This window comes from Thioalkalivibrio sp. ALE11, from assembly GCF_000381205.1.
Lineage (GTDB): Bacteria > Pseudomonadota > Gammaproteobacteria > Ectothiorhodospirales > Ectothiorhodospiraceae > Thioalkalivibrio.
This window is the reverse complement of the sequence record NZ_KB906166.1, coordinates 173,015-334,996: the sequence shown is the minus strand read 5'-3', so window position 1 is coordinate 334,996 and position 161,982 is coordinate 173,015. Positions and strand designations below refer to the sequence as shown.

Annotated in this window: 163 protein-coding genes, 2 tRNA genes, 1 other RNA gene, 2 pseudogenes and 1 riboswitch (1 of these 169 running past the window's edge); of the genes and pseudogenes, 63 read left to right on the top strand and 105 right to left on the bottom strand. The window is 69.0% G+C overall.

Annotated elements, in window-relative coordinates:
* Nucleotides 1–159, bottom strand: a 159-nt coding sequence (locus F620_RS0105630; protein WP_196802036.1) for a helix-turn-helix domain-containing protein, incomplete at its 3' end; no start/stop codon positions are given.
* 97 nt (nt 160–256) lie between these two features.
* Here F620_RS0105630 and F620_RS0105625 point away from each other — a divergent pair.
* On the top strand, nt 257–1,576 hold the full coding sequence (locus F620_RS0105625; protein WP_038030598.1) for an integron integrase: 1,320 nt from the start codon (nt 257–259) through the stop codon (nt 1,574–1,576).
* 96 nt (nt 1,577–1,672) lie between these two features.
* Here the strand turns inward: F620_RS0105625 and F620_RS0105620 are convergent, their stop codons facing one another.
* Together F620_RS0105620 and F620_RS0105615 are read right to left on the bottom strand one after the other, a co-directional pair.
* Nucleotides 1,673–2,911 carry a ribonucleotide-diphosphate reductase subunit beta gene (locus tag F620_RS0105620; RefSeq protein ID WP_019569779.1) on the bottom strand — a complete coding sequence of 413 codons (1,239 nt, stop codon included), beginning with the start codon at nt 2,909–2,911 and terminating at the stop codon, nt 1,673–1,675.
* Between the two features lie 56 nt (nt 2,912–2,967).
* Entirely contained in the window at nt 2,968–5,868 is a 2,901-nt protein-coding gene (locus F620_RS0105615) for a ribonucleoside-diphosphate reductase subunit alpha (protein ID WP_019569778.1), read from the bottom strand.
* Between the two features lie 349 nt (nt 5,869–6,217).
* Here F620_RS0105615 and trxB point away from each other — a divergent pair, with 349 nt between their 5' ends.
* The 3 genes from trxB to aat all read left to right on the top strand — a co-directional run bounded on the left by trxB (nt 6,218) and on the right by aat (nt 9,521).
* Entirely contained in the window at nt 6,218–7,261 is a 1,044-nt protein-coding gene (gene trxB / locus F620_RS0105610) for a thioredoxin-disulfide reductase (protein ID WP_019569777.1), read from the top strand.
* A gap of 13 nt (nt 7,262–7,274) precedes the next feature.
* On the top strand, nt 7,275–8,561 hold the full coding sequence (locus tag F620_RS0105605) for a GNAT family N-acetyltransferase (protein WP_019569776.1): 1,287 nt from the start codon (nt 7,275–7,277) through the stop codon (nt 8,559–8,561).
* A 210-nt stretch (nt 8,562–8,771) separates the two neighbouring features.
* A complete protein-coding gene (gene aat / locus F620_RS0105600) occupies nt 8,772–9,521 on the top strand; it encodes a leucyl/phenylalanyl-tRNA--protein transferase (RefSeq protein ID WP_019569775.1) in 750 nt (249 codons plus the stop codon).
* 15 nt (nt 9,522–9,536) lie between these two features.
* Here aat and F620_RS0105595 read toward each other — a convergent pair whose 3' ends face one another.
* A complete protein-coding gene (locus F620_RS0105595) occupies nt 9,537–10,163 on the bottom strand; it encodes a hypothetical protein (protein ID WP_019021931.1) in 627 nt (208 codons plus the stop codon).
* Nucleotides 10,164–10,315: 152 nt separating this feature from the next.
* On the opposite strand from F620_RS0105595, the gene gloA reads away from it, so the two are divergent.
* Both gloA and F620_RS0105585 read left to right on the top strand, forming a co-directional pair.
* Nucleotides 10,316–10,816 carry a lactoylglutathione lyase gene (gloA, locus tag F620_RS0105590; RefSeq protein ID WP_019021930.1) on the top strand — a complete coding sequence of 167 codons (501 nt, stop codon included), beginning with the start codon at nt 10,316–10,318 and terminating at the stop codon, nt 10,814–10,816.
* Nucleotides 10,817–10,917: 101 nt separating this feature from the next.
* Nucleotides 10,918–14,136 carry an error-prone DNA polymerase gene (locus tag F620_RS0105585; protein WP_019569774.1) on the top strand — a complete coding sequence of 1,073 codons (3,219 nt, stop codon included), beginning with the start codon at nt 10,918–10,920 and terminating at the stop codon, nt 14,134–14,136.
* Nucleotides 14,137–14,144: 8 nt separating this feature from the next.
* On the opposite strand, the gene F620_RS0105580 is transcribed toward F620_RS0105585, so the two are convergent.
* From F620_RS0105580 to rpoE, 23 genes are all read right to left on the bottom strand, one after another.
* On the bottom strand, nt 14,145–14,540 hold the full coding sequence (locus F620_RS0105580) for an iron-sulfur cluster assembly accessory protein (RefSeq protein ID WP_018870136.1): 396 nt from the start codon (nt 14,538–14,540) through the stop codon (nt 14,145–14,147).
* 27 nt (nt 14,541–14,567) lie between these two features.
* Nucleotides 14,568–14,888 carry a non-heme iron oxygenase ferredoxin subunit gene (locus F620_RS0105575; protein ID WP_018870137.1) on the bottom strand — a complete coding sequence of 107 codons (321 nt, stop codon included), beginning with the start codon at nt 14,886–14,888 and terminating at the stop codon, nt 14,568–14,570.
* Nucleotides 14,888–15,433, bottom strand: a complete 546-nt coding sequence (gene sufT, locus F620_RS0105570; protein ID WP_018870138.1) for a putative Fe-S cluster assembly protein SufT — start codon at nt 15,431–15,433, stop codon at nt 14,888–14,890. Before sufT ends, F620_RS0105575 begins: the two co-directional genes overlap by 1 nt.
* A 28-nt stretch (nt 15,434–15,461) precedes the next feature.
* Nucleotides 15,462–16,802 (bottom strand): Fe-S cluster assembly protein SufD, encoded by a 1,341-nt coding sequence (gene sufD, locus F620_RS0105565; protein ID WP_019569773.1) that lies wholly within the window; start codon nt 16,800–16,802, stop codon nt 15,462–15,464.
* Entirely contained in the window at nt 16,799–17,548 is a 750-nt protein-coding gene (gene sufC, locus F620_RS0105560) for a Fe-S cluster assembly ATPase SufC (protein WP_018870140.1), read from the bottom strand. The genes sufD and sufC overlap by 4 nt, the downstream gene beginning before the upstream one ends.
* A gap of 50 nt (nt 17,549–17,598) precedes the next feature.
* On the bottom strand, nt 17,599–18,021 hold the full coding sequence (locus F620_RS0105555; protein ID WP_019021925.1) for a SufE family protein: 423 nt from the start codon (nt 18,019–18,021) through the stop codon (nt 17,599–17,601).
* A gap of 64 nt (nt 18,022–18,085) precedes the next feature.
* Nucleotides 18,086–19,534, bottom strand: coding sequence for a Fe-S cluster assembly protein SufB (gene sufB, locus F620_RS0105550; protein WP_018870142.1), 1,449 nt, complete (start codon nt 19,532–19,534; stop codon nt 18,086–18,088).
* Nucleotides 19,535–19,904: 370 nt separating this feature from the next.
* Nucleotides 19,905–20,324, bottom strand: a complete 420-nt coding sequence (locus F620_RS0105545; protein ID WP_018870143.1) for a DUF86 domain-containing protein — start codon at nt 20,322–20,324, stop codon at nt 19,905–19,907.
* Nucleotides 20,324–20,731, bottom strand: a complete 408-nt coding sequence (locus F620_RS0105540; RefSeq protein WP_019569772.1) for a nucleotidyltransferase domain-containing protein — start codon at nt 20,729–20,731, stop codon at nt 20,324–20,326. Before F620_RS0105540 ends, F620_RS0105545 begins: the two co-directional genes overlap by 1 nt.
* Before the next feature lie 47 nt (nt 20,732–20,778).
* Complete coding sequence (acpS, locus tag F620_RS0105535; RefSeq protein ID WP_019569771.1) at nt 20,779–21,156, bottom strand: holo-ACP synthase; 378 nt, start codon at nt 21,154–21,156, stop codon at nt 20,779–20,781.
* A gap of 19 nt (nt 21,157–21,175) precedes the next feature.
* Complete coding sequence (locus F620_RS0105530) at nt 21,176–21,952, bottom strand: pyridoxine 5'-phosphate synthase (RefSeq protein WP_019569770.1); 777 nt, start codon at nt 21,950–21,952, stop codon at nt 21,176–21,178.
* A 16-nt stretch (nt 21,953–21,968) separates the two neighbouring features.
* Complete coding sequence (locus tag F620_RS0105525; protein ID WP_019569769.1) at nt 21,969–22,628, bottom strand: DNA repair protein RecO; 660 nt, start codon at nt 22,626–22,628, stop codon at nt 21,969–21,971.
* Nucleotides 22,629–22,644: 16 nt separating this feature from the next.
* A complete protein-coding gene (era, locus tag F620_RS0105520; protein WP_019569768.1) occupies nt 22,645–23,565 on the bottom strand; it encodes a GTPase Era in 921 nt (306 codons plus the stop codon).
* A complete protein-coding gene (rnc, locus tag F620_RS0105515; protein ID WP_018870149.1) occupies nt 23,562–24,242 on the bottom strand; it encodes a ribonuclease III in 681 nt (226 codons plus the stop codon). The genes era and rnc overlap by 4 nt, the downstream gene beginning before the upstream one ends.
* Before the next feature lie 41 nt (nt 24,243–24,283).
* Nucleotides 24,284–24,640 (bottom strand): DUF4845 domain-containing protein, encoded by a 357-nt coding sequence (locus F620_RS0105510; protein WP_018870150.1) that lies wholly within the window; start codon nt 24,638–24,640, stop codon nt 24,284–24,286.
* Between the two features lie 42 nt (nt 24,641–24,682).
* Nucleotides 24,683–25,453, bottom strand: coding sequence for a signal peptidase I (gene lepB / locus F620_RS0105505; RefSeq protein WP_018870151.1), 771 nt, complete (start codon nt 25,451–25,453; stop codon nt 24,683–24,685).
* A 47-nt stretch (nt 25,454–25,500) separates the two neighbouring features.
* A complete protein-coding gene (gene lepA, locus F620_RS0105500) occupies nt 25,501–27,303 on the bottom strand; it encodes a translation elongation factor 4 (RefSeq protein ID WP_019569767.1) in 1,803 nt (600 codons plus the stop codon).
* Nucleotides 27,300–27,539, bottom strand: a complete 240-nt coding sequence (locus F620_RS0105495) for a glutaredoxin family protein (protein ID WP_019569766.1) — start codon at nt 27,537–27,539, stop codon at nt 27,300–27,302. The genes lepA and F620_RS0105495 overlap by 4 nt, the downstream gene beginning before the upstream one ends.
* Nucleotides 27,540–27,597: 58 nt before the next feature.
* A complete protein-coding gene (locus F620_RS0105490) occupies nt 27,598–29,019 on the bottom strand; it encodes a DegQ family serine endoprotease (RefSeq protein ID WP_019569765.1) in 1,422 nt (473 codons plus the stop codon).
* Between the two features lie 82 nt (nt 29,020–29,101).
* Nucleotides 29,102–29,581, bottom strand: coding sequence for a SoxR reducing system RseC family protein (locus F620_RS0105485; protein WP_019569764.1), 480 nt, complete (start codon nt 29,579–29,581; stop codon nt 29,102–29,104).
* Between the two features lie 5 nt (nt 29,582–29,586).
* A complete protein-coding gene (locus tag F620_RS0105480; protein ID WP_019569763.1) occupies nt 29,587–30,582 on the bottom strand; it encodes a MucB/RseB C-terminal domain-containing protein in 996 nt (331 codons plus the stop codon).
* 3 nt (nt 30,583–30,585) lie between these two features.
* On the bottom strand, nt 30,586–31,191 hold the full coding sequence (locus F620_RS0105475) for a sigma-E factor negative regulatory protein (protein WP_019569762.1): 606 nt from the start codon (nt 31,189–31,191) through the stop codon (nt 30,586–30,588).
* A 14-nt stretch (nt 31,192–31,205) separates the two neighbouring features.
* Nucleotides 31,206–31,784: an RNA polymerase sigma factor RpoE gene (gene rpoE / locus F620_RS0105470; protein WP_018870158.1), complete on the bottom strand. Its 579-nt coding sequence runs from the start codon at nt 31,782–31,784 to the stop codon at nt 31,206–31,208.
* Nucleotides 31,785–31,925: 141 nt separating this feature from the next.
* Here rpoE and nadB point away from each other — a divergent pair, with 141 nt between their 5' ends.
* The gene (nadB, locus tag F620_RS0105465; protein WP_019569761.1) at nt 31,926–33,575 is read left to right on the top strand and encodes an L-aspartate oxidase; all 1,650 of its coding nucleotides are present in this window, start codon (nt 31,926–31,928) and stop codon (nt 33,573–33,575) included.
* Here nadB and orn read toward each other — a convergent pair.
* Nucleotides 33,542–34,111: an oligoribonuclease gene (gene orn / locus F620_RS0105460; RefSeq protein ID WP_018870160.1), complete on the bottom strand. Its 570-nt coding sequence runs from the start codon at nt 34,109–34,111 to the stop codon at nt 33,542–33,544. The genes nadB and orn overlap by 34 nt on opposite strands.
* A 131-nt stretch (nt 34,112–34,242) precedes the next feature.
* On the opposite strand from orn, the gene F620_RS0105455 reads away from it, so the two are divergent.
* The 3 genes from F620_RS0105455 to rsgA are packed head-to-tail and all read left to right on the top strand — an operon-like array spanning nt 34,243 to nt 35,842.
* The gene (locus F620_RS0105455; protein WP_019569760.1) at nt 34,243–34,551 is read left to right on the top strand and encodes a cytochrome c; all 309 of its coding nucleotides are present in this window, start codon (nt 34,243–34,245) and stop codon (nt 34,549–34,551) included.
* Nucleotides 34,552–34,555: 4 nt separating this feature from the next.
* A complete protein-coding gene (locus F620_RS0105450; protein ID WP_018870162.1) occupies nt 34,556–34,891 on the top strand; it encodes a 4a-hydroxytetrahydrobiopterin dehydratase in 336 nt (111 codons plus the stop codon).
* Nucleotides 34,892–34,909: 18 nt separating this feature from the next.
* Nucleotides 34,910–35,842, top strand: coding sequence for a ribosome small subunit-dependent GTPase A (rsgA, locus tag F620_RS0105445; RefSeq protein WP_019569759.1), 933 nt, complete (start codon nt 34,910–34,912; stop codon nt 35,840–35,842).
* A gap of 36 nt (nt 35,843–35,878) precedes the next feature.
* Here the strand turns inward: rsgA and F620_RS0105440 are convergent, their stop codons facing one another.
* The 6 genes from F620_RS0105440 to ffs all read right to left on the bottom strand — a co-directional run bounded on the left by F620_RS0105440 (nt 35,879) and on the right by ffs (nt 40,057).
* Complete coding sequence (locus F620_RS0105440; RefSeq protein ID WP_019569758.1) at nt 35,879–36,670, bottom strand: hypothetical protein; 792 nt, start codon at nt 36,668–36,670, stop codon at nt 35,879–35,881.
* 87 nt (nt 36,671–36,757) lie between these two features.
* Nucleotides 36,758–37,102, bottom strand: a complete 345-nt coding sequence (locus F620_RS0105435) for a histidine triad nucleotide-binding protein (protein WP_018870165.1) — start codon at nt 37,100–37,102, stop codon at nt 36,758–36,760.
* 35 nt (nt 37,103–37,137) lie between these two features.
* Nucleotides 37,138–37,728 (bottom strand): recombination mediator RecR, encoded by a 591-nt coding sequence (gene recR, locus F620_RS0105430; RefSeq protein ID WP_018870166.1) that lies wholly within the window; start codon nt 37,726–37,728, stop codon nt 37,138–37,140.
* An 11-nt stretch (nt 37,729–37,739) separates the two neighbouring features.
* Nucleotides 37,740–38,066: a YbaB/EbfC family nucleoid-associated protein gene (locus F620_RS0105425; protein WP_018870167.1), complete on the bottom strand. Its 327-nt coding sequence runs from the start codon at nt 38,064–38,066 to the stop codon at nt 37,740–37,742.
* On the bottom strand, nt 38,063–39,880 hold the full coding sequence (gene dnaX / locus F620_RS0105420; protein ID WP_019569757.1) for a DNA polymerase III subunit gamma/tau: 1,818 nt from the start codon (nt 39,878–39,880) through the stop codon (nt 38,063–38,065). The genes F620_RS0105425 and dnaX overlap by 4 nt, the downstream gene beginning before the upstream one ends.
* A gap of 80 nt (nt 39,881–39,960) precedes the next feature.
* An RNA gene (gene ffs / locus F620_RS14765) (signal recognition particle sRNA small type) lies at nt 39,961–40,057 on the bottom strand.
* 132 nt (nt 40,058–40,189) lie between these two features.
* Here ffs and F620_RS15455 point away from each other — a divergent pair.
* From F620_RS15455 to F620_RS0105400, 5 genes and pseudogenes are all read left to right on the top strand, one after another.
* Nucleotides 40,190–40,909 (top strand): annotated as a pseudogene (locus tag F620_RS15455) (PAS domain-containing protein); the annotation flags it as partial.
* On the top strand, nt 40,864–41,484 hold the full coding sequence (locus tag F620_RS15450) for a GGDEF domain-containing protein (protein ID WP_231373875.1): 621 nt from the start codon (nt 40,864–40,866) through the stop codon (nt 41,482–41,484). The pseudogene F620_RS15455 and the gene F620_RS15450, both read left to right, overlap by 46 nt.
* Nucleotides 41,485–41,669: 185 nt before the next feature.
* The gene (locus F620_RS0105410; protein WP_019569755.1) at nt 41,670–42,419 is read left to right on the top strand and encodes a glutathione peroxidase; all 750 of its coding nucleotides are present in this window, start codon (nt 41,670–41,672) and stop codon (nt 42,417–42,419) included.
* Between the two features lie 171 nt (nt 42,420–42,590).
* Nucleotides 42,591–43,985: a glutathione-disulfide reductase gene (gene gorA / locus F620_RS0105405; protein ID WP_019569754.1), complete on the top strand. Its 1,395-nt coding sequence runs from the start codon at nt 42,591–42,593 to the stop codon at nt 43,983–43,985.
* Between the two features lie 145 nt (nt 43,986–44,130).
* On the top strand, nt 44,131–44,982 hold the full coding sequence (locus F620_RS0105400; protein ID WP_019569753.1) for an HDOD domain-containing protein: 852 nt from the start codon (nt 44,131–44,133) through the stop codon (nt 44,980–44,982).
* A 27-nt stretch (nt 44,983–45,009) separates the two neighbouring features.
* Here the strand turns inward: F620_RS0105400 and guaA are convergent, their stop codons facing one another.
* Both guaA and guaB read right to left on the bottom strand, forming a co-directional pair.
* Nucleotides 45,010–46,587, bottom strand: coding sequence for a glutamine-hydrolyzing GMP synthase (gene guaA, locus F620_RS0105395; protein WP_019569752.1), 1,578 nt, complete (start codon nt 46,585–46,587; stop codon nt 45,010–45,012).
* 65 nt (nt 46,588–46,652) lie between these two features.
* Nucleotides 46,653–48,113 carry an IMP dehydrogenase gene (guaB, locus tag F620_RS0105390; RefSeq protein WP_019569751.1) on the bottom strand — a complete coding sequence of 487 codons (1,461 nt, stop codon included), beginning with the start codon at nt 48,111–48,113 and terminating at the stop codon, nt 46,653–46,655.
* A 152-nt stretch (nt 48,114–48,265) separates the two neighbouring features.
* On the opposite strand from guaB, the gene F620_RS0105385 reads away from it, so the two are divergent.
* Genes F620_RS0105385 through nadC form a run of 3 tightly spaced genes read left to right on the top strand, consistent with a single transcriptional unit; the run spans nt 48,266 to nt 51,347 of the window.
* Nucleotides 48,266–49,030: a DUF4197 domain-containing protein gene (locus F620_RS0105385; protein ID WP_019569750.1), complete on the top strand. Its 765-nt coding sequence runs from the start codon at nt 48,266–48,268 to the stop codon at nt 49,028–49,030.
* Entirely contained in the window at nt 49,027–50,451 is a 1,425-nt protein-coding gene (xseA, locus tag F620_RS0105380; protein ID WP_019569749.1) for an exodeoxyribonuclease VII large subunit, read from the top strand. The genes F620_RS0105385 and xseA overlap by 4 nt, the downstream gene beginning before the upstream one ends.
* On the top strand, nt 50,448–51,347 hold the full coding sequence (gene nadC / locus F620_RS0105375; RefSeq protein WP_019569748.1) for a carboxylating nicotinate-nucleotide diphosphorylase: 900 nt from the start codon (nt 50,448–50,450) through the stop codon (nt 51,345–51,347). Before xseA ends, nadC begins: the two co-directional genes overlap by 4 nt.
* 4 nt (nt 51,348–51,351) lie before the next feature.
* Here nadC and F620_RS0105370 read toward each other — a convergent pair whose 3' ends face one another.
* The 4 genes from F620_RS0105370 to F620_RS0105355 all read right to left on the bottom strand — a co-directional run bounded on the left by F620_RS0105370 (nt 51,352) and on the right by F620_RS0105355 (nt 55,145).
* A complete protein-coding gene (locus tag F620_RS0105370) occupies nt 51,352–52,083 on the bottom strand; it encodes a ferredoxin--NADP reductase (RefSeq protein WP_019569747.1) in 732 nt (243 codons plus the stop codon).
* Nucleotides 52,084–52,139: 56 nt separating this feature from the next.
* Nucleotides 52,140–52,970, bottom strand: a complete 831-nt coding sequence (gene mazG, locus F620_RS0105365; protein ID WP_019569746.1) for a nucleoside triphosphate pyrophosphohydrolase — start codon at nt 52,968–52,970, stop codon at nt 52,140–52,142.
* Between the two features lie 135 nt (nt 52,971–53,105).
* Nucleotides 53,106–54,425, bottom strand: a complete 1,320-nt coding sequence (locus F620_RS0105360; RefSeq protein ID WP_019021901.1) for an MFS transporter — start codon at nt 54,423–54,425, stop codon at nt 53,106–53,108.
* A gap of 51 nt (nt 54,426–54,476) precedes the next feature.
* On the bottom strand, nt 54,477–55,145 hold the full coding sequence (locus F620_RS0105355) for a metalloregulator ArsR/SmtB family transcription factor (RefSeq protein ID WP_019569745.1): 669 nt from the start codon (nt 55,143–55,145) through the stop codon (nt 54,477–54,479).
* A 218-nt stretch (nt 55,146–55,363) separates the two neighbouring features.
* On the opposite strand from F620_RS0105355, the gene F620_RS0105350 reads away from it, so the two are divergent.
* Nucleotides 55,364–55,813 (top strand): hypothetical protein, encoded by a 450-nt coding sequence (locus F620_RS0105350; RefSeq protein WP_019021899.1) that lies wholly within the window; start codon nt 55,364–55,366, stop codon nt 55,811–55,813.
* A gap of 133 nt (nt 55,814–55,946) precedes the next feature.
* Here the strand turns inward: F620_RS0105350 and mnhG are convergent, their stop codons facing one another.
* The 9 genes from mnhG to F620_RS0105305 form a co-directional block, all read right to left on the bottom strand.
* A complete protein-coding gene (gene mnhG / locus F620_RS0105345; protein WP_019569744.1) occupies nt 55,947–56,354 on the bottom strand; it encodes a monovalent cation/H(+) antiporter subunit G in 408 nt (135 codons plus the stop codon).
* A complete protein-coding gene (locus F620_RS0105340; RefSeq protein ID WP_019569743.1) occupies nt 56,347–56,628 on the bottom strand; it encodes a monovalent cation/H+ antiporter complex subunit F in 282 nt (93 codons plus the stop codon). Before F620_RS0105340 ends, mnhG begins: the two co-directional genes overlap by 8 nt.
* A complete protein-coding gene (locus F620_RS0105335; RefSeq protein WP_018870185.1) occupies nt 56,628–57,101 on the bottom strand; it encodes a Na+/H+ antiporter subunit E in 474 nt (157 codons plus the stop codon). Before F620_RS0105335 ends, F620_RS0105340 begins: the two co-directional genes overlap by 1 nt.
* Nucleotides 57,098–58,612, bottom strand: coding sequence for a Na+/H+ antiporter subunit D (locus tag F620_RS0105330; RefSeq protein ID WP_019569742.1), 1,515 nt, complete (start codon nt 58,610–58,612; stop codon nt 57,098–57,100). Before F620_RS0105330 ends, F620_RS0105335 begins: the two co-directional genes overlap by 4 nt.
* Complete coding sequence (locus F620_RS0105325; protein WP_018936755.1) at nt 58,609–58,962, bottom strand: Na+/H+ antiporter subunit C; 354 nt, start codon at nt 58,960–58,962, stop codon at nt 58,609–58,611. Before F620_RS0105325 ends, F620_RS0105330 begins: the two co-directional genes overlap by 4 nt.
* Nucleotides 58,959–59,384, bottom strand: coding sequence for a Na+/H+ antiporter subunit B (locus F620_RS0105320; protein ID WP_018870188.1), 426 nt, complete (start codon nt 59,382–59,384; stop codon nt 58,959–58,961). The genes F620_RS0105325 and F620_RS0105320 overlap by 4 nt, the downstream gene beginning before the upstream one ends.
* Nucleotides 59,381–61,684 carry a putative monovalent cation/H+ antiporter subunit A gene (locus F620_RS0105315; protein WP_019569741.1) on the bottom strand — a complete coding sequence of 768 codons (2,304 nt, stop codon included), beginning with the start codon at nt 61,682–61,684 and terminating at the stop codon, nt 59,381–59,383. Before F620_RS0105315 ends, F620_RS0105320 begins: the two co-directional genes overlap by 4 nt.
* 116 nt (nt 61,685–61,800) lie before the next feature.
* The gene (locus tag F620_RS0105310) at nt 61,801–62,490 is read right to left on the bottom strand and encodes a TIGR04211 family SH3 domain-containing protein (protein ID WP_019569740.1); all 690 of its coding nucleotides are present in this window, start codon (nt 62,488–62,490) and stop codon (nt 61,801–61,803) included.
* A gap of 117 nt (nt 62,491–62,607) precedes the next feature.
* Nucleotides 62,608–63,984: a hypothetical protein gene (locus F620_RS0105305; protein WP_019569739.1), complete on the bottom strand. Its 1,377-nt coding sequence runs from the start codon at nt 63,982–63,984 to the stop codon at nt 62,608–62,610.
* Between the two features lie 200 nt (nt 63,985–64,184).
* Here F620_RS0105305 and F620_RS0105300 point away from each other — a divergent pair, with 200 nt between their 5' ends.
* Both F620_RS0105300 and fabA read left to right on the top strand, forming a co-directional pair.
* Nucleotides 64,185–64,499: a hypothetical protein gene (locus F620_RS0105300; RefSeq protein WP_018946990.1), complete on the top strand. Its 315-nt coding sequence runs from the start codon at nt 64,185–64,187 to the stop codon at nt 64,497–64,499.
* A 94-nt stretch (nt 64,500–64,593) separates the two neighbouring features.
* On the top strand, nt 64,594–65,106 hold the full coding sequence (gene fabA / locus F620_RS0105295; protein ID WP_018870193.1) for a 3-hydroxyacyl-[acyl-carrier-protein] dehydratase FabA: 513 nt from the start codon (nt 64,594–64,596) through the stop codon (nt 65,104–65,106).
* 6 nt (nt 65,107–65,112) lie between these two features.
* Here fabA and F620_RS0105290 read toward each other — a convergent pair whose 3' ends face one another.
* From F620_RS0105290 to F620_RS0105275, 4 genes are read right to left on the bottom strand one after another with little or no spacing between them, the layout of a single operon-like run.
* A complete protein-coding gene (locus F620_RS0105290) occupies nt 65,113–65,967 on the bottom strand; it encodes a class I SAM-dependent methyltransferase (protein ID WP_019569738.1) in 855 nt (284 codons plus the stop codon).
* A complete protein-coding gene (locus tag F620_RS0105285; protein WP_019569737.1) occupies nt 65,964–67,025 on the bottom strand; it encodes a glycosyltransferase family 4 protein in 1,062 nt (353 codons plus the stop codon). The genes F620_RS0105290 and F620_RS0105285 overlap by 4 nt, the downstream gene beginning before the upstream one ends.
* Nucleotides 67,022–67,420, bottom strand: a complete 399-nt coding sequence (locus tag F620_RS0105280) for a 6-carboxytetrahydropterin synthase (RefSeq protein ID WP_018870196.1) — start codon at nt 67,418–67,420, stop codon at nt 67,022–67,024. Before F620_RS0105280 ends, F620_RS0105285 begins: the two co-directional genes overlap by 4 nt.
* 14 nt (nt 67,421–67,434) lie before the next feature.
* The gene (locus F620_RS0105275) at nt 67,435–68,439 is read right to left on the bottom strand and encodes a zinc-binding alcohol dehydrogenase (protein ID WP_019569736.1); all 1,005 of its coding nucleotides are present in this window, start codon (nt 68,437–68,439) and stop codon (nt 67,435–67,437) included.
* An 80-nt stretch (nt 68,440–68,519) separates the two neighbouring features.
* Here F620_RS0105275 and F620_RS0105270 point away from each other — a divergent pair, with 80 nt between their 5' ends.
* On the top strand, nt 68,520–69,293 hold the full coding sequence (locus F620_RS0105270) for a CDP-alcohol phosphatidyltransferase family protein (RefSeq protein WP_019569735.1): 774 nt from the start codon (nt 68,520–68,522) through the stop codon (nt 69,291–69,293).
* Entirely contained in the window at nt 69,290–69,901 is a 612-nt protein-coding gene (locus F620_RS0105265; protein WP_019569734.1) for a YceI family protein, read from the top strand. Before F620_RS0105270 ends, F620_RS0105265 begins: the two co-directional genes overlap by 4 nt.
* 52 nt (nt 69,902–69,953) lie before the next feature.
* On the opposite strand, the gene F620_RS0105260 is transcribed toward F620_RS0105265, so the two are convergent.
* The 6 genes from F620_RS0105260 to gltX all read right to left on the bottom strand — a co-directional run bounded on the left by F620_RS0105260 (nt 69,954) and on the right by gltX (nt 73,162).
* Complete coding sequence (locus tag F620_RS0105260; protein WP_018870200.1) at nt 69,954–70,184, bottom strand: putative motility protein; 231 nt, start codon at nt 70,182–70,184, stop codon at nt 69,954–69,956.
* Between the two features lie 74 nt (nt 70,185–70,258).
* On the bottom strand, nt 70,259–70,879 hold the full coding sequence (locus tag F620_RS0105255) for a class I SAM-dependent methyltransferase (RefSeq protein ID WP_019569733.1): 621 nt from the start codon (nt 70,877–70,879) through the stop codon (nt 70,259–70,261).
* A 405-nt stretch (nt 70,880–71,284) separates the two neighbouring features.
* Nucleotides 71,285–71,360, bottom strand: a tRNA-Glu gene (locus F620_RS0105250).
* A gap of 24 nt (nt 71,361–71,384) precedes the next feature.
* Nucleotides 71,385–71,612, bottom strand: a complete 228-nt coding sequence (locus F620_RS0105245) for a hypothetical protein (RefSeq protein ID WP_024329038.1) — start codon at nt 71,610–71,612, stop codon at nt 71,385–71,387.
* 24 nt (nt 71,613–71,636) lie between these two features.
* Nucleotides 71,637–71,712, bottom strand: a tRNA-Ala gene (locus tag F620_RS0105240).
* A gap of 43 nt (nt 71,713–71,755) precedes the next feature.
* The gene (gene gltX / locus F620_RS0105235; protein WP_019569732.1) at nt 71,756–73,162 is read right to left on the bottom strand and encodes a glutamate--tRNA ligase; all 1,407 of its coding nucleotides are present in this window, start codon (nt 73,160–73,162) and stop codon (nt 71,756–71,758) included.
* 168 nt (nt 73,163–73,330) lie between these two features.
* On the opposite strand from gltX, the gene F620_RS0105230 reads away from it, so the two are divergent.
* The gene (locus F620_RS0105230) at nt 73,331–73,750 is read left to right on the top strand and encodes a DUF4399 domain-containing protein (protein WP_051081231.1); all 420 of its coding nucleotides are present in this window, start codon (nt 73,331–73,333) and stop codon (nt 73,748–73,750) included.
* A 97-nt stretch (nt 73,751–73,847) separates the two neighbouring features.
* On the opposite strand, the gene F620_RS0105225 is transcribed toward F620_RS0105230, so the two are convergent.
* The 4 genes from F620_RS0105225 to F620_RS0105210 all read right to left on the bottom strand — a co-directional run bounded on the left by F620_RS0105225 (nt 73,848) and on the right by F620_RS0105210 (nt 77,454).
* Entirely contained in the window at nt 73,848–74,849 is a 1,002-nt protein-coding gene (locus F620_RS0105225) for a cytochrome-c peroxidase (RefSeq protein ID WP_019569730.1), read from the bottom strand.
* A 147-nt stretch (nt 74,850–74,996) separates the two neighbouring features.
* The gene (gene cobM / locus F620_RS0105220) at nt 74,997–75,761 is read right to left on the bottom strand and encodes a precorrin-4 C(11)-methyltransferase (protein WP_019569729.1); all 765 of its coding nucleotides are present in this window, start codon (nt 75,759–75,761) and stop codon (nt 74,997–74,999) included.
* Nucleotides 75,761–76,189 carry a cobalamin biosynthesis protein gene (locus F620_RS0105215; RefSeq protein ID WP_019569728.1) on the bottom strand — a complete coding sequence of 143 codons (429 nt, stop codon included), beginning with the start codon at nt 76,187–76,189 and terminating at the stop codon, nt 75,761–75,763. The genes cobM and F620_RS0105215 overlap by 1 nt, the downstream gene beginning before the upstream one ends.
* A 29-nt stretch (nt 76,190–76,218) precedes the next feature.
* Entirely contained in the window at nt 76,219–77,454 is a 1,236-nt protein-coding gene (locus F620_RS0105210) for a bifunctional cobalt-precorrin-7 (C(5))-methyltransferase/cobalt-precorrin-6B (C(15))-methyltransferase (protein ID WP_019569727.1), read from the bottom strand.
* A 4-nt stretch (nt 77,455–77,458) separates the two neighbouring features.
* On the opposite strand from F620_RS0105210, the gene F620_RS0105205 reads away from it, so the two are divergent.
* A complete protein-coding gene (locus F620_RS0105205; protein ID WP_019569726.1) occupies nt 77,459–78,277 on the top strand; it encodes a cobalt-precorrin-6A reductase in 819 nt (272 codons plus the stop codon).
* Here F620_RS0105205 and cobJ read toward each other — a convergent pair.
* The 18 genes from cobJ to F620_RS0105115 all read right to left on the bottom strand — a co-directional run bounded on the left by cobJ (nt 78,250) and on the right by F620_RS0105115 (nt 99,932).
* Entirely contained in the window at nt 78,250–79,020 is a 771-nt protein-coding gene (gene cobJ, locus F620_RS0105200; RefSeq protein ID WP_019569725.1) for a precorrin-3B C(17)-methyltransferase, read from the bottom strand. The genes F620_RS0105205 and cobJ overlap by 28 nt on opposite strands.
* The gene (locus F620_RS0105195) at nt 79,017–79,802 is read right to left on the bottom strand and encodes a precorrin-2 C(20)-methyltransferase (RefSeq protein WP_019569724.1); all 786 of its coding nucleotides are present in this window, start codon (nt 79,800–79,802) and stop codon (nt 79,017–79,019) included. Before F620_RS0105195 ends, cobJ begins: the two co-directional genes overlap by 4 nt.
* Nucleotides 79,799–80,440: a precorrin-8X methylmutase gene (locus F620_RS0105190; RefSeq protein ID WP_019569723.1), complete on the bottom strand. Its 642-nt coding sequence runs from the start codon at nt 80,438–80,440 to the stop codon at nt 79,799–79,801. The genes F620_RS0105195 and F620_RS0105190 overlap by 4 nt, the downstream gene beginning before the upstream one ends.
* Entirely contained in the window at nt 80,427–81,845 is a 1,419-nt protein-coding gene (gene cobG, locus F620_RS0105185) for a precorrin-3B synthase (RefSeq protein ID WP_019569722.1), read from the bottom strand. The genes F620_RS0105190 and cobG overlap by 14 nt, the downstream gene beginning before the upstream one ends.
* Nucleotides 81,842–82,627 (bottom strand): ABC transporter permease, encoded by a 786-nt coding sequence (locus F620_RS0105180; RefSeq protein ID WP_019569721.1) that lies wholly within the window; start codon nt 82,625–82,627, stop codon nt 81,842–81,844. Before F620_RS0105180 ends, cobG begins: the two co-directional genes overlap by 4 nt.
* Nucleotides 82,624–83,565 carry an ABC transporter ATP-binding protein gene (locus F620_RS0105175; RefSeq protein WP_019569720.1) on the bottom strand — a complete coding sequence of 314 codons (942 nt, stop codon included), beginning with the start codon at nt 83,563–83,565 and terminating at the stop codon, nt 82,624–82,626. Before F620_RS0105175 ends, F620_RS0105180 begins: the two co-directional genes overlap by 4 nt.
* Nucleotides 83,562–84,680 (bottom strand): cobalt-precorrin-5B (C(1))-methyltransferase, encoded by a 1,119-nt coding sequence (locus F620_RS0105170; protein ID WP_019569719.1) that lies wholly within the window; start codon nt 84,678–84,680, stop codon nt 83,562–83,564. Before F620_RS0105170 ends, F620_RS0105175 begins: the two co-directional genes overlap by 4 nt.
* Nucleotides 84,681–84,714: 34 nt before the next feature.
* On the bottom strand, nt 84,715–85,530 hold the full coding sequence (cobA, locus tag F620_RS0105165; protein WP_019569718.1) for a uroporphyrinogen-III C-methyltransferase: 816 nt from the start codon (nt 85,528–85,530) through the stop codon (nt 84,715–84,717).
* Complete coding sequence (locus F620_RS0105160) at nt 85,527–86,855, bottom strand: cobyrinate a,c-diamide synthase (RefSeq protein ID WP_019569717.1); 1,329 nt, start codon at nt 86,853–86,855, stop codon at nt 85,527–85,529. The genes cobA and F620_RS0105160 overlap by 4 nt, the downstream gene beginning before the upstream one ends.
* A 70-nt stretch (nt 86,856–86,925) precedes the next feature.
* A complete protein-coding gene (locus F620_RS0105155) occupies nt 86,926–87,525 on the bottom strand; it encodes a Uma2 family endonuclease (RefSeq protein WP_019569716.1) in 600 nt (199 codons plus the stop codon).
* A 75-nt stretch (nt 87,526–87,600) separates the two neighbouring features.
* A complete protein-coding gene (gene cobO, locus F620_RS0105150; protein ID WP_019569715.1) occupies nt 87,601–88,209 on the bottom strand; it encodes a cob(I)yrinic acid a,c-diamide adenosyltransferase in 609 nt (202 codons plus the stop codon).
* Nucleotides 88,210–88,262: 53 nt separating this feature from the next.
* On the bottom strand, nt 88,263–88,562 hold the full coding sequence (locus F620_RS0105145) for a DUF2149 domain-containing protein (RefSeq protein ID WP_018946961.1): 300 nt from the start codon (nt 88,560–88,562) through the stop codon (nt 88,263–88,265).
* Nucleotides 88,559–88,999, bottom strand: coding sequence for a MotA/TolQ/ExbB proton channel family protein (locus F620_RS0105140; protein WP_019569714.1), 441 nt, complete (start codon nt 88,997–88,999; stop codon nt 88,559–88,561). Before F620_RS0105140 ends, F620_RS0105145 begins: the two co-directional genes overlap by 4 nt.
* A 35-nt stretch (nt 89,000–89,034) precedes the next feature.
* Complete coding sequence (locus tag F620_RS0105135; RefSeq protein WP_019569713.1) at nt 89,035–93,639, bottom strand: cobaltochelatase subunit CobN; 4,605 nt, start codon at nt 93,637–93,639, stop codon at nt 89,035–89,037.
* Nucleotides 93,640–93,828: 189 nt separating this feature from the next.
* On the bottom strand, nt 93,829–94,395 hold the full coding sequence (locus tag F620_RS0105130; protein ID WP_018870226.1) for a cob(I)yrinic acid a,c-diamide adenosyltransferase: 567 nt from the start codon (nt 94,393–94,395) through the stop codon (nt 93,829–93,831).
* 4 nt (nt 94,396–94,399) lie between these two features.
* Complete coding sequence (locus tag F620_RS0105125) at nt 94,400–96,235, bottom strand: TonB-dependent receptor domain-containing protein (protein ID WP_019569712.1); 1,836 nt, start codon at nt 96,233–96,235, stop codon at nt 94,400–94,402.
* Between the two features lie 152 nt (nt 96,236–96,387).
* Nucleotides 96,388–96,640: riboswitch (cobalamin riboswitch) on the bottom strand.
* 54 nt (nt 96,641–96,694) lie between these two features.
* Entirely contained in the window at nt 96,695–98,590 is a 1,896-nt protein-coding gene (locus F620_RS0105120; protein ID WP_019569711.1) for a hypothetical protein, read from the bottom strand.
* Nucleotides 98,591–98,699: 109 nt separating this feature from the next.
* The gene (locus F620_RS0105115) at nt 98,700–99,932 is read right to left on the bottom strand and encodes a class I SAM-dependent methyltransferase (protein WP_019569710.1); all 1,233 of its coding nucleotides are present in this window, start codon (nt 99,930–99,932) and stop codon (nt 98,700–98,702) included.
* Nucleotides 99,933–100,437: 505 nt separating this feature from the next.
* Between F620_RS0105115 and fnr the strand changes: the two genes are divergently transcribed.
* The 3 genes from fnr to F620_RS0105100 all read left to right on the top strand — a co-directional run bounded on the left by fnr (nt 100,438) and on the right by F620_RS0105100 (nt 102,314).
* Entirely contained in the window at nt 100,438–101,166 is a 729-nt protein-coding gene (gene fnr / locus F620_RS0105110) for a fumarate/nitrate reduction transcriptional regulator Fnr (protein WP_019592870.1), read from the top strand.
* Entirely contained in the window at nt 101,159–101,641 is a 483-nt protein-coding gene (locus F620_RS0105105; RefSeq protein ID WP_019569708.1) for a DUF2390 domain-containing protein, read from the top strand. The genes fnr and F620_RS0105105 overlap by 8 nt, the downstream gene beginning before the upstream one ends.
* A gap of 103 nt (nt 101,642–101,744) precedes the next feature.
* Nucleotides 101,745–102,314, top strand: coding sequence for a DUF2058 domain-containing protein (locus tag F620_RS0105100; protein WP_019591160.1), 570 nt, complete (start codon nt 101,745–101,747; stop codon nt 102,312–102,314).
* A 12-nt stretch (nt 102,315–102,326) separates the two neighbouring features.
* Here the strand turns inward: F620_RS0105100 and F620_RS0105095 are convergent, their stop codons facing one another.
* From F620_RS0105095 to parE, 8 genes are all read right to left on the bottom strand, one after another.
* Nucleotides 102,327–102,536 (bottom strand): hypothetical protein, encoded by a 210-nt coding sequence (locus F620_RS0105095; protein ID WP_018870233.1) that lies wholly within the window; start codon nt 102,534–102,536, stop codon nt 102,327–102,329.
* A 92-nt stretch (nt 102,537–102,628) separates the two neighbouring features.
* A complete protein-coding gene (locus F620_RS0105090) occupies nt 102,629–103,522 on the bottom strand; it encodes a carbamate kinase (protein ID WP_019569706.1) in 894 nt (297 codons plus the stop codon).
* 14 nt (nt 103,523–103,536) lie between these two features.
* Nucleotides 103,537–104,976 carry a Fic family protein gene (locus F620_RS0105085; RefSeq protein WP_019569705.1) on the bottom strand — a complete coding sequence of 480 codons (1,440 nt, stop codon included), beginning with the start codon at nt 104,974–104,976 and terminating at the stop codon, nt 103,537–103,539.
* 178 nt (nt 104,977–105,154) lie between these two features.
* Nucleotides 105,155–106,783, bottom strand: coding sequence for a hypothetical protein (locus tag F620_RS0105080; protein WP_019569704.1), 1,629 nt, complete (start codon nt 106,781–106,783; stop codon nt 105,155–105,157).
* A 10-nt stretch (nt 106,784–106,793) separates the two neighbouring features.
* Nucleotides 106,794–107,150 (bottom strand): DsrE family protein, encoded by a 357-nt coding sequence (locus tag F620_RS0105075; RefSeq protein ID WP_018870237.1) that lies wholly within the window; start codon nt 107,148–107,150, stop codon nt 106,794–106,796.
* 94 nt (nt 107,151–107,244) lie between these two features.
* Nucleotides 107,245–107,478, bottom strand: coding sequence for a hypothetical protein (locus tag F620_RS0105070; protein WP_018870238.1), 234 nt, complete (start codon nt 107,476–107,478; stop codon nt 107,245–107,247).
* A gap of 60 nt (nt 107,479–107,538) precedes the next feature.
* Nucleotides 107,539–107,793 carry a Smr/MutS family protein gene (locus tag F620_RS0105065; RefSeq protein ID WP_018870239.1) on the bottom strand — a complete coding sequence of 85 codons (255 nt, stop codon included), beginning with the start codon at nt 107,791–107,793 and terminating at the stop codon, nt 107,539–107,541.
* A gap of 12 nt (nt 107,794–107,805) precedes the next feature.
* Nucleotides 107,806–109,692 (bottom strand): DNA topoisomerase IV subunit B, encoded by a 1,887-nt coding sequence (gene parE / locus F620_RS0105060; protein WP_019569703.1) that lies wholly within the window; start codon nt 109,690–109,692, stop codon nt 107,806–107,808.
* A 198-nt stretch (nt 109,693–109,890) separates the two neighbouring features.
* Between parE and trxA the strand changes: the two genes are divergently transcribed.
* Nucleotides 109,891–110,880, top strand: coding sequence for a thioredoxin (gene trxA, locus F620_RS0105055; protein WP_019569702.1), 990 nt, complete (start codon nt 109,891–109,893; stop codon nt 110,878–110,880).
* Nucleotides 110,881–110,914: 34 nt separating this feature from the next.
* On the opposite strand, the gene F620_RS0105050 is transcribed toward trxA, so the two are convergent.
* The gene (locus tag F620_RS0105050; RefSeq protein WP_019569701.1) at nt 110,915–112,273 is read right to left on the bottom strand and encodes a diguanylate cyclase; all 1,359 of its coding nucleotides are present in this window, start codon (nt 112,271–112,273) and stop codon (nt 110,915–110,917) included.
* Nucleotides 112,274–112,451: 178 nt separating this feature from the next.
* On the opposite strand from F620_RS0105050, the gene F620_RS0105045 reads away from it, so the two are divergent.
* The 6 genes from F620_RS0105045 (at nt 112,452) to F620_RS0105020 (ending at nt 120,328) form a co-directional block, all read left to right on the top strand.
* Nucleotides 112,452–113,435 (top strand): TAXI family TRAP transporter solute-binding subunit, encoded by a 984-nt coding sequence (locus tag F620_RS0105045; protein ID WP_019569700.1) that lies wholly within the window; start codon nt 112,452–112,454, stop codon nt 113,433–113,435.
* The gene (locus F620_RS0105040; protein ID WP_019569699.1) at nt 113,428–116,193 is read left to right on the top strand and encodes a TRAP transporter permease; all 2,766 of its coding nucleotides are present in this window, start codon (nt 113,428–113,430) and stop codon (nt 116,191–116,193) included. The genes F620_RS0105045 and F620_RS0105040 overlap by 8 nt, the downstream gene beginning before the upstream one ends.
* Nucleotides 116,194–116,269: 76 nt before the next feature.
* On the top strand, nt 116,270–117,379 hold the full coding sequence (glcE, locus tag F620_RS0105035) for a glycolate oxidase subunit GlcE (RefSeq protein WP_019569698.1): 1,110 nt from the start codon (nt 116,270–116,272) through the stop codon (nt 117,377–117,379).
* A 13-nt stretch (nt 117,380–117,392) separates the two neighbouring features.
* Nucleotides 117,393–118,661 (top strand): glycolate oxidase subunit GlcF, encoded by a 1,269-nt coding sequence (glcF, locus tag F620_RS0105030; RefSeq protein ID WP_019569697.1) that lies wholly within the window; start codon nt 117,393–117,395, stop codon nt 118,659–118,661.
* Nucleotides 118,662–118,772: 111 nt separating this feature from the next.
* Nucleotides 118,773–119,975 carry an alanine--glyoxylate aminotransferase family protein gene (locus F620_RS0105025; protein ID WP_019569696.1) on the top strand — a complete coding sequence of 401 codons (1,203 nt, stop codon included), beginning with the start codon at nt 118,773–118,775 and terminating at the stop codon, nt 119,973–119,975.
* Between the two features lie 23 nt (nt 119,976–119,998).
* Nucleotides 119,999–120,328: a hypothetical protein gene (locus F620_RS0105020; RefSeq protein WP_019569695.1), complete on the top strand. Its 330-nt coding sequence runs from the start codon at nt 119,999–120,001 to the stop codon at nt 120,326–120,328.
* Between the two features lie 18 nt (nt 120,329–120,346).
* Here the strand turns inward: F620_RS0105020 and F620_RS0105015 are convergent, their stop codons facing one another.
* Complete coding sequence (locus F620_RS0105015) at nt 120,347–121,066, bottom strand: YdcF family protein (RefSeq protein WP_019569694.1); 720 nt, start codon at nt 121,064–121,066, stop codon at nt 120,347–120,349.
* Nucleotides 121,067–121,185: 119 nt separating this feature from the next.
* Between F620_RS0105015 and F620_RS0105010 the strand changes: the two genes are divergently transcribed.
* The 13 genes from F620_RS0105010 (at nt 121,186) to F620_RS0104950 (ending at nt 132,054) form a co-directional block, all read left to right on the top strand.
* Complete coding sequence (locus tag F620_RS0105010; RefSeq protein WP_018870250.1) at nt 121,186–121,458, top strand: phosphopantetheine-binding protein; 273 nt, start codon at nt 121,186–121,188, stop codon at nt 121,456–121,458.
* Complete coding sequence (locus F620_RS0105005; protein ID WP_019021848.1) at nt 121,455–122,069, top strand: hypothetical protein; 615 nt, start codon at nt 121,455–121,457, stop codon at nt 122,067–122,069. Before F620_RS0105010 ends, F620_RS0105005 begins: the two co-directional genes overlap by 4 nt.
* Nucleotides 122,066–123,436 (top strand): AMP-binding protein, encoded by a 1,371-nt coding sequence (locus tag F620_RS0105000; protein WP_019569693.1) that lies wholly within the window; start codon nt 122,066–122,068, stop codon nt 123,434–123,436. Before F620_RS0105005 ends, F620_RS0105000 begins: the two co-directional genes overlap by 4 nt.
* Nucleotide 123,437: 1 nt before the next feature.
* A complete protein-coding gene (locus F620_RS0104995; protein ID WP_018870253.1) occupies nt 123,438–123,764 on the top strand; it encodes a hypothetical protein in 327 nt (108 codons plus the stop codon).
* On the top strand, nt 123,761–124,654 hold the full coding sequence (locus F620_RS0104990) for a hypothetical protein (RefSeq protein ID WP_019569692.1): 894 nt from the start codon (nt 123,761–123,763) through the stop codon (nt 124,652–124,654). Before F620_RS0104995 ends, F620_RS0104990 begins: the two co-directional genes overlap by 4 nt.
* Nucleotides 124,644–125,264: a LolA-related protein gene (locus tag F620_RS0104985; RefSeq protein ID WP_019569691.1), complete on the top strand. Its 621-nt coding sequence runs from the start codon at nt 124,644–124,646 to the stop codon at nt 125,262–125,264. Before F620_RS0104990 ends, F620_RS0104985 begins: the two co-directional genes overlap by 11 nt.
* Nucleotides 125,265–125,270: 6 nt before the next feature.
* Nucleotides 125,271–127,694: an MMPL family transporter gene (locus F620_RS0104980; protein ID WP_019569690.1), complete on the top strand. Its 2,424-nt coding sequence runs from the start codon at nt 125,271–125,273 to the stop codon at nt 127,692–127,694.
* Complete coding sequence (locus F620_RS0104975) at nt 127,691–128,881, top strand: beta-ketoacyl-[acyl-carrier-protein] synthase family protein (protein WP_019569689.1); 1,191 nt, start codon at nt 127,691–127,693, stop codon at nt 128,879–128,881. The genes F620_RS0104980 and F620_RS0104975 overlap by 4 nt, the downstream gene beginning before the upstream one ends.
* Complete coding sequence (locus F620_RS0104970; protein WP_038030589.1) at nt 128,878–129,666, top strand: beta-ketoacyl synthase chain length factor; 789 nt, start codon at nt 128,878–128,880, stop codon at nt 129,664–129,666. The genes F620_RS0104975 and F620_RS0104970 overlap by 4 nt, the downstream gene beginning before the upstream one ends.
* Entirely contained in the window at nt 129,663–130,103 is a 441-nt protein-coding gene (locus F620_RS0104965) for a hypothetical protein (RefSeq protein WP_019569687.1), read from the top strand. Before F620_RS0104970 ends, F620_RS0104965 begins: the two co-directional genes overlap by 4 nt.
* Nucleotides 130,100–130,822 (top strand): 3-oxoacyl-ACP reductase FabG, encoded by a 723-nt coding sequence (gene fabG / locus F620_RS0104960; RefSeq protein ID WP_019569686.1) that lies wholly within the window; start codon nt 130,100–130,102, stop codon nt 130,820–130,822. Before F620_RS0104965 ends, fabG begins: the two co-directional genes overlap by 4 nt.
* A 19-nt stretch (nt 130,823–130,841) precedes the next feature.
* On the top strand, nt 130,842–131,597 hold the full coding sequence (locus F620_RS0104955) for a glycosyltransferase family 2 protein (RefSeq protein ID WP_019569685.1): 756 nt from the start codon (nt 130,842–130,844) through the stop codon (nt 131,595–131,597).
* A gap of 61 nt (nt 131,598–131,658) precedes the next feature.
* Nucleotides 131,659–132,054: a hypothetical protein gene (locus F620_RS0104950; RefSeq protein ID WP_019021837.1), complete on the top strand. Its 396-nt coding sequence runs from the start codon at nt 131,659–131,661 to the stop codon at nt 132,052–132,054.
* A 56-nt stretch (nt 132,055–132,110) separates the two neighbouring features.
* On the opposite strand, the gene F620_RS0104945 is transcribed toward F620_RS0104950, so the two are convergent.
* A complete protein-coding gene (locus tag F620_RS0104945) occupies nt 132,111–132,605 on the bottom strand; it encodes a YhcB family protein (RefSeq protein ID WP_019569684.1) in 495 nt (164 codons plus the stop codon).
* 153 nt (nt 132,606–132,758) lie between these two features.
* Here F620_RS0104945 and F620_RS0104940 point away from each other — a divergent pair, with 153 nt between their 5' ends.
* Both F620_RS0104940 and F620_RS0104935 read left to right on the top strand, forming a co-directional pair.
* Complete coding sequence (locus tag F620_RS0104940; RefSeq protein WP_019569683.1) at nt 132,759–133,310, top strand: hypothetical protein; 552 nt, start codon at nt 132,759–132,761, stop codon at nt 133,308–133,310.
* Between the two features lie 19 nt (nt 133,311–133,329).
* Nucleotides 133,330–133,983 carry a DUF2459 domain-containing protein gene (locus F620_RS0104935; protein ID WP_018870265.1) on the top strand — a complete coding sequence of 218 codons (654 nt, stop codon included), beginning with the start codon at nt 133,330–133,332 and terminating at the stop codon, nt 133,981–133,983.
* 22 nt (nt 133,984–134,005) lie between these two features.
* Here the strand turns inward: F620_RS0104935 and dacB are convergent, their stop codons facing one another.
* The 3 genes from dacB to F620_RS0104920 all read right to left on the bottom strand — a co-directional run bounded on the left by dacB (nt 134,006) and on the right by F620_RS0104920 (nt 138,747).
* Nucleotides 134,006–135,451 (bottom strand): D-alanyl-D-alanine carboxypeptidase/D-alanyl-D-alanine-endopeptidase, encoded by a 1,446-nt coding sequence (gene dacB / locus F620_RS0104930; protein WP_019569682.1) that lies wholly within the window; start codon nt 135,449–135,451, stop codon nt 134,006–134,008.
* A 104-nt stretch (nt 135,452–135,555) separates the two neighbouring features.
* Nucleotides 135,556–137,991: an EAL domain-containing protein gene (locus F620_RS0104925; protein ID WP_019569681.1), complete on the bottom strand. Its 2,436-nt coding sequence runs from the start codon at nt 137,989–137,991 to the stop codon at nt 135,556–135,558.
* A 180-nt stretch (nt 137,992–138,171) separates the two neighbouring features.
* Nucleotides 138,172–138,747: an RNA ligase partner protein gene (locus F620_RS0104920; RefSeq protein ID WP_018870268.1), complete on the bottom strand. Its 576-nt coding sequence runs from the start codon at nt 138,745–138,747 to the stop codon at nt 138,172–138,174.
* Nucleotides 138,748–138,980: 233 nt separating this feature from the next.
* Between F620_RS0104920 and F620_RS0104915 the strand changes: the two genes are divergently transcribed.
* The 6 genes from F620_RS0104915 to acs all read left to right on the top strand — a co-directional run bounded on the left by F620_RS0104915 (nt 138,981) and on the right by acs (nt 147,817).
* Nucleotides 138,981–140,855 carry a DUF294 nucleotidyltransferase-like domain-containing protein gene (locus F620_RS0104915; protein ID WP_019569680.1) on the top strand — a complete coding sequence of 625 codons (1,875 nt, stop codon included), beginning with the start codon at nt 138,981–138,983 and terminating at the stop codon, nt 140,853–140,855.
* A gap of 40 nt (nt 140,856–140,895) precedes the next feature.
* The gene (locus tag F620_RS0104910; protein ID WP_018870270.1) at nt 140,896–141,156 is read left to right on the top strand and encodes a DUF4212 domain-containing protein; all 261 of its coding nucleotides are present in this window, start codon (nt 140,896–140,898) and stop codon (nt 141,154–141,156) included.
* Between the two features lie 7 nt (nt 141,157–141,163).
* A complete protein-coding gene (locus tag F620_RS0104905) occupies nt 141,164–142,933 on the top strand; it encodes a sodium:solute symporter family protein (protein ID WP_019569679.1) in 1,770 nt (589 codons plus the stop codon).
* Between the two features lie 183 nt (nt 142,934–143,116).
* A complete protein-coding gene (locus F620_RS0104900) occupies nt 143,117–145,006 on the top strand; it encodes a putative nucleotidyltransferase substrate binding domain-containing protein (RefSeq protein ID WP_019569678.1) in 1,890 nt (629 codons plus the stop codon).
* Between the two features lie 8 nt (nt 145,007–145,014).
* Nucleotides 145,015–145,767 (top strand): 3'-5' exonuclease, encoded by a 753-nt coding sequence (locus tag F620_RS0104895; RefSeq protein ID WP_026331320.1) that lies wholly within the window; start codon nt 145,015–145,017, stop codon nt 145,765–145,767.
* Nucleotides 145,768–145,858: 91 nt separating this feature from the next.
* On the top strand, nt 145,859–147,817 hold the full coding sequence (acs, locus tag F620_RS0104890) for an acetate--CoA ligase (protein WP_026331319.1): 1,959 nt from the start codon (nt 145,859–145,861) through the stop codon (nt 147,815–147,817).
* Nucleotides 147,818–147,893: 76 nt separating this feature from the next.
* Here acs and F620_RS0104885 read toward each other — a convergent pair whose 3' ends face one another.
* The 4 genes and pseudogenes from F620_RS0104885 to F620_RS15345 all read right to left on the bottom strand — a co-directional run bounded on the left by F620_RS0104885 (nt 147,894) and on the right by F620_RS15345 (nt 149,324).
* Nucleotides 147,894–148,229: a helix-turn-helix transcriptional regulator gene (locus F620_RS0104885; protein ID WP_019569675.1), complete on the bottom strand. Its 336-nt coding sequence runs from the start codon at nt 148,227–148,229 to the stop codon at nt 147,894–147,896.
* Nucleotides 148,222–148,488, bottom strand: coding sequence for a type II toxin-antitoxin system RelE/ParE family toxin (locus F620_RS0104880; protein ID WP_019569674.1), 267 nt, complete (start codon nt 148,486–148,488; stop codon nt 148,222–148,224). The genes F620_RS0104885 and F620_RS0104880 overlap by 8 nt, the downstream gene beginning before the upstream one ends.
* A gap of 99 nt (nt 148,489–148,587) precedes the next feature.
* Nucleotides 148,588–149,116: pseudogene (locus F620_RS14760) on the bottom strand (TolC family protein); the annotation flags it as partial.
* Between the two features lie 31 nt (nt 149,117–149,147).
* Nucleotides 149,148–149,324 carry a hypothetical protein gene (locus F620_RS15345; protein WP_019569673.1) on the bottom strand — a complete coding sequence of 59 codons (177 nt, stop codon included), beginning with the start codon at nt 149,322–149,324 and terminating at the stop codon, nt 149,148–149,150.
* Nucleotides 149,325–149,612: 288 nt separating this feature from the next.
* Between F620_RS15345 and F620_RS0104865 the strand changes: the two genes are divergently transcribed.
* The 4 genes from F620_RS0104865 to F620_RS0104850 all read left to right on the top strand — a co-directional run bounded on the left by F620_RS0104865 (nt 149,613) and on the right by F620_RS0104850 (nt 152,178).
* The gene (locus F620_RS0104865) at nt 149,613–149,912 is read left to right on the top strand and encodes a nucleotidyltransferase domain-containing protein (protein WP_019569672.1); all 300 of its coding nucleotides are present in this window, start codon (nt 149,613–149,615) and stop codon (nt 149,910–149,912) included.
* The gene (locus F620_RS0104860; RefSeq protein WP_018870279.1) at nt 149,909–150,412 is read left to right on the top strand and encodes a hypothetical protein; all 504 of its coding nucleotides are present in this window, start codon (nt 149,909–149,911) and stop codon (nt 150,410–150,412) included. The genes F620_RS0104865 and F620_RS0104860 overlap by 4 nt, the downstream gene beginning before the upstream one ends.
* Before the next feature lie 199 nt (nt 150,413–150,611).
* On the top strand, nt 150,612–151,544 hold the full coding sequence (locus tag F620_RS0104855; protein WP_018870280.1) for a carbohydrate kinase family protein: 933 nt from the start codon (nt 150,612–150,614) through the stop codon (nt 151,542–151,544).
* A 145-nt stretch (nt 151,545–151,689) separates the two neighbouring features.
* Complete coding sequence (locus F620_RS0104850) at nt 151,690–152,178, top strand: CZB domain-containing protein (protein ID WP_019569670.1); 489 nt, start codon at nt 151,690–151,692, stop codon at nt 152,176–152,178.
* A gap of 12 nt (nt 152,179–152,190) precedes the next feature.
* Here the strand turns inward: F620_RS0104850 and F620_RS0104845 are convergent, their stop codons facing one another.
* Both F620_RS0104845 and recQ read right to left on the bottom strand, forming a co-directional pair.
* Nucleotides 152,191–152,937: a DUF3581 family protein gene (locus F620_RS0104845; protein ID WP_019569669.1), complete on the bottom strand. Its 747-nt coding sequence runs from the start codon at nt 152,935–152,937 to the stop codon at nt 152,191–152,193.
* Nucleotides 152,938–152,963: 26 nt separating this feature from the next.
* Nucleotides 152,964–154,862 (bottom strand): DNA helicase RecQ, encoded by a 1,899-nt coding sequence (gene recQ, locus F620_RS0104840; RefSeq protein ID WP_019569668.1) that lies wholly within the window; start codon nt 154,860–154,862, stop codon nt 152,964–152,966.
* Nucleotides 154,863–154,964: 102 nt separating this feature from the next.
* Here recQ and F620_RS0104835 point away from each other — a divergent pair, with 102 nt between their 5' ends.
* Genes F620_RS0104835 through F620_RS0104825 form a run of 3 tightly spaced genes read left to right on the top strand, consistent with a single transcriptional unit; the run spans nt 154,965 to nt 159,619 of the window.
* Nucleotides 154,965–156,782, top strand: coding sequence for an ABC transporter ATP-binding protein/permease (locus F620_RS0104835; protein ID WP_019569667.1), 1,818 nt, complete (start codon nt 154,965–154,967; stop codon nt 156,780–156,782).
* Nucleotides 156,783–156,816: 34 nt separating this feature from the next.
* The gene (locus F620_RS0104830; RefSeq protein WP_019569666.1) at nt 156,817–157,260 is read left to right on the top strand and encodes a rhodanese-like domain-containing protein; all 444 of its coding nucleotides are present in this window, start codon (nt 156,817–156,819) and stop codon (nt 157,258–157,260) included.
* 28 nt (nt 157,261–157,288) lie between these two features.
* Nucleotides 157,289–159,619, top strand: coding sequence for a bifunctional diguanylate cyclase/phosphodiesterase (locus F620_RS0104825; RefSeq protein WP_026331316.1), 2,331 nt, complete (start codon nt 157,289–157,291; stop codon nt 159,617–159,619).
* A 5-nt stretch (nt 159,620–159,624) separates the two neighbouring features.
* Here the strand turns inward: F620_RS0104825 and F620_RS0104820 are convergent, their stop codons facing one another.
* The 4 genes from F620_RS0104820 to F620_RS0104805 all read right to left on the bottom strand — a co-directional run.
* Nucleotides 159,625–159,933 (bottom strand): hypothetical protein, encoded by a 309-nt coding sequence (locus F620_RS0104820; protein WP_019021819.1) that lies wholly within the window; start codon nt 159,931–159,933, stop codon nt 159,625–159,627.
* Between the two features lie 105 nt (nt 159,934–160,038).
* A complete protein-coding gene (gene arfB, locus F620_RS0104815) occupies nt 160,039–160,458 on the bottom strand; it encodes an alternative ribosome rescue aminoacyl-tRNA hydrolase ArfB (RefSeq protein WP_019021818.1) in 420 nt (139 codons plus the stop codon).
* Nucleotides 160,459–160,466: 8 nt separating this feature from the next.
* Nucleotides 160,467–160,781: a hypothetical protein gene (locus F620_RS0104810; RefSeq protein ID WP_019569664.1), complete on the bottom strand. Its 315-nt coding sequence runs from the start codon at nt 160,779–160,781 to the stop codon at nt 160,467–160,469.
* Nucleotides 160,782–161,035: 254 nt separating this feature from the next.
* Nucleotides 161,036–161,982, bottom strand: the 3' portion of a protein-coding gene (locus F620_RS0104805) for a peptide chain release factor 3 (RefSeq protein ID WP_019569663.1). It continues 646 nt past the right edge of the window; 947 of the gene's 1,593 nt are visible here — the last part of the coding sequence; its start codon lies off the right edge, out of view; the stop codon is at nt 161,036–161,038.

Below are 161,982 nucleotides of genomic sequence, written 5' to 3'. Positions count from 1 at the left end.
TTCCACCTCGGTGCGCCGGCGGCGCCACTTGCGCACCGTCATGCGACTGATGCCGTAGCGCCGGGCCAGTTCCGGGTCGCTGACGCCGGCCGGCGCCTCCTGCAGTTCCTGCCGGATCCGGGGTGTGGTGCGGGCGTTGGAATGGATCGTACTCGCCATGCGGTCAGCCTCCCGTTCGCTCATCGGGCACAATACTCATCCACTCCCGGGCATGAAACAGGGGTGCCTTCTCTCGCGGTATGCAATCAGACGAGACCTGACAGTTAAGCCAAAGGCGGTACGCTGGTACGTAGTCCGGGCGGAACGGTTTATCGCGGCGTATCCCGGTCGTCGCCTGGCGGAACTCGGGGCGGAGGACATCGCTCAGTATCTGACCAGCGAGGGGCAGAAAGCGTCGGTGCAGGGCTGGCAGTTCCGACAGACCGTCGATGCTATACGGATTCTGTATAGCATCGTGAAGCCAGAATGGACGACACCGCCGGACTGGGACTTCTGGCCGGATTCGGCGCGCACGCTGGAGGCGCAACATGCCACGACGGCACGGGAGTTTGCGCCGGTTTCGCCGGAAGATTACGCACAACGAGTTGGCGAGACGCGCTTTACGCCGCTCATCCGCAAGCATCTTGATCTCTTTGCACGGCTGGCCTCGGCCATTCGTACACGGGGTATGGCGTTCCGCACGGAGAAGGCCTATCTCGGCTGGGGCTGTCGCTTTCTTTGGCATTTCGAGGAGCGGTCCCCGGATGAGCTTGGCGGTGCGGAAGTGGCTGCGTTTCTGGAACATTTGGTAGTGGAACGGAATGTCGCGGCCAGCACCCAGAACCAGGCGCTCAATGCGCTGGTGTTCCTTTACGAGAAGGTGCTGGAGAAACCCCTGGGTGATCTGGGAGCGTTCAGGCGGTCTCGTCGGCCAAAACGGTTGCCGGTGGTTCTTTCGCGCGACGAGGTCAACCGTCTGCTGGCGGAAGTCGACGGCATGCACTGGCTCATCGCCTCCCTGCTCTACGGTTCGGGCATGCGGCTGATGGAGGCGCTTCGTCTGCGCGTCCAGGATGTGGAGTTCGATCAGGGGCTGATCGTGGTGCGGCGAGGCAAGGGCGACAAGGATCGTATCGTCCCGTTGCCGCAATCGCTGGTCGATCCGCTTTCGAGGCATCTCGAGGAGGCCCGGGCACTGCATCAACGAGACCTGGATGCCGGTTTCGGGGAGGCCCTGCTTCCGGATGCCCTGGGCCGCAAGTACCCGGTCGCGGCGCGGGAATGGCGCTGGCAGTTCGTGTTTCCGAGCGGGCGGCTTTCCGTGGACCCGCGAAGCGGTGCAACGCGTCGGCATCACCTGCACGAGACGGCTGTGCAAAAGGCGGTGACGTCCGCGGCCCGGCGGGCGGGTATCGCAAAGAAGGCGAGCTGCCACACCTTGCGCCACAGTTTTGCCACACATCTGCTTGAGGGCGGTTACGACATCCGCACGGTGCAGGAATTGCTGGGCCACAGCGATGTGGCTACGACCCAGATTTACACGCACGTGCTGAACCGGGGCGGTCTGGCGGTACGCAGTCCGCTGGACCTGGCGTAAGCCTCCACAAAAAAGGGCGCCGTCTTTCGGCGCCCTTTTCTGTTGCTGCGTGGCCATTTCCCTGGCTCCGCTTCGTTGGGTCGCGGCCTCGCCGGGTCAGTCCCAGCTCAGCGCGCCCCCGGTCTGGTATTCCGTTACCCGGGTCTCGAAGAAGTTCTTCTCCTTCTTCAGGTCGAGCACTTCGCTCATCCAGGGGAACGGGTTGTCGGCGCCGGGGTACAGCTCGGCCAGGCCGATCTGGGCGCAGCGGCGGTTGGCGATGAAATGCAGGTACTCCTCGAACATGGGAGCGTTCATGCCGAGCACGCCGCGGGGCATGGTGTCGCGCGCGTACTGGGCTTCCAGTTCCACCGCCTCGGCGATCATGTTGCGCATCTCGTTCTTGAAGTCTTCGGTCCACAGGTGCGGGTTCTCGACCTTGATCTGGTTGATCACGTCGATGCCGAAGTTCATGTGCATGGATTCGTCGCGCAGGATGTACTGGAACTGCTCGGCGACGCCGGTCATCTTGTTGCGCCGGCCCATGGAGAGGATCTGCACGAAGCCCACGTAGAAGAAGATGCCCTCGAAGATCACGTAGAAGGCGATCAGTTCGCGCAGCAGCTTCTGGTCCGCGTCGGGCGTGCCGGTGCGGAAGTTGGGGTCGGCCAGGTGCTTGGTGAACGGCAGGGCCCACTCCGCCTTGGTGGCCACCGAGGGGACCTCGCGGTACATGTTGAAGATCTCGCCTTCATCCAGGCCCAGGCTTTCCACGCAGTACTGGTAGGCGTGGGTGTGCAGCGCCTCCTCAAAGGCCTGGCGCAGCAGGTACTGGCGGCACTCGGGGTTGGTGATGTGGCGGTACACGGCCAGCACCAGGTTGTTGGCCACCAGCGAGTCGGCGGTGGAGAAGAAGCCGAGGTTGCGCTTGACGATGGTGCGCTCGTCCTCAGTTAATCCATTCGGGTCCTTCCACAGGGCGATGTCCGCGTTCATGTTGATTTCTTGCGGCATCCAGTGGTTGGCGCAGCCGTCCAGGTACTTCTGCCACGCCCACTGGTACTTGAAGGGCACCAGCTGGTTGAGGTCGGCGTTGCAGTTGATGATCTTCTTGTCGTCCACGCGGATGCGCTCGGCGCCGCGCTCGATGTCCTCGAGGCCGGTGCCGGTCAGGGCTTCTTCATCGTAGTCGGGCGCGGGGCCGCCGGCGTTCTCGGGCTCGGGCGAGACGCTGGGGGCGGCGCCGGCGGTGGTCATCAGGTCTTCGTTTTCCTGGAAGCCCATGCCCGGACGGACCTTGGGTTCCTGCTGGTTTTCGCCCTTGATGGCGGCGATCGGATCGTCCCAGGACAGCATGTGCGTTCTCCTTGTCGATTCGGTGTTACGTGTTCGGTGAAAGTGGGGGGCCTGCCTTACTGGCAGGCCTCGCAGTCGGGGTCGAGTACGGAGCAGGCGGCCGGGGCATCGGAGCCCGCGGCGCTGTCACCGGGGCCGCCGCTCACGGCGTTGAGCTTGTTGGCGCGCGAGGAGTCGGCGACGGTGCTCTTCTCCACGTGGGTCGCACCCATGGAGCGCAGGTAGTAGGTGGTCTTGAGACCGCGCACCCAGGCCAGCTTGTACAGGGCGTCCAGCTTGGGCCCGGAGGGCTCGGCCATGTAGAGGTTGAGGCTCTGCGCCTGGTCGATCCACTTCTGCCGGCGCGAGGCGGCCTCGACCAGCCAGCGGGTGTCCAGCTCGAAGGCGGTGGCGTACAGCGCCTTGAGGTCTTCGGGCACGCGGTCCAGCGGCTGCACCGAGCCGTCGTAGTACTTGAGGTCGTTGACCATCACCTCGTCCCACAGGCCGCGGTCCTTCAGGTCGTGGACCAGGTAGGGGTTGATGACGGTGAACTCGCCCGACAGGTTCGATTTGACGAACAGGTTCTGGTAGGTCGGCTCGATCGACTGGCTGACCCCGCAGATGTTGGAGATGGTCGCGGTGGGCGCGATGGCCATGGTGTTGGAGTTGCGCATGCCCGTGGTCTTCACGCGCTCGCGCAGGCTGTCCCAGTCCATGCGCTGGGTGCGGTCCATCTGCAGGTAGTCGCCGCGCGACTCGGCCAGCTTGTCGATCGAATCGATCGGCAGGATGCCCTGGCTCCACAGGCTGCCGGGGAAGCTCTCGTAGCGGCCGCGTTCCTCGGCCAGGTCGGTGGAGGCCTTGATGGAGTACCAGGAGATGGCCTCCATGGACGTGTCGGCGAACTCCACGGCCTCTTCCGAGGCGTACGGGATGCGCTGCTTGTACAGGGCGTCCTGGAAGCCCATCACGCCCAGGCCCACCGGGCGATGGCGCAGGTTGGAGCGCCGCGCCTGGGGCACGGAGTAGTAGTTGTAGTCGATCACGTTGTCGAGCATGCGCATGGCCGTGTTCACGGTCTTCTCGAGCTTGGCGTGATCGAACTCGCCGTTCTCGTCCACGTGCGCGGCCAGGTTGACCGAGCCCAGGTTGCACACCGCGATCTCGTCGTCCGAGGTGTTCAGGGTGATCTCGGTGCACAGGTTGGAGCTGTGGACCACGCCGGCGTGCTGCTGCGGGCTGCGCAGGTTGCACGGGTCCTTGAAGGTCATCCACGGATGGCCGGTCTCGAACAGCATGCCGAGCATCTTGCGCCACAGGTCGACCGCGTTGAGGGTCTTGTACACCTTGATCTCGCCGCGCGCGGCCTTCTCTTCGTACTCGCAGTAGCGCTTCTCGAACTCCTCGCCCACCAGGTCGTGCAGGTCGGGGGTCTCGTTGGGCGAGAACAGGGTCCACTGGCCCTCTTCGGCCACGCGCTTCATGAACAGGTCCGGGATCCAGTTGGCGCTGTTCATGTCGTGGGTGCGGCGGCGGTCGTCACCGGTGTTCTTGCGCAGCTCGATGAACTCCTCGACATCGATGTGCCAGGTCTCGAGGTAGGCGCACACCGCGCCCTTGCGCTTGCCGCCCTGGTTCACGGCCACGGCGGTGTCGTTGGCCACCTTGAGGAACGGGACCACGCCCTGCGACTTGCCGTTGGTGCCCTTGATGTGGGCGCCCATGCCGCGCACGCGGGTCCAGTCGTTGCCCAGACCGCCGGCAAACTTGGACAGCAGCGCGTTGTCGCGGATCGCGCTGTAGATGCCGTCGAGGTCATCCGGGACGCTGGTCAGGTAGCAGCTGGAGAGCTGCGGGCGCAGGGTGCCGGAGTTGAACAGCGTCGGCGTGGAGCTCATGAAGTCGAAGCTGGACAGCAGCTCGTAGAACTCGATGGCGCGCGCTTCGCGATCGATCTCGTTGATCGCCAGGCCCATGGCCACGCGCATGAAGAACGCCTGCGGCAGTTCGAAACGCACCTCGTCGCTGTGGATGAAGTAGCGGTCGTACAGGGTCTGCAAGCCGAGATAGGTGAACTGCAGGTCGCGCTCGGGCTTGAGCGCGGCACCCAGCTTGTCGAGGTCGTAGCGGGTCAGCTCGTCGTCCACCAGCTCGAGCTCGGCGGCGCGGCGGATGTAGGCGCCGAAGTACTCCGGATAGCGCTCGGCGAGCTGCGCCTGGGTGGCCTCCTCGCGGCGGCCGGAGACAAAGCTCAGGGCCTCGCGCCGCAGGTTGTCCAGCAGCAGGCGGGCGGTAACCTCGGAGTAGTTGGGCTCCTGTTCGATCATCACGCGCGCGGCCATCACCAGCGCGGTGCCCACGTCCTTTTCGTGCACGCCGTCGAACAGGTTGCGGCGCGCTTCCTTGAGGATGCGCTCGCCTTCCACCTGGTCGATGCCGTCGCAGGCCTCGTCGACCACCGCCTTGAGACGCTGCTCGTCCAGCGGGGCGCGGGTGCCGTCGGCGCGGGTCACGTGGACCACCGGCGCCTCGGCCTCCTCGGCCGGGCCCTGCTCGGCGGCCTCGGCGGCGCGCTTCTGCGCCTGCTGCTCGCGGTAGAGCACGTAGGCACGGGCCACCTTGTGATGGCCGCCGCGCATCAGGGCCAGTTCCACCTGGTCCTGGATGTCCTCGATATGGACGGTGGTGCCCTGGGTGCCGGCGCGGCGGAACAGGTTGTCGCTCACCTGCGCGGACAGCTCCTTGACGATGTCGTGGATGCGCCGGCTGGCCGCGGCGTTGCCGCCTTCCACCGCGAGAAAGGCCTTGGTGATGGCGACCTCGATCTTGGCCGGGTCAAAGCTGGTGACCTTGCCGTTGCGGCGGATCACCTGATGCTGGCCGGGGCTGGTGGCCATCACTTCCGCCGAGGGCTCGGACTGCGGCGGATAGGTCGTGTCCTGTGCGGATTCGGCAGTCTGGGTGTCGCTGTACATGGGGGCAGGCCTCGCGCGAAACGGTCATCTGGAAAAATCTGGGGTCATCGCCCGGCGATGACGTGGAATACTATAGATCGGGGATCGAGCTCTTGCCAGCCACTACATATAGTATTCGGCAAAATAACAAGCGGGGAACAACCTGTGGACAGATTCGGGGATTCGGCGTCCTGCCGCGGCTGGCGCGAGGGCCGCGGTTGTCCACCGGCGGCCCCATGTAGTGATGGCCCGGGGTCACGATCGGGGCGGAACGGGTTCATGAAATTCGCTTATCGCAACGGGTGTTGGACAAGCCTGCCCCGCGCCCCAATAATCCCGCCCATACGACCGATTTCATGGAGCGAGCAAGATGAGTGACGAGAAGCAGCCCGCAGGCATCATGGCCGCCACCGGGGCGGTGCAGGTTTCCTCCGAGAGCGACGAAGCCGCCAGCAAGTCCGGCGGGAACGAGCGCCATTGCCCGCTGCTGATCCTGGGCTCCGGCCCGGCCGGCTGGACCGCCGCAGTGTACGCCGCCCGCGCCAACCTCAACCCGGTCGTCGTCACCGGTCTGGAACAGGGCGGCCAGCTGATGACCACCACCGACGTGGACAACTGGCCGGGCGACGACCAGGGCGTCCAGGGCCCCGAGCTGATGGAGCGCATGAAGCGCCACGCCGAGCGTTTCGACACCACGGTGATCAACGATCACGTGCATACCGTGGACCTGAACCAGCGTCCGTTCCGCCTGACCGGGGACCAGGCCACCTACACCGCGGATGCGCTGATCATCTCCACCGGCGCCTCGGCGCAGTACCTGGGGCTGGAGTCGGAGACCACCTTCGCCGGCAAGGGCGTGTCCGCCTGCGCGACCTGCGACGGCTTCTTCTACCGCAACCAGAAGGTGGCGGTGATCGGCGGCGGCAACACCGCCGTGGAAGAAGCGCTGTACCTGTCCAACATCGCCTCCGAGGTGACCCTGGTCCACCGGCGCGATTCGCTGCGCGCGGAGAAGATCCTGCAGGACAAGCTGTTCGAGAAGGAAAAGAACGGCAACGTGAACATCGAGTGGAACCACAACCTCGACGAGATCCTGGGCGACCAGACCGGCGTGACCGGCGCGCGCCTGAAGCACGCGCAAAGCGGCGAGACCAAGGATATCGACGTGATGGGCGTGTTCATCGCCATCGGCCACAAGCCCAACACCGACATCTTCCAGGGCCAGCTGGACATGGAGAACGGCTATATCAAGGTGAAGGGCGGCCAGGACGGCAACGCCACCGCCACCAGTGTGCCGGGCGTGTTCGCCGCGGGCGACGTGATGGACCACATCTACCGCCAGGCCGTGACCTCCGCGGGCACCGGCTGCATGGCCGCGCTGGACGCGGAGAAATACCTCGACGAGCAGCTGTGACGCGGACACGGCGGTGAGCGAGGAGCACTCGTCCGACGATCCCGGGACCCCGGGCGCGGAAGCCCGTGCGGCGACCGGTGAAGACGGCCCGCCCGCCGGGGTGGACGAGCGCATCGAGCTGCGCGACGGGCTGGGCGAACTCGATCCCGCCGCGTGGGATGCCCTCACCGGCGGGCGCGAGCCGTTTCTGCGCCATGCCTTCCTCGAGGGGCTGGAACGCCACGAGTGCCTGGGACGGGCCTATGGCTGGTTCCCCCAGCACGTGCTGATCTTCCACGACGACGCGCTGGTGGCCGCCGCCCCCGCCTACGCCAAGACCAACAACTACGGCGAGTTCGTCTTCGACTTCGCCTGGGAAGGGGCCTGGCAGCGCCAGGGCCTGCAGTATTACCCCAAGCTGGTGGTCGCGGTGCCCTACACCCCGGCCACCGGTCCCCGTCTGCTGGTACACCCCGAGGCCCCCGACCCGGACCGCCTGCGCCGTCAGCTGCTGCGCGCGCTGGTCTCGCGCGGGCGCGAACTGGAGGCCTCCGGGGTCCACGTGCTGTTCCCCGAGTCCGCCGACCGCGAAGCGCTGGCCCCGCTGGGGCTGCCCGAGCGCATGGGCTGCCAGTACCACTGGACCAACGCGGCGGACGGCGGCTATGCCGATTTCGATGCCTTTCTCGCCGCGCTGTCGTCGAAAAAGCGCAAGAACATCAAGCGCGAACGCCGGCGCGTGGCGGAAGCCGGGATCACCTTCCGCACCGTCACCGGGGCCACCGGCTCGCCGGAGGACTGGGCACGCTTCCATCGCTTCTACGTCGACACCTTCGAGAAGCACATGGGCATCCCCACGCTCACCGAGGCGTTCTTCGTGGAGACGGCCGCCGCACTGGGCGATCAGGTGGTGCTGTTCGAGGCCCGCCGCCCGGAGAATGGCGATGGCGCGGATGGCGACGGCGAGACCATCGCCGCCGCGCTGTGCTACCGCAGCCACGACACCCTGTACGGGCGCTTCTGGGGCGCCACCGAGGACCTGGACGCCCTGCACTTCGAGACCTGCTACTACCAGGGCATCGAGTTCTGCATCCGCGAGGGCCTCACGCGCTTCGAGCCCGGCGCCCAGGGCGAGCACAAGATCCCGCGCGGCTTCCTGCCCACGCCCACCTGGTCGATCCACGCGATCCTGACCCCGGGCTTCGACGGGCCGGTGCGCGATTTCTGCGAACGCGAGGCGGACCTGATGCGCAGCCACTGCGAGCGCCTGCACGAGCATTCGCCCTACCGCCAGGGAGAATCCGGCCATGCCCCCGATTAACCCCGCGATTAATCCCGTAGGAGGCCAGCCCCTGGCCGATCCGGCGCAAGAGATTGCCCGAACGCACAATCGGCCGGAGGGCCGGCCTCCCACCGCCGTAGGAGGCCAGCCCTCTGGCCGATCCGGCACCGCCCGACCTACCCCGGTAGGAGGCCAGCCCTCTGGCCGATCCGGCGCTGGCCGATCCGGCACCGACCGACCAGACACCGCATGAGCCCCCGCAGCCCCATCACCCTCCCCTGGCTGGACCCGGATCACCCGGAGGCGCCGTTCCCGCCGGCGGAGACCGCGCTGGACGAGCCCAACGGTCTGCTCGCCGCCGGCGGCGATCTCTCGGTCCCGCGCCTGATCAACGCCTACCGCAGCGGGATCTTCCCCTGGTTCGAGGCCGGCCAGCCGATCCTGTGGTGGAGCCCCGACCCGCGGGCGGTGCTGGAACCCGGCGCCTTCCGCATCCGCCGCTCGCTGCGCAAGACCCTGCGCAACGCCGGCTACACCGTCACCTTCGACCGCGCCTTCGAGCGCGTGATCGCCGGCTGTGCCGGCCCGCGCGCCCGCTCCGCCGGCACCTGGATCACCCAGAGCATGCAGGAGGCCTATACCGCGCTGCATCGCGTGGGCCATGCGCATTCGGTGGAGGTGTGGGACGGCCCGCGGCTGATCGGCGGGCTCTACGGGGTGGCCGCGGGCCGGCTGTTCTGCGGCGAGTCCATGTTCAGCCTCGAGCGCGACGCCTCGAAGATCGCCCTCGCCTGGCTGTGCCGCCACATGGTGGCCCGGGACTGGCCGCTGATCGACACCCAGATGGCCACCGAACACCTGGTGAACCTGGGCGCGATCGAACTCCCGCGCGACACGTTCCTGCGCCGGATCCGCCCCCTGGTCGCCGACCGGACCGTGCCGCCGCCGGGCCCCTGGACGCTCGACCCGGACCTGCATCCGCTGGACCCGGAGTGGTAGACCCCGGGCAGACCGTCACTGGCGACAAAACGGCCCCACCTGCCAGAACCGCCGGCAGCGGAACTCGGACTCGCAGCTCTCCAGCTGGCTCGCATAGCGACTGGCGCGGTCACGCACCTGACGCGCGGCGCGCTGCACCCCGGGCTTGCCGCGATAGCTGCCGCGGTTATAGCCGCCCTGCCCCTCGTGGTAGGCGAGATACAGGTGCTCCGGGTTATGCAGGGAAACCCCGGTCATGCGCCGGGTGCGCTCGTTGTACCAGCCGATGAAGTCGGTCGCGTGCTTCATGTGCGTGCGCCGGGCGAAGCGGCTGCCGGCGTCCTCGCGGTATTCGCCCCAGACGGGGTCCTGGGCCTGGGCATAGCCATAGGCCGAGGACGGCCGGCGCCACGGGATGATCCCCAGCAGGCGCTCGCGCGGCGGGCGCACGTGGCTGCGGAACGAGGACTCCTGCTGGATGATCGCCATCTGCGTGGCGATGGGCGTGCCCCATTGCTCCTGGGAGTCCAGGGCGTAGTCGTACCAGCGCGGTTCCTCGCGGAAGATCTCGCAGATGTTGCTCTGATCCTGCGGCGGCGAGGGCGAGAGCATCGCGCAGCCGCTGGCCGTCAGCACCAGGGCCAGCAGGGCCAGGGCCCGCATTGCCAGTCGTGAGTTCACCCCGATCTCCGTGTTCTTCCCTTGCGATCCGCGCAGTATAGGACAGCACGCACCGGCCGGGCAGTTGCGGGAGACGCCGGGGGCATGTTCCATTCTCCCGACCCATCCCATTCGGCCGAACAAAGGATCCGCACATGAGCGACAACCCCACCGCAGGCTTCCGCTTCAACCACACCATGCTGCGCGTGAAGGACCCCGACGCGTCGCTGGATTTCTACCGCCGCGTGTTCGGCATGGAGCTGGTGAAGACCCTGGACTTCCCGGAATTCGAGTTCACGCTGTATTTCCTCGCGCGTCAGGACGACGACGAACCCGCCCCGCCGCAGGACGAGGGCGAACGCACCCGCTGGATGTTCAGCCAGCGCGGCATCCTCGAGCTGACCTACAACTACGGCACCGAGAAGGATCCGGACTTCCACTACCACGACGGCAACGCCGAACCGCAGGGCTTCGGCCACATCTGCTTCTCGGTGCCCGACCTGGACGCCGCGGTGCGCTGGTTCGACCAGAATAACGTGGAGTTCGTGAAGCGCCCGGACGAGGGCGGACTGAAGGACATCGCCTTCGTGAAGGACCTCGACGGCTACTGGATCGAGATCCTGGAGCCCGCGCGCCTCACCGGCCTGGGGCGCTGATCCCCCGCCCCATTTCCGAAGCCCCCTGACAGCCCTCGCCGTCCCCCGGAATCCGGGGGGGCGGCTTGCTTCGCCCGTAATACTGTACAAATATACAGTATATGGACGAACGCGAACCCACAGCCGACACCGCCCCGGCCTTTGCCGAGCTGACGGCGCTGAGCAACTTCTCGTTCCTGCGCGGGGCCTCGCACCCGGAGGAGCTGGTGGAGCGCGCGGCGGCGCTGGGCTATCGCGCGCTGGCACTGACCGACATCGCCTCGCTGGCGGGCCTGGTGCGCGCGCACGAGGCGGCGCAGCGCACCGGCGTACACCTGATCGCCGGCGCCCGCCTGCGGCTGGCCGACGGCCCCGAGCTGACCGTGCTGGTGCGCGAGCGCACGGGCTACGCCGCGCTGTGCCGGGTGATCAGCACCGCCCGCCGGGCCGCGGACAAGGGCGAGCATCACCTGACCCGGGCGGATCTGGAGGCGGTCCCGGAAGCCGAGCGCGCCGGCTGGCACGTGCTGCTGCATCTGTGGCCGGAATCCGACACGGCCGATCCCGACGACGCAGCGGCCTGGCTGCGGGCATGGGCCCCGCCCGGGCAGGGGCATCTGGCGGTCGCGCTGCTGCGCACGCCCGGGGATCCGGCGCAGATCGCCCGGGCACGGCAGCTCGCGCAGGCACACGACCTGCCGGTGACGGCCTGCGGCGACGTGCACATGCATGCGCGCGGACGGCGCGCACTGCAGGACGTGCTGACCGCACTGCGCCACCGCTGTACCGTGGCGCAGGCGGCCGACCGCCTGTTCCCCAACGGCGAACGCGGCCTGCGCCCGCGCGCGGACCTGGCCACGCTGTATCCGGCCGCCTGGCTGCATCATGCGGTCGCCATCGCCGACGACTGCCGCTTCTCCCTGGACGAACTCGAATACCACTACCCCACCGACCCGCTGCCGCCCGGGCGCACCGCCACCGAGTACCTGCGCGAGGAGAGCCTGCGCGGGGCCCGCAAGCGCTGGCCCGACGGTATCCCGGAGGCGGTGCAGGCGCAGATCGAGCGCGAGCTGGGCATCATCGCCGAGCTGGGCTACGAACCCTACTTCCTCACCGTGTACGACATCGTGCGCTTCGCCCGCAGCCGCGGGATCCTGTGCCAGGGCCGGGGTTCGGCGGCCAACTCGGCGGTGTGCTACGCGCTGGGCATCACCGCGGTGGATCCGTCGCGCTCCAGCATGCTGTTCGAGCGCTTCATCTCCGCCGAGCGCGGCGAGCCGCCGGATATCGACGTCGACTTCGAGCACGAGCGCCGCGAGGAGGTGATCCAGTACATCTACCGGCGCTACGGCCGCGACCGCGCGGCGCTGGCCTGCACCGTGATCCGCTACCGCCGCCGCAGCGCCCTGCGCGACGTGGGCCGGGCGCTGGGGCTCTCGCGCGCGCGACTGGATGCCCTGACCGCCAATCTGGCCTGGTGGGACGAGGGCATCCCGGCCGAGCGCCTGCGCGAGGTCGGCCTGGAACCCGACGGCGCCCTGGCCCGCCAGTGGCAGGCCCTGACCGCCGAGCTGGTCGGGTTCCCGCGCCATCTGTCGCAGCACACCGGCGGCTTCGTGATCGCCGCCGGGCGGCTCGACGAGCTGGTGCCGATCGAGAACGCGGCGATGCCCGAACGCAGCGTGATCCAGTGGGACAAGGACGACCTCGACGCCGCCGGCCTGCTGAAGATCGACGTGCTGTCGCTGGGGATGCTCTCCTGCGTGCGCCGCGCGCTGGAGCTGATGCACCGGCACCGCGGCCGCGACTGGGGCCTGGCCGACATCCCGGCCGAGGACCCGGCGGTCTACGCGATGCTGCAGAAGGCCGACAGCCTGGGGGTGTTCCAGATCGAGTCGCGCGCACAGATGAGCATGCTGCCGCGGCTGAAGCCGAAGAACTTCTACGACCTGGTGATCGAGATCGCCATCGTGCGTCCCGGCCCGATCCAGGGCGAGATGGTGCATCCCTATCTCAAGCGCCGGGCACACCCCGAGCGGGTGCGCTTCCCCAACGCGGAGATCGAACGGGTGCTGGGGCGCACCCTGGGCGTGCCCATCTTTCAGGAACAGGTGATCGAGCTGGCGATGGTGGCGGCCGGGTTCTCCGCCGGCGAGGCCGACGGGCTGCGCCGCTCCATCGGCGCCTGGCGCCGCCGCGGGGATCTCGGGCGCTGGCGCGAGCGGCTGCTGGAGGGGATGCGCGAGCGCGGCTATTCCGCCGAGTTCGCCGAGCGGCTGTATCGCCAGATCCTCGGCTTCGGCGAATACGGCTTCCCCGAATCGCACTCCGCCAGCTTCGCGCTGATCACCTGGGTCTCGGCCTGGCTGAAGTGCTTCGAGCCGGCGATCTTCGCCTGCGCGCTGCTCAACAGCCAGCCGATGGGCTTCTACGGCCCGGCGCAGATCGTGGCCGATGCCCGCCGTCACGGCGTGGAGGTGCGCCCGGTGGACGTGAACCACAGCCAGCCGGAATGCAGCCTGGAGGCCGCCGGCGACTCACCGGATACGCCGGACGCGCCGGACGTGCCGGATGCCCCGCTGGCCCTGCGCCTGGGCTTCAACCGCGTCCAGGGCCTGCGTCGGGAGGTCGCCGAACGCATCCACGCGGCCCGCGCCGAGGGCCCGTTCAGCGACGTGCCCGAGCTGGTCGCACGCGCCCGGCTGAGCCGGGCCGAGGCCGGCCGGCTGGCGCGCGCCGGGGCCCTGGCCGGGCTGGCCGGCAACCGCCATCAGGCGCGCTGGGCCGCCGATGCGGTGGAGGCCCCGCTGCCGCTGTTCGACGGCCTGCCGCAACACGCCGAGCCCGCCGACGCCCCGCACGAGCCACGCGAGCCGGGGCAGGCCGGGGACGACGCCCGCACGCCCCTGCTGCCGGTGCCCGACGCGGTGGACGACCTGGTCCAGGACTACGCCACCACCGGCCTCACGCTGGGGCCGCACCCGCTGGCCCTGCTGCGCCCGCAGCTCGAACGCCGGCGCCTGCCGGATTCCGCGACGCTTTCCGCGCGCCGGCGCCCCGGCCCGGCGCGCTATGCGGGTCTGGTGATCACCCGCCAGCGCCCGGGCTCGGCCAACGGCACGGTATTCCTGACCCTGGAGGACGAACACGGCACGCTGAACGTGATCGTCTGGCCCGACCGCGTGGAACGATTCCGCGCCGAGGTCCTGCGCGGCCAGCTGCTGGAGATCGATGGCGAATGGCAGTGGGCCGACGGCGTCGGCCACCTGGTCGCCCGCCGCCTCACCGACCGCAGCACCTGGCTGGGCGACCTGGTCACCCGCTCCCGCGACTTCGGCTAACGGCCAGATCAGGAAGCGGCGGTATCCACGGAGAAACTCTCGCCACAGCCGCATTCGGCGGTGACGTTCGGGTTGTGGAAGACGATTTGCCGGGTCAGCCCCTCCGCCTGGAAATCGATCTCCGTTCCGCGGATGAATTCGAAGCTCTTCGGATCGACATGGACGTCGAGGCGTTCATCCACGCGGAACACCAGATCATCGGGTCGCGGCTCGCGGACCAGGTCCACCGAATACATCCACCCGGAGCACCCGGTGCGTTTCACTTCAACGCGAAATCCGACGGCCTCGGGGTCACTCTCCATCTGCGCGAGGATGTGCCGGACTGCATCGTCGGTCGCGCGAATCCGGTCGCTCTCCGGAATGCGGGCGGTCTCGGCAGTCGCGTCGGCGATGTTCGAATTCATGGCTACACCTCTCTGGCGTGAAACGGGTCAATCCCAGCGGTCGTCACGGACCTCGACGCGCCCGTCGCGGACGCGCACCGGGAAACAGGTAAGTGGCTCCACCGCCGGGGCGGTGAGTGCACTGCCGTCGCGCAGACAGAACTCGGCACCGTGGTGCGGACAAACCAGTCGGTCATCACGCAACTCACCCTCGGCGATCGGATATTCCTCGTGCGAACACAGGTCCTCGATGGCGTAGAAGGTCCCCTCCAGGTTGAAGACCGCGATCGGGACGTCGTCGACCTCCACCACCCGGCGCTCGCCCGGGGGGATGTCGTCCACGGCGGCTACATCGGCCCAGTCTTCCATCAGAACATCCCCGTTTCGAGACGCGCGGCCTCGCTCATCCGCGAGGCATCCCACGGTGGATCAAACACCATCTCGACCCCCGCCTGCTCGACGGTGGGAACCTCCATGATCCGCTGCCATACATCGTTGGCCAGCGTGTCCCCCATCCCGCAGCCGGGTGCGGTCAGCGTCATCTCGACCCACACGGAGCGCGAGCCGTCTTCCTCTTTCTCCACCGTGCAGGAGTAGATCAGCCCCAGTTCCACGATGTTGATGGGGATCTCCGGGTCGTAGCAGGTCCTCATCTGCTCCCACACCAGCTGCTCGACATCTTCGTCCGAGGCATTTTCGGGCAGTTGCGGCGGCGGTGGCGGCGTTTTGCCCAGTGCATCCGCGTCTTCACCACTGATGCGGAACATCCGCCCCTGCGCGGTCACGGTGAAGGAGCCGCCGAGCGCCTGCATCAGGGCCACCTGGCTGCCTTCTCCGATCATCACCTTCTGGCCCGATGGCACCGCAACCGCCAGCGTGTCCCGCTCCAGTTTCACGATTTCCTGAGACGCCATCGTCATTCCTCCGAATGTTCGGGTGTCATCACGCTTGTGCAAGAGTGGCGGGCACGGCCTCCGGGAGACGCTGCGCGAGCCGGTTCTCCACCACCGCCCGGACCGGATCCAGTTTCATCGGCTCCAGCACTTCTTCGGCAAAGGCGTAGACCAGCATGCCCCGGGCGATCTCCGGCCCGATGCCACGACTGGCGAGGTAATACAGCGCATCGGCATCCAGCTGGCCGACGGTGGCGCCGTGCGCCGCCTTCACGTCGTCCGCGTAGATCTCCAGCTCCGGCTTGGCGTCGATCTCCGCGTTGGGCGACAGCAGGAGATTGGCGCTGTGCTGCTCCGCGGCGGTCTTCTGGGCCCCTTCACGGATCAGTACACGCCCCTTGAATACCCCGCGGCCCCGGCCCTGCGCGATACCCCGGTACTGCTCGCGGCTGGTGGTATGCGGGACCGAGTGGTGGACCCGCGTGTGGGTATCCACATGCTGCCGGTCACCGACCAGGAACAGGCCGTTGAGATGGGTCTCGGCGCCGGGCTCCACCAGGTCCACGTTCAGGTCGTGCCGCACCAGGCGCCCGCCCAGATTCACGTTGTGCGAGGTCACCACACTGTCGCGCCGCTGGCGGACGAAGACATTGCCGACGTGATAGGCGGTATCCGCATGCTCCTGCACCAGATAGTGGTGCAGGTGAGCCCCGGCATGGGCCTCGATCTCGGTAACCGTATTGGTGAAACTGCGCGCCCCTTCTCCGTCCACGTAGTGCTCGATGATGGTGGCCTCACAACCGGACTCGCCCACGACGAGAACCCGGGGGTGGCACCAGACATTCTCACTGTACGAAGTTCCGTAGAACACCAGATGGATCGGGCGCTCCAGCACCACACCGGGCTCCAGGTGGATCACGGCCCCGTCGGTCAGGAACGCGGTATTCAGCGTCGCAAACGACGAGTACTGGTCATGGGCAAGCCCGTCCAGGCACTGCTCCGGGATGGTCGCCCCCTCCCGGATCGCCGTATTCAGGCCGTCGATGCGGACCCCCGGAGCCAGTCCGTCGAGTCGCGACAGGTCGTCGCGCAGGAACCCGTTCTCGAACACCAGGCGCCAGGGCTCGAGCTCGCCGAAGGCATGCTCCTCGAGTGTCGCGGCGTCAAGCAGCCCGCATTCGCTGGCAACCGAGAACGGCTTGTTGGCGATCGGGCGAACGTTGGTGTATTTCCATTCCTCGGCACGCGGGTCGGGGAAGCCGGACTCCGCGAACCGCTCGGCCGCCGCCCGCCGTCGTTGCGCGAGCCACGGCGGCAGATCCGCACTCAACGTTCCCTGCAGCTGCTCGAGCTGCCCGATGTAATGGGTATCCAGTGCGTTCGCGCTCATGCGGCCTCCTTGATGATCCCCTGGTAGCCTTCGCGCTCGAGCTCCTGGGCCAGCGTCTTGTCACCGGACTTGATGATCCGGCCGCCGGACAGCACATGGACGTAGTCCGGCTCGATGTGGCTCAGCAGGCGCTGGTAATGGGTCACCAGCACGATCGCCCGGTCCGCCGAACGCAGGTGGTTCACCCCTTCCGCCACGATCTTCAGGGCGTCGATGTCCAGCCCGGAGTCGGTCTCGTCCAGCAGGGCCAGGTGCGGCTCCAGCACCAGCATCTGGAGGATCTCGTTGCGTTTCTTCTCGCCCCCGGAGAATCCGGAATTGATCGCGCGATGCAGGAAGCTTTCGTCCATCTGCATCATCTGCATCTTTTCCCGCACCAGGGTCAGGAACTGGAAGGTGTCCGCCTCGGGTTCGCCGCGGTGCTTGCGCTGGGCGTTGTAGGCTTCCTTGAGCAGATAGATGTTCTTGACGCCGGGGATCTCCACCGGGTACTGAAAGCCCAGCAGCATCCCTTCGCGGGCGCGGATCTCGGGTTCCATCGCCAGCAGGTCCTGATCCTGATAGGTGACCGACCCCGACGTGGCTTCATAACCGTCGCGGCCGCCCAGCACCTGGCACAGGGTGCTCTTGCCGGAGCCGTTGGGTCCCATGATGGCGTGGACCTCGCCCGGTTTTACCTCGAGGTCGATCCCCCTGAGGATCTCCTTGTCGTCAATCGATGCATGCAGGTCGTTGATCTTCAGCATGTGCGTTGTCCTCCGGGTACCTGGAAATTCAATGTCGGTTGTGGCGCGCCCTAGGCATTCGTCCGGGCATGCTCGAGGGCCAGCTCCTTGACCCGGAGCATGAGCGCCTCCATGCCGGCGCGCCGGGTCGGGCTGAGGGCTTCGTCCATGCCGACCTCGCCCAGCAGTTCATACGGGTCGGTGTTCAGGACTTCCTCCGGCGTCTTGTCCCGGAACGGCAGCAGCATCAGGGCCATCAGGCCCCGCACCATGGAGGTCTCCGCGTCCGCCTCCAGCACCAGCCGCGGGGGCTCCTGGTCGTCCAGATGGGCGATCAGCCACGCCTGCGTGTTGCAGTCCTTGACGCGGTTCTCCTCCGTGAGCGCCTCCTCCGGCAGGGTCGGCATCTGGCGTCCCAGATCCTCGATCATGCGGAAGCGGTCATCCCAGTCCGGCATCATCTCGAATGCGCTTAACAGTTCTTGCTTGTCCATATCGGACCCCTCTTGTCGGACGCTTGTGTCGGACCCTTGTGCAAACCAGCTGCCGGGAGAGCGGCTAGCCGACCGCCCCTTCCAGAGAAACGCTCAGCAGGGCCTCGGCCTCGGTGGCGAATTCCATGGGCAGCTCGCCGAAGACCTCCTTGCAGAAACCGTTCACGATCATGTTGACGGCATCCTCCTCGGACAGACCGCGCTGCTTGAGGTAGAAGATCTGATCGTCGCTGACCGTGGAGGTCGTCGCCTCGTGTTCGATGTTCGAGCTCGGGTTTTTGGCCTCGATGTACGGATAGGTGTGAGCGCCGCAGGTCTCCCCGAGCAGCAAGGAGTCGCACTGGGTGTAGTTGCGGGCGTTCTCGGCCCCGGGGGTCATGCGGACCAGGCCGCGGTAGGCGTTGTTGGCGCGGCCGGCGGAAATGCCCTTGGAAATGATCGTGCTGCGGGTATTGCGCCCCACGTGGATCATCTTCGTGCCGCTGTCGATCTGCTGGAAATTGTTGCCCACGGCCACCGAGTAGAACTCGCCGACCGAGTTGTCGCCCTTGAGCACGCAGCTCGGATACTTCCAGGTGATGGCGGACCCCGCCTCGACCTGCGTCCAGGCGATCTTGCTGTTGTCACCGCGGCACTCGCCGCGCTTGGTGACGAAGTTGTAGATGCCGCCCTTGCCTTCTTCGTCGCCCGGGAACCAGTTCTGCACGGTGGAGTACTTGATCTCCGCATCCGCCTCGGCGACCAGCTCGACCACTGCGGCGTGCAGCTGGTTCTCGTCACGCTGGGGCGCCGTGCAGCCCTCGAGGTAGCTCACGTGCGAACCCTCCTCGGCGATGATGAGGGTGCGCTCGAACTGGCCCGTGTCCATCGCATTGATGCGGAAATAGGTCGACAGCTCCATCGGGCAGCGCACGCCCTTCGGCACGTATACGAACGAGCCGTCGGAGAACACCGCCGAGTTCAGGGCGGCGAAATAGTTGTCATTGCGCGGCACCACGGAGCCGAGGTAACGCTCGACCAGTTCCGGGTATTCCTGCAGCGCCTCGGAGAAGGAACAGAAGATCACGCCGGCATCCGCCAGTTTTTCCTTGAACGTGGTGGTCACCGACACGCTGTCGAACACCGCATCCACCGCAACGCCGGCCAGGCGCGCCCGTTCGTCCAGCGGGATGCCAAGCTTCTCGTAGGTTTCCAGCAGCTTGGGGTCGACCTCGTCCAGACTCTGCGGTGCATCGTCCTTCGACTTCGGCGCCGCGAAATAGGAAATCGCCTGGAAATCGATCTTCGGATAATGCACATGCGCCCAGGTCGGTTCGCGCATCTGGAGCCAGTCGCGGTAGGCCGCAAGCCGCCATTCGAGCATGAACTCGGGTTCCTGCTTCTTGCGCGAGATCGCCCGAATGACGTCTTCGTTCAATCCCGGGGGCAGGATGTCCTGCTCGATATCGGTGGAGAAGCCCCACTTGTACTCGCCCTTGACGAGTTGCTCGATGTCCTTCGGCTGGGTCGACATAAGCCTTGCCTCGGTTGTGCGGTTGAACTCACGCGAGGGCAGAGCAGGATCCGGTTGCAGCCCGCGGCTCCCGAGACGCCGACCGGGATTTGCGTTACATCCCGTCGTCGCCTGAATCAGGCGGTCGCCTCCGCCCTCTGTCTTCGGTTCCGACGATAAGAGAATTCCTGAGTAATTCAATAAGGATTACACCGAGCATTGATACAAGCCCCGCCGGAAGTCATGTGCTTGTAGGGCGGAAGGGGGAAGTACCTGGGGGGAGAGAGGCTGGGTCGCCGACCTGACGGCACACCGCGGCATGCGGGTCGGACGCATGCCGGGCGAGCGCCGATGATCCGACCGGGCAGGTCACCCGCTCCCGCGACTTCGGCTAGCGCGGGGGTTCTTCCAGGGCGGCGAACACCGCGTCGACGAACTCTTGGAGGTCCGGCAGGTGATGCTCCAGGATCTCCCGGACCCGGGCGGGATCCACGTTCTGGTAACCATGGACCAGAATATTGCGGAACCCCGCCATCGCCGCCAGAGTTTCGGCCAGTTTGGCGGAGACCATCCCTTCGCCCTGTAACCGCAGAAACAGATCGCGGTTGCTTTCGGGCTCTCCGAGCCTGCGCGCCGAAACCCAGTGGGACGCCACATCCAGGGCCGCCTGGATCGCCAGCTGCAGGGTATGTTCCACGAACCGCCGTTCGCGCACGTCGGTGTCCAGGCGCGTCGGGTCCGCCAGCTCCTCCAGCTCGCGTACACACGTGCGGATGAACGCCAGCTTCTTCTCGACCAGCGCCCGATCCATCAGGCCCGTGCTCCGCGGCGGTATTCCTGCAGATAGGGGAGGACGTCGAAATAGGCGTTGCGCGCCGCCACCTCGAACGCGGCGCGGCGGTCCGGGTCGCGGTCCAGCAGCAGATGGCCGTCGCGCAGGATCCGGTGCACGAGATCCGGCGGAGCGGAATGCAGGTCGACCAGATCGACCCGGCGGCCCAGCGTGTCCGACAGATCCATTTCCAGGCGCGCCAGTGGATCGAGCAGCGAGCGGGACATCGGCTCCGGCGTGAGGACCGCGAGGTCGATGTCGCTGTCGGGACAGGCCTCTCCTCGCGCATGGCTGCCAAACAGATAGGCCGCCATCACCGCGTCCTGCTCCGCAAGTCGGGTGCGCAGGAGTGTCGCCAGCGGACTGTCGCTCATCTCGAGAATCATGCCTCGAGTATCCGGCTCCACGCAGGAGCGTGCAACGCCGGGCAGCCTCAGGCGCGTTCGATGATGACGAAGGCCTGGGCGTAGTCGCGTTCGTCGGAGATGCTGAGGTGGACGGGGCCGGCGCCGAGGCGTTCGGCGGTGGCGCGGGCGCGGCCTTCCAGCACGAATTCCGGGCGGCCGCGGGCATCGTGGGTGACGCCGGCGTCGACCAGGGCCATGCCGGCGCCGACGCCGCAGCCCAGCGCCTTGGACAGGGCCTCCTTGGCGGCGAAGCGCCGGGCGAGGAAGCCGGCCGGGTCCTGCGCGGGGAGATCGGCGCGTTCCACCGGATGCAGGATGCGGTCGGCGAAACGTTCGCCGTGGCGCGTCCACAGCGCCTGCATGCGCGCCACCTGCACCAGGTCGGTGCCGACCCCGAGGATCACGCCGAAGCCCTCGCCCGGGTCACACCGGGTACTGGCCGACCGGGGCGCCCTCGCGCGCGGCGTCCATCAGGCCGCGCATGTGGCTGACCGCCTCCGGCAGCCCGGTGAACAGCGCGCGGGCCACGATCGAGTGGCCGATGTTGAGTTCGTTGAACACCGGGTTGGCGGCGATCGCGCGCACGTTGTCGTAGTCCAGGCCGTGGCCGGCGTTGATCACCAGCCCCATCTGCCGCCCGGCCTCGGCCGCCTCGTTGATCTGCGTCAGCAGCCGCTCGCGTTCACCGGCATCGGTGGCGTTGGCATAGGCCCCGGTGTGCAGTTCCACCACCGGGGCGCCAATGGCCGCCGCGGCCTCCAGCTGCCGCACGTCGGGCTCGACGAACAGCGACACCGCGATGCCCGCCTCGCGCAGGGGAGCAACAAAGGCGGTCAGGCGCTCGCGCTGGCCGATGGCATCCAGTCCGCCCTCGGTGGTCAGCTCCTCGCGGCGCTCGGGGACGATGCAGCAGTATTCCGGCCGCAGGTCCAGCGCGATCGTCTGCATCCCGTCGGTGGCGGCCATCTCCAGGTTCATGGGCACGGTCAGGCGCGGCTTGATGCCGAACACGTCGTCGTCCTGGATGTGCCGGCGATCCTCGCGCAGGTGCAGGGTGATGGAGTCGGCCCCGCTGGCCTCGGCCAGGCGCACCGCCTGCATCAGGTCCGGGTACGGCGTGTGCCGCGCCTGGCGGATGGTCGCGATGTGGTCGAGGTTGACCCCCAGCTTGAGCGCGGGAACGGATGCGGCGTCGGTCATGGTATCGGTTTCCTGTTCAGAGCAGACCGCGGGTTTGCAGCGGCCGGCCGTCGAGATGGGCGTCGATCAGCGCGCGCATGAAGTCGCGGCTGGCCCGGGCGAGATTATCCGGGACGTCCCGGCCGCTGGCCAGTGCCTGCAGCGCGGCGCCGGGCACGGCGCCGGCGGTGCGGGCAGGCACGTCGTGCAGGCCGTGTTCCGGTTCGTAGCGATACCAGGCTTCCGGCTCGAGATCATCCGGGTCGATGAACGCGAGACCGGAATCCAGCCCCCCCAGCAGCTGCCACTCGGCGCGGCGCAGAATGCGGTCCGCGGGCCGCTCGCCGGCAAGCTCGGTGTAGGCCCCGGTCAGGGTCTGCAGGGTGTCCTCCAGCGGGGCGTCGCGCGGGAACAGCCGCAGCACCAGTTCATTCAGATACAGGCCGCAGACCAGCCGGCGACCGGTCAGCGGGTATACCCGGCGTTCCTCGGCCACGCTGAGCGAGGGCAGTTCCCCGCGCCCGCGCCAGGCGAGATCCAGCAGGACGAACGGGCGCACGCTGCCGGCGCGCCCGCGCGCCACCGCGGCAACGCGCCCCGCCCGCTCGGTGACCAGCTCCACCACGCGGCTGTTCTCGCGCAGCGGGCGCGCATGCAGGACCACGCCCGGGGTGACCTCGCTGGCGGCGCTGCTCATGTACGGATTCCGGCGGCTACCGCGGTTCCTCGATCCCGAGCTCGCGCAGCGCCCGTGGGCTGCGCGACCAGTCCGCCTCGACGCGCACGGTGAGGTTGAGCATCACCTTGCGCTCCAGCAGCGATTCGAGCTGGTGGCGCGAGGCCTGGCCGATCTGCTTGAGCCGGCGCCCGCCCTTGCCGATGACGATGCCCTTCTGGCTGTCGCGCTCGACCAGGATCACCGCGTCGATATGCGCGGTGTGCGGGGCGTCTTCCCAGTTCTCGACGCGCACGGCGACCGAGTAGGGCACCTCCTCGCCCAGCTGTTCCAGCATCGCCTCGCGGATCATCTCCTCGGCGCGAAAACGCTCCGGGCGGTCGGAGAGCTGGTCCGGGTCGTACAGGAAGGGCCCCGCGGGCAGGTGGCTGCGGATCTCCTCGATCAGCCCCGGCAGGTTGGTCCCGCGCCGCGCGCCGATGGGCACCACTCCGGCATAGGGAAACGCGGCCATGCGCTGCTCGATGAACGGCAGCAGTTCTTCCTTGTTCTTCTGCCGGTCGACCTTGTTGATCACCAGCAGGGCCGGCCGCCCGGACTGACGTACCGCCTCCTCGATGCGTTCGTCCGCCTCGCCGAAGCGGCCCGCCTCGGTCAGGAAGCAGATCAGGTCGGCATCCGACAGGGCCTGGCTGGCGGTGCGGTTGAGCACCTGGTTCACCAGTTTGGTGCGCTGCTGATCGATCCCGGGGGTATCCATCAGCACGATCTGGTCGTCACCTTCGGTGACGATGCCGAGGATGCGGTTGCGCGTGGTGTGCGGCCGGCGGGTGGTGGCCGCCAGCTTCTCGCCCACCAGGCGATTCATCAGGGTGGTCTTGCCGACGTTCGGACGGCCGATCAGGGCGACCAGCCCGCAGCGCGTGCCGTCGCCTGCCTCGTTCTCGGGTGTGTTCATTGTTCCTGGGTCTGCTGGAGCCGGTGGAGGGCCGCTTCGGCCGCGGCCTGTTCGGCCCGGCGGCGACTGGAACCGCGTCCGTGCTGTCCCCAGCCCTGAGTGGGCAGATGCACGGCCACGGTGAAATGGCGCTGATGGTCGGGTCCGGAGACCTCCAGCACCTCGTAGACCGGAAGCTCCGCGTTGCGACCCTGCAGTTTCTCCTGCAGCCGGGTCTTCGGGTCCTTCAGGGTCTCCGCTGCGGGGAGGTTTTCCAGACGCTCGGCATAGAGCGCGAGCGTGAAGTCGCGCGCGGCGTCGAAGCCCGCCTCGCGATAGGTGAGCCCGATCAGGGCCTCGACCGCATCGGCAAGGATGGAGTCGCGCCGCTGCCCGCCGCTCTTGCGCTCGCCCTGGCCCAGATTGAGCATGCCTTCCAGACCGGTCTCGCGCGCCAGGGCCGCCAGCGATTCGCGATTCACCAGCGCGGCCCGCAGCCGGGTCAGATCTCCCTCGGGCGAGTCCGGCAGCCGCTCGTACAGGGCATCGGCAACCACCAGGCCGAGTACCGCGTCACCGAGGAATTCCAGGCGCTCGTTGTTGCGCCCGCCGGCACTGCGATGGGTCAGCGCCTGGCGCATGCCTTCACCGTCCCGCACCGCCTCGGGCAGCAAGGTTCGAAAATCCCGTTCAGCCATGCACGTCTGGATCCTTCCGTTCGCGTCCCGATCTCATCTCGTCAGTCCGCCAGGGTCGCGGAATAGGAGAACTGCGCAACGATGTCGATGTTGCCCAGAAAGCCGCGCCGGATCTCGTAGTCGATGTTCATCGCCGGACCCTCGTCGCCCTCGCCGACCGAGAAGTGCTCTTCCTCGATCTCGTCCGGCACCGTGTTCAGCTGAAAGCGCCGGCGGACCTCGCTCCACAGTTCGTCTTCGCTCTTGTCCGCCGCGCCCGGCTGCTCCGCCACGTCCTGCATGATCGAGCGCACCGTCAGATACTGGGTGTACTGCGTACCCATCTGGATCACGAAGGTGAGCACGATCAGGGCCAGGAAGATCATGGCCATGATGGTGGTGGCCCCGGCGCCCTTCATTCTGGTCTTCGATTGCATGGTTACCCCCGTCCCTGTCATGTATCAGCGTATGGCCTGCCCGATGCGGGAAAAGTCCATATGACTACCATTGTAATCCCAGTGCAGCCAGATGAAGAGCGCACGCCCCACCAGCAGCTCCTCGGACACGAAGCCCCACGACCGGCTGTCGTTGGAGTTGTCGCGATTGTCCCCGACCATGAAGTAATGCCCGTCCGGCACGACCACCCGCCCTTCCGCGGCCGGGCGGTCCTCGCGCATCAGGGTGTTGTACGTCCGGTCGCCCATGGTCTCCTCGAACAGCGTGGCACCGGACATCACCGCACCGGAGCCCTCGCCGTCGAAGGTACCGACCTCTTCGGCCGGCTGCGGCTCGCCGTTGACGTACAGCACGCGGTCGCGGAACTCGATCTCGTCACCGGGAAGCCCCACGACGCGCTTGATGTAGTCCTCGGCCGGATTGCGCGGATACTTGAATACCGCGACCTCGCCGCGTTCCGGGGCCCCGGTGTCGAGGATCCTGGTGCGCGTGACCGGCAGGCGTACGGCATAGGAAAACTTGTTCACCATGATGAAATCGCCCACCAGCAGGGTCGGCATCATGGAGCCCGAGGGGATGCGGAACGGTTCGGCAACGAACGAGCGCAGGACCAGCACGATCAGCAGGATCGGGAAGAACGAGCGCGAGTAGTCCACATACCAGGGCATCTTCGCCCGGCGCTCGGGGCTCAGCCGTCGGCGCAGCACCGCCCATACCAGCCAGATCAGGCCGGTTACCGCGGTCGCCACGACCAGGATCAGTTCCAGATTCGCCATGCTGTTTCCCTGCCCCCGCTACCGGCCCGACGGCCCGGTGGTTCCCGTCATTTCTCGTCCACCGAGAGTACCGCGAGAAAGGCCTCCTGCGGAACGTCCACCTTGCCGATGGACTTCATCCGCTTCTTGCCTTCCTTCTGTTTCTCCAGCAGCTTGCGTTTGCGGCTCACGTCCCCGCCGTAGCACTTGGCGAGCACGTTCTTGCGCATCGCCTTGACCGTCGAACGCGCGATGATCTTGGAGCCGATCGCCGCCTGGATGGCCACCTCGTACATCTGCCGCGGGATGATCTTCGCCATGCGCTCGGTGATCTCGCGTCCACGCGACTCGGCATGGTCGCGATGCACGATCGCCGAAAGCGCATCCACCCGGTCGCCGTTGATCAGGATGTCGACCCGCACCAGCGGGGCTGCCTGGAAACGCAGCGGGTGGTAGTCGAACGAGGCATAGCCGCGGGTCGCGGACTTGAGCCGGTCGAAGAAGTCCAGCATGACCTCGGCCATCGGCAGTTCGTAGGACAGCTGCACCTGACGCCCGTGATAGGCCATGCGGGTCTGCACCCCGCGCTTTTCGACGCACAGGGTCATGACTGCGCCGACGTACTCCTGCGGCACGAGGATATTCGCCTCGATGACCGGCTCGCGGATCTCGGCGACCTCGTTGTTCGGCGGCAGCTCCGAAGGGTTGTGCACGGGCACCACGCTGCCGTCGTTCTTTTCCACCTCGTAGACCACGGTGGGCGCGGTATTGATCAGGTCCAGGCCGTATTCACGCTCCAGGCGTTCCTGCACGATCTCCATGTGCAGCATGCCGAGGAAGCCGCAGCGAAAGCCGAAGCCCAGGGCCGCCGAGGTCTCCGGCTCGAATGACAGCGCGGCATCGTTCAGGCGCAGCTTGTCGAGCGCGTCGCGCAGGTCGTTGAAGTCGTCCGCGGAGACCGGGAACAGGCCGGCGAACACCCGCGGCTGGATCTCCTGGAACCCGGGAATCGGCTCGTCCGCCGGGTTGTTGAAGTCGGTGATCGTGTCACCGACCTTGGCCCCGGAGATGTCCTTGATGGTGGCAATCATGTAGCCCACCTCGCCGACGTCCAGATACTCGCGATCCACCGGCTTGGGCGTGAACACCCCCACGCGATTGACCTCGTGCGGGCGTTCCACCGCCATCGCCTTGATCTTCTGGCCGGCATGCAGGCGCCCGGCCTTGACCCGCACCAGGGCCACCACGCCCAGGTAGTTGTCGTACCACGAGTCGATGATCAGGGCCTTCAGCGGAGCTTCCGAATCGCCCTGCGGCGGGGGGATGCGCCGCACCAGCTCCTCCAGCAGCTCGCTGATGCCCTCGCCGGTCTTGGCCGACACCCGCAGGGCATCGGTGGCCTCGATCCCGATCACGTCCTCGATCTCGTCGGCCACGCGGTCGGGTTCGGCCGCGGGCAGGTCGATCTTGTTGAGCACCGGCACGACCTCCAGACCCTGGTCGATGGCGGTGTAGCAGTTGGCCACGCTCTGCGCCTCCACGCCCTGGGAGGCATCCACCACCAGCAGCGCGCCCTCGCAGGCGTACAGCGACCGCGAGACCTCGTAGGAGAAATCCACGTGGCCCGGGGTGTCGATGAAGTTCAGCTGGTAGCGCTGGCCGTCGTTGGCATCGTAGTACAACGACACGCTCTGCGCCTTGATGGTGATCCCGCGTTCGCGTTCAAGATCCATGGAGTCCAGCACCTGCTCCGACATCTCGCGCTCGGTCAGCCCGCGGCAGCCCTGGATCAGGCGGTCCGCAAGGGTCGACTTGCCGTGGTCGATGTGGGCGATGATGGAAAAGTTACGGGTCAGACGGGTATCACTCATGCGGGCCCCAGCAGGTCCAGCAGTGCCTCTCGGTCAAGAAAGTGGCAGCAGAGAATGTCGCCGTCGACGGCAAGAACCGGCACGTTGGTGTTGTAGCGTTCCCGCAGGTCCGGGTCCTCGTCGATGTCGACGACGTCGAGCGTAAAAGTATAACGGCTTTGCAAAGCAAAAAGCTCTGCGAGCATATGCTCGCAGAGCCCGCAGCCTTCGCGATGGTACACCGTCAGTTGCGTCATGTGCGATGCACCGGCCCCGAAACCCGGCCCCGACACCCGGGGCCGGCCGGCGGCCCCGTCAGTCCTGCGGAATGCGCAGGGCGATGAAGGTGGGGTTGCCACCGCGCTGGATCAGCACCGGGACGGTCGTGCCGGGGCCGGCCTGGTCGATGCGTTCTTCCAGCTCTTCCAGCGAACCCACCGGCTGCCGCGCGAACTGCACGATCACGTCGCCCGGCCGCACGCCGGCGCTGTGCGCGGGGTTGCCCTCGACCTCCAGCACCACCAGGCCGTTGTCGACGCCGAGCTCCTCGCGCGTTTCGGCGTCCAGCGGCTCGAGGCGCATGCCCAGCAGGCTCTGCGGCTCGGGCCGGGCCTCCTCCGGCTGGGCCGGGGCCGACCGGCGTTCGGCGACGTCCTCGGGCAGCGCCTCGATGGTGACCTCGAGGGTCTTGTCCTCGGAGCCGCGCCGGATGTCCACCTCGACCTCGCTGCCCACCGGCGTGCGACCGACGATCGGCGGCAGCGCGCTGGAATTCGGCACGTCCAGGCCATTGAAGCGCAGGATCACGTCACCGGCCTCGAACCCCGCCTTCTCCGCGGGACTGTCCGCCTGCACTCGGGCGACCAGGGCACCGGAGGGCTTGTCCATGTCGAACGACTCGGCCAGATCCCGGGTAACCTCCTGGATCAGCACACCCAGCCATCCGCGGGTCACTTCGCCGTGTTCACGCAGCTGGGTCACCACGTCGCCCACCACTTCGATGGGGACCGCAAACGACAGACCCATGAACCCGCCGGTACGGCTGTAGATCTGGGCATTGATCCCGATCACCTTGCCGTCGAGATTCATCAGCGGACCACCGGAGTTGCCCGGGTTGATGGCTACGTCGGTCTGGATGAAGGGTACGTAGTTCTCGCTCGGCAGGCTGCGCCCCTTGGCGCTGACGATCCCGGCGGTGACCGAGTGATCAAAGCCGAACGGCGAGCCGATCGCCAGGACCCATTCCCCGACCCGGAGCTCCTCGGAGGAACCCAGCTCCAGCGTGGGCAGGTCCTCGGCGTCGATCTTCAGCAGGGCCACGTCGCTCTGCGGGTCGGTACCGACGACCTCGGCATTGAACACGCGCCGGTCGGACAGGTGGACCACGATCTCCGAGGCACCCTCGACCACGTGGTTGGCGGTCACGATGTAGCCGTCTTCGCTGTAGATGAAGCCGGAGCCGAGCGAATCGCGCTCGCGCTGGCGCGGGTCGCCACCGGAACCCGGGGGCTCGCCGAAGAAACGCTCGAACAGGTCCTCGAACGGAGTCCCTTCGAACTGGCGCATGCCGCCGTGTTCGGGCACCTCGCTGGTGCGGGTGGCCGAGATGTTCACCACCGCCGGACTGTGTTCTTCCGCCAGCGGCACGAAATCGGGCAGATGCCGCGCCGAAGCGGGCAGGGACAGGGCCAGAAAGACCAGGGCGACCAGCGCCCATTGCATCGGTTTCAGCATCATTGAATCCCTCTCCGGGAAGCTTGAACGGACATGCCTCTGGACGCCGCGAAGGCGCGCAAGTTCCCCGCGGGCCGTGGCAGGTTCAGCCGGCGCGGGTGGCGACCGGCCGCACGACGCCGCTGCCCGGCTGGCGCGCGAGCACCACCGGACGGAACGCGGCATCGCGCTGGCGCATCCAGCGACGCACCCCCAGCAACCCCGCCCCGAGGCCACCGAGGCCCGCCAGCAGCAGCACGCCCTCGCCGGCACCGGGGAACAGGGCCATGCCCAGCGCGGGCACGCCAATCAGGCCGGCCAGCGGCAGCAGGTACATCATCAGCGCACCCGCGACCAGCGCGGTGTCGCGTACGCCGAGAGTGACGGTATCGCCGGCCTGCAGGTCGCCGGAATGGCCGACCCGGACCTCGATGGGCTTGCGCCCGAGGACGTCCGACAGGACCCCGCTGCCGCAACCGCTGCGCGCGGAACAGCTGCCACAGGTGGAACGGCGCTGGATGCGCACACGGGCGGTGTGCCCGTCCACGTCGAGGACTTCGCCCTGTTCCTCGATCCAGTCACTCATGCCAGTCACTCATGCCGGCCCCGGTCGGACTGCGGCGGATGCATGGCCGCGGCGAGACGCTCCACGGTCTCGCGGGGCACGTCGCCGACGGCGGTGATCTGATAATCGCCCTCGACTCGGGCCACCGCGTGCGTGGCACCGGCGCGGGTCGCGCCCTCGAACCGGCGCTCGCCTTCCACCGGCTCGACGTACACCGAGACCGAAGCCAGGCCATCGCTGACCACGAAATAGCGGCCGGGCTGTTCCGGATCATCGCTGCTGCGTTCGCGCGCCACCACCAGGCGGAAACCCGACGGCAGTTCACTGAAGCCCCAGTCCCGGCCGTCGGGGTCCGGGCGCAGGTGTCCGCGCTCGGCACGCACCTCGATGCGGTCGGCGTCTTCACTGACCGGCTCGAGGGCGGCGTCCGGCACGCGGTCCAGCAGTTCGAGATCGGTAAAAGCCAGGCGTTCGAGCAGCTGGCCGCTCCCGGAATAGAGCTCGCTGAGCAGCGGCAGGCCGGTGTCTTCGTGCAGGCAGTAGCGGTGGCTGTAGCGCAGCAGGTCACTGGCGCGGGCCAGCAGCATGCGGCAGGCATGTCCGGCCACGCGGCTGCGACCCTGATCCTTGAGGGAATAGCCGTCGTGTTCCGCCAGCAGGTGAACCGGGGAACTCACCGGCCAGCGCGGGGCCGATCCGGCTTCGGCGGCCTGCCCGCCGGAGGCGGCCCCGGTCCCGGACTGGGCACTGAGGCGATCCACCGAGCGCACGACCTCGCGCTCGCGGCCGCTGAGGGTATGCAGCCGTTCGCGATAACCTCCGTCCTCGATGGCGTGGATCACGCGCACCGTATCGAGGCGATCCTTGCGCTGCAGGACGAATGTCCCGCGGTAACTTTCCGAGTGCACGCTCGCGGACATGCGTTCCAGCCACTCGGCGGGGCCGGGATCACTGGCGATCACCGGCAGCGGGAGCAGGGCGACGGAAGCCGCCAGCACCCAGGGCAGACCTCCGCGCATCATGGTTTACTCTTCGCCAACCGAATAACGCACCCGCCCGAAAGCAGCGGAGCCGGGACCGGTCAGGTCGGCGTGGTTCTCGAAATAACGCACGAAGCGCGGGTCCAGCTCCTCGTCCGGCTCGTCCGCGTCGGGCATGCCGGCGCCGCTGGCCGCCTCCTCGCTGCCCGCGGGCGGGCGTGCCGTCTGCACTTCGGCCGGAGCGGACTCGCCCGCGGCCATGCCGGGCGTTGCGTCGCCGCCGGGCTGACCGGTGCCCATCATCTGCATGCCCACCAGGGTCACCACCGCAACGGCCGCCGCCACTCCGGTACCGGCCACAGGCCGGAACCAGCGCGAACGGGTGGCCCGATCGACCCCGGAGTGCTCCGGTTCGACATGCAGCGGCTCTTCCTCGGCCAGTTGTTCGCGCACCCCCTCAAGCAGATCCGGAGGCGCGGTCATGCGCATCCCGCCGCGCAGCGAGTCCCCGATCAGGTGATAGCGTTCCCATTGCTTGCGATCTTCTTCCGACTGCAGCAGCTCGTCCACCAGGCGACGCGTCTCGAACGCCTCAGTCTCGTCGTCCACCAGGGCCGAGAGACGCTCCGTCTTGCTGACTTGTTCACTCATACGATCATGCTCATTCAGTCGTTCAACAATGGTCGCAAGGTCTCGTCGATGGCCTCGCGCGCCCGGAAGATGCGCGACCGGACCGTGCCGATCGGACATCCCATGGTCTGCGCGATTTCCTCGTAGCTCAGACCTTCGATCTCGCGCAGAGTGATCGCGGTCCGCAGATCGTCCGGCAGCTCGTCGATCGTGCGCTGGACGGCCGCCTCTATCTCCTGCGACAGCGCTTCCCCCTCGGGGGTTGCATTGTCCTTGAGAGCGGAATCGCCCCCCATTTGTTCGGCATCCTGCGCATCGACCTCGGATTCGGGCCGGCGCCGCCCCTGGGAGACGAGATGATTCTTGGCGGTGTTGATGGCGATCCGGTACAGCCAGGTGTAGAACGCACTTTCGCCGCGAAAGTTCGCGAGACCGCGATAGGCCTTGATGAAGGCTTCCTGGGCGATATCCAGGGCCGTGGCGTGGTCGTGCACATAGCGGCCGACAAGATTCACGATCTTGTGCTGATACTTCAGGACCAGGATGTCGAAGGCCTCTTTCTCGCCATTCTGGACACGCCGAACCAGGGCCTCGTCGGAAGCCTTCTCGCTCATCCGGGGACTCCCGTTCGGCGACTCGTCTCCAGTATTCTAGGGTGCATGGACCGCCTGATCTGCATGAAGTTCGAAATCCGCCCGACGGGACCGCTGCCCGTCGTTCCGGTCATTGCGCAAGCGCAGAACGTTACCTGACGCATGGGTACGGCACAACAACCCCGCAAGGCCGACGTCCTGGTGATCGGCAGTGGCGCGGCCGGGCTGAGCGCGGCGCTGCACCTGGCCCCGCACCGCCGGGTGGTGGTTCTCAGCAAGGGGCCTGTGGACGAGGGTTCGACCCGCTACGCCCAGGGCGGCATCTCGGCGGTGCTCGACCGCCAGGATTCCTTCGACGCCCACATCGACGACACCATCGACGCCGGTGCCGGGCTGTGCGATGCGGACGCGGTGCGCCGCACCGTCGCGGCCGGGCCCGAGGCGATCCAGTGGCTGCTCAACCTCGGGGTGCCGTTCACGCGCGAATCCTTCGAGGGCCGCAGCCGGCTGCATCTGACGCGCGAGGGCGGGCACAGCGCCCGCCGCGTGGCACATGCCGCCGATGCCACCGGCCGCGCGATCGAGGACGCGCTGGTGCGCAGCACCGGCGACACCGCCAGCATCGACGTGCTTGAACGCCATGTGGCGGTGGATCTGATCACCTCGCGGGTGGACGGCGTGCGCCGCGTGGTCGGGGCCTATGTCCAGGACACCGCGACCCGCGAGGTACAGACGATCATGGCCCCCACGGTGATCATGGCCACCGGAGGCGCCAGCCGGGTCTATCTGTACAGCTCCAATCCCGACGGCGCCACCGGCGACGGGATTGCGATGGCCTGGCGGGCGGGGTGCCGGGTCGCGAACATGGAATTCATGCAGTTCCATCCGACCTGCCTGTACCACCCGCAGGCCAAGTCGTTCCTGATCTCCGAGGCGGTCCGCGGCGAAGGCGGACTGCTCAAGCTGCCCGACGGCGAACGCTTCATGCCGCGCTTCGACGAGCGTGGCGAGCTGGCCCCGCGCGACATCGTGGCGCGCGCGGTGGACCACGAGATGAAGCGTCTCGGGATCGACCATGTGTATCTCGACATCAGCCACAAGCCGGCGGATTTCATCCGCGAACACTTCCCCACCATTCACGAACGCTGCCTGGAATACGGCTTCGACATGACGCGCGAGCCGTTGCCGGTGGTGCCGGCCGCGCACTACACCTGCGGCGGGGTGGTGGTGAACCCCTTCGGGCAGACCGACCTGCCGGGGCTTTACGCCGCCGGCGAGGTCTCCTGCACCGGGCTGCACGGGGCCAACCGCATGGCCAGCAACTCGCTGCTGGAATGCCTGGTCTATGCCCGCGCCGCGGCCGAGCACATCCTGTCGCAGACCGATCTGCCCGCCCCCGAGGCCCTGCCGGTCCCGGCGGCCTGGGACGAATCCCGGGTGACCGAGTCGGAGGAGGAAGTGGTGGTGGCGCACGACTGGGACGAACTGCGCCGGCTGATGTGGGACTACGTCGGGATCGTGCGCACCCGCCGCCGGTTGCAGCGCGCGCAGCGGCGCATCCGCATCCTGCAGGAAGAAATCCACGAATATTACAGCCACTACCGGATCTCGCCCGACCTGATCGAGCTGCGCAACCTGGGCATGGTGGCGGAGATCATCGTGCAGAGCGCGCTGGCCCGGCGCGAGAGCCGCGGCCTGCATTACCTGCTGGATTACCCCGAACGCGATCCGGAACTGGACGGCACCCCCACCGTGCTGGTGCCGCCCTCGCCCGCCGGTCAGCTGGCGGGGCGCGCCGCCGGCGGGAGCTGAATGAACTTTTCGCGATAGTGCCGCAGTTCGTCGATCGAGTCGCGGATGTCCTGCAGGGCCTGATGCGAGGCGTTCTTCGACAGCCCCTGGAGCACGTCCGGCGCCCAGCGCCGCGCCAGTTCCTTGAGCGTGGACACGTCGAGATTGCGATAGTGGAACCAGGCCTCCAGCTCCGGCATGTTGCGCGCAAGGAAACGGCGATCCTGACAGATGGAATTGCCGCACATTGGCGACTGCCCCTTCGGCACCCACTTCTCCAGAAACGCCAGCGTCTCGCGCTCCGCGGCGGCCTCGTCGTGGTCGCTGTGGCGCACGCGATCCAGCAGGCCGGATTCGCCGTGCGTGCGCTGGTTCCAGGCGTCCAGCCCGTCCAGCACCGCCGGCGACTGGAACACCGCGACCACCGGGCCCTCGGCCAGGATCTCGAGGTGCTTGTCGGTTACGATGGTCGCCACTTCGATGATCCGGTCGGTTTCCGGCTCCAGGCCGGTCATTTCCAGGTCGATCCAGATCAGATTTTCCGCACTCGCCGTCATTGTCTCTCCTCTGCGGCACCCGGTCGTGCCCTATGATGGCGCGATGCAGTCTATCATCATGGGGACGGGCCCCGGGGGCCCGTCGCATCGAGCAACGAACAAGACCGGCATCCACGAAGAAGGAGGGCCCCATGCGACACCTCACCACCTCTCTGGCCGCCCTGGCGCTGGCCGGCGGCATGACCGCCACCGCGCAGGCGAACGACGAAATCCGGATGGGCCAGGATCTGCACGAGAACAACTGCGTCAGCTGCCACGCCGACATGCACGGCGGCGACGGCTCCGGGATGTACACCCGTGACGACCGCATGGTCGGCGATCATGATGAACTGGTATCGATGGTCCGGCGCTGCGATGCCAACATCGGCACGGCCTTCTTCGATGACGAGATCGAAGCCATCGTGGCCTTCCTCAACAACGAATACTACGGATTCGACTGAACCCATGAGCGATCTGAAGACCCGCCACTGCCAGGCCTGCGAAGGCTTCACCGACCCGATGCCGGCCGAGGACGCAACCCGGGCCCTGGGCCAGCTGCACGAATCCTGGGAACTGGGCGGCGACACGAAGGACATCCGGCGCGAGTTCCGCTTCCGCAACTTCCACGAGACCATGGCCTTCGTGAACGCGGTGGCCTGGATCGCCCATGTCGAGGATCACCATCCCGACATGGAAGTCGGCTTCAACCGTTGCCGGGTCCAGTTCTCCACCCACGCGGTGGGCGGACTGACCGAAAACGATTTCATCTGCGCCGCGCGCGTGGATGCGCTGTTCGACTGACCCGTCGATGCAGCCTGCATGAGCCGGTCCGCCCGGAACCCGGGATCCGCGGTCCACACGACCGCGGATCCCCTGCCCGTCCGCGCGCGGGTTGCCGCCCGCCTCAACCAGAGGGCCGACCTCCTCGACGAGGATGGCCATCTGCATCGCGTGCAGCTGCAGCGCCGCACGGGGGATCTGGTCTGCGGGGACCGCGTGGAAACCAACGGCCACCGCATCCTGCGCCGCGAGCCGCGCCGCAATGCACTGGTGCGGCGCGACGGCTACGGCCGCCGCAAGACCATCGCCGCCGGAGTGGACCGGGTCTGGATCGTGGTGGCGGCCGAACCGGCGCCGGCGCGCTTCCTGATCGACCGCTTCCTGGTGGCGATCCACAACCTGCCGGCCGAACCCCGGCTGCTGTTCAACAAATGCGAACTGGATCCCGACGGCGCGCAGCGCCTGGACCGGCAGTACGGCCATCTGGGCCTGCACGCCCTGCCGGTCAGCGTGCACGAAGGCACCGGGCTGGACGCCCTGGCGGCGGCCGCAGAGGGGGGCAGCAACATCCTCGTCGGCCAGTCCGGCACCGGCAAGTCCTCGCTGATCGATGCGCTGCTGCGCCACGCCGGCAACGCGCCGGAACAGGCCCTGCAAACCGCGACCCTGGGGCAGACCGGCGAAGGGCGCCACACCACCACCACGGCGCGCTGGTATCCGCTGGCGGGCGATGGCGCGTGGATCGATTCGCCCGGGGTGCGCGACTTCACGCCGGAGCTGGACGACGCTGACGCGCTCGAGCGCGGTTTCCCGGACATCGCCGAACGGGCCCGGGAATGCCGCTTTCGCGACTGCCGGCACGCGGCCGAACCGGGGTGTGCGGTGGGAGCGGCGGTCGCCGCCGGTGAGCTGCCGCGGGAACGGCTGGAGGCCTGGCAGGAACTGCGGGCGGAAACCCGGCGCCGGGACTGAGCCCGGCAGCGGCCCCGCGTCACGATTCAGAACGAATCAGAAGGTCAGGCCCATCTCCACGCCGAACACCGACGAGGAACCGCCGGATTCGGGACGCATGCCGTCGAATTCCAGCCGGTCTTCCATCCAGCCTTCGGAGGATTCCAGCGAATAGTCGTCGTAGAACAGGCTCATCGACAGCTCGCTGTCGTTGCGCAGGCGGAGGCTGCCGTCCAGGCTCAGATAGCTGGCCCCGCGCGTGTGGTCGCGCGGTTGCAGGCCACTCCCCGCAGCGACCGTTTCCCGCGAATCGCCCGCCAGCGGCTGGCGCACGCCGACCCGCAGCTGGCTGTCGAAACCGCCCGACTCGAAGGTGGGGCCGAAGCTGAAGTCGGTGAAATAGGAAGTGGTACCCGCATCCTCGCGCAGGTGTCCCGGCGCACTGCGCGACTCCATGCCGAAGCCCAGATCGACCCCGTACCCCAGGCCACTGGAGCCCAGACGCTGGCGGAAAGCGCCGGTCGCCTCGAAACGGTCGCCCACACCGGTGATGTCATCCGCCGGACGCGACACCGCGTCGGCATCCAGCATCAGGCGGTAACGCGGATCGGGCCGGGTCTCTCCGCCCGCACCCGCCGCGGCGGAGAAGGAGGACAGGTCGCCCACCGCCGCAACCGGATCGCCGCCGTCGAGATTCAGGGTCCGGGTCACGGAGAAGCGGGTGGTGTCGTCTTCGACCGCTTCGGCCGCCGCAACCATCGGCGTCGCGCACGTCGCGACCAGCATCAGCGGCACCGCCAGCCGGGCAACCACGCGCGCACGGCCCGGCGAATTCCCCGCCCCGGCCATGGCCGTTGTGCCGTCATGATTTCCGCGTCGCTTCACGCCCGTTCTCCCGTTTGTCACGGCGCCGGCCTCCCCGGCCCGTCGTGTTCGCTAGCCCGGGGGCCAGCCGAGAGGCCGACCACCGAGCAGGTGCATATGTATATGGTAGACCGTCTGACCGCCCTGCTGGTTGCAGTTCATCACGGTACGATAGCCGTCCTCGGCATAGCCCCGCTCGGCGGCGATGCCGGCCGCCACCCGGGCCATGTTGCCGACGGTTTCCGCGTCCTCGGCGGTGAGGTCGTTCAGGGTCGCGATGTGCCGCCGCGGAATCACCAGGACATGCAGCGGCGCCTGGGGATGCAGGTCCTCGAAGGCGATCACGTCATCGGTCTCGCGGACGATGGTCGCGGGGATCTCCCCGGCCACGATCTTGCAGAAGATGCAGTCTTCCATGGTGCCTCCACCGCGCCCGGCCGGCGCGATTTATATCAGTAATCGCGGCGCCCCGACAAGGCGTGCGCCAGGGTCCCCGCATCGGTGTATTCCAGCTCCCCGCCACTGGGGATCCCCTGCGCGATGCGCGTGGCGCGGATTCCCAGGCGCCCGGCCATCTCGGCCAGGTAGTGGGCGGTGACCTCGCCCTCCACGGAGGTGTTCGTGGCGAGTATCAGCTCCTCGGTGCCCTGCTGGCGCAGGCGTTCCTCGAGCCGGTCCAGCCCCAGTTCTTCGGGGCCGATGCCGTCCAGCGGCGACAGCCGCCCCAGAAGCACGTGGAAGCGACCGTTGAAGTCGGTCGCCGCCTCGATGGCCATCACGTCGCCGGGGCTCTCGACCACGCACAGGACGTGGTCGTCGCGATCGGGATCCAGACAGCGTTCGCAGGTCTCCGCCGAAGTCAGCGTCCGGCACACCGAACAGTGGCCGATGTTCTCCACCGCGGCGTCCACCGCCCGTGCCAGGCGCCGTGCGCCCTCGCGGTCGCGTTCCAGCAGGTGCAGCGCCATGCGCCGGGCCGACTTGCCACCCACTCCCGGCAGGCAGCGCAGTGCCTGGACCAGGTCGTCGAGTTCGGTATCCACCGCGGTCCGGCTCAGAACGGCAGTTTCATGCCCGCCGGCAGGCCCATGCCGCTGGTCAGTTCACTCATGCGTTCCTGACTGGTGGTATCCACCTTGTGCACGGCATCGTTGATGGCCGCCGCCACCAGATCCTCGATCATATCGGGATCGTCCTGGAACAGGCTGGGGTCGATCCGCACCTTGCGTGCTTCGTGCTTGCCGGTCAGGGTCACGCTGACCAGCCCGCCGCCGGCCTGGCCCTCGACCTCCATCTCGGCCAGCTCGGCCTGCACGCGCTGCATTTCTTCCTGCATTTTCTGGGCCTGCTTCATCATGTTGCCCATGCCGCCTTTCATCATTTTCGGTTCTCCTGTCCCGCTGTTCCGGGGTCCTGATTAAGTGTCGGGTCGTCGTCGCGCAGGCGCACCGGGCCGAGTTCGGCCCCGAAGCGCTCGTGCAGCGCCTGCACCACCGGATCCTGCCGCATGGCGGACTCGGCTTCAGCCTGACGCGCCTCGGCATCCGCCGCAAGACGCGCGGCCGGCGTGTCACCACCGGCTTCTTCCTGATCCACGATCTCCAGACGCACGCCGCGGCCGAGATGCGCCTCCAGGGACCTGGACAAGCGTTCCCGGGCCCGTTCCGTGCACAGCATGCGGTAGTCGGTCGGCAGCGCGAGCGTCAGCCGCTCCGCATCCAGCGAACGAAATTCGGCCTGCAGCGCGATTTCCCGCGCGGTACCCGCGGGAAGACCTGCGGCAAACGCATGCCAGTCAAATTCGCCCTCGGCCACCGGAGCGGCGGGCACCGGGGCCGGCGCCGGGCGGGCAGCGTCCGCCGCATCGGCTCCGGCGGTCTTCTCCGGGGGCGCGGAGGCCGGGGCCGCATGCGGCTCGCGTACCGCGCCGGCCTCCCCGGCATCCGGCCCGCGCGTGGAAGGCGAGCTTGCCCGCGCCGGCTCCGGGGCCTCGGCCGCGGCACGGGACGCGGGCTCGGCCTGCACCGCCGGGCCCCGGTTCGCGGGGTTCCCGGGCCGGCCAGCCGCGCCGCTCCCGCCGGTTGTGGTACCGGACGCGGGCTCCGGCGAGCCCTCCGGACGGAAGGCCAGCAGCCGCAGCAGGGTCATTTCGACCCCCATGCGCGGTTCCGGTGCATACGGCAGGTCGCGTACGCCATGGATCAGGATCTGATAGGCGAGCTGGATCGCCTCGGGGTCTTCGCGGCCGGCGGCCTCGCGCGCCCAGTCCAGGCCCGCTTCGCCGCCATCGGCCACCTCGCCCGCCACCTGCAGCACCGCCACCCGGTGCAGCAATGAGGCCAGTTCATCCAGAAGCCGCGACCAGTCCGGCCCCAGGGCATCCAGCTCGGCGAGACCGTGGACCAGCGCCGCACCGTCCCCGGCGAACACTGCATCCAGCAGCCCGGCCAACCGGGTGCGTGGCAGCAGCCCCAGCATGTCGCAGGTCGCCCCCTCGCTCAGCTGATCGCCGGCGTAGGCGATGGCCTGGTCGGTGAGACTGAGCGCATCGCGCATCGAGCCCTCGGCCGCCTCGGCCAGACGCAGCAGCGCACCGGGTTCGGCACCCACGCCCTCGGTCTCGAGCACCCCGGTCAGATAATCGGCGATCAGCGGCGCCGGCATCGGCTTGAGGTTGAACTGGAGACAGCGCGACAGCACCGTCACCGGCAGCTTCTGCGGGTCGGTGGTCGCCAGCAGGAACTTCACGTGTTCCGGCGGTTCTTCCAGGGTCTTGAGCAGCGCGTTGAAGCTCTTCTCCGACAGCATGTGCACCTCGTCGATGAGGTACACCTTGAAGCGGCCGGTGGTGGGGGCGTAGGACACGTTGTCCAGCAGCTCGCGGGTGTCGTCCACCCGGGTGCGCGAGGCGGCGTCGACCTCGATCAGGTCAAGGTGCCGCCCCTCGGCGATCTCCACGCAGGAACGGCACTGGCCGCAGGGTTCGGCGGTCACCCCCGTCTCGCAGTTGAGACAGCGCGCCAGGATGCGCGCCACGGTGGTCTTGCCCACGCCGCGGGTGCCGGCGAACAGATAGGCATGATGCAGCCGCTCGCCGGACAGCGCATTGGAGAGCGCGCGCACCACGTGCGGCTGACCGACGAGATCCTCGAAACGTGAGGGCCGCCACTTGCGGGCCAGAACCTGGTGACTCATGCCTCTCCCATGGACGGAGCGGTCGCCGTGGCCTCCGGGCACTCGGCCCCACCGGAAAGCGAAACTGGAAGGGAGGTGGCCCGCACCCGCCACACCCCGGCGCCCGACGCAGTTGCTACCGTTGCTCCCTTCCGGGCCTGGCGGGGTTCACAACCTGTCGTCGCGAGGGGACTGATACGGACCACCATAACGCTGTTGGCCGCACGGATCACCGCCGCCCGACCGAACCCGAAAGCATCAGGGTTTCGGCCACGCACGTCAACCTCGATCCGGTGCCCGCGCTCGCAACCCCGCGCCGGCCGGGGTAAAATGCCGGCCCCAGTCGCTTCAGCCGGGATCCCCATGGCCGCTTCAGCCGCGTCGTTCTTTCACGGCCTCCCGGACGCCGTCTATATCATCGATCCGGAGACCTCGCGGATCATCGACGGCAACGAAAAGGCGCATGCCAGCCTCGGGCTCAGCCGTGACCAGCTCCTGCACGAATCGGTGATGTCGCTCCAGACCGGCGTACAGGGCATGCCGGCCTGGAGCGAGATCGCCGAGGTCATCCGCAACCAGGCGCCCTATCGCTTCCTCGGCGAGCACCGCCACGCGGACGGTTCGGCCATCCCGGTGGAGATCCTGACGTCGGTGCAGCATGTCGACGGGCGCGAGTATTTCGTGTCGGTCGCCCGCGAGATCCCCGAACGCGGGTCGTCGCCGGACGAGGACGCCGGCCGCGAACACTGGCAGGTCCTGTACGACATCGCCGAGGGGGTCTGGGACTGGTATCCGCAGCAGGAACGTCTGGTGTTCAGCCCGAACCTGAAGTCCCTGCTGGGGTACGGTCCCGACGAGATGGAAGAGGTCATCGACACCTGGAAGGATAACGTGCACCCCGAGGACCGGCCGCTGGTCCTGACCAAACTGGAGGATCATCTGGCCGGCCGCCGGCCCGCCTTTCACGCCGAATACCGGCTGCGCAACCGCAACGGGCACTATCTGTGGGTCTCCGATCGCGGACGCATCGTGCTGCGGGACGACCACGGAAAGCCACTGCGGGTCTGCGGCATGATCCACGACGTGACCGACACCAAGACCCTCGAGCTGTCCCTTCAGCAAAGGGCGGATTACTGCTCGCTCACCGGCCTTTACAACCGCCGGCGGGGACAGGAACTGTTCGAGAAGGCCCTGACCGCCTGCGAGCACGAGGATCGGCCCCTGGCGCTGCTGGCGCGCTGGATCTCGACGAATTCAAGACCATCAACGATCGTCACGGCCATCAGGCCGGAGACACGGTGCTGGAACGTTTCGGCGAGTGCATCCGCGAATCGCTGCCGGAACACGCCATCGCCATGCGCTGGGGTGGCGAGGAATTCATGATCGTCCTGCCGGGTGCGGACCCGGTCCGGGCCGAGGACTTCGCCGAGACCCTGCGAGCCGCCGTGGCCGGGGCCCGCTGGCCCGAACCGCTGAACCGCTCACGCGTCACCGTCAGCATCGGGGCGGCGCTGTTCCCCCGCGATGCCGGTGCCCCCGGCCAGCTGATCTCCGTTGCGGACCAGGCCCTCTACCGTGCCAAGCACGACGGCCGCAACCGCGTGATCCTGGCGCGTCCGGCATGAAGGTCCATGGCGAGGCCCTTCCCCCGGCGACCTCGATCATAGCCTTGGGCTAATATCATTTTAATTATAAAAGATTAGATTTATCGAAGAGCGTCCCTTAATCTTGCACCTGTCGTCGGCCACGGGCCGGCACATGACTTTTCACCCGTTTCCGAAACCGCAATCTGCAACAGGAGAGAGAGAACATGGAACTGGAAAATCGCGAAGGTCAGCGCGTCCCGGAAGTCACCTTCCGCTGCCGCAAGGACAACGACTGGAACGACGTCCGGACCGCGGACATCTTCAGCGGCCGCAACGTGGTGGTGTTCGCCCTGCCGGGCGCCTTCACCCCGACCTGCTCCTCGGCCCACGTGCCGCGCTACAACGAGCTGGCGCCGGTGCTGAAGAAGCACGGCATCGACGAGGTCGTGTGCATCTCGGTCAATGACGGCTTCGTGATGGAGGCCTGGCAGGCCGACCAGGAGGCCGACCGCATCACCTTCCTGGCGGACGGCAACGGCGAGTTCACCGAGAAGATGGGCATGCTGGTCGACAAGAGCGACCTCGGCTTCGGCGAGCGTTCCTGGCGCTATTCCATGCTGGTGCGCGACGGCGTGATCGAGAAGCAGTTCATCGAGCCGGACGAGCCGGGCGACCCCTTCGTGGTCTCCGATGCCGACACCATGCTGTCGCACGTGGCGCCGGAGGCGGCCTGCCCCGAGGACGTGGTGGTGTTCACCAAGCCGGGCTGCCCCTACTGCGCCAGCGCGAAGCAGATGCTGGAGGACGCCGACCTGGACTACGAGGAGATCGTGCTGGGCCGTGACGCCAGCCTGCGCAGTCTGCGCGCCGCCACCGGCGCGATGACCGTGCCCCAGGTGTTCGTCGGCGGCCACCGCATCGGCGGCTCCGAAGAACTGGAGCAGTGGATCCACCGCGAACGCCAGGCGGCGTGATCCCGGATCCGGGGCGGGACCGGCCCGCCCCGGCCACCACGGGTGGCCATCCGTGTCCGCAGGCCGCCCCCCTCGGACCTGCGGACACGGATGGCGGACCCCGGCGACCGCTCCTTGAGCGCTCGCCATGGCAGACTTCGAATCAGACCGACAACGAACAGGGAAAAGAGCATGGAACACTACGACATCATCGTGATCGGCGGCGGCAGCGGCGGCCTGGCGGTAGCCGAACGCGCCGCGCCCCATGGCGCCCGCGTCGCCGTGTTCGACCCGAAACCGCTGGGCGGGACCTGCGTGAATGAGGGCTGCGTGCCGAAAAAGCTCACCTGGTACGCCGCGGAACACATGAGCCAGGCCCGCCAGGCCGCCGAATTCGCCGTGGACGTGGACATCCGGGGCATTCGCTATGGCGACCTGGCCGAGCAACGGCAAAAGCTGCTCGGCAACCTGAATGACTTCTGGGCCGGGCACCTGGAGAAGCTGGGCGTGACCCATATCGCCGAGCGTGCCCGGCTGAACGGAAGCGACCGCGTGATCAGCGAAAGCGGCACCGAATACCGAGCCGACCGCATCGTGCTGGCCATGGGCGGCGCGCCGGTGGTGCCGCCGCTGGAGGGCGCCGAACTGGGCGCGACCTCGGACGACTTCTTCCAGTGGACCGAACTGCCGGAGTCCATCGCCGTGATCGGGGCCGGCTACATCGGCCTGGAGATGGCCGGGATGCTGCGCTCCATGGGCGTGCAGACCGACGTGGTCGCGATGGAGGACCGCGTGCTGGAGATGTTCGATTCCGCCATCAGCGAAGCCCTGGACCAGCACATGGAGCACCAGGGCATCGGCCGTCACCTCGGGGTGAAGGTGGCCGGGCTGGGCGGCGAACCGGGCGCGGTCACCGTGCAGCTGGAAGGCGGTGAAGAACTCGGCCCCTACCAGCAGGTACTGTGGGCCGTCGGCCGCAAGCCGGCGACCGCGGACATGGGGCTGGAAGAGGCCGGCGTGGAAATCGGTCCCGGCGGCACCATCCCGGTGGACGAATGGCAGGCAACCAATGTCGAGGGGATCTACGCCCTGGGGGACATCATCGGCAAGGGCCCGCTGACCCCGGTGGCGATCGCTGCCGGCCGGCGTCTGGCCGAGCACTGGTATGCCCCCGAAAACAACCCGGTGCCGGTGGACTACGAACAGATCCCCACGGTGACCTTCACCCATCCCACCGCCGGCATGGTCGGACTGACCGAGCCGCAGGCGGTGGAACGCCACGGCGATTCGGTGCGGGTGTACGAGACCCGCTTCGGTGGCCTCGACCGGGCCTTTGCGGAAGGCGAGCTCCCGCCGGTGGTGATGAAGCTGGTGTGCGCCGGGGATGACGAAAAGGTGGTCGGCATCCACATGATCGGCCCCCACGTCGACGAGATGCTGCAGGGCTTCGCGGTGGCGGTGCGCATGGGTGCGACCAAGCGCGACCTCGACCTGACCATCCCGCTGCATCCCACCAGCGCCGAGGAACTGGTGACCCTCAAGCAGGGCCGCCCCGGCCGCGCGGAGGGCCTCGCCGAAGCCGCCTGACCTGCGCTACGGCACCCCGCCGCGCAGGCGCGTGCTACGGGGTTGCGGGCCACCATCCGGGCGACGGCCCATGGGACCTGCAACCCCGAAAGCCGGTGGCTGTGGCATACTTCACGCCACAGAAACGCCGCACGGAGTGCATCTTTTGGCTACCCGCACGGATGTCGAAAACTTCCTCGAGAAACTGCGAAGCGACCTCGACCGGCAGCTGGTGGACATCCCCACCCTGCCGGACATCTCCGTGCAGGCGCTGTTCATCGTGCAGGACGACAACAGCACGATCGCCGACCTGGTCAACCTGATCTCGCGCGACACCGCCCTGGCCTCGCGTCTGGTACGCCAGGCCAACAGCCCCGCCTATCGCGGGCTGCATCGCTGCTCCACCATCCACTCGGCCGTGACCCGACTGGGCATGGAACGGGTCCGCCAGGTCGTGCTGACCCATTCGATGAAGGAAGTCTTCCAGACCGGCAACGAGGCCATCCGCGAGCGCATGGAACAGCTCTGGGCCCACAGCCTGGAGGTCGCGGTCCTCAGCTACCTGCTGGCCCGCCGGCAGCGCCATCTGGACGCGGACATCGCGCTGCTGGCCGGACTGGTCCACGACATCGGCGCCGTGCCCATTCTGCGCCGCGCCGAGAAGGTGGAAGTGATCTACGAGGATCCGCGCGCGGTCCAGGCCGCGATCGACGCGGCCCACGTGGCGATGGGCCGGGCGATGCTCAAGAGCTGGAACTTCGACCCGGAGATCGTGCGCGCGGTGGGCGATCACGAAAAGATCCGCCAGGATCCGGGCGCCCACGAGCCGGTCTCCTACACCGACATCCTGCAGGCCGCCAACATCGAGTCCTACGGTGGCACCCGCCACCGCCTCGCCACCGTGGACCGGAGCGAGGTCCCCGCCTTCCGCCGGCTCACCGGCGACCCCGACCGGCTGACCCTGGACTGGGACACCGACGAGGCCGGCCTGAACCACGTCAACCAGATCTTCGAGTAGGACCGCCCCTCGAGCAGGGGGCGGGCCTTATTCCCACTCGATGGTGGCGGGGGGCTTGCCGGAGATGTCGTAGGTCACGCGCGAGATGCCGGGGATCTCGTTGATGATCCGGCGCGAGACGTGGTCGAGGAAGTCGTACGGCAGATGCGCCCAGCGGGCGGTCATGAAGTCGATGGTCTCCACCGCGCGCAGCGCGACCACGTAGTCGTAGCGCCGGCCGTCGCCCATCACCCCCACCGACTTGACCGGCAGGAACACCGCGAACGCCTGCGAGGTCCGGTCATACAGATCGGCCTTGCGCAGCTCCTCGATAAAGATCGCATCGGCGCGGCGCAGCAGATCGGCGTATTCCTTCTTCACCTCGCCCAGGATGCGCACGCCCAGGCCGGGCCCCGGGAACGGATGGCGGTAGACCATTTCGGTGGGCAGGCCCAGCTCCACGCCGATCTTGCGCACCTCGTCCTTGAACAACTCGCGCAGCGGCTCGACCAGACCGAGTTTCATGTTCTCCGGCAGGCCGCCCACGTTGTGGTGCGACTTGATCACATGGGCCTTGCCGGTCTTGGAGTCGGCCGACTCGATCACGTCGGGGTAGATCGTGCCCTGGGCCAGCCACTTCACGTTTTCCAGCTTGCCGGCCTCTTCGTCGAACACGTCGATGAACAGCCCGCCGATCACCTTGCGCTTGGCCTCCGGATCCTCGATGCCGGCCAGCGCGCTCATGAAGCGGTCCTCGGCATCCACCCGGATCACGTTCACGCCCATGTGGCGGGCGAAGGTCGCCATCACCTGATCGCCCTCGCCCTCGCGCAGCAGGCCGGTGTCCACGAACACGCAGGTCAGCTGGTCGCCGATCGCCTTGTGCAGCAGCGCGCCCACTACCGAGGAATCCACCCCGCCGGACAGGCCCAGAACCACGCGCTGGTCGCCGACCTGCTCGCGCACCCGCGCGGCCATGTCCTCGATGATGTTGTCGGCGGTCCACAGCGCCTCGCAGCCGCAGATCTCGTAGATGAAACGTTCGAGGATCCGCTGCCCCTGGGTGGTATGCGTGACCTCGGGGTGGAACTGCACGCCGTAGAAGCCGCGGTCCGGGTCGGCCATGCCAGCGATCGGCGCGGAGTCGGTGGAGGCCATCAGGCGGAAGCCTTCCGGCAGCTCGGTCACGTGGTCGCCGTGCGACATCCACACGTCCAGCAGGCCCCAGCCCTCGGGCGTGGTGTGATCCTCGATGTCCCGCAGCAACGGGGTATGGCCGCGCGCGCGGACCTGGGCGTAGCCGAACTCGCGGCGCTCGGAGGGCTCGACGCGCCCGCCCAGCTGTGCGGCCATGGTCTGCATGCCGTAGCAGATGCCCAGCACCGGCGCGCCCAGCTCGAACACCACGTCCTCGGCGCGCGGCGGTGCCTCGACGTTCACCGATTCGGGCCCGCCCGAAAGGATGATGCCGGTGGGCGCGAACGCGCGGATGTCCTCCGCCGGCATGTCCCAGGCATGCACCTCGGAATAGACTCCGGCCTCGCGGACGCGGCGGGCGATCAGCTGGGTGTACTGGGAACCGAAGTCCAGTACCAGAATGCGGTGGGCGTGCAGATCCTGGGTCATGAGGTCATCCACTGCCCCGGCCGGGCGGCCGGGGTCTGTGTCGGGGATCCGGCCGGCGGGCCGGATCAGTCCATGCGATAGTTGGGTGCTTCCTTGGTGATCGCCACGTCATGCACGTGGCTCTCGCGCATGCCGGCCGCGGTCACGCGCACGAACTGTGGCTTGCTGCGCATTTCGGCGATGTTCTGCGCGCCCACGTAGCCCATCGAGGAGCGCAGGCCACCCATCAGCTGATAGATGATGGCGACGATCGAGCCCTTGTACGGCACGCGGCCCTCGATACCCTCGGGCACGAACTTGTCGGCCGGGGCGTTCGGGTCCTGGAAGTAGCGGTCGGAGGAGCCCTGCTGCATCGCACCCAGCGAGCCCATGCCGCGGTAGATCTTGTAGGAGCGCCCCTGGTAGAGCTCGACCTCGCCCGGCGCCTCCTCCGTGCCGGCGAACATCGAGCCCAGCATCACGCAATGGGCACCGGCGGCCACCGCCTTGGCAAGATCGCCGGAGAAGCGCACGCCGCCATCGGCGATCAGCGGCACGTCGGTCCCTTCCAGGGCCCCGGCCACCTCGGAGATCGCGGTGATCTGCGGCACGCCGACCCCGGCCACCACGCGGGTGGTGCAGATCGAGCCCGGGCCGATACCGACCTTCACCCCGTCGGCGCCGGCGGCCACCAGGTCCTTCGCTGCATCGGCGGTCGCGATGTTGCCGCCCACCACCTGCACGTCCGGGTAGTGCTTCTTCACCCAGGCGACGCGATCCAGCACCCCCTGCGAGTGACCGTGAGCGGTATCCACCACGATCAGGTCCACGCCGGCCTCGACCAGCGCGGCGACGCGCTCGTCGGTGCCCTCGCCCACGCCCACCGCAGCGCCCACGCGCAGGCGGCCGCGCTCGTCCTTGCTGGCATACGGGTGTTCGGTGGACTTCTGGATATCCTTCACGGTGATCATGCCACGCAGCTCGAAGGCGTCGTTGACCACCAGCACCTTCTCGATGCGGTGCTTGTGCAGCAGACCGAGGATTTCTTCGCGCCCGGCACCCTCGCGCACGGTGACCAGGCGGTCGCGCGGGGTCATGATCTCGGAGACCGGAGCCTCCATGCGGGTCTCGAAGCGCAGATCACGCGAGGTCACGATGCCGCGCAGATCGTTGCCGTCCACCACCGGCACGCCGGAGATGTGGCTGTCCCGGGTCAGCCGCACCACGTCGCCAATGGAAGCGTCGGGCCCCACGGTGATCGGCTCGCTGATCACCCCGCTTTCGTATTTCTTGACCTGCCAGACCTCGCGGGCCTGGGCCTCGGCCGGCATGTTCTTGTGGACAATGCCGATGCCGCCCTCCTGCGCCATGGCGATCGCCAGGCTGGCCTCGGTCACCGTATCCATGGCCGCGGAGACCAGCGGCGCGCTGAGCGTGATCCCGCGGCTGATCCGGGTGGAGATGTCGACGTCGCGCGGGATGACGTTCGAGTGCCCGGGAATCAGCAGAACGTCATCGAAGGTCAGGGCTTCACCGAGTATCCGCATGCACCACTCCAGACAGGGCCCGGGGACCGGGAGGAAAGAGCCGGACAGTATAGAATCCGGGGCTTGACGGGTAAAGGCGGATCGGGCACGTGCGTCGCATCCGCGGCGCTGCGAAGTTACCCTTGTATCTCCGCATTCCGAAGGGTCCAGACATGTCATCGACATCCCGCCTTGCCGGCCGCCGCCGTTTCCTGTTCCGCCTCCTGCCGGGAACCGCCCTGCTGGCCGCCGCACCCGCCGGCGCCGACTGGTGGGAACGCGGCCGCGAGGCCCTGGGAAGCCTGACCGGGGGCGACAATGGCAGCGCTCTCAGCCAGGACGAGCGCATCGACGCCCTGCGCGAGGCGCTGTCCATCGCCACCCGCAACGCCACCGGCCAACTGGCGCGCCACAACGGCTTCTGGGGGAACCCGGAGGTGCGCATCCCGCTGCCCGGACTGGTGCAGTCCACGCGCGACACCCTCGACCGCTTCGGTGCGGCGGGCCCGGTCGACGACCTGCACGAACGCATGAACCGGGCCGCCGAGGATGCCGCCCCGCAGGCCCGCGAGCTGTTCCTGGACGCCATCGAGGACCTGACCCTGGACGAGGCCCGCGAGATCATCCAGGGCCCCGACGATGCCGCCACCCGCCACTTCGAGACCCGCATGAGCGACCCGCTGGCCGCGCGCATGGAGCCGGTCATCGACGAGGCCCTGCGCGAATCCGGTGCCATCAGTGCCTACAACGACCTGCTGTCCGAGGTCGAGGACATCCCGTTCGTCGCCGACATCGCCTTCGATCCGGTGGACCACGTACTGGGCTACGCGATGTCCGGTCTGTTCGACACTTTGGCGAAGGAAGAGGCGGCGCTGCGCGCCGACCCGGTCGGCCGCGGCACCGAACTGCTGGAACGGGTATTCGGGGGCGGCGAATGAGCGATACCGCCGCGGTCCTGACCGTGGCCCAGCTGAACCAGTGCGCGGACGGACTGCTGCGCGACGGACTGGGATCGGTGCGGGTCGAGGGCGAGGTCTCCAACCTGCGCCGCTACCCGTCGGGCCACCAGTATTTCTCGTTGAAGGACGAGAACGCCAGCGTCAACTGCGTGCTGTTCCGCGGCAACGCCCGGCGCGCAGCGCCCTTCGCGGACGGCGATGCGGTGCAGGTGGGCGGGCGCGCGGGCATCTACCCTGCCCGCGGCCAGTTCCAGATCGTGGTCGAGCGGCTCGAACCCGCCGGCGAGGGCCGGCTGCTGGCCGCCTTCCAGCGGCTGAAGAAGCAGCTTGAGGCCGAGGGCCTGTTCGAACCCGCGCGCAAGCAGTCGCTGCCGGCGCGGACCCATCGCCTGGGCGTGATCACCTCGGCCCAGGGCGATGTCCGCCACGACATCGAACGCACGCTGGCGCGCCGGTTTCCGCTGCTGCTCCCGATCACGCTGTATCCCGTTGCGGTCCAGGGCGCCGCGGCGGCCGAGCAGATCGTCGCCGCCCTGCAGCGTGCGGGCGAGGAACGCGCGGTGGACGTGCTCCTGCTGGCCCGCGGCGGCGGTTCTCTGGAAGACCTGCAGGCCTTCAACGAGGAGAATGTGGCGCGCGCGATCGCCGCCTGTCCGATCCCCGTGGTGACCGGCGTGGGCCACGAAAGCGACGTGACCATCGCCGATTTCGTCGCCGACCTGCGCGCATCCACCCCCACCGCGGCGGCCGAGGCGGTCAGCCCCGACGGCCCCGCCCTGCGCCAGCAGCTCAACGCACTGCGCGCACGCCTGGAGCAGCGCCTGGCGCGTCGCATCCACGAGGATCGCGCACGCCTGGAAGGGCTCGCCGGCCGCCTGCAGCGGCGCCATCCGCGGCAGATCCTGGAACGCAACCTCCAGCGCCTCGACGAGCAGCGCGAACGCCTGCAACGCGCCGGGCGGCTGCGTCTGGAACGCGCGGAACAGCGCCTGCAGCGCGCCCGCCTGCGCCTCGCCGGGGCCTCTCCCGGGGCGCGGCTGAACCACGCCCGCCTGCGCCTGGAACACCTGCGCCAGCGGCTGCAGCAGGTACGCCCCGACCGCGATCTGGCGACCCGGCGCGAACGCCTGCACCGTCTGGATCAGCGCCTGCGCAGCGCGACGCAGCGCCAGCTGGATGCGCGCCGGCGCCAGTTCGAGGCAAGCCGGCGCCAGCTGCACGCACTGGACCCCACCGCGGTACTGCGCCGCGGCTACGCCATCCTGTCCACCGAGGACGGCGGACTGCTGCGGGATGCCGCCGACGTGAACCGCGGAGACGCGGTTTCCGCCCGCCTGGCGCATGGCCACGTCGATCTGACAGTGGTCCGCAGCCACCCGGCAACGGAAGACCCGCAATGACCCTGCACCTCGAAAAGCCCCGCGACCCTTTCGTCCGCGGCCCCGCCGAGCCCGACCCCACCGCACTGGAACGCGAGGTGGCCGCGGCGCTGGAGGAGGACCTCGGGCCCGGCGGCATGGCCGCCGACGTGACCGCGGCGCTGGTCCCGGCCGGGCGGCATGCGCGCGCCTCGCTGTGGCTGCGCGAGGACGCCGTCATCTGCGGCCAGCCCTGGGCGGAACGCGTGTTTGCCCGCCTGGACCCCGACCTGCGCATCGAATGGGCAGTCGCCGAGGGCGAGACCTGCGCGGCCGATACGCGGATCGCCCGCATCGAGGGGCCGGCCCGCGCGCTGCTGGCCGGCGAGCGCGCCGCCCTCAACCTGCTGCAGACCCTGTCCGGCACCGCCACCGAGACCGCGCGCTGGGTGGCGCGCCTGCAGGACCACCATGCGCGCATCCTCGATACCCGCAAGACCCTGCCCGGCCTGCGCCACGCGCAGAAGTACGCGGTGCGCATCGGCGGCGGCCACAACCACCGCCTGGGCCTGTGGGACGCGGTGCTGATCAAGGAAAACCACATCGCCGCCTGCGGCTCCATCGCCGCCGCGGTGCAGCAGGCGCGCACGCTGGGCGCCGGGCGCTGGGTGGAGGTGGAGACCGAAAATCTGGAGGAGGTCGACCAGGCGCTGGCCGCCGGGGCCGACGTGATCATGCTGGACGAGCTGGAATCCGCGGATCGCGCCGAGGCAGTGCGGCGCATCCGCGGGCGTGCGATCTCCGAGGCCTCCGGCGGGGTCTCGGCCGCGACCCTGCTGGAAGTCGCCGACTCGGGGGTGGACTACATCTCGGTGGGGGCGCTGACCAAGCACCTGCGGGCGGTGGACCTGTCGCTGCGTCTCGACAGCGACGCCTGACGCCCTACCACCACTTCTCGTATTTGAGCTGCGCCTCGGGGATGCCCCATTCGCCGAGCAGCGTGGCCATGTCCTCGATGAACTCGCGCGAGCCGCAGAAATAGAACAGCGCGTCGCGCGGCAGCTCCAGCGACTCCAGCAACGAATGCGAGATCCGCCCGGTATGCCCCAGCCAGTCCTCCGCCTCGCGGGTCACGGTCAGGGTCACGTCGATGTTGTCGGCCTGCGCCAGGCGCTCCAGCTCCTCGGGGAACAGCACCTCGTCCTGACGCGCCACGCTGTAGACCAGGTGCGCATTCACATCGGGGGCCGACTGGTGCACATAGCGCAGGATGCTGAACAGCGGGGTCACCCCGATGCCGGCCCCCAGCAGCACCACGTTGTCGGCCATGCCGCTCTCGAAGAAGAAGTCCCCCTGCCCCGGCGTGATGTAGACGGTGTCGCCCTCGCGCGCCGCGGTATGCAGGTGATGGGTGGCCGCATGGTGATCGGCATACTTGATGGCCAGCTCCAGGCGGCCGTCATCGCGCGGCGCGGAGACCACCGAATAGCCGCCGACGAAGGGTTTGGCATCGCCCTGCGGGATCACCAGGTCCAGCCACTGGCCGGCGCGCGACACGAAGCGCTGCGGGTCCGCCGCCAGGGTGAAGCTGCGGATCAGCGGGGTCACCTGCTCGATGCGCTCGATGCGCGCGGGCATGAAGTGATCGGGCAGCGAATCCAGGCCGTGTTCCATACGGGTTCCTTTTCTCGGGACGGGACGGGTGCCCGGCCGTTCGGGGTTGTTCGGAGTTATTCGGGGGTCGATTCGGGGTCGCCGCGCAGCTGGCGACGGGCCTGCTGGTACAGCGCCTCCTGCTCGGCAAAATCGAGCGCTGACAGCGACTGTCCCCGGCCTTCGGCCAGGGCCTCCATGCGCCGGTAGCGCGCCTCGAACTTGCGGGTACTGCCGCGCAGCGCGCCCTCCGGGTCCACGCCCAGATGGCGCGCCCAGTTGGACACCGCGAACAGCACGTCGCCGACCTCCTCGGCCACCGCATCGGGATCGGCGCCCGCGGCCACGGCCTCGTTCACCTCGGCCATCTCCTCATGGATCTTGTCGACCACCGGACCGGCGTCGTCCCAGTCGAAGCCGTCACGCGCGGCCCGCCGCTGGGTCTTGACCGCGCGCGCCAGCGCCGGCAGCGCCAGCGGGATATCGTCCATCGCGCTGGCATGGCCCCGCTGCTCGCGGGAGGCGGCCTTGTCGGCCTCCCAGGCTGCCTCGCGTTCGGCATCGTCACCGAAGGCGTGGCCGGCAAACACGTGCGGATGGCGCCGCACCAGCTTGTCGGCGATCCCGCGCGCGACATCATCCAGATCGAAGCGCCCGGCTTCTTCGGCGATGCGCGCCTGGAACACCACCTGAAACAGCAGGTCCCCCAGCTCTTCCCGCAGCTCGGCGGTGGCGGCCGCGTCGCCGGCGTCACGCGCGACGGCGTCGGCCAGCTCATAGGCTTCTTCAAGGGTATGCGGGACGATGCTGGCGGCGGTCTGCGCACGGTCCCAGGCACAGCCGTGCTCGGGGTCGCGCAGTCGCGCCATGATCTCGCGCAGCCGGGTCAGGGGGTTGGATTCCGTCATGTGCGGGCAGTGTACGGACCGCGGTCGCCCCGCGCCAACGCCCCGATCCCGTGACGGAAAAGCCGGCCCGGCGTGCCGGCACGCGCCGGGCTCCGGCCGGGGGTCGGTGCGGCCCGCCGCGGACCCGGCGGTGGCCTACTGCGGGTCCGCCGGGTTCAGGCGCGGATGGGTCTCCTCGCCCCACCACCAAACCAGGGCCCCGGACAGGAACATCGCGATCACCACGAACCAGAAGCCCCATTCCACCGAGCCGCCCAGGTGCGCGACGATGCCCAGCCCCAGCGCGCCGATGCCGTAGCCCAGGTCGCGCCAGAAGCGGTAGGTCCCGATCGCCGATCCGCGCCAGTTGGGATGTGCGATGTCCGCGACCGCCGCACTCAGGTTGGGATACAGCAGGGCCATGCCGAAGCCGGTGACCACCGCGGCGAACGACCACCAGATGACCCCGGAACCGAGCAGGGTCAGCCCGACCCCGGCGCCACAGATCCACATGCCCCAGACGATGGGTTTCATGCGACCGATATGATCGGACAGACGGCCGGTAAAGAACTGCGAGCCGCCCCAGACGAAGCCGTAGATGCCGACGATCCAGCCGATCGCCGCCAGACCGAGGCCCTGCTGGTACAGGAACACCGGATAGAAGACCCACACCAGCGCGTCCACGAACTTCTCCACCAGCCCGGCCTGGCTGAACGCCGCCATGCGCCGGTCGCGCCAGGACATCAGGGTGAACACCTGCCAGGTCGTGGGGGCGTCGGGGATGTTCTGCGGATAGCGCGCCACCGGCCCGTCGTTGCGACCGGCCGCATGGCGGGCCCCCTCGGCCTTCGCCCAGTCAATGGTCTCGCGCACCAGCAGGAAGGTCATCACGATTGCCAGCGCGATCACCACCAGGCCGAAGACCAGCAGGCCGACGCGCGGACCGAGGGCGGACGCCATGTACCCGGTGACGATGCCGGCGACGGCCACGCCGACATAGCCGGAGAACTCGTTCATGCCCATGGTGAAGCCGCGCTCGTTCGCCCGGGTGATGTCCATCTTGGCGGTCTGCGTCATCGACCAGGCCAGACCCTGGTTCACGCCCAGCAGCACCGTGGCGGCGACGATCCAGCCCCAGGTCGGGGCGTACAGGATCATGAACGGGATCGGGATGGCGGACAGCCAGCCCAGCAACAGGACATTCTTGCGGCCCATGCGCTCGGACAGCCGGCCGGCGACGAAATTGAGCGCGCCCTTCACGATCCCGAAGGCCACCACGAAAGCCGTCAGCAGCATGAACGAGCCCTCGGCCACGCCGAACTCGTCCTCCGCCAGCGCCGGGATGACCGTGCGCATCATCCCGATGGTCAGGCCGACGAAGAACACCTGGATCAGCTGCTGGCTGAACTGCCCGAGGTTCTCGCGGATCCCGTGCGTGATGTGATCGTAGGCCTCGGCGGCCTTGTGCTTGTCCATGTTCCGGTTTCCTCTGGAAATGCGTTGTCTCGCGGCCGGGGCCCGGCCGCGTCAGGCCGGCTCGTCGGTCAGCGGCAGGCCCGCGTGGCGCCATTCCGCCACGCCCTCCTCCACGCGTTGCGCAGCGATCCCGTGCTCGCGCAGCAGGGCGACGGCCTCTTTCGCCATCAGGCAGTAGGGGCCACGGCAGTAAGCGACCACCGGGCGGTCGGCCGGCAGTTCCTGCAGACGCTGATTCAGCTCTTGCAGCGGGATGGAGCGCGCGCAGGGGAGATGCCCGGCCGCGTACTCGACCCCGGGACGCACGTCCAGCACCACCACCTCGCCGCGCCGCGCCTGCTCCAGCAGCTCGTGGCCCGCGACCGGGGCCAGCTCGTCGGCGCATTCGGTCAGCTCGCGGGTGGCTGCCTGCAGTTCCAGCAGGCGCTCCTCGGCCAGCGAACGCAGCACCACCCAGAAGTCCGCGACGTGGCGGCCAGCGAGACGATAGTGGACATGACGCCCGGCGCGACGAGCCTCCACCAGACGGGCCTCGCGCAGGGCCTTGAGGTGGGCACTGGCCAGTTTGACGCTGATGTCGGTGTCCGCCGCCAACTGCTCGACGGTCTTCTCGCCCTGCACCAGCACCTCGATCAGCTCCAGGCGCTTGGGGCTGGCCGCGGCGCGCGTAATCCGCGCCACCTGCTCGTACAGCACGTCCTTCAGGTCGCGTTCGTTCATCGCGGGACACTCGATATTCCAATATTCGTTGGAATGTACGATATATCAGGCCGGACACCCGAAACAACCCCGACCGTCCCAGGCCCTTCGACACGTGTGCCTTTGTTGCGCACGGCTAGATCTTGAGTAAATTGGTCAACAATTCATTCAGCACATGCTGATTCGCTGAATGAAGCGACAATGCCCGAGGGCATCTTCTGTTAACCAAGGAGGTCGTTATGAGCAACCTGATCCAGAACTTTCCGCCGGACGGCGTGGTGACCATCAACCGGGTCATCCTGAAGCCGGAATACAGCATCGACGACCTGCAGGAACGCGTGGCCGTGCTGTGCGAGAACGTGAAGACCTATCACTCGGACACCGGCTTCGTCGGCGGCTTCGTGGCCCTGAACTCCGGTGCGGTCTCCAACGAGGGTTCCACCATCGGTCAGGCCGTGGAAAGCCCGATGAAGGACAAGGAAGCGCTGATCATCACCTTCTGGCGCACGATGGAGGAACATGAGGCCTCCCATCGCAGCGAGACCTTCCAGCCGCTGTTCCAGGACGTGCTGGAGCTGTGCGAGAACGGTAACGAGGAGATCGCCTACGAAATGCTGTGGTCCGGAGCGGCCTACGATCCCGAAGAAGCGAAGGCCGCGCGCGAGGCGAAGGAGACCCACGCGGCCTGATCCCGGGCGTCTCTCCGGACACCCCTTCGTACGTGAAGCGTGAACTTGCCGGGGCCTGCGGGCCCCGGCTTTTTTGTGCGCGCGACGCGGGGGTGCGGGATGGCCCGGTCATGACCGGAGCCCCGGGAATCGGTCAGTCGCGGTCGCGGTCTTCGGCGGGGGCAGAGGATTTCCTGTCCTCCGGCTTGTCCTCCGAAGCGAGGGTGTGGGTCTCGGGATCGTAGCGATCCTTCAGTTCGTCCTTGAGGGTCCCCTCCCACAGCGGGATGCCGACGAAATAGCCGGCGCGGCCGATCAGGTGCGCGGCCACCGGGGCAGTCAGGATGATGAACACCACGATCGCCAGCGCGCGGGCGGTGACTGCGCCGTCATCGAAGAACACCGCGGCCGCCACGACCATGGTGCCGCCACCCAGCGCGCCGGCCTTGGTGGTCGCATGCATGCGGGTCAGCAGATCGGGCATGCGCAGCGCGCCCAGCGCCGCCAGCAGCATCAGCAGCGAGCCCAGCAGCAGGAGGAAGGCGGTGATCCACTCACTCATCACTGCGGTAACCTCCCTTCTCCAGGTACCGCGCGAAGCCCACCGCGGCGAGGAACGCGGTCAGCGCCAGTACCACGGCCACGTCGAGGAAGTTGGCCGCCCCCGTCGCCACCGCATGCGTCGCGATGAACCCCACGGTCAGCGAGGCGATCAGTTCCAGCGCCACGACCCGGTCGGGCAGGCTCGGCCCCTTCAGCAGGCGTATGAAGATGATCACCAGCGCCAGGCTGAGGATCACGAAGGTCGCGTTCACGGCCCAGTCGAGAATCGGCATCAGTCGATCAGCTCCATCACGCGGCTTTCCATGTCCCGCAGTTCCTGCCGCAGCTTGTCCTCGTCCTGCAGGTACATGGCATGAATGTACAGCACCTTGCGATCGGTGGAGACATCCAGACTCAGCGTGCCCGGAGTCACCGAGATCAGGTTGGCGAGTACGGTGATCTGCGCATCGGTATGGGCCCGCAACGGGAACGCGATCACGCCGGGCTTCATCAAATGGGTGGGCGTCAGGACGTCCCAGGCCACCACCAGGTTGGCCTTGATCAGATCATAGATGAAGAACGCGATGAAGGAGATCACCTTCGGCACCTTCCAGAAGAAGCTGCTGTGATCCGCCTTGCGATTGAACGCGACCCACAGGGCCATGTAGCTGAACACCAGACCGGACAGCAGGCTGGTCGCGGTGAAGCTGCCCGTCAGCATCATCCAGGCCAGGGCCAGCAGGAGGTTGAGTGCGAGCAGGTTCATTGCGCGTCGCCCCCCAGAATCGCCTCGACATAGGCATCCACGTCCAGCATCTGCTCACCGGCGGCCATGGCCAGCTGCAGGAACGGCTCCGCCGCCACGCCCATCAGCACCGCCAGTGCCGCCAGTGCCGCCACCGGGGCATACAGCAACCACAGGCCGCCACGCTCGGGCCACGCCGGCCCGTTGGCCGGGGCCTGCTCGCCGCGCGGGTCGGCCTTCCAGAACGCCTCGGCCCAGATCTTGACCATGGAGTAGAACGTCAGCAGGCCGGTGATCAGCGCGATCGCCACGATCCAGTAGGCCTCGATCTCCAGACCCGCGCGCACCAGCATCAGCTTGACCAGAAACCCGGAGAGCGGCGGCAGCCCGGCCAGCGACAGCGCCGAGACCAGGAACAGCACCGACAGTCCGGGGTGCGTGCGATACAGCCCGCCAAGATCCTTCAGCTCGTGCGTGCCACGGGCGAAATAGGAGATCCCGCTGATCAGGAACAGGTTGGTCTTGACGATGCTGTGATGGAGGATGAACAGCAGCGAACCGGCCAGCGCCAGCGGGGTATGCAGGGCCAGGCCCATGATGATGTAGCCGATCTGGCTGACGCTGTGGAAGGCCAGGATTCGGCGGAACTCGAACTGTGCCGCCGCGCCCAGCACGCCCACCAGCATGGTGAAGCCGGAGCCCCACAGCAGGATGTTCTGGGTGACCTCCGGGGCCTCGGTGAACATCAGGGTGAAGAAGCGGATCAGCGCGTACACCCCGACCTTGGTCAGCAGCGCGGCGAAGATCGCCGAGATCGCCACCGGCGGGGTGTGGTAGGAGGCCGGCAGCCAGAAGAACAGCGGGAAGGCCGCGGCCTTGATCGCGAAGGCGACCATGAACAGCACGCCCACCACGGTCACCAGACCGGTGTTCTCGGCCTCGCCCATGTAGGCCGCCAGCTCCGCCATGTTCAGGGTGCCGAACAGGCCGTAGGTCAGACCCACCGCGGCCAGCAGGATCAGCGACGACACCAGGTTGAGGGTGACGTACTTGATCGCCCCCTCCATCTGCGCGCGCTCGCCGCCCAGGATCAGCAGCGCGAACGACGCGACCAGCAGGACCTCGATCCACACGTACAGGTTGAAGATGTCCCCGGTAAGGAAGGCCCCGGCCACCCCGGCGAGCAACAGCTGCAGCAGCGGGTGGTAGCCGAAGCGCTCGTGATCCGGGGTCATCGAGACCAGCGAATACAGCGCGACGATCAGCCCCATCACGCCGGTCAGCAGGACCATGGTCGCGCTCAGCAGGTCGGCCGCCAGCACGATGCCGAACGGCGCCTGCCAGCTCCCCATGTGCATGGCCAGCACGCCGTCGTTCCACACCGCCACCAGCAGCCAGATGCCGGCGGCGGTCAGGGCGACGCCACCCAGCACGCCCACCGCGCGCTGCACCCCGCGCCACTGCCAGAAGGCCAGCGCGAGGCTCCCGAAAAACAGGGGGATGATGACCGGAAGGGCGACCTCGAGCCTCACGTGTCCGTATCCTTCATTTCGTCCAGGTCGTCCGCGCCCACCACCTCGTAGGCGCGATGGATCAGCACCACCGCAAAGGCGAGCACGCCGAAGCTGATGACGATCGCGGTGAGGATCAGGGCCTGCGGCAGCGGGTCGGCCACCGCGCCCTCGGGCGTGAGCATGCCTTCGGGGATCAGGGGCGGCGCGCCGCGGGTCAGGCCCGAGGTGGCGAAGATGAGCAGGTTGGCGGCGTTGGACAGCAGGATCAGGCCGATCACCAGCTTGACCAGGCTGCGCCGCAGCATCAGGTAGGTGGCCGTGGCGAACAGTACGCCCACCAGGATCGCGAGCAGGGGTTCCGCAGTCATTCTTCCGCCTCCGCCAGGGCCAGGACGATGGTCAGCACGGTGCCGATCACCACGAGGTACACGCCAATGTCGAACACCAGCGGGGTGGAGAGCTTGAGCTCGCCGAACAGCGGGACCTCCACGTCCCACCACAGCGAGGTCAGATAGGCACGCCCCTGCAGCAGCGCCGGTACGCCCGACAGGGTCGCCAGCAGCAGACCGATGCCCAGCATGTTGCGCGGGTCGATGCGCAGGATGGCGCGCGCCTTGTAGACATCGAAGGCGAACATGTACAGCGCGAAGGCCATCGCCGCCACCAGACCGGCGATGAACCCGCCGCCCGGCTCGTCATGGCCGCGCAGCAGCAGGAACACCGAGAACAGCAGCAGCAGTGGCAGCAGCAGCCGCGTCCCCGTCTGCAGGATGAGCGAGCCGGCCATCATGACTTGCGGTCCTCCGCGCGGAACTTGATCATCGCGTACACGCCCACCGCTGCCAGCGCGAGCACGAACAGCTCGCCCAGGGTATCCAGGGCGCGGAAGTCGACCAGGATCACGTTGACGATGTTGCGCCCGTAGGCCGACGGCTCGGACTCGGCGATGTGGTATTCGGAGATCGCCGGGAAGTACTGCACGCCCAGCGTGGCCATCAGCACCGCGGTCATGGTCACGCCCACCGCCAGCGAGGCGATCACGTCACGCACCCGCGTGAGCGGATTGGAAAACTTCAGGAAGCCCGGCAGGCGGAACAGCACCAGCACCAGCAGGATCACGGTCAGGGTCTCGACCAGGACCTGGGTGATCCCCAGATCCGGCGCGCTGAAAAACACGTAGATCAGCGCCACGCCGAAGCCCACGATGCCCAGCGAGGCCACCGCGGCCAGCCGCGAATTCGTGGTGGCCACGAACATCGCCGCCAGAGCCACCAGGGCGACGATCACCCACTCGTGGATCAGGATGTCGTCGAAGCGCACCGAGATCTCGAAGCCGCCCAGGGCCGCAAACGTGCCCACCACCAGCGCCACCGTGGTCAGCATGGTGACCATCACGTAGGTGCGCAGGTAGCCGTTCTGCAGCACCCGCGTCTGGAACGCCGAGAACCACACCAGTCCGTCCATGAAGCGTTCGTAGCCACGCTCCGGCGCGATGCGCCCGGCCGGCACCATGATGCGTCCGATGCCGGCACGCACCGAATCCCAGAAGCGATAGATCACCAGACCCGCGGCCAGACTCAGCAGCGACATGCCCAGCGGCAGATTGATGCCGTGCCACAGCTTGAGCTCCATCCCGGTATCGGCCCCGTGGATGGACATCGCGGTGGCCGCCACCAGCGGCTGCGCCAGCGCCGGGAACAGACCGAGGATCAGCCCCAGCACGGACAGTACCGCCGGCCCGGCGAGCATCGCACCGGGCGATTCATGCGGCGTGCGCTTGTATTCCCGACGCGCACCGAAGAACGGCCGCAGCCCGACGATCGCCGCCACCGCCACCACCAGGATGGCCGAGGCCAGCGCCAGCAGCGGCAGGACCACGGCCAGCGCGTCCGGCGCACCCAGGGCCGCCTCCAGCATCAGTTCCTTGCCGACGAAGCCGAACAGCGGCGGCAGCCCGGCCAGCGACAGCGCGGCGATCACCGAGAACGCCGCGGTCAGTGGCATCGCGCGGCGCAGCCCGCCCATGTTCGGGACTTCCTTCTCGCCGGTGCCGTGGTCGATGGAACCGGCGAGCATGAACAGCGCGCCCTTGTACAGCGAATGCGCCAGCAGGAAGGTCGCGCCGGCCATGGCGGCATACGGCGTGCCGATGCCGATCAGCATGGTCAGCGTGCCCAGCGCCATCACCGTGGAATAGGCCAGCAGCTTCTTGATCTCGGTGCTCTGGATGGCCATCCAGGCGCCGGTGAACATGGTCACCGCGCCGAACAGGCCCAGCGTCCAGGTCCACAGCTCGGTGCCGCCCAGCTCCGGGTTCAGGCGCGCCATCAGATACACGCCCGCTTTCACCATGGTGGCCGAGTGCAGATAGGCCGAGACCGGCGTGGGCGCGGCCATCGCGTTGGGCAGCCAGAAATGGAACGGGAACTGGGCCGACTTGGTGAAGGTGCCCAGCAGGATCAGGATCACCAGCGGCAGGTACAGCGCATGCTCGTGCAGCGAATCCTCGCCGGCCAGGATCTCCGAGAGCTCCCAGGACCCGGAGGCAACGCCCAGCAGCACCAGACCGGCCAGCAGCGCCAGACCGCCACCCACCGTTACGATCAGGCCCTGCAGCGCGGCCTTGCGCGCCTTGAGATCCTCGTGGTTGTAGCCGATCAGCAGGTAGGAGGTGATGCTGGTCAGCTCCCAGAAGATGAACATCAGGATGATGTTGTCGGCCAGCACCAGCCCCAGCATGGAGCCCATGAACGACAGGATCAGCACGTAGAAGCGCCCGAGGTCGCGGTGCGCCTCGAGGTAGCGCCCGGCGTAGCTGACCACGAACACGCCGATGCCCGCGATCAGCAGCGCGAACATCAGCGACAGGCCGTCGATCAGGAAGGAAAACTGGACATCCAGCCCGGGCATCCACTGCCAGGCCAGGCGCACGCTCTCGCCCGCCGCGACGGCGGGCAGGAAACTCGCGAAGTAGACGAACAGGGCCGCCGGCAACAGGGCCAGCACCCAGCCGCTGTGGCGCCCGGTGGCCCGATGCACCACGGGCGCCAGCGCCGCCACCACGAAGATTGAGAGTATCGCGAACAGCATCCAGATGGACGTCCTGACAGGGATCGGGGCAGACGCCCGGCGGGCGCCCGTCACAGAAGGGCGAAGGCTACCGGGTCAACCCGGGGCGCGCAACAGCACGCCCCGGCCGAGGGTCATCAGTTCAGCCAGTCACTGCGCCGACGGCGGGTCGGCAGGCGCGTGAGGATGATCCCCAGGATCGCGCTGCCCACCGCCACCGCAGCCCCGGTCATGAACCAGCGGCGGTCGCTGTCGGCGCGCATGACCTCGACCTGACGCCGGTAGTCCTCGGCGGCTTCGCGGGTCTCCAGGAGTTCCTCTTCCAGGCGCTCGTTGCGCCGCTGGATTTCCTGCGGCCGTTCGGCAATGTCGCGCAGCTCCTCGAGCTCTTCCTGCATGCCGGCCATGCGTTCGGACTGTTCTTCGACCTCGCGCTGCAGTTCATTGCGCTCGTCCAGCAGTTCGGCGATGCGGCCTTCTTGGTCGTCGGCGCCGGAACGGATCTCGGCCAGCTCCTCTTCCACCTCGGCGAGGCGTTCGCGCGCATGCGGCTCGTCCTGCAGGTAGCGGGTCAGGATCCATGCCTCGTTGCCACTGGGCAGACGGATACGGCTGTAGCCGCCGTCGTCCTCCAGCACCTGTACCTGGTCACCGGCATCCACCGAACTGACGATCCGTCCGCCCTGGGGACTGCTGTAAACGGCCGTCTCCAGACTGTCCGAGACGTATCGCGTCTGCGCCGCAGCCGGCGCAGTGCCTGCGACCATCAGGGCCCCCGCCAGCGACAGCACCACCAGCCCGTTTCGGATCTGCAACCTGCGCACCATGCCTTGCCTCGTCATTGGCCGCGCCCGAGCGGAGCGCGGCGATGTTTCGGAAGAGGGGTCATTCTAGGCAGGCGCTGGCGAATGTGCACGCATCCCTCCGGCTTCCGGTGACACGGTTCACGCCCCGTTGCGGCGCGCGGCCAGCCAGCGCCGGATGGCGGCCGGCACGAAGATGATCAGTTCGAAGGTCGCCGGCAGCAGACGCCGCAGTTGACAGGCCCCTACCGCCGCCAGGTACAGGATGCCCGCGAGCACGCCGAGCCCGGCACTCAGCACCCCCCCGGCGAGGATGCGGGTCGCCTGCAGAAAGCCCACCACCCACACCGGCACCAGCGCCAGCAGCAGCGGGATCAGCAGCCCCAGCGCCGCGCCGACCAGCTGTTCGGCATGACGGATGCCAGCTGGCAGGGCGCGTTCCTCGCCTTCCAGCAGCAGAGTGACCAGTTCATGCTGGTAGATGAGCCAGTCAAGATGGAACCCGGTGAACGCCGATACCGCCGCCACCAGCACCAGAACCGCGATGGACAGTCCGGCCAGCACCCGCGGGGCCCAGCCGCCGCCCTCCATCAACGCATGCGGCAGGACCCGGGTCACCCCGCGGCTCTCGGCCAGGACCCACCCGGCCAGGGCAGCGGTTCCCAGCAGCAGGTACAGCATCCATTCCGATCCGGGTGCCATCGCGCCCGGTGCGTTGGCGGTCTCCGGGAACATGCCGGCCAGCGCGGGGCCGAAGACATGCTGATGGACCACCACGGCCAGCGCGGCCAGGGCCAGGCCGGCCGCGCCCATCAGCCACTGGGTCGCCGCCTGCGCATGCGCCGGGAGGGCGCGCCGGACCGGACGGTCGACCTCCTCGCAACGGCCCAGCGCCCGGTCCAGGCGCTCGCCCTGGCGCTCCAGCCGGGCCAGGCGTTCCTGTACCCGCTCCAGATTGCCGACCATCTCGCGCAAAGGGCTGTCCGCGCGTCGCCGGGCCGACAGCAGCGCGCTGGCCGAACGCCGCTGCTCCTCCAGCCCGGAGCGGGCGATGCGCAGTACGGTGTCCTCCATGTCCTGCGCCAGGCGCCGGCTTTCCGGCGTATCACTGGCAGGACCGCGCGCCAGGGCCTCCAGCCGTTCGACCCATTCGGGCTCCTGGATCAGCCGCTGCTCGTCGCGCTGATAGGCCTCGTCCAGCACGCGCAGCGTGTCGCGCGCCTGCTGCCGCAATGCCGGCAACTGGGCGAGGTCATGCCCGACCATCTCCCCGTAACGCCGCTCCAGCGCCTCTACCGCGGAATGGATGCGTTCGGCCTCCAGGCGCTCCAGATGCCCCCCATGCCAGTCGCGCACCGCATCCCGCAGATGCAGGACCTGGCGTCGCAGGGCGCATACCCCCCGTGCGACCGCACCCGCCAGCGCCACGAGAAAACGCCGCAGCGGTTGTCGCGCAAGATCCAGCACACCAATGGCGATCACGATCGCCAGGATCCACAGCAGGACGGTAACCGCCACTCTTCCCCCTTTCGGTCCGCACCCGAAGCGACCGGAAGGCCGGCGTCCCCGGGAACGGTTTCGCGGTCTGTATGATGAACCCGATTATGCACGACCCGTACCCGGCTCGCCGCCCGCACCACCGACGCAGGGCGATCGTTCCGGCCTCAAGTTCCGCGGGGCCACGCCGATACCCCGATTAAATCTTCGGAGGATCCGCGATGCTTGATCTCGATCTCCTGTCCGGCCCGTCGGTGACCACCCGCGAGGAACCGGAATGGCTGGACACCGGCTTCACCGCGGGCTGGATTCCGGCCTTTCGTCACCGGGGCAACGGCCAGGTCCATGCCAGCCATCTGGAGGACGGGCGCCTGGCCAGCGCCCACATCCTGGACACCCTGCCCGCCGAGTGGGTGGCCGAACGCGACGCCCGGGGGCGCCCCGGCGCTCTGGTCCCGGAAGTCCAGGCCGGCTATCTGCGCGGGGACCGTTTCTTTACCCTCGCGGAGTTGCTGCGCTACCCGGCCGACGCCTGAACCGGCTTTTTCCCGCTGCCGTACAGCGCGGCGGGAATTGCTTTTGCCCGCCGGTTTCGGTCCAATACCGGGCTTTTCCCCCGAGCATCTTTCAATGCAGAAGAATCAGTACGATCGCGATGAACTCCTGGCCTGCGGCTACGGCAACATGTTCGGCCCGGGCAATGCTCAGTTGCCGGTGCCCAACATGCTGATGATGGACCGGGTCACGGAGATCAACAGCGACGGCGGGCAGTTCGGCAAGGGCGAGATGGTGGCCGAGCTGGATATCCACCCCGATCAGTGGTTCTTCGCCTGCCACTTTCCGGGCGATCCGGTGATGCCCGGCTGCCTCGGGCTGGACGCGATGTGGCAGCTGGTGGGGTTCTATCTGGCCTGGCTGGGCAACCCGGGGCGCGGGCGCGCGCTGGGCGTGGGCGAGGTGAAGTTCACCGGCCAGGTGCTCCCCACCGCGGAGCGGGTCACCTACCATGTGGAGATGAAGCGGGTGATCTCGCGCAAGCTGGTGCTGGGGATCGGCGACGGCACTGTGCAGGTGGACGGCCGCACGATCTACGAGGCCAGTGACCTGCGCGTCGGCCTGTTCACCTCCACCGAGAATTTCTGAGCGGCGTCACCCGGCAGCCGCGCCCGAGCCCCGGCCCGAGGCCGGGGGCAGCCCCAGAACGTCCCGATGCCCGACGCGCAGGCGGCAGCCGTCGCCGATCACTGCAGCCCGGCGCCGCGCGGCCCAGGCCCGAAAGTCCCCGGCCCGTGTCGGCTCCATGGCAGCCGCCGCTTCGGCCCAGCCGTCGATCAGGGCCCGCACCAGCGCCGGCCTGGCCGCATCCAGCTCCCACGGTGAGGCGGCCGCCTCCACGCGATAACCATGACGCTCCAGCGCCCGCTCCAGGTGCATCGCCGCTCCCGGCCCCAGCGCCGGCCCGAAACCCTTGTCGGTGCCCTGGTGGCGATTGACCGCCGCCAGCAGGGCCGCGTCCTCCGGGTCCGGCTGCGACCACTCGATCCGACCGTCGTAACTCAGCGCGAACAGTACCGCGGCCCCGCGCGCAGCACAGGCGGCGACCAGTGCATCCAGCCACCGGGCCGAGACCAGATCCAGCAGCGCCGCGCCGGTCACCAGCAACGGGCCGAGCGCCGCGCCCGGCAAGGCCGGAGGCGCGGCAGCGAAGTCCTCCACCCGCAGGTGTTCCACGCGTTCGCCGCAGGCGTCGCGGCGGGCCGCGTCCAGCAGGGAGGCATCATGATCCACCAGGGTCCAGAGCTGCGGGTCCGGCAGCCGCGGAGCGAGCCAGCGCAGATTCGAACCGGTGCCGGCGCCCGGATCCAGCACCCGCAGCGGTGCCCCGTTCGCTCCCCGAACCCGCACCACCCACTCCGCGAGCGCGTCGGCCAGGGACGCCGGGCGCGCCGCATGATCCACGGGCTCGCGCAGCCCCAGCCACTCGCGATCGAAGTGCTCGCTCATGGCGTCAGCTCGCGCAGCGCCCGATCCATCGCGATGACCGCCTGTGGCCAGTCGGGCATCTGCCGCGCGGCCCGCCGGCCGGCGGTCCCGGCGGCAAGCCAGGCCTCCGGGCGATCCAGATAATCCGTCAGCGCGGCGCGCAACGCCGGGACGTCGCCCGGCGGCAGGCGGGCACCCGCGGCGGCCGGCACGGTGTACGGGATCGCACCACCGGTGGTGGCGATCACCGGCAGGCCGCGCGCCATGGCCTCGGTATACACCATGCCGAACCCCTCGTATTCGCTGGGCAGGACGAACAGCGACGCGCCATCGAACCAGGCATCGAGATCGGCCTCGTCGCAGGTTCCGGTGACGGTGACCCGGTCGCGCAGATCGCTGTCCTCGATCCGTTCACGCAGGCGACGCACGAATCCCGGGTCGCGATCCGCCGGCCCGGCCAGGACCAGATGCCAGGCGCGATCCGTCAGTCCGGCCAGCGCGGCGATCAGGTGGTGCTGCCCCTTGCGCGGGATCAGGGCCCCCACCGCCAGCAGGCGGGGCGGCTCGCCGGGACCGGGCCCCGATGCCGCCGCCTGACGTTCCACACCGGGCGGGACCACCCGCAGACGCGGACGCTCGATACCCCAGTCAGCCAGCACGTCGGCGGTGTACGCGCTGGTGGTGACGATCCCGCGGCTGCTTCGCAACCCGGCCCGCTCCAGCGCGAGGAGCTCGCGGCTGCGCGCGGGTTCCAGGCCGGTCTCCAGCCCGAGCGGGTGATGCACCAGCGCGAGCAGACGCAGCCGCTGCGCGTGGCGCTCGAGCACCTCGGGGAAGGCGCCGCCCGCGAGCCCGTCGACCAGTACCCGCTGGCCGTCGGGGGCCGCCGCCAGGGCCGCATCCAGCGCCGCCGCAGCGTCCGCGGAAGGCCCGGGGAAGTCGCCCTGAAGTTCGTCGACCGCCGTCTTCCAGCCGCGCTCGCGCAGGCCCGCCAGCATGCGCGCATCGAACCGGTAGCCACCGGTGGGCTGATCCAGCGCCCCGGGAACCAGCAGGCGCAGATCGGCGGCCTCGCTCAAGGAGCCGCCTCGTAGGCGGCCCAGGCCACGTGGGATTCGTGCAGGGTCACGCAGACCGCGTCCAGGCCCCGTGCGGAAGCGCCCAGACGCTCCTCGTGGATGGCGGTGGCGATGCGCCCGTGAATCGCCCGGGCGAGGAATTCGGTCGTGGTGTTCTGCCCCTCGAACTCGGGTCGGTCGTCCAGATTCTGGTAGTTCAGTTCGGCAAGGATGCTGCGCAGCACCTCGCCGGCCCGGCCGATGTCGACCACCAGACCGTCGTCATCCAGCTCGGCCCGGCGGAAAGTCACGTCCACCACGTAGGTGGCACCGTGCAGGTTCTGCGCGGGACCGAAAACCTCGCCGGCGAAGCTGTGGGCAATCATGAAGTGATCGCGAACGTTCAGGCTGTACATACAGAAGTCGCTCCTTAGACCCACACGGGGTCGGGATCGGGATAACGGATACGGTGGCACAGTGTCGTGGCGGCCTCGGGCCCGGCTACCCGCGGCATCACCCGCGGCAGATCCTCGAATCGATCCTCGCCGCTGATCAGGACCTCCAGCGCCGGATCGGCGAGCAGCTCCAGCGCCAGCGCCAGACGCCGGTGATAATCCCAGCGCGCGGCGCGTGCCGGCGGGATACGGCCCACCTGGCTGCTGCGCAGCTCCAGACGCCGCGAATGAAACCCGGCTCCCAGCGGCAGGCTGACCGGCGCATCGCCATACCAGCTGGCCTCCACCACCCGGGCCTCGGTGCCCGCCAGCTCCAGCGCCTGCACCAGCCCGTCGCCCTGACCGCTGCAATGGATCACCGCATCGCGCGACGCGGGAGGCAGCGCCTCGCGGGCATCCGCCGGCGTATGCAGCGTCAGCCCCAGCGCCCGCGCCGGTTCCGCCCGCGCGGGCTCGGGGTCGATCAGATCCACCCGGGCGCCCGGGATCCCACGGATCAGCCAGGCGCACAGGAACCCGACCACGCCCGCTCCGATCACCGCCACCCGGTCGCCGGGACCCGCGCCGGCGTCCCACACGATGTTCACGGCCGTTTCCATGTTCGCCGCCAGTACCGCGCGCGCGTCCGGGACGGCGTCCGGGATCGGCACCAGCATGGACTCCGGCGCGTTGTAACGGTCCTGGTGCGGGTGCAAACAGAACACCCGTTCGCCGGCACGCTCGCCGGACTCCACCACGCCAGCGCTGATGTAGCCGTATTTCACCGGCGCCGGGAAATCCCCTTCCTGCAGCGGTGCCCGCATCGCGGTGTACTGATCCGGCGGCACCCGCCCGCGGAACACCAGCGACTCGGTGCCGCGCGAGATCGCGCCATAGCGGGCCCGCACCCGGCACTCCCCGGAGGCCGGCGGCGGCAATTGCGCATCGCGGATCTCGCCCTCGCCGGGCGCGGTGATCCAGAAGGCTCGTGCGCGGTTCATGCGGGCTTTCGCGACCAGAGGGACACTGCGCCATGCTCCCGGTGAATGAAGCCCGCAGTGTAGCCGAGGAAAGCCCGTCCATGCCCGCCCCCACCGCCCTGCACAGGCCGCTCCGGTCCACCGATCTGGTTCTCGGCGGACTGCTGGCGCTGGGCGTTGCGACGCTGGTTACGACCCTGACCCCGGTCGGCCCCGCTCTGCTGCCCGCGACCGCCCTGCTGTGGGCGCTGCTGTGGGGGCTGCTGGTGACCGGTGCCGGGCACGCCGGCGGCCTGCCCGCGGTCCCCGGGCCCGCCAACCGCGTAACCCTGATACGCGCGGCCCTCGCGGCCCCGGTGGGCGGGCTCGCGCTCCTCGCACCGATGCCCGCGTTCCCCCTGCCCGATGCCGGACTGGCCTGGGTCGTCGTCCTCGCCCTGCTGGTGCTGTTGCTGGATGGGCTCGACGGCGCCGTGGCTCGGCGCAGCGGCACCGCGTCGGCGTTCGGCGCGCGTTTCGACATGGAACTGGACGCGGCACTCATCCTCGCGCTGTCCGTGCTCGCGTGGCAGCCCGGACCTGCGGGCGTCTGGGTGCTGGCGATCGGGGCCATGCGCTATCTGTTCGTGCTGGCCGGGCGCGGACTGCCCTGGCTGCGCGCGGATCTGCCGCCCAGCCGGCGCCGCCAGGCGGTGTGCGTGCTGCAGACCCCGGCCCTGCTGATCGCGCTCACCCCTGCCGTTCCAGCGGCGGCGGCCGTCGCCGCAGCGGTCCTGGCGCTGGCCATGCTCACGGTTTCATTCGCCACCGATATCGTCTATCTGTATCGGAACAGACCCGGTTCACATCCCCAGACCCCGGAGGAAACCCCATGAGCCACCGATTCCGCACCCTGGCCGCGACGGCCCTGCTGAGCCTGGCATCGGTGCTGCCCGGAACCAGCCTGGCGATGGACGAGTGGGAGATCGACACCGAACATTTCGCGGTGGGCTTCCTCGTCGATCACGCCGAATTCGCCCGGGTCCTGGGCATGTTCCTCGAGGCCGAGGGGTCCTTCATGTTCGATCCCGACACGGGCGAGCTGGGAGAGGGGCACTTCGTGGTGCAGACCGACAGCGTGTTCACCAACCACGAGGAACGCGACGACCATCTGCGCAGCGATGACTTCCTCGACGTGGAAAACCATCCGGAGATGCGCTTCACCGCCACCGACTACGAACCCACCGGAGAGGACAGCGGGCAGCTGACCGGTGATCTGGAACTGCTGGGCGAAACCCGGCCGATCACCCTGGACGTCACGATCAACAAGGTCGGACGCTACCCGTTTCCGCTGGGCGGCATCTTCTCCCGCCCCTACGTGCTGGGCGCCTCGATGCGGGGCGAATTCCAGCGCAGCGACTTCGGCATGGATTACGGACTGATCCGCAACATCGTGGGCGACACGGTGGAACTGATCATCGAATTCGAGGCACAGCGGCAATAACCGCCCGGGCCCTCACAAAAAAGGCCGGAGACCATCGATCTCCGGCCCTGCCTCAGGCCGTGGTATTGACCAGCGTCCCGACATTGTCGGGCAGCGCTGCGGCCGCACCGGCCGCTGCTTCCACCCCGGCACTGCCCGAAACGTCGGGCATGCCGTCGATCAGCTGAGCCACCGCGGCTTCTTCGGCCTCCATGGCACGATTCATTACCGCGACATCCTTCTGCTGCATCAGGCTCGCCTGCTGCATCTGCACGGCCTGGGATACCGCTGCGTTGACATCCATGGGTACCTCCCTGGCGTTGACAGGCGTTTGCGAATGGACAGGACGCCTGCAGGGGCGTTAGCGGCGGCTACCGATCAGACTTGAGGGTCCTCCGGAGCCTTTTTTCCGGATCCGGCGGGACGCGCGGTGAAGCGCCGCATCACGCCCCGGGCCACCCGGTCCTGCGGATCGATCGCAAAACCGGCGGCGGTCACTGCGGCTTCGGTATCCCGGTTGGGATGACAGCCACCGGCCACACAGGTCCAGGCCGGCTGCACATGGTCCTGCATCCGCGCCAGCAACGGACGCGTGTGGCGCACATGCTCCAGCATCCGCAGTTCACCCTCCGCGCTCAGGATCCGCCGCACCTCGTTCAGGGCGGCGGGCGGATCCTGCACCGAACAGAACACCAGCCCGGATACCACCGCATCGAACTGCCCCTCGACGAACGGCAGGGCCTCGGCGCGGGCCACCACCAGCGGCACCCCGGGAGCGCGGCGTCGCGCACTCCGCAGCGCGAGGAAATCCGGCTCCACGCCAATAACTTCCGCCGTCTGCGGATACAGCGGCAGATTGCGCCCGGTTCCGCAACCGACCTCCAGGATCCGTCCCCGGGCCCCGGATACCAGGCGCAGCCGCCAGCGACGCAGGCCCAGCGCATCGGCCAGCACCATGAAGCCATCGTAGAGCCAGGGGATCTGTTCCAGTCCGCGCATGTCCTCGTTCCGTATTGATTCACCGTCGGAGAAACCGTGAACTGTATCGCATGTCGCACCCGCAACCGGAACCTCTCTCCGGTTATCCCGTCACAGCTGACGAGTGGTGACGAAAAACCCTCCACGGGTGTTTCCGTAACCCCGGTCACGATGTGGCCACTGCATGGTGTTGACCCGGTCCCCGACCGGTACACCGAGACAACCGACTCCCTCCGTCACACGGTTGTTTCAGTACCTTGAGCCCGGCTTCCGGCCGGGCTTCTTTTTTATGCCCTTCCCCTCCGTCGCCCTTGTCGCCCTTCCAGTTGACACGGATCAACAAAGAAAGGGATCTTCGGCGGCTGATTCCGGACCAGAACGAAAAAGGCCCGGATCCAGTGCGTCTGGATCCGGGCCCTTGGAATATGGCGTCCCCACGGGGATTCGAACCCCGGTCGCTGCCGTGAAAGGGCAGTGTCCTAGGCCTCTAGACGATGGGGACGCAGAGGCAACGTCATGCTGCAAACTAGTCAGGAGGTCCTTGCGGCCTTTCACTTCCGCGGCTGCCTTTCGGACGATGCAGGATGGTTGTCACCACACCGTTGAAAACCAGCAGGAACCCCAGCGGGACCATTGCGACCAGTGGCTTGGACCATGTCTGCTCACCGGCAAACATCAACCCGAAACCGCCGAACAATCCCACAATCGACAAAACCAGCCCAACGTAGATGGAGATCATTCCAAAACGATGCATCGCTGATCCTGCCATTCGCCGTAATGGTGGAGCCAGGCGGGATCGAACCGCCGACCTCCTGCATGCCATGCAGGCGCTCTCCCAGCTGAGCTATGGCCCCGTAACCGGCGAGGTGCGTAATGTAGCCACACCCCTTATTCGTGTCAACCCGCTTGTGCGGAAATCTTTGCGATGGCCCGCTCGATCCGTTCCAGCGAGCGCTCGCGTCCGATCAGCACCAGCGTGTCGTCGATCGGTGGCGATACAGTACCGCCCGTCAGCGCCACACGCAATGGCTGGGCGACCTTGCCGAGCTTGAGTTCCAGCCGCTCGGCGGTGTGCTGCACCACCTCGTGCAGCGCCTCCTTGTCCCAGGCGCCCAGGGCACTGAAGCCGTCATGCAGAGTCTGCAACACCTCGCGGGCCTCCGGCGTCAGCTGCTTGCGCTCGGCCTTCGGATCGTATTCGTCGAAGTCGCGATAGAAATACACGCTGTTCTCGGCCATCTCGCGCAGCGTCCGCGCCCGTTCCCGCTGCGCCAGCACCACCTGCCGCAGTTCCGGCCCCTCGGCGGGATCCACGCCCAGCTGCCCGAGATGCCAGCCCAGCTCCAGCGCCACATGGTCGGGGTCCAGGGTCTTGATGTAGTGCTGATTCAGCCACAGCAGCTTGTCGGGGTTTATGGCCGAGGCGGACTGATTGACGTCCTCGATATCGAACAGGCGCACCAGCTCGTCCAGCGAGAAGATCTCCTGGTCCCCGTAGGCCCAGCCCAGCCGCACCAGATAGTTCAGCAGCGCCTCGGGCAGGTAGCCCTCCTCGCGGAACTGCATCACCGACACCGCCCCGTGGCGCTTGGACAGCTTCGCGCCGTCCGGCCCCATGATCATCGGCAGGTGCCCGTAACGCGGCGGTTCCACACCCAGGGCCCTGAGGATGTTGATCTGGCGCGGGGTATTGTTCAAGTGGTCGTCGCCACGCACCACATGGCTGATGCCCATGTCCATGTCGTCCACCACCACCGTGAGGTTGTAGGTCGGCGAACCGTCGGAGCGGGCGATGATCAGGTCGTCCAGCTCGCTGTTCTGGAACGCCACCTTGCCGCGCACCATGTCATCAACGATGGTGGCGCCCTCGTCCGGGGTGCGGAAACGGATCACCGGATCCACGCCTTCGCGCGGTTCGGTTCGGGCGCGACAGCGGCCGTCGTAACGCGGTTTTTCCTTGCGCGCCTTCTGCTCCTCGCGCATCACGTCCAGCTCTTCCTTCGTGCAATAGCAGCGATAGGCGTGGCCGGAGGCCAGCAGCTGGTCGATCACCTCGCGGTACCGATCGAAACGCTCCGTCTGGTAGAACGGCCCCTGGTCATAGGTCAGGCCCAGCCAGTTCATGCCCTCGAGGATCGCATTCACCGACTCGGCGGTACTGCGTTCGAGATCGGTGTCCTCGATACGCAGTACGAACTCGCCACCATGGTGGCGGGCGTAAAGCCAGGAGAACAGCGCGGTGCGGGCGCCACCGATGTGCAGGTAGCCGGTCGGACTGGGGGCAAAACGGGTACGAAAGGCCATGCGCGAACACTCGCTTCCGGTAGTCAACAGGGCCACACAGGGTAGCAGACGACTGCGCCCTTGACCCCGCCTCGGACCGTCTACACTTCCTTCAGGGACCCCGAGACCCGGTCCCTGCGCCCTTCACCCGGAAAAGGAGGTTCTCCGATGATCAGAAACCGGATCTTCATGGCCTCGTCCGTGGCCCTTGCCGCCGCGCTTGTCCTGCCCGTATCGGCGCTCGCCGATCGCCCGGCACCCGCCGAGGGGACCGTGGTCTACTTCATCAGCCCGCAGGATGGTGACACCGTCGAGGGCCCGGTACATGTACGCATGGGACTGCGCGGCATGGGGATAGCCCCGGCCGGCGTCGACGCCGACAACACCGGGCACCACCACCTGCTCGTAAACAAGCCTCTGGACGAAGTGGACCTGGATGCCTCCCTGCCCTTCACGGACCACAAACACCACTTCGGAGGTGGTCAGACCGAAGGTGAGGTAGAACTGGAGCCCGGCACCCATACCCTGCAGCTGCTTTTCATGGACTATCGCCACATCAGCTTCGATCCGCCGGTGGTTTCCGAAAAAATCACCATCACGGTGGAATAGCGGCACCCATCAAAAAGGCCCCCTCCAGGACATGGAGGGGGCCTCGAAAGCCTCGACGAAGGGGGCATCAGCGTTCAGCCGCTGAGCCCCCGATGGATCACGGCAGGGCCGGGATGGTGACGTCCGGCATCTCGCCGGTCAGGGCGTGCATGAACGCCTCGATGTCTTCCAGCTCGTCATCCGTGAAGTCGGTGCCCAGCATCTCCTGACCCATGATTTCAATGGCTTCCTTCAGGGTCTCGGTCTCGCCATTGTTCATGTAGGGGTAGGTCAGGGCCACGTTGCGCAGCGTCGGGGTCTTGAACGCAAACCGGTCACTCTCGTCCCCGGTCACCAGGTAGCGGCCTTCGTCCTCGGAACCGGGCACCTGGATCCGGTGGAAATTCGAGTCCGTCAGCGCCGGGCCACGGTGGCAGGCCACGCAGCCGTTATCCGCGAACAGGGCCATGCCGCGCTTCTGCTGCTCGGTCATCGCGTCCTCGTCACCCACCAGCCAGCGGTCCAGATCGGAGTTCGGCGTGTTCAGGGTACGCTGGAACGAGGCCAGGGCCTTGGCCACGTGATCGGTGTTCACGACGTTGTCGCCGTCATAATCCGGGTACGCCGCATCGAACATCTCGATGTACTCGGGGAAGTCCTCCAGGCGCGCGATCGCCTCTTCCAGCGGCATGGCCATCTCCACCGCATCCTGGATCGGACCCAGGGCCTGGCCTTCCAGGTCATCCTCGCGGCCATCCCAGAACTGGGCCTCGAAGAACCCGGAGTTCAGCACCGTCGGGCTGTTGCGCTCGCCCACCTGGCCGGCATGCCCAACGGCACGCGGGATGCGGTCGGCCCAGCCCAGCGCGGGGTTGTGGCAGGTGGCGCAGGAGATCACGCCCGAGCTGGAGATGCGCGGCTCGAAGAACAGGAACTTGCCCAGCTCCACCTTCTCGTCGGTCAGGGAATTGTCGGCCGGGATCGGCGGCAGGGCCGGCAGCGGCTCGAACATGTCGCGGTACTGGTCGTAATCGCCGGCGAACGTCGGGGCGGAGAGGCCCAGTGCCACGGCCGTACAGGCCGAGACGAGCAGGCCCCGGAAAATGCGCTTCTTCTGCATGGTTCGCTCCTTTTTATTGGTCTGGATGCGGCCCGGCTGCAAACCGTCACCACATGGACTCAGTCTAAAAGACCTGCCGCCTCTTAAGGGCCTCTTTTTGAACCAATGCTGGACAATATTGATACAGATCAATCCTGCATCCAGCGTTCAGTCCCCGTCCATGCCGCGGTAACGGCGCACGTGCGCCGGGTCGTACAGCGCACTGTCGCGGAAATCGCCCGGGTCCAGCGCCGGGCCCACCAGGATCAGCGCCGAGCGCCGCGTGGTCAGGGCCTGCGCCCGTTCCGCGATATTCCCCAGCGAACCGCGCACCACGGTCTCGTCCGGCCAGCTGGCGCGAAACACGATCGCCACCGGGCAGTCGCAGCCATAGTGCGGCCGCAGGTCCTCGACCACGGTCTCGATAGTGTGCAGCGACAGGTGGATCGTGAGGGTCGCCCCGGTGGCGGCAAAGCTCGCCAGCCGTTCGCGCTCCGGCATGGAGGACGCCCGTCCCGGCGTGCGCGTCAGCACCACCGACTGCGCCACCTCCGGCACCGTCAGTTCCCGCCCCAGGGTCGCGGCGGCGGCGGAGAACGCCGGCACGCCGGGCGTGATGCTGTAATCGATCCCGGCCGCCTCCAGCCGGCGGATCTGCTCGCCCAGCGCGCTGTAGACCGACAGGTCGCCGGAGTGCAGGCGCGCCACGTCCTGGCCCGCCGCGTGGGCCCGTTCGATCTCCTCAATGATCGCGTCCAGCGTCAGCGGCGCGGTGTTCACCACGCGCGCCCCCTCCGGGGCATGCTCCAGCACCGCCTCCGGCACCAGCGAACCGGCATACAGGCACACCGGGCAGGCCGCGATGCGATCGCGCCCGCGCAAAGTCAGAAGATCGGCCGCACCGGGCCCCGCTCCGACAAAATGAACCGTCATCATCCCTCCTCGAAAAGCTCGTCCACCCCGTTCACCGTGCGCACCGCGACCGCGCAGCTCGCCCGTGCCGAGAGCCGCCGCGGCAGCAGCAGGCGCGCCCCGTCGCCGGCCACCGCCAGCGCCGCCGCCTCCGCCACCGAACCGACCCCGGCGACGGCACGCGCGCGCGCCGACTCCGTGGACAGGGCAGCGTCGCGCGCGGCCAGCGCGGCCGCCGACGCGAACACCGGCTCCAGCTCCAGGTCGCGCGCGGCCGTCCACAGCACCGGGCTGTCGCCCTTGTGCCCCGGGGCCGCCAGCTGCCGGATCTCGACCGCCTCGCCGCCCCCCGCCCGCAACCCGGCGTGCGCCTCGGCGAGCACCTCGCGGACCAGCGCCTCCAGCTCGCCGGCCGTGCAGGCCGAGGCGAAGCCGACGCCAGGGATCACCCGGACACGCGCCCCGCTCGGCGTTTCCCTCAGCTCCGGCGCAGCGACCACAGGGTCACCGGCCGCAGCGGCTGCCAGCCGGCCATGCCGCCCAGCGGCTCCGCGCGGCTGACGTTGATCCGCGTGAGCTCGCCGCCGTGGCGCTCGTGCGCCGCCGCCAGCACCGCGTCCCCTTCCACGGTCACGCTGCTGGCGACCAGCCGCCCGCCCGGGCGCAGTTGGCCGATGCAGTGCTCCACCAGCCCCGGCGTGGTCAGCCCGCCGCCGATGAAGATCGCGTCGGGTGGCGGCAGGTCTTCCAGTACCTCCGGCGCCCGCCCGTGGATGCACCGCAGCGCCGGCACCCCCAGCGCACTCGCATTGCGCGCGATGCGTTCCAGGCGCTCCGCGCGCGGCTCGATGGCCACGGCGGTGTTGGCCGGATCCGCCAGCATCCACTCGATGCCGATGGCACCGGAGCCGGCGCCCACGTCCCACAGCCGCTCGCCACGCCCGGGCGCCAGCAGGGCCAGCGCCACCGCCCGCACCTCGCGCTTGGTGATCTGTCCGTCCTGCTCGAACTGCGCCTCCGGCCGGCCGGCAGTGGCCGCGAGAACCTGCGCCGCCGGATCGGCCCGGCACTCCAGCGCCACGGTGTTCAGCGCCTCGATCGCGACCTCCGGCCAGGCCCCGGCGCGCGCGCTAACGCCCGCCTCGCGGTCCGCACCCAGGGACTGCAGTACGGTCAGGGTGGAATCGCCGAAGCCGAGTCCGGTCAGCCAGTGCGCCAGTTCCGCCGGGGTATCCCCGTCGCGGCTCAGGATCAGCAGTCGCGCGCCGTCATGCAGCCAGGGCCGCAGCGCCTCCATCGGCCGGCCGTGCACCGACAGGCAGCGGGTCTGCTGCAGCGGCCAGCCCATGCGCGCGGCGGCCAGGCTGAACGCCGAGGGCGCCGGCCAGACGCAGGTCTGCGCGACCGGAAAACGCCGCAACAGGGTCGCGCCCACCCCGAACCAGAACGGGTCGCCACTGGCGAGCACGCACAGCGGCTGCCCGGCGCGCGCCTCGATCCAGTCCAGCGCGGTCTCCAGCGGCGACGGCCACACCAGGCGCTCCTGCCCCGGCCGCGCCGGCAGCATCTCCAGATGCCGTGCGCCGCCGATCACCGTCGCCGCCGTGTCCAGCACCATGCGGGCATCCGGGGCCAGCCCGGCGAGCCCCTCCGCGCCCACGCCGACGATGTTCAGCCATGGCGCTCGCTCCTCGTTGGTGGCTAGACTGGTCATCCTCATGAGCTCCCGTTCATCCACCGATACCGGCCCCGGGGCGGCGCGCCCGCGGCAGATCCTGCTGCTGGGCGGCACCACCGAGGCCGCGGCGCTGGAACCGCTGCTGGACGGCCACCCGCGGCTGCACGCCACCGTGTCGCTGGCCGGACGCACGCGCAGGCCCGCGCCCTCGCGACTGCCGCGGCGCACGGGCGGGTTCGGCGGCGCCGACGGCCTCGCCGCCTGGCTGCGCGACCACGCGATCGACGCCGTGGTCGACGCCACCCACCCGTTCGCGCGGCAGATCTCGGCCAATGCCGTCGCCGCCACGCGCCGCGCCGGCGTACCCCTGGCCCGGCTGACCCGGCCGCCGTGGCAAGCCGGCCCCGGGGATCACTGGCTGCGCGTGCCCGACCTGGAGGCCGCCGCCCGCGCGCTCCCCGGCCTCGGCCGGCGCGTGCTCATCACTACCGGGCGCCAGCACCTGGAGGCCTTCGCGGCGGCGCCCGAGCTGGACTACGTGATCCGCACCATCGACCCGCCGGAACCGCCGCCGGCGCTGCCCCGGGTCACCTGGCTGCGGGCCCGCGGCCCGTTCAGCCTGGCCGACGAGCACCGGCTGCTGGAGACCCACGCCATCGACGTGCTGGTCACCAAGGACAGCGGCGGCAAAGCCACCGCTCCCAAGCTGCAGGCCGCGCGCGAACGCGGCATCCCGGTGGTGATAGTGGACCGGCCGCCGGACGCCCCCGGGGTGCCCCGCTTCCACGCCCCGCAGGCGGCCCTGGAGTGGCTGGAAGACCTCGCGCGCGTTCACCGCGACTCCGCCGACTCGACATAGCGCGGGGTGTACACATGGCGCCGGCCGGAGCGGCGCTCCAGCACCCGGGTGGAGGCGGCGCCGACGATCACCAGCGTGCTCATGTTGGCCGCCGCCGGATCCACTTCGCCGAGGGTGGCGACCCGCAGCTCCTCCCGCTCGCCGCGGCCCACCGCGGTGGCCAGAACCACCAGGGTGTCCGGGCCCTGGACCTCGCGCACGATGTCCAGCGCCGCGCCCAGCTGCCACGGTCGCGCGCGCGAGATCGGGTTGTAGAAGGCCATGGCGAAGTCGGCCTCGGCCGCCAGCCGCACCCGGCGCCGGATCAGCGACCACGGCTTGAGATTGTCCGACAGCGAGATCGCGCAGAAGTCGTTGCCCAGCGGCGCCCCCAGCCGCGCCGCGGCCGCCTGCATCGCCGACACCCCGGGCAGCACCTCCACCGCCACCGCATCCCAGCGGCCCGGCGGCGCGCCCTCCAGGGCCTCGAACACCGCCGCGGCCATCGCGAACACCCCGGGGTCACCCCCGGAGACCACCGCCACGTCGCGCCCCTCGGCGGCCATGTCCAGCGCATGCGCCGCGCGCGCCAGTTCCTCGCGGTTGTCGGAGGCATGCACGCGGTGATGCGCCCCGGCCACGCGCTCCAGATACGGCCCGTAGCCCACCAGATCGGTGGCATCCGCGAGCAGCGCGGTCACCTCCGGCGTGATCCATTCGGGGCCGGCCGGCCCGACCCCGACCACGGTCAGACGCCCGCTCATCGCCGCACCCCCTCGCCATGGATCACGATCAGGGAGAAATACGGCGCTTCCCCGGGCGTCTCCTCGAGCGCCTCGGCCAGCGGCCGCACGCGTTCCTCGTCGAAGCTCGCGCGTTCGATGTACCAGGCGCGCGCGGTCAGCCCCAGACGCTCCAGCACGCGGCGGATCTTCGGCAGCTGCTTGCCGAGCTTCATGATCACCGCGGCCTGCGCGGGCGCGAGCGCCGCCTCCAGTTCCGCCTCCGGCAGCGTCCCCGGTACGACGCTCAGGGTGTCGTCGCGCATCACCAGCGGCGCCGGCAGTTGCGCCGCCGCGGCGATCGGCGAGATCACCCCGGGCACCACCTCGCTGCGAAAGCGCTCGCGCAGGCGCAGTTGCACGTGCATGAACGAACCGTAGAAATACGGGTCACCCTCGTTGAGCACGCAGACCGAGCGGCCGGCCTCCAGATGCACCGCCAGGCGTTCGGCGCACTGGTCGAAGAACGCCTCGATGCGGCTGCGGTAGCTCTCCTCTTCGTGGGCGATCTCGTTGGTCACCGGATACTCCAGCGCCTCCTCGATCTGCCCGGGACCGATGTGCGCATCCGCGATGCGCCGCGCCTGCCCGATGGTCCCGCGCTTGCAGAAATACGCCACCACCGGCGCCTCGGCGATGCGCCGCGCGGCGCGGAAGGTCATCAGTTCGGGGTCCCCGGGGCCGGTGCCGACCCCGCAGAGCACCCCGGGTTCGACCGTTCCGGGTTCGACCGTTCCGGGCCCGCTCGTGTCCGCCGCACTCATGCCGGCTCCCTCCCCAGGCCGTTGACCGCCCCGGCAGTGATCGCGCTGCCGCCGCGGCGCCCGGCCACGGTCAGATATTCCAGCCCGAACGGGTTGTCCGCCAGCGCCTGTTTGCTCTCCACCGCGCCGACGAACCCCACCGGGATGCCGATCACCGCCGCCGGGCGCGGCGCGCCGTCGCGCAGCATCTCCAGCAGGCGGAAAAGCGCGGTGGGCGCATTGCCGATGGCCACCACGGCGCCGGCCAGCTCGGGACGCCACAGCTCCATCGCCGCCGCGCTGCGGGTGTTGTCCAGTTCGCGCGCCAGTTCCGGCACGCGCGCATCGCGCAGGGTGCAGCGCACCGGGTTGTCCGCCGGCAGGCGCGCGCGGGTGATGCCGTGGGCCACCATCTCGCTGTCGCACAGCACCGGGGCCCCGGCCTCCAGCGCCTGCCGGATCGCGCTGCCGGCACCCGGCGAGAAACGGATGTCCTGCGCCAGGTCGGGCATGCCGCAGCTGTGGATCATGCGTTCCACTGCCGCCACCAGATCCGCCGGGAAGCGCTCCAGGTCCGCCTCGGCGCGGATGATCGCGAACGACTCCGCATAGATCGCCTTCCCGTCGCGCTCGTAGCGCCAGGCCTCAGTCTCCGTCACGTTCGTCCTCCTCGCACAGCGCCGCGTCCACCGCGGCATTCCAGGCCTCGGGCCCGATCCGTTCCAGCATGGTCTGCAACTCCTCTCCAGCATTGCGTTGAAACGCCCGCTCCAGCGCCGCGATCCGGGCGCGCGCCTGCGCCGGGGCCAGCCCGCTCCATTCAAGAGCCACACCGGGCCGCGAGCGCAGCACCACGGCATGGCCGTCCGGCCGCGCGATCCACTCGACCACCCCGGCTTCCGTCCGCGGCGGCGCCCCGCAGCGCTTGTCGCAGGCGGATACCTGCAGCCGCATCCCGCTCGCGGCCAGGGTCGGCATGCGCTGCACCAGCGCGGCGGCCTCGCTGCGCGCGGCGATGTGCGCCGAGGCGCAACCCGGCTGCCCGACACAGGCATCCGCCGCCAGGCGCCGGTCGGCCGGCTCGGTCACCGCACCCAGTTCCCGCAGCAGTTGCTGCAGCTCCGGGGCGGCCTCCATGGCCACGCCGGTCACCAGCAGCGCCCGCCACGGCGTCAGGCGCAGGCCGCCGCCGTACGGCTCCAGCCACGCGGCCAGACGCTCCAGCCGGTCGGCGTCGATCACGCCGAACGGGAAGACCGCCCCCACCCAGGCCCCGCCGGCCGCCACCCCGAGCCAGTCCCCGGCGCGCACCGGCGTGTCGGCGTTGGCAACCACCCCCGGCGTCTCCCCCTCCGCGCCCGGCAGGCGCAGCGCCTCGCTCCCGGGCATGCCCAGTGCGTCGCGCAACCGCCCCGGCGGCGGATCCAGCGCGGCGCGCTGCTCGAGGAACGCGCGCAGGGCGCGCACCACCGCCGCCGGGGCGTGCTGCGCCGAGACCTCGCCGAGCGGGGTCGCCGTGGCCGCGGTGCCGCCGGCCGCCAGGCGGAAACGAGGCCCCGCGCCGGCGAGCGGGTCCAGACGCAGATCCGCCGGCACCCCGCGCAGCGAGGCACGCCCGCCACCGTCGACCACCACGCCCACCTTGGCCGGCAGACCCCGCAGCGCGGGCTCGTCGACGATCGCGGCGCTCACCGCGCGCGCCAGGGCCAGCACGTCCACCGCCTCCGGGTCGAGGTCCGGCACCGGCGCCGCCAGCACGTTGCGCCGCGCCTCGCGCTCCGCCTGCGCATCCACCAGTCCGGTGGGGGCCAGGGCCGCGCGCGCCGCGTCCAGGTCGCCGGCCGCCACGCCGCGCAGCTGCAGGTTGCCGCGCAGGGTCAGTTCCAGTTCGCCGTTGCCCAGGCGCCGCGCGGTGTCCGCCAGCACCCGCGCCGCGGTCGCCCCCAGCCCCCCGATCGGGTGGCGCAGGCGCAGCAGATAGCCGTCCCCGGTGGCCATCGGCGCCGCCACCCCGGGGCAGGCCCCGCGCACTCGCGGCGGCTGCGGCGCCGCCGGACGGTTCATGAGCGCAGCCTGCGGCTGTGGGCCAGCAGATACCAGGCCCCGCCCGCCACGATCACACAGGCGGCGGCCAGCACCGCGAAGGTCGTGGTCCAGGCGACCGCGCTGACCCCCAGCAGGCCGTGGCGGAAGCCCTCGATCACGTAGTAGAGCGGGTTCAGCTGCGCGACCCCCTGCCAGGGATCGGCCAGGCGCTCCACCGGATAGAACAGCCCGCCGAGATAGATCAGCGGGGTCAGCACGAAGGTGCTGATCACCGAGGTGTGGTCGAAGCTGCGCGCGTACAGGCCGTTGATCAGCCCCGCCAGCGAGAACAGCACCGCGGTGAGCAGCGCGATCCCCAGCACCGCCCCGGCGTGGTGCAGCTGCAGATCGCTGAACGGCAGTGCCACCGCCAGCACCAGCGCCCCGGCCAGCAGCCCGCGCAGTACCCCGGCGGTGGCAAACCCGGCCACCACCAGCCACGCCGGCATCGGCGCCACCAGGATCTCCTCGATATGGCGCTGCAGGCGCGCGCCGAACAGCGCGAGGCTGCTGTTGCCGTAGGCGTTGGTGACCACCGCCAGCATCACCAGGCCCGGCAGGATGAAGTCGGCATAGGGCACGCCGCCCAGGGTGCCGATCTCGCGCCCCACCAGATGCCCCAGCACCGCGAGAAACAGCACCGCGGTCACCAGCGACGGCAGCAGGTTCTGCACCCAGCCGCGCAGGAAGCGGCGCACCTGCTTCACCACCAACCCGCGCCAGGCGTACCAGTACAAGGCGGCGTTGTGCAGCGGGCTCATGCCGCGCCCTCCCCGCCGCGCTCGCGCAGCAGTTCGAGAAAGCGGGTCTCCAGCCGATTGCCCTTCTCGCGCAGCCCGGCGATACGCACCCCGGCGGCGGTCAGTTCCGCGAACACCGGGTTCAGCTCGGTGCCGCGCGGCACGTCCACCTCCAGGGTGTGAGCATCCACCGGACGCAGGGTGCCGGCGGACAGCGCGAGCTCCCCGGGCCGCGCCAGCGGCTCGGCCAGCTCCACCACCAGGGTCTGGAAGCGCAGCCCGCGCAGCAGCTCGCCGGTGCCGCCGCGGGCGATGATGCGCCCGCCATCGATGATGGCGAGCTCGCGGCACAGGCGCTCGGCCTCCTCCAGGTAATGCGTGGTCAGCAGGATGGTCACGCCATCCGCGTTGAGTTCCTGCAGCAGGGTCCAGAGGTCGTGGCGGGCCTCCAGGTCGACGCCGGCGGTGGGTTCGTCCAGCACCAGCAGGCGCGGCTGGTGCACCAGCGCGCGCGCCAGCAGCAGGCGCCGCTTGAAGCCCCCGGACAGCCCCCAGGCGGTCTGCCGGCGGCGGTCGGCCAGCCCCAGACGCTCGCACAGTTCGTCGGCGCGGCGGCGCGCCTGGCGCGGCGACAGTCCGTAGTAGGCGCCCTGGGTCTCGATGATCTCGCCCACCGGCTCGAAGCTGTTGAAATTGACCTCCTGCGGCACCAGACCGACCAGACGCCGCGCTGCCACCGGCTCGCGCGCGACGTCATGGCCGAAGATCCGCACCGTGCCGCGTTCCAGGCGCAGCAGCGAGGTCAGCAGCCCGATCAGGGTGGTCTTGCCGGCGCCATTGGGCCCCAGCAGGCCAAAGAACGCCCCCGGCTCGACGTGCAGGCTGACCCCGTCCAGGCCGACCCGGCCACCGCGATAGCGCTTGGCGAGGTCGTCGATGGCGATGGCCGGGGCGCTCATCGCGTCACCCCCGTGGCATGGGCGTGGTCCCCGGCCGTCCCCACCATCCGGCCCTGGCGATCCACCGCGACCACCTCCAGCGTGGTGTCGGGCAGCTGATAGCTGCGCGCCTGCTCCAGGGCCAGCGCCGCGATGCGGTCCCCCAGTGCCACGCCGGCCTCCTGACAGGCGGCGAGGGCCTCGATGCTGGTGTTGCAGCCGCGGATCTGCCGCGCCAGCGCGGCATCCGCCCCGGCGGCCTCGGCGGTGGCGGCGATGAAATCCAGGTCGATCGAGCTGCTGCGACTGTGGGTATCCGGGTGCCCGGCGGCGAACTTGCCCAGCTTGGCGAAGCCCGCCACCAGCGCGACGCGCGGCAGCGGCTGGCGCCGCAGGTACTTGAGCGCCGCGCCGAAGAAGTCGCCCATCTCCACCAGCCCCATCTCGTCCAGCCCGTAGCGCTCGCTCGCGGTGCGTTCGCTGGTGCCGCCGGTGCAGCAGGCGACCTGCCGCAGGCCGTTGGCCCGCGCCACGTCGATGGCCTGGTGGATGGAGGCGATGTAGGCGGAACAGGAGAAGGGCCGCACGATGCCGGTGGTGCCGAGGATGGAGATGCCGCCAAGGATGCCGAGGCGCGGATTCATGGTGCGCCGGGCGATGCGCTCGCCGCCATCCACGCCGAGCGTGACCCGGAACCCGCCCGCATGGCCCAGCTCGCGGGCCAGGCGCTCGAGGTGGTCGGTGATCATCCGCCGCGGTACCGGGTTGATCGCCGGTTCCCCCGGCGGCAGCACCAGACCGCTGCGGGTCACCGTGCCCACCCCGGGTCCGGCGACGAAGGTCACCCCCGCGTCCGGCCGTGGTTCCACCCGCGCGCGGATCCGGGCGCCGTGGGTGGCATCGGGATCATCGCCGGCGTCCTTGATGACCGCCGCCTCGGCACCGCCCGGAACCCGCTCCAGCGACGCCAGCGCCAGGCTGACCACCCGGCCGCGCGGCAGCACCACCTCCTGGCTCGTGGTCGCGCCGCCGCCCAGCGCCAGCCGCGCCGCCCCCAGGGCCGCCGCGGTCGCGCTGGTGCCGGTGGTCAGGCCGGTGCGCAGCGGAGCGGTGCCGTCGCGGCTCTCCGCGCGCATCGCTCCGGGTTGCGCGCCCGGCTCGGGTACGGGCTCAACCATGGATCCCGTCAACCGCGCCGAGGTCCATCGCGGGCGCCCCGGAAGCATCGCCGGTCAGCCGGGCGCGTTCGCCCACCACGTCGCCCACGATCAGCAGACTGGGCGACTCCAGCGCCAGCGCCGCGGTGCGCCCGGGCAGATCCCCTAGGGTGCCGGCGACCACGCGCTGCGCCGGCCGGGTCCCGTGCTCGATGATGGCGGCGGGCCGCGTGGCCGGGGCGCCGGCGGCGACCAGCCCGGCACAGATCTCCGCCAGCGGGTTCAGCCCCATGTAGATCACCACCGTCTGTCGCGGGGCGGCCAGCGCCTCCCAGTCCAGCTCGGTACTGCCGTTGCGCCGGTGCGCGGTCACGAACTGGCAGCGATGGGCATGATCGCGGTGGGTCAGCGGGATGCCGGCAAACGCCGCGCAGCCGCCGGCCGCGCTGATGCCGGGGATGACCCGCACCGGGATGCCGGCCGCCGCCAGTGCCGCCGCCTCCTCGCCACCACGGCCGAAGACATACGGATCTCCGCCCTTCAGCCGCACTACGTAACGCCCCTCGCGGGCGCGTTCGATCATCAGCGCGTTCAGCTCCTCCTGGCGCAGGCTGTGGTTGGAGCGCGCCTTGCCCACGTAGCAGCGTTCGGCCTGCGGACTGGCCATCGCGAGGATCGCCTCGGGGATCAGGCGGTCGTGCAGCAATACCTCGGCATCGCTCAGCGCCGCGGCCGCGTCCAGCGTCAGCAGCCCGGGATCACCCGGCCCGGCGCCGACCAGATCCACGCGGCCGGCGGCCGGCGTGCTGTCCGTGAACGCCCGGCTCATGACGCGAACAGGGCTGCGGCCGCCTCCGGATTGGAGAGGAACCAGGCGTGCAGGTAGGTGGCGGTCAGCCGGCCGTCGCGGTAGACCGCCTCGCCGGTGGAACCGGCGCCGCGGGCACGGGTGCAGTGCGCGACAGGTTCCAGCCCGACCTCGGCCCGGGTGTGGTGGAAGGTATGACCGCGCAGCTCGCCCTCCGGCAGCGGCGCCGCCTGCAGCCCGAGGCCCTGCAGCTTGTCCTCCAGACGCGCATGCCCCGGCAGCAGGCCGGCCATGGGCGCGGCGTGGCCGTCGCGGTCCGCCAGCTCTTCCAGCAGGTAGAGGAAGCCGCCACACTCGGCCAGGAGCGGCCGGCCGGCCTGATGATGCGCGGCCAGGTCCGCCTTCAGGCCGGTGTTGGCCGCCAGTGCCTCCAGGTGCAGCTCGGGATAGCCGCCGGGCAGCCACACCGCATCCACCTCGGGCAGGCGGTCGCCGGCCACCGGGGAGAAGAACTCCAGCCGCGCGCCCTGTGTGCGCAGGAACTCGAGGTTGCCCGGATAGGTGAAGGCGAACGCCGCGTCGCGGGCGATGCCGATGCGCAGCCCGTCCAGCCGCGGGGCCCGTTCGCTCCCGGAGTGCGAGTCGGACTCCGCACCGGCGTCCGCTTCGGGGGCGAACGCCACCGGGGCCGGCAACTCGGTCACCCCGGCCTCGGCGATCGCCTGCGCGGCGGCCTCCAGACGGGCGTCCAGGTCGGCGACCTCGCCGGCCTGCACCAGCCCGAGGTGGCGGTCGGGCACGCTCAGGGCCTCATTGCGCTGGATCGCGCCAAAGAAATGCACGCTGTCCGGCGTGGCATCGCGCAGCATGCGCCCGTGTCCCGGGCTGCCGGTGCGGTTGGCGATCACCCCGGCCAGTGGCATCTCCGGGCGGTAGGTCGCCAGCCCGTGCACGATGGCGCCGAAGGTCTGGGCCATGCCGCCGGCATCCACCAGCGCCAGCACCGGCAAGCCGAAGGCGACCGCCAGGTCCGCGCCGGAGGGGTCGCCGTCGAACAGGCCCATGGAGCCCTCGACCAGGATCAGGTCGGCATCCTGCGCGGCGGCATGCAGCTTCGCCCGGCAGGCCGCCTCGCCCACCATCCACAGATGCAGCGGGTCCACCGGATGCCCGGAGGCCTGCTCCAGGATCATCGGATCGAGGAAATCCGGGCCGGTCTTGAACACCCGCACCCGGCGCCCCTGGTTGCGGTGGTAACGCGCGATCGCGGCGGTGACCGTGGTCTTGCCCTGCCCCGAGGCCGGCGCCGCCACGAACGCGGCCGGACAGCTCACCGGGGCACTCATGCCGACACCCCCACCTGCAGGCCGGCCACCTGTCGGGCCCGGCGCCCGTCCGGCCAAAGACCGCGCGCGGTCAGGCCTCGCTCATAGGGGGCTCGGTATCCGGCGGTGCGTCCTCGAAGATGCGCCCGCCTTCCAGTGTCAGGCCGACGCTGCGCAACTCCACAGTATCCTCCATGGAATCGCGTGGATCGTGCGTGTACAGCACCCAGTGATCCTCCGGGTCGCGCCGGTAGAGCTCCACCGCGCCACTGGCCGGGTCGATCATCAGGTATTCCTGCAGCGAGGCCAGGGAGCGGTAGGCGGCAAACTTCGCCCCGCGGTCGAAGGCCTCGGTCGACGGCGACAGGACCTCCACCACCAGCAGCGGGGCCTGCTTGTACTGCTCGCGTCCCCGGTCCTGCGGATCGCAGGTGACCATCACGTCCGGATAGAAGAAGGCATCGGCCGCTTCCACCCGCAGCTTCATGTCCGCGATAAAGGTCCGGCAGGGTCCGCCCCGCAGGTGTTCGCGCAGCGCCGAAGCCACATTGAGCGAGATCGTCACGTGCCGATCCGAGGCCCCGCCCATCGCAAAGACCTCGCCGGCCACGAACTCGTGCTTCTCCGGCTGTTCGGCCTCCCACGCCAGAAAGGCGTCGGCATCCATCTGTGCGGGTTGCGGGTTGCCCATGCTGGAGTCTCCGGTTCGGGCCGTCGTCCCCCTGATAGTAGCGCAGCGCCATGGCTGCCCGCAGCGTCCGCCGTGTCACAGCTCGATCCCCTTCTGCGCCTTGATGCCGGCCTGGAAGGCGTGCTTGACGACCTGCAGTTCGGTCACCGTGTCGGCGGCGTCGATCAGGCCCTGCGGGGCCGCGCGGCCAGTGGTGATCACGTGCTGCATCTTCGGTCGCGCGGTAAGGTCCCGCACCACCTCGTCGACATCCAGATAGCCGTACTTCAGCGCGATGTGCAGCTCGTCCAGCAGCACCAGGTCGATGGCCTGATCGGTCAGCATGTCGCGGGCGTGGGCCCAGGCCTCGCGCGCGGCCTCGCCGTCCTTCTCGCGGTCCTGGGTCTCCCAGGTGTAGCCCTCGCCCATCACGTGGTACTGCACGTTGTCCTGGCGCTTGAAGAAGGCCTCCTCGCCGGTGGCGAAACGGCCCTTGATGAACTGCACGATGCCCACCTGCATGTCGTGGCCCAGCGCGCGCGCCGCCATCCCGAAACCGGAGGAGCTCTTGCCCTTGCCGTTGCCGGTCAGCACCAGGAACACACCGCGTTCCTCCTGCGCCTCGGCGATCTTGCGGTCCACCACTTCCTTCTTGCGCGCCATGCGCTCGGCGTGGCGGCGCGCGCGTTCGTCCTGTTCACTCATGGTCCTGTTCCTCGATTCGGTTTGCGGCCATCGGGCGGCCGGCTCGGGTGTGCTCAGTCGCCACCCTCGATCAGCAGCATGCGGCCGGTCTCCGGGTCACGGTAGACCTGGCCCATGGATTCGAAGCCGGAGCCGGCCTCGCCGGCGCCGTCGGGCAGTTCGGGAACCTCCTCGCCGGCCTCGACCTCCACGCCACCGGCTTCCTGCTGTTCCAGCCCGTCGTCGGCGGCCACCAGGGCCACGATCAGGCCGACCGCGAACACCAGCATGATGTCCGCAAGGTTGGCCAGCGGCCCCATGGGTTCCTCGTCCGGGGCGTCGAACCGGCTGGCACGGTAGTGCGGGACCCTCATGCCGCCTCCATGCGTTCCATCGCGCCGTCATACCAGCGCCGGCGCAGGCGGCCGAGCAGGAAGCCGAGGATACCGATCAGCAGCCCCAGGACCGTAGTGTTGAAGGCCACGGTCACCGCCTGCGCCAGTACGTCGAGTTCGCCCCGGCCCATGGCCGCCAGCCCCGGTCCCAGCGGGATCAGCGTCCCCATCAGCCCCAGCATGGGACCGATGCGTGCCAGCAGGTCGGCACGGTCAATGCGCCGCCGCGCCAGGAACGCCAGCCGCTCGGCATTGCCGCTGGCCTCCAGGCGCCGCACTCCGCCGGTACGCTCGCCGATGGCCTGTCCCAGCTCCCAGACGGCCACCGCGACCAGCACCAGCAGGCCGATGATCACCGGCTCCAGCAGCCAGCTCACCACCGTGTCCATCAGTTCCATCGTGATCGAGAACGACATTCGCGTTACCTCATCAATTTTTGTTCAGCGCTTCCTTAACGCCGGCGGCCGGCGACGATGCCTCCGAGCAGCAGCACGAACATGGCCCCGGAGACCAGCCAGGAGAGCCACGGCATGGCGCGCGCCTCGCCCGATTCGCGGCCGTCCTCGGCCTCCGCCGCCTCGACCTCGGCCGGCTCCGGGGCCTCCTGCATCTCGCGGGCATCCGGCTGTTCCAGCGGCTGGATCTCGGCCATGCGCGCCGGGTCGGTCTCGGCGGGCTCGCGTTCGATCTGCGCGGCCTCGCGCACGGCGTCGAAGGCCTCGGCCAGTTCCGCGTCGTCCAGGCGTTCGGCGACTTCGTCGAGCACGGGGTGATCCGGCCGCGTATGACCGCTGCCGGGCAGGCCGTGCTCGGCCACCAGTTCGGCGAAGTCCTCGGACAGCGCCTGCAGGACCTCGGGGTCGGCATCCCAGAACTCGCGGCTCGCGGCCACCAGCAGCGTGGCCTGCATGTGCGTCTTTACGTGCACCTTGTGGCCATCTTCCAGGAACTCGTCGAGCCCCAGGTCGTGCCGGTCCTGCAGATAGACGTCATGTACGTGATCCCACACCTCGGAACCGATCACGTGGGGACTGGTTACCTGCCAGCCCCACAGGTTGTTGACGAAATCGGCGGTGAAGGTCCGCGCCCCGGCATAGCCGTGGTCCATCAGCGGCTCGATCCACTGCGGGTTCAGGTTCTGCCCGTGCAGCTCGGTCATCAGCGCGCGCTGCAGGCTCTCAACGCGCGGGTTGTCGGAGTCGGCATGCTGCAGGATGCGATTGTCCGGCGGGGTTCCGCGGGCGTGTTCCACCGCGGCCGACAGACCGCCCTGGAAGTCGAAGCCGTCGTCGTTGTCGAGCAGGCCGTAGAGATGGCTGGCGCGGCCCAGATAGGTGCGGCCCACGCCTTCCAGGCGCGCATCGAAGGCCTCGTGGGCGGGCTCGCCGCGGGTCCCGGCGCCATAGGCATGCCCCATGCGCCGGGCATAGGCGTCGGCCAGCTCGGCGCGATCCTCCCAGGCCCCGGAGCGGTCGGCCAGACGGTTCACCCCGGCGCCATAGGCCCCCGGCGCGGTGCCGAACACCCGCAGCGCGGCCTGACGGCCGGCCTCGACCGCCTCCACGCCATCGGATTTCAGCGCCCGGGTATCGGCCACCCACTGGCTCGCCACGTCGTTGCGCTCCAGCGGCTCCCGGCCCGGATCCCTCAGGTCCTCGCCCAGGGGTTTCAGGGCCTCGTCCAGTGCTTCGTCCAGGTGGGGATATTCGGCGCGGATGGCCTTCGACGAGCCGTCCAGGGCCAGGCGCGCGGCCTGGTCCAGCCAGACCAGCTGATCCTCGTAGAGGTCGCGGAACAGGCCCGAGGTGGTGAACAGGGCGTCCCGGCGACGCTCACGATCGGCCTCGTCGAGATCCATCAGCTTCAGGCCCTCGACGATCCCGCGGCTGTTCCACTCGGGCTTCACCCCCAGCATGTCGAGTCCGAAGGCCACCATCACGCCTTCGTCGCGCACGGTGTCGGAGGCCCACAGCACGACGGCCTCGCTGCCTTCGGCTTCGGGGTCGCCCTGCTCGCGGGCATCCGCGGCCAGGTCCTGGCCCAGGCTCCAGGCGATGCGAGTGGGCACCAGATCGGAGGACAGGGCGTGGAAATTGCGCCCGGTGGGCAGCACATCCGGGGTGCGCACCGGATCGTTGCCGCGGCTCGGCGGCACGAAGCGGCCCTCGAGCCCGGCCAGCAGGTTCGCTCCCTCATTGGCGGGCGAGCCCTCCAGGTCTTCGCGCATCGCCGCGTCCGGCTCCGCGTCGCCGGCCATGGAGTCGAGCATGGTGTCCACGGCCTCGCCATCCCAGTCGCGGGCCAGCACATGCAGCCCGAGTGGCATGTGCTCCTCCTGCATGTCGGTCACCCAGTGACCGATGTCGTGGACCATCAGCTCCTCGTCGAGGTCCGCCAGGCCACCCTCGTGAGCCGGATCATGGTCATGCCCGTGATCATGGTCGTGCCCGTGGTCATGGTCATGCCCGTGGTCATGGTCATGCCCGTGGTCATGGTCATGCCCGTGGTCATGGTCATGCCCGTGGTCATGGTCATGCCCGTGATCGTGGTCATGCCCGTGGTCATGGTCATGCCCGTGATCGTGGTCATGCCCGTGATCGTGGTCATGCCCGTGATCGTGGTCATGCCCGTGATCGTGGTCATGCCCGTGGTCGTCACCACCATCATGCGCATGATCGTGATCATGGCTGTGGTCGTGGGCATCCATCGCCTCCTCGATGGTCTCGCTCAGACCAAGCTCCTCGATACGGGCCAGCAGCGTCTCCGCGGCACGGGCCTGAGTCGGCGAATTCGGATCGGTGCTCGCCTCGTAGCTTTCGACCAGCTGGCGCAGTTCCAGCAGGTCGTCGTAGAGCTCGGTGGTCGCCAGCGCCGGCGTCAGATGGCTGATGATCACGCCCTGGGCGCGACGCTTGGCCTGGATGCCCTCGCCCACGCCATCGACGATGTAGGGATACAGCACCGGCAACGGGCCGCCGAGGAGTTCAGGATAGTCGTCCGGGGCCAGCCCGGCGCGGCGCCGCGGCAGGAATTCGCGGGTGGAGTGGCGCCCCATGTAGACCAGCGCATCCGCCTCGAAATGGTCGCGCAGCCAGTGGTAGAAGCCCACGTACTGATGGGTGGGCGGGAACGTGGTGTTGGCGTGCAGCAGGCGCTCGCTGACTTCCCAGCCCCGCGGCGGCTGTGGGCCGATGAACACGTTGCCGTATTCGATCCCGGGGAAATGCATCGCCCCGTCGTGGGTCATGGCCTCGCCCGGGGGTTCGCCCCAGCCGCTCAGGCCCGGGATGCCGGTGCGCGTGAGGGCGTCGCGCAGGGATTCCGCCTGCGCCAGGTCGCCGCCGCCGTCCAGCAGCGCCTCCCACTCGCGCTCCAGCTGATCGATCAGTGACTGCGCACGCTGCTGTGCGTCATGCGAGTAGTTCTGCACCATGTGGCGCAGATCGCCGATGCCGTTCTCCAGCGCGCGCTCGGCGGCGTCGGTCGCGCCCAGCTCGCGGGCCTTGAGCAGCCGCTCGTGCAGATAGCCCACCGGACCGTGCACCAGTTCGGCCTGTACGGTCTCCGGCAGGGTCTCGAAGTAGGAACGATAAGTCTCCGCATCCAGGCTGGCCACGCGGCCGGCGATGTCGGCGGCCGCGTCGGCATGCTCGGGCAGGTTGACGCCGCGATCCTGGATATCGTCCAGCAGGGCCTCGGCATCTTCCGGGTGATCCCCGGTGTCGTAGCCCGCGTCGCGCAGCAGATCCAGGGTCTCCAGCAGCGACTCGGGGACATCCAGCTTGTCGGCGCCGATGTTGTGGCGCCCCGGCGGATGGTTGTAGTAGACGATGGCCACGCGCTTGTCGGCATTGGAGCGCTCGCGCAGGCGCTGCCAGCGGGCCATGCGTTCGGCCACCGCGTCGACCCGTTCCCGGATCGGCTCGGAGAGCATCAGGCGCACGCCGGTGCGGTCGTCGATCTCGGGCTCGCCGGCGGCGGCCAGCACCGTGGGCTGGCTCACGCCCTGCAGTTCGGGCATGGCGACCTGGTAGTGGATGCTGTCCCAGGGGATGCCATCATGCGCGACCCGCCATTCATCCTCGCTCCGCGAGGCCAGGCGCAGGCCCTTGACCACCGGCACGTCCAGCTCGCCCAGCGCCCCGGCAACCGCCTCGCGATTACCGCCGCCCCCGATCACGAAGTCCTGCAGGGAGACGATGCCGGCGAGATCGGCGGGTGCCGCCGACTGCGCCAGGTCCTCCACCGCCTGCCGGCTGGCGCCGCCCCAGCGCGCCAGCACGCCGAAGCACTGCAGATCGCGCGATTCCAGCGCGTCGCAGGCGGCATCCAGCAGTGCACGGTCGCCCGGCCGGTCGCCGGTGTCCAGGTCCAGCAGGGCGACCGCCGGGCGTTCATCCAGATCCATTGCGGCGGCGTCATCCACCGCGCGGCCGTCGTGGTAGAAGCGGATGGTCTCGCGCGGATCCGGCTGCGGCACGTCGATGTCGTGGCCGGCCTCGGCGGCCAGCCAGCGCATCAGGCCCTCCATGCTCTCCGGCGTACGCCCCTGGTAATACGCCCGGCCGGTGAGCCAGCCGGCCTGTTCGGGAAACGCCTGCCGCTGTTCCCGCAGGTGTTCGCGCGGATCCTCGTCGGCATCCGGATTGGTCGCCAGCTCGGTCCGCTCGTCGGCTTCCAGGCCGGCCAGCACGCGCTCGCCCCGCAACCGGGTCAGCGCCGTCAGCTGCCGGTCGCTGTTGATCGCCAGCAGCGGCACTTCGGCATCCGGACCGCGCTCGCGCAGCAGCCGCGTCAGCCGGCCGACCTCGTCGCCCAGCACCGCCGCCACCAGCACGGCGTCCGCGTCCTCCCACAACGCGGTGACCTCGGAGTCATCCTTGTCGGCCAGCTGCTCCGGCGTACGCAGGCGCACGTCGGATTCGGGGAAGGTCTCGAGGAAACGATGCGCCCCGGCCGTGACCTCGGCGGCGGAGCGATCCGAGACGATCCCGAGGATATGCGGCGAAGGGTCCGTGTCCGCCGCCGGGACTCCCGGCAGCAGCAGCGCCAGCAACAGGGGGGAGCGTTTTTTCCATGTACTCATCTTCAACACCCGGATTCGTGCACACACTGCCGCCGGGACACTCGAGGCGTCCCGACGGAGCGTGGATAAAAGGGGAGCGGCCGCGGGTCGCGTCAGCGTCGCGGCATTACTGTCGATCGGGGCCTTCGCGGATCCGCCGTCACGGCGCCGCGGGCAGAATCAGCCGCCGGAGGCCTCGCGCCGCGCGGCGGGCTGCCACAGGACTTCGGAACCGTTCTCGTGGCGCGCCAGCACCCGGCACAGTACGAACAGCAGATCCGACAGGCGGTTGAGGTAGGCCAGCGAGCTGGGCCGCAGGGCCTCGTGGTGATTGACCGCGACCAGCCGCCGCTCGGCGCGGCGGCAGACAGTGCGGGCAATATGACAATCCGCGGTGGCCGGGCCGCCGCCCGGGAGGATGAACTCCTCCAGCGGCGGCAGCTCGTCATTGAAGCCTTCGAGCTCGACATCCAGGCGTTCCACCGACGCCTCCGGCAGCGCCTGATGCCCCGGCACCGCCAGCTCCGCGCCCAGGTCGAACAGCTCATGCTGGATCAGCGACAGCGAACGCCGTACGTCCTCGGGCAGCTCGTGCACCAGCACCCGCCCGATGACGCTGTTCAGCTCGTCCACATCACCAAAGGCTTCGACGCGATGCGAGTCCTTGTCCACGCGCGAGCCGTCACCCAGGCCGGTACGCCCCTCGTCACCCGTGCGGGTCGCGATCTTCGACAGTCGATTGCCCATGACCTTACCTCTGCTGCTGATAACGCAGTTTCACGAACGCGGCGCGGCCGGGGTTGTTGTAATCGGCATCGTTGAACGAGTCACGCGCGACCACGTAGTCGCGATCGAAAAGATTCGACACCGAAGCCTCGATACTCCATTCCGGGTCAAATCGATAGGCCGCACGCAGATTCATGGTGCCGTAGCCCGAGAGCCGCTCGTCATTGTCAGCATCGTTGTAGCTGCGGCTGCGGGCAAGGAGCGTACCGCCCACGGAGAAATCACCGATCCGGCGGTCCAGGTCGAAACGGGCTGACGCCGGCGGACGGCGACGCAGTTCGTTGCCGGTGTCACGATTTTCCGTATCCAGCAGGGTCAGCGAGACCCGGGCATTCCACGGCCCAAGGTCATGCCCGCCTTCCAGTTCGAGACCCCGGATCCGCGCTTCGTCCACATTCACCGGCAGGAACTGGCCGCCGACCAGCCGGTTGTCGATCAATTCATCCACGCGTGTTTCGAACACCGCCACATCCACGTAGGCGAGGCTGGCCGAATACCGGGCACCCAGCTCCGCGGTACGGGATTCCTCGGGCTCAAGATCGGGGTTGCCGAATCCGGGGAAGTAGAGCTCATTGAAGGTGGGTGCCTTGAACGCGGTGCCGTAGCTGGCGCGCAGGCGCAGGGCGTCGCTGGCCTGCATGCCCCAGGCGACCTGGCCGGTGGTCTTGTCACCGAACTCCTCGTTGTCGTCGTAGCGCAGCGAGCCTTCCAGATCGTGGTTACCGAGTTCGGTGCGCACGACCGAATAGACACCCACGTTATAACGTGAGTCTTCGTCGTAGTCGGCGGTACTGTCGACACGGTCCTCGTAGGCGTCTACCCCGGCGATCAGGTCGGTGCGCTCCCCCAGGCGGACATCGTTGCGCCAGGTCAGCTGATCCCGCTTTGTATCGAATCTCGAAGAGAAAAATCCGCCCGCGAAATTGTCGTTTTCGTCCCGACTATGGGCCACTGCAAGCTCGGTATCCCAGCGATCAAGAACGGGCAACCGGAGACCGGCCTGCATCGCCGCATGGACGAAATCGGTTTCATCCTGGAAACCATCGAACTCGGTATTGCCTTCGGAATAGAGGACATTGCCGAAAAGTTCGATCCCGTTGTCGAGGCGGTGGGCAACCTTGCCGGCCAGCGAGGTGTTGTCATAGCCATCCGGATCGTCGTCACCCACGTCGTCCTGCACGTCGATGCCCTCGGTATCGAACATACTGACGGACAGGCTGTAATCGGTGCGCCCGGTGCCGCCGGCCACGCCGAGCCCGGCCTCCCAGGTGCTGAAGCTGCCGGCGCCGAGGAAGGCATTGACCCGCGGCGGCCCTTCGCGGCCCGCGCGGCTGAAGACCTGGGTCACCCCGCCGATGGCATCGGAGCCGTAGATGGAGGTGCGCGGCCCGCGCACGATCTCCACGCGATCGATCTCTTCGGGCGGCAGGAACTGCCAGCTGGCGCCGCCGCTGGTGGCCGAGCCCATGCGCACGCCGTCGATCAGCATCAGGTGGTGATCGGAGTTCGTTCCCCGAAGGAAGACACTGGACGTCTTGCCGAACGGGCCATTACCCGCCACCGAGACCCCGGCGCGTCCCTCCACCAGATCGGTGAACTGGCGCGGCTGCAGGCGTTCGATCTCTTCACGGTCGATGACGGTCACCGAGGCGAGGGCCTCGTCGACGGTCTGGCTGAGACGGGTCGCAGTGACCTGAACGGGTTCCAGGGTCGCGGAGTCGGAGTCGGTGCCCGGCGCCTCGTCGGCCACGGCCGGGGACAAGGCTGCAACGATGGCTGCGGAAAGGATACTGCGTTTCATGTCTTCGGATCTCCCGGCGAGCCGCCCGCACGCCGCTGGTTCACGGGGATCGCGCCGGCGCGAGGGATGAAGACGAGGAACGCATTCCCGGCGGGAAACGGGTACGGGGACCCGTGGCGGGAACGGTCATCCGTCTCGCACGCCCTCCGCGTGCCGCACGACCATTCCCCGGCCGGTCTCCGGGCTGACGAGCGGGAGATTCCCGGCGGGCGGCGCCTTCCCGTGTCCATGACACAGTGGCATTCGGCCGCCAGCCTCGAGGATCCACTGCCGAAGGACTCCGGAATGGATCCGCGCTCGATCACCGTTGCGGGGGCAGCGCCGGACTCGCGCGTGAGCGCTCACCGGACTTCCCGTTTAACCCGGCGGCGAAACCGCCAGGGCACCGAGGAACGGGGCGCAGGGTACATGAGGCCCCCCTGATTTTCCACCCGTGCTCTCCGGCCGACCGCGCGGCGTTCAGGTCTGCCGCGCCTCCTCGGCCTGGCGATAGCGGGCGCCACGACGCAGCAGGCGGCCCCATTCCTTGTCCTGGACCATCGCGTCGAATTCCGGCGAGCGCTCGGCACGCAGGGCCACCGGGTGGGACTCGTCCCCGGTGTTCTGCGCCAGCATCGCCAGGCGCTCGGGGTTGGCCCGGTAATGGGTCTCGAGAAAGCCGCGCATGCCGTCGGTCAGCGGCAGGTGGTAGACCCGGGTCAGGCGCAGCGCGAGCCGCTCCGCCGCGCGCCCGAGGTCCTGACGGACCATGCGCACCATGGCGGAGCCCAGCCCGGCCTTGGCGTCGGCGCTCATGCCCACGTACAGCCCGCCGAGATAGGCTGCGGGACTCGCATAGATCGCCCGCTGGATACCGGGGTTGCTCAGCTCCACCAGCGGGTCGAGCAGCAGCGCCAGCTGGATGCCGATGCGCTTGGCGGTATCGCCGTCCAGCGGCTTCTTGCCGAAGAAGATGAAATCGCCCTCGCGCCGGATCTGCAGCTCCTCGAGATATTCGCACAGACCGTCGGCCAGCCGGATCTTCTGATCATCGTCCAGTTCGATCAGCTCCTCCGACACCCGGATCCGCCGGGCCGAACGCTTCTGCCAGCGCTGAGCACCCTTGCGGTCACGTTCGCGCCGGCGCAGGTTTTCCCAGCGTTCCACCGCATTGGCGTAACGGCTCTGCGCCTGCATCAGGCGGTCCCGGGCTTCACGCAGCTCTTCCACCTGCGACATCGCGGCACCGAGGATACGGCCGTCGGGGCTCTTCACGTCCGGCTCCGCCTCCAGCATGGTCCGCAGGCCGGCCAGCACCTGCTGTCCCATGACCGGCAGGGGTTCGCGCAGATGCTGCTGGGTGATGCCACTGGTCTCGCTCTGCGCCAGCAGCATCCCCAGCGAGCGGAGACGGCTGATCACCCCGGCCTGGGCCACGCGGAAGCGGTTGCTCTGGTATTCCAGCCGGTCCAGCGCCCGGCCCAGCTGCCAGGGCCCCGACCATTCGAAACTCAGGCGCTTGATCTGGCGCCCGTTGACCAGCTCGAAGGCGAGCACGAAGATCGCCTGGACATCATCCAGGGTGCAGCGCGTAAGGTCATCCGCATCCGCCGCGGAGAACAGGCGTTCGAGAAACTGGTCGATGCGGCGCACGCCGTCCTCGCGCGTCGGCGCGACCCCGCGCAGGCGGTCACGCAGCAGCTCGGCGAGATCCGAATCCTCGGCGTGCAGCCGCTCGAGCGCGGCCATGCGCGCGTCGGCGGTGGCCTCCACCAGGTCCGCGACCCGCGCATGCAGCCCCAGACGCCGATAGATCTCGATCTGCTCGGCGGTGGAGGCCAGCGTCGGGTCGCCGGTCATTTCGCGCACCGCGACCGCCACCGCCTCCGGGGAGACCTCCACCTCGTGCAACAGCACCGCCGCCGACTGGCGCCGCCGCATGTCCGGCGTCATCTCGCCCATGGCCAGGTCACGGGTCGCGAACAGCAGATCCGGCAGCAGATCGATGGTATTGCGCAGCTGGACCTGCGAGCGCTCCTGACGCCGCCCGCGGGTCGCATCGGCGACAAAGCGCGCGATCAGGCCGATCACCCCGAACAGCAGGGTGTAGACCGCGAAGAAGACGAAGTTCTGGGTGGGAGCCGCATGGCCGAACCCGAGGAAATAGCCGCCCTGCATCGCGAGGAAGGTCACGGGACCGGCCGCCCACAAAAGCTGCAGCAGGTTCAGCGACCACGGGACTTTGCGGGCACTGGTCGCCACTTCGGTGATGCGGCTGCGTCCCGCAGCCTCGATCAGGACCTGGTCCTGATTCGACTCCTGCGTTTCGGGGGCCCCCGATGCCTCGGACTTGCGTTGACGAAAAAGGCGGAACACCCCTACTCCCCGAACACCGGAATCCCCGGTCAGTGTAAAGCTCGAACGCCCCGCACGTCGCCGTCAGAACGGCGGGGACCCACACTGGACCCGTGCCGGAGGCCGGGGTTCACCGCGCGGAAGAAATCAGCTCGTTCGCCGGCGGCACCGAACGCACCCCGGGGTCTTCGCGCCCGCAGAGATAGTCACGGGTGAGCGGAACGGCATCCTGCCGACGCGCCATCTGGATATGGAACACCACCTGCTTCCACCAGCGGAAAGTGCCCTCGCAGCTGGCCAGATAGAACTCCCACATGCGGCAGAAGCGCTCGTCGAAACTGGCCGCCGCCTCTTCACGGACTGCCTGAAAGCGCCGGTACCATTCGGCCAGGGTTTCGGCATAGTGCAGCCGCCAGAATTCGATGTCGGTGGTGTACAGCGGCGTGGGCTCCAGCGCTTCCATCACCTCGGACAGGGCGGGGGTGTAACCGCCGGGGAAGATGTATTTCTTCAGCCAGGGGTTGGCCGTGCCCGGTGGCTCCTGACGACCGATGGTGTGCAGCACCGCGATCCCGTCGGGCTTGAGCAGGTCGTTGACCCGCTGGAAAAAGGTGCCGTAGTTCGGCTGCCCCACGTGTTCGAACATGCCGACACTGACGATCCGGTCGTACTGATCGTCGTGCTCGCGATAGTCCTGGTACAGGAAGCGCACCTTGTCCTCCAGACCCCGGCGCTTCGCTTCGTCCTGCGCTACCCGCAGCTGCTCGCGCGACAGGGTAATGCCGTCGACCTGGACATCCGCGTGCTCGGCCAGATACATCGCCAGCCCGCCCCAGCCGCAGCCGATGTCCAGCACGCGCATGCCCGGCTCCAGGCACAGTTTCTGGCGCAGGACCTCGCACTTGGCCTGCTGCGCCTCCTCCAGGCTCATCCCCGGCTCGGCGAAATAGGCGCAGCTGTAGAACATCCCCTCGTCCAGGAACCGCCGGAACAGCCATTCATCCACGTCGTAGTGGTGAGAGATGTTCTTGTAGCTGCGCGCCACCCGGTTGCCCTGCTCCACGAGGGCGCGCAGCGAACGCGTCAGGAAACCGACCCGCTTCTGGAACATCGGCGCAAAGTTGCGCATGGTCATATCAAGAAAGGCCCGCAACCCTTCCGGACCGGGCGACCACAGCCCGTCCATGTAGCTCTCGCCCAGCTCGAAAGCGGGATCCCGCGCAATGCGCTTCAGGGCGCCGGCATCATGCAGCTGCATGACCACTTCCGGCTCGCCGCTGCCAAAACGCTGCTCGGTGCCATCCGGGTGACGCAGGGTCAGCGTCCCGTAGCGAACATACTGTTCCAGCATCCGTTCAATCATTACTGAGTGCCCCCGATTCCCTGAAATCCGGCACGATTCCGTGTCCGGCTATTTTTTATACCGAGTCTAACTCTCACCCCCGGGCCCGTCCAGTGGAGCCGGTCCGCACACCATCCGTTGTACCAACGCATCAAGCCCAGGGAAACACTGATCAATGTACACGCTCGCGCTCGAGTCGCTTTTGCGTGCGAACAAGGCGCGGCAACCGCCGTGCAGCATTCTGCACAAGGGAGCCGCAACGCCGTACGCGCGCCCGTTTTTGATCAACAACGGGCGGCCGAGCCCCTTCGGGGTTGGCACCCCGGGTTCCCCGATCCTGCGTTGCGGCCCTTGCCGGTAGAACCACTACCGGCTGCGCACCGCGCCTTGTCTCGGAAAACCCGGGGTGCCAACGCGAACGTGTACGTTGATCAGTGTTTCCCTGGGGAAACACCGCCACCGCGAGCGCCGGCGTAAAAATCCGCGGCGTCTTTCCACATTGCCGCAAACGGGCTACCCTCCGGACATGACCTTGCGCCCGACTCAAGCCTGCGATCAGTGCACCCTGCGTCAGCTCTGCCTGCCCATGGGTCTGCCGGATACCGAGCTGTGGCAGCTCGACGAGATCGTGCAGCAGCGCCGTCCGATCGAGAAGGGCAGCACGCTGTTCGCCATGGGGTCGCCGTTCGAATACCTGTATGCGGTGCGCACCGGCGCGATGAAAACGGTGCTGATGGGTGACGACGGGACCGAGCAGATCACCGGCTTCGCGCTGGCCGGCGAACTGCTGGGACTGGATGCCATTCACCAGGGGTCCCATCCGGTCACCGCCATCGCGCTGGAGTCCACCAGCGTCTGTGCGGTCCCGTGGTCGCTGGTGGATGACCTGTCCGGCCGCCTGCCCACGTTCCGGCAGCACCTGATGGGGGTGATGAGCCGCGGCCTGGCGAGCGAGGAGAACCTGCACGCCCTGCTCGGCCAGCGCAGCGCGGAGCAGCGTCTGGCAACGTTCCTGCTGTCGCTGTCGCAGCGCCACCAGGCACGCGGGCTGGCGGCCAACCGCTTCATCCTGCCGATGTCGCGCGCGGAGATCGCCAACCACCTGGGCCTGACGCAGGAAACCATCAGCCGGCTGTTCACGCAGATGCGGCGCCAGGGCCTGATCGAGCTGCACACCCGCGATCTGCACATCCCCGACCTGGATGCCCTGCGGACCACGGCCGGCGTCAGCACGTCCGCCGCCAGCAGTGCCTGACACCCGGGCCACCGGGGATTTCTGGTCGTTCGCCGAATCCGCCTGGAGCCATCCGGAACTGCGCGATCGGCTGATGACCTGGCAGGACGACCACGGCGCTGACGTAATTCGGGTGCTGTTCGCCGCCTGGCATCCCGGGGCGCTGACCACCGACGATCTCGATCGGCTGCACGCCCGGGCACGCGACTGGAGTACCCGCGCCACCCTCCGGATCCGGTCCCTGCGCCGACGCCTGCACACCCCCGAACGACATGCCCTGTACCGCGCCCTGCTGGAACTGGAATTGCGCGCGGAGCACCTGGGGGCGCTGCACCTGCTGCAGGAATGCCCGCCTCCGGCCGCCGCCGCAGCCCCGAACCGGCGCCCGCGCGCGGACACCATCGGAGAGCGCCTCGCCCGCCTCGAACCCGGACTCCCGCCGGACGAACGCACCCGCGGGGCGGCCGAACTCGCGGCGATCCCGGATCCGGACTGACCGGCCGCGCCGGTAAAACACCCCACGCCCGGGCCGCCCCCTGCACGCGGCCCGCGGTTCCGGCTATCCTGACGGGTTCCACTCAGCCAGACGGCAACCGAACATGTCCGACGCAATGCGCGACCAGCTCCTCAAGGCGGGACTGGTCGACGAAAAGCAGGTCAAGAAGGCCCGCAGCGAACAGCACAAGGGCAAGAAAAAGGCCAAAAAGCCGAAGAAGGCGGCGCCACCCGCGGCCGAGCCCACGGCCGCCGAGCAGCGTCAGGCGGAACAGGCCGAACGTTCGCGGCGCAAGAACGAGGAACGCCAGGCGCGCGCCGCGCGCAAGGCCCTGACGGCCCAGCTGCGCGAGCTGGTCAGTTCCAACCTGTATCCGGTGCCCGCCGGCGAGGACGCCGAGGACTATCACTTCCAGCAGGGCGGGCGGATCCGCAGCCTGCCGGTCACGCCGGCCCTGCGGCGCCAGCTGGCCGACGGACGCGCCGCGATCGCCGGCCTCGACCACCGACCGGAGGCCGGTTTTCGCCTGGTGCCCCGCGAGACCGCGGATCGCATCCGCGAACGCGACCCGCAGTGGCCGCTGGTCATCCCCGCCGAGGAGGCCGCGGACAGCGAACCGGCCGCCGACGACCCGTATGCGGATTACGTGGTGCCCGACGACCTGATGTGGTGAGACTCCGTCGCGTCAGTCGTCGTCGGTGCGCTTGACGTCGGCGGCCGGCATGCCCCGCTGCTGCGGGCGCCGCACGCCCTCGTTATCCGTCGGCTGCGGCTCCATCTGGCGCTCGCCGAGGGCCTGAGGCGGACCGTCCTCCGCCTGCGGTTCGCCGTCGCAACCGGCCAGCCACAGGCCGGCGGCCAGCAGCAGGGCCGGACTTATCTTCCGCATGTTCATGTCTTTCTCATCTCCTCCGAAGGCTTCGCCATCAGCGTGCCGGCGCACGGGCGCGACGCCAAGAACTCGGGTCGCAACCGGGGGCACGTCCGTTACGGGGTCACCCGGGTCCCGGCGGTCCCGGCGAGGAGGGCCGCGGCCGACTCCAGCGCCCCGATACCCGCGATGCGGCCACCCGCGGCCACCCGCCGCGCCGCATCCAGCTTGGGCCCCATGGACCCCGGCGGCCATTCGGCCGGATCAATGTCGCTGGCCGTCAGGCGGTCCAGCCGCCGGGCCCGGTCCGTGCCCCAGTCGGCATAGACCGCATCGACATCGGTGAGCATCAGCAGGGCATCGGCCTCCACCTCGGCGGTCAGCAGGGCCGCAGCAAGATCCTTGTCCACCACCGCCTCCACGCCCGAGAGCCGGCCGTCGGCATCGCGCGCCACCGGAACCCCGCCGCCGCCGGCACACACCACCAGGGTCCCGGCAGCCGCCAGGGTCCGGATCGCCGGCACCCCCAGCAATGCGCGCGGCTCGGGCGAGCCCACCACCCGCCGCCAGGCCCTGCCGTCGCGAGCAATGCGCCAGCCACGCTCCTGTGCCAGGCGCCGCGCGGCCTCCTCGGCGTAGGTCGGTCCGATGAACTTGCTCGGCTCGTCGAAGGCCGGGTCCTGCGGGTCGACCTCGGTCTGCGTCAGCAGGCTTGCCACGCGATCATGTCCCAGTGCGTTGTGCAGCTCCTGTGCGAGGATATAGCCGATCATCCCGTGGCTCTCCGCACCCACCACGTCCAGCGGCCAGGCGATGCGGTCGCATTCCGCCTGGTTCGCCAGCAACCCCACCTGCGGGCCGTTGCCGTGGGTCACGATCACCTCGTGCTCCGCCGCCAGGCCGGCGATGGTCGCGGCCGCGCGCCGCGCGTTGTGCCGCTGATTCGCGGCCGAGGGCGTCTCCCCCCGCTGCAGCAGTGCGTTGCCCCCCAGGGCGACCACGATGCGCATGCCCGTACCTCCCGTCAGCCGTCAATGAGCCTGAATGCCTGCTGCCAGGCCTGCTCGATCCGTTCGAGTTCATGATCCTCGATCTCGCCGAACTGTCCGCGCTTGTTCCGTGACAGCCGCCCCTCGTTCTGGTGGAGAAGACGCAGCAGCAGATCCAGACGCCGATCCGGCAGATCCACGATCTCGCGCACCGCGCGGCGTGCAGCGTCATGACCGCGAAGGAAACGCAGTTCTTCCACCAGATCTTCCCGGACGGTGCGGGCCACCGTTTCCGCGAGGTATTCGGTCTGCGCCGTCAGATCGGGGTAGCGATAGTAACTGGCCACCTCTTCCGGATTCAGCAGCTCCAGCCGCCCTTCGGGGTCCAGATGGTAGTCGACCCGCTCCTCCATCAGCGGCCGCGAGTAACGCTCCAGCACCGCGTCGTATTCGGTAATCCGACGCAGCATGGTGGCCGATACCGGAAGCATGAGATTGCCTTCCACGAATCCGTCGCGATGCAGCAGATCGTGGATCAGGAAACGATGGAGCCGCCCGTTACCGTCTTCGAACGGGTGAATGAAGACAAAGCCGAACCCCACGGCCGCGGCGCGAACCAGCGGCGAAAGTCCGCGACTCCGCGTAGCCACCGTCGCCAGGCCTTCCATCATCGAGACCAGCCATCCGGGCGGAGGGCATACGTAGTGCACACGCTGCGTGAAATCCGGCCGCTGCTCGCCCACGTAATTCTGGACAGAGCGAAAACCGCTTTCCGCATAGCGCGGGTCCACCACCAGATTCTGGCGCCGTGTCAGGCCGGCCTCGTCCAGCAGCTCCGCGAGCGGCACCCGCCCTGCTTCACGCAGCAATGCCACGAAGCGCTCGAGACGCCCGGAGACCGGTTCCGGCTCATGTTCGATCCCGTAGGTCGAGCGCGTTTCCTTGAGGTAGAGATAGTCGTTGGCCCGGGCAAACAGTTCCGGTGGAAATGCCCCGATCAATCCGGACAGCTCCTCGGTCAGCGGCTGGGCCAGGGCGTCTTCAAGTCGCTGCGTCCGACGAATGACCGGGCAGAAATCACCATTGCCAAGAAGGTTGTCCCGGACCCGCCAGCGCCGGTCGAATTCCGGCTCCGCTGCGGTCAGGTAATGGTCAGGGTTCAGTGCATCCACATAGTTACCGCCCGCTGTCCGCGAGACCGCGAGGCGCTCCCCGGTCAGGCGTTCGTAGAAGAACCCCATCAGCCGCCGATAACGCCCGGTGGGCTTTTCGCTCACCGCCTCCTCGATCGGTGCGGGACCACAGGCGCGAAACAGGTCCGCGAGAACCGCCAGATTCACGCCCTCGTGCTTCAGGGCGAATTCGAGCTGGTTCGCGAGCGCATCCCCGGGGTCGTACTGCGGCGGATATTCGCGCCGGACCGCGCCGTCCTCCTGCCATGTTTCACGCAGGCGCGTGCCCGGACTCGACGACACGGGCAAAGGGGCGGACGGCAATCCGAATGTCCGAATCAGCCACCGATAACCCAATGAGCTCATACGCCGTATCCATGGTGTTCAATGGCCCAAGATTGCAACAAAATCGATTCGGGCGAAACATTTTTGTTACGAAAAGGCGAAAGCGCAAAAAAACGATTACGCAGCCGTCGGTTGGTCAGGAAGCGTCGCTGTAATCTTCGTGCAACCAGTCGCGCAAATCCTCGAACCCGGGGAGATCGCCGTCCCCGGTGGCCGGCGGCAGCTCGAAGCCGTCGTGAAAGCCGCGGGCCCGGAACGGCTCCAGCAGCTCCGGGTCCCCGGAGATCACGTGCACGGGCACCGCCCACGAGGGGTCCGGGCCGGTGACCAGGGCCGCCGGCTGGTGGTCGCCCGGCATCAGGAACAGGGTGTCCTCGTCCACGTGGTCACGCGCCCAGTGGCCGCTGACCTCCAGCGAGTAGCGCACCGCCTCGGCGTAATAATCGCGGACGCGGTCGAAGTCCCGCCACAGGACCTCGGGGGCGGGCCCGGCCCCGGCCTGTTCGTGGAACACCCGCCCGTCGTCCATCGCATCCGGGTCGTCCAGCACGTCCAGCACCGGGGTCCACGGGGCGTGACTGCTGACCAGCGCGAGCATCGCGAACACCGGCGCCTCCCCGCCCTGCGGGTCCGGCCGCACGTCCTGTTCGAAGCGCCACCAGGTGAATTCGTCGGGCATGGTGACCCAGAAGAACGGAGGGCCGCGGTAGTCCATGCCGTTGCGGTCCAGGATCCGGTCCCAGCCGAACCAGCGCCCCTCCGGCCAGTCGAGGGTGATGGCCGGGGCCAGCATGGCCGTGTGATGGCCGGTGGCCGCGAAGTCCTGCACCAGGGTCGCCCGCTCGCGCTCCTGCAGCCGGCGGTACTGCCCGGCATGCCGCACGGCCACGCCCGACAGCAGGGTGGCATGCGCCAGCCACGACTGCCCGCCGGCGATCGGGGCCTTCATCACCCCGGTCACCACGTGCAGATCCCGCGCGGCGAGATCCTGCTGCAGATCCTCCAGCGTCGGCTCGATCACCTCGGCATAGCGCGGGATCTCCAGCGCCGAGACCCCGTAGGACTCGATCAGACCCACCACCACGTCGACGCCGGCCAGGCCCTCCAGCGGCCGGGGTTCGGCCAGCCGCGGATCCTCCTCCAGCCGGTGCGCCAGCACCCGGTCCTCGCGCCGCGCCTCGCGCATGCCATCGACCTGCTCCGTTACCAGCGCCACCGCCGGGGCCGCCGTGCGCGGCGGTTCCACGCCCGTCGCGTGGCTCGCGAGCCCGACGAGGCCCGCGCCCAGCAGCACGAAACCCGCCCCCCGGGGCACGAGCGGGCGCGCCAGCAGACGCGCCAGCGACCACACCGCCAGCCCGATCACGGCCAGCAACGCCGCGGCGGCCAGGATCACGCCGACAGTGGGCAGGTTGCCGGTCAGCAGCCGGAACACGGCATCCAGCAGGCCGATGTCCACGTAGACATTCAGCGGACGGGCGAGGCTGACCCGGGCCAGCGCATCGAACAGCGCCAGTACGATCAGTGCAAGGAGGGCAGAGGCCAGCACCCGCGCCAGTACGCGCGCGGTGGCCAGAGGAAGAACGGCGAACAGTCCGGCCAGGACCACGGCCTCCCAGGCCAGCCACCCCGGCCCCGGGCCCGCGTGGCGCGGGATGTCCAGGGCCAGGACCAGCCCGTTCAGGAGCAGCAGGGTCAGCAGGACGCGGACCCCGCCGGGGACGGCGCGCAGGCGCCGGCCGGACTGTTCGGGCGGGAAGCTCAACCCGCCCGAATCAGAAGCTCATCGAGCGATCAAACTCGGCCACCGCCTGCACGTAGTGGCCCATGCCGGCGTATTCGGCGGTGGCCAGGAAGTTGTCCGGGGTCACGTCCCGACCGCGGCCGCAGGCCTCGCAGACCCACAGCGGCACGCCGGCGTCGACCAGATCCTCGACGATGTCCTTCATCGCCGGCATGTTGTGGCCGACGATCTTGTCGTAGACGTTGCGGTTGGCGATGTTCGCCGCCTCGCCCTGCAGCCATACGGTCACGTCGTGGCCCTGGTCCTTGGCCACCTTGGCGGCGATCATGCCCAGCGTGGCGCGGGTGGGGTCATCGGTTCCGGCGGTAACGGCAACGATAAAGCGCATGGTCGATTCTCCTGTGTCGTCGCGTGTCGGCCTTGCGGCCGGTTGGCGGACCCGGCGGGCCCGTTGTTGTTCAAACAGTCCGCAGCGTACCCGATCAGGCGCCGGTCCGGCTCTGGCGGGCCAGGCGCAGCGCCATCAGCAGCCACGGCAGTCCGTGCACCAGCAGACCGCCCCAGCCCGCCGCACCGGCGAGTTCACCGGCCAGCAGGTCGCGCACCAGTCCGGCGATCGCCGGCTCGGGCTGCCAGGGCCACAGGCCCACGGTCGCCACGATCAGGGCAAACAGCCACAGCGGCAGGCGGTCGAACAGGCGCAGAACGGTCGGCATGGCGCGCATCCTATCGCATACGAACGGCGGCGCCGCATGCCCCGACACGGCGGCGCGGATTCAGTGGCGAAAATGCACGAACAGCCGACCGTGATTCTTCGAATCCTTCTCCACCCGGTGGTAACGCGCCTTGACCTCCGGCTGCTGCAAAAAACGCAGCACCCGCTTTTTCAGCTGCCCGCTGCCCTTGCCGTGGATGATCTCCACGGTCTTGATGCGTTTCTCGCAGGCCTCGTCGATCGCGCCGTTGAGCGCCTGATCGATGCGCCGGCCATCGCGAAAGCATTCGTGCAGGTCGATGGAAAGCCGCGACATACGGGCCTCCGTTCACACGTCCACGTCGGCCAGGTGCCCCTTGCCCTCCAGCCAGGCGCGGCGTTCCCCGGCGCGCTTCTTGCCCAGCAGCATGTCCATCAGGCTGCCGGTCTCCTCGGCCGAATCCAGGGTCAGTTGCACCAGCCGGCGGGTGTCGGGATTCATGGTGGTCTCGCGCAGCTGCATCGGGTTCATCTCGCCCAGCCCCTTGAAACGGGTCACCGCGACCTTGCCCTTCAGCTTTTCCGCCTCGATACGCTCCAGCACTCCGGCCTTTTCGTCCTCGTCCAGGGCATAGAAGGTCTGCTTGCCGACATCGATTCGGTACAGCGGCGGCATGGCCATGAACACGTGGCCCTGCTCCACCAGCGGGCAGAAATGCTTCAGGAACAGCGCGCACAACAGCGTGGCGATGTGGGCGCCGTCCGAATCGGCGTCCGCGAGGATGCAGATCTTGCCGTAGCGCAGCCCCTCCAGGCTCTGCGTCCCCGGATCCACGCCCAGCGCCACGGCGATGTCGTGGATCTCCTGCGAGGCCAGCACCTGGTCGGGCTCCACTTCCCAGGCGTTCAGGATCTTGCCGCGCAGCGGCATGATCGCCTGAAAATCGCGGTCGCGCGCCTGCTTGGCGGAGCCACCGGCGGAGTCGCCCTCGACCAGGAACAGTTCGGTGCGCGCCAGCTCCTGGCTGGCGCAGTCGGCCAGCTTGCCCGGCAGGGTCGGGCCCTGGGTCACCTTCTTGCGCACCACCTTGCGCCCCGCGCGGCTGCGCTTCTGCGCATTCTGGATCGCCAGCTCGGCGATGCGCTCGCCCTGCTGCGGGTGCTGGTTGAGCCACAGACTGAAGGCGTCCTTGATGACCCCGGAGATGAACGGCGCGGCCTGGCGCGAGGACAGCCGTTCCTTGGTCTGCCCGGCGAACTGCGGATCCTGCATCTTGAACGACAGCACGCTGGAGACCCGTTCCCACACGTCCTCCGGCGCCAGCTTGATCCCGCGCGGGATCAGATTGCGGAATTCGCAGAACTCGCGCACCGCATCGGTCAGCCCGGTGCGCAGGCCGTTCACGTGGGTGCCGCCCTGGGTCGTGGGGATCAGGTTCACGTAGCTCTCGGACACGACCTCGCCGCCTTCCGGCAGCCAGGTCACCGCCCAGTCCACCGCCTCGCTGTGGCCGGAGACCGACCCCATGAACGGTTCTTCCGGCAGGCGTTCCAGCCCCTCCAGGGCCTCCACCAGGTAGTCGCGCAGACCGGCCTGATAGCACCACTCGCAGGCCTCGCCGGTGGTCTCGTCGCGAAACGTCACGGTCAGGCCCGGGCACAGCACCGCCTTGGCGCGCAGGATGTGCTTGAGCCGCGGCACCGAGAATTTCGCCGAGTCGAAGTACTGCGCATCCGGCCAGAAATGCAGCGTGGTGCCGGTGTTGCGCTTGCCGACCTCGCCGACGGCCTCCAGCTCCTGCAGCTTGTGACCGCCGGCGAAGGCCATCTGCCAGCGCCGGCCGTCGCGCCGGATGTCCACGTCCAGGCGCTCGGACAGCGCGTTGACCACCGATACCCCGACCCCGTGCAGCCCGCCTGAGAACTGATAGCTCTTGTCGGAAAACTTCCCGCCGGCATGCAGCGTGGACAGGATCACCTCGACCCCCGGGCGGTTCTCGCGCGGGTGCAGGTCCACCGGCATGCCGCGCCCGTCATCGGTGACGGACACCGAGTCGTCCTTGTGCAGGACCACGTCGATACGGCTGGCGTAGCCGCTGACCGCCTCGTCCACCGAATTGTCGATGACCTCCTGGGCGAGATGATTGGGCCGCGCGGTGTCGGTATACATCCCCGGGCGCTTGCGCACCGGGTCCAGCCCCTCGAGGACTTCGATGTCGGATGCGGAATAGCTCACTCAGGAACCCCTTTGTTGATCATGCCCTTTGCCGGCCCCGTCCTGCTGAACAGCACTCCCCGGACGGAACCCGCGGCCCCGCGCGCCGCACAGTGCGCAGCGTACCAGAGCTCGCGGGCACGCGGCTGCTTGCAATCACCGGGACGATCCCAACAATGCACCGCATATCCCGTATTCCGATCTTTCAGGAGGTTTCCGATGACCGAAGCCGAAAACGCCACCGGCGATGCCATTCTCGACGTCACCCGCGACAGCTTCCAGCAGGCGGTGCTGGACGAATCGCACCGGCGTCCGGTGCTGGTCGACTTCTGGGCCGCCTGGTGCGGACCCTGCAAACAGCTGATGCCGCTGCTGCAGAAGATCGCCGAGGATTACGGCGGCGCGTTCCGCCTGGCCAAGGTCAACAGCGACGAGAACCAGGAGCTGGCCGGGCAGTACGGCGTTCGCAGCCTGCCCACCATCATGTGCTTCCGTCACGGCGAGGTGGTGGACCAGCAGATGGGCGTGCAGCCCGAATCCGCCATCCGCGAGATGATCGATCGCCACGTCGAGCGTCCCTCCGACGCCCACCGCCAGCAGGCCCTGGCCGCCCTGCAGGCCGGGGACGCGGCAGGCGCCGTACACGCGCTGGAACAGGGCGTGGCCGTGGACCCGGGCAACAAGGACCTGCGCTCCGAGCTGGCCCGCGCACAGATCCGCGTCGGCGACACCACGGCCGCCCGCGCCACCCTGGAATCCGCGCTGGAGGCCTTCCCCGAAGACCCGGATCTGCGCATCGAACTGGCGCGCGCGCTGTCCCAGGCGGGTGACCCCGACGCCGCCGAGGCGCAGCTCAACCAGCTGCCGCTGAACCGCGCCGAGGATGATGCGGTGAAGACCCTGCGCGCCCATCTGCGGTTCTCCCGCCGGGCCGCCGGCGCCGACCCGCAGGCGCTGACCCGGGAGATGCAGCAGGGCGATCCGGCGCCGGAGACCCTGGAAACCCTGGCCGCGTATTCCATGCTGCACGGTCGCTACGAGGAGGCCCTGGGCCTGTACCTGGAGCTGATGAAGCAGCACCCGGACTACAAGGACAACGAGGGCGACAACGCCGGCAAGAAGGGGCTGCTGGCGGCCTTCAACGCCCTCGGCAACGACAATCCGCTGGTCAGCCAGTACCGCCGCAAGATGATGGCCGCGATGTACTGACCGCCGGCCGGCCGCTGCCGGTCGGGAAGCGGTTTCAGTCCGCGACGGCCACCTGATCGCGGCCGCTGTTCTTGGCGGCGTAGAGGGCGTCGTCGGCCCGGCGCACCAGGCGCTGGTAGTCCGGGTGGCCGTCGTGACTGGCCAGTCCGATGCTCACGGTCAGCCCGAGCTGCTGGCCATGGGCACCCTGGAACGGCTCGGCACGGACCGCGGTGCGCAGTTTCTCGGCGATGCGTTCGGCATCGCGCGGAACCACGTCCACCAGCATCATCAGGAATTCCTCGCCGCCCAGGCGAAAGAGGTAATCGCCGGCCCGCGAGTTGCTGACCAGCAGCGTGGCGAACTGCTGCAGGATGCGGTCACCGGTCTCGTGGCCGTGTTCGTCATTGACCCGCTTGAAATAATCGATATCCAGGGCCAGTACCGCAAAGGGGGCATGGGTCTGCTGTACGCTGGCAATGTGCCGTCCCAGTACCACGGGCAGGAACTTGCGGTTCAGGGTCCGGGTCAGGACGTCGCGCCCGGACTCCAGTTCGTTGCTGCGCTCGAACAGCTGACCCAGATGGTAGTCGATGCTGCGGACCTGCTCGCGCACGTCACGCAGGTAATCCTGCCGCTGCCGGGCCTCGACGCAGACCAGCGAAGGCAGCAGGAACTCGTCGATGCGGGCGATGGCCTCCAGCACCCGCTCGGTTTCCGCGGCCCCGCCAAAGGCGTCCACTCCCTTGTGCCGGAACCACAGGCCGAACTCGGAGGCCGCCAGCCGCGGCAGCTGCTCGCCCGAGGCCCCCATGGCCAGATCGAACATCAGCCCGTTCTCCCAGTCCAGCAGGCAGGCCCGCTGGCGGTCTTTCTCACTGGCGAGGTTCTCCGACACCGCAAACAGACGGTAGGCCTCCTCGGCGCGGGCGTTGCGCTCATGCGAGCGCGAATAGGCGTGGCTCATCAGCTCCATCGCCATGTCGATGCTGTCGGAGACATGCCGCGCGGCCTGCAGGCGCATTTCGTGCCCCATCGCGGAATCCCGGTCGAGCAGGGTCAGGAAATGCTCCTTCACGCAGCGCGCGCCGCGCATGACCAGATGGATGGGGATGGAGATGCGCGCGTGGATATCGCCCACGTGGGCCTGACGGGCGGCCTGTTCCTCCACGCCGCGGCCGCTCTCCACCGAGAAGATGCCGCGGATCCATTCCTGCAGCGAGGCGTCCAGCCGCGAGTTGACGTCCTCGTGGTCGAGAAACACGCAGGCATCCGGGTCCGCCAGCATCTCGGCATAGAACCGTTCCGCCAGCATGGCGCGGTGCTGCTCCGCGAGCTCGCGCACGCGTGCACGAACGCGCCCGGGGCAGCGTTCGAGGCGCCGCTGCCACTCGTCGACCAGCTGCTGCGCCACCGCCCCTGCGGGCTCTCCTTCAGACATCCTTCACTCCCGGTCGCATGGCGCGCACCGGCCTCACGCCGGTCGCGGGGTGGTCATTGGACCCCGCAGCATGACAGGCGTCAACGCGAGCGTGCACATTGACCAGCGTTTCCCTAGACTCCCGTCGATCAGGCGTCACGAGGAAACGCGAATGAACCGGTACGGCGGATGCAACGGTCCGGCCCTGCTGCTCGGCCTGCTGGGGGTGCTGCTGGCCCTGCCGGCCGCGGCCGGTCAGGCCTTCGTGAACATCGGCACCGGCGGGGTCACCGGAGTGTACTACCCCGCCGGCCAGCACCTGTGCCGGCTGTTCAATGCGGCGCGCGACGAACACGGCATGCGCTGCACCGCCGAAAGCACCGGCGGCTCGGTGTTCAACCTGAACATGATCCGTTCGGGCGACATGGACTTCGGCGTGGCCCAGTCGGACCTTCAGCACCACGCCTACCACGGCAGCGGACGCTTCGAGGCCTTTGGCCCGGCGCATCACCTGCGGGCGATGTTCAGCCTGCACCCGGAACCGCTGACCCTGGTGGTGCACCCGGACTCCGGCATCGAGGGGCTGGATGACCTGCGCGGCCAGCGGGTGAACATCGGCAACCCCGGTTCGGGTCAGCGCGCGATGATGGAAGAACTGCTGGACGAACTCGGCTGGGACCATGACACCTTCGCCCGGGTCGCCGAACTGCCTTCGCGCGAACAGGCCCAGGCCCTGTGCGACAACCGGGTGGATGCCTTCGTGTTTTCCGTCGGGCACCCGTCGGCTGCGATCCAGGAACCCATCGCCACCTGCGACGCGCGCCTGGTCTCGCTTCAGGGCGAGGCCATCGACCGCCTGGTGGACGAGACCCCGTACTACATGGCCGCCGAGATCCCCGCCGGGACCTATCCCGGGCAGGACGAAACCATCCGCACCTACGGGGTCGGCGCGACCCTGGTCACCTCGGAGCGCACCAGCAGCGAGGCCGCCTACGCCCTGACCCGCGCGGTGTTCGAGAACTTCGATACCTTCCGCGGCCTGCACCCGGCGTTCGCGGGACTGGAGCGCGAGGCGATGGTCGACGAAGGCCTGTCCGCGCCGCTGCATCCGGGGGCGCGGCGCTATTTCCGCGAGGCAGGATGGATCCATGACTGAGCCCGAACGCACACCCCCGCAATCCGCCGCCCCGCAGGAGATCGAGACCGGCGCCCGCCATCCCGGCACCGCGACGCGCAGCCTGATCTTCGTGGTCGCGGTCGCGTGGTCGCTGTTCCAGCTGTGGATCGCCTCGCCGCTGCCGGATGCGCTGGACTGGTTCACGGTGTCGGACACCGATGCCCGCGCGGTGCATCTCGCCTTCGCGGTGTTCCTCGCCTTCCTGCTGTTCCCGGCGCTGCGCCCGGGCGGCGGGCGCGCGGTGCTGCCCCGCAGCTTCGGTGTGGCCTACGCCCTCGGCGGGCTCGCCCTGCTGGGTCTGGGGGCCTGGCAGTTCATCGGCCTGGAACGTCTGGGCGAGGTCTACGCCGCGCTGGGCGCGGCCCTGCTGCTGGTGGCCTGGCCGCTGCTGCGCGGGCGCGATCCGCTGGACCGGGTCCCGGCGTTCGACTGGCTCTATGCCGCGGTCGCCGCATTCAGCGCGCTGTATCTGTACCTGTTCCACGAGACTCTCGCGGACCGCGCCGGCGCACCCACCGAAGTCGATCTGATCGTCGCGGGGATCGGCCTGATCCTGCTGCTGGAGGCCGCCCGGCGGGTGCTGGGGCCGGCGCTGACCATCATCGCGGCGATCTTCCTGTTCTACACCTTCGCCGGGCCGCTGATGCCCGACCTGATCGCCCACCGCGGCGCCAGCTACCCGCGCGCGATGGCTCAGCAGTGGCTGTCCAACGAGGGCGTGTTCGGGATCGCCCTGGGGGTCTCCACCAGCTTCGTGTTCCTGTTCGTGCTGTTCGGCGCGCTGCTGGAACGCGCCGGGGCCGGCGACTACTTCATCCGCGTGGCCTTCGCCCTGCTGGGGCATATGCGCGGTGGCCCGGCCAAGGCCGCGGTGATCGCCTCGGGCATGACCGGACTGGTCTCCGGTTCCTCGATCGCCAATACCGTGACCACCGGCACCTTCACCATACCGCTGATGAAACGCGTCGGCTTCCCCGCGCACAAGGCGGGGGCCATCGAAGTCGCCAGCTCGGTCAACGGCCAGCTGATGCCGCCGGTGATGGGCGCAGCCGCGTTCCTGATGGTGGAGTACGTGGGCATCACCTACGTGGAGGTCCTCAAGCACGCCATCCTCCCGGCCCTGATCGCCTACATCGCGCTGCTCTACATCGTGCATCTGGAGGCCTGCAAGGGCGGCATGGAAGGCCTGCAGCGCGCGGTTGGCGGCACCCTGCGCGGACGCCTGATCGCCTTCGGCCTGACCCTGAGCAGCCTGATCATCCTCGCCGCCGCGGTGTACTGGGGGCTCGGCTGGATCAAGGACGTGGCGGGCGAGCGCGCCGCCTGGATCATCGCCGGTCTGTTGTTCGCGGCCTATCTGGTGCTGCTGTGGATCGCCGCGCGCGAGCCGGACCCCGAGCCGCTGGACACCGACCGCCCGCTGCCACGCATCGGCCCCACAGTGCTGGCGGGCATGCATTTCATCCTGCCGCTGGTGGTGCTGGTCTGGGCTCTGGTGGTGGAGCGCCTGTCGCCGGGGCTGGCCGCGTTCTGGGCGGTGGCCTTCATGATCTTCATCGTACTGACCCAGCGGCCGCTGGTGGCGCTGATGCGCGGCACGGGCGGCCTGCTGCAGGCCGCATGGGTCGGGGTCTGGGAGCTGTTCCACGGCTTCGCCACCGGCGCGCGCAACATGATCGGGATCGGGGTGGCCACGGCGGCGGCCGGAATCATCGTCGGCACGGTGGCGATGACCGGGCTCGGGCTGGTGCTGACCGACGTGGTCGACACTCTGTCAGGCGGCAACCTGCTTCTGGTCCTGCTGCTGACGGCCGTGATCAGCCTGATCCTGGGCCTGGGCCTGCCGACCACGGCCAACTACATCGTGGTGGCCACGCTGATGGCCCCGATCGTGGTCGAGCTGGGGGCCCAGAACGACGTCCTGATCCCGCTGATCGCCGCCCATCTGTTCGTCTTTTACTTCGGCATCATGGCCGATGTCACCCCGCCGGTCGGTCTCGCCTCGTTCGCCGGCGCGGCCGTCGCGAAGGCCGACCCGGTGCGCACCGGCCTCCAGGCCTTCGCCTACAGCCTGCGTACCGTGGCCCTGCCGTTCTTCTTCATCTTCAACAGCCAGCTGCTGCTGATCGGGGTGGACAACGTGTTCCAGCTGGCGCTGGTGTTCTTCGGCTCGCTGGCGGGGATCCTGGCGTTCACCGCGGCCACCCAGGGCTGGTTCCTGACCCGCAGCCGCTACTGGGAGTCCGCGCTGCTGCTGGTGGTGGCCTTCACCCTGCTCGCACCCACCGTGCTGATGGACCGCATCGCGCCGGCCCATGTCAGCGAGGACCCGGCGACCCTGACCGAGGTGGTGGACGCGGCTCCGGACGGGGCCAGCCTGCGCCTGCGGGCCACCGGCCTGGATCTGGAGGGACGCGAGGTCACCCGCACGGTGATGTTCCCGCTGGGCGGGCGGCGTGACGACCCGCTGGAGCGCCTGTCCGAGGCCGGACTGGACGTGGATCCGGAGGAAAGAACGCGCATCCGCACGGTTGCTTTCGGCAGTCCCGCCGCCCGCGTAGGCTTGGAAGGTGGCTGGGAGATCACCGCGGTGCTGGTGCCCACCGACCGGCCGAGCCCGTACTGGTTCTATCTGCCGGCGCTGGCCCTGGGGCTGGTGGTGGTATGGAACCAGCGGCGGCGCGATCCGCCTGTGGGGCCCGGCCCGGCAACGGCGGCGCCGACGCTCCCGGCCTGAACCGCGCGGGTCCAGCCCGGACCGGCCGGATGCCGACCGCACCCGCGCGCTGCCACCCGAAACCCGCGGGAGACCGATGTCCGAGACCGCCGACTACAGCCAGGAACTCGCCCGCGCGGTACGCGAGGCCGCCGATGGCGGCCGCCGGCTGTGGATCGCCGGGGGCGGAACCCGGTCGACGATCGCCCGCCCCGACCCCCTGCCGGGTGACGTCGAGTCCCTCGATGTGACCGCACACCGCGGCATCACCCATCTCGCCCCCAGCGAGCTGGTGGTCAGTGTGCGGGCCGGCACCCCGCTGGCCGAACTGCAGGCCGAGCTGGCGGCGGTGGGCATGATGCTGCCGTTCGAGCCGGGGGATCCCGGGCCGGGCGCCACCGTGGGGGGCATGGTGGCCACCGGACTGTCGGGTCCGCGCCGGCCGTGGACCGCCAGCCTGCGCGACGCCGTACTGGGCACCCGCGTGATCAACGGCTCCGGCGAGATCCTGCGCTTCGGCGGCGAAGTCATGAAGAACGTCGCCGGCTTCGACGTCTCGCGCCTGATGGCCGGCAGCCTGGGCGGCCTCGGGGTCCTGCTGGAGGTCAGCTTCAAGCTCCTGCCGCGCCCCGCTCACGAGCTCACCCTGCAGCGGAACCTGGACGCCGCCGGCTTCATCGACGCCTGTCGCGAGCTCGGTCGTACGGCCCTGCCCCTTTCCGGGCTGGCGTGGAACGACGGCCGCATGTACCTGCGTCTGAGCGGCGGGGAACAGGCGGTCACGGAAGCCGCCGAGCGCCTGGGGGATGCCCCGGCCGCGGATGGCGAAGGCTTCTGGAGCGGTCTGCGCGACCATCGCGCGGAACCCTTCACGCGCGAACCCGCGCCCGGCGAGCGCCTGTGGCGCATCGTCGTGCCCCCGGCCACGCCCCCGCCGGAACTGCCCGGCGAGTGGCTGCTGAACTGGGGCGGCGGGGAGCGCTGGCTGCGCAGCGAGGCCGACCCGGCGCGGGTGCGCACGGCGGTGGAGGCCGCCGGCGGACATGCCCGCATCTGGCACGGGGACCCGGCCGGTGCACCGCGCCTGCATCCGCGCGGCACCGCCCTGGAGGGGCTGGAGGCCCGGGTGCGACAGTCCATGGACCCCGAAGGCATGTTCCACAGTCCGCTGCTGCCCGGCTCCCCGGCCCGCGCCACCGGTACCTGAAGCGAGCACTCCCATGGACACCCGTATCCACGAACGCTACGCCGACGACCCGGCCGCCCGCATCGCCGCACAGGCCCTGCGCAACTGCGTCCATTGCGGTTTCTGCAACGCGACCTGCCCGACCTACCAGGAACTGGGCGACGAGCTGGACGGACCGCGCGGGCGCATCTACCTGATCAAGCAGGTACTGGAACAGGGCGAGGCCGATGCGGCCACCGGGCGCCACCTGGATCGCTGCCTGACCTGCCTCAACTGCATGACCACCTGTCCCTCCGGGGTCAACTACGCGCATCTGGTGGAATTCGGCCGCGAGGCGGTGGAACGCGACGTCCCGCGCGGCTGGCGCGAACGTCTGCTCCGCGCCATGCTCAAGCGCACGCTCCCCGCCGGGTGGCCGTTCCGCCTCGCCCTGGGTGCCGGGCGCCTGGCCCGACCGCTGCTGCGCGGCGAGCTGCGGGCCAAGGTGCCAGCCGCCCATCCGGCCCCGCCGAGCCCCGCCGCACCTGCCGGCGACCCGGTGCTGCAGGGCGGGGCCGTACCCTTCGAACACGGCCGCGTGCTGCTGCTGGCCGGCTGCGTGCACGATGCCATCGACGCGCGCATCAACGCGGCGTTCGAGCGCCTGATGGCCGCGCGCGGCATCGCGGTGGAACGGGTCTCCGCCGCGCGCTGCTGCGGCGCGGTGGAACATCACCTGAGCGACGGCGAACGCACCCGTGCGCGGCTGCGCGCCAATCTCGACGCCTGGGCGCCGGCACTGGAGCAGGGGGTGGACGCGGTGGTCTCCACCGCCAGCGGCTGTGGCGCGATGCTGCGCGACTACGCCCACCTGCTGGAAGGTGACGACGAATACCGCGAGCGGGCGCGCGAGCTCACCGCCCTGGTGCGCGACCCGGCCGAGCTGTTCGACGCCGATACCGTCACCACGCTGGGGATCGAGGTCACCGGCGAGGACCGCCGGATCGCGTGGCACGCCCCCTGCACCCTGCAGCACGGCCAGGGCCTGGCCGGACGCGTGGAGCCGCTGCTGCAGGCCGCGGGCTGCGAGGTCCTGCCGGTCGCCGAGGGCCACCTGTGCTGCGGCTCGGCCGGCACCTATTCCATCACGCAGCCGGCCATGGCGCGGCAGCTGCGCGACCGCAAGCTGGGAAACCTGGAGGCCGCGGCCCCGGCGCGCATCGTGTCGGCCAACATCGGCTGCCTGAGTCACCTGCAGTCGGGCACCGAACGCGGGGTGGAACACTGGCTGAGCCTGCTGGACCGCCACCGCCGGGAAGGGTGACCATGAACCGGCGCGGGGAACTCCCGCCGCGCCGTGGGGGCGCTTGCCCGCACCCCGGGCGGGGCCTACATTCGCGCCATCCGATTCCCGAGTACTGCAGAAGGTTAAATCATGACCACCTCTTCCTTTCTTCCGCCGCAACGCACCCTGATGGGGCCCGGCCCCTCCGACGTGAACCCGCGCGTGCTGAGCGCGATGAGTCGCCCGATCATCGGCCACCTGGACCCGGTGTTCGTCGGCATGATGGAAGAGATGAAGGGCCTGCTGCAGTATGCCTTCCAGACCGAAAACGCGCTGACCCTGCCGGTCTCCGCCCCCGGCTCGGCCGGCATGGAGACCTGCTTCGTGAACCTCGTCGAACCGGGGGACAAGGTCATCGTCTGCATCAACGGCGTGTTCGGGACCCGCATGAAGGAGAACGTCGAACGCTGCGGTGGCACCGCCGTGGTGGTGGAAGACGACTGGGGCAACCCGGTCTCCCCGGACAAGGTCGCCGACGCGCTGAAGGGCAATCCGGATGCAAAGGTCCTGGCGTTCGTCCACGCCGAAACCTCCACCGGCGCGCGCTCGGACGTCGAGACCCTGTGCCGGCTGGCCCGTGAGCACGACTGCCTGACCATCGTCGACTCGGTGACCGGCCTCGCCGGGAGCCCGCTGTACGTCGATGACTGGGGCGTGGACGCGATCTATTCCGGCACCCAGAAATGCCTGTCCTGCACCCCCGGCCTGTCGCCGGTCAGCTTCAGCCAGCGCGCGGTGGACCGCATCCAGGCGCGCAGCCACAAGGTGCAGAGCTGGTTCCTCGACCTGAACCTGGTCATGGGCTACTGGGGTGGCGGCAGCAAGCGCGCGTATCACCACACCGCCCCGATCAACGCCCTGTACGCCCTGCACGAGTCACTGGTGATCCTGCAGGAAGAAGGCCTGGAAAACAGCTGGGCGCGGCACTGCCGTCACCACGACGCTCTGCGCGCCGGCCTCGAGGCCATGGGTCTCGAATTCCTGGTGGCCGAGGAACACCGTCTGCCGCAGCTCAACTCCGTCCATGTCCCCGAGGGCGTGGACGAGGCGGCGGTGCGCGGCGAGCTGCTGGAACGCTACGGCCTGGAGATCGGTGCCGGCCTGGGGCCGTACGCCGGCAAGGTGTGGCGCATCGGCCTGATGGGCTATGGCGCGAACGAACGCAACGTGCTGACCTGCCTGTCCGCTCTGGAGGCGGTACTGGCGGATCGTGGCGTGGTGGAACCCGGCCGGGCGATGGCGGCGGCGCGTGCGGCCTATGCCCGCATGGATGCCGCCGGCAGCACCGGCTGAACAAACGACCCGAGGAGGCTTTGATGACCCTGAGCGAACTGCTGAACTACCTGGATCGGCACATGGACACGGAATTCCTGGACGGCGATGCCGCCGGCACCCTGACAAAGGCCCGCAACGGCGAACACAAGGACCCGATCGTGGCCGAAATCCTCACCGCGCTGATGGACGGGGCCGGTGCCGACGGCCCCGACACCACGCTGGAGCGTGCCGAGGCGGTCAAGTCGATCGGCCCGGTGCGCCTGAAGTACATGGCCGACGATGCCCCGGTGGAGGGTTTCCGCCTGGTGGAGAAGACCATCACCACCATCGACGCCGCCTACAACGAGGAGGCCCTCGCCGCCCGCGGCTGACCGGGATCGACCCGCCGCTCAGGTAATCCGCCGGAGCATCCCGCGCCGGCGGAACACCCGGGCGAATACCCGCCCGGTGTGGTACCAGTGCAGCAGCCAGGCCTCGCGCCACAGTACCGCCCCCCGGGCAGCATGACGGCCGGGCTCGGCGGGGCACGGCTGCAGGTGCAGACCCAGCCCGCGCGCGATCGCCAGCGCCCGGGCCAGGTGATAGCGGCTGGTCACCAGCACCGCCGGCGGATCGTCCGAGCCGGCGCTCTCCTCGCGCATCAAATCGCGCGCATGGCGCAGGTTCTCCAGGGTATGCGTGGAGCGGTCCTCGATCCGGATACGCGCTTCCGCCACGCCCCGCTCGCGCAGAAACGCCGCCCCGGCCGCGGCCTCGCTGGGCCCCTGCGCCGAGGTCTGCCCGCCCAGCACCAGCACCCGCGCCTGCGGATGCCGGCGCAGCAGCCGCAGCGCCCGCAGCAGCCGCAGGTGGTACCCGGGGGCCGGATGCCCCTCTTCCAGCTGCATCCCCGCCACCAGCACGGTCTCCACCGCCCGCGGCCGGCAGGGTGCATGCGCGGTGCGGCGCACGCCGTGCCACGCCAGCAGCAGGCTGACCCCGAGGGTCGCCAGGATCACGACCTGCGACAGCGCGAACATCGCCAGCCCGTCCGCACCCACGCGCCCCAGGGTTACCCGGCGATGCTGCGCCAATGTGACCTCCATGATCAGGATGAGAATGATCGGCATCCGGGCCTTGCCGAAGGCTGACACAACCCGACGCCGGAGTAACACCTTCGTTTGAAGGGTACCAAGCCCGGGGTCTTACCGGTATCATCGCCCCCGACCAGGGACATCAGGGGGAAGTTATGGGGGCGCAGACGGCATTCGAGCAGGAAGTCGCCCGATTGATCGTGGACAGCCTGAACCTCGAGGAAACGGCGCCGGAAGACATCGAGCCGGAGGCCCCGCTGTTCCGCGAGGGTCTGGGGCTGGATTCCATCGATGCCCTCGAGCTGGCTCTGGCGATCGGTCGCGCGTATGGCGTGCAGATCCGTTCCGATGACGAGGACAACCTGCGGATCTTCGCGTCCCTGCGTGCGCTGAGTGAACATATCGAGGCGAACCGGACGTCCTCGTGACGGCAAGGCTGGCTGCGGCGGTTGCGCTGGCCTACCCGGTTTCGGTGATCGCCGGGCAATGGATCGAGCTGCAGCCGTTGCCGCTGGCCCTGCTGACGCTGCTGGTGTTTCTCGCCGTCGCCTCGTCCCTGCGCCCGCGGGCACGAGTACTGCTGGGCACGGGGCTGCTGGCGGCGCTGGCGCTGTTCGGCCTGACCCCGGCCGGCGAGTGGCTGATCCACGCGGTGCCGGTGCTGGTCCCGGGCCTGATCGCGGCGCTGTTCGCGCGCTCGCTGCGGTCCGGTTCCACGCCACTGATCACGCGGTATGCCCTGGAAATGGGGGCCTCGGACAGCCCCGCGGTCCATCGCTATACCCGGGTGATGACCGCCATCTGGGCCAGCACCTGCGCCCTGCTGGCGGTGGTCTCGGCCGGTCTGTCGGTGTTCGCGCCGGCGACCGTATGGGCGGTCGTGGCCAACGGCCTGAACTATCTTCTGCTGGGAGTCCTGTTCATGCTGGAATATCCGCTGCGTGCCCGTTTCCTGCCGGATGAACCCCGCGAAGGCTTTGTTGCCTATCTGATGCAGCTGGCGCGGGCCGACCATCGACGGATCCTGAGGCAGCCATGAGCGAAGCCGCTCCCCTCGCCTGCCCGCTGCTCGCGGACGCCGACACGCCACTGGCCCGGATCGGCGGACACCCGGTGTCGCGCGCCGCCTGGCTGGCCGACGTCCGCGAGCTGGCCGCCCGCCTGCCCGAGGCGCCGGCGGCCTTCAACCTGTGCGAGGACCGTTACCGGTTCTCGGTCGCCTTCGGCGCCATCCTGCTGCGCGGACAGATGAACCTGCTGCCGCCGGCGCGCGGGCGCACGGTGCTGGGCGAGATCGCCCGTGGCTATCCCGAAGCGGTCGCACTGGTGGACTCCTGCGAGGAGGACTTCCCCCTGCACACCCTGGCGGTCAGCGCGCGTGGCGACGCCGGGGGCGGGAACGAAGACCGTCCCGCGGACATCCCGATGATCCCCCGGGATCGCACCGCGATCCTCGGTTTTTCATCCGGCTCCACCGGGACGCCCACCGCCCATCCGCGACGCTGGGGAGATCTGGTCGCGGTCACCGAGCAGGCGCTGCAGCGCCTGGAGCTGAACCGCGGCCCCGGACATGCCCTGGTCGCCACCGTGCCGCCGCAGCACATGTACGGCCTGGAGTCCACGGTACTCCCGGCCCTGCTGGGCCCCAACACCCTGCTCGCCGAACGTCCGTTCTACCCTGCCGACGTGCACGCGGCGCTGGAGCGCGAGACCCGTCCGGTGCTGATCTCCACGCCTTTCCACCTGGGGACCTGCCTGCGTTCCGGCCAGTCGGCACCTGCCGCGCCGCGACGCATCCTCTCCGCCACCGCACCGCTGGAAGCCAGCACCGCGAAGGAGCTCGAGGCGCACTTCGGCGCCCCGGTCAACGAGATCTACGGCTGCACCGAGGCCGGTGCCATCGCTTCCCGCCGCACGGTTCACGAAGACCACTGGACGCCGTACCCGGGGGTACGGGTACACGCCGACGGGGATGCCTCCGGTCTGGCCCTCGCGCATGGTCCGCAGCATCGCGAGTCGGTTCCGCTGCCGGACTGCATCGAGGTCGCGGGGGACGGCCGCTTCCGCATGACCGGACGCCTGGCCGACATGCTCAATATCGCCGGCAAGCGCGCCTCGCTGGTGGAGCTGAACCGTCATCTGCAAACCCTCCCCGGGGTGCGGGACGGGGTCTTCATCCCGCCCGCGGACAGTTCGGATGCCGACGGGATCACCCGGCTGGCGGCGCTGGTGGTGGCCCCGGAGCTGAGCGAATCCGCGATCCAGGAGCAGCTCGCCGAGCGGCTCGACCCGGCATTTCTTCCGCGCCCGCTGGTACGGGTGGACAGCCTGCCGCGCTCGGCGACCGGCAAGCTGCCGCGCCAGGCCCTGCTGGACCTGCTCGCCTGCCACGGGGAGCCCGTGTGAAATGGCGGGCCTGACCAGCCGGCCGCGCCGCATCCCGGAGGACCATCCGGCCCTTCCGGGGCATTTCCCCGGCAACCCGGTGGTACCCGGCGTGATGATCCTGGAACAGGTCGCGGCGGCCGCGGAGGAGCTGGGCCTGACCGCTCCCGCGCGTTTTCCGCAGATCAAATTCGTGGCGCCGCTGCCTCCCGAGACCGCGTTCCGGGTGGAGATCGACGAACCCGGGCGCCGCGGGACCCGTGCCTTCCGCTGCATCCGTGACGACGGCTCCGATACGCTGCTGTGCGCGGGGCAGCTGGACCCCGAACCGCCGGCCGACCCGTCATGAGCGGGGACTGGCGCGCTCAGGAAGAACGCGGCAGTCCCCTCGCCCTGCGCATCATCCTGTGGGTCGCGCTGCGCCTGGGACGCCCCGCCGGGCGCCTGCTGCTGTACCCCATTACCGCCTATTTCCTGCTGCTGGCACCGCGCGCACGGCGGCACAGTCGGCACTATCTGCGGCGCGTGCTGGGGCATCCGCCGCGCATGCGCGATGTCGCCCGCCACCTGCACAGCTTCGCCGCGGTGATCCTCGACCGGGTGTTCCTGCTCGCCGGGCGCGAGCAGGCCCTGGATATCCGGGTGCACGGCGCCGACATCTTCCACCAGGCACTGGACTCCGGGGACGGCGCGATCCTGCTGGGGGCCCATCTGGGCAGTTTCGAGGCCCTGCGGGCCCTGGCCGTGGGCCATCACGACTTCCCCGTCCGGGTACTGATGGACGCCGACCACAACCAGGTCATCACCCGCCTGCTGGATTCGCTCAACCCCGAGGTCGCGCACAGCGTGATCCCGCTGGGGCGTACCGACACCCTGATCCGCGCCCGCGAGGCGGTGGAACGCGGCGAGATGGTGGGCATGCTGGGCGATCGGGTGGTGGAAAACGATCGCACGGTGGAGTGCGAATTTCTCGGCGACCGCGCGGTCTTCCCCATGGGCCCGATGCTGCTGGCGACGGTGCTGAAGGTGCCGGTGATCCTGTGTTTCGGACTCTATCGCGGCGGCAACCGCTACGATATCGTCTTCGAACACTTTGCCGACGCGATCGAGGCGCCGCGGGCACAACGCGACGCGGTGCTGCAGGACTGGACCTGCCACTATGCCCGGCGCCTGGAGGCCCATGTGCGGAACGCCCCGTGGAACTGGTTCAACTTCTATGATTTCTGGCATGACGACTGACCACCACCGCACCCGCGGGCCCGCCCGGCTCGCATGGCTGGCCCTGCTGCCCCTGCTGTGGCTGCCGCTGCCGGCCGCCGCGGACACCCTGGATGCGATCCTGGCGGCCCTGAGCCTCGACGCGCCCGCGGAGATGGCCTTTCGCGAAGTCCGCCAGGACCCGATGCTGCAGTCGGAGGACCGCCAGAGCGGCCGCATCGCCTTCGAGCCCCCGGATACCCTGATCCGCGAGACCGACGGCCGCCGCGGCGAGCACGTGCGCATCGAGGGCCGCGAGCTGACCCTGACCCGCGGCGATTCGGTGCGCGAGATCCGTCTGGACGAACAACCCGGGCTGGAGACCTTCGCCGGGCTGTTCCGCAGCCTGCTGCAGGGCGACCGCGAGGCACTGGAAGCGGGCTTCGAGGTCGAGCTGGACGGCGATCTCGACGCCTGGGAACTGGAGCTGCGCCCGCGCGACCGCGCGCTGCGCCGGGCGATCATCGAGATCACCATCCGCGGCCGCGAAGGCGAGATCCGGCGCATGGACACCTGGGAATCCGGCAACCGCACCAGCCGCATGCATTTCGAAGCACCGGCATCCGGCGACCCCTCCAGCGAACGCGACTGACCACGCATGTCGTCCCTCCCCTCGCGTGCCGCGGTCACGCTGTGGCTGGCCGGTCTGCTGATCGCGGCCCTGGTCCTGGCCCTGCGCGGCGAGATGGCCACCGATCTCGGACGCTTCATGCCCGACCCCGGCGCCGAGGCCGGACTGCCGCTGGACGTCGACGGCGGACCGGGAGCCCGCCAGCTGTTGCTGGCCATCGAGGGCGGCGATGCCGCACGGCGCGCCGCGGCCTCCGACGGACTCGCCGACGCCCTGCGCGGGGACCCGGCGGTCGCCGGCGTCCACAACGGACGCGGCGATTTCGACCCCGAGGCGCTGGAGGCGATCCTCGACCTGCGCTACCTGCTGAGCCCGGCGGTCACCCCCGAGCGCTTCTCCCGGGAGCACCTGGACAGCGCGTTCGCCGAGCGCCGCGACGACCTCTCCAGCGCGGTGCCGGCGATGCCGCGCGAGCTGATCCCGCGCGACCCCACCGGCGAACTGCTGGAACTGGGCGAGCGCCTGCGCGACCCGTTCGGCGACGCGACCCGCGGCGAACACGGCGTATGGACCGACCCGGCCGGCGAGCGGGCCCTGCTGGTCGTGCGCATCGCGCCGGCGGCCGAAGGCCTGGAGGAGCAGACCGGGCTGCTGCAGCGCGTCGAACAGGAATTCGCGGCCCTGGAGGACGCCGACCTGCGCCTGCTGCAGGCCGGGCCACCCGCGATCGCGGTGGAATCGCGCGAGCGCATCCGCGCCGAGGTCACCGCCTTCAGCCTGGCCGCCTCGCTGGCGCTGGCGGTGCTGCTGCTGGTGGTTTTCCGCCACCCCCATCCGGTGTGGCTGGCGGCGATCCCGCTGGGCAGCGGGATCCTCGCCGGCGCGGCCGTGGTCACGCTGGTCTTCGGCCATCTGCACGGGATCGCGCTGGCCTTCGGCATCACCGTGCTGGGGGTCGCACTGGACTACCCCCTGCATCTGTTCGCACACGCCGGCCGCCGGGCTGCCGCACGGGTCGCCGGGGAACTGTGGCCGGCGCTGGTGCTGGGCGCCGGCTCCACCGCGCTGGTCTACGCGCTGATGGCCGCGACCTCGTTCCCCGGCATGGCCCAGCTGGGCCTGTTCGTGCTGACCGGCATCCTGGTCGCCGCCGCGGTCACCCGCTGGGTCCTGCCGGCGCTGCTGCCACGCGGCGCACGCGAACGGGGCCTGCCGGAACCGCGGCTGCCCCTGCCCTCGCTGCGGCCGCGCGGACAGCGAGCGGGCCTCGGGCTGCTGCTGGTGGCGGTGATCGCGGCGCTGGCCGTGCTGCTGAGCCGCGACCCCTTCCCGTGGAACGACCAGCTCACCGCGCTCAATCCGGTCCCCGAGGAGGCCATCGCCCTGGACCGCGAACTGCGCGACGCGCTGGGGCTGCCGGACGTGCGCCATCTGGTGCTGATCCGGGGGGAATCCGCCGACGCCGTGCTGCAGGCCGCGCACGCGCTGGACGAACCGCTGGAGGCGCTGCGCGACGCGGGGACGATCACCGGTTTCGACCATCCCGCGCAGATCCTCCCGGATACCGCGACCCAGCGCGAACGCCAGGCAGCCCTGCCCGAGCGCGACACCCTGGCCGAACACGTGGAACGGGCGGTGCGGAACCACGGCTTTCAGGCCGAGGCCTTCACGCAGTTTCTCGATGACGTGGAACGCAGTCGCGAGATGGACCCGGTGACCCCTGACAGCCTGCCCGACGGGCCGCTGCGCCAGGCGCTGGAACCGCTGCTGCTGGCCCCGGGCGAACATTCGGCGGCGGGACATGAACGGGCCTGGATCGGACAGGTGCTGCTGCGCGGGCTGAGCGACGCCGACACCGTCAGCGGGCATATCGACCGCCATGGTGCGGCCGCCGGTACCCAGGTCGAACTGGTCGACCTGCGCGCCACCACCGAGGCCATGGTCGCGGATTTTCGCACGGCGGCCCTGACCCGCCTGTCCCTGGCCGCGCTGGCGGTCACCGCCCTGCTGTGGCTGCTGACGCGCGATCCCGGGCGCAGCCTGCGCATCGTGACCGCGGTCGCCGCCGGTCTGCTGCTGACCACCGCCAGTCTGCTGCTGCTCGGGATCGAGCTGACCCTGTTCCACCTGATCGCATTGATGCTGGTGATCGGGCTGGGGCTGGATTACGCGGTATTCCTCGGCCGCCCGGGCGCCATGGAGCCGGACGAGGCCCGGCGCACCCGCCGTTCGGTGACCCTGTGCGCCCTGTCCACCGGTCTGGTGTTCGCCCTGCTGGCTCTGTCCAGCCTGCCGGTGTTACGTGCCCTGGGTCTCACCGTGGCCCTGGGCGTGGTATTTTCCTACGTGGCGGCCCTGTTGCTGGCCCGTCCCGTGAACCCGCCCCCGACGTCCGAGGCCTCCGGCCCCGGGCCGGGGTCATTGCGCTCGAGGATCCAACCGTCTCCATGAATGCCCTGGCCATTACCGCCCACACCCAGACCAGCGCGGCCGGCACCGGCAACGCCGCGGGCGCGGCCGCGCTGCGCGAGGGTCGCAGTGGCCTGCGGCGCTGCGACCTGCCCGACGTGGATCTGGAGACCTTCATCGGCCGCGTCCAGGGCCTGGAAGATCACCCGCTGGAGGGCGAGCTGGCGCCGTTCGACTGCCGCAACAACCGCCTGGCCGAACTCGCCCTGCAGCAGGACGGCTTCCTCGACGCGGTCGCCGGCGCGGTGCGGCGCCACGGCGCCGACCGGGTCGCGGTGCTGCTGGGCACCAGCACCTCGGGGATCGCGGCCACCGAGGAGGCCTATCAGCGGCGCGATCCTGAGACCGGTGCCCTGCCCCCCGACTACGACTACCGCCACACCCAGAACATGTATTCGCTGGCGGACTACGTGGCCACGCGCCTGGGTCTGAGCGGGCCCGCCATGGTGGTCTCCACCGCCTGCTCCTCCAGCGCGAAGGTGTTCGCCGATGCCTGGCGTCATCTGCGGGCGGGGGTCTGCGACGCGGCCATCGTCGGCGGGGTCGACTCGCTGTGCGGGATGACCCTGTACGGCTTCAACGCCCTGCAGCTGGTGGCGCCCGAGCCCTGCACCCCGCTGGATCGGCAAAGGCGCGGGATCTCCATCGGCGAGGCGGCGGGCTTCTTCCTGCTGGAACGCGCGGAGGATGCCCCGGCGGACGCCCCGCGCCTGACCGGCCACGGCGAATCCAGCGACGCCCACCACATGTCCGCGCCCCACCCGGAGGGCGCGGGCGCGGCGCGGGCCATGCGCGAGGCCCTGCAGCGCGCCGGATGCGCGGGCACCGACGTGGACTACGTGCTGATGCACGCCACCGCGACCCCCGCCAACGACCGCTCCGAGGCCCGCGCGCTGGCCGATGTCCTCGGCCCGCACGCGCGCTGCGCCGGCACCAAGGGCCTGACCGGACACACCCTGGGCGCGGCCGGGGCGGTGGGCGCGGCCCAGGCCCTGGCCAGTCTGGGCGGCGGCTTCGTGCCCGGCACCGCCGGACTGACCGACCCGGACCCCGAACTGGGTCTGGATGCGCGCGCAGCCAGCGAAGAACGCCCGGTGCGCCGGGTGATGCTCAACGCCTTCGGTTTCGGGGGCAACAACTGCTCACTGCTGCTGGAGGCCCCGTGCTGAATCCCGTCGGCATCCACGCAGTCGGGCTGATCGGGCCCGGGCTGGCGGATTTCCCGTCGGCACGCGAGATCCTGTCCGGACGCCGGGAACACGTGCATGCGCCGGTGCAGATCCCGCCCACCAGCCTGCTTCCGGCCAACGAACGCCGCCGCACCACACAGACCATCCGCCTGGCCCTGCATGCGGCCGAGGAGGCCAGCGAGGGTGGCGACCGCACGTCCATGCGCAGCGTGTTCGCCTCCTCCAGTGGCGACATGGACATCATCGACCGCATCTGCGAGACCCTGACCCAGCCGGACCCGGCGGTCTCGCCCATGCAGTTCCACAACTCGGTGCACAACGCCCCGGCCGGCAACTGGTCCATCGCCACCCGCAACCCGGCCCCGGCCACCGCCCTGTCCGGCTTTACCGGCACGGTGGCCGCCGGGCTGCTGGAGGCGGTCACCCTGCAGCTGGCCGAGGGCGGCGAGGTCCTGGTGGTCTCCTACGACGTCCCGTCCATGGAGCTGTTCCGCACGGTCCGACCGGTTACCGAGAATTTTGCCTTCGGCCTGCGCCTGGGGCCGGTCGCGGGCGCGCAGTGGCAGCTGCGCCTGGACCCCGGGGGGAACGGTCCCGAGACCCCGTGCCGGGCGCCGGCGCTGGAAGCCCTGCGTGCCACCAACCCCGCGGCCCGGGCCCTGCCCCTGCTGGAACGTCTGGCCGGCGCCCACCACGACGCAGTGGTCCTGGAAGCCCCCGCCGGGCGGGTACTCGGGCTGCACGTGGAGGAAACCACGCCATGATCCTGGACGCCGCCGCCATCCGCGAGCGCCTGCCGCATGCCGGCGCGATGAGCCTGCTGGACGAGGTCGTCGCCCACGATGCCGACCGCATCCACTGTCGCGCCCGTTCGCACCGTGATCCGGACAACCCGCTGCGCAGCGAACCCGGCCTGCACGCCCTCGCCGCGCTGGAATACGGCGCCCAGGCGATGGCCGTGCACGGCAGTCTGGGCGCGGCGGACGCCGCGGCGCCGCGGGCCGGCTATCTGGCCGCGGTGCGCGACCTGCGCATCCACGCGCGGCGCCTGGACACCATCGAAACCGCACTGGACATCCACGCCGAGCGGGTGATGGCCGACGCCCGCAGCTCGATCTACGATCTCGCCGTGGAAGCCGCCGGCGAACCGCTGCTGGCGGCCCGCGCCACGGTCATCCTGGAACCCGGAGAAACCCCATGACGCGACGCGCACTCGTCACCGGCGGCAGCGGCGCCATCGGCGCGGCCATCGCCCGGGATCTCGCCGCCGCCGGCTGCGAGGTCTTCGTCCATGCCAACCGCAACACCGCGGCCGCCTCGAACGTCGTCGAAGGAATCCGCGCCGACGGCGGCCGGGCCGAGGTGCTGGGCTTCGACATCACCGACGCCGAGGCCACCCGCGCGGCACTGGAGGCCGAAATCGAACGCGGCCCGTTCCAGATCCTGGTGCACAACGCCGGGGTCCACGACGATGCCCCGCTGGCGGGCATGACGCCGGAACAGTGGCGCCGGCCACTGGAGGTCTCGCTGCACGGCTTCTACAACGTGGTGCAGCCGGCGCTGCTGCCGATGATCACCACCCGCTGGGGCCGGGTCATCGCCGTCACCTCGGTGGCCGGGGTCACCGGGAACCGCGGCCAGGCCAACTACGCCGCGGCCAAGGCCGGCCTGCACGGGGCGATCAAGTCGCTGGCTCAGGAGGTCGCGAGTCGCGGCATCACCGCCAACGCGGTCGCGCCCGGGATCGTCGAGAGCCCGATGAGCGAATCCGCATTCGATGCCGACACCATCCGCCGCATGGTGCCCATGCGCCGTGCCGGCGAGCCCGCCGAGGTCGCCGGGCTGGTGGGCTATCTCGCCTCCGAGGCCGCCGGCTACGTCTCCGGGCAGGTCATCGGCATCAACGGGGCCCTGGCCTGATGCCCCGGCCCCCGCAACCATGACTGCCCCCGTCGTGTTCGCCGTGATCCCGGCCCACAACGAGGCCGCAACCATCGAGGCGGTGACCGCCGCCACGCGGGCGCAGGTCGACCGGGTACTGGTGGTGGACGACGGCTCCGCCGACGACACCGCCACCCTGGCGGCCACCCATGCCGAGGTCCTGCGTCTGGAACCCAACCGCGGCAAGGCCGGTGCCCTGTGGGCCGGGATGCAGCAGGCGGTGGCCGAGGGCGCCGACGTGGTCGTCACCCTGGACGGCGACGGCCAGCACGACGCCACGGAAATCCCGGCACTGATCGCCGCGTGGCGGGAACACCCCCGACACCTGATCCTCGGTGCCCGGCTGAAGGAACGCGAACGCACCCCGCCGCTGCGCCTGTTCGGCAACCGGGTCGCGGATTTCTGGATCGGCTGGGCCTCGGCGCAGCCGCTGCGCGATTCGCAGTCGGGCTTTCGCCTGTACCCCGCCGATCTGCTGCGGCAGATGCGCATCCCCCACGGGCACGGCCGCTCGTTCGTGTTCGAGAGCGAGGCGCTGATCGCGGCCGAACGGCATGGCTTTCCGGCGCGTCTGGTGCCGGTGCGCTGCATCTATCCCGAGGATCGCCGCCCCAGCCATTTCCGCCCGGCGGCCGATACCCTGCGCATCATCTTCATGGTCGCCGGTCACCTGCTGCGCCGCGGAATGCGCCCGCTCGGACTGTGGCGCTCGCTGCGCCGGCCGGAAACGGCGCCGACCGTGGAAAACAGCTGACCGGAACTCTACACTCGAGTGTCGTTGCGTCGCACACCGGAGAACTGGAGGGAACCGCACCATGCACTACAAGACCCTGCTCATCGTCGTCGTCACCAGCCTGTTCCTGGTGGCCGGCTGCCGCGGCACCGCCCCGGTGCATAACGTCAGCGACACCACCATCACCAATGCGCAGGGCGAGCGTCCCGATGCCGAAGTGATGTCGCAGGCCATTCGCGATGCGGGTGCCCGGCTCGGCTGGCGCATGGAGGAGGTCGAACCGGGCGTGATGGAAGGGGCGATCCGCGTGCGCGATCACACCGCCGTGGTGGAGATCCCGTATTCCGCCGGGCAATACCGCATCGACTACAAGGACAGCACGAACCTCAACCACACCAACGGCGAGATCCACCCGAACTACAACCGCTGGATCGAGAACCTGGACAACCAGATCCGGGCCGAGCTGTCGCGCCGGTAGCCCGGGATCCGCACGGGTCGATTCCGGGGCTGGACCGCGAGCGGCTCAATCGGGGCTCAATCGGGGCGCGGGCGTTCCGGATCGGAGCGGCGCTCGCGCTGCCCGGCCTCTTCGGGATCGGAGGCATCGGACAGGCGTCCGGACTCCTGCGGGTCCCGGTCGCCCGACTCCGAAGATTCGCCGCCGCCCTGACCGGGATCGAAATCGCGCTGGTGGGTATTCGCCAGCATCTTGCCCGCCCGATCCTCCAGGCGTTCGCGGGTGGGCTTGTCGGCCAGCTCCTCGGCGCTCTGCGCCAGATGATGGTAGAGGTCCCGGTAGGTGCCCGCCATGCTGGCGAACAGCGTGGCCGTGCGATCGAAATGATCGTTCACCTGGGAACGGTAGCGCGTGAGCTCCTGCATGCGCTGGTCCAGCTCTTCTTCCAGCTGACGGATCAGCTTGCGTTCGTCGCTGGTCACCCGGCCGACCCAGAAGCCGACCAGCGCCGCCACCACGATCGCCAGAATGCCCAGGGCCACCCACAGCCCGACTGCCGTCTGTTCTTCCACCGCTGTCACCTTTTTTCGCTCCGGCGTGCCGCCGGCGTTGCTTCCGGAGCCCCGGGCCTTTCCCCGGAGCGTCCCGGGGCCATTGTGCCCCACGCTCCGTGCGAACGCACATGCTACCCTCGCACAAACCCCCGGAAAGCAAGGATTCCCACGATGCAGGATTCGCCGCGCGCGCAGCAGATCCGGCAGGCCCATGCCACGCTGATCCATCTGGTGGTGCAGGCCTGCCAGAACCCGCAGAGCCGGCAGGAGCTGGAGCCCGTCCTGGAACAGGCGATCCAGGGCGGCTGGACGGACCTGGTCGCCCGCATCCGTCAGGTGCTGGACGGCCAGCGCGACCCGTCTCTCCTGAACGGTCTGGACGAGGAAGACACCGCGATCCTGTCTTCCATCCTCGCCGGCCTGCAGGACCCGGCCACACTGCCGGATCCGAACCAGACCGCCGATGCCGCGCAGGCCGCGCCGGGGCTGGCGCAGATGATCCACGGAGCATCCCGCGGCGATCCGCAGTCGCTGCACTGGCTGTCGCAGATGGCCGAACAGATGACCCGCGCGGGCGGCGACATGGCGCGTCTGGGCGGCATCACCAAGCGCCTGGTGGATGGCGAACGCGATCCGGAGGTGCTGTGTCAGGGCATGGGTCCGCAGGGCGAGAGCCTGGTGCAGTCCATCCTGAACGAGCTGGGCAAGCTGGAACGTCACTGACGGAAACCGCGAGCCATCGATGCCCCGGCCCGCTGTCCCGTACCTCCGCGTCCCCCGGACCGTTTTCCTGGTCCTGCTGGTCGTGGCGTTCGCCGGCTGCGCACCGGTACAGGTGCAGCCGCCTCCCGATCCGGAACCCGCGACGCAGGTGCTGATCATCGACCATGGACGACACAGCAGTCTGCTGCTGCCGGACGCCGACGGCCGGCACTGGCTGCGTTATTCCTACGGGGACTGGCGGTTCTATGCGGAACGCCGTACCGGGCCCTTCAGCGCGCTGGCCGCACTGGCCTGGCCGACCCGGGCCGCGCTGGGACGCCAGGTCCTGACCGGCGAGGCCCCGCAGGCCGCCCTCCGACGCGACCTGCGAGTCCCGGTACGCGAGGTGCACACCCTCACGGTGGATGCCGACGAGACCGCCGCCCTGCGGGAGGATCTGGAAGCGCTGTGGCGACGCGGCCAGGACGACCGCCGCGAAATGGCGGTTTGGGACATGGCCTTCGTCGAGCACCCGACCCGGTACAGCCTGCGCCACAACTCCAACCGCATGATCGCGTTGTGGCTGGCCGAACTGGAGGTTCGGGTATCACGGCCACCGATCCTGTCGCGCTGGCAGGTGTGTCCGGTGCCCCCGGGGAACGCCACGGAAGACGACGGCGCACCGGACTGCTGACCGGGCGCCCCGGGCGTACCGGTTACAGCGCGCGTACCCAGCCGAGTACGGCCTCCTGCAGGCTGCGTCCCGGCCCGATATGGGCGCGCGGATCGTTCACCAGCAGAACCACGCGAACGTCATCCCCGCTCTTTGTACGCACGTAGCCGGCCACCGCGGAGACCTCGCGCAGGTGTCCGGTCTTCAGATGCATGTGGCCGCGTTCGGCGCCGTTGTTGAAGCGGTTGCGCAGGGTGCCGTCGATCCCGGCCAGAGCCAGCGAGGACTGGAACTCGGGCCGCAGCGGATGCTCCCATCCGGCCCGGAGAATCTGCCCCAGCTGGTACGGCGACATGCGCGCGTCGCGCGACAGGCCGGAGCCATTGTCCACCCGCATGCCGCCGGGGTTCACGCCCAGCTCGCGCAGGGCTTCCATCAGCGCCTGGCGCGAACGATCCATGGTCGCCGGAGCCCCGTGACGCTCGGCACCCAGGGTCAGCATCAGATGCCGGGTCATCACGTTGGAGCTCCACTTGTTGGAGACCCGGATCAGGTCCGCCAGCGGCCGCGAGCGATGCGTCACCAGGGGCTCCTGCTGCAGGGGCGTCATGCGCCCCGGACGGATCTCGCCGTCCAGCTCCCCGCCCCATTGCGACCAGTGCAGACGGAACAGCCCGGCGTGATTGCGTTCGGGCTCGGTCACCGAACGCAGCAACTCGTATTCCCCGCAATGCACGGGATACTCGCCGGTCAGCGTCAGGCGACCGTTGGCGCGGTCGGCATCGATCTCGATCCCGCGCTGAAAATCGCCGCACCGCCCGCGCCCGGGGCGCAGCCGGTTGTCGATCTCCACGTCCGGCAGCGGGGGATCCAGGCTGACCCGGACGGTCTCGCCGTTGCGCCCGGGCCGCACGCGGATGCGCTGGGCGTTGGAGTTCACGTGCAGGGCGTACACGCCCTGGTTATAGGCCCGCAGCGGCTGCCCGTTGAACGCGGCCGGGTACTGCGGACCCGCGTCGAAATGCGAAGCGTCCAGGATCACGTCGCCGGCGATGCGTTCCACGACGGCCTGACGCAGCTGCCCGAGCATGCGCCAGTGCTCCTCGTTGACCATGCCGGGATCGCCGGTGCCGCGTACCACCAGGTCGCCGTCCAGCACCCCGTCGCGCAGCTCGCCGACGGCCCACAGCTCGGTCTTCCAGGTGTAGTCCGGCCCCAGCTGATCCAGCGCCGCCAGTGAGGTCGCCAGCTTGAGCGTGGAGGCCGGGTTGAAGAGACGATCGGCATTCAACTGGGCGAGCACCTGGTCGTCTCCGGCGCGCTCCACCCACAGGCCCACCGAGCGGGGCGACAGCCCCTGCTCCTCGATCGCGGCCTTGAGCGCCCCGGGCAGGCGTTCGAATTCGGCTGCGGCCGGGACGGAGGACATCAGCAGCAGGCACAACGCGCCCCACAGCACACGGACTGGATGGTTCATCGACGCGGCCATCACTCTCAGGGAAATCGGGATCCCCAGTATTCGCCGCCACGCGCGCGCTGGCAAGCCTCCCGACGGCGGGCATGCCCGATGCCCGGCCCGCCGGGACGCGGGATTCAGACGAGCGCCGGCGCGCGAGCGCCGGCGATCCGCGTACGGCTGCGCAGGGCCAGCAACCCGGCCAGATTGATGTCGCCCACCAGCGCCCCGGCGGCATCGGGCAGCGGGATCGCCAGGGTCACACAGAAATCCTCGGAGGCCGAGGACAGATAGATGTCGGAGACAAACGGCTGGCCGCGGCCCACGGTTTCGTGGAAGTACGTCCGGGTGGAGCGGTCGACCCCCATGCCGCCGGTCTGGATGCGCCCGCGCATCTCCGGATTGACCCAGTTGGCGTAGCGCTGGTGCCCCTGACCATCCAGCTCGTAGACCAGTTCGAAATAGGGATGCTCGCGAAACCACGCGTCGAGATCATGCCCGCCCTGCCCGCGCGGACCGCGGGCAACCCGTTCCAGGGCCGCCACCGCCTGTTCCTGCCAGGAATCATCGTCGCCGTCGCGCACCGGCTCCACCGGCAGGCAGCGCGGCGGGTCACCGTCCAGCACGATCACGGAGCCCGAGTGGCACTTGGCCTCCTTTTTCAGCGCAGCGGCCCGTTCCGACAGCGCCACGCTGTCCATGCCCGCATCGGGGGCGGGCAGGACGACCACCGCGGACAGATTCGCCACCGGGAAGCACGAACCGTCGTCGCCGGTGAAGAACCCGCGTTCGAGGTCCTGGCGGTCGTAGAGATGGCCGCACAGCTGATCGAAGCTGAGCGCCAGTTCGTGCAGCCGGTTGAGCCATACCTCCGCGGCGGCCGGTCCCGCCACCATGAAGTCGTCGCCCCCGATATGGCCGAGGTCGCATTCGCCGTGATCGCCGAACGCCGCGCGCAAGCACTCTGCCAGAAGTTTGATCATCGCGTCGCCGCGCACGAAGCCGTAGCGATCGTTAAAGGCCTTGAAGTTGTCGAGGTCGATGTACAGCAGCGCCTGAGGCTGCCCGGCCAGGCGCCGCTTTTCCAGCAGGCCCCGCAGTGCCGGCCCGGTGGACAACCCGGTCAGCGGATGGCTGCCCTCGTCGGTCCCCTGCTTCAGGGCTTGCTCCAGCAGCTGCCACGGCTGGATCACCCCGGTCAGCTGGCCGTGATCGTCCACCACTACCCACGGGTCGTGCACCTCGCGGCAATGGAACAGCCGCCACAGGATCTGGCGCACCGGCACGTGCCCGCGCAGCACGTTGCACAGCGGACGCACCAGGCGACCGATGCCGGCATGGTCGCGCGACGGCGGTTCGCGCAGGAAGCGGTCGCGGGCGATGAAGCCCAGCGGCCGCCCCTCGCCCACCACCAGCAGATGGCCCATGTCGCCGTGGCAGCGGAACATCTCGCGCACCCGCGCGCGATCCGCCTCGATCGGCAGGGTCGGCACCCGGGTCACGTAGTCCATCAGCCGCATCTCGCCCGCCTCTCCGGCGGGGTTGCCGGCCTCCGGACGCGGTGGCAGCGGGGCCGGCTCCACCGGCACCGACGCCGGGTGCCCGATCAGGAAGCCCTGCGCGAAATGCACCCCCAGATCACGGCACAGCTCGAGATCGCGTTCGCTCTCCAGACCCTCGGCCACGGTGGCGCAACCGAGCCGACGGGCCATCGCGATCAGGGTCTCCAGCATCACCGAGCGCACCCGGGACCCGTGCGCCTCGTGCACCAGCCCGCGGTCCAGCTTGATGAAATCCGGGCGCAGGCTGGCCAGCAGGGCGAGGCCGTTATAGCCGGTACCGAGATCGTCCAGGGCGATGCGGAACCCCAGCCCGCGCAGGGTATCGCAGGCCGCCGACATCGCGTCGATGTCCTCGACGTGATCGCTCTCCACGATCTCGATCACCACGTCTTCCGGCGCCACGCCCAGCCGCCGCAGGCAGGACAGCGACGGATGCCGGTGCAGATCGGTCCCCAGCAGGGACTGCGGCAGGGCATTGATGAATATCGGCGTGCCCGCCGGCAGCATCTCGGCCTTGCGCGCCAGGGCACGGATCTGACAGGCCTGTTCCAGGTCATCCAGGCAACGGGCCCGGCGCGCCAGGGCGAAGGTTTCGGCCCCGCCCAGCAGACCGCGTTCCGGATGGCGCGCCCGGCACAGCATCTCGTAACCGTACACCTCGCCCTGGCGGGCGAGATCCACGATGGGCTGGAAATGGGACTCGACCACGCCGGCCAGCGGGCCGAGGATCCACGGCTCGTGCAGACGCGCATGCATCACCGCCAGCGGTTCGAGCTGGTCCAGCGAGGCCAGCGACAGACCGGCGGCCGGATCCCCGGTGGACCACAGCCCCAGACAGTCCTCCAGCCGCTCCTCCGGGGTCTCCAGCACGATCGCCTCGACCAGGTCGGCCAGGTCCATCCGATCCGGCAGCGGGAAACACCAGATCTGCGGGCTCTCGGGGGACAGGGGATGCCCCCAGCGGGTCCAGGCACGCGGCGCACGACCGCCCTGAATACGTACCACCAGCATGTATTGTTCCGGGTCTTGAGGGTTGCGGCCCGGGGTCCCAGCAATTCCCGGACCAGTGCCCTGCCCGGACCCGATTCCCGATACGCCGCGGCCACGGCGGGGCGGTCGACAACCATTGCCCCTTCACGGGGCAGGCCCCGCCCCGCCACGGGGCATGCAGGGGGCCGGCGGGGCGGGATGTCAGTGACCGGCCAGGTTCTCCATCACCCCGGCGAGGTATTCGGCGGTGACCAGCTTGATGCCCATGCGGTTGCCCAGCTTGCGCATGCCCTGGTCGGCGGTCGCCAGTTCGGCATCCAGTTCCATCGCCAGCAGCACCGCGTCCACGTCCTCGCGCGAGTCCACCAGGCCCTTGCGCATCGCCTCGCGAAAACGCTCGCGCAGCTGGGTGATCAGCTCCGGGCGCAGGGACTCGGCCGCCCCGGCCTCGCGGGTATGCTCCTCGGCGATGCGCAGGCCGCGGTCGATCCGGGTACGAACCTCGTCGATGAACTCGTAGAGGATGTCGCTGGGCAGGGTCAATGCGAAGCGACGCGGCGAACGCACCCAGACCACGGTCTCGAAATCCGCGGCCAGCGGCTCGAGGTCGCGCATGGTGCGGAATTCCTCGTAGACCGACAGCGGCATGTAGAACTCCGCGCTGCAGTCGCGCGCGAGCCGGAGAAACTGCTGCAGGACCGCCTCGGGGGTCTCGCCGAACTGCGCCGAGACGTGCGGGTTGGTGAAGACGCTGGTGTCCAGCACGAAGCGGCGCATGGGGACCTTCCGGTGGCTGTGGGACGGGCTCCCATCATCGATACCCCCCGCGAGGGGGTCAACCGAGGTGTTACGCCGCGGCGTTACGGGCCGTTACGCGGCGTAACGAAGGGTGTTACGCCGCGTAACACCCGCCACCCCTGCTGCGTCACAAGCCACTCTTTTTACAGGTCTGGACTCGCTGGCCCGTGACTTGCAACGGGCGCGGGACGCCGATTCCCGCAGCCGACACGATGTCCGACGCCCTCGACAGCACCCGCGAGTTCCTGCACGCCCACGCGCCCTTCGACCAGCTCGAGGCCGAGGCGCTGGAATTCGTGTTGCCGCGTCTGCAGACGCGCTTCTACGAACAGGGGGCGCGCATCACCGACCCGGAGGCCGGACCGGCGCAGCGCTTCCATATCATCCGCCAGGGGCGTATCCGCGGGGAGAGCCCCAGCGAGGACGAACAGCTCTCCGGCAACGCCTGGGAGCTGATCCCCGGCGAGTGTTTCCCGATCGGGGCCCTGCTCGGCCGCCGCGCGGTGCATACCGTGCATCGCGCGGCGGAGGACACCTTGTGCCTGGAACTGAGCCTGGAGGATTTCGACCGCCTGCGGGCCCGCTCGCGGGTATTCAACGACTTCTGCACGCGGCGTCTGGCCAACCTGCTGGACCGCCTGCATCAGGGCCTCGACAGCCTCGCCAGTCATGACGCGGCCGGCGGAGGCCAGCTGAACACCCCGCTGGCACTGCGCCTGGCGCGCGAACCGGTCACCTGCCGCCCGGACACCCCGCTGCGCGAGGCCCTGACCACCATGCGCGACCAGCGGGTGGGATCGATCGTCGCGGTGAATGCCGAACATGCACCGGTGGGCATCTTCACCCTGCACGACCTGCTCAACCGCGTGGCGCTGGAAGGGGTCGGGCTGGATACGCCGGTGCGCGCGGTGATGACCGCGGACCCGGTCGCGCTGGAGGAGAACGCCCCGGGCTTCGAGGGCATCGAGGCGATGACCGAGCACGGGATGACCCACCTGTGCGTGGTCCGCGACGGCCGCCTGACCGGGGTGCTGGGCGAACGCGACCTGCTCACCCGCCAGCCGCTGACCCTCGACGGGCTGGTGCGCGAGATCCGCCAGGCGACCGCGGTCGACGAGATCGCCGGGCGCCTGCGCCAGGTCCCGCGGCTGGTGGAGGCGGTGATCACCCAGGGCGCCGAGGCGGACCAGGTCCTGCGCCTGATCACTCGCCTGAACGAACACGCGACCCGCCGGGTGCTGGCCCTGCTGCGCCCGCAGTACGACATCGAGGGCATCGATTTCACCTGGCTGGCGTTCGGCTCGCAGGCGCGCGAGGAACAGGCGCTGATCACCGACCAGGACAACGGCATCCTGTTCGATGCCGAGCCGGGCGACGAGGATGCGATCCGCGCACGCCTGCTGCCCTGGGCGCAGGCCGTCAACCGGGCGCTGGCGGAATGCGGTTTCACCCTGTGCCCCGGCAACATCATGGCCGGCAATCCGGAGTGCTGCCTCAGCGGTCCGGAATGGGAGGCCCGTTTCACCCGCTGGATCGAACAGGGCACCCCGGAACACCTGCTCAAGAGCACCATCTTCTTCGACCTGCGCGCGGTGGACGGCGACGCCTCGCCGGTGGAGGCACTGCGCACCTTCCTGCTGCAGAAGACCGCCTACAACTCGCGCTTTCGGCGGCAGATGGCGGCCAACCAGCAGGCCTTCCGGCCGCCGCTGGGCCTGTTCGGCGAGATCCGCGCCGGGGCCGAGGGGATCGACGTGAAGAAACAGGGCCTGACCCCGTTCGTGGACGGCGCGCGGGTGATCGCGCTGGCCGCCGAGCTGCCGGCCACCGGCAGCCACGAGCGCATGGATCAGGCGGTCAGTGCCGAGGCCATGCGCCCCGGCGACGCCGCCGATTATCACGCGGCCCTGCGCTATCTGCAGATGCTGCGCCTGCGGGCGCAGCAGAAGGCCCTGCGCGAGGGCCGCGAGGACGACAGCCGCATCCGGCCGGAAGAACTGGGCGCCCTGGAGGGACGGGTGCTCAAGGAATCCTTCCGCCAGGCCCGCAAGCTGCAGGGGCAGCTTGCGGTGCAGTACCAGCTGTGAGGCCACCACAGCCAATACCTACGAAAAGAGGAGCAACACCATGTCGCAAGACCTCAGTCGCGAGGCGTACTGGAAGGCGAATCTTCGCCTTCTGGCGATCTGCCTCGGCATCTGGTTCTTCGTGTCGTTCGTGCTCGGCATCCTGCTCGCCGCGCCACTGAACAACATCCACCTGGGCGGGTATCCGCTGGGCTTCTGGTTCGCCCAGCAGGGCTCGATCTACACCTTCATCGTCCTGATCTTCGTTTATGCCTGGCGCATGAACGTGCTGGACCGCAAGTTCAACGTCGACGAGGAATAATCCGGCCATGGATCAACAGACTCTCAGCCTGATCGTGGTCGGCATCACCTTCGCGATCTACATCGGGATCGCGATCTGGGCCCGCGCCGGCTCGACCAGCGAATTCTACGTGGCGGGCAAGGGCGTCCACCCGGTCGCCAACGGCATGGCCACGGCGGCCGACTGGATGTCCGCGGCCAGCTTCATCTCCATGGCCGGCCTGATCGCCTTCCTCGGCTTCACCGGGGGCGCCTATCTGATGGGCTGGACCGGCGGCTACGTGCTGATGGCCCTGCTGCTGGCCCCCTATCTGCGCAAGTTCGGCAAGTTCACGGTGCCGGAATTCATCGGCGACCGGTTCTACTCCAAGCCGGCCCGCGTGGTGGCCGTGATCTCGCTGCTGGCGATGTCCATCACCTACGTGATCGGGCAGATGCGCGGCGTGGGGATCGCCTTCTCCAACATCCTCGAGGTGCAGCTGGAAGTGGGCCTGGTCGCCGGGATGGCGGTGGTGTTCATCTACGCCGTGCTCGGCGGGATGAAGGGCATCACCTACACCCAGATCGCGCAGTACGTGATCATGATCTTCGCCTACACGGTGCCGGCGGTGTTCATCGCCATCACCCTGACCGGCAACCCGCTTCCGCAGCTGGGCCTGGGGTCGACCCTGCAGGGCTCCGACACCTACCTGCTGGAGGCCCTGGACAACACCATGGTGGAACTCGGCTTCACCGAATACACGGCCACCGAGGGCGGCATGAGCATGCTCAACATGTTCCTGCTGACCCTGGCGCTGATGATCGGTACCGCGGGCCTGCCGCACGTCATCATCCGCTTCTTCACCGTCCCGCGCGTGCGGGATGCCCGCAAGTCGGCCGGCTGGGCGCTGGTCTTCATCGGCATCCTCTACACCACCGCGCCGGCGGTGGGTGCGATGGCCATCTGGAACCTGGTCAACACCGTGCATCCGGGCGAGATCGGCACCGAGGAAGGCCACCTGGCCTATGAGGACAAGCCAGCCTGGATGGATCGCTGGGAACAGACCGGCCTGCTCGAATTCGAGGACAAGAACGACGACGGCGTGATCCAGTACTACAACGACCAGAACGAAGAATTCGCCGCCATGGCCGAGGAGGAATACGGCTGGGAAGGCAGCGAGATCGTCGAGCTGGACCGCGACATCATGGTGCTGGCCAATCCCGAGATCGCCGGCCTGCCGGGCTGGGTGATCGCCCTGGTGGCGGCCGGGGGCATCGCGGCGGCGCTGTCCACCGCGGCCGGGTTGCTGCTGGCGATCTCCTCGGCCATCTCGCATGACCTTCTGAAAGGGGTCTTCACGCCCAAGATCAGCGAGAAGCGCGAGCTGCTGGCCGGACGCATAGCGATGGCCGTGGCCATCCTGTTCGCCGGCTATCTCGGGCTCAATCCACCGGGCTTCGCGGCCGAGGTGGTGGCACTGGCCTTCGGACTCGCGGCCGCGTCGCTGTTCCCGACCCTGATGATGGGCATCTTCATGAAGAAGATGAACCGCGAAGGCGCGATCACCGGCATGCTGGTGGGTCTGGTGACCACCCTGCTGTACATCTTCATGTACAAGGGCTGGTTCTTCTTCCCCGAGACCGCCATGCTGCCGGACACGCCGGAGGGCTGGATCCTGGGGATCAACCCGTCCAGCTTCGGCCCCATCGGCGCGGCCCTGAACTTCATCACCGCCTTCATCGTGATGAAGATGACCGCTCCGCCGCCGAAGGACATCCAGGACCTGGTGGAAAGCGTGCGCGTGCCGCGCGCCGACTGATCCACTCCCGGGTGCACCCGGAACTGCCCCCGGGATCATCGCTGGATGATCCCGGGGCAGTCGCGGGTCCGGCCACCCCGGCCGGGCCCGCGGCGATCCCCGCAAGGGGATCGTCCGCAAGTCCATCCACGTGGGCTTGCGGACGATCCTCGCAACCTCCCCCGTCCACCACGGAGCAGCGCGATGACCGCCGAACTCGACGAGATCCGCGAATTCCTCGATCAGGCACCGGATCTCGCGGAACTGCCCGCCCCGGCCCGCGCCGCCATGGTGCGGCGCCTGACCCTGCGCTACCTGCGCCACGGCGCGGCGTTTCCGCCCGCCGAAAACGGCGACGGCCTGTGGATCGTGCACACCGGGGCGATCGAGCTGTTCGACGCCGGCGACACCCTGTGCGACCGTCTCGGCGAGGGCGACGTGGCCCGCGTGGCCGGTGGCGAGTGCGCGGCCACCGGCCCCGGCGGTCACGCCCGCGTGACCGAGGACGCACTGGTGTATCACCTGCCGCAGGCCCGGGCCGAGGACCTCGCCCTCCACCACCCTGCCCTGGGCGACTTCCTGCGCGCCCCCGGCGGACTGTCCGCGCCGGACCACGATAACCCCGACGACATGGGCGACCGGGATAACCTCGGCACCGCCGACGGCCGCACCACCCTGCTGACCACCCCGGTGACCTCGCTGATGAGCCCCCAGGTCCTGCAGGCGGATGCCGGCATCTCGCTGCGCGAGGCCGCCCGCCGCATGACCGGAGCGGATGTCTCCGCGCTGCTCCTGCAGGACGGGGAAGCCCCCGGCCGTCCGGCCGGCATGCTCACGGACACCGACCTGCGTCACGTCCTCGCGGAGGACGTCCCGCCCGACACCCCGGTACGCGAGCGGATGACGCGCGAACTGGTCACCGTCACCGGCGACACCCCGGCGTTCGAGGCCCTGCTGGAGATGGCGCGCCGCGACATCCATCACCTGCCTGTGGTGGAACCCGACGGCGAGCGCCTGGCCGGGATCCTCTCCGGCACCGACCTGATCCGCCACCAGGGGACCAGCGCGATCCACCTGATCCGCGACCTGCGCCGCGCGGGCTCGCCCGCCGAGCTGAGCCTGCGGATGCAGGCCCTGCCCCGGCTGCAGCAGCAGTTGAGCGAGGCCGGGGTGGATGCCCTGCGCTGCGCCCAGGTGCTGACCCTGGTGATCGACACCCTGACCCGGCGCCTGCTGGAACTGGCCGAGGAGCGCCTGGGCCCCGCGCCGGCCACCTGGGCGTGGCTGGCCAGCGGCAGCCAGGGCCGCCACGAACAGCTGGCGCATACCGACCAGGACACCGCGCTGGTGTGGGCGGACGATGCCCCGGAGGACGCGGATGAATGGTTCGCTGCCCTTGCCCGCGAGGTGACCGACGGACTGGACGCCTGCGGCATCCGCCGCTGCCCCGGCGGGGTCGACCCCTCCCACGCCGCCTGGCGCGGCCCGGCGCGTGACTGGCACGCGGCCTTCGAGCGCGTGTTCACCCGGCCGGACGCGCAGGACGCCCGACTGGCCACGCATTATCTCGACCTGCGGGTCATCCACGGCAGCCACAGCCTGTTCATGCCCCTGCGCCAGCAGGCGCTGGAGCTCGGCTACCGGCACGAGAGCGTCCACACCGCGATGGCCCTGCAGGCGCGCGAGCTGCGGCCGCCGCTGGGGTTCTTCCGCCGCTTCGTGCTCGAACACGACGGCGAACACAGCCCGGCTCTCGACCTCAAGCGCCGCGGCCTGCTGCCGATCGTGGCACTGGCCCGGGTATGTGCCCTGCGCGCCCGGGCCGACGCCCGCAGCACTCCCGAGCGGCTGCGCGCCAGTGCCCACGCCGGGATCCTGACGGACGACACGGCGCGCGAAGTGGAGGAGGCCTTCCGCTTCATCGCCGGCGTTCGCGCGCGCCACCAGGCGCGCCAGATCGCCGCCGGCCAGTCCGCGGACAACCATGTGGACCCGACCACGCTCACGGGCCTGGAGCGCAGCCGACTGAAGGCCGCCTTCGTGCGCGTGGCGCAGGCCGCCCGGGCGGCGCTGGGGGGCGAGGGGCAGGCATGAGCAATGCCATGGCCTCGCCCGGCCAGGCCTGCCCGTTCGCCCGGGCCGCCGCCTGGTTTTCCCCCGGGTACTGGCGCTTCTGTCGCGCCCGCAACCGCGCGCGGCTGCAGACCCCGGCCGGCCCGCTGCGCGACTGCCTGGAGACCCCGCCGCCGGCGCCCGCGCAGGCGGTGGCCCGCACTCGCTTCCTCGCGGTGGACATCGAGACCACCGGCCTCGACCCGGAGCAGGACGCGATCCTCAGCATCGGCTGGGTGGCGCTGGAGGGCACGGCCATCGATCTGGCCACTGCCGGCTACGTGCTGGTCCGCCCGGACCGCGAGGTCCCGGAACAAAGCGCGGTGATCCACCACATCACCGATGAACACGCGGCCCGCGGGGTCGACGTCGGGGAGGCCCTGGACGCGCTGTTCCTCGCGCTCGACGGCCGTGTACTGATCGCCCACCACGCGGCCCTTGAACTGGGCTTTCTGGCGCGCGCCTGCGAGCGGCGCTACGGCACCCGCCCGCCCCTGCCGGTGGTCGACACCCTGCGCCTGGCCGAGACCGCCCGGCGCCGCGCCGGCCGTCCGGTAAGTGCCGGTGGCCTGCGCCTGCACGCCCTGCGCGGCGACTACAACCTGCCACCCCGGCGCAGCCACGACGCCCTGCTGGACGCCCTTGGCGCGGCCGAACTGTTTGCCGCGCTGATGGCCGAACGCGACCCGACGGGCACCCTGCCGCTGCGGCGAATCCTGTTCCGCCCCGGCCGTTTCTGGTAAGCCGGACACGCCCGACAGGCATGCTATCCTCGCGCCCGTGAGACCCAACCCTGACGAATCCGCTGGAACCACGCAGAACATGGAGGCCCGCATGAGCGACACCATCGAGTCCACCCTCACCGAGACCCGCCATTTCGATCCGCCGGCGGCATTCACCGCGAACGCCCGGCTCAAGCCGGAGGACGTGGAGGCCCTGCACAACAAGGCCCGGGCCGACTACGAAGGCTTCTGGTGCGACCTGGCGCGCGAGAAGATCGACTGGCAGACCGAGTTCACCGAAGGGCTGGACAGCTCGAATGCGCCGCATTTCCGCTGGTTCGCCGACGGGCGCATGAACGTCTCCTACAACTGCATCGACCGCCACCTCGAGGCCCGCGGCAACAAGACCGCGATCCGCTTCGAGGCCGAGAACGGCGACACCCGCAACCTCACCTACCGCGAGCTCTACAACGAGGTCGGCAAGCTGGCCAACGCACTCAAGGGCATGGGTGTCGAGAAGGGCGATCGCGTGGTCATCTACATGCCGATGAACGCCGAGGCGGTGATCGCGATGCAGGCCTGCGCCCGCATCGGCGCGATCCACTCGGTGGTGTTCGGCGGTTTCTCCGCCGATGCCCTGCGCGACCGCGTGGTGGACTCCGGCGCCACCGTCATCATCACCGCCGACGGCGGCGAGCGCGGCGGCAAGGTGGTGGGCCTGAAGGCCGGCGTCGACAAGGCGCTGGCCAGCAACCCCGCCGAGGTCGAGAAGGTGATCGTCTGCCGGCGCGCCGGCAATGACGTGACCATGCAGGAAGGCCGCGACGTCTGGTGGGAAGACGCGGTGGACGGCGAATCGGTCGACTGCGAACCCGAGTGGGTGGAATCCGAGCACCCGCTGTTCCTGCTCTACACCTCCGGTTCCACCGGCAAGCCCAAGGGCATCCAGCACTCCAGTGCCGGCTACCTGCTGGGCGCGATCATCACCAACGAGTGGGTATTCGACCTGCAGGGCGACGACATCTTCTGGTGCACCGCCGACGTCGGCTGGATCACCGGCCACACCTACGTTGCCTACGGCCCGCTGGCGGTGGGCGCCACTCAGGTGGTCTACGAAGGCGTGCCCACCGTGCCGGACGCCGGGCGCTGGTGGAAGATGTGCCAGGACCACGGCGTGACCGTGTTCTATACCGCCCCCACCGCCATCCGTGCGCTGATGAAGGCCGGGCCCGACCTGCCCGAGCAGTACGACCTGTCGAAACTGCGCCTGCTGGGCACCGTGGGCGAGCCCATCAACCCCGAGGCGTGGATGTGGTACTACCGCGAGGTCGGCGGCGAGCGCTGCCCCATCGTGGACACCTGGTGGCAGACCGAGACCGGCGCCAACATGATCGCCCCGATCCCCGGCGCCACCACCCTGGTCCCGGGCTCCTGCACCCGCGCCCTTCCGGGCATCGACGCCGACGTGGTGGACGAGGACGGCAACAGCCTGGGCGCCGACGAGGGCGGCTACCTGGTCATCAGGAAGCCCTGGCCGTCGATGCTGCGCACCGTCTGGGGCGACGACCAGCGCTACAAGGACACCTACTGGCCCAAGTTCGGCGGCAAGTACTACCTCGCCGGCGACTCCGCCCGCCGCGACGCGGAAGGCAACTTCTGGATCATGGGCCGCATCGACGACGTGCTCAACGTCTCCGGGCACCGCATGGGGACCATGGAAGTCGAGTCCGCGCTGGTGGCCCACAAGGAAGTCGCCGAGGCCGCGGTGGTCGGGCGCCCGCACGACGTGAAGGGCGAAGCCATCGTCGCCTTCGTGATCCTGCACGGCGACCGCCCCACCGGCGACGAGGCGGACCGGCTGCTCAAGGAACTGCGCGAATGGGTGGGCGAGCAGATCGGCCCGATCGCCAAGCCCGACGACATCCGTTTCGCCGACGGTCTGCCCAAGACCCGTTCCGGCAAGATCATGCGGCGCCTGCTGCGCTCCATCGCCAAGGGCGAGGAGATCACTTCGGACACCTCCACCCTGGAGAACGAGGCGGTCATCCCGCAGCTGCAGGGCAAGGCCTGACGCCGGACACGGGGGCCGTGATCCGAACCTGGTACGCCTGCCGAGGCACCAGGTTCACGGCCCCGCGCCCGGGCGTTCAAGCAAACAGATCGTCCAGGCCCACGCCGAGCGCATCGGCCAGGGCACGGGCGGTCACGATGGAGGGCACCTTTTTCTTCCGCTCGATTTCGTTCAGCATCGCGGGCGAGATACCGGCTGCGGAGGCCAGGGCGCGCTGGGATAGCCCCCGTTCTTCCCGCCAGAGGGTCACAAGGCTTTCTCCGGCCAGGTGACGTTCGACCGCGGCAAGGGGCAGGGTGGGAGCATTCCGCCGCTCGGCGATGACGGCCCGGTCTTCGGCATCCTCCAGACGCGCCAGCAGGGCATCATACTCGCCCCGATCAAGAGTAATTTGCTCGGCCGTTTCAGTCATAGGCTTTGCTCCGATGGCGAATGGCGGTGACTTCCATGATGGTCATGGTGCCGTCTTGAAGGATCACGAACAGCACCCGGTAATCCCCGACGCGAAGTCGATATCCCTCTCGGCCTTTCAGCGCCTTCACATTGTTCGCCAGGCTGTCCGGCTCGGCCGCATATTGCCGGATTTTTGCCAGGACAAGGTCGCTGGCCGCTCCGGCCTTCTTCAGTTCCTTGATCGCTTTAGTCGTAAACCTGACGTCCATGTCATCCATCCCTTACTCACGGCAGTATTCGCTCCGAGCGAACACCATGTCAAGACTGGAGTACCTCGAGAGATCCTGCCCCACCGTCGGGGAAATAAACCTCGCACCTCAGTCGGCGATGACACGGGTCCCGGCCTGCACTTGGTCGCCCGGTCGAGTCACCACCCGTTCCCCGGCCTCCAGACCCTCGCGGATCTGCGTGGTGAAGTCGCTGCGGCGGCCGACCTCGACCCGGCGCGGCCGCGACCGAGCCCTCACAGCAGCGGTGCCGGTGCAGCACCACGCCGCCAGCCGGCGCACGCACGGCCAGCGATTCGGTTTCGTCCTCGCTGCGTTCGCCGGTGGCGATGTCGAGGATCACCCGCGCCGCCTCGACCTCGCTGCGTGCGACCTCCACCGCCGACTCGCCTGCCTCCACTGCCGAGCGGGCGCGGTCACGCCGGGTCTCCACCCGCTCCAGGTCGCTGGCGGACACCGCCCCGTCCTCGAACAATTCGCGGTGACGCCGGTACTCCGACTCCGCCAGCCGCGCCTCGGCCCGCAGGTCCTCGAGGCTGGCCCGCGCCCCCTGCAGACGCGAACGTGCCGCGGCCAGGTGCTCGCGGGCCTGCTCGCATGGAAGATGACTTCGCGCCGGCCGGAACCGGCGGCCGGGGCCGGGATGGCGTTCACCCCGGAATCGACGTTACCCGCACCGCCGGGGCCGGAGGTTCGGCCGCCGGGGCCGCCCCGCTGTCCGGCGCACCGGGCAGCAGACCGCCGCCGTTGCCGTCGAGGCCCGCCGACCACAGGCTCAGCAGCAACAGCAGGAGGATCAGGATCGGGATCAGGATGCGTGGTTTCATCGGACAGGCCCTCGCTCGCGGCAATAGCTCCATGCTGCCACAAAGCCCCCGGCACGGCGCTGCCCCGCTCCCGTCATCGCGAGTCGCGAAGCGACGTGGCGATCTCCATCCGAAGCCGCCTGTTCCTGCGTGCAGACAACTTTGGCCGATTGCCACGTCGCCTTCAGCTCCTCGCAATGACGGATCGCAATGACCGGAGCACGAACGGCGTCGCTCGGGCCGCCGGCGCCACCCGTGGCGGTCGCGACCGGCGCTTCATCCCGATGCAGCACTGATATACTTGGTCATATGCGCCTGTCCCCGGAACAGCAAACCGTCATCCGTCAGGAAGTGGCCCGTGCATTCGGCCCGGACGCCCGGGTCTGCCTTTTCGGGTCCCGCACGGACGACTCGGCGCGGGGAGGTGACATCGACCTGTACGTCGAGGCCGAGGGCACGCCGGACGAACTTCTGGAGGGCGAACTGAAGCTGCATGCCGCCCTGCAGCGGCGGCTTGGCGAGCGCCGCGTGGACCTCGTCGTCCATCGGCGCGGTGCCCCCGCGCGGCCCATCGACACTCACGCCCGACGCACCGGACTCCCGCTGTGACCACCGATTCGCCTGCACGCCTGGCCCGGCTGCTGAACCTGGTCGATCGCGAAGACGAACACCTGCTGGGGGTACGGGAGCGGCTCCTCGCGGGTGATTGTTCGGTTTCCCCCGACCGTGTGCGAGGCATCCTTGCTGCCGACAGCGGCATCGACCGGCTCGAATCCTTCGGTGCCAAGTTCGGGCGGATGCAGGACACGATCATGGACAAGCTGGTCCCTGCCTTTCTCACCTGTGCGGGCGAGAAACCGGGACCAGCCATCGACAATCTGGCACGCCTGGAAAAGCTGGGGCTCATCGAGCAGGCCGATGACTGGTTACAGATGCGCCATCTGCGCAACCGGCTGGTCCACGAGTACATCGAGAACCCCGATGACCTGGCCCCAGCCCTGCAACGCGCCTGTCATTTCACCGACCGAATGCACACCGATTACCAGCGCCTTCGGGGCTATGCCCGGGACCGCCTGGCGATCGAGGTCCCCGGCAACAAGGGATGCTGAAGCCCCCCGCGGGCACCTGTCAGGTACCGGACCGAGGATCACGCGGCGTCGATTTGTTGTTTTGCGCCCAAATATTTACCCTGTGCGCACCGTCCGGCCCGCCGCAGACGCGCCGCGCACCCTGCAATCGCGCGCCGCAGGGCCGTTTTGACGCCACATCGGCGTCATCCGAACCGCTTCAACAACGCAAGGAGTCAACATGTCCGCTCTGATCTGTGGGTCCATGGCCTACGACACCATCATGGTGTTCCCCGACCGCTTCAAGAACCACATCCTCCCGGACAAGGTGCACATGCTGAATGTGTCCTTCCTGGTCCCGGACATGCGTCGCGAGTTCGGCGGCTGCGCCGGCAACATCGCCTACAACATGAAGCTGCTGGGCGCCGACCCGACCGTGATGGCCACCGTGGGCGGCGATTTCGCCCCGTATGCCGACTGGATGGACCGCCACGGCATCTCGCGCAAGTTCGTCAAGGAGCTGAAGGACACCTACACCGGTCAGGCCTTCATCACCACCGACCAGGACGACAACCAGATCACCGCCTTCCATCCGGGCGCGATGGGCTTCTCGCACCAGCAGAAGGTCACCGACGCCGACGGCATCAAGGTGGGCATCGTCTCCCCAGACGGCCGTGACGGCATGATCGAGCACGCCCAGCAGTTCGCCGACGCCGGGATTCCGTTCATGTTCGACCCGGGCCAGGGTCTGCCGATGTTCGACGGCGACGACCTGAAGCGCTTCATGGAGAACGCCACCTATGCCGCGTTCAATGACTACGAGGCGCAGCTGACCGCCGATCGCACCGGCATGAGCATGGAGCAGCTGGCGGAGATGGTCGACGCGATGATCGTCACCCGTGGCGGCGACGGCTCCGACATCTACACCGGCGGCAAGAAGATCACCATCCCGTCGGTGGAACCGGCCGCGATCAAGGATCCGACCGGCTGCGGCGACGCCTACCGTGCCGGCCTGCTGTTCGGTCTGGAGAAGGGCTACGACTGGGAGACCACCGGCCGCATCGCCTCGCTGATCGGCTCGATCAAGATCGCCCATTCCGGCACCCAGAACCACCACTTCTCGGCCGAAGAATTCGCCGACAAGTTCGAGAAGGCCTTCGGCTACCGCTACTGAGGCAGCCCCTCACCGGATCCGGCCGCGAGAGCCGGGTCCCGGCGAGCTTCCGGCCCGGGCTCCCCTTGGGGGCCCGGGCTTTTTTTGTGATTCCTTCAAGGATTAAATGGATTTTGTTATTGTGGGAAATCGTTCCGGTTCCCGTATGGAACACCGACTCATTGACGAGGACAACGACATGGAAAAGCAGGAAGTCCTGGACCGTCTGCACCAGGCCAAACGAGCCCACCTCGCCTGGGTCGGCCGCGCCGAGCTCCTCACCCAGGGCGTACCGGTGGAAAAGGACCAGATCCCCGTGCTGCACAATGACTGCCCGTTCGGGCAGTGGTATTTCAGTGACGGTCAGGCGCTCAACGATTTTCCCGAGTTCGAATCGATCGACGAGGCCCACCGCCACCTGCATCAGGCGTACGCCGAGATCTTCAAGCTGGTCACCGAGGAAGAGAACGCCTCGATGTTTTCGAAAATGCTGGGTTTCGCCCGGCGCCAGCACGAGCGCAACGAACCACTGATCCGGATGCACATGGAGGCCCTGGAGGAGGCCTCGCGCAGCGTGGTGCACCACCTCGACGCGCTGGAGAAGAAGATCCGGGAAATGGACGAAGAGCAGTTTGCGGAGGCGGTGCGCACCTGACTCCCCGCGGGGTCAGGCAGTTGCCGACCCCGCCTGCGCCCAGGCCGCCTTCCAGCTCTCGTAATCCGCGACCAGCTGCTCGACGTCGGCTTCGTCGAACGGCCGCAGGCCGCTCAGGACCAGGTGCTTGCTGCCCCGGGCGACCACCGCGCCGTCGGTCACCAGTTCGTAGTCGAGCCGGATCTCGCCGCGCTTGCCGTTGACCGTCATGACCGCGTCCTTCAGCCGCGGCTCGGGTACGGCTGCCGCGGCCGCCAGCGGCTCGGGCAGTTCGAACCCCATGCGCTCGTACATCACCAGCGGACGTTTGGGGTTCACCATCACCTGATGCTCGCGCATCAGCGGCACCAGCACGTGCGGGAAGTTCTGTCCGGAGAACGACACGTAGCTGCGAATCAGCGACTCGATCGCGGCCGGGTCATCAACCACCGCCCCCGAACGTTCGATCTCGATCACGCTCTTGCCATTCTCGTCGGTGATCGCCACCCGTTCGCCGGGGTTCTCCGGGAAATGCACCGGGGCGTTACCGCCCACCATGCCGGTAAAGCGAAAGTTCATCGAAGCGCTGGCCCCCCAGGCATCCAGGGCCAGGGCGAACAGCAGATCGCCGGGCACGCAGAACCGCCGCGAATCGGCGTCATGGATGGGGTTGAAGTCCCCCGCCACGGTCTTGGCAAAGCGGCTCCCCTGCTCCGGGGTGACCACGAGCTGCCCGTCCCGATAGCGATAGAAATCTTCCAGAAATGATATGCGGGTCACTCGACTCTCCCCGAACTTCGTTCTCGTTATTCCCGGACTTCCAGTCCCAGGTGTTCGCGGATCGCTGCCAGGAAGGCCTCGCCGTAGCGATCCAGCTTGTGCTGCCCGACCCCGGAGATGCCCAGCAGCTCGTCCGGAGTGCGCGGTGTGCCGGCCACCATCTCCAGCAGGGTGGCGTCGTTGAAGATCACGTAGGGCGGCACGCCCTGATCCGTCGACAGTTTCTGCCGCAGCCTGCGCAGAGTGTCCCACAAGGCCCGGTCTTCCGCATCCAGACCGGCAACCGAACGCGCGGTTTCACCCTGCGAGGGTTGTGCGGGCCGCGCCCCGGCGGCCTCGTGACGCAGGTGCAGGGATTCCTCGCCACGCAGCACGGCGCGACACGCGGGGTCCAAGCGCAGCCCGCCATAGCCCTCGGGATCCAGCCGCAGCAGGCCGCGCGCCAGCAGCTGACGCACCAGCCCCCGCCACTGACGCTCATCCAGTTCGGTGCCGATGCCGAAGGTGCTCAGGCGTTCGTGCCCGAGGCGGGTCAGGCGTTCGCTGCGGCTGCCGCGCAACACCGCGATCACGTGCCCGGCACCGAAACGCTCGCCGGTGCGATAGACGCAGGAAAGCAGTTTCTGCGCGGCCACCGTGGCATCCCAGGTGGCCGGCGGGTCCTGGCAGTTGTCGCAGTAGCCGCAGGGCTCGGGCAGGGTCTCGCCGAACCACGCGAGCAGGGCCTGACGGCGGCAGGTCGTCAGTTCGCTGAAGCCCAGCATGGCCTCGAGCTTCTGCTGCTCGATGCGCTGGCGCTCCTCGCCGGCCTCCGAGTCCTGCAGCATCTGCCGCAGCGTGACCACGTCCTGCAGCCCGTAGAGCATCCAGGCGTCGGCCGGCAGGCCGTCGCGTCCGGCGCGGCCGGTCTCCTGATAGTAGCCCTCCAGGCTCTTCGGCAGGCTCAGGTGGGCGACGAAGCGCACGTCGGGCTTGTCGATGCCCATGCCGAAGGCGATGGTCGCGACCATCACCACACCATCCTCGCGCAGGAAACGGCGCTGGTGCTCGGCGCGGGTCGCCGCCGACAGCCCCGCGTGATACGGCAGCGCGGTCACCCCGCGCGCCGCCAGCCATTCGGCGGTTTCGTCCACCTTGCGCCGCGACAGGCAGTAAACGATGCCCGCCTCGCCCGGGTGTTCCTCGCGGATGAAGCGCAGCAGGCGCTCGCGCGGCGGGCCGGACGCGCCATCGGCCGCCGCGACGCGAAAGCGGATGTTGGGCCGGTCGAAAGAACTGACGAACATCCGCGCCGACTCCAGGCGCAGGCGCTCGCGGATCTCCTCGCGGGTGGGTTCGTCGGCGGTGGCGGTCAGGGCGATGCGCGGCACCGACGGGAAACGCTCCGCCAGCACCGCCAGGCGCCCGTATTCCGGGCGGAAGTCGTGCCCCCACTGCGACACGCAATGCGCCTCGTCGATCGCGAACAGCGCCAGCTCCAGCCCTTCCAGACGATCCAGCATGCCGGGTGCGAACAGCCGCTCCGGCGACAGATACAGAAGATCCAGCTCCCCGGCATGCAGCGCGGCCAGCACCCCGCGCGCGGTGGCCTCGTCCTGGCCCGAATCCAGCCCGGCCGCGGCCACGCCGTTCTGCCGCAGGGCCTGCACCTGGTCCTGCATCAGCGCGATCAGCGGCGAGATGACGATGGCGCAGCCACGCCGCGCCAGCGCCGGGATCTGGTAGCACAGCGACTTGCCGCCGCCGGTGGGCATCAGCACCAGGGCGTCGCCACCGCCGATGACGTGTTCCACCACCGCCTGTTGCTGCCCGCGAAAGGCCTCGTAGCCAAAGGTCTCGCGCAGGATGGTTTCCGGGGCGCTTCCCTGCGCCGCTGTTGCTGCGGTCTGATTCCCTTCCACCGGCGTGTCCACCTGCCTTGCCATGAAGTTGTTCAGACTGCCCCAGGCCCCGCGCCGGGCGCAAGAACGGGCAGCTTCCCGGTGTGCATAGTAGGCTACGCGCTCCCTTCATCCGGGTGACTTTCCATGCGCGGTTTCGGCTCTTCGGTCCACGACGCTCCCGACAACGCGATCAACTGGCGCATCGTACGCAGCCTGCTGCCGTACCTGTCCGAGTTCCGCGGACGGATGTTCCTCGCGCTGGGGCTGATGGCCCTGGCCAAGCTGGCCACCGTGACGGTGCCGATCGCGCTGAAATACATCGTCGAACATTTCGAGGAGGCCGGCGCGGAGGCCCTGGTGACCGTGCCGGTGGCGCTGGTGCTAGGCTACGGCCTGCTGCGCTTCGGCGGGACCTTCTTCGGCGAGCTGCGCGACGCGGTCTTTGTGCGCGTGGCCGAACGCGCGATGCGGCGCGCCTCGCTGCGGGTCTTCCAGCACCTGCACCGGCTGGAGCTGGGGTTCCATCTGGCGCGCGAGACCGGCGGCCTGGCCCGCGACATCGAACGCGGCACCAGCGGCATGAGCTTCCTGCTGCGCTTCATGGTGTTCAATATCCTGCCGACCCTGATCGAGATCCTGCTGGTGGCCGGCATCCTGCTGTTCGCCGTCGGCCCGGTGTTCATGTTCACGGTGCTGATCGCGGTGGCGGTCTACGCAGCCTTCTCCATCTGGATCACCGAATGGCGCACGCGCTTCGTGCGCGAGGCCAACCAGCGCGACAACGAATCCAATACCCGGGCGATCGACAGCCTGCTCAACTACGAGACGGTCAAGTACTTCGGCAACGAGGATTTCGAGGCCGACCGCTACGACCGCGGCCTCGCGGCCTGGGAACAGGCGCGCACCAAGAACGTGCTGTCGCTGGTGCTGCTCAACTCCGGGCAGGCCCTGATCATCGCCGCGGCGATCACCGTGATGATGCTGCTGGCCGCCGCCCGGGTGGCCGACGGCTCGATGTCGCTGGGCGATCTGGTGATGGTCAACGCCTACATGATCCAGCTGTTCATCCCGCTGAACTTCCTCGGCTTCGTCTATCGCGAGATCCGCCAGTCGCTGGCCAACATCGAGCGCCTGTTCGGCCTGCTGGAGAAACCGGTGCAGGTCGAGGACCGCCCCGATGCCCCGGACCTGGAGGTCGGCGCCGGGCACGTGCGCTTCGAGCACGTGGATTTCCACTACCAGCCGGACCGACCGATCCTCGAGGACGTGACCATCGACCTGCCGGCCGGGAAACGGGTCGCGGTGGTGGGCCCCAGCGGCGCCGGCAAGTCCACCCTGTCACGGCTGCTGTTCCGCTTCTACGACGTGACCGGCGGGCGCATCACCATCGACGGTCAGGACCTGCGCGACGTGACCCAGGCGAGCGTGCGCCGGGCGATCGGCATGGTTCCGCAGGACACCGTGCTGTTCAACGACACCATCCGCTACAACATCGCCTACGGCGACCCCTCCGCCAGTGACGCGGCGATCGAGCGGGTGTTGCGCCTGGCCCATCTGGAGGGCTTCGTCGCGCGCCTCCCCGATGGTCTCGACACGGTGGTGGGCGAGCGCGGCCTGAAGGTGTCCGGCGGCGAGAAGCAGCGCATCGCGATCGCCCGCATGCTGCTGAAGGACCCGCCCATCCTGGTGTTCGACGAGGCCACCTCGTCACTGGATTCCGACACCGAGAAGGGCATCCTGCAGGCGCTGGACGAGGTCTCCGCGCGCCGCACGACACTGGTGATCGCCCACCGCCTGTCCACGGTGAAACACGCCGACCGCATCGTGGTCCTGGACCAGGGGCGAGTCGTCGAAACCGGCACCCATCGGGAACTCCTCGCCCGCAACGGCACCTATGCACGCCTGTGGCAGCACCAGCAGTCCGAGGCGCGTGACGCCTCGGAGTTCACGGACAACTCGTGATACATTGACCCAAAACTCGTGAACCGCGGTGGCGATGAACCCACTGATCCTCCTGCTCTGGTGTCTGCTGGCCGTCACGGCCATTGCACCCGCAGCGGCCGATGAGCCGTATCGGGCGCCGGAGGCCATCGCGGACACCACGCGCGTCGACGCCGACGACGCCTGGAGGCTGTTTCGCGAGGGGGTTCCGTTCGTCGACGTGCGCCTGTCAGCCGACTATCGCGCCGGCCGCATCCCGGGCGCAACCAACCTGACCATCATGCGCGACCCGGACGACCCGCGGAACCGCTTCACTCGCGAGGCCCTGCACGAAGTCGCCGGAGGCCGGGACCGGCCGGTGGTCGTCTACTGCAACGAGTTCGACTGCTGGCGTACCGAAGCCGCCATTCGCCGCGCACTGGAATGGGGCTTCGACGACCTCCACTATTTCCCCGGCGGCTACCCCGAGTGGAGTCGCCAGAACTACCCCTTCGAATGAGATGGGATCCGGAGCGCAGGCGCGGGTGATGCCACTGCGAACGGCCATTGCACTGGCTGCTTTCGCCGGTCTGGCCCTGCTGGCCGCCGCCCTGGCTACCGGTGCCCATCTCGCCCTGCAGCAGGCGGACCAGCGGCTCGACCGCTTTGCCATGGAAACCCAGGAAACCGCCTGGCAACAGGTGCTGAAGGCCGAACTGCAGGCGCTGCGCAGTGAGGCCACCGCGATCACCCGCAACCGGGCGCTGCGCGAGGCGCTTGCCGGAGACGAGCCGGTGGCGGGCTATGCCGACCCGCTGCACAACCGACTGACCGCCGCGGGCGTCGCCAGCGGCCTGGTCATTTATGACGCCGACGGCGAACGCCGGTTTGACTCCGTTCTCGAGGACGCCACCGAGTTTCCGCTGGCGCGGGCCACGCTGGACGACGGCCGCATCCACCAGGGCCTGCACCGCACTCCGGAGGGGCGCTATTTCGCCGGACTGACCATCCCGCTGTACGACCAAGGACAGCTGGTCGGCGTGGTCGTGCCACTGCAATCGCTGGCCGGTTCCGCCCTCGACACCCTCGCGGGCAAGGCGGATACCCGCGCGGTGCTGCTGGACGCCGGGGGGCGGGTGGAACACACCGCGCCCGCGGCGGCCCTGCCCAACCCCGGCCCCATGCTGAACCGGGCCGCGGCACGACGCACGACCGCCGCCGGACGTCATGAACTCGCGGTGCACCTGCCGCTGATCCCGTTCGACGGCGAGGACGTCACCGGCAACATCGTGGTCATCCGCGACATCACCGACTCGGTCACGACCCAGCGTTTCATCAACAACGCCACGCGCGCCGGGGCAATCGTCGCCCTGCTCCTGATTGGCTGGGCGCTGTACTTCTGGCTGGGACGTGCGCTGCAACCGCTGCGCGAGGCGGTGGCCACCCTGGAGGACGTGGGCCAGGGGCGATTCACCACCAGCATCCGCCGCGACTCGCGACTGCAGGAAGTCGCCTCGCTGCAGGGCGCCACACTGGACATGGTGGAGCGGCTGCAGCGCATGCTGGAAGTCGAAGAAGACGCCCGCCTCGCCTTTCTCGATCCGCTGACCGGCCTGGCCAACCGGCGGCTGCTGCATCTGCGCCTAGAGCACGCCATTCGTGCCTCCGAACAGTCCGGGCGGCACGCGGCCCTGCTGCTGATCGACCTCGACAACTTCAAGACCCTCAACGACACCCGCGGGCATTCGGTCGGTGACCGGTTGCTGACCCTGGTCGCACAGCGCCTCCAGGGGCAGGTTCGCCCGCAGGACACGGTGGCGCGCATCGGTGGCGACGAATTCGTGGTCCTGTTGGAAGAGCTCAAGCCCGATCCCGACCAGGCGGTCGCGGATGCCGGCAAGGTCGCCGCCAAAATGCTGGACCGTATCCGGGAGCCGCTGATACTGGACCGGATCCAGCATGTCATCCAGGCCAGCGTCGGCGTCAGCGTGTTCCCGCAGGGCGAGGACACCAGCGAGGAACTGCTCAAGCAGGTGGATTTCGCGATGTATCAGGCCAAGCATCACGGTCGCGACACTATGCGCTTCTACGACCCGGAGATGCAGCGCCAGCTGCAGCGGCGGGCGGAACTGGAACGGGCCCTGCGGGATGCGCTGGATGCCGATGATCTGCTCCTTCACCTGCAGCCGCAGGTGGACACGGACGGCAACGTGATCGGTGCCGAAGGCCTGATGCGCTGGAACCCGGGCGACCCCCGGGAGGTTTCACCCTCCGAATTCATCCCCGTGGCGGAGCAGAGCGGCCAGATCCTCGCGATCGGCCGGGTGGCCCTGCGCCAGGCCTGCGAGCACCTGGCCCGCTGGCGCAACATCCCCGGCGCCGAGGCCCTGCAGCTCGCGGTCAATCTCTCCGCTCCGCACCTGCGCGATGCCCGGCTGCTCGACGAGGTGCGCCAGCTGCTGCACGAGACCGGCGCCCCGCCGCAGCGACTGACACTCGAGATCACCGAGAGCGTGATGGCCGAGGAATCCGAACAGTTGATGACCAACCTGCAGGAGCTGCGGGCGCTGGGCATCGGCCTCGCGCTGGACGATTTCGGCACCGGATACTCGTCGCTTGGGTATCTCAAGCGGTTGCCGGTGACCGAACTGAAGATCGACCGCTCCTTCGTGCGCGACCTCGAACACGATCCGGGCGACGCCGAGATCGTAACCACCATCCTGGCCATTGCCCGCACCATGGGGCTGGAGGTCGTGGCCGAAGGGGTCGAGACACCCGCCCAGCAGGACTTCCTCGGACAGCGCGGCTGCAGACGTTTCCAGGGCTTCCTGTTCCACCGCGCCATGCCGGCACAGAGCCTGGAAGCGCTGCTGCCCTGACGAGCTCAGTCGCCGCGCCGCTGCCAGCCGGGGCTGCGCCGCCGACGCACCAGGTAGAGGGCCACCAGTGCCATCAGCACGTAGGCCGCCACGGCCAGCAGCATCACGCCCGCGCCGCCGAGCATGGCCGTGCGGTGACGCGGTCGCTGCAGCATGCCCCAGGCCAGGATCAGCGCCCCCACCACCATGCCGCCGACCACGGCAAAGTCGGGGAAAGGCGTCAGCATCGTCCAGTCGAATTCCACCCGGGTGAAGGTGTCCAGGAGCTCCGCCTCCGGATCGAACGCCTGCTCGTTGTCCGCATCGCCATTCATGCCCCGTCTCCCGCATAAATCCTGGATACACACGGAAAAGCATGCCCGAAAGCACGGAGCCATGCCCCCTCCGGATGCAGGGCATGCCGCGGAGGTAAGGGGGCATCAGTCGGGGTCGACGCGGCCGCGCAGGGCCTTCCTGCGCCCGCGGCGGGTCTTGGCGTCCAGCCGGCGCAGTTTGGCGGCACGGGGCGGTCGCGTCGGGCGCCGCTTCTTCACCGGCTGCCCGGCCTCGCGCAGCAGCTCGGCCAGGCGCTCGAGGGCATCCTCGCGATTGGCCTCCTGCGTGCGGTACTGCTGTGCCTTGATCACGATCACGCCGTCGCGGGTGATGCGCCGATCGCGCCGGCGCAGCAGGCGTTCGCGATAGACCTCGGGCAGACTCGCGGAGGCATGGATGTCGAAGCGGAGATGGATGGCGGTGGCCACCTTGTTGACGTTCTGCCCGCCGGCGCCCTGCGCGCGGATCGGCGTCAGCTCGATCTCCGCGTCGGGGATGGTCACGTTACCGGAGATCTTCAGCATCGGGAGGCTCAGCGGAACTCGCCGTCGACGATACGGCCGTCGTCGTCGAGTTCGGCGAAGAAGCGGCTGTTGTCGGTACGGTATTCGTGCGTCGCGATGTCGCCCGGGAGCACCAGCGTCACATCGGGATAGACCCGCCGGAATTCCTCCGGGGTGGGCCGGGTGTCCAGGAAGGCATGAAACGGCTCCATTGCCTCGACGGTGCCCGGACGCGGCTCGAACCCGTCGTCCCGGCCCTCGCTCTTCTGCAGCGTGCAGCCGCCCATCGCCAGCCCCAGAATCACAACCACCAGCACCGGGATCCGTTGCAATTTCACCGCCATGCCCACCCCCTCGGGATGATGAACCGTCATTGCGAGCCCCCGGGACCCGTCATTGCGAGCCCCCGGGACCCGTCATTGCGAGCCCCCGGGACCCGTCATTGCGAGCGCAGCGAAGCAATCTCGGGACACGCCCGACGAAGCCGACCCGACCGGGAACCCGGTGGTTCCGGATCCCCATGACTTCGTCGCTTCGCTCCTCGCAATGCCCCGCACGTAGACCGCGCAGCGGGACGAATCCGTGCGCAGCCCGGGCGCTACCCCCCCGGCTGTCCGTGCTCGCGAGTGGCCAGGAAGCGGATCTCCGGCCATTTCTCCTCGGCCATCTGCAGGTTCACCCGCGTGGGGGCGATATAGACCAGATCCCCGGCATGGTCGAGGGCGAGGTTGTTCGCCGCCTTTTCCTTGAACTCCGCCAGCTTCTTCGGATCGTCGCTTTCCACCCAGCGCGCGGTCTGCACGTTCACGTTCTCGAACTGCGCCTCCACCTTGTACTCGGTGCGCAGGCGTTCGGCGACCACGTCGAACTGCAGCACCCCCACCGCCCCCAGGATCAGGTCGTTGTTCGTCAGCGGGCGGTAGAGCTGGGTCGCGCCCTCCTCGCACAGCTCCTGCAGCCCCTTGGTCAACTGCTTCATCTTCAGCGGATCCTTCAGCTGCGCGCGGCGGAACAGCTCGGGCGCGAAGTTGGGGATGCCCTTGAACGTCAGATCCTCGCCCTGGGTAAAGGTGTCGCCGATGCGGATGGTGCCGTGGTTGTGGATGCCGATGATGTCGCCGGGATAGGCGGTCTCCACGTGTTCGCGATCGGAGGCCAGGAAGGTCAGCGCGTCCGGAACCTTCACGTCGCGCCCGATGCGCACGTGACGCAGCTTCGCGCCCTTGTCGAAGGTGCCGGAACAGATGCGCATGAACGCGATGCGGTCGCGGTGATTGGGATCCATGTTCGCCTGAATCTTGAACACGAACCCGGTGAACTTCTCCTCGGTGGGTTCCACCCTGCGCGAATACGCCGGACGCGGCAGCGGCCCCGGGGCGTACTCGACAAAGTCGTCCAGCAGCTCCTCGATGCCGAAGTTGTTGATCGCCGAGCCGAAGAATACCGGGGTCTGCTCACCGCGCAGATAGGCGTCCGGGTCGAACTCGTGCGAGGCGCCCTGCACCAGCTCCAGTTCCTCGCGCAGCTCTTCGGCCTGGGTCCCCA

What these genes read in the sequence shown, in the direction of transcription:
- F620_RS0105620 (WP_019569779.1), bottom strand. Translation starts at nt 2,911, where the DNA reads ATGCTGTCCTGGGACGATCCGATCGCCGCCATCAAGGGCGAAAACCAG.
- F620_RS0105615 (WP_019569778.1), bottom strand. Translation starts at nt 5,868, where the DNA reads ATGTACAGCGACACCCAGACTGCCGAATCCGCACAGGACACGACCTAT.
- trxB (WP_019569777.1), top strand. Translation starts at nt 6,218, where the DNA reads ATGAGTGACGAGAAGCAGCCCGCAGGCATCATGGCCGCCACCGGGGCG.
- aat (WP_019569775.1), top strand. Translation starts at nt 8,772, where the DNA reads ATGAGCCCCCGCAGCCCCATCACCCTCCCCTGGCTGGACCCGGATCAC.
- F620_RS0105595 (WP_019021931.1), bottom strand. Translation starts at nt 10,163, where the DNA reads ATGCGGGCCCTGGCCCTGCTGGCCCTGGTGCTGACGGCCAGCGGCTGC.
- gloA (WP_019021930.1), top strand. Translation starts at nt 10,316, where the DNA reads ATGAGCGACAACCCCACCGCAGGCTTCCGCTTCAACCACACCATGCTG.
- F620_RS0105585 (WP_019569774.1), top strand. Translation starts at nt 10,918, where the DNA reads ATGGACGAACGCGAACCCACAGCCGACACCGCCCCGGCCTTTGCCGAG.
- F620_RS0105580 (WP_018870136.1), bottom strand. Translation starts at nt 14,540, where the DNA reads ATGAATTCGAACATCGCCGACGCGACTGCCGAGACCGCCCGCATTCCG.
- F620_RS0105575 (WP_018870137.1), bottom strand. Translation starts at nt 14,888, where the DNA reads ATGGAAGACTGGGCCGATGTAGCCGCCGTGGACGACATCCCCCCGGGC.
- sufT (WP_018870138.1), bottom strand. Translation starts at nt 15,433, where the DNA reads ATGGCGTCTCAGGAAATCGTGAAACTGGAGCGGGACACGCTGGCGGTT.
- sufD (WP_019569773.1), bottom strand. Translation starts at nt 16,802, where the DNA reads ATGAGCGCGAACGCACTGGATACCCATTACATCGGGCAGCTCGAGCAG.
- sufC (WP_018870140.1), bottom strand. Translation starts at nt 17,548, where the DNA reads ATGCTGAAGATCAACGACCTGCATGCATCGATTGACGACAAGGAGATC.
- F620_RS0105555 (WP_019021925.1), bottom strand. Translation starts at nt 18,021, where the DNA reads ATGGACAAGCAAGAACTGTTAAGCGCATTCGAGATGATGCCGGACTGG.
- sufB (WP_018870142.1), bottom strand. Translation starts at nt 19,534, where the DNA reads ATGTCGACCCAGCCGAAGGACATCGAGCAACTCGTCAAGGGCGAGTAC.
- F620_RS0105545 (WP_018870143.1), bottom strand. Translation starts at nt 20,324, where the DNA reads ATGGATCGGGCGCTGGTCGAGAAGAAGCTGGCGTTCATCCGCACGTGT.
- F620_RS0105540 (WP_019569772.1), bottom strand. Translation starts at nt 20,731, where the DNA reads ATGATTCTCGAGATGAGCGACAGTCCGCTGGCGACACTCCTGCGCACC.
- F620_RS0105530 (WP_019569770.1), bottom strand. Translation starts at nt 21,952, where the DNA reads ATGACCGACGCCGCATCCGTTCCCGCGCTCAAGCTGGGGGTCAACCTC.
- F620_RS0105525 (WP_019569769.1), bottom strand. Translation starts at nt 22,628, where the DNA reads ATGAGCAGCGCCGCCAGCGAGGTCACCCCGGGCGTGGTCCTGCATGCG.
- era (WP_019569768.1), bottom strand. Translation starts at nt 23,565, where the DNA reads ATGAACACACCCGAGAACGAGGCAGGCGACGGCACGCGCTGCGGGCTG.
- rnc (WP_018870149.1), bottom strand. Translation starts at nt 24,242, where the DNA reads ATGGCTGAACGGGATTTTCGAACCTTGCTGCCCGAGGCGGTGCGGGAC.
- F620_RS0105510 (WP_018870150.1), bottom strand. Translation starts at nt 24,640, where the DNA reads ATGAAGGGCGCCGGGGCCACCACCATCATGGCCATGATCTTCCTGGCC.
- lepB (WP_018870151.1), bottom strand. Translation starts at nt 25,453, where the DNA reads ATGGCGAATCTGGAACTGATCCTGGTCGTGGCGACCGCGGTAACCGGC.
- lepA (WP_019569767.1), bottom strand. Translation starts at nt 27,303, where the DNA reads ATGAGTGATACCCGTCTGACCCGTAACTTTTCCATCATCGCCCACATC.
- F620_RS0105495 (WP_019569766.1), bottom strand. Translation starts at nt 27,539, where the DNA reads ATGACGCAACTGACGGTGTACCATCGCGAAGGCTGCGGGCTCTGCGAG.
- F620_RS0105490 (WP_019569765.1), bottom strand. Translation starts at nt 29,019, where the DNA reads ATGATGCTGAAACCGATGCAATGGGCGCTGGTCGCCCTGGTCTTTCTG.
- F620_RS0105485 (WP_019569764.1), bottom strand. Translation starts at nt 29,581, where the DNA reads ATGAGTGACTGGATCGAGGAACAGGGCGAAGTCCTCGACGTGGACGGG.
- F620_RS0105480 (WP_019569763.1), bottom strand. Translation starts at nt 30,582, where the DNA reads ATGATGCGCGGAGGTCTGCCCTGGGTGCTGGCGGCTTCCGTCGCCCTG.
- F620_RS0105475 (WP_019569762.1), bottom strand. Translation starts at nt 31,191, where the DNA reads ATGAGTGAACAAGTCAGCAAGACGGAGCGTCTCTCGGCCCTGGTGGAC.
- rpoE (WP_018870158.1), bottom strand. Translation starts at nt 31,784, where the DNA reads ATGAGCGAGAAGGCTTCCGACGAGGCCCTGGTTCGGCGTGTCCAGAAT.
- nadB (WP_019569761.1), top strand. Translation starts at nt 31,926, where the DNA reads ATGGGTACGGCACAACAACCCCGCAAGGCCGACGTCCTGGTGATCGGC.
- orn (WP_018870160.1), bottom strand. Translation starts at nt 34,111, where the DNA reads ATGACGGCGAGTGCGGAAAATCTGATCTGGATCGACCTGGAAATGACC.
- F620_RS0105455 (WP_019569760.1), top strand. Translation starts at nt 34,243, where the DNA reads ATGCGACACCTCACCACCTCTCTGGCCGCCCTGGCGCTGGCCGGCGGC.
- F620_RS0105450 (WP_018870162.1), top strand. Translation starts at nt 34,556, where the DNA reads ATGAGCGATCTGAAGACCCGCCACTGCCAGGCCTGCGAAGGCTTCACC.
- rsgA (WP_019569759.1), top strand. Translation starts at nt 34,910, where the DNA reads ATGAGCCGGTCCGCCCGGAACCCGGGATCCGCGGTCCACACGACCGCG.
- F620_RS0105440 (WP_019569758.1), bottom strand. Translation starts at nt 36,670, where the DNA reads ATGGCCGGGGCGGGGAATTCGCCGGGCCGTGCGCGCGTGGTTGCCCGG.
- F620_RS0105435 (WP_018870165.1), bottom strand. Translation starts at nt 37,102, where the DNA reads ATGGAAGACTGCATCTTCTGCAAGATCGTGGCCGGGGAGATCCCCGCG.
- F620_RS0105425 (WP_018870167.1), bottom strand. Translation starts at nt 38,066, where the DNA reads ATGATGAAAGGCGGCATGGGCAACATGATGAAGCAGGCCCAGAAAATG.
- dnaX (WP_019569757.1), bottom strand. Translation starts at nt 39,880, where the DNA reads ATGAGTCACCAGGTTCTGGCCCGCAAGTGGCGGCCCTCACGTTTCGAG.
- F620_RS0105410 (WP_019569755.1), top strand. Translation starts at nt 41,670, where the DNA reads ATGGAACTGGAAAATCGCGAAGGTCAGCGCGTCCCGGAAGTCACCTTC.
- gorA (WP_019569754.1), top strand. Translation starts at nt 42,591, where the DNA reads ATGGAACACTACGACATCATCGTGATCGGCGGCGGCAGCGGCGGCCTG.
- guaA (WP_019569752.1), bottom strand. Translation starts at nt 46,587, where the DNA reads ATGACCCAGGATCTGCACGCCCACCGCATTCTGGTACTGGACTTCGGT.
- guaB (WP_019569751.1), bottom strand. Translation starts at nt 48,113, where the DNA reads ATGCGGATACTCGGTGAAGCCCTGACCTTCGATGACGTTCTGCTGATT.
- F620_RS0105385 (WP_019569750.1), top strand. Translation starts at nt 48,266, where the DNA reads ATGTCATCGACATCCCGCCTTGCCGGCCGCCGCCGTTTCCTGTTCCGC.
- xseA (WP_019569749.1), top strand. Translation starts at nt 49,027, where the DNA reads ATGAGCGATACCGCCGCGGTCCTGACCGTGGCCCAGCTGAACCAGTGC.
- nadC (WP_019569748.1), top strand. Translation starts at nt 50,448, where the DNA reads ATGACCCTGCACCTCGAAAAGCCCCGCGACCCTTTCGTCCGCGGCCCC.
- F620_RS0105370 (WP_019569747.1), bottom strand. Translation starts at nt 52,083, where the DNA reads ATGGAACACGGCCTGGATTCGCTGCCCGATCACTTCATGCCCGCGCGC.
- mazG (WP_019569746.1), bottom strand. Translation starts at nt 52,970, where the DNA reads ATGACGGAATCCAACCCCCTGACCCGGCTGCGCGAGATCATGGCGCGA.
- F620_RS0105360 (WP_019021901.1), bottom strand. Translation starts at nt 54,425, where the DNA reads ATGGACAAGCACAAGGCCGCCGAGGCCTACGATCACATCACGCACGGG.
- F620_RS0105355 (WP_019569745.1), bottom strand. Translation starts at nt 55,145, where the DNA reads ATGAACGAACGCGACCTGAAGGACGTGCTGTACGAGCAGGTGGCGCGG.
- F620_RS0105350 (WP_019021899.1), top strand. Translation starts at nt 55,364, where the DNA reads ATGAGCAACCTGATCCAGAACTTTCCGCCGGACGGCGTGGTGACCATC.
- mnhG (WP_019569744.1), bottom strand. Translation starts at nt 56,354, where the DNA reads ATGAGTGAGTGGATCACCGCCTTCCTCCTGCTGCTGGGCTCGCTGCTG.
- F620_RS0105340 (WP_019569743.1), bottom strand. Translation starts at nt 56,628, where the DNA reads ATGCCGATTCTCGACTGGGCCGTGAACGCGACCTTCGTGATCCTCAGC.
- F620_RS0105335 (WP_018870185.1), bottom strand. Translation starts at nt 57,101, where the DNA reads ATGAACCTGCTCGCACTCAACCTCCTGCTGGCCCTGGCCTGGATGATG.
- F620_RS0105325 (WP_018936755.1), bottom strand. Translation starts at nt 58,962, where the DNA reads ATGACTGCGGAACCCCTGCTCGCGATCCTGGTGGGCGTACTGTTCGCC.
- F620_RS0105320 (WP_018870188.1), bottom strand. Translation starts at nt 59,384, where the DNA reads ATGATGGCCGGCTCGCTCATCCTGCAGACGGGGACGCGGCTGCTGCTG.
- F620_RS0105315 (WP_019569741.1), bottom strand. Translation starts at nt 61,684, where the DNA reads ATGCTGTTCGCGATACTCTCAATCTTCGTGGTGGCGGCGCTGGCGCCC.
- F620_RS0105310 (WP_019569740.1), bottom strand. Translation starts at nt 62,490, where the DNA reads ATGGTGCGCAGGTTGCAGATCCGAAACGGGCTGGTGGTGCTGTCGCTG.
- F620_RS0105300 (WP_018946990.1), top strand. Translation starts at nt 64,185, where the DNA reads ATGCTTGATCTCGATCTCCTGTCCGGCCCGTCGGTGACCACCCGCGAG.
- fabA (WP_018870193.1), top strand. Translation starts at nt 64,594, where the DNA reads ATGCAGAAGAATCAGTACGATCGCGATGAACTCCTGGCCTGCGGCTAC.
- F620_RS0105290 (WP_019569738.1), bottom strand. Translation starts at nt 65,967, where the DNA reads ATGAGCGAGCACTTCGATCGCGAGTGGCTGGGGCTGCGCGAGCCCGTG.
- F620_RS0105280 (WP_018870196.1), bottom strand. Translation starts at nt 67,420, where the DNA reads ATGTACAGCCTGAACGTTCGCGATCACTTCATGATTGCCCACAGCTTC.
- F620_RS0105275 (WP_019569736.1), bottom strand. Translation starts at nt 68,439, where the DNA reads ATGAACCGCGCACGAGCCTTCTGGATCACCGCGCCCGGCGAGGGCGAG.
- F620_RS0105270 (WP_019569735.1), top strand. Translation starts at nt 68,520, where the DNA reads ATGCCCGCCCCCACCGCCCTGCACAGGCCGCTCCGGTCCACCGATCTG.
- F620_RS0105265 (WP_019569734.1), top strand. Translation starts at nt 69,290, where the DNA reads ATGAGCCACCGATTCCGCACCCTGGCCGCGACGGCCCTGCTGAGCCTG.
- F620_RS0105260 (WP_018870200.1), bottom strand. Translation starts at nt 70,184, where the DNA reads ATGGATGTCAACGCAGCGGTATCCCAGGCCGTGCAGATGCAGCAGGCG.
- F620_RS0105255 (WP_019569733.1), bottom strand. Translation starts at nt 70,879, where the DNA reads ATGCGCGGACTGGAACAGATCCCCTGGCTCTACGATGGCTTCATGGTG.
- F620_RS0105245 (WP_024329038.1), bottom strand. Translation starts at nt 71,612, where the DNA reads ATGCATCGTTTTGGAATGATCTCCATCTACGTTGGGCTGGTTTTGTCG.
- gltX (WP_019569732.1), bottom strand. Translation starts at nt 73,162, where the DNA reads ATGGCCTTTCGTACCCGTTTTGCCCCCAGTCCGACCGGCTACCTGCAC.
- F620_RS0105230 (WP_051081231.1), top strand. Translation starts at nt 73,331, where the DNA reads ATGGCCTCGTCCGTGGCCCTTGCCGCCGCGCTTGTCCTGCCCGTATCG.
- F620_RS0105225 (WP_019569730.1), bottom strand. Translation starts at nt 74,849, where the DNA reads ATGCAGAAGAAGCGCATTTTCCGGGGCCTGCTCGTCTCGGCCTGTACG.
- cobM (WP_019569729.1), bottom strand. Translation starts at nt 75,761, where the DNA reads ATGACGGTTCATTTTGTCGGAGCGGGGCCCGGTGCGGCCGATCTTCTG.
- F620_RS0105210 (WP_019569727.1), bottom strand. Translation starts at nt 77,454, where the DNA reads ATGACCAGTCTAGCCACCAACGAGGAGCGAGCGCCATGGCTGAACATC.
- F620_RS0105205 (WP_019569726.1), top strand. Translation starts at nt 77,459, where the DNA reads ATGAGCTCCCGTTCATCCACCGATACCGGCCCCGGGGCGGCGCGCCCG.
- cobJ (WP_019569725.1), bottom strand. Translation starts at nt 79,020, where the DNA reads ATGAGCGGGCGTCTGACCGTGGTCGGGGTCGGGCCGGCCGGCCCCGAA.
- F620_RS0105195 (WP_019569724.1), bottom strand. Translation starts at nt 79,802, where the DNA reads ATGAGTGCGGCGGACACGAGCGGGCCCGGAACGGTCGAACCCGGAACG.
- cobG (WP_019569722.1), bottom strand. Translation starts at nt 81,845, where the DNA reads ATGAACCGTCCGGCGGCGCCGCAGCCGCCGCGAGTGCGCGGGGCCTGC.
- F620_RS0105180 (WP_019569721.1), bottom strand. Translation starts at nt 82,627, where the DNA reads ATGAGCCCGCTGCACAACGCCGCCTTGTACTGGTACGCCTGGCGCGGG.
- F620_RS0105175 (WP_019569720.1), bottom strand. Translation starts at nt 83,565, where the DNA reads ATGAGCGCCCCGGCCATCGCCATCGACGACCTCGCCAAGCGCTATCGC.
- F620_RS0105170 (WP_019569719.1), bottom strand. Translation starts at nt 84,680, where the DNA reads ATGCGCGCGGAGAGCCGCGACGGCACCGCTCCGCTGCGCACCGGCCTG.
- cobA (WP_019569718.1), bottom strand. Translation starts at nt 85,530, where the DNA reads ATGAGCCGGGCGTTCACGGACAGCACGCCGGCCGCCGGCCGCGTGGAT.
- F620_RS0105160 (WP_019569717.1), bottom strand. Translation starts at nt 86,855, where the DNA reads ATGAGTGCCCCGGTGAGCTGTCCGGCCGCGTTCGTGGCGGCGCCGGCC.
- F620_RS0105155 (WP_019569716.1), bottom strand. Translation starts at nt 87,525, where the DNA reads ATGGGCAACCCGCAACCCGCACAGATGGATGCCGACGCCTTTCTGGCG.
- cobO (WP_019569715.1), bottom strand. Translation starts at nt 88,209, where the DNA reads ATGAGTGAACAGGACGAACGCGCGCGCCGCCACGCCGAGCGCATGGCG.
- F620_RS0105145 (WP_018946961.1), bottom strand. Translation starts at nt 88,562, where the DNA reads ATGAGGGTCCCGCACTACCGTGCCAGCCGGTTCGACGCCCCGGACGAG.
- F620_RS0105140 (WP_019569714.1), bottom strand. Translation starts at nt 88,999, where the DNA reads ATGTCGTTCTCGATCACGATGGAACTGATGGACACGGTGGTGAGCTGG.
- F620_RS0105130 (WP_018870226.1), bottom strand. Translation starts at nt 94,395, where the DNA reads ATGGGCAATCGACTGTCGAAGATCGCGACCCGCACGGGTGACGAGGGG.
- F620_RS0105125 (WP_019569712.1), bottom strand. Translation starts at nt 96,235, where the DNA reads ATGAAACGCAGTATCCTTTCCGCAGCCATCGTTGCAGCCTTGTCCCCG.
- F620_RS0105115 (WP_019569710.1), bottom strand. Translation starts at nt 99,932, where the DNA reads ATGATTGAACGGATGCTGGAACAGTATGTTCGCTACGGGACGCTGACC.
- fnr (WP_019592870.1), top strand. Translation starts at nt 100,438, where the DNA reads ATGACCTTGCGCCCGACTCAAGCCTGCGATCAGTGCACCCTGCGTCAG.
- F620_RS0105100 (WP_019591160.1), top strand. Translation starts at nt 101,745, where the DNA reads ATGTCCGACGCAATGCGCGACCAGCTCCTCAAGGCGGGACTGGTCGAC.
- F620_RS0105095 (WP_018870233.1), bottom strand. Translation starts at nt 102,536, where the DNA reads ATGAACATGCGGAAGATAAGTCCGGCCCTGCTGCTGGCCGCCGGCCTG.
- F620_RS0105090 (WP_019569706.1), bottom strand. Translation starts at nt 103,522, where the DNA reads ATGCGCATCGTGGTCGCCCTGGGGGGCAACGCACTGCTGCAGCGGGGG.
- F620_RS0105075 (WP_018870237.1), bottom strand. Translation starts at nt 107,150, where the DNA reads ATGCGCTTTATCGTTGCCGTTACCGCCGGAACCGATGACCCCACCCGC.
- F620_RS0105070 (WP_018870238.1), bottom strand. Translation starts at nt 107,478, where the DNA reads ATGCCGACCGTTCTGCGCCTGTTCGACCGCCTGCCGCTGTGGCTGTTT.
- F620_RS0105065 (WP_018870239.1), bottom strand. Translation starts at nt 107,793, where the DNA reads ATGTCGCGGCTTTCCATCGACCTGCACGAATGCTTTCGCGATGGCCGG.
- trxA (WP_019569702.1), top strand. Translation starts at nt 109,891, where the DNA reads ATGACCGAAGCCGAAAACGCCACCGGCGATGCCATTCTCGACGTCACC.
- F620_RS0105045 (WP_019569700.1), top strand. Translation starts at nt 112,452, where the DNA reads ATGAACCGGTACGGCGGATGCAACGGTCCGGCCCTGCTGCTCGGCCTG.
- F620_RS0105040 (WP_019569699.1), top strand. Translation starts at nt 113,428, where the DNA reads ATGACTGAGCCCGAACGCACACCCCCGCAATCCGCCGCCCCGCAGGAG.
- glcE (WP_019569698.1), top strand. Translation starts at nt 116,270, where the DNA reads ATGTCCGAGACCGCCGACTACAGCCAGGAACTCGCCCGCGCGGTACGC.
- glcF (WP_019569697.1), top strand. Translation starts at nt 117,393, where the DNA reads ATGGACACCCGTATCCACGAACGCTACGCCGACGACCCGGCCGCCCGC.
- F620_RS0105025 (WP_019569696.1), top strand. Translation starts at nt 118,773, where the DNA reads ATGACCACCTCTTCCTTTCTTCCGCCGCAACGCACCCTGATGGGGCCC.
- F620_RS0105020 (WP_019569695.1), top strand. Translation starts at nt 119,999, where the DNA reads ATGACCCTGAGCGAACTGCTGAACTACCTGGATCGGCACATGGACACG.
- F620_RS0105015 (WP_019569694.1), bottom strand. Translation starts at nt 121,066, where the DNA reads ATGCCGATCATTCTCATCCTGATCATGGAGGTCACATTGGCGCAGCAT.
- F620_RS0105010 (WP_018870250.1), top strand. Translation starts at nt 121,186, where the DNA reads ATGGGGGCGCAGACGGCATTCGAGCAGGAAGTCGCCCGATTGATCGTG.
- F620_RS0105000 (WP_019569693.1), top strand. Translation starts at nt 122,066, where the DNA reads ATGAGCGAAGCCGCTCCCCTCGCCTGCCCGCTGCTCGCGGACGCCGAC.
- F620_RS0104995 (WP_018870253.1), top strand. Translation starts at nt 123,438, where the DNA reads ATGGCGGGCCTGACCAGCCGGCCGCGCCGCATCCCGGAGGACCATCCG.
- F620_RS0104990 (WP_019569692.1), top strand. Translation starts at nt 123,761, where the DNA reads ATGAGCGGGGACTGGCGCGCTCAGGAAGAACGCGGCAGTCCCCTCGCC.
- F620_RS0104985 (WP_019569691.1), top strand. Translation starts at nt 124,644, where the DNA reads ATGACGACTGACCACCACCGCACCCGCGGGCCCGCCCGGCTCGCATGG.
- F620_RS0104980 (WP_019569690.1), top strand. Translation starts at nt 125,271, where the DNA reads ATGTCGTCCCTCCCCTCGCGTGCCGCGGTCACGCTGTGGCTGGCCGGT.
- F620_RS0104975 (WP_019569689.1), top strand. Translation starts at nt 127,691, where the DNA reads ATGAATGCCCTGGCCATTACCGCCCACACCCAGACCAGCGCGGCCGGC.
- F620_RS0104965 (WP_019569687.1), top strand. Translation starts at nt 129,663, where the DNA reads ATGATCCTGGACGCCGCCGCCATCCGCGAGCGCCTGCCGCATGCCGGC.
- fabG (WP_019569686.1), top strand. Translation starts at nt 130,100, where the DNA reads ATGACGCGACGCGCACTCGTCACCGGCGGCAGCGGCGCCATCGGCGCG.
- F620_RS0104955 (WP_019569685.1), top strand. Translation starts at nt 130,842, where the DNA reads ATGACTGCCCCCGTCGTGTTCGCCGTGATCCCGGCCCACAACGAGGCC.
- F620_RS0104950 (WP_019021837.1), top strand. Translation starts at nt 131,659, where the DNA reads ATGCACTACAAGACCCTGCTCATCGTCGTCGTCACCAGCCTGTTCCTG.
- F620_RS0104940 (WP_019569683.1), top strand. Translation starts at nt 132,759, where the DNA reads ATGCAGGATTCGCCGCGCGCGCAGCAGATCCGGCAGGCCCATGCCACG.
- F620_RS0104935 (WP_018870265.1), top strand. Translation starts at nt 133,330, where the DNA reads ATGCCCCGGCCCGCTGTCCCGTACCTCCGCGTCCCCCGGACCGTTTTC.
- dacB (WP_019569682.1), bottom strand. Translation starts at nt 135,451, where the DNA reads ATGGCCGCGTCGATGAACCATCCAGTCCGTGTGCTGTGGGGCGCGTTG.
- F620_RS0104925 (WP_019569681.1), bottom strand. Translation starts at nt 137,991, where the DNA reads ATGCTGGTGGTACGTATTCAGGGCGGTCGTGCGCCGCGTGCCTGGACC.
- F620_RS0104920 (WP_018870268.1), bottom strand. Translation starts at nt 138,747, where the DNA reads ATGCGCCGCTTCGTGCTGGACACCAGCGTCTTCACCAACCCGCACGTC.
- F620_RS0104915 (WP_019569680.1), top strand. Translation starts at nt 138,981, where the DNA reads ATGTCCGACGCCCTCGACAGCACCCGCGAGTTCCTGCACGCCCACGCG.
- F620_RS0104910 (WP_018870270.1), top strand. Translation starts at nt 140,896, where the DNA reads ATGTCGCAAGACCTCAGTCGCGAGGCGTACTGGAAGGCGAATCTTCGC.
- F620_RS0104905 (WP_019569679.1), top strand. Translation starts at nt 141,164, where the DNA reads ATGGATCAACAGACTCTCAGCCTGATCGTGGTCGGCATCACCTTCGCG.
- F620_RS0104900 (WP_019569678.1), top strand. Translation starts at nt 143,117, where the DNA reads ATGACCGCCGAACTCGACGAGATCCGCGAATTCCTCGATCAGGCACCG.
- F620_RS0104895 (WP_026331320.1), top strand. Translation starts at nt 145,015, where the DNA reads ATGGCCTCGCCCGGCCAGGCCTGCCCGTTCGCCCGGGCCGCCGCCTGG.
- acs (WP_026331319.1), top strand. Translation starts at nt 145,859, where the DNA reads ATGAGCGACACCATCGAGTCCACCCTCACCGAGACCCGCCATTTCGAT.
- F620_RS0104885 (WP_019569675.1), bottom strand. Translation starts at nt 148,229, where the DNA reads ATGACTGAAACGGCCGAGCAAATTACTCTTGATCGGGGCGAGTATGAT.
- F620_RS0104880 (WP_019569674.1), bottom strand. Translation starts at nt 148,488, where the DNA reads ATGGATGACATGGACGTCAGGTTTACGACTAAAGCGATCAAGGAACTG.
- F620_RS15345 (WP_019569673.1), bottom strand. Translation starts at nt 149,324, where the DNA reads ATGAAACCACGCATCCTGATCCCGATCCTGATCCTCCTGCTGTTGCTG.
- F620_RS0104865 (WP_019569672.1), top strand. Translation starts at nt 149,613, where the DNA reads ATGCGCCTGTCCCCGGAACAGCAAACCGTCATCCGTCAGGAAGTGGCC.
- F620_RS0104855 (WP_018870280.1), top strand. Translation starts at nt 150,612, where the DNA reads ATGTCCGCTCTGATCTGTGGGTCCATGGCCTACGACACCATCATGGTG.
- F620_RS0104850 (WP_019569670.1), top strand. Translation starts at nt 151,690, where the DNA reads ATGGAACACCGACTCATTGACGAGGACAACGACATGGAAAAGCAGGAA.
- recQ (WP_019569668.1), bottom strand. Translation starts at nt 154,862, where the DNA reads ATGGCAAGGCAGGTGGACACGCCGGTGGAAGGGAATCAGACCGCAGCA.
- F620_RS0104835 (WP_019569667.1), top strand. Translation starts at nt 154,965, where the DNA reads ATGCGCGGTTTCGGCTCTTCGGTCCACGACGCTCCCGACAACGCGATC.
- F620_RS0104830 (WP_019569666.1), top strand. Translation starts at nt 156,817, where the DNA reads ATGAACCCACTGATCCTCCTGCTCTGGTGTCTGCTGGCCGTCACGGCC.
- F620_RS0104825 (WP_026331316.1), top strand. Translation starts at nt 157,289, where the DNA reads ATGCCACTGCGAACGGCCATTGCACTGGCTGCTTTCGCCGGTCTGGCC.
- F620_RS0104820 (WP_019021819.1), bottom strand. Translation starts at nt 159,933, where the DNA reads ATGAATGGCGATGCGGACAACGAGCAGGCGTTCGATCCGGAGGCGGAG.
- arfB (WP_019021818.1), bottom strand. Translation starts at nt 160,458, where the DNA reads ATGCTGAAGATCTCCGGTAACGTGACCATCCCCGACGCGGAGATCGAG.
- F620_RS0104810 (WP_019569664.1), bottom strand. Translation starts at nt 160,781, where the DNA reads ATGGCGGTGAAATTGCAACGGATCCCGGTGCTGGTGGTTGTGATTCTG.